Here is a 230,686-nt window from a genome sequence, read left to right as displayed (position 1 = left end):
AAGCCCATCAACCTTAACGGGTATAAACAATTGAATTCTTATTTCGTGTATAGCTTTCCGCTTAAAGCTGTAAAGTCGAACCTGAACCTTAACGCCGGATTTAATTTTACTGAGCGCCCAGGGCTAATCAACTACCTGGAAACCAAGACTACTTCTACAACATTAACCGGGGGTATCGTTTGGGGTAGCAATATCAGTGAATATGTCGATTTCAATCTTTCTTACAGCGCAAATTTCAATAACTCCGTTAGCACCGCTAATAACGTAAATAATAAATATATCAATCAGCAGGCTGGTGTATTTGTAAACCTGCTTAGCAAAAATGGCTGGTTCCTTCAAAATGATGTAAGTAACCAGAGCTATAGCGGTCTTTCCCAGGGCCTTAACCAATCGTATTGGTTATGGAACGCAGCTGTAGGTAAAAAATTCCTGAAGAATAAGGCCGGCGAACTTAAGTTATCAGTTTTTGACCTGCTGAAACAAAATCAAAGCATTTCAAGAACCATCGACGCCAACTATATTGAAGACTCCAGGAGCATGGTACTTCAACAATATTTCATGCTGACGTTTACTTATAGCTTAAGAAATTTTGGCAAGGGCAAAGCAGCTTCTCCCGCTGCAAATGAAGAACGCAGAGACTGGCGGGGAGGTGCTCCCGGCGGCGGAATGCCTGGCGGTGGTGGCCGACCGGGCGGAGGACCAATGTTTTAAATGCTTTCACAAATCGTATAGGAAAAATGTAGTAATATCGCTGCCAGAATTTTGTATCAAACTAAAACTTTTGGTTAGCGAGGAAATACTGGTAGAACAATTAAAGAGAGGAGAAGAAGCCGCCTTTAAACAGGTTGTAGACAGTTATCAGAACATGGTCTACAATACCTGCCTCAGTATCGTGAAAAGTGAAGAAGATGCAGAAGACCTGGCCCAGGAAGTATTTGTGCAGGTTTACCAGTCAATAGGCTCTTTTAAAGGAGAATCTAAACTCTCCACCTGGTTGTATCGCATTGCCACTACCAAGTCGCTGGATCATGAGCGGAAAAAGAAAAGAAAAAAGCGTTTTGGTTTTGTGAAAAGCATTTTTGGTGATGACGCACAGGTTGAAGTAAATCCGCCTGATTTTAACCATCCCGGAGTGGTGCTGGACAAAAAGGAAAATGCAGCCATTTTAATGAAAGCCGTAGACAAACTACCTGAAAATCAGAAAATTGCATTTATTTTAAATAAAATGGAGGGACTGAGCTACCAAGAAATAAGCGAGATTATGCAAACAACAGTTTCCGCCATTGAGTCGTTGTTGCACCGGGCGAAAAATAATTTAAGGAAAATATTAGAGACATAAAAAGCGTTATTTTACAAGGAAAATGAAAAAATAGCGTCAAAAAGATATAAAGACATGGGAAAGCCTGGCAACAGGCAGGTGATTTCCCGGCGACTATAAAAACCCGTCTGCGGTATGCAGGCAAAAAAAATTACGGATGAAGAGATCCAACCTGGAAATAAATGAAATTTTAAACAGCCTGGATGGTGTGGGACGCGCTGAAGCACGACCTTACATGCACACCCGGGTTATGGCCAGAATCCGGGAAGAAAATAATTTCTGGACAAAAGCAGTTGGTTTTATAGCACGGCCTGCCGTGGCGATTGGATGTGTTTTGGTAGTATTAATGGCCAATACATACACGGTAATGAATTCAAATTATACGGAGCCCGAGGTGTCCAACATAACTGCCACAGTAGTAGCAGATGGTTTACAGAATGAAAACTATATACTGGCCGTTAACGATGTTAATCCCTAATAAATGACGCAAAGCCGATCCAATAACAAAGTTCTCGTATTTATTATTTTTCTTCTTCTATTGACCAATATAGCTGTATTGGCCTATTTTCTTTTTTTATGTAAAAAGCCTGCAAAAAAACCAGACAATAAAGACGGATTTGCAGCTGTATTACGAAAAGAAGTAGGTTTTAATGATGAGCAGGTGGCAAAATTTAACGAATTGAAAAAAAGCCACTGGTCAGATGCAAAAGCAAAAATGGACCAGATCATACATATGAAGAACATTCTTTTTGATCTGACTAAAACGCAGGATACAGTAGATACTACTGTGATTAAGTGGGCCGATTCGATCGCAAGCTTACAAAAACAGGTGGAAATCAACTCTTTCAGGCATGTGGTACAAACCAGGAAAATTTGTACCCCCGAGCAGCAGGTGGCTTATGACTCTTTGATGAAGAAGATCATCAACAAAGGAAGGAGTCGTAAACCTGGTGATGGCCCGCCTCCCGGAGACCGCTAGACAATACCTCTTTGCAACTTTTGCGGGATTTTAGCCTCTTATAGGTATAGAATCTTTCAATATGAAACCAGGCATGACCGACTTTAAGCACACTACCGGCAGCAATCAAGCTGCATATTCAGCCCTGCATGAGTATATAAATGGGCGTAATAAGGAAGAATTTAAACCTTTAAAAAGTTTACGGATGAAAACCAAAACAGCATTCGTTGTACTGCTTTCTATTCTCTTGGGCTATGCACCACTTAGTGCTCAAAATAATGCATCAAACGAAGATATCAAAGCAAAAGTAAACGTTGCTGTGGAGGCGTTGGATGAAGCTTTTAAACTGGAGAAATCTAAAAAACAAAATATTGAAGAAATCTTCAGCGAGTTTTACCAGGATCAGCAAAAACTGAAGAATAATATACAGAGACCCGCCTCGGGCCTGGCGCAGGGGCTATCCAGCCAGGACTTCCAGAGTGTAAGAAAGAGAAATGAAGCATTGATCAGTGAACGTGACAACCGGCTTAAGAAGGAGTTAACCGAAGATCAATACAAAAAATGGAAAGGAGATATTGAGCCTTCCCTTCACAAACGAAAAAGTAAATAGCTGTATACCTATCGAATTGTAAAAACAGTCAACTTATCAGTTCCTGCAAGGCTTTCATGGTCCTGAACAAGTGCCAGTTTGTTTCCATTAGCACTCCATACAACTGCATGCAGGTCTTTTGCAGAAATATCCATTTTCACCCGGCTAAGGTCTTTTGTATTTACCAGGTATCCCTCCATGTTTTGCGTAAGATAAAACAGGTACTGGCCATCCGGGCTTAAATATCCCCGGAAATAATCAGGGGGCAGCGGCCTTCTTTCTACAAGGCGCTCTTTTTTATAACTTACTATATAATTGGTATCCTCGGCCATGAAATGCTCATCATCTAAAAATAAGAGTTCCTGGTTGGCGTTCACAGCAAATTTATAGTTCAGGTTGGTGAACTTACGAATGCCAAAATCTTGCAAAGTGTCTTTCTCTGACAATAGTAAATGCCGGTATTCGCTGGCCATACCACTACCTGAATCAGCGGGGCTGTAAACGGTATATGTCAGTTGATTGCGAATGAGGTAAGGCTCCCCCATTAACTCAAATAAACGGTATTTGATGCCTGGCTGGCGCACCAGTCTTGTTTTTTTGCTCGCCAAATCTACTTCGCTAAAAGATACAGCGCCGCCATATGGCCCGTTTACCCGGTCGCCTGTTTTATACACCAGCTTTAAGGAATCAACAAAAAAAGGATCCAGCAGGTAATTATTAGACGGCCTGGCTACTTCCTCAATTTTACGGGTAGACTTATTAAAGATCTTTATAGTATTACCCTTGTATGTTTCAGCATACAGCTTATCCGGCCTTTGTAAGGGGGTTAGCTGAAATGCGTAAGCCAGGCGGTTATCGTTGGTAGAAAACGCTGGTCCCCATCCATAATCAACCAGGGTAAACTGGCGGGTCTTGTAGTCGAAGATACTTATTACCGGGTCAAATTGCCGGGCAGCGGGGCTATTTTGCGGGAGATAATTTGCTGTAGCCCCTGCTAAAAATGTTTTTTGCGGGTTGATACTACTATCCCTGCCACTTAACCTTCGGGCAAATGCTATTTCGGTGGTGGTTCTGCCAAAAGCCGGGTTCAAAATATAATATCCCTGCTGAAACCATTCGGCTGTTTTATCCACTTTGGGAGGCTGTCCATACAAAAAGTTTCCGGCAAGCAGCAGCAAAGAAAAAGTCAATACACACACATGCTTCATCATTCTGATATCTGTCAATTTGTAGTAAAACGAATTTTTAATGAATTTATTATCCCATTTATGACAGCAGAAAGGGGTAACAGTTTGATGTTTGTTACTAATTTAACAAATGCTTGGCCGGCTAGTACAATTCTGACCTGCTTCCTTATTTCCTGCCCACCTGATGCTTTAACCCATAATAAGGTGGGTGAAGATCATTAAGACTTACTGATCTCACTCTGCAACGTTTTCATCAAAACTACTCTCCTGCAACAGGCATTCTTTAGAAACATTCAGACATGAGGGATATTACGATTCAAATTACCGGACGCCCACCCATGTTAAATTTTTAACAGATAGCAAAATTTAATATTAAATAATTGTTATGTTTTGTAACTTTAGAATAGTTGCTCATGAAACAGTTGCTACTCATATTATCGCTTGCTTTGCTGTCTTTTTACACATGGGCTAATGACAGAAATGTTTCTTTTAATTTTTATGGAGACAAGATTTCGTTTACGTTCAACGACCAGCAATTTGTAGAGTTCAATGAAAAGAGCTTTACCGACGCGTCTATACAGCAATTTTATAATGAAGCATCAAAGGAAGATTACAGCAGTATATTTACCATGCTGGCCAACTACAGGCAAACACAAAAAGCTGATGACTGGCTTTTTTACCAACTCGTTAGAAAAACAGCAGAGCAAATAAGCCCAAAAGCAGAGAATTATCTCAGGTACACTTTATACAAGTGGTATTTTATGGTACATTCTGGCTATGGCACTATGCTGAGCCAAAACAACGGAAGGCTATTATTTTATATTCAGTGTGACGAGAATATCTATAATATCCCGTACCGTATAAAAGATGGCAAACAGTATGTATGCCTTAACTATCACGACTATGGCAGCAATATTAACTTTGACAAGGAGCCATTTAAGCCCGTAGAAATTATACTGCCGGCCTTTAATAAAACCTTCTCGTATAAAATAGACAGGTTGCCTACTTTTAATGACACGGATTATATTGACAAAGAGCTCCAGTTTACCTATAATTCTTCCGACTATAATTTTAAGATCAAGATCAACCCACAAATCAAAAACCTGTTTAATAACTACCCGGCCGTAGAGTATAAGGACTTTATTAATATACCACTTAGTAATGCTACTTATCAGTCGCTGATTACATTGCTAAAAAAACAATTGAAAGGATTGAATGTAAAAAGCGGGGTTGATTACCTGATGCACTTTACCCGGTATGCATTTGCGTTTGATGCAGACACCAAAGTATATGGAGACGAAAAAAGATTATCACCGGAGCAAACCCTATTATCGCCTTACAGCGATTGCGAGGACCGGGTAGGATTATTCTTTTTCCTGGTGAAAGAAATATACAACCTGCCCATGATCGTTCTCGCTTACCCCAAGCATGTTACCATCGCCGTAAAATTTGACAAACCTATTGGCAATACCATCGAGTATAACGGGGCCAAGTATTCTGTTTGCGAACCTACACCGCAGCGAATGGAGCTGGAGATAGGACAGCTACTGCCAGAGCTGAAGAAAGAACACTTCGAGGTGGCTTATGCATATATGCCGGATAAGTAAAGTAGCTATGATTGCTTAGGTCAACTTCAATGTTTACTATACTCAATGAACTTGTTTAAACTTGTAGATTGAATGATAATATGTCGCCTCTACGAGGCTTCATGTTCGTAAATGTATTTTCTCTACTACTACCAATATCTTGTCCCTTCGGGACTTTACATGGGTAACAACACTGGTGAACTAGTTTGTTAGAGTCCCGTAGGGACGAGACATTGGAGAGGCTTAAACTTTAATGTTTACTATACTCCATATTAAAGTGGCCCGAAAAATCATTGCTTTGCTCACCAGAACTTTTCGCAAACCTTTCCTCTCTTTTTAAGGTGAAAGAAAATTTCCCGGCAATCTGTTTTGATTTCGCATCAAACGCAGTAATTTCCAAATGATGTGGTTTATCCATATCAATCAGATGATTGTCTATTATCACATCTCCTCCCAGCAAATTCAGATAGACAGCATTAAATTCAGTTATAGTACCGGTGCGCTCGGGTTGGTTCAATTGAATAGCAATATACTCTTCACCCTTACCGTATAAAAAAATGGTTAACCGATTCTCAGAAGTAAGGTTTGAACTGAATTTGCTGGCAGGCCAGGGCTGGTTGTTCTTTTTAACCTCGACAGTATTTATTTTATCATCTGTTTTCACTTCTTTTTTACAGGAAATGGTGGTACATAATGCAATAGCCGAAACAAGTACTAGTAATTTCATAAGTTGATTTTTTAAAGTGTATTATTTGATTAAACGATATATATAAACTTAATAAGCCGCCTATTTACTGCAGGACCACAATAACTTCCTGTCGCTGATTTTTGACAAGAAGACCGTTCGGTTAGCGCCCTCTGAACCCGGAGTGTTTTTACCATCTTCGTTATAGTAGGAGTGTGCACATAAGCATGCCGGCCCGGCACAACCCACTTCATAAACAGTGCTCCCCTCGTATTTGGCTTGCCATATAGAAGGTATACAGCCGCAGTTTGCAGCCCTCTCTTCTTTTATCTTTTTCAGCCAAACCAGGTCTTCAGTAGGGTCGCCCGTTTTCTTCGGGTCGTTTGATTTGTTACAACCTAATAGGGTTAACATAGTCATTGCAGCCAGTAAAAGTTTTAATTTCATATTTCAGCTTTTTTATATTCAAACGGTGTGGGGTTCTGTTTCGCAACAGCATTCGTGTTAAATAATTGTAACCGGATTTTATTACAGGTTGCAGGCATCTGCAATCAGTGCCGCTGCGCACAGCAACTGCTTTACACTTTCAACAAATACATAAATATCCACCGCCTTCATTTCATCCGCTGCTGAGCCTTTAGCTATAGCTGCATGTGTAAAAGCCCGCAGCCATGTTTTCCATTTTTTCAGAGAAGCCTGGCTAAAGAAATGGGTTAAAAAATGGGAGGGGTTTGCATACTCTTTATTCATTACTGATAGCGACGTTGCATACGTTTTAAAATGGACGGGATGCTTAGGCGGCTTTATATACAGCAGGTAGGCCGCTTCTATCAATAGCTCCAGCTGTTCGCTATAATATAGCGCGTTGGCCGGACTGCCCCTATGCCAGCAATACTTTTCTTTCAATGCTGCTCTGCAGAATTCGTCAAATGCTGTTATATGCTCGGCAGGTTGAGCATAGTTGAAAAACTCCTGTAGTATCCCTACGGGGAGGCTTTTAGTGGATTGCCTTTGTGGGTTGCCGCAATGCGGTTTAGGTTGACAAAGTGTTTTTTCATGGTGTTTTATTTGAGATTGTTTTGCAGATAAGGAAAGTCAGGTTGATTTAAATATCAATGTCATGGTGAGCCCGCCCGGATGATTGGTTGGACGGGTCTGACGAACCATGTCTGAAATCGAAAACAACTTTGAAGTTCTTAAATCACTAACGTGCAACTTGTATTTCTATCTTAGTCGAAATACAAGTTGTGCAGTTTTTTGCCTCCACGCCCGGCGGGGCGAGTAACTGCACCGGCACTGATTTTTGTTCTTCCGCCTTACGGCGTCTGGCGCCTTCGCACCACCGAACAAAAATAGGTACCTCATGCAGTTACTGATAGAAGAGTATAGCTCAAGCTATAGCAGGATGCAGGATCGGCCTTGAAAAAATGGCGTTAAGAAAACAATTGCGTAAGCCGTTAAAAAGCCGCCACTGTCCGAGCCCGTGGAGACTAAGTAACTATCAGTAACTCCGGGGCGAGTTTGGCGGGTTTAGGCTTACAAAATTGTTTTTAGCCAATTTTTTCACAGCCTTGATTTTTGGCTCAACCTTTTTATCAAGAAAAAGGTTGAAAAAGCAAATAATAGCAGCTGTCTGCTTCACTTAAAACCTTCGTTCCTTCCAAAGTACTGAAGGTGTTCTTCGAACCTTCGGATACTGCAACAGGTAGACGCCTGCAAGCACTTGCCATCCACCGCTCTTATGCACACCCGCATTATCAAGGCGAGCCCGACCCCTCATGCATAGCATTCCCAATAATGCCCGGAAACGCCGTAATAATCCGCCCCGCGGCGTCAGCGATAACCGTAACCACCTGCGTAGCACTCCCACAAACATCATAGCCCACGATGCTCCCCGCATCCCAAACCCTTTGGTAGTTGCAGCTTTGTTGCACCGGCTTTGGGGTGGCTGCAAAAGCCTCTTTAATAATGGAAACAATACGCTCCACGCCAATGGTAAACTTACCCGCGCCGGGGTGGCGGGCCATAGGCGCATAATGTCGCTCGAGTATATGCGCTAATACCGAAGCGCTGAGCCACCAGTTATTACGCAACAGCTTTTTATGCTGTTTCAGTGGTAGCTGGTAAAAGATATCTTTATGCAATTGCTGTAACCATTTCTCGGTATCGGCAATGAGAAATAAAATACGCAGCCATTGGGCCTCGTTAAATGGGTGGTGTTGTGTTGTAGGTGTAGTAACGGCGTTCATAACAGGTGGTTTTAAAAGCACCCGCACAAAAAAGGCGTGGCGCTCAACTTACCGCCCTGAGGTACTGGTATACCCGCAACAGATAAGAGAGCTCACGCCTAGGTCGTGAACTATTCTACTTATCATCTCGTTGCGTTAAAAATTACCAGTTTTCAGTTCGAGATTCAAAGCGAATGCTTCAAATATTTTTATGAAGTAATCGCGAAAATAATTTCTATTACGAATATAGAAAGAAATATTCAATTGTAGCTCATAAAGACTACAATATTTTTTTAAACTATTCACACCTTACGGCAAATAATTCAGGATGGATAATATAGCTGATCAATTTCTTTCAGAACTAGGGAACAAGCTGGCCTTTTATCGCAAGAAGAAAAATTTAAGTTACAGAGAGCTGGCTCAACTATGTAGCGTTGATCATAGTAAGATCAGTAAAATTGAAAAGGGTCAAGTTAATATCCAGGTATTAACTATTCTTGAATTGGCCAAGGGACTGGGCATTCAGCCTAAAAAATTGTTTGATTTTGAAATAGAGCTGGAGGAGTAAGAGTTGAGCACTCACAAATCATTGTGTCGAAGCCTGTATCCAATTGAGCACTGGCTATCTGACCTACGTTACCCACCTGTAATTTTCCAAAACACAAGCATTACTTCCATCAAGTTTCACCATTCGTTCATTGCTCAAACAAAACTTAATAATCCATTGTTGGTTGGGGTATACTTATCAATGTTGCTTTATTAAACCAATCTTGGTACTGTCAGTAATGGTCACTTTGGGAAATAGATCATCCCTGGTATTGGGAATTCCATCCTGGCCCGATGAAAACAATAGATATTTATCACCCATCTTTTCATAGTTAAAGTAAGAAATACCTTTTGTATTCATTCCTTTTGATGGGTCATTAATGGGCGCCAACGGATCATCCTCCTTTAGTTGCTCCAACCTGTCGGGGTATTGCCCATGTGATAATTTATAAAATTCGATATCTTTCACTAAGCTGTTTAACTGCATTTGTGAAATATTTTCAAATCCTTTTTTAAAAACAGAGGCGTGTGTTCCTGCATAAAAAAGAGATGAATAAATAAGCACTGTCCATAAGATACCGGCTGCCCCAATAATGGAAAGCCATTTATCTTTATATACTAAAAGTCCATACAATAAAAGTCCCAGGCCTGCAAATGCTCCAACTAGCGGAATAAGGCAGATGAGCCCCAATAAATACGGCGGTTTTGACCTGGTTGTTATTGCATCCATATTTGAACTAAAAAAATTTTAGCAGTTCACTTCAAGCAGTTTCGCTAATATACTTATTTTTTATAATACACAATAACAGCTTTCCGGCACTTGTATATCGAATTGCTTTCGTCGGGTCATATCAACATCTGTGTTTCAGTGGCACTAAATAACATTAACGGGAGACCTTTCGACTCCACTGCGTTTCGCTCAAGGTGACGATCCTTTTTTGCCATCGACCATTGATGGTGCTACGAATCATTAATTGAGGCAAGACGGCTCCGGAACCATCATTTACCACATAAAGCAAAAAGCGCCTCCGAAGAAGCGCTTTAGTATAATTATATAGTTGATCAGGAATTAGAATTTAGTCCACCCTTTGTGCCAGATAGCATATTCACCACCGGCTGCTAAACCACCTACAAAGCTCACTTTAGCAATAAAAGGACGGGCTGCAATAAGGGCATCTGTAAAATCAAAAGGTGCTGTAGCACTTACTAATGGAGAGTTACCCGTTGGAGTCCAGTCTGGATTAGAATAATCAAACGGACGGGTAAAGTTTACTTCAGGTGCTGTAGTTACCACCCTGTTGCCAGAAGCCAGGAACCAGGTATTTAAAGTAGCAGCGCTCATACCTGTAGGCGTACCATTAACAGTATACCCCATTGCAGTTCCAAAGCTCGAAGTAAAAACAATGTTACCTCTTAAACGCAAAGTACTGTCGTTACCAGCTGCTGACCCAATATTTAAATCGGTAGCACGGCCTGTACCTGCATCAATTAAGATACCATTTGTCCAGCCAATGATTGCTGAGTTATAGAGAGATAAAGATGAGTTACGACGAATTTGAATAGCAGAACCCAGATAGTTACTATTACCTACACTGTTTGCATTAGCTCTTGGACCAAAGATGGAGATATTGCTAAATACGGGCTTTGTTTGAGGCGTTAATGTAGTTCCCTGTGCATCATTATCACTTTCAAAACCTTCTGATTTAGATACGTCGGCAATAGAAGAATCGCGGATGATCAAGCCAAACTGAACAGAACCGCTGTAGCCGTTATCAGTATCAAAGTCATCATCCTGTGTTTTATAAGCAATAAGATATTTACAGTTTACAGTACCGCCAAACCACTCAAACGCATCATCTTTTGCATAAGATACCTGAACGTGATCGATAGTGGTACCGCTACCTACAGCAGCCATTGTAAGGCTGTTAATTTCCTGGTTAGGTAAATAAGCATTACCTGCATACTCAATGCGAACATATTGCAAAGTACCTGAGTTATCATTGTCCACTGCAGCTGGCGCTACCGCATCTCCCCAACCTGCTACAGCACCGTTAGTTGAGTTACTAAATCCACCTTCCGGAGCGTATAACCTGGTAGTAGTACCTGTACCGGCATTGTTAGAGTTGATAGAAGCTTTACCTAAAAGTACTATACCTCCCCAATCGCCCGATACAGGGTTAGGATTAGATGACGTAAATATGATAGGCTGAGACGCGGTGCCTGCTGCCATAATTTTGGCACCCCTTTTAATAATCAATGTTGAAGCTTCGCCACTCAGGTAATCACCTTTTACAGTTGTACCTTTTTCAATAGTAATAGTGGCGCCATTATCAATATATACAAAGCCAGAAATTGTGTTGTTATCAGCAGCTCTTAACGTTGTGTCTTTAGTGATAGTACCTTTAAGCGTAACTGTTTTTCCGGTTGTACCACCAGTACCACCGCCTGGCCCCGGAACTTCAATTATTATGGGTTGGCCATCCATTTCTATTTTGCGACATGCTGTGAAACCCAGTACAGCAAGCGCAGCTACACCCAAAATATACTTTTTCATATTTCTTTGTTTTAATATAGTTTTAATTTTTACAGAGAATAGTTGAATGATAAACTGAACGTTGTACCATATTTACGGGTAAAACGGTAGGCGTCAGTGTTTTTTTGAAAAGAGGTTTTGCTATCAGCGTTTTGGTAGAAATACAATGTTTTGTTCAGGATGTCTGATACGTTCAATCGTATTTCTCCTTTCTTCTTTATTATTTTTTGGCTAATCTGCCAGTCAAGAACCGGTCTTGGAGCTTCCCATATATCCGGGATACCACCACCCGTTGCATCAAATGCTCCAAGGTAATAGATCCTTTGCCCGATTTGGTTAAATAGCACCGTAGTATTGAAGCCTTTTTCTTCAAGGTCGTACATTAAAGCCAGGTTGATCAGATACGGAGACTGGCCCTGCATCGGTCTGTCGATTTCACCAGCCTGGTCTTTTACCCTGCTATATATATACGCTCCGTTTGCCTGGAAAGTAAAGTTGCGTAATGCATCTACCACATCCAGCTTTTTTCTTAATTCAAGCTCTACACCATAAGCAGTAGCTTCGTCCGGGTTTCTAAAAGTGAACATTGCGCCGCCCTGTTGCAGCTGCTGTTCAATAGGGTTTTTAAAGTACTTATAAAATACACCAGCAGTTATGGCTTCGCCAGAACGTGGGTACAACTCGTAACGGAAATCTAAGTTGGTTACTTTAGTGCGTAACAGCTTGGGATCGCCCGATACTGCCGCGTTCAGCTCAAAGTCGTAAATAGTCAGGTCAACCAATTCGCGCAGCTCGGGGCGGATAACTGTTTGAGAGCCCGACAAACGCAAATTTGTTTTGGTATTGATTTTATAAGTAGCATTAAATCCAGGCAGGAAGTCCAGCTGCTTGGTATGGTTATGACGTTTGTCCCATGTTTTTACACTACCAATCAACTGATCATAATGTTCTGCACGAACACCCCATACCATTCTGAACTTATCTGAGAACTGGTTATCAAATTGTATAAATCCTGCGTTAAGGATGGTATTGGCCATGTACCTCATGTTCTCATTATTAATGCTACCAAAAGCAAATTGGGTACTGGTGTTAGATGCATCACCGAAGTTACCGGGGGCAAAAATCTGGTCAATAGGTAAACCGCGTAAGGTAGCATTATCTCTTGGCAGGTAATTTGCAAAAAGAGAGGCATTAAACAAACGATCTTTTGCCTGGAACATATATCCACCTTTTACCGTTTGCTTTTTGCCAAAAAGATTAAAGTTATAGGCAAGGTCGCCACCGGCGGTATATATATAATCATTTAGCGACTGGAACAGGCGGCTACCGCTCTCCGGTGTTACCGTATTACCTATCTGTAGTAAATAAGGATTGGTAGTGCCCGATGAACGGAAGTACATATATCTTGTCTGATCAGGACTATAGCCATCTAATATGTTAAACGACCCATACCACTTTAACTTTAGCGGTGTAGCCAGGTTGTGCTCACCGGTAAGCTGTGTTGTAAAAAAGGTGTTCTGCTTAAATGTGTTTTCACCGCCATATCCTTCCTGATCACCCATTACAAAGTTCTCACCACGACGGTTGATGGTATAAGCATTGGTATTTACGTTTACTATAGATTTAAGACTAACCTTATTGTTGTTATTGAACTGCATTGACAAACTAGCCAAACCACCTAAAGTTGTTTCCTGGTTATACCGATCATCATTATAATTGTAGTCGGCGCTAAATACTCCTTCAGACAGGGAGTTAAAACGGTTCAACATCTGTATCCACCTGTTGGTTCTGTTGTAATTTACGGCAAGCGTACCACCTACTTTTTTCCCAAACAGTGTACCAGCAAATCCGCCGTTGGCCTGGAAGTTTACGTTAGGAGATACATTGCCTGCCACTGCTCCCCAGTTGTTGTTCATTTCTTTACCGATAGCTGTTTTTTCAGCCGGGGTAAGCATATTAAACTGGTTTTTTGTTGTATAGCCTTTTGGCAGGTTACGATAACCATCATCTATGCCTAACCAATCCAGTTTTCCACCCTTGGCTTTATAAAAATCTTTCCCGATGGCTTGTGCGTTAAAGCCAGTACCAACCTGTATATTTAAAAAGTTTTTTGTGGGAATATCTTTGGTATTAACCTGTATCAATCCACCAGCCCACTCACCGGGCATTTCCGGAACAAATGCTTTATTGATAACGATATTATCAATCATTGAAGAAGGGATAATATCAAACGAAAAAGTTTTACGATCGGGCTCGGTACTGGTTAGCAATATACCGTTTAACATAGCCTGGTTATACCTGTCGGCCAAACCACGCACTACAAGAAACTTACCATCCAGTAAGCTGGCTCCTGGTGTGCGTTTTAGCACTTCACCCGTATTTCTATCCGGAGATCTTCTGATTGTTTCAGCTGAAACAATAGAAGCCACGGTATTCGTATTTTTTTGAAACTGAATGGCTGAAGCAGCAGTCTCCATTCTTGCAGTAGTTCTTCTGGCGGTTACGGTAACGCCCTCCATATTACCGGCTTTAACCTCTAATGTAATATGCAGCTCATTAAAAACCCCGTTTACTGCTTCAATATCTCCAATAATCTTTGGTTGATACCCAACCGCAGAAACTTCTATTTCATATTTTTTACTGTTGTTGAGCCCTAAAGTATACCGGCCTTCAACATTGGTGCTTACACCTTGGTTAGTGCCTGTAATTTTTACAGAAGCGCCCACCACAGGTTCATTTTGACTATTGGTTACTTTACCGGTTAAAGATTGTGCGTAAGATAAACCCGAAATAAAAAGCGTTAGTATTGTAGCTATAAACAACCTTAATTGCATACATTTAATTTGCTGCAAAGGTGAATCGGCTATGTTACCATACCGTTACGGCCATGTTACGAAATTGTAACCCTAGTGTTACGCCAATATTAATTATGCCTATTTTTGTGAAGAACCTTATGTGTAAGGATGATTTGAAACAGAAAGCCCCGAGAAATTTTCAAATTCAATATTAAGGAATTATTAAATCCTCTATTTTTAAGTAATAGAAACATCTAACAAGTACTTTTGCCATCAATTTAAAACAATTTGTTATGGGTCTTAACTCAATACTTAAAATTTTCACCCCTGCCAGCACTGTATTTTTTGAACTTTTTGAAAAGATTTCTGAAAATGTTGCCAAATCGGGCGCATTATTAAAGCAAGTGGTTACCGAACCGGATTATGATAAACGTAATACCCTGGTTAAAGCGCTGGAAGATGTGGAGCATGACAGCGATGAATTGACCCATAATGTATTTACCGAACTAAGCCGCAACTTTATCACCCCCTTCGACAGGGAAGATATACATGCGCTGGCTGCTGCCCTCGACGATATTGTTGACTTTACCTACTCTGCCGCTAAAAAGATCAATTTCTACCGTGTTAACCCTAACGATATGGGCATACAAAAAATGGCGGAATTAATTGAGCAGGGCTCTCAACACGTTAAAACAACCGTAGGCGAACTGAGAGATATGAAAAAGATCAGGTTAATAACAGAGGCCCTTGTAAAAATAAACAGCATTGAAAACCAGGCAGACGATGTTTTTGATATGAGTATTGAAAAATTGTTTGATAGTGATATAGATGCCAAAGAACTGATTAAAAGAAGGGATATTTACCAGGTAATGGAACTGGTTACAGATAAATGCGAAGACGCAGGTAATGTAATTGAGTCTATTATTATTAAATACGCTTAATCATTGTGTTCAAAGTCTAAATGTTTAAAGTTCAAAGTGGGCAACCGGAAAAGAACCTCAAACATTAAATTATAAACTTTAAACATCCTACATGTTTACTTACCTCGTTGTCATCATAGGACTAGCGCTTATTTTCGATTATATTAACGGATTTCATGATGCAGCCAACTCTATCGCTACTGTTGTATCTACCAAAGTATTAACTCCCCTCCAGGCTGTAGTATGGGCCGCATTTTTTAACTTCCTGGCCTACTTCATTTTCGATCATGGTGTAGCCGAAACGGTAAGCCAGATCGTTTATCCCGAGTTTGTTACTTTAAATGTATTATTTGCGGGTATTTTAGCCGCTATTCTCTGGAACCTCCTTACCTGGTGGCTGGGCATTCCGTCTTCCTCTTCACATACCCTCATAGGCGGTTTTGGAGGAGCAGCTATTGCCCACGCTTATATGTCGCATACCGGCGACGGACTGGGTATATGGGAAATAGTAAATAAAAGCAAGATATTGCCCACCGTAGCCTTTATTATACTGGCTCCTTTACTGGGTATGATCGTTGCCTTTTTCATCTCTATATTCTTCCTTCATTCGTTCAAAAAGGGCTTACCGATGAAGGTATTATCAATTGCCATCATTATTGGCTCCATTTACCTGTTTACTGCAGTTACCCACAGCCCTTCTCACGAAATACCGAAGCTGCAAACCGAAGCAGTAAAAGCGGCCACCAAATACGAGGAGACAGCCTTGGTGATCAGCCCTTCTGAAACGGATATTTTGAAGAAAAGAGAGCTGGACGTGTCGAAGGGTAAGATGATGAAGACCAAAAAAACGCTGGAAAATGCCGAGAAGCTGATCAACAGCAATAAGCCTTATTTTTTAAAATACATACTGTTTGGTCACAATATGAAATGGTTCTTACTTACATTTATTTTGGTAAGTATTGCTACTTTCTCCTTGTTTTTAAGCTCACTGAACTTTTCCAAGGCCGAGCGCTGGTTTAAAAGAATGCAGCTGGTATCATCGGCAGCATTTAGTATTGGCCATGGTGGTAACGACAGCCAGAAGGTAATGGGTATTATTATGGCGGCTTTTGTTGCCTACGACTCCTCTACTTACAGCCTTGACATGATGGTTTACTGGGTGCCTTTAGCCTGTTATACCATGATTGCATTAGGTACTTTAAGCGGCGGCTGGAAAATTATTAAAACCATGGGTACCCGTATTACTAAAGTAACACCTTTTGAAGGGGTTGCAGCCGAAACCGCCGGGGCTATTACCCTGTTTGCCACCGAAATGCTTAAAATTCCGGTTAGTACTACCCATACCATAACCGGCTCTATTATTGGAGTGGGCGCCACCAAGCGTTTATCTGCTGTAAGATGGGGTGTAACTGTAAACCTGATCTGGGCATGGGTATTAACCATCCCTATCAGTGCTATACTGGCCGGACTGGTTTACTTTGTAGTACGAATGTTTTAGCAACTAAACTTCTCATTGATTTTTCAATAAAAAACGCTCACCTTTGCGCCGGCTCAAGCGCAAAGGTGTTTTTGTTTTCAGCTGGTTGCCGTTATTAGTATTGATACTGCCCGGATAGGATTTGTTCAGGCTAATATAAGACTTCAGCTGCGCTGCAATAACCTTAAAATGCGTGCAGCTATCATTATCTACATAAAACATACATCCATATGGCAAAAATTTTAGTAACCGGAGGTTGCGGTTACATTGGCTCTCACACGGTAGTAGACCTTATTCAAAATGGCTACGATGTTATTTCCATCGACAACAACAGCCGCTCGAACCCTGCGGTTTTAAAAGGAATTGAAACCATTACCGGCAAAGCAGTAAAAAACTATAAAGTAGATCTTTGCAGTTACGACGATACCTATGCCGTTTTCCAGGAAAATACTGATATCGCCGGCATTATACATTTTGCAGCCTATAAAGCGGTGGGTGAGTCTGTAGAGCAACCATTGATGTATTACGAAAACAATCTTAACTCTCTTTTGAATATTTTAAAATGTGTGCGGGAGTTTAAAGTGCCTCACCTCGTATTTTCGTCTTCCTGTACAGTTTATGGCAACCCCGATAGTATACCGGTTACAGAGCAAACGCCGGGTAAACCCGCCGAAAGCCCTTATGGTGCTACCAAGCAAATGGGTGAGCAAATACTGGTAGATTTTGCTAAAGTTGCCGCAGATACCAGCATTATTTCATTAAGGTATTTTAACCCGGTAGGCGCTCACCCGTCTAACGAGATTGGCGAACTGCCTATTGGCCGGCCGCAAAATTTATTCCCGGCTATTACACAAACCGCCATTGGCAAATTGCCTAAAATGACGGTTCACGGAGCTGATTATGACACCCGTGACGGAAGCTGTTTGCGCGATTTTATACATGTAAGCGATATAGCTCATGCACATACCCTGGCTATTCAGTTTGCCGAAAGCAACAAAAATGAGTCTAACTACGAAATATTTAACCTGGGTACCGGAAATGGCGTAACCGTATTGGAAGCTATTCATGCTTTTGAGCGGGTAAGCGGAGAAAAACTGAACTACGAAATAGGTCCGCGCCGTGCGGGTGATGTTATTGCCATTTATGCCAATAACGATCACGCCGTGAAAAGCCTGGGCTGGGATATACAATACGGCCTTGATGATATGATGTCTACTGCCTGGGCATGGGAAAAAAAATTAAAGGACCAGGCGGAAGTTTCTTCCAACTAGCACATAACTATATTATCCGAAAAATAAAAGCCGTGTAATTAAGATGTATCTTTTACACGGCTTTTTAGGTTGTATGAAGAGCAATATCATTAATTTTCACAAAAGTTTTATTAAACTTGGTTGAGTTTTAACGATTTTGTGTCCTCCCACTCCACCATATGGTGGTTCAAAACAAATAGAATGGCGATTATTTGCTCCACTCTATTACAAACACAACAAACTGAATGAAAGTATTATTGATAGAAGACGAGCCAAGCGTAGCCAGCGTAATTAATAAAAGCCTTAGCGAAAGCGGGTACAGCATTTCCATTGCGCCCGATGGAAATACAGGTCTCGACTTTGCCCTGACCAACGATTTCGACGTAATCGTTCTGGATATCATGCTACCGGGTATCAATGGTATGCAGCTTTGCAAAACGATCAGAGATCATAAAATTGATACACCCATTCTGTTTTTAACCGCATTGGGCACCACCGAAAACATTGTAGCAGGCCTTAATGCAGGTGCAGATGACTACCTGGTAAAACCATTTAAGTTTGTTGAACTGGAAGCACGTATAAGAACCCTGGCCAGGAGAAGAGGCGCCCCTATTGAGCAGGAGGACACCTTCAGAGCCGGCGACCTTTATGTGAACCGCTCATCCAAAATTGTAAAACTGAAAGACGAACCGGTTAGCCTCACTGCAACCGAATTCAGGCTGCTTGAATTTTTGGTAAGAAATACGAACAAAGTGGTATCCCGTATTGAGATATTGGAACATGTGTGGGGCATCAACTTCAACATGGGCACTAATGTGGTTGATGTGTACATTAATTATTTACGCAAAAAAATAGATACCGACCCTGCTAATAAACTCATTCAAACAGTAATTGGCATGGGCTATATGTTTAAAGTGTAGCAGCATGACAATACAGTCAAAAACCACCATACTATTCACGTTATTAACAGCTACGGTTTTCACAATACTGTCGATTGTTGTTTATTATTTCTCGAACAAATTTGCTTATGCCGATTTTTATAAACGGCTGGAACTAAGGGTACATATCGCCTCCAAGTTTAGGTTTGAGGAAGATCATAATACTACCGAGTCATTTAAAGTAATACAACGGCAGTTCCTGGAACGTTTACCTGATGAGAAATCCTATATTGTTCCCTTATCAACAACCGGGGAGCCGCAACCTCCTTTCCCGCCTAATGTTCCGGAGTCCTATTTATCCAACATAAAAAAGGCCAGGGGGGAAACGGTGTTTTACCAACACCGGCTGGATCATTATGCAGGTATTTTTTATAAAGATGAAACGGGAGATTTCCTGGTTATAGAATCGGCAGCCAATGTTTACGGTGGCGAAATCATCAGGCAATTAGGTTATATATTATTAATTACGCTGATTGCTTCAGTTATTATTATTTATAGCGTAGGTCTTTATTTTTCTAAAAGAGCGTTCAGGCCATTCCGATACATAACCGAAAGAGTTAAATCTATTAGTGAAGGTAACCTTCATTTACGTTTGAAGCAGCAGCCAGGCAATGACGAAATTGCGGCCCTGGTAGATACTTTTAATAATATGCTGGATAAATTATCGACAGCTTTTGAAGCACAAAACAATTTTGTAAGCCACGCATCGCATGAGTTTCGCACACCGCTTACCACTATTATAGCCGAAGCTGATTATGCCCTATCGCGTGAGCGCAACCCCGAAGACTATAAACAGAGCCTCTCGAATATTGTACAGCAATCAGAAAAGTTGCAACGCCTTACCAAGGGATTGCTGGCGCTGGCGCAATCTGGCTTCGATGGCAAAACCCAACGATGGGAGAAGATAAGACTGGACGAGCTTATCTTTCGTATTAAAGAGAATGTAACAGATGTGGAGCCCGAAAACAAAGTGCAGATCATGCTACCGGATTTGCCCGAACACGAGGACGACATCAGTGTTTATGGCAACGAGGAGTTGCTTAAAGTAGCTCTCGATAATATTGTATTGAATGGTTGTAAATACTCTGGCAACGCTCCCGTAAAAATTGAGTTGCAACTGGAGAAAACACAGGCTATTATTATTGTTACCGATAAGGGCATTGGTATTCCAACCAACGAAGTTAAATATATCTATGACCCGTTCTTTAGAGCTTCCAATACGTCGAGGTTTGAGGGATATGGGATCGGCATGCCTTTAACCCGCAACATCATGCGCATGCACAGGGGCAGCATAGAAGTTATTTCTGCTGAAAACGAGGGAACTACAATAAAGGTATTTTTACCATTGGCTTCAAGACGGAGCACTACATTAAAACAAGATTAGAGCTTTGCGCATTTTTTAATCTTACTCTAATTTAATTCTAACTGCAATCTAACTTCAATCTTAAGACCTTTTAATACCGAAACCGCAGCTTTGCTATAACAAAAAACAGCAAACTATGGTTAATATTTTAGTTCCAACCGATTTTTCGCAAGCATCTTTTCGCCTGGCCGAACAAGCCGTTAAGTCCTTAAACAAAGAGGTAAATATTATTTTGTTCCATATTTATGAAATGCCTTCGGGTATCAGCGACCTGATACGCCCGGAGCCACCCTATGCGCAAATGATCAACGATACGTTCAGGCAAAACTGCAAGTACCTGAAGTATAAATACCCCGACCTTATCAATAAAATCTGCTTTAAATATCTTACCGGCAACACGCAATCTTTATTCAATCATTTTACCGATGCTAACGATATTGGCGTGATCGTTTGTCCTGAAGATTATGTATTTGTAAAGGCCAGCAAAACAAGTCTGGATCCTATTCCATTCTTCAAAAAAAGCAAAATAGCATTGTTGAAAGACTTTTCTAAAAACAAAGTGGCTGAACCTGTTAAAGCAACAGAGGAAATGCAACTGGAAACTGCACAAGTTGCTTTGGCAAGTGCATGATAGTACCGGTTCGAATGGCAGAAGTAAACAACTACAGAAAATAAATATCGCAATGTTACTGAAGAAAAATATACCATTTAAATACGTGTTCGGGAAGATCAAGTACGAGATTATTGCGATAGCTGTTTACGCTACTATTATTGCGATACTCTACAACTATTCCCATATAACAAGAATCACTATTCCGTTGGCAATCCCCGCGATACTGGGAACGGTTATTTCTTTATTACTGGGTTTCAGGAGTAACCAGGCCTACGACCGCTGGTGGGAGGCCCGTCATATATGGGGTGCTATTGTGAACGATTCCCGCAGCCTCTCCCGCCAGGTAATGAGTTTTACCTACAATAATTACCATAGTGAAGATGTGGAAACCTTCAGGCAGCGTATGATTCGCCGCCAGATCGGGTGGAGCTATGCATTGGGACATCATTTAAGAAAACAAAATGCCCTTAAATCGCTGGACAAATATATTGACCGGGATGAGTTTGAAGCCCTTAAAGACATTGAAAATATACCCAGTGCTTTACTGGATAACATGGGATCCGATCTGCACCTTGCATTGGATAAAGGCTGGATCAACAGCTACCAGCAGGTAGAGCTGGACCGTACTTTATCAAGGCTCACCGATTCGATGGGGAAATGCGAACGTATTAAAAATACAGTGTTCCCCCACACATACAGCCTGTACATACATATTGCATTGATGCTTTTTATTGCATTGCTACCTTTTGGAGTGATTGAGTATTTTGGTTATGTAGAAGTTCCACTGGTAGTAGCTATTTCTGCCAGCTTTTTACTGATTGAAAAAATGGCCATACACCTGCAGGATCCTTTTGAGAATAAGCCCACCGATACCCCCATGACTACCATTGCCGGAAGTATTGAAAAGAATCTGATGCAACTATATGCCAAAAGCAGTATTGATAAAAAATATAAAAAGAAATTACCCGTTACAGATGCCGTTGTTAGCCCTCTGGCCAACCGTAAACCCGTTGATGAACCCGGGCAGGCGGAAGTGGCTTCCGCCTATGCTTCCAATAAAGAGTATTATATATTGTAGCCGGATAGCGTTCTAAACAAAACGCAAAAAGCGGGGCATTTGCCTCGCTTTTTTTTTAAAATATATTCCATCCCCTGTACTAAAAGAAAAAGCATCGTGTTTGTAGCTTCAGAATCAGTTTCCCAATTCCCGTCGCATAAAACCCGATGCTTTAAATAGCTTTAGCACTGTCATGTAGAGTAGATATCGATTGATTTAAGTAAGCATATTGCTATGCGAAGTTAAAACATCATCAACCCACAGAACAATTGGCAAGGCTTCCGCTAAATGTTTGCTTCGGCATTTACTGAATTTCGTATCTCTTCATTGAAACACACAGGCATTGCTACCTTTTGTTATTTCACTGTTGATATACGTTTGCTGGTATAGCTTTAGCATTTACAGCTTCATACATCTACTTTTGTATGCCCGACCACAACCGGAAATAAAGACAAATTTGTGTTTATTGCCAAATTGAAGTTTCGCGATACATTTGTCAAAGAATCTGCTGCGATCACAATTGTAACTTAATGTTCTTTTGAATAGTAATTTATCAACTGTGCATTATGAAGATACGACGCCGGAAACCCCATTTCAAAATTTTTGAGCAGTTATATACGCACCTGTTATGAACAGGTTTATGCACATCCTTCCAGCGGATAATGCACATTACTGGCTGGCTTATAAAGAAAAATCGACCGGAAACGAATAGTTTTAAACATCAATGGCGTCTAAAACCTAAATTACTTTCAAAAAATAATCAAATATGTATCTATACCTGGTCAAAAAAGGTTTGCTCCTTACTGTTTTAGGGGTCGGAACTTTAGCTGCCGGCGCACAGCTGGGTCAAAAGGGATTTATTGACAAAGCCAATATGGACTTATCCGTAAGTCCTGGTGATGACTTTTATACTTATGCCAGTGGCAAATGGGTTAAAAACAATCCTATTCCGCCTAAGGAAACCCGGTGGGGCAGCTTTAACCAGCTACGTGATTTTAATATAAATGCCGTTAAAACGATACTTGAAAAGGCGGCTGCCGATAAAACAGCACCAGCAGGCTCGGTAACACGTATGGTGGGCGATTTTTATGCAGCCGGGATGGATAGCCTGTCGATAGAAAAACTGGGTCATGCCCCTATAAAAAAAGACCTGGCCCGCATTGCTGCTATCGGCGACCTGCCCGGCATATTGAAAGAAATGAATTACCTGCGGTCGAATGGCATTGCTTCACCGTTATACGGGTTCTCTATCGGACAAGATCGTAAGAATGTTGAAAATTTAGTACCCCAGCTTTCCCAGGGAGGCATAGGACTATCAGACAGGGATTATTATTTAAAAGACGATGCCCGCTCACAGGATATACGGGCAGCCTATTCCAGATTTATTGTGCGCTTATTTACTTTAACCGGTACATCAGTAACAAAGGCAGAGGAAAACGCGAAAGCTATTTTTAATATTGAGAAACAATTGGCAAACGCGCAATTGAGCCGGGTAGAAATGCGCGATGCCTATCGCACTTACAATAAGTTCAGTCTTGTCGATTTTAGCCGCAAAACCCCACAGCTTGAATGGCAACAAATATTGCCTGCGCTAAAAGTAAAGGGACAAGACTCTATACTTGTAAACAATCCTGCATTCTTTGTTACTGCCGACTCCTTATTGCAAACAGTGCCGGTAGCACACTGGAAGACCTACCTGCAGTGGTATGTGCTGCGTGGAGCAGCTCCCTACCTGAGCAAAGATTTTGTAGATGCTAATTTTGCTTTTAACCAGGTAATTACCGGGCAAAAAATAGCCACACCGAGGTGGCAACGCATTTCTTCCTTAACGGATGGAAATATAGGAGAACTGCTGGGACAGCTGTATGTAAAAGATTACTTTAAGCCGGCCGCAAAAGCAAGAATGGAAGAATTGGTAAGCAATCTTAGAAAAGCTTATGCCAACCGCATTCAACAACTCGATTGGATGAGCGATGCTACCAAACAAAAAGCATTGGCAAAACTGGCCGCATTCAGACCCAAAATAGCCTATCCTGATAAATGGCAAACCTATGATGGACTGACCATTAGCCGCAACAGCTTCTTTCAAAACATGAGGAATGCCGATGCCTGGGGCTACAATTATATGGTTAGCCGGTTGGGTAAACCAGTAGACAGAGAACGCTGGGGAATGACACCACCTACTGTTAATGCTTATTATAATGCTACATTAAATGAAATTGTTTTCCCTGCAGGTATTTTACAGTTTCCGTTCTTTGATCCTAATGCTGATGATGCGGTTAATTACGGTGGTATTGGCGCTGTAATAGGCCATGAAATGTCGCACGGCTTTGATGATAACGGCAGCAAATATGATGCAGATGGTACTCTTAGAAACTGGTGGACAGATGAAGACCGTAAGAAATTTGATGCAAAGGCAGACGCGCTGGCTAAACAATTTGATGGGTACACGGTATTGGATACCTTACATGTAAACGGCAGGCTGACGCTGGGAGAAAACATAGGAGACCTGGGAGGACTAAATGTTGCTTACGAGGCCTTTAAAATGACGAAGCAAGGCCAAAGCAATGAGAAGATTGATGGCTTTACTCCTGATCAGCGCTTTTTTCTCTCCTGGGCACAGGTTTGGCGTACCAACACCCTGCCACAAACAGCGGCTCAGTTACTAAAAACCGACACGCACTCGCCCGGACAATACAGGGCTATCGGCCCATTGGTGAATATGGATGCCTGGTACAAAGCTTTTGATGTGAAAGAAGATAACAAACTGTATAAAAAGCCTGAAGACCGTATCCGGATCTGGTAATAAAAATTATTCTTTATGAATAAAACGAAGAAAGCCGCGGAATGCGGCTTTCTTTATTATAAACATACATCAGTTTAATCAGCTCTATAGGCAGTTATAACCTTTGAGGCTGATTTCTTTCCATCTTTATCTACCTGCACAATTCTTACAAACAATTTGCTTTCGCCACTTACATCTACCTGATCGCTGCTTTTGCTGCAAGATGCAAAAGTAAGCCCGGCTCCCAGTATCATTATTATTGAGAACAAGCCCTTATTCCTCCTATTGGTAAGCAGCAAAATTGCGGCTAAAGAGAACAATGATATTCCCATAACGGCAACCGGAAGATCAACAGTTTTTGTAAAGCTATACTCTATTGTAGCGTCTGAATTACCATTTGTAGCTTTTGTGGCAACGCTACCTATATTAACGAATTCCTTCCCGTTTTTAGAAACCTCGATATCGAAGCGTGCATTATTTGTTTCAGACAAAGTACTCCAATTCACAATCAACTGATTGCCCTGTATACGAGCTTCTATTGTGTTATAGGTTACAGGGAGAACAGTGGTTGCAGGAAAATAACTGGATGTTAAATCAGCTAATCCATCGTTATTGGCAGTGTTGCCTGGCCCCTTAATAGTAACAACACCGGCCTGCACACCACTATTGATATAATAAATACCACCGTCTGTGGGGCCCTGTACTGCTACATAAAAGGTTCCGGTGGAAGAAAGTGCCAGGCCTGTAACAAGCCCCTGGAAGTTAACACCGCTTTCATTTTTAATGATATACTTTGTTGTAAGGTTTGTAACTGAAGTTGGGCCGGTTGCAGCAGCGAGGGTAGCAGCCGATACATGGTAGATAACAGCATCTCCTCCTGTTGCGTCCAGGTTTACGAGGATATACATATTACCCGCACCGTCCAGTACCAGGTCGCCATTATTAAAATTAGGAGAAAGCGGTGTACCATCTAAAGTAATAGTGCCCAGGTTCTGAAAATTACTGGCAGCGCCGGTATTGCCGTCTGTTAAAAACCTTGAAAGATAAATCTGTCCGGTAGTTTCCTCGGTGGTAACCATGTACGCCCAGCCATCGGGCGATGTACCCAGTCTTCTGAAATAAAGAAGATTTGTGTTAGCCGCACCATTTAAATCTTCAGACAATACTACGCTACCGGCGGTAGGGGCAGTAGGTACACCCGGGTCCGGGAAAGCCGGAATAGAACGCACGTCGAAATTTCCGGTATTCGTAGTTTGCTCAATATAATAAATAAATTTTCCATTGGCAGACATGGCCATTGCAGCCGAGTTGGTTGTAAAATCACCGGTGGCATAGTTTGTAGAAGTACCATTAACAGTAGCATTATTAGGATCAACGTTACTAAGCTGGGTAATACCTGTCCCTACAGAAAAATCGTTATTAATAGTATAAAGAATATCAGTTTGGGCTATCGCAGTAGAAAAAGAACCCAGGACAAGACTCAAAAAGAGAAAAACATTTTTCATAAGATGAAATTTTTAATAATAAAGAAACATTTAGAAGTTTTGAAATTTATTTAAAAGGATATAGAGACATTCGGCGCCAATACAACTCAAGCGGACCGTAATGATTTTTGTTTAACCAGTATTTTGAAAAAAGTATTTGTCCAACCGTAACAATTGTAAACAATACAACTATGGAAGTGGTTGATAAATAAGCTGCCCCGTTTAACGCAAAAGGAGCAAATAAAATACCACCTATTATTGACTGTGATATATAATTCGTAAGGCTCATTCGTCCATAAAAACGTAAAGGAGAAAAATAATATGCCGGAAATATCTGGTAAATAAATATGATCAAAATAATATAAATAAAAGCAAAGGATAGACCTGACCAATTAGACAGGAGTAAGGTTACTTCTTTGGCAACGGGCGTTTCAAGAGCATATTTACCAAACATCATACTCCCGATGATGATCAGAAACGGTATGATCAAATAACGTAAGTTCCTGGTTCCTCTGCCGATAAATACTTCGAAACGGCCACTCTTACCCAAATAAAAGCCCAATAAGATAAGCCCTATTGTCTGGCTAATTCTCCCAACCTCCAGTGCCCACAAAAAATTCCCGATCTGCCCCTTTGTAAGGTTCGTCCATATAATGTCGAGAATAGTGTCGTTGGCAATTGTAGACTCCACATCCTTAATGTAAGAGGATGAGTTATAACTGATAATAGAAAAGTTTCCATCAAAAAGATTAATAACCATTTGTATCCAGATCAATGGTTGTAAAAGAAAGAAAACAGCGATGTAAGGCAACCATTTCGACGGCAGTTTGACGAACAATAAGACAATCAACCCCACCATAACATACAAACCCAGTATATCGCCATCAGGAAAAAAAATGGCATTTAAACATGCAAAGGGTATAAGGCTCAATAAACGTTGAAAAGATCGTGTCGGCGATTTTTCACCAGATGATTTCTCTACCAAAAACATGGAAAATCCAAACAGCAACGCAAAAATCGGGTAGGTTTTATCTAAAAGAAAATGGTAGTCGGCAGCCTCAATAAACCTGTCGATTTTTGACAAAAACCGGTTGTGCGCATGTGTTCCATAGCTATAATCAAACCTCGAGATAAAATGCCTCAGGAAAATACCCAATAAGGCGAAACCGCGAAGAACATCTACGACTTCAATCCTATTGTTATTGTATATATTTGTTTCAGAACGTCGCATTTAGAAGTAGAGGGCTAATTGCTAATCAGATGCTAATGTAAGTTATTTAAAAAAAGCGTTTTGCTGTTTTTTAGACGAAACCGGCAATTTTATCGATGAATACCCTCATTTTTTAGTTAAATCACATAAAAAAATGATTAATATTATAGCAATCGACCTGGATGGGTCTTTGTTAGATGACAACAAAAATCTACCGGATGATTTTTGGGAAACGGCTGAACAGGTTTTTAAAAAGGGGATCAATATGGTCATTGCCAGCGGTCGTCCCTTCCATAATATAGCATCTGTTTTTGAGCCGATAAAGGACAAATTATATTTTGCCTGCGATAACGGGGCTTATGTTGTACACAGCAATGAAGAATTGCTTGTGAATCAATTGAACACAGATGCCATCAAAAATTTCGTTGAAATTTCAAGGCCCATCGAAAATGTATACCCTGTTTTATGCGGTAAACACCTGGCTTACATTGAGGATACAGATAAAGTGTTTACCGATCAGGCATTAAAATACTACCAGGAATACAAAATAGTGGATGATCTTACAAAAGTTGACGATGTGATTCTTAAAATTTCGTTATGCGACCTGGCCGGATCGGAAACCAACAGTTATCCTTTTTACAAACAATTTGAAAATAATTTCAAAGTTGCTGTTGCCGGACAAATATGGCTGGATATTACCAATATCGATGGCAGCAAGGGCACCGCTATAAAAACGATACAGAAGAGACTGGGTATTTCACCTAATGAAACTCTGGTTTTTGGCGATTACCTGAACGACATGGATATGATACAGGAAGCGGGCTTTAGCTATGCGATGAAAAATGCTCACCCGAAAATTATTGAAGCTGCCAAATACGTTACCGAATTAGATAATAATCACGGAGGAGTAACCTATACCATCAAAAAGTTGTTGGGTATTTAGGCAAACAACTTTTCCATACTTTGAGGTATGCTTTTGCTATAATCTATTTGTAGCGGCTGGTAGTTGTTGACCCATCTTTCAAAATCATGGGTAAAATTTCCGTTGATTTTATCTAACGTCATCACTCCCATATCCCTCAGGGCGGCAGCATTACAACATTGTTCATACTGCCCCCTGATGGGGATAGCCATTACTTTTTTTCCCAAATGAATAGCTTCGGAAGGTGTTTCAAAACCGCCACCGGTAATGATGGCCGTACAATGGATAAGGCTGTGGTTAAACAGATCTTTGTCAACTGGTTTAAATGTTATATTACCAACTGTATGGTCTTGCCGGCTTTGACGGCTGAATATTTGAAACCGGTGATCTTTAAAAGGCGAGAATATATTGATCAGCTCTGGCTCACAATAAGACGGTAAATAAACAGTTATGTATCCCCCATCTGTAGGTGTTGCTTCCCTGATCTCTTTTTTTATAACCGGGGTGATAATAAAATCATCATAGTTCTTAAAATGCAACCCGATATAACGGTCTGCCTTTGCATATCGCTTTAGCAGCCATTCGCCTGTTTTACTTTTTTGTGGAGGCCTTGGCACTTTCATTGATTGAAAGCTGGCCTGGTGCCCGAAGTTGACTGAAGGAATTTTTTTGGCAGCACAGGCAGACGCTGTAATATAGTCATAATCATTAATGACGAGGTCGTATTTCTCAACCGGCAGTTCCCTGATCTCTTTCTTGAGGGCAACAGGGTTAATTGCTTTGGCAATACGCCAGTAATCCAATGCACCATTGCAGGTGTAATAAAGGCTTAAACCCTTACTACGATAAGCTATGGGTGCATCCAGTTTCAGGTTACTGTTATCCCCGCTTAAAAAGATATCTACCTGGCCGTATTGCTGTAAATAAGGAAGCAGCTCCATACTACGGCTAATATGCCCGTTACCGGTTGCCTGAACGGCGTAAAATATCTTCATATTTATTTGGCTAAAGAATGTAGGTAAAAAGCTATTTCGCTGGTTAACACTTCGGTTTGCGGCACTTGCCTCACCGGCTTCTCTGCAATGATCTCTTTTTCGTTGTAGGTATATAAATTCCACTCACCATCGTAGTATTCCAGGGAGGTCATGTTCTCCACCCAGTCTCCGGAATTGAGATAACAAACAGAACCCTTTTCATTGGTAATGATCCTTTTCTTAGGTTGATGTATGTGGCCGCAGATAACATTGTCAAAACCCTTTTCTATAGCGATCCCGGCTATTTTTTGCTCATACTCATCAATTTTAATAAACCGCTTATTAAACTGTTGCATGATCGTTTTGGCAAGAGAAAGTTTCTCTTTACCAAAAAGCTGCATAATAAAATTGGCAACTTTATTAAAGCCCAGAAGCACCGCGTAACCGTTGCTTCCTAATTTCCCGAGAAATTTAGCCTGCCTTGAAGTGGTGTGGTCAAATACATCTCCATGAAATATCCAGGTCTTTTTGCCGTTCACTTCTATAGCAACCTTATCGGCTAATAAAAAATTGCCCAGCTCCAGGTCGGAGTATTTGCGGAAAGCATCATCGTGGTTACCGGTAATATATACCACCCTTGTACCACCGGAAAGCTTACCAAAAATTTCTTTAATGGCGAGTATATGGGCTGGTGGAAAATATCTTTTATTGAACTGCCATCCATCTATGATATCTCCGTTTAATACCAATAGCCGCGGCTCGATACTTTTTAAATAGGCAGCAAACTCCTTTGCCCGGGAGGCATAAGTTCCAAGGTGCAGGTCCGATATCACCGCCACTTCCACCGGTCTTTTAATCATGGTTTTTAGAGTTTACCAAAACTCCACCATTCTTATAAACTAATTGTTACGATAGCATTACGTGATTGTTACCAATTCCGGTCCCTGATTTCAACCAGCTCTTCTTGAAACGTTTATATATATATTATTTACACACCAGCGCCTTCTTATCTTTCCAGTACAGGAATTAAAAACCTGCTTACCTCCGGCGTTTGATGTTCCTTTTTCATGATGGCTTCCATTTTCGATACGATATCCGGGTGTTGCTGTGCTATATTTTTTTGCTCTTTTATATCCGTTGAAAGATCATACAGTTCGGTTACTATATTGCCTTTCATCAGGTTCATACGCACCGCTTTCCAATGGCCCATTCCAACCGCCTGCTGCCCTCCGTATTCGGGATATTCGAAATACAGGTAATCGTGTTGTTTTTGTTGCTTTTCGTTTCCTAAAATTTCGGGCAGCATAGACACGCCATGTACTCCGGCTGGTATCTTCACCTGCAATAGCTCACAAAAAGTAGGCATCATATCGATAGTTGCCGAAACCAGGCTGGACGAAGAGCCCGCCTTTATTTTTCCAGGCCATTGCACAATAATGGGCGCCCTGATGCCTCCTTCACGCAGGTAGCCTTTTCCCCAGCCGGCGTTGCCTTTGAACGGCCCTGTGCTGTTGAAGAATACCGGATCTACCCCGGCATTACTTGCGGGTCCATTATCACTGCAAAACATGATGATGGTATTTTCATAGAGCCCGTTCTTTTTGAGCTGCGCCACAATTTGCCCCACCTGCTCATCCAGCAAACTAATCATTGCAGCATAAGTGGCCCTTGGGTAACGGCAGGGAAAATAAGATCCACCCAGGAAGGGCTTTTCATCTCCAAACTTTTGATGATAGTAATTGACCAGCCTTTGTGGAGCCTGTAAAGACACATGGGGCAATGGAGTTGGATAATATAAAAAGAATGGCTTGCTTTTATTTTTATCGATAAAGCTCAAAGCTGCTTTTACAAGATAGTCCGGAGCATAATATTTTTGCTGGTACACTTCATAGTTCCGCGGATCCAGTTGATCCAGGCTGTCAGGAAATCTGACATCAGGATCCACAATTTTATTATCTATAGCCACCCGGTTTTCATTTTCCCATAAGTGCTCGTTATAGTAGGTATGGTCCTGTCGCTGACAAATATATCCATAGAAATAATCAAAGCCCTGGCGGTTGGGATGGCCGGTGCTGAAAGGCGAACCCAATCCCCATTTACCTACCATTCCTGTAGTATAGCCGGCAGTTTTTAAAACTTCTGCTAAGGTAAGTGTGGAGTCAGGAATTGGAAATTGTCCTTCTAAAAAAGGATTCTCTTCCATTGCCTTGAAATCCCAAACGGGCCCGCGTTCTCCCCATTCATGATTTCCGCGAATGTAAGCGCTCCCCGAGTTAATTCCGGTCATTAACAGGTACCTGGAAGGAGCACAAACCGCGAATGCATAATGTTGGGTAAACTTCTTCCCGTTTCTTGCAAGCGCATCAATATGGGGTGTTTCAATCTTTTCCTGGCCATAACACCCGATATCTCCATACCCCAGGTCATCTGCAAGTATATAAACAATATTGGGTTTGCGCTGAACCTGCTTTTGCGCGGTACTATTATTAATCGATAAAAACAGGCCAAGCAAAAAGCAAAAAAGTTTATTGAGCATAACAAAACGTTGAATACTCAATAAAAGTAAGCCATTCACGGCTACCCATTTTGCGCAAACGTTTGTATTACTTTGTGATTCTGAACCAATCGACATCGATAAAACCAGCATCATTGATCTTTACATCGCTGGTAATAAACAGTCCTACTTTAGAACCAATCCATTTCCCCGGCGTTGCTTTTACCGAGCCGGCCTCAACAAATTTCTGACCATCGATACTATAGCTAAATACACAGGTCGTGTCTGGCTTGAATTGCATGCGGAAGTACACATCCTTCTGTGATAGCTTTACCAATTCTTTCTCGGTTTCTTTTCCTCCACGATCTGCTTTTTCACAGGCAGTAAATACAATATAAACGCCATCCGTTTTACGTTTAATTGCAATATTGCCATAGCTCATAGCCATAGTGGTAAGGCCGGCTTTTTCGCCCGTAAATTTTTCGCTGGCGCGGAAATTGATTTTGGTGGTAGCCGTAAATGCATCATGCGGAAATTTCTGTAATAAAACATGAGGCGTATTCCACAAAGACTGATCCTTTTCTACCGGGTGCGCAAACATTCTCAAGCTTCCTTTCTGCGTATTCATAAAACTCCAGGTAGCCTGCGGATTAGCCTGCCATTGCCATTGCAAGCCCAAACCCAGATCGTTAAATTCATCGGACTCAACAGGGTTTTCTTTAGCATACGTTTTACCAACATTGGGCTTCTTATACCGCAATACCGGGTTGCCATTACCGTCGTTGTCTTTGTCTTCGCCAATAACCGGCCAGTCATTCACCCATTTCATCGGCTGCAGGTGCACCACTCTTCCTATTGCTTCTTTATCCTGGAAATGGAGAAACCAGTTTTCCCCGGTTTGCGTATCTACCCAGGCGCCCTGGTGCGGACCATTTACCGGCGTTTTACCCTGCTCCATTACCACTTTACGCTCATAAGGACCGTATATATTTTTGCTGCGTAAAACCAGTTGCCAGCCTGTTGCAACACCACCCGCCGGTGCAAATAAATAGTAGTAACCATTACGCTTGTACACTTTAGGCCCTTCAATGGTTGGATCGAACTCGTGCCCATCGTAAACCATTACGCCGTTAGTGGTAGTTTTTGTGCCTTCAGCATTCATCTCCTTTATTACTAAAACACTTTTTATACCTGCACGGCTTCCTGCATAGGCATGTGAGAGATATACTTTGCCATCTTCATCCCAGAAGGGACATGGATCAATCAAACCAGCACCACCTTCTACTAAAACAGGGTCGCTCCAGGGACCTGTAGTTTTCTGTGCTTTGGTAACATAAATACCGAAATCAGGATCGGGATAATAAATGTAAAATTCGTTTTTATGATAGCGAATAGCGGGCGCCCAAACGCCATTGCCATGCTGTACTTTATTAAACACGTCCAAAGGAACCTGGCGCTGTAATGCATGACCGATCAATTTCCAGTTTACCAGATCCTTAGAGTGGAGGATGGGCAAGCCAGGTACCTGGTCGAAGCTTGATGCAATCATATAAAAGTCATCTCCTACACGTATAGCGTCAGGATCAGAATAGTCTGCATTCACAACCGGGTTGCTATAAGTACCATCGCCATTATCGGGGCTCCAAACCTGCGATACATAAGGTTTTTGTGCGTGAAGGCCGCAACTTAAAATCAACAATCCCGCTACTAAAAATTTTCTTTTCATTTTAATCAGTTTGTTCAGATCAATGTCTTTTATATAGTTATCTACTTGCCGGTATTCCAACCACTCAATATATTTTTTGCTGAATATTTCTTTGCCTCTTCTTTACTTAACTGGCTTGACCACCTTGCCCTTTTACCAGTTGCGGCTCCCTCACCTGTATTTTTATATTCGGCATACTGCACTGTTTGCTCGGCTGCGGGACGGCCCCAGTTATGCCAGCCTTCCGGCTTAATAAAGGCGGGTAACTTTGATTGCATGAAGACCGTCTTTGCAAAATCGCCCCAGGGACGGCCCAAATAATACGACACATCATTTTCACCGGTAATGGTGCATTTAAAGAACACCATACCATAAGCTGCTTCTTTAGGCGTGTTGGCCGCGGTAATATAACTGCCTCCTTTTTTACAATAGATGGTGCAGTTTTCAAATAACACAGTTGCTGCGCCGAAAATAAAATCAGTAGTACCTTCTATGTAACAGTTCTTGTAATACTGCCTGCTTTTAGCGCCGGCACCATGCACATACAATGTATCCTGGAAGCCCAGGAACCTGCAATTCTTAAACTGTATGCGATCGGCTGAAACCCTTACCGCTACTGCCTGTCCAACCGGACCCGCGCTATTTTCAAAAGTGATGTTCTCCGCTGTAAAACCATCTCCATAAATAAAAAAGGACGAGCTTCCTGTAGTACCCATATTCACACCTTTCCCGTTCTGCTTACTGGCATAATCATCGTAAGTGAGTATTACTTTATTAACATCTTCTCCCATAAAACTTACATTGATCTTTGTTACAGGCAAGGTCAGTTTCTCTTTATAAGTTCCGTTTTTGATAAAAATGACTGTTCTTTTATTGCTGGAATCCTGAACTGCATTAATGGCTTCCTGAACAGTTGTAAAATTCCCGGTCCCATCTTTGGCTACTATGAAATCGGGTCTGGCAGCAAATGCAGCCGTGCTTATGCATACTGCAAGAAGATGCAATAAAAATGTTTTGATCATGGTTTTATTTAAAGGGTATTGGTTTTAAAAAATTCATTTCCTTTAACCAGGATTGTAACAAGGGCAGCCACAGTTCCGTTGAACCCGGATTTTCGGTAACCCGTATGCCATGCCCGCCCTGCGGAAATGTATGCAGGCTGGCATTAACGTTATTATCAATAAGTGCATTGTAGTATAGCAGGCTGTTGCGCACGTTTACGGTTTTGTCATTCACAGCATGAACGAGGAAAGCCGGTGGGGTAGCAGCAGTAACCTGTTTTTCCATTGAATATCTTTCGATTCGTGCTGCGCTGGTATCGCCACCCAGAAGATTTCCTCTGCTTCCTTTATGTGCCCATATACCCATGGTAATTACGGGAGACAACAACACTGAAAAGCCCGGATGGTAATTAACCGTGTCCAGCACATCATTTACTTTAGATACATCAGCGCTGTTCGTAGACAGCATCGCAGCCAGATGACCACCCGCGCTAATGCCCATAACACCCAGCCTGCTGGTGTCAATCTTCCATGCCGAAGCATTAGCCCTTATAAACTTAATAGCACGCTGTGCGTCTTGCAAAGGGGCAATAGCAGGTTCTTTGAGATTGGCCTGGTGAGGCAGGCGGTATACCAGCACAAATACATTAATGCCCAGCGTATTGAACCAGCGCGCAAAGTTGAAACCGTTGTATACATACGATGCGCGCTGGTAGCCACCTCCGGGACAAATCAAAATACTGGTTCCTGTATTCTCGGCTTTGTTGGCAGGAAACGCATAAATGCCCGGTACGCCTACCTTCCAGGCACGTTCGTCAGCAATACTATCCTGTATCGTAAACTTCTGGTTGGGCATCTTTCCCTTTTCCCAGATGGGCAGGAACTCCTGGGCTGAAACTTCGACAGATCTTGCCAGCAATAAAGAAAGCAATATTACTATGCTCCTTAAAATATCGATTGGCTTACGGCCCGAAGAGATTACTCCGTTCCGCTTCGCTTCAGTCGGAATGACGGAGTCGTATTCTATTATTTCTTTACCGGCCATTCAAAAGGTTTTAATGAAGTTTGTTTGAACCAGTCTTTTTCACCGGGCAGATCGGGGTTGCTGCCAGATGCAAAAATGTTTTCAATCGTGTAAGCAGCTGCCTCTTTATCCGTAAGTTGTTTTGACCATGCAATTCTTCCTGCCGCATTGGCACCGGGTCCCTTGGTTTTATACTCAGCGTATAAAACGGTCTTTTCATTCTCAGGATTCCCCCAGTTATTCCATCCTTCTGCCACAACCTGCGCAGGCATTTCACAACGCACAAAAACAGTTTTAGCATGAGCGCGCCAGGGTCGTCCTAGAAAAACTTTAGTTGCCTCATCGGTTGCGGTTATTTTACAATCTAAAAAAACATAGCCAAATTTTTTACCAGGAGTAGTGCTGGCTGCGGTAATATAAGAGTTGGTCTTTTCTTTGATCGTGCAATTCTGAAAAACAGCTGTAGATGGGCCAAAAATAAAGTCGGTAGTGCCTTCTATATGACAGTCCACAAACAACTGCCTGGATGTTTCTCCTGCACTGAATATCGTATCCTGGTCGCCAATGAATTTGCAGTTTTTAAACACCGCTTTATCAGCATCAACATATAAAGCTACTGCCTGCCCTACACGACCCGCATTATTAACGAAAGTGATGTTCTGTGCTGTAAACCGGTTGCCTGATATTTTAGCCGTATAGGAAGCGAAAGTGGTCAGCCTTCCCCTGCCCGAATAATCATTAAAAGTGATGACCGTTTTATCAACATCTTCACCAATAAAGGTAACATCGGTATTGTTGGCAGGTAGTTCAATCTTTTCGTTGTATACCCCGTTTTTGATATACAGCGTAATGGGAGCCAGGGGATATACCCGCATAGCGTCAATCGCCTCCTGTATATACTTATAGTCGCCGCTTCCATCTTTGGCAACGGTAAAAGTATATTTATATTTATCAGCATTGCCGGTTTGCGCTTTAGTAGTAACTACAACTAACGCCATTCCAATCAACATCAAAAAGATCCTGGTTGCATAATTATACAGGGTTATTCCTTGCGGCTTTATTGCAATACTATATGTATGCGCAGTTATTGTTCCTTCCCTCTTATACATGGTCATAATGAAAAATTTATCTTTAAAAAGTCGTCAATATATTTTACAGTTGGTGTAAACCAGGGTTCAAAAAGGCAAAATGAATGTGGGCTATTTTCAAAAGTATACACCCGGTTCAGCACGTTTCTTTCCTGCAATATTTTCATATAATCATCACGACCGGCATGCATGCGTTCTACCGAGCTGTTCAGAAATAATACCGGCGGACTAAAGGCAGCATAGCTTAACGGAGATGCATTTGCCCACAAAAGTGGATTATCCCTGGGCGTATACCCTAACCAATAAGCTGATGCTCCTTCAGCGGAAGGATTTTTTTGCTCGCTGCTTTCGGCATGTACAAACGAAGTAGTACCATCAATATCAATGATTGCCTGTACTTTGGTGCTGATTCCTTTTTTTTGATCGTAATTTTCGAAGGTAGGCATATCACCTGTGCAGCCTACCAATGCCGCCATTTGTCCGCCGGCCGAAAACCCCGCTACTACCAGCTTTGAGGAATCAACATTAAAGTCCTTCGCATGTACCTTAACCCATTTGATAGCTTCTTTAATATCAAAAATAGCGGCGGGGAAATAAGCTTCCGTAGATAAGCGATATTCAGGCGTAAAGCAGGTATAGCCATTATTCGACAATGCCCTTGCCAGGTCGTGATGTTGTGTGCGGTTACCCGAACGCCAACCACCCCCATGTATAATAACGATGGCTATTCCATTGGATTGTTTCTTTGGATAAAAAGCATCCAGCTTTAATTTTCGCTTACCTATCTCGTAATAGGTAAGCTCCATTTTTTGTGTCAGACCTGAAACATCTATTACCGGCATTTCAATGCCAGGATGATATTTTTTTTCTTTCCGAAAGGCCGCAGGATTATTAAAAGAAGTATCCCTGATACCGGTAAGACCTGTTGTTATTTGCGCAAAACAACAGCCGAGATTGATCATCATTCCGAAAAAAATAAAGAAGGGTTTTTTCATCATGGACAGTTTATTTAACTGCAGGGTTTTTGATCCGGGTTGCCAGTTCAGGAACCAGCGTACGAATATCTTTCAAAACTATTTGCGCAACCTTCCTGGCGCCTAGTTCGCTGAAATGGGTATCATCCACTTTACCCGTCGGGTAGTTGGGATGCTCACCCGGCTGCAGGTGCACGAATAAAAGTTTAGAGGCTTCCACACCTAGTTGCTGATACAACTGCTGGGCCTGAACATCCAAATCAATTAGGGGTGTTTTTTCAAGGGCAGCTACATCTCTTACAATTTGCGCGTATACATCATGCGTTCCGACTACCTTACCGGTACTGTCAAATTTCCTGCGTGCCACGGGTGTAATCAGTACAGGAGTACCACCTTTGGATCTTGCCTCTTTCACATACTGCACCAGGTTATTTTTAAACTCCGTTTCTGTTGTGGCAGATTTTTTTGTAGGCACTTCGTCGTTATGCCCAAATTGAATAAAAACATAATCGCCCTTCTCACATTCTTTCATGATCTTACCCCATAACCCTTCTCTTTTGAACGAAGAGGTACTACGGCCATTTTTTGCCAGGTTAATTACCTGCACCGTACTATCCCAGAAGTAAACAAAAGGCATACCCCAGCCATTTTCCGGGTAAGCCTTTATATCTTTTATGGACATGGTTGAATCTCCGGCAAGAAAAATTTTTACTTTTTTAGGAGGCAATACAAAAGCTGCTGCCGATAGTAACAGCAAGGGAAGGATAATTTTCAGTTTCATTTGTCTATTCATTTTTTACTTAAGTGCTGTACTATGCTGATTTATTTGCTTTTGCCATTTCGTATAAGCATCCAATGCTTTTTGCGGAGCATAGGTATACCAGGCGTATCCGTCGCGGCGCTCTCTGTCCACCTCTGCCAGCGAGTATACTACTTTGCTGTCGCGATTACAAAACAAAGGGCGATGTGTTTTCAATTCGTAAAAGCGCGTCCAGATAGGTGCAGCTGTACTGTCTGTTTCAACCACCCGATCGGTTTTAGAAACGCGGAAAGGCGTATCCATTTTTTCAGCTTTCACCGTCTTTACTACCGTATTGTAAATTTTGGAAACTTCGAACCACTTCATGGCTGCATTAACGGCACTCACAATACGCTCGTCAGGGTGTTTTATGCCCATTAAAAAAAATACGATTCCCACGCTTTCGCCATTGCAAATACTGGGCGGTTCAAACTTCCTGGCCCATGCCGGTTGCAGAGTTACTTCGTCATATTGCTGGCACCATGCGGTTAGTGTGCCGTTATCTACTATCTGTGTATTTAAAATACAATCAATTCCCTTTTTATACGCTGTTTCCAGTTGGCGCCTCAAACCAGCGTCGATAAAATCATACAAGGGATCTTTTTCGGCAATGTTTTTCAGTAAGTCAACAATACCCGTCATGCCACCGTCGTTGAAAGTGATATAGCGACTGTAATTTTTTTCGAGGGGATAATATTGCGGCCAGCCTCCGTTGGCATATTGTGCTTCAAGAATATATTTCAATCCTTTGAGCGCTGCGGTCTTATATGCTTCATCCTTTACCGATGCATAAGCGATCGCCAAAGCTCTTATCTGGGTATAGCAGGTTCCGTTATCAAATGTGGTATTCAGTGTATTTTTTTGCGCCGCCACTTTCTCTTTTTGTTCAGGTGTAAGTATGGCAAACATGTCATAATTTTTGGGCCAGCCGCCGTTCGCTTTTTGAAAAAGCAGGATATTATCTGCGACCTGCTTCAAATCGGTAGACCTATACCGGGGCCTGTCTGCACTGGCATTGATCATATTTCTATTATCATAGATGCTATACCAATGCCCGGCGTTATCGGCAAAAGGCCGAGTATCTATTTCAACCGGTACCTGCTGTGCCTTTGCCATTGAGAAAAGCAAAACAAGCAGTGGGAGACAAGCTATACGTTTTATCATGGGATCACTTTTTTATTGGAATGGACCGCATACTTACTTCACCAACCCATTTATGTATACCTCGATATTGGTATATTCTTTACTTAATTTATAATCGTTGTTGTCTGCCCGTTCAGGATTCAATCCATTCTTAAGCTCCCACTCGTTGGGCATGCCATCTTTGTCTGTATCTACAGGAGCTTTTGTGTATTGATACACCGGCCAGCCACCGGCTTCTGAAGCATCATTGATAATGCCTTTTTCACCGGATACGGCCTTATGCGATCGGGCCTCAGCTATCAAACGCTGATCAACAGCATCATACTTTGGTAAAGAGGCTCCCACTTTTTTTAACACCAACTGGTAAGCATCACGGGCCGATTGCCGGGTTACCGGCTCGGCAATGGCGAAAGCTGCGGTGACCAGCGCCAGCTTCCTGTATTGTTCAGGAAACTCTGCCAGATCAATACCTAAACTATTGTTGGCAGAAAGTTTTTTATCCCCTTCCATCACATTACCATTTAAATACCACTGCCCGAACCCTTTGGCCTTTGCGGGATTGTAATTAGCTTTTATAAATTTTAGTTCTTTAGGCGTAGCCGGTCCCGGGATATAGTAGTTATTAACCAGGTTGATATTGGATTTCCCACCGGGTATATCCACCTCGCCCCCATAACAGGCATTAACACTTTTCCAGTTAAATATAACATTGTTGCTATAGTCAACTATTGCTAATGTATCATGTGCCCGGGCACCGTTGAATCTCACTGTACGGCTATTCTGATTCGAAATAAGGTTATGGTGATAGGATGCGTTTTGTCCACCCCACACACCTCCGTAAGCTCTCAATCCCTTGTGATGATTAGCGTTATATAACCCCTCGCTGATAATGCTCCATTGCACCGTCACATTTTTGGTGTCATACATAGCGGCACATTCTTCATTGGCCCAGGTAAATGAACAATGATCGATGATGATGTTCTGGCTGTTTTCCATATTAAAACCGTAAACGCCATTGGCAATTTTAGCACCAGGGCGCGAGCGCAAATACCTGATGATAATATTTCCTCTTGCTTCACTTTTATCTCCGGCGCAATTAATAATAAATGAATTTCCTTTTAAGCATATTCCATCACCAGGCGCCGTTTGCCCTGCTACTGTAATGTTAGAGCGGCTGATCTTAAGAGGTGATTTTAATTCAATAATTCCTGCTACTGAAAAAACAATGGTGATGGGCTCGCCGGGATACTCCTTAAATGCCTGCCGAAAGCTTCCAGGTCCGTCGTCATTTAAATTAGAGACCGTTACCACTCTGCCTCCCCGGCCACCGGTGGCATATTTGCCAAAACCTTCTGCACCGGGAAATGCAGGTGTTTGGGCATTCATTCCTTTTACTGTCAATACACTTAGAACGATATATAGAATTTTTTTCATTGAACGAGGCTGTTGATATAAACTTCAATATTTGTATAAGATTGATGAACACTGTAAAGGGATGCATCATTGGGATCTTTTATATTGAGCTTGTTCTTTATTTCCCATTCGTCCGGCATGCCGTCTTTATCAGTATCCATAAGCGGTGGCTGCTGCTTTAAATAAGGCCAGGCCTTTACCGTTTTTTCATATACTGTACCATGCGAATATCCTCCCTGTACATCAATAAACCGTCCTGTTCTGTTGACAACTTCGCTAACCACTCTCTGGTCCAGCGTATCCCTTTTCGGTAATATAGCCCCGGCATATTTCAATACATCTTTGTAAGCATCCAGTGCCGACTGTTCTTTCAAATTAATAACCAGAAATGCCTTAGCAGCTATCGCCATTTGTTTTTCCTGGTCTGTTGCAGCTTTATCTGCATGTATACCCAGGTAATTGTTTTGGGTAGTAGCCTCATTATCTTCCACATAATTTCCCGCTACATAAAACTTACCATACGGATTTGCCGCATCGGCCGTTCTGGTTGGGTTCACAATTCTGCCCTGCACATTTTTTTTTGTTTCCGGACCGTACTTGTAATAATTATTAACAATATTGTACTTGCCATTTTCTCCGCCGTATACATTGTTATGCCCCCAGTTATAAATAACATTATTCCTGAAATCAGCCAGCTCATCCGTTTCTCCTAACCGCACACCATTAAATCTGGGCGTACGGCTATTGCAATGGGCTATTAAGTTATGATGTGCGCTAAAATGTGTTCCGCCCCAGATGCCGCCGTAACCATGATGTTCAAAATCCTTATCACCTTTTTCAAAGTGATAAGAATAATTTAAGGGTTCGGTGATCAGGTTCCATTGAAGGGTAGTGCTATCCCCCTTATAAACGGAGCACACTTCATCGGTACTCCAGCTCATGCTGCAATGATCTATAATGATATTTTTTCTTCCCGATGCACTGAAAGCATCATCAGCACCGGCTCCGTCAACCATACCGTTGTTCTGGTAACGATCTCCCATCCGGAAACGGAGAAAGCGCACAATTACATTGTCACCTGAAATAGAAACGGGATAATCGGCTACACATACACCACCGCCGGGAGCTGTCTGCCCGGCAATGGTTACGTCACCTTTGATATTTAACCTGGATTGTAAGTGAATAATCCCCGACACATTGAAAACAACGATACGTGGGCCTTTGGCAGCTACTGCTTTTCGCAGGCTTCCTTCTCCGTCGTCGTTTAAATTTGTCACTATCAAAACACGGCCTCCCCTACCGCCAGTAGTGTACTTACCAAATCCTTCGGCGCCGGGAAATGCAACCGGCTTTTCTTCAACAACAGGTTTCATTACCAAGGCACTTTGTGATTTACAGGAAAATAAAAATACCTGTCCGACCAATAAATACCATATTAACTTAGTCCTCATCTTTAATTTTGTTAACGGTAAGAGGGGATTATAAAATATTACAATTTCTGCTTGTCAACAATAGCTTGCACCAGGCTATTCAAATACATTTCAATGTTATCATAATCAGTATCTAAATCCCTGTCATTGGCATTCGCTTTTCCCGGGTCCAGTTTATGGGCGATCTCCCATTCATCAGGCATACCATCATTATCTGCATCCTTAGGTGCAGGTAGTGATTTCAATTCGGGCCATCCGCCTACGTCGCTTTGCGTATCAATAATGCCGTTTTTACTACCGGCAGATCCATTTGCTGTAAAAGAACCTCGTTTCACATCATTGAGTACTCTCAAATCAACAGCATCTCTTACGAGGGAGGCTCCTGCAAAATCCACCACCTGCGTATAAGCCTTACCGGCATCATAAGTAACGATATTGTCATTTACAGGGTGCGGCACAAGAGACTTCATCGCTTTTCTTTCCTCGTCGGTAAGATCAGGGTAGTTATGTTGCATCTGGTTATATACACCATAGGTCCAGTTATCTTTGGAACTTTGCGTACTTCCTTCTACATAGTTTCCGCTGATATAAAACTTACCCCATTTATTATATACCGGAGTTCCCGGCTTCTTATTTTTATCGGGCGAATAAACCCTATCTCTTTTTAAGGTGGCCGGTCCTGGTTTGTAATAGTTATTAATGATATTGATGTTCATGCCTTCGCCACCATAAGCACTGTTATTACCCCAGTTGTAATACACATTGTTACGAACATCTGTCAGGTCAGTTAATGCAAACTCATGGTTGGCATGTTCGCCATAGCGCGGAACGCGGCTGTCGTGATGCGCCATCAGGTTGTGATGAAAAGTAGCGAACTTACCACCCCAGATACCGCCATAGCCATGTGCACCTTTATGATGGGCTGAATTGCGTAGACTTTCAGAGATAATGCACCATTGTACCGTAGTGTAGTAATTATTGTATACAGACACACATTCATCTGTACTCCAGCTCATAGAGCAATGATCTATGATGATATTGTTCCTCCATTTGCCCCCGATGGCATCACCCTCCTGCTTCGCTTCATCGCCCATACGAAAACGCATAAATCGAATAATAATATTATCAGCGCCGAGATCTACCGGATAATTTCTAAGCGTAATTCCGTCACCGGGTGCAGTTTGCCCTGCAATTGTAATATCACTGTTATTGATGCGCAAATTAGACTGCAGTGCGATGGTACCCGAAATTTCAAATACGACGATACGAGGTCCTTTCGTTTCCACGGCCGCACGTAAGCTACCCTTACCGCTATCATTAAGATTGGTAACTTTTATTACCCGGCCCCCACGGCCACCGGTAGTAAAGCGTCCAAACCCTTCCGCCCCGGGAAAGGCAATAATGGTACTCTTTGGCTTCGGGAGTATTTCGGGCTGTTGCGCAATACAGTTGCCTGATATCAACAACAGGGGTATCAATAATTTTGAAAGCATATTTAAGCGTCTCGGGTATTTATGAATCATTATTATTTTATAAAAAAACGGCATCAATTTTACCGAAATGCATCCGACTGGTTTTTTAGACACAAACCTCAGGATGCCCTGGCCAGTGTCTCCACTGGCTGGAATCGGAGGGTAAACTATATGTAATAATAATTTTGATACCTGTTTATTATTAAGCATTGCTTTAAAGAAATAACCTGAAGCCTCCACCACCGGTGAGCCGACTTCAGGTTCAGTTTTATGAAGAAATTAAAATGCTCATCAATCTACATTTCATTACCGCCAGCGGGGATCTCCTATACCCTTGGTATAGATCGGGTGATTTAATACTTCAGGCGTATTCTTGAATTTCAGGCCTTCAACATTATAAATATGGGCATTTACGTCCCAGGCGGCACCTATCTTTCTGCCTTTCGGATAGGGATCTACCATCAGGTTTTCCGGGGCAATTGGTGTTGGGCCGGTGACTACCTTTGTTGCTTCCAGGCCCCCTACATTTAAAGCGCCTCCGTTAAATCCGGCACCTCTGCTGGTATGGCTAAATGCCTGGTTATTGAAAATTTCGGCAGAGGTAAAATAGGTAACGGCTCCATTTGCCGACTTTGATGCGGTAGAATAGTTATCAGCAATATCAAAACTTAAACCCGGACGATAGGTTCTGAAGTCCATCCCGCTCTGAAAAAAGTCCCTGCTATCTCCCGCGGCCTTTACAGAAATGAACAGGTTTTTCTTAATAGTATACTTGCTATTGGCCGGTGGGTTCTGATGTTGTATCAGGAAACGGCCGTTGGACACAGAGAATGCGTTCAGGAAAGTGTTATTTTCAATCGTTACATTCCAAACCACGCTTGAAGCCCAGGCCAGGTTGGCATTTTCACGTACCAGCTGATCCCAGCTAATGCCTACAAATGAGTTGTTTTTAATAACAACGTTGTTAAAAATATTAGTTCTTTCTGACTTAGCTTCTCCTGTAATAAACGGATAGCCACGCCCATTCACATCATACATACCCGCATCATGGAATAAACAATTATCAACGGTGATATTTTCGATTACCTGGCGGTTTGAACCCTGTGTTCTGAACCAGCACCTTACCATACCCTGGAAATTACAATTACGCGCTTCCAGCCTGGAGCAGGTAAACGGCATAGATGCTGAATGCTGGTTGATGAAATAATTTCCGTTTATAGCCTTACCGGGGAATAGCGATTGGTTGAAGAAGTTAACCGCCAGCGGAAGTTCGAAGCTGATATTATCAAAGATCACATCGCCCATAGTAATACTGCCGATCTCACCTGCCTGTGCCGGGCGCCCGAGCTGGAAATTATTTGCATTAGATCCATTATTGGCAGCATTGTAACCCAGGCCCATATATACAATAGCTTTTACACCGGGCGAGTTTGATTTCAAGGTTAAACCCTTGGCTAATACTACACTGCTGGCTATATAATATTTTTTGCCTGCTTCCAGCATAAATACCGTTCCTTCAGCCAATGTGTTATCAAACAGGAAGTTGTTCAAAATTGTATCTATACGACATGCGTTATTTTGCTGTGCCCATGTATTGGTAGCATCTACCACATGTGAAATCAAAACAGGGTCGCCAATCTTTCCTCTCATGCGAACCATGCTCGTATTATATAACCTGTCCCAGTAACGAGGCACCTTGCTGTTCAGCCCGTTGACTACATAAAGAGAATTCGGGCTTAATCCTGAAACATCCACAAACCCCCGGTTCTTATCTTCCTGCGTAAGTTTGATCGTTTGCGAAGGCAGGTCCCTGTTCACTGATGCAGGTTGAACCAGTATTTCATCTATCAAAAATTTTCCGTTCTCATATTGAAAGCTTGGGTTTAAAACAGTTGGGTCCGTGCTGCCAACCGTTAAATCGAAAAAAACACGCATAGTGGTTTCAGTGACGCTTCCAACAGAAACTACATCTGGGATACCCTTACGTTCTCCTGTTTCCCATTCGGCACGATCATCGTTATGAGAACCATCGCCATAACCATACCACCTGGAATGATATGCTTCTCCTAAAGGAGACAAGGTTTGTATGGCAAAATTATGTTTGGTGGAATATTGCAGATCCTCTTTGGTTATTTTCAGTACATCAGGTCCTACAATAGTGTCCCAAAGTATATCCGCAGGATTATCCCAGGAACCCGACTGTACTTTCATTTTAAGACGATACCCTGCAGCACCGTTGATGCCGTTCCAGGTGAGGTACATATCATTCGTATTAACCACCTGGCTGGCCAGGGGATCTCCTGCTTTACCGGTGTTTCCCTGGTGGCGAAACACGGCCATGAAAGATTTATTTTCTTCCTCATCGGTAACCTCCCGCTGATTTTTTCTACAGGCATTTAGCACCATCGTCAGCAAGCCGGCTAAAGCAATGTTTAATATCAAAATTTTAATTTTCATATTGTATATTTTTAATACGATAAATTAATAACCATAATTGTTTTTGTATGCCCCATTACTCATGACAATGGCTTGGTTAGGGAAAGGCAGTATATAACGTACCGGCGGCAGGCTATTCCGGTTTAAGGACTCCCAGTTGCTATTGGAGCCACCCCTGATAAAGCCCCGGAACGAATAAAAGATCTGTGCCCTGGGCATCGAAGTGTTTTCATCATACCATGCATAAAAAGTAGCCATATCCCAGCCGGTACCCGGGTGCAATACACCTTCCCAGGGATTATAAAACTCAATAACATTTAACGTAGTATTGGGATAGATGTCTTTATTGCCCGGATTCGGTATACGTTTATAAAACTTGTTGAAAGGAAGCGTCTGGTATTTTTCGGAGCCCTCCATAAAATCGCCTCCCACCATTGAGGCTACGATATAATACTCCATAAAGGTATCATATACAACCTTCGAATATAAATTCCATCGAACCAGGTCTTTCCAGCGGATATTTTCGCCACCAAACTCCCATTTACGCTCATTTACAATTGCATTAAAAAATGATTCTTTTGACGCTGCTACGGTGTTGGTATAGGCGTCTACTTTCTGCGACTGAACTGAATCGCGGAATGCACGCCTGCGTACCTGTTTGAAAGCATTTTGCGCTTTGGCGCCATGCGTACCCGTTACGCCGTTCTCCACTTCATTCACAGCCTCTGCATACATCAGCAATACATCCGCGTAGCGCATATACGGGAAATTAATGCCCGTGTTACCTGTGCTTTGATTACCCAGCGCTTTTCCGGGATCAGACCATATTTTGGACCACTTGTTATTGTACATGGTGTAGTCAGTCAATACCTGGGGCGTTCCGGTAGCATCGTAACTCCATTGACCTACTACATAGTCTTTACGGATATCAGCCCTATCAAAAGAATAATGATAAAAAGCATTCAATCGCATGCCGCCGCCTGATACACCCCAAACATGAGTAGTAACATTTTCAACGCCAGATACTGCCGGACCCGTAACACTTCCTACTGTTCCACTACCGTTTCTTAAAAAAGGGATCTCAAAAACAGGGTCATCATTATTCGTCACCACGTTATTGGTTTCATCAATAAATACATTCCGGTACGATTTATTAAGATTATGCTTTCCGGATGTAATAACCGAATCAGCATACTGCATGGCAATTGCGTAGTAATCTTTATAATCAGGCATTCTTTTCATAGTACCCTTTGCCCCCTCGGGATATAAAGCATAACCACCCCTGCTTAGTGCTATGCGGGCAATCATCCCCTGGCAGAATTCTTTAGACGCGCGTTCAACGCCCTGTGCTATTTCATTCGCACTTTTCATCCCAGGCGCAGCTTCCATCAAATCATCAATCAGGAAGCTCAGAATTTCATTACGATCAGTTACAGGAATTACAAATGCTGTCCCTAACTGCATGGTGGGTTTTGTGTTAAAAGGCACATCACCAAACATTACCACCAGGTCGTGGTAAAACATTGCTCTCAGCACTTTCGCTTCACCCAACTGCTGCGTAAGATCCCTGTCGTTTTTGCTAAATACAGGACTCTTTTGAATGCCATCTATAAAAATATTGGCACGCTCAATACCTTCATACATTTTGTCCCATAGCCTCTGAACAGTGGGGGCATGCCTTGCACCATCAAAAGCTTTAAAATCTTCTCCGTTCACGCTTGGCAATTCACCGGCGAAAGCAGTAAATTCAACATCGCTGTTTAAGGCAAACGTATTAAAGAAGGCGTTCCCATAAGCGTCATTGCTCATAAGCGAAGCGTATACCGCTGTTAGTACCCTATTTATTTCCTCTTTGTTTCCAAACACATAGTCGCCTTCATATTTTGAATCAGAGCTCACTTCGAGGAAGTTTTTGTTACAGGATACAAAGCCTATCAATAAAGCACTGAGAATGATAATGTATTTTCTCATCTTATTTAAGTTTAAACCAGATTAAAATGTAATGTTGATGCCCGCTAAGAAGTTCCGGCTTCTTGGATAACGATTGTAGTCAATTCCCGGCGTCAATGATGTTTGCACATCCACCTCAGGATCATATCCGGTGTACTTAGTCAACAGGAATAAGTTATAGCCACTGAAAAATATCCGCAGGTTATTAATCTTCATGCGGTTGAGGAGGCCTTGTGGCAATCGATATCCTAACGTTACATCTTGTAAGCGCAGGAAAGAACCATCTTCTATGAAGTAAGAGTGAGTAACTTTTTTCCCGATATCTACCGGATTAAAAATGGTAGCATTGGCATTTACTTCCTGGTACTGAGTAACATAATTGGCATTACTCACCATCCTGTCTCCATACACATCGTCTGCATATCTCCAACGTTTGTCTGAGTTAAACTCAGGCAGTATATTGAAGTAGTTATTAACGTTGCCTTCAAATGATGACAGGGTATAGCGTGTTGCGTTATTCACATCAAACCCATACATGAAAAAGAAGTTGGCCGACATATCGAAGTTTCCCAAGCCACCTGACAGGTTTAAACCTCCGCTAAACTTGGGGTTGGTATTTCCTATAACTACTTTATCTCTTTCATTGACAACGTTATTTTCGCCCTCGGCATCTACAAAGTTTTTAAATTTCGGCCGGCCGGGTTGTGTGCCAAAAAGCGCATCGTTATTTACCGTTCCTGGTTTGGCCACATAGTTAAGACCTTGCAGGTCGAACTCATCAAACCTGTAAATGCCATCATATACATAACCATATATAAGGCCCAGCTGATCGCCCACTTTAATCATATAGTCAGCATCAGATGAATTCCAGCGTGGCGATGTCATCCATATAACATCCTCAGTTCCGTTTAACTTGTCAATCGTTTTTTTGTTGGCACCAAAGGTGAAGGTTGTATTGAAGTAGGCTTTTTGTTTCTGGATGATCTGCGCATTGATGGTTAGTTCAAAACCGCGGTTGGTTACCTGGCCTATATTCTGCATTTGCTTTACATAGCCCGTGGTTGTAGGAATATTGCTTTCATACAATAAATCCTTGGTCGTGTTGACATAATACTCCGGCGTAATGGTGACGCGATCTTTAAAAAGCCCGATGTCGAGTGCCAGGTTACGCTTGATAGATGTTTCCCACTTGATATTAGGATTGGGTAGTGTAGAACCGCCTGTGTTGGTGTAATACTCATACCCTGTTTCATTGGTTTCACCCCAGCCTGGTCCACCACCGGTATTAATTCTATACTGGTAGCGCCACATATCGTCCTCAATTTCATTATTCCCTGTAAGCCCGTATGCAGCGCGTACTTTAAGCTGCGAGAATAAGTTTTGCCGCTCCATAAACTTTTCGTTGGTTGCTATCCAGGCACCGGAAACAGCAGGAAAATGTCCCCATTGATTGCCTGGTGCAAACCGGGTAGATCCATCGGCCCGGTAGGTAAGCGAGAGCAGGTATCTTTTTTCAAAATCGTAATTCACCTGTGCGAAATAAGATGAAAGGCGCACCGGTGAGCTCATAAATGATGTTGCCTGCCATGGGGTACCCAGGCCTAAATTTCTCAAAGCCCTTTCAGGTTCAACATCTTTTGGAAAATAGCGGGAACGCTGGGAAGTTGTAAATCCCTTTGAACTCAGAATTTCCTGACCAGCTACTACCTGATAATTATGTTTGTCTTTCGAACCCCGATACTCTAATGTGTTCGACCATTGATACCGGCTTCCTCTCGACGTACTCATTTGTGTTAAGGGCAAACCGTTATTAGTGATCGCATCCCGCGTTAGATCGCCCCAAAATTGATCCAGGTAACCAAAGGACATATTTTGAGAGCCGACAGAACGGAAGGTCAGGTTCTTTAATATCTTCCAGTCAAGCATAGCCTGGTTAGAGAACGAGTAGTTATTATCTCTTAAGTAGTTTTGCTCCAGGTCTCCACGGGGATTATTGTATTCAAACAGTCTTTCCTCATCCGGATCGATATCTTCTGGCGGCAGGTGCGAAAATTCGCGCAACCCGTTGGTAGGACGGTAACGAAGTACACCTATTAAACCGCCCGCTCCTACTGCACTTGCTCCACCACCTTTTCTCTTTGTATAGGTAAAACGGGGCACGATCTGCACTTTTACTTTTTTAGAAAGATCGGCTTCAAATTTCGTAAGCACATTGGTTCGCGAAAAGCCGGACCCCATCAATACACCATTCTCTTCGTGATGGGTTACACTGGTATTGTACCTCATGGTTTGTGTACCGCCATTGAGTGTTATGTTATACATATGGCTCAACGGGTTACCTCCCAAAATCTCATCCTGCCAGTCATTCCCTTCGAAACGTTTATAAAGATCGAAATCCATTGGGTTACCGAAGTTTCCGCGGAATCGTTGGCGGTTGGTATTATTACCGACTACCGCTTCATACTGAATTTTTACAAATTCGTAAGGATCCATCACTTCTATTTTTCTTGCCAGGGTTCTTACCTGTGTATTATGGTTGAATGTCACCGTTAATTTACCTGCCTGGGCGCGCTTGGTGGTAACCACCACCACCCCGTTACCACCACGGGCGCCGTAAATGGCCGTTAAAGATGCATCCTTAAGGATGTCGATACTCTGTATATCTGTTGGAGGTATATCATTAATATTGGGCACCTGGAAACCATCTACGATAAAAAGAGGCGCATTACTTTGGGTAACAGAAGTACCACCCCTGATTCGAATATTGATCTCGGCACCGGGCTCACCATCTGCTACTGTAACCTGCACGCCCGCAGCCTTACCCTGCAGGGCTTCTGCTGCCGATGATACCGGAACGCGGGCCAGCATTTTTCCGGAAACGGAGGAAACAGAGCCGGTCAGGCTTTTTACAGATGTGGCGGAGCCGTATCCGATGATTACCACATCATCACCGGCAACAATATTTTTTACCAGGGACACATGCATTCCCTCGGTTGCTATTACTGTCTGGCCCATGTAGCCTGTAGAAGAAAACACCAGGTGGGCAGTATCCCCGGCCGGAACATTAATTGAGAATTTACCGGCAGCATCCGTTTGAGTTATAGCAACGCCGTCTTTTACTGCAACGGTAACACCTTGCAAAGGAAGTTTGTCGTCATCCACTACCGTACCTGAGATCTTTTTTGTTTGTGCATTCACTATCGTGCAAAAAAAGACCGTCAATAGCATAAGCAATAATCTGTTCATGTGGCTTTTAATTTTAGTTTTAAAACTCCGGAATCACAACAAATACGCAATCGGTTTCATTTTTAGACCGGAGAATACTCAATCGTTCAGCAAGTGTAGTTCTTTTTTTTCTGAAGCAGGTTGGTGCAGGATAGATTTATTTACGCAAACGTTTCCGTTCCTGCCTGATAAGCTTTTTTTGAAAAAAACAAAGAGGTGCGGTTTAATAAAACAGTAATTTTTTAGCACCCGATATACGTTTAAAGCGCCTGCCAATCTACACTTCACGATATGTCAGGTAACACACATTAGTACCATGGCTTTATTAAAAAAAACGCATGTATAACATTGAGAAGTAAGAACACCCGATTAAAAAATCATAAACAGAGATAACTCCGTATTACGCTACAATATATTTAGAGTTGAACCGAACCGAACATTGGTTGCGTTCTTTCAACCCCAAAAATGAATAGTTTATAAAAACGGTTACAAAATCTGTTTTTAAACCTTACTTTTAAACTTTATTTACAAACAACGATCGCCCAAATAGATTTAATCTCACTTTTTATAACAATTATGCATCACCCCAAACCCTCCCTGCTACTTCTTTTATTGCTGGCGCAAATCCTGTTATCGCCGGTACATGCACAAACTCCTGCCGATGGCAGATCAACATTATGGTACAACCGGGCGGCATCCAACTGGAATGAGGCATTACCTATAGGTAACGGCCCGCTGGCGGCGATGATATTTGGCGATCCGCTAAAAGAAAGGATACAGTTAAACGAAGAAACAATATGGGCAGGAGAACCGGGCAATAATCTATTGCCTGAGGTGGCAGCGCCTATTCGCGATATACGTGCGCTCCTGTTTAAAGGAGCGTATAAGGAAGCCCAGGACCTGTCCAACCAGGCATTCCCCCGTCAGGCGCCGGCTAACGCCAATTATGGCATGCAATATCAAACAGCGGGAGACCTGCTGATACAATTTCCAGAGAAAGGCGCTATCACTAACTTTCGCAGAACATTAGACCTGAAAAGTGCGGTGGCGACTGTATCCTACACCAGCAATGGCGTTAATTACAAAAGAGAATATATCGCGTCTTTAAAAGACCGGGTGATCATGGTACGCATAACTGCCGATCGGCAAGGCAGCATTGACTGCAACCTTCAGTTATACAGTCCTTTTAAACAATACACAAAAACGGTACAAGGTAAACAACTAAGCCTTTCCGGAAATACTTCATCAGTAGATAATAAAACAGGAAAACTTCACTATGAAGTAAGGGTGTTACCCGTAATTGAAGGCGGTAGTCTACGCGCTAACGATAGCCTGCTCTCCGTATCAAAAGCAGATGCCCTGACCGTATTTATTTCTATAAGTACCAATTTTATTGACTATAGAACACTCGGCAATGATCCCGTACTACTCAATAATCAACGACTCGATGTAGTTAGCGGTAAAACTTATACCAGCCTGAAACAGCAGCATATTGATCTTTATAAAAAATATTTTGATCGCGTGCGCCTTGACCTGGGCAGCAACGATGCTGCCCATCCACCTACCGACGAACGTATCAAAGCATTTTCGCAAACCAACGATCCGGCATTGGTATCCCTGTATTTCCAATTCGGCCGTTATCTGCTTATCAGCAGTTCGATGCCGGGCAGTCAACCTGCCAACCTGCAAGGAAAGTGGAATCATTTGCTAAGTCCGCCATGGGACAGTAAATACACCGTGAACATCAATACCGAGATGAATTACTGGCCGGCCGAAGCAACCGCTTTACCTGAAATGCACGAACCCCTGTTTAAAATGCTGGAGGAGCTTTCTGTAACCGGTAAGGAAAGTGCCACCCAAATGTATGGAGCGCGTGGCTGGAACCTGCATCACAATACCGATCTGTGGCGAATTACAGGCCCGGTAGATGGTGGCTTTTATGGCATGTGGCCGATGGGCGGCGCCTGGCTGAGCCAGCATTTATGGCAGCATTATTTGTTTACGGGCGATAAAAATTTTCTGAAAAAATATTACCCCGTTCTTAAAGGAGCTGCACTGTTTTATGTAGATGTATTGCAGGAAGAACCTAAAAACAAATGGCTGGTGGTAGCACCGTCTATGTCGCCTGAAAATACGTACCAAAGCAGTGTGGGTGTCAGCGCCGGTACTACCATGGATAATCAATTAGTATTTGATGTGTTCAATAACTTTTTACAATCTGCTAAAATACTGGCCAGCGATGTTTCACTCGTGGATACGGTGTCAGGTATGCTAAAACGCCTTCCGCCTATGCAAATAGGGCAACACGGCCAATTGCAGGAGTGGCTGGAAGACTGGGACCGGCCCAACGACAAGCACCGGCACGTATCGCACCTCTATGGATTATTTCCCGCAGCCCAGGTTTCGCCTTATACAAATCCTCAATTATTTGAAGCGGCCAGGAACAGCCTGGCATACCGCGGTGACAAATCTACCGGCTGGTCGATGGGATGGAAGGTAAATTTATGGGCCAGGTTACTCGATGGAGACCGGGCTTATAAACTAATAGCCGACCAGTTGTCTCCTGCACCCGTTGAAACAAAAGGACAGAACGGCGGTACTTACCCCAATCTCTTTGATGCGCATCCACCTTTTCAGATCGATGGCAATTTTGGTTGTACCTCAGGCATCGCCGAAATGTTATTGCAATCGCACGATGGAGCGCTGCATATTCTGCCTGCCATCCCCTCCAACTGGAAAAATGGTGCTGTACAGGGATTAATGGCCCGGGGAGGTTTTGTGGTGGACATCAAATGGGCCGATGGAAAAGTCACTTATCTTAAAATACACTCACGTTTAGGCGGTAATTGCAGGTTAAGACTGAGCCAGCCACTAAAAGCTATTCATGCATCTGGTGAGATGCTGCAGGCTTCCGGCACAAACCCCAACCCTTTTTATTTTGTACCGGAAATCACGAAGCCTCTGGTATCAGACAAGGCTCCATTAAAGGGCAACTCCATTACTGAAACCAACTTGCTTGACATTAAAACGATGCCGGGAAAAACATATGAATTTGTAAGTAGATAACTAACATAATATAAAGGAACCGGCCCTGATACACAACACGTGCTTATTTGTTAAAACCCTGGTATCGCAGCACCGATCACCGTATGCTGTACATAATTCTATATCTTCGCAGCAAAGGTGTGATGCCTGTATGAAGTTTGAAGCTGCTACCATAAAGGATATTGCCAGGGCTTTGGGACTGTCTACTTCGACAGTGTCGCGTGCGTTGCGGGACAGCCACGAAATCAGTGAGGCCACGAAAAAGAAGATCAGGGATTATGCCGCTGAAATCAATTATCGCCCTAATCCTGTTGCTTTAAGTTTAAAGGAGAAAAGAACCTTATCTATCGGTGTAGTGGTATCGGAAATTGCTAATACTTTTTTTAGCCAGGTTATTAATGGCATTGAGTCCATTGCCTACAAAAACGGCTATAATGTGATCATTACCCAAAGCAGGGAATCGCTGGAACGGGAACAAATGATACTGGACTATCTCACCTCCAGGTCGATTGATGGATTGATCATTTCCATTTCTTCTGAAACCAATGATTTTACCAGCTTAAGGCAGTTGCACGAAAAAAGATTGCCCATTGTATTTTTCGACCGGGTGGTGGAAGAAATCAATACCCATAAGGTTATTACAGATAACTTTCAGGGAGTCTACCAGGCAACAACGCATCTCATAAAAAACAAGTTTAAGCGTATTGGCATTATTGCCAGCAATGCTAACCTGGCTATTACGAGGGAACGCCTTGCGGGGTACCTGCAGGCTCTGGCAGATAATAAGATGGTAGTGGATAAATCGCTGATCCGCTACTGCTCTCATGGTGGTTCTGATGTGGAAGAAGTGGAAACTGCGGTGAAGGACTTATTAAAACTGAAGAAGAAGCCCGATGCACTGGTTTTGCTGGCTGATAAAATTACTACAGAGACTTTCAGCATTTTAAAAAGGGAAAAGATCCAGATACCAAAAGAGATGGGCGTGATCGGCTTTAATAATTCCAAATACACATCGCTTTTTGCTCCGGCGCTTTCTGTGATCCGGCAGCCCGCTTTTGAAATGGGAGAAAAGGCCGCCACACTATTGCTGAACCTGATTGAAAGTAAGCGTGCTGTGACCGATTTCAGGCTGGAAAGTCTCACCCCGGAGATTATCATCAGGGAGAGTAGCCAAAATAGCCGTTAGATACCCGAATCTTTATTATATTTGCACCCCTTTCTGCACCAATGCAGAAAATGGACCGGTAGTTCAATGCCTGCCCGTACCGAACGGTATGTTCAGGTGTAGATAGAACAGGAGTTTCCTGACTGCCAGGTACAGAGTTCTTTTTTATATATTATTGGCCCGGTAGTTCAATGGATAGAATAGGAGTTTCCTAAACTCTAGATACAAGTTCGATTCTTGTCCGGGCTACAAAAAGGAATGATCCCGGTCATTCCTTTTTTCGTTTCCCTAAGCTCCTTTTAATAGTCCCTTTACCGCAAGATGGAATTACCATAATGACATCAATTTAAGCAGAAGCAATTATCCGGTATTTTTTGAAGAGAAGATAAAATTTTCAGAAACTTTAGATACAAGTTCCCTGCCCGACTGCGTCAGCAGGCGGGGATTCTTGTCCGGGCTACAAAAGGAATGATCCCAGGTCATTCCTTTTTTCATTTCCCAAAGCTCCTTTAATAGTCCCTGTACCGCGAGATGGAATTACCATAATAACATCAATTTAAGCAGAAGCAATTATCCGCTACTTTTTGAAGAGAAGATAAAATTTTTAGAAACTTTAGATACAAGTTCCCTGCCCGACTGCGTCAGCAGGCGGGGATTCTTGTCCGGGCTACAAAAAGGAATGATCCCGGTCATTCCTTTTTTCATTTCAAAACACCTTTTTAACACTCTCTTTTTTTTGGCTGCAAGTGCAGATGACAAGATCCTTTTAAACAGAATCCATCATCTGCCATTTAACAGTATTCCCCTGAAAATGCCGAAAGCCCCCGGGTTTCATATTAGTCCTGGCCTTTCATGAACTAACGGCTTCACAAAGAATACGGGAACCCGTAATTGCCCCCCAACTTTTAAACCTATTTTATACAAAAAATGTAACATGCATATCCGTTGGCCGGCAGAGCAGCTTATATTTACGAGCAGGTTGAATGTTGCTGCAAAAATTACATTCAACAAAGAAATATGACATAAATTAGTTTAAAGCAAGCATATGATATCTTTTCTACCCTACCACGAAAAAACTGTTCAGTATTTTAAGAAACAAATAAAAGCCTGGCAATTTTTCTCTTCGGCTCAACAAAAGGAGGACCAGGTTAAAGACCTGCGAAACGAGCTGCTAAAAAACACGTACAGATTTGATGAAAGTTATGAAACCGGGTCATATAATAAAATAGCAATAGCAAAAAACAAATTGGGTCTTACGATTCCTGTGGCGGCTTACCAGGCGCAGCATGCAGAAGAATTGAATGCAACTGTTGCATTCATTGAAGGCGAAGCCCATATTGTTTTCAGCGGAAACCTGATCGAATTACTGGACGAAGAAGAACTCCTTGCAGTGATTGGTCATGAATTGGCTCATGTACAACTTTACGCACAGCTGAACGGAGACCTGGAAGTAGCAGACCGCATCGTACACGCTGTGGTTAATAACCTGGCAAGCACCCCGGCTCATTACGAAACGGCCCGACTTTTTAATCTCTATACCGAGATTTTCTGCGACAGAGGTGCTTGTATGGTCACAGAAAATTACAAACCAGTAATCAGTTCACTCGTAAAAATCGCTACAGGATTAAAAACAGTTAACGCAGACAGCTATATAAAACAGGCAGAAGAAATTTTTTCATCAGATGCAGAAACCAAAACAGCAGGTATCTCCCATCCGGAAAACTTCATCAGGGCAAGAGCGATAGGCCTCTGGCACCAAAAAGGCATTGAAGCAAATAAAGAGATCACTCAAATGATAGAGGGGAATGCCGGTATTGAGGAATTCGACCTCTTCCGGCAAGAGCAAATTACTCATATTACCCATCAGATTATAGAGAAAATAGTAGGTCCGGGATGGATGCAAACAGCCTCAACAATGGCGCTGGCTCAACAATTTGACACCGACATTCCAATAGCTGAAAAAGTATCACCGACGGATGGCTTGAACCTGCAAATAGAAAGACTGCATCAAAGTGCAAAAGATTATTTGTCTTACGTTTTGTACGACTTCACTACTGTAGATGCCACACTTGAAGATATACCATTGGGTTACTGCTTTCAACTGGCAGATGAGTTCCATCTTGGCGCAGCCTTTTCCAACACTGTAAAAAAAGAACGTAAACTAACTGATAAAAAAGTAAGCAACCTTAGGAAGCAATCGCTTGCCTCCTTACAGTCGCATCAAACAAATTCTCTTTAACCGATCCTGTTAATCCAAGATATTTTATGTCCACGGTAACCACCTTTCAACAATACCTGCAATCAGCCTTTGTTAATGGCCCTATGTCGACCGATGAAGTGGTAGAGTTTGTATTACCGCTATTTGAAGAAGTGGCAAGCTTTCATGAAAACGGCATGGTTGGTTCATTCGAAAATCCCGACACGGTGTTTCTCACCAATGGCAGGCTTGATATCGATGAAAACTATACACATGCGCCCGTAACCAACTTTCAGGCCTTGCAAACGCTGCTTGAGCAAGGGCAGATAAATGGCTATGCTATCACGGAGCGCACCATGGTAGATACAGATGTATCACAGCATTCGTCTCTAACCAGTAACCTGTATATTCAGCCGGATGCCCATGCGCCGCTTAACCATCCGGTATACCTCAGAGGCTACCAGTGTTATGAAATGAAACTGGGCCATCATGATGCACAAACTGATATTTTTTGCCTCGGACTGATACTGGCAAGCGCTGTGATGGGGCTTGATCTGTACAATATAGAAGATCTGAATCAATTCGCTGTATACCGGAATCAGCCTGCAGGTTTGAATGCAAGAATACATCCTACACTTTGTGCGCTGGTTACAGAAATGACGGAACTTAACCGGGATGAGCGGTATCGTGACCTGGAAGAAGCCATTCAACAGTTGAAATATTACCGCGACTATGACCCACAACGTCAAACAGATCTTTCAACTATTGCTGCTTTTCAAACTAAAAAAAATGCTGATCGCAAAACTTTTGTACTTGATAAACTACGTAATCGTTTATTCGATACAAGCCGGCGTAACCGTCTTTTATATTATAAAGCCAACAGCCGGTTCTGTAATCTTACGGTAAGCAGTGTACCGATGGTGCTACATTATCAAAGCATTAATCCTCAACTGCTATTTACCTGGAATGAAGAAGTATCAAAGCAGATCATTTCTATGAAGGACATTTCCTTAAACAAATACCTGCGGTTTGAAGATCATCCCTATCTCGATACACAATTAAACAGCATCAGGCTTCAATCAGAAAACGATAAAAAAGAATTTGGGTTTAGCCAGCTGAAACTTGTTGTGGCTTTTTTACACTGGCATAATTTAAAAGAAAATACAAACGAGCGCATTCAAAGCCCGTTATTGTTACTACCTGTAGAAATAGATAGAAAAAAATCGCTGAAAGAAGAACGGTTCACCTTACACATTATCGATAATGCAGCCATTATCAACCCGGTTTTGAGCAATTTTCTTAAAGACCTGTATGGAATAGAACTGCCTGAAAGTATTGACTTTGACGATGTGAGCATGCAGGCGTTTTTTGAACTGCTTCGTTCGAAGATCGAAGCAGCCAAACAAGGTGTTAAAATCAACTACATTGAAAAGCCCAGAATAAAGATCGTACACCATATTGCCCGGCAAACTATTAATAACTACAGGAAACGACTAAAGCTAAAAGGCAATCCATCATTTCATCAAATAGATTATAGCTATAGTAAAGACGATTTTAAACCCCTGGGGCTACAATTGTATCAGCAAAAAATAAAACCACTTGCAAGTGATTTAGAGTTTTTACTAAATAACGATATACCGGCACCCAATGTTTCGAATTTTGCCGCTTCTTCAGCAGTAAAAAGCACGTTTGCATTGGCTGATGGTGAAAACAACCCTTATAGCTGGGACTTCGATGTTTGTAATATGGTGCTGGGGAACTTCAATTATAAAAAAATGAGTTTGGTGAGTGATTATAACCTGGTCACCACACAGCAAATTGAACACCCGGTTTTTAACGAGTTATTTAGCAGCGAACCCCGGCAATTAGAAGATTCGCCATCTTTACCCAATGCGCCCGAACAATGGCATCATGTAATTGAAGCGGATCCTACCCAGGCAAGAGCTGTATCTAAAAGTCGCGAAGGAAAGAGCTATATTATTCAGGGCCCTCCCGGTACCGGCAAAAGCCAAACCATTACCAACCTGATCGCCGATTTTCTGGCCAATGAAAAAACGGTATTATTTGTTTGTGAAAAACGCGCCGCCCTTGACGTAGTTTACCACAGGCTTCAACAAAATCAACTAGCAGAACTTTGCTGCTACATTCACGACAGCCAGGGTGATAAGAAAGAATTCATTAAAGATCTGAAAAACGTATATGAAGACTTTCTTAAAAACAAAATGGACCTACACGCCATAAGTGAAGAAAGGGCAGAAGTATTAAAGAGGTTAATAGCTCATATAAACATTTTAAAAGAGTATCATGAACAGCAGAAATCTGTATCAATTGACGCGGGCATTGCCACACGAAGCCTTTATGATGTGCTGATGCGCCTTAAAGACCAGATTCCGGGTATTGATACGAAAGGGCAGGACATACCTCAATACGCCAATTGGGTTAGATTTGGTGAAGTAATAGAGCAATTGGGAAAAACATTGGATGATACGGGTGCAGAGCCGGCTTTTGCCAGCCATCCTTTTCATAACTTAAGCACCGGCCTGATTAATGCTGACAATCCCTTTGGTTTGATGAACAGCATCCTCAATCATGCACAGGAGTCGCTGCAACAGCTTCAACAATTGAGCCGGCAATATGGCATTCCACCCGCTCATGCTACAAAGCTACAAAGCATTAAAAATCTTATTGAAGACGCGCTGGTGCTGGAGCCATTGGCGAAAACAGGTAATCTGAAATTAGTAGATATACAAAATAAAGAGTCCAGGGAATTTGAAGATACCTACAGGCAGTATCAACAATTAAAAAATGATTACGAACAGATGCTGACCAGAAATAGCAAATGGCAAAACCGCTTTGATGAGCAGGAAGTAATGCGCGCCATGGATATAGCGGCAAAACATGAGAAATCCTTTTTCGGGTTTCTGAATGGAGACTGGAGAAGACTAAAAAAACAGTTGAAACAATCTTATGATTTTGCAGCCCATCAAATAAAACCATCCTTTTCTGAAGTGCTGCAACAATTGCAGAAAGAATATGAAGCCAATGAAAAAGTCGGCTCTCAAAAAAAATCGTTGGAACAAAAGTACAACATACATGAAGTAGAGCAGGTATATGCCGGTATTGAAACATTACGTGGCAAACAGGGAGACCAGGAAGTTGATTTCCTGCTTCAGCATTCTGAAGCCAATGGCCTGGTATTAAAATTGAGCCAACTCAACAATTCATTGCACCAACTGGAATTGGAACTGCAACAATGCCTCTATGAATATGAAAATAAGACCTGCAACGAGCTAAAGGATGAACTGGCATCGATCAGTAACAATAGCGGCGCGCTTAAGGATCTATTACCTACACTGAAAAAGTTTTCGGCTTTACCCGAAGTAATGCAGTCGTTTATACGAAAGGTGCCGGTAAGCCCCGTACAGGCGGAAGCGCTTATGGCTCATAGAACATTAGAAAGGCTTGTAGATCGCAACCCGCAGTTTGCATCCACAAATTCCACTATGCTTCGTGATACTACGCGGCAAATTGGTGATGATTATAAAAAGTTATTAAAGCTAAACAGCGACTATATTCGCGCCAAAAGAAGAAATACTTTTCTTAAAAATTATGATTTAAGTAATGCGGCCATCTCTACACTTTCAACAGAAGAGCGAACTATAAAAAAAGATTATACCGAAGGCCGTAAAATTTTGGAGCGCGAAATGGGCAAAACCATGCGGTATAAAAGCATTCGGGAAATGGCTTCCAATGAAAGTGGCAAAGTGCTTAAAGATATTAAGCCGGTTTGGCTGATGAGCCCGTTAAGCGTAAGCGATAGCCTGCCAATGGACACCGGCTTTTTTGATGTGGTTATATTTGATGAAGCCAGCCAGATAACGCTTGAAGAAGGAATACCGGCCTTGTTCAGAGCGCCTCAATGTATTATAGTAGGAGACGATAAACAAATGCCACCCAGCAATTTCTTTTCTGCAAAAACGCAGGACCCGGAAGATCTCGAAATCATTGAGGGGGAAGCTGCAGACGAAATTCTAAGTTCAGAGTCGGATAGCTTATTGATGCAGGGGGCCAGGAAACTCAATAGTACTATGTTAAGCTGGCATTACAGAAGCCGGTTCGAGACATTGATCAGTTACTCTAATCATGCATTTTACCAGGCAGGTCTGCTTACCATTCCTGACAGAACTACCCAGCCTGTTGAAAAGCCATTATTGGAAGTACAGAAACCCGATGAAGGACTTGAAAATGCAGGGGCCTTGTTAACCGGTAGTATTAGTTTTCATTATTTGCCCAATAGTATTTATGAAGCTCGAAGTAATGTACATGAGGCTAAATATATTGCTTACATGGTTAGCAGGTTATTACTGGATGAAGTAGAAGACACCATCGGAATTGTAGCCTTTAGCCAGGAGCAACAAGGCATCATAGAGGAAGCCATTGATCAGCTTGCCTTAAGTGACAAAAAGTTGGAAGAGGTACTGGAAAAAGCTTTCAACAGAAAAGATAACGGGCAATACACCGGGCTATTTGTTAAAAACCTGGAGAATGTACAGGGTGACGAACGTGATATTATCATCATGAGCGTATGCTACGGCCATGACGCTAACAAAAAAATGCTGATGAACTTTGGCCCCATTAATAAAAAAGGGGGAGAAAAAAGATTGAATGTAATTTTTAGCCGGGCAAGAAAACACATGGCTGTAGTGAGCAGTATTCGTCATTACCACATCACCAATGATTATAACGCCGGCGCCAACTATTTCAAACGGTTTCTACATTATGCAGAAATGGTGAGCACCGGCAATATGAACAACGCAGTAACTATATTAAAAAGCCTGAACGCGAACGAGCAACATAATACACGTCATTTGCCTGCTGAAATTTCTGCTGTAGCGGCTGATGTAAAAAGAGCATTGCAAAACAAGGGATATTTTATAGAAGAGAATATTGGCCACAGTGGTTTTAAATGCTCGCTGGGATTGAAGAAAAGCGTACAGGATAATACATACAGCCTGGGCATACTGGTAGATGATGAAACGCATTACCGAAATAATGATCTCATGGAGCAGTACTATCAACGTCCACAGGTTTTGCAAAATTTTGGGTGGAGTGTTTTTCATGTATATGCTAAAGACTGGTGCGAAGATAAAGATCTGGTTATTGCACAACTGGAAAAGACATTAAATAACACGCCGTCGGACCTACCCCGGCAAAAACAACAATCAGAACCGGATACAAATCATAGACAGACGAATACCAGCGACAATGACTACCGTCGATTTATGTCTCCTGATAATGAAAGGTTTTGGGAAATACGTGTTCAGGCGCTTCAGTTATTTACCCGCACCGGGAAAACCGGTAGCAATGGATTGATACAGGTTAAATCATTTGACACAGAAGAAGCCGTTGAGTTAGCATTGAAGGCGGCAATAGAAGAACAGGAAGCAAACGGATATACAGAAAAATAACGGCCTATTCGTTTAGCTTGTAATTTGGAAAAGCAATCGATCAAACGAATAAAATTCATCCTACAGGAATAGCTGTACCATCGGCTATTCCTTTTTTATTCTAGCACATTAGAACAAACCGGCATCAATTTTATTGAAATGCATCCGACTGGTTTGGGAGACACAAACCTCAGCATAGCCCTGGCCAGTGTCCCACTGGCTGGAAGGGGAGGGTAAACTATATGTAATAATAATTTTGATGCCTGTTTATTATTAACTCTTCCTTTATAAGATTTCCCAAATGAATTTGGCGGGATTTTGATTACATTCACATTACAAAAAATCAACACCGGTAACCACAGATGAAAACGATGGTCAAACAATTAATGCTTGGACTATTGATACTGACGCTATACGCCTGCAGGGTTACCATGGGCAAAAAGACGAATGTGCTTAGCCAATCGCAGCAAAATACATCTGTTACAGGCCAGCAGGTTGCTAAGGAAAAAGAAAACCCGGCGCCGACTGCCCATAAGCGGCCCCGGCATGCGCCCTTTAAAAGTAGTTTGCCGAATACAGGCTCGTCCGAATTGGTTTACCGGTCGCCCCAATATTTTCTTTATAAAGCGGATAGCCTGCAAATTGCATCTGCCAGGGACAATTATTTTAAAAACCTTGATACAATTATTGCACAGCTTTCTGTTACGCCGGACAGCAAATCAAATCCTGCCGTTAACACCGATCAATGGTATGCAGCAATTGACTTCAATATACGCCGGCCCAACTTCGTGATCCTGCATCATACAGCACAGGACAACGTAGCGCAGACCCTGTTTACCTTTTCCGTTCCCCGGCCGGGGAGAGAGTCCAGCGCTCATTATGTTATAGGCAAGGATGGAAAAGTATTTCAGATGTTGAATGACTATGTAAGATCATGGCATGCCGGTGCCAGCAAATGGGGCAGTATCACCGACATGAATTCCTGTAGTCTGGGTGTCGAAATAGATAATAATGGTAAAGATGAAGCTTTTACCGACGTCCAGATCAATGCTTTAATTATATTACTGAGTTACTTAAAAGAACAATATAAGATTCCACAAGCTAATTTTATAGCACACTCCGATATCACACCCGGCAGGAAAGAGGATCCGGGCTTATTATTCCCCTGGAAGAAGCTGGCGGATGCTGGTTTCGGCTACTGGTATGACAGCAATAATTTAAAAGAGCCGCATCCTGATTTTAATGCCACCTGGGCTTTACGCTTAATTGGCTACGATGTCAGCGATCCTTCAAAAGCCATACAAGCATTCAAACTGCATTACCTGCAAAAAGCCAATACTTATAGCCTCACTGATTATGACAAAAAAGTGCTGTATAATGTGGCGTTGAAGTGTATGTAGTGCTCTTAAAAAATTATTAATCTGCTTTAAAAGCTCATCTAATTAAGGTAACCAGCCTGGCTCGCCGGTTTATAAAAACCTGCTTATTGCTTTCACGGTTGGACAACCACGTGAAATTTACACAAGCCTTATCAAATTCACCAACAGAATAATTGCTAAGGGAAGTATAATAAAAAATAGGATCGCCGTTAATGATACCGCACCTAACCCATTTCGTTTCTCTTTTCGCCCATAACGAATGATGCCAACAAGCCACACCACAAATAGGGCAAGAAGAAAGAAACTGTTCACAAGCTTTTGTTTGGTATGAAAATAATCAAATTCTGTCAAGACATATTATTTGAATCGGCCTACCCTTTTATTTTAACAAACCCCTTATTCTTTACTCATCTTTTTTGCTTATACTTGCTATAATAGCATTATTACTAATGCCTTAAAAACTGAACGATGGTCATAAAAAATTGCTTTCTCCTGTTGGCACTCACCATTCTATCTTTTAACGTCTTTTGTCAATCGCCTGTAGGCACCTGGAAAACCATTGACGACAATACGGGAAAAGAGAAATCGCAGGTACGCATATACGAAACGAAAAGCGGTAAGCTGCAGGGCGAAGTAGTGAAAATACTGGAGTCTGGGAGGGAAAACGCTATCTGTACTACCTGCACAGGAATCAGGAAAGATAAACCCGTAAAGGGTATGACCATTTTATGGGGTTTAAAAAAAGATGGGGACGAATGGACCGGCGGACAAATACTGGATCCCGAAAAAGGGAAGCAATATAAATGCACTATTAAACCGAAGGGAAAAAATGAATTGGAAGTGAGAGGATATATAGGCATTTCATTGATCGGCAGAACCCAGGTATGGCAACGTGTTCAGTAGTCACGGTTTTGCTTTAAACATACTTATTTATATAAATGCAGGATTGGCCCTGTTTATGCTATAATTAAATTATTATTTATTCAGATAAATTTTTTACTGTATGATCATTCAAATTAACGCAGACAACAACCTAACCGTAAGCACCGAATACCGGGAGAAAATAGAAGGTGTAGTATTAGCAGAAGTAGATCGTTTTATAGAACACTTAACCCGTATTGAAGTTTATCTTTCAGATCAGAATTCGCATAAAGATACCGGCGCAGATAAACGTTGTAATATCGAGGCCAGATTAAAAGGCAAACAACCTATTGCTGTTTCAGATGATGGAGAAAACTATGATATTGCTATCCATGGTGCTGCTGGCAAGCTATCTACTTCGCTGGAAACGATTATCGGAAAAATGAAAAGTCATTAATCCCGGTAAAATTTTTCCTTCAAAAAAATAATCAGGTTGGCTCACGCCAACCTGATCTGCTTTAATATTTATCTCCAACCGCCTCCTAAATCCTTGTATATATTTACCACGGCACCCAGCTGATTTTTCTTCGTCTCCGCCAACTCCAACCGGGCCTCCAATACGTCACGTTGTGTAGTCAGCACTTCCAGATAATCAGCTCTTGCTGCTTTATACAGTGCATTAGATACATCAACCGATTTGTTTAACACTTTTACCTGCTCTTGTTTTTGCTCGAATGTTTGTTGCAGGTTGCTGATGTTCGACAGCTGATTTGCCACCTCTATATACCCGCTTAATATGGAACGCTCATAATTATATACAGCCTGTAGTTGCCTCGCATTGGCTGTAAGGTACTGTGCTTTGATCGCGTTCTTATTAATTAAAGGCCCTGCCAGGTCGCCAACCAGGGATGTGATCAATGATTCCGGGAACTTAACCAGGTAGCTGGGATTAAAGGCGTTGAAGCCGATCATCGCCGATATATCGAAAGAGGGATAAAATTGTGCCCTTGCTACCTTCACATCCAGTTTAGAAGCAGCCAGCTCCAATTCTGCCTGCCTGATATCAGGCCGGTTGGCCAGCAACTGCGAGGGCACGCCGGTGCTGACTGGGGCCAATGGCAAATCCATAAAACCAGTTTCTTTCCTGGCTATGGGCTGCGGATACCTTGCCAGTAAAAAATTGATCCGGTTCTCTGTTTCCTTAATACCCTGTCGTATCTCGAACTCCCTGCTTTGGGTACTTTTTACTTCCGCTTCAAATTTTTGTACCGCCAACTCCGTTGCCCTTGCTGCCTGCTTCTGTACTTTTACAATCTCAAGTGCATTTTTTTGCAAGGCAATATTCTGCTTCACAATATCCAGCTGATAGTCGAGCGATAATAATTCATAATAAGAATTAGCTACTTCTGCTATAAGGTTGGATAGTACAAAATTCTTCCCTTCAATAGTAGACAGGTAACGGTCTACTTCCGCATCTTTCGCATTATGTAATTTGTTCCAGATATCTACCTCCCAATTAGCGTTGATACCTACAATAAAATCACCAAGGTAGTCAGGTACTTTTTTACCGGGTGTAATTTCGGTAGATGCGTCGCCCGCACCCTGGCTGGTATACCGTCCGGCTTTGTCTATACCAACACCCGCCCGATATCCGACACTTGGCAACAATTCTCCTTTTTTGGCCCGAACCTCATTACGTGCTATTTCTATTTCCTGCAACGTAATATTCAGCTCCTGGTTATTTTTTAAGGCAGTATCTATTAAAACCGCCAGGTTTGGATCGGTAAAAAAGTCGCGCCATTTTACCAACCCTGTATTCAATGTGTCCTGGTCAACCGAATAAGTTTCCGGCACTTCTTTATTTTCCTGCTTTTGAGCCACCTGTGGAACATGGCAGCCTGCATAAATCATGCAGGTGCCAATCATTCCTAACGTAGCAAATATGTTACGAATTTTCATCTTCTTGTATTTTACTAATGAGTCAGGTCTTCCGATAACGGATTCTCGTCTTCTATTTTGATCAGTTTTCTTTTGGCGGCAATGGTTCCAAAAATGTAATACAACCCGGGTATAACAATGACCCCAAACACAGTTCCGAAAAGCATCCCTCCTGCAGCCGCCGAACCGATAGTCCGGTTTCCGATCTTGCCCGGACCGCTCGCAAACACCAATGGAATCAACCCCGCAATAAAGGCAAAGGAGGTCATTAAAATAGGACGGAACCTTACTTTGGCACCCTGCATGGCCGATTTTAAAACCGTCATACCGGTACTATGTTGCTGGGCGGCAAACTCCACAATCAGTACGGCATTCTTACCCAATAACCCGATCAGCATTACCATAGATATCTGTGCGTAGATATTATTTTCCAATCCTAATAGTTTCAGGAAAAGAAAAGCGCCGAAGATACCGGCTGGCAGGGAAAGGATCACCGATAATGGCAGGATAAAACTTTCGTACTGGGCAGAAAGTATGAGGTACACAAAACCCAAACATATCAGGAATATATAAATAGCTTCATTACCCCTTGACACTTCATCTTTTGAAATACCTGCCCAATCGATACCGAAGCCTCTGGGTAACGTTTTCTTCGCCACCTCGTTAATGGCGTTAATAGCTTCCCCACTACTGTAGCCCGGCGCAGCCGAACCACTGATCTCTGAAGCGTTGTACATATTATGCCGGGTAATCTCCGAAAGTCCATATACTTTTTCCATTTTCATAAAAGCAGAAAAAGGAACCATTTCATCATGATCATTCTTTACATAAAGCTTTAGGATATCATCTGGCAATGCACGATACTGTGGTAAAGCCTGTACGATCACCTTGTACTGCCTGTCGAATTTAATAAAGCTGGTCTCATAATTACTTCCAATGAGCGTAGACAAAGTATTCATGGCGTTATCTATCGTAACGCCCTTCTGCTGCGCCAGGTCGTTATCTACCCTCAGCATATATTGTGGAAAGCTGGCGCTATAGAAAGTAAATACCGATGAAAGTTCTTTACGCTTATTGAGCTCTTTCACAAAGTCATGGCTCACCGTTTCCATCTTCTTATAGTCCCCGCTTCCGGCCTTGTCCAGCAAACGCAATTCAAAACCACCGGCAGCACCATAACCCGGTACAGCAGGAGGCTGGAAAAATTCTATAGCTGCCCCTGGTATACTTTTAGACTTCTCTTCTAACTGCTCAATAATTTCCTGTGCAGATTCTTTCCGGTCTGTCCAGTCTTTGAGGTTGATCAAACAGGTGCCTGAGTTAGCGCCCGTACCTTCTGTCAGTATCTCGTAACCCGCGAGGGCCGAAACAGATTTCACACCATCTACATCTTCTGCAATCCGTTCCAGCCGCTCAGATATTTCATTAGTCCGTTCCAGCGAAGAGCCCGGTGGCGTTTGGATGATCGCGTAGATCATTCCCTGGTCTTCGTTGGGTATAAAGCCCGAAGGAACACTGCCACTCAATAACCAGGTGCCTGCACAAAAAGCGATCAGTAATCCAAAAGTGATCATACGCCTGCTTACCACACGGTTGAGGAATCTCATGTACCGGTTCGATAAAAGATCGAAGCGTTTATTGAAAGCGTCGATAAACCGGTCTACTAATGATTTCTTCTTAAGCTTTCCATGATGGTTCTTCAACATAATGGCACAAAGCGCAGGTGTTAAGGTTAAGGCTACAATACCCGACAGGATAATACCCGTGGCCATGGTAATAGAAAACTGCCGGTAGAAGATACCTACCGGGCCCGACATAAAGGCCACCGGTATAAACACTGACGCCATTAAGAAGGTAATGGCAACTATAGCGCCGCTTATCTCCTTCATCGCCTGCTGTGTAGCCTTTAATGGAGAGATATTGCTTTTCTCCATTTTAGCATGAACCGCTTCAATTACCACAATGGCATCATCGACCACCACCCCAATAGCCAACACCAGGGCAAATAAGGTAATGAGGTTTAGGGTAATGCCAAAGAACTGCATAAATACAAACGTTCCAACCAATGATACCGGCACCGCTATAATCGGGATCAGGGTAGACCGCCAGTCACCCAGGAAAACAAATACTACGATCCCCACTAAAATAAAAGCCTCTACCAGCGTATGAATTACTTTTTCAATAGACGCATCCAGGAATTTAGACACGTCGTAGCTGATCTCGTAATCCATCCCTTTGGGAAAATTATCTTTTAATTCCTTCATCTTTTCCTTTACATCCGCTATTACCTGACTCGCATTACTTCCGTAAGACTGCTTCAATACAATAGCTGCCGAAGGTTTACCATTCAGGTAGGAATAAAGGTCATACATAGAGCTTCCGAATTCAATGTCGGCCACATCTTTTAACCGCAGCAATTCGCCATCAGAACTCGACCTTACAACGATATTCTGGTAACCTTCTTTTGTACTATAGCGGCCCGGGTACTTCAACACATATTCAAATGACTGAGATCTTTTACCGGAACTCTCGCCCGTTTTACCAGGAGAAGCTTCCAGGCTTTGCTCATTTAAGGACTTCATTATTTCTTCGGCAGATATTTTATAGGCCAGCATCCTGTCGGGCTTCAACCATATACGCATTGCATACTCGCGGTTACCCAATATATCTGCAAAACCCACACCATCAACACGCTTTAACTCCGACAGTATATTGATATCGGCATAGTTGAACAGGAAGTTCTCTCCCATTGATGTATCCTTTGTATACAGGTTGATATACATCAGCATGTTCGACTCTTCCCGGCTGATCTTAACACCTTCACGTATTACCAGCGGCGGTAACTTATTGGTTACAGCAGCTACACGATTCTGCACGTTCAGCGAAGCCTGGTTAGGGTCGGTGCCCAGGTTAAATATCACCTGTATTACTGCCTCACCATCGTTACCGGCATCAGATGCTATATACTTCATTCCCGGTACCCCATTGAGTGCACGCTCCAGCGGAATAACTACTGATTTAATTAAAAGTTCGTTATTGGCTCCGGGATACTCTGCCGTGATATTAACCTTGGGAGGAGACACGGAGGGGAATTGTGTTACCGGCAGATGTGTTAACGCCAATATGCCCAGGAATACAATAATGAGCGATATGACGATCGATAAAACCGGTCGTTTTATAAATTTACCAAACATAAAATTCTCTTTAAATAATTACTCTGCTTTAAGATGAAGGCCATTCATTACCTGGCGGGGTTGTTCATAACGGTATTCTATTTTCTGGTCTTCTTTTACGGTTTGAACACCTTCCAGCAATATTTTGTCATCAGCAGCAAGACCACTGCTAACGATGTACAGATCGGGTAATTCGGCACCTACATTAATCATGCGGGCTCTTACCATGTGTTTATTATCTACCACAAAAACATATTTACGATCCTGCAACTCATAAGTAGCTTTTTGCGGAATAACCACTGCGTTTTTAAGAGGTACTGTCATCCTTACTTTCCCGGTCTCCCCATTTCTGAGCAGTCCGTCAGGGTTAGCAAACCGGGCCCTGAAAGCGATATTGCCCGTTTCGCTATCGAACTCACTTTCTATGGTTTCTACTTTTCCCGGAACGCCTAAAGCATCACCATTAGCCAGTATGAGATCAACATTTTGCTGTGCATTTTTCCGCAGGTTTTTCTGGTAATTCAGGTACTCGGGCTCGCCCACATTGAAATAAGCAAAAACCTGGCTGTTGTCCGACAGGCTGGTGAGTAAAGCCCCCTCGTCAATAAGACTTCCCTGCTTTAAAGGAATACGATCTATGATGCCGCTAAAAGGTGCACGTATTTCTGTAAATGATAAATGGGCCTGGGCCAGTTTGGTTTCTGCACGGGCCTGTTCCAGCTTAGCCTGGGCAAGCGCCTGCTCGCTTTTAGAAACAATATTCTGGTCGGCCAGTGTTTTAGCATTCTGAAGCTCAATGGTAGCCGCACTGGCTTCTGCTTTTGCCTTCATTAATTCAGCTTCATACACCTGCGGCATAATTTTAAATAATAACTGCCCGGCTTTCACATATTGTCCCTCATCAACGTATATCTTTTGCAGGAAACCCCTGCTCTGTGCTCTTACTTCTATATTGCGTACAGAACGTATCTGTGAAACATAGTCTTTATTAAGAGCGGTATCTATTTGTAAAGGGTTGGTAACAATGTATTGAACTTCTGCTGCCTTTTCTTCGGCATGTGACTTACAGCTTGTTTGGTATATCAATGCGCATAACGCATAAATGATTACTATCCGTTTCATTTTTTAGGAAATTATCTATAAAGCGGAATTCCGGACCTGGGGCCGATGCTTTATTTCAGGAAAGAAATTATTGAAAGATTGAATTTAAAAGTATAGGATAATACAGCAGTAGTGCAGGTAGTGCTACACGAATGGTTGATCCCGACCTTATGGGCCAGGGTTAAAATAGTTAAAGGTTACTGCTGACAGGCGAATGGTATCAGATCCTAAAAACGCAGAGTTGATTACGATTTAAAGCGGGTGGGTATTGCGCTTCTGCCAAATACCAGCCATTAGCCAGCTCATCATCTATTTGGGCTAAATAGGCAGAAAGAAAATAAGCTAGGATGCTTTGCAGCTGTTTTCTTACGGGCGCTGAAACCGGAAGATCATCTTCCTCGTCGTTGGTACATATAAGCCGCTCCGTCAGTTGCTGGTCAACTGCGTTGCCGATATGGCGCTGTTGTCTTTGATTCTGTTGTACTAAAAGATAGGCTTTTGAGGCGTTTGTCCTCGTGTTATCACAAACATTACGGCTCTTTGCAAAAGCAGGTAACCCTGTATTTAACAGGAGTGTACATAAACAAATACAAAAAATAGCCCACCTCATTGCTCAATAAAATTGCTGTTCAAAATTAGTTAAAGATGCAAAGACAGATCTTTAATCATACAGCAAAAAAAGGTTAAATTTTAAATATAACAAAACCACTTCCGATATTTCAGGATTTATTAATAGTTTGCATACGCACTAAACCCGGCCTTTCATCGCTGTCTTTCGAACGGGATAATCAATAACCCCGTCATAAAAACAACACACTGATAATTAGATCAACACGAAGATTTCCTCACCTTAAAACATTCATCTTATGCCTTCCGACACTCAAAAAGTAAGTCCCCAAGAGCTGGAAAAAATTGATGCCTACTGGCGCGCTGCCAATTACCTTTCGGCTGGCCAGATCTACCTGAGAGATAATCCCCTGCTACGCGAGCCACTACAACTCGACCACATAAAACAGGTGTTGCTGGGGCATTGGGGCACTACACCCGGACAAAACTTTATTTATGCCCATCTGAACCGTATCATCAATCAGTACAACCTGGATATGATCTATATATCCGGTCCGGGGCACGGCGGGCCCGCATTGGTTGGCAATACCTATCTTGAAGGCACCTACAGCGAGATATACCCCGAAATCACGCGGGACGCGGAAGGACTGAAAAGACTGTTCAAACAATTCTCGTTCCCCGGCGGTATTCCCAGTCATGTTTCACCTGAATGCCCGGGTTCCATGCATGAGGGTGGTGAACTGGGTTATTCGCTAAGCCACGCTTTTGGGGCTGCATTCGACAATCCGGATTTAATGGTGGCTTGTGTAATAGGAGATGGGGAGGCCGAAACAGGGCCTCTTGCTACAGCATGGCACTCCAATAAATTCCTGCATCCTGTAAAAGATGGTGTAGTTATACCCATTCTGCATTTAAATGGGTATAAGATTGCCAACCCCACCATTTTTGCCAGGATAAAAAAGGAAGAAATGGATAACCTGATGAAAGGTTACGGCTGGAAACCATTTTGGGTTGATGGCGAAGATCCGGCTTACATGCACCAGCGCATGGCAGCTGTGCTGGATGAAGTAATCGCTGAAATTAAAACGATCAAAGAAACTGCCGTTAATAATGAACAGTTCGATCGTCCCACCTGGCCAATGATCATTTTGAAGTCTCCTAAAGGATGGACAGGACCTAAAGAAGTTGACGGATTAAAAGTGGAAGGCAGCTTCAGAGCGCACCAGGTACCGCTTTCAGATCCCGCTCACAATCCTGAACATCTGGCACAACTGGAAAAATGGCTGCAGAGCTATAAACCTGAAGAGCTGTTTGATGAAGAAGGTAAACTGCTTGCCAAATGGCAGGAGCTTGCTCCCAAAGGCGACAGGCGAATGGGAGCCAATCCACATACCAATGGCGGTGCATTAATGCGGGACCTGCATATGCCCGACTTCAGAACCTACGGCCTGGCCATCAATGCCCGCAGTACGCCCGGTCCCGGAGATACAAAAGTGCTGGGAAGCTTTATACGAGATATCATTAAGCTCAACATGTATAACTTCAGGGTGTTCGGCCCCGATGAAACCTTATCCAACCGGTTGAATAAGGTATTTGAGATAACAGAGCGACAATGGGTAGCAGATACTTTTGAAGATGATGAATTTCTTGGGAAAGCAGGCCGGGTATTAGAAGTTTTGAGTGAGCACCAATGTGAAGGCTGGCTGGAAGGTTATGTGCTTACAGGAAGGCATGGCCTATTTAATTGTTACGAAGCATTTATACATATCATCGACAGTATGTTTAACCAGCATGCCAAGTGGTTAAAGATGACCTCTGAAATCAGCTGGAGAAAAAAACTGCCGTCGCTTAATATACTTTTAGCATCACATGTATGGAGGCAGGATCACAACGGTTTTACGCACCAGGATCCGGGCTTCATCGATCATGTGGTTAATAAAAAAGCTTCTGTGGTAAGAGTATATTTGCCCCCGGATGCGAACTGCCTTTTATCAACAATGGATCACTGTTTGAAAAGCCGGCATTATGTAAATGTTGTCATTGCCGGAAAACATGCATCGCCGCAATGGTTAAATATGGATGAAGCCGTTACACATTGTACCAAAGGCATTGGTATCTGGCCATGGGCCAGTAATGACGAAGGCGTTGAACCCGATGTAGTGATGGCCTGTGCCGGTGATGTACCAACATTAGAAACCCTTGCCGCGGTATCTATCCTGAGGAGTAAATTACCGGAGCTAAAAATACGCGTAGTAAACGTAGTAGACCTGATGCGCCTGCAGCCCGCATCCGAACACCCGCATGGTTTAAGTGAAAGTGATTTCGATGTACTCTTTACTAAAAACAAACCGGTCATCTTTGCCTTTCATGGTTACCCATGGCTGATACACCGGCTTACTTACAGGCGCACCAATCATCATAATATACATGTAAGAGGATATAAAGAAGAAGGTACTATCACCACTCCCTTTGATATGACAGTGCTTAATCAAATGGACCGTTTCAGCCTGGTGCAGGATGTATTGAACAGATTGCCGCAGCTGGGAGAAAGAGCCGCCTACATAAAAGAAGATATGAAAAACAAACATATCGAACATAAAAACCACATCAGAAAACATGGTATAGATATGGATGAAGTACGCAACTGGAAATGGGAACTTTCCTGAGTAAAAAATAACCGACATCTATATAAGCAAAATCCCGCCGAAGAAATCAGCGGGATTTTTTAATTCCTCAGCCGTGCCCTTACCAGGCTGGGATTCGGGGTAAAGGTATATAACCACTATTGGTAAAAGCTAACCTTTGTCAGGTATTGCAATGACATGAATCAACCCGGATCAACACCAGGGTCAGCCTATTCTTTTTTCATTTGTTACAGCTTTGTTAACACAAAACAGAAAAACAAACGCAAATGAAAAAGATACAATTAGCAGCACTGTTCCTATTAGGTTTAGGTATAAATGTCTTCGCCCAGGACAGTTATAAGCTGGTGGAAAGCAAGTCCAGAAACATGGTAACCGGCACCTCAACACTGCATGACTGGAGATGTGTAGCAGAAAAACAATCCGGTACCGCTGCAATTAAAACCGGTGATGTTCTTGAAGTAAAATCATTAACAGCCCGTATAGCAGCTAAGTCTTTGAAAAGTATAAAAGAGAATGGCAAATACTACGACGATGCTATGGACAAGAATGCCTACAAAGCACTGGAAGCCGATAAACATCCCGAGATCGTGTATACATTAACCGGTACTTCCAATATGAAAACGACCGGTGCTACTTCTACCTTTTCTGCTACCGGAAACTTAACCATCGCCGGCAAAACAAATAGGGTAACCTTCCCTGTGAAAGCTGTAGTGAACGGCGATAATATAACATTTACCGCCACCGTCAAATTCAAATTGACTGCTTTCGGAATTACCCCTCCCAAGGCGTTGATGGGTACTATTAAGACGGGAGATGACGTAGCCGTAGTATTGAACTCAACCTTTGCTAAATAACCTCAACCAAATTTTTCATTTTAAAAAAAATGTTTATGAAACGCTTATCATTAGCGATAGCCCTGATCGGATGCTTTACCCTGGTACATGCACAAGACGATAAATCTATCATATCCAAACTGCACCCGGACGTACAATTTACCAGGCCGGGAGACAAAACAGGTTTAAATATGTTTGAAACAGGCAAGGAAGAAATTATTCCTTACGATGGCCTGAAAGTAAGGTTTGGAGCAGGTTTTTCCCAACAATTCCAAAGCCTTACGCACAGCAACTCCGGAGCCGTTGCACTTTACCCGAGACTAGCACCCGGCTTTGGAATAGCGCAGGCCAATCTTACAATGGACGTGCAATTGTATGATGGTATTAAATTAAACCTTACCAGCTACCTGGCTGCAAGGCACCATAACGAAACATGGGTGAAAGGCGGTTACATTCAATTTGACAAGCTTCCCTTTAAAGGCGCAGGCTGGGACAAGCTGATGCAGTATGCGACCATCAAAGTAGGGCATATGGAAATTAACTATGGCGATCAGCACTTCCGTCGCTCCGATGGTGGCAATACCATTCACAATCCATTTATGGAAAATTATATCATGGATGCCTTTGCTACGGAAATTGGCGGAGAGTTTTATCTTCAAAAAGATGGCGTAATGGGAATGGTTGGTGTATCTAATGGCCTTATCAATGGCACACAGCAGTCTCCCGTATTAGCCGTAGGCACCGATACTATAGGTTACCACCGTAATCCCTCTTTTTATGCCAAAGGCGCTATAGACAAGCAATTAGGGGACATAAGAGTGAGAGGAGCTGCATCTGTGTACTATAACAATAGCGCCGGCCGTAGTACATTGTATGCCGGAGACCGCACCGGTAGCAATTATTTCTTTGTAATGGAAGGTGCTACCGCCACATCTAAAGACAACTTTACTTCCGGCCGTTTCGACCCGGCCCTTACCAACCAGATCCTGGCCTTTCAATTAAATGGTTTTATAAAAGCCAAAGGCCTTGAATTGTTTGGTACTTATGAAAATGCCAGGGGCCGCAACATTAATGAGAAAGTGGCCAACTTCGACAAACGCAGCGTAAACCAGCTTGCTGCAGACATCGTTTACAGGATTGGGGCTAAAGAAAAAGTATTCATCGGTGCTCGCTATAATACCCTGCGCGGACAGTTATTAGCCAGCAATAAAGATAAACAAAGCGTTGACAGGATTGCAGTTGGAGGAGGATGGTTCCTTACCAATAACATCTTAATGAAAGGTGAATATGTAGATCAAAAATACAACGACTTTCCTGCTGCAAACAGAATGGCAGACGGAAGATTCAAAGGTTTTGTAATGCAGGCGGTAGTTGGTTTCTAACAAAGCAGGAGGGTGGGCTACCTGGTGTAGCTCCGCTCTCTTCACAAAAAAACAAAATCATGTTACTGTTAAAATTTATATGGCTGGGCTTTTTTTATTGGCTGATGCCTACCCTGCCTGCTCAAACCTATCAAACCACTTTAGCCGACGGCAGCTCTTTCATCTTGAAAGGCTCTTCCAACATCAATAAATTTGAATTGGTTTATACCGGAGACCTGGGAAAGACTAATAAGGTACAGGTAGAAAGAGAAGATAGTAAATTGAACATGAAATCGGGATCGGGCGTCAACTTAAAAGTTGATGACTTTAAAAGCTCCAACAATTACATTACCAAAGACTTTAGAAAAATGCTTCGGGCTGACACCTACCCTGACCTGGTGATTGAACCTGTAAGTGTATGGAAACCGAAAGGACAAACAGGAATGGTGTGTGTTTTGGTCAACTTAACCGTAGCGGGGTGTACACGCCAGGAAACGATCAGCCTGAATCTTACCAAGCAGGATGCCACAGCATTTCAGTGCAAAGGCAGTCATAAAATATCTCTTAAAAGATATGCCCTTGCTGCACCGAAAAAAGCACTGGGAGTGGTGCAGGTAAGTGATGAAGTAGCCATTGACATGTTGCTTAAACTACAGTACAGGAAAATAAAATAACAATAACGCTGATCCATTATTATCTAACGATTAAAAATCACTATTATGATTATTCAATTACACGCAGACAGAAGCCTGAGTATCCATGAAGCATATGCATCGAAACTAAGCGGTGTGATTTCGAGAGAGCTGGACCGCTTTGCGGATCTGCTGACCAGAGTAGAGCTGCATCTTGCTGATGAAAACGCACAAAGAAAGACAAAGGAGGATAAGAAGTGCACTATCGAAGCCAAACTTAAAAGCAAACACCCGGTTGCAGTTACAAACCACGGTGATACTTACGACAACGCAGTAACAGGGGCCATTCTCAAACTAAAAGCAAGCTTAAATACGATTATTGGAAAAATGCAAAACCATTGATCGTTCCTGCTCCAACAAAAGGCGGTTTACAAGAGCCGTCTTTTTTTTTGCGGGCATACTATTTTTTTGTGGCCTTTGCCTTTATACCCATTGCGTATTGTATACCACCCAGTACATGCTTCAAAAACAATGGCTCGGTGTAAGATTCGTCGGTATGTCCCAAACCGGTATAAAAAGCACGGCCGCCTTCAAAGTTGTGGTACCAGGCCATAGGATGAAAATCACCGTTCTTTCCACCTTCATAACTTTTTTCGTCAATAGTGATAAGCGTTTTTACATCCGGGTTGATATCTTTAAAATTATACCACTCATCTTTACGTTCCCATATACCGGGTAAATGTTGGGTAGAAAGATGATCTTTATCTTTTACTATCAGTTTTGCAATCTGTTGTTTGGGGTGACTGGCAAACCAGGCGCCCACCAGCTTATTATACCAGGGCCAGCCATATTCTGTATCCGCAGCAGCATGAATACCAACAAAACCTCCACCGCCACGTATATATTTTTGTACTGCCGCTTTCTGATCTTCATTAAACAAGGTACCGGTGGTACTTAGAAAAATGATTGCAGCATATTTTTTCAGATTTTTGTCTGTGAACATGCTGGAATCTTTTGTTACGTCTACGTCAAACCCATTTTCGGCACCCAGCTTTTGAATAGCTTCAACACCCTTTGGAATAGAAGCATGATAAAAGCCTGCAGTTTTAGTCATTACCAATACCCTGGGTTTAGCAACCCTGTTAAAAGAAATGGCAACAAAGGCAAGAATTAAAAGGGTGAAAAAGGCAAGTTTTTTTGACATGATACATATTGTTTAAATAGATATATATATCGACTAAAGTAATGTAAATTATTATTACTATCCACATTTTTTAAACCATAAATCTTATGAAACCGAATACTAGTAAGACTTTAGCTATATTTGCAGCGCAAAACGCACCTATATTATTAAATATAAGATGAAACGCCCCACCAAAATATTTGGCGCATGAGAATTAAAAAAAGGCGTTACATCCTTTAAAAAATGTAAAAATTAAAAACATACGGATGAAAAAGATCACTTTTACACTTCCCGCAGAGGCACTGGGTAATGCAACCGGAGCCGTTTTACTTGGAGACTTTAATGATTGGAACTTTGATAAAGGCATTAGCCTTAGTGTACAAGCCGATGGCACTTTAGCAGCCACTGTTGAACTGGAGGCGGGTAAAAGCTATCAGTACCGCTTTTTATTAAGCGACGGTACATGGGTAAACGACTGGGCTGCACAACAATATGTACATGATGCAGCATTTGGAGTAGAGAATTCTTTGATTATCGTTCCAACAGAAACAATAGTTGAGAAAGTGGCTACCATTGCTAAAAAAGTAAAAGCAGCGGTAACTTCTAAAGAAGAAAAAGAACCGGCTAAACCCAAAAAAGAAGCCAAAACAGCTGCGTCTGCAACAAAAAAAGAAAAAGTAGCCACCGTTGCTAAAAAAGTGAAAGCTGAAGCTGCACCTAAGGCAGAAGCGGTAAAATCACCAAAAGAAGCTAAAACAGCTGCGCCTGCAACAAAAAAGAAAAAGTCTTAGTAGCGTTAAAAGACTACCCTGGTAAGATGGAAGGAACCGGCAGTAAATTGCTAATTGTTAGAAGCAGACGGTATTGATACCTAGCCGCTTTAGCAAAAGCAACTGGTAAGATATGGAGCACTATTCTTGAGGCTGCAGCTGCAAGATGGGATGAGCTGGCTGCTTTACAGGAGAAACTGATCGGAGGAAAATAAAATTCTAATAAAGTAAAAAGTAATACGGCCTTGTATCGTTTTACTTTTTACTTCATTCTTCTCTATCTCTTTTTAGCGCTGTAAAAGTAAACCACCTGGAAGCCTATCAGTAAAAGTATGCCTACCAATTGGTGAGAGATGGCTAATGCTAATTTATCAGGAGTAAGATAATTGATCAATGTTAGTATGCCTAAGGCTACCTGAACCAGGGTAATAAACAAAGGCATATTACGTAATTTATACACAACAGTTCCTCTGGACTGCCTGTAGAGCAGTATGGTGTATACAATTACCAACAATGTAAGGATATAAGCTACACCGCGATGTACAAACTGTATCGCCAACAGGTTGTGCAACAAACCTCCATCGCTCATATCAGGAATAAATTGTCCGTTAATACTGGGCCAGGTGATGGATGATTTGGCCGCATGCGTACCCGCCATAAAGGCGCCGTAAATTAATTGTACGGTTAACAGTACAAACAGCAACCAGGTAAAATTGCGTATGGAAGGGATATGCGCTTTTTTAAAATCAGGTACCGATAATTTCATCGCGAACCAAATTACATACACCAGCAAAACAAGGGCTGCTATGAAATGAGCTGCTAGCCTGATATGGCTTACATAAACCAGGTCTGTGCCTACCCCACTGGCTACCATGATCCAGCCAATGGCTCCCTGCAAAGCGCCCAGTACAAATAAAATAACCATGGGCCACAGCATGCTGCGATCTATTTTCTTTTTATATATAAAATAGGCGAAGGGAATAATAAAAACCACGCCCATGAACCGGGCCCAGTTACGGTGCAGCCATTCCCAGAAATAAATAAATTTAAAATCGTGGAGCGAAAAGTAATTGTGGATGTACTTATATTGCGAAATCTGTTTATATTTTTCAAAAGCAATATTCCAGTCATGGTCATTCATAGGTGGCAATGCACCTAATATAGGCTTCCACTCCGTTATCGAAAGACCGCTGCCGGTAAGTCGTGTAATTCCGCCCAGTAATACCTGGATAATAATCATGCCCGCACCTATAAACAGCCATATAGCAACGGGTCTGTGCTTTTTCAAATCCATAATTGGCCGCAAAATTACGAGGCAAAATTGGTTATGCTTACAGATATTTTTTGACGCCGATCGCGCATAATTACAACCTTGATAGGCAGCCCTACACCTAACAAAAATATCATACCTTTGCAAACTTTTGCGTAGCTGATCTATGGTGACGCACATTACATATACTACCTGTTGCAATAATTTCTGAATTCGAAACATGAACAAAAAAATATCGTTTCTTGCTTTTCTTGTTTTACTGATCTCTCAGCATCTTTTTTCACAAGCCATTACAGGCATTTACACCGACTTTAATTACAACGGCCAGGGTTATTGGCATGGAACTGCGTCCAACAGCCCAGGTATTCCTAATAACAGCCACAATCTGCTGGCCTTTACCTGGAATGGAACAACTTATTCTACCGGAGTTAACGATGGGGTGTTACCTGCTATTGCTGGACTACAAACTGCGTCTTTCCAGGCATTGCCTGTAGCATCTCTGCCTCCGTTAACCAGCAACACGGGCACTTTTATTGGGGTAGGTACCAGTTACAACATGAATACCGCCAACAATAGCCTTACCTACTATCTTACCGACGGAGTAAAAGGGCTGGATTTAGGCACAGGTATTTATAATCTTCCCAGCGGAAGTGTGAGCAAATACACGGTGGCTAGTGTTAATCCTGCCGCTTTGTTGTCTGGCCCTGCTATCATCATTACACAAATTGGCAGCTATTCAGGCACTGTGCACGATGAATTTTATTTTACCGATGAAAGTGGAACCTTAATACCCGGCAGCCTCAGAAAAACAGTGGATTTTGGTTCATCCTTTCCAAGGGTGGGTACTGCCAGCTTTAAATTCTGGACCGTAGCGATTAATGGAACTTTAAACCGTAGTTCCGGAACAGATGGAACACGTACCATCGCTATGGCGGCTTTTTCACTGGCGGACTTCGGCATATCTGCTACCAATATGACCCAGATCCGCCAATTTCACCACAGGCTATCCGGCGTAAGCGACCAGGCATTTATTGGCGCTTTTAATACTTCTGTAATACAGGTATATCAATATGTAAGCGGCTATGTATATGCGAATGCAACTGCCACCGCCGGATATGACAGAGCAACTGTAAAATTATTTAAAGATGGATCAGAAGTAGGCAGTACGGTTACCAACCCGGCAGGATATTACACGTTTGGCGATCTGGCCCCGGGCACTTATACCATAAGACTTACTAAGCCTGCGGGTCAAAACATCTTTAATGCTTCTGATGGTAATACCGATACAGATATTACATTTACCATAGGAAGTACCCCGGTTACCAATACCTACTTCACATTAACCCCCATTGCAACACCTGTAACTTTCGGTGCAGTATCGGCAAAAATTGCAAACAGCCAGCTTTGGGTAAACTGGTCTACCCTGTCCGAAGACAACAATGACCATTTCAATATTGAAGTATCCAGAGATGGTAATAGTTTCATACCTGTAGGGTCTGTAAAAACTAAAGCTGTTAACGGAAATGCAGACGAACCAATCTACTACAGTTTTACTGTAGCTAATGGAACTGTTTACAATACGCTGGGAATCTTATTTTTTACTGTTGCATTAGGTTTATTAGTGATGGGTTTAAATACAAAAAGATGGATACCGGCATTAATGGTGCTATTCTTCCTTAGCTCTACATCCTGCTCCAAAAATACTACAGAAGATATTGATACTGAAACCTCTGTTTATATACGCATCAAACAGGTAGATAAAGATGGTGTATTCAAATACAGTAAAGTAACGAAAGCAGAAACCAGGTAACCTATTCTTAAAAATTTCAAACAAACGGGAGTGTGCACAAAACAGGTTCCCATTTCTTATACCGCCCCGACTTAAGCCATAACCCTTTATCTTTGCGCCCTGAATTTAAGCGCCCGGGCGACGGGCGAATGAAATAAATAAAAACAAAAAATGAAAGCATATACTTTTTTAATCAGATACAGGCTGCCCATCTCTATTATTGTTTTACTGGCCGGCATATTTACCAATTATGCAGCGGGTTTCTGGCCTGCATTTCCCCTGTACCTGATTGCAGCCATCCTGATTTTCAGTCATTTCTTTTTTGGTCCGCTCAGGCTGATTCAGGAATATATGGAGAATGGAGATATGGATGGCGCCGAGAAAGTGTTGAACTCTATCAAATTCCCCAACCTTTTATATAAGCCCATCCGATCTGTTTACTACACCTTAAAGGGTAATATTGCTATGAGCAAACAGGATTTTGATAATGCGGAAACGATGATGAAAAAAGGATTGGACTTAGGTATGCCCATGAAGGAGGCCGAAGGTGCAAGCATGTTACAAATGGGTATGCTGGCTATGCAGAAAGGTAATATCAAGCAGGGTGAAAGCTATATTCGCCAGGCCATCCGGAAAGGCTTACCTGATAAGGAAAACGAAGCAGCAGCTTACCTGCAAATGTGTAGTATTATGATGAACAAGCGTGAGTTTCGTGCAGCAAAAGATTTTTACAGGAAAGCAAAAGCCTGCAATCCTACTACTCCTCAAATAGTAGATCAGTTAAAAGAAATTGGCAAGTATATTACCCGCATGCCGGGCTAATAAACCTGTAACCGTTATTACAAAAAAGAGATTGTCGGGCGACAATCTCTTTTTTGTAATCAAAATATTATATAGCATTTATCTTCCCATTTTTATCTCAAAATCGGTCTCCCACTGATTAGGTTTTACATTTAGTTTCCGGTCTATATCCACAATTAATTCCGGCTGCCGTCGTTCTCCAAAGAACTGACCTGCATCCCATTTCAGATTTTTGTTCGTGTCGTACAATATTTTCATATCATAATCACCGGGGTTATACAGCTTCAATTCAATAATCCGGTTCGCCGGTATTGCAAAGGAGTTGATCGTTGCATCACCCTGGTTGATCAACAAAACCGGGTTACGGGCCAGGTCAATATCTACAAAGTTGATCTTTACCTGACCGTAATCGTCCAGCGACTTGGTTCTGAACTTTACCGTATCCTTTCTTACGATCTGCCGGTCAATGCTGTCTGACGCAAAATCTTTCTCTAAAACCAGGTAATAGGTAGTGTCCGGCGTCCATGCCATATTCATAGTAACAATATGTGCGGTGCTGTCCAGGGCCAGCTTATATCCTTTCGCCCGTGTTAGAGTACTATCCATACTCAGCAAAACTTTACTGGTATCGAAAGTCTTCAGCGGATTTTCAAAGGTCATAGTAAACGCAGAAAGCAGGTCCTGCTTGCCGGCATCCAAGCTGTTTTTATATTTTAACCGTTTTTCTTTCCTGTCTATTTCCTTTTCTTCGGGCTCTGTCTGTTCCTTAGGTTTTTCTGCCTGGTAAGCCCACATGATAACCGGGGTGGGAGGTTCGGGCGCAATGGTTACTATGGAATCGGCAAATGCAAAGACCTGTTCACCATTATATAAATAGGAGCCGCCTTCATCTTTCATAGCAAATAACCGGTATTTGCCGGGAGCCAGGTAGCGGAAAAAGAAAATACCACTGGTATCTACCGTTGTTACATATCTCGGGCGCTCTTTTACCACAGCGCTATCATCCAGGTTGCTGTACAGCATCACCGATAATGTGGAGTCGGCCTTTCCCGTTTTAGCCATTTTAACCCTGCCGCTTAGCTCCATCGAATCGATATAAGATCCGGTTGACACCACATATAACAGGTCTTTTCCTTTATTTCCTTCGTTCAGGTCCTTAACCGCATTCGCAAAGTTGTAGACATAAGTTGTATTGGGCTGTAGGGTATCTTTGATTTTAACGGTTACGGTTCTCAATTTGCGGGTAACCTCCGGCATTATTTTAGGTAAGGGGGAAACGATCAGGTTTTTATAAATATCATTCAACTCTACATATTCATCAAATGCGATCTTGATCTCTTTCTGATCGAAGTTGAGCGTTTTATTTTCAGGGCTTACCCCTACAATTACCGGGGGTAAAGAATCTCTGGGCCCGCCCGATGGGGGCACCACGCTGGCACATCCCGTTTCTGTTACTAAAAAAGCAAAGGCCGAAACCACTACTAAAACAATAGCCAATAAATTTGTAGCGCGCATATAAAAGCAAACATAAAACGTTTTTAGACAAACTAATTCCCAATTTTCAATTTTTAATTTTCCATTAGCAAGCTCAATTTATCTTTGCAGGATGCAATTTTCGTCTGCACTGTTAGAATCCGCTGTTAATGAATTTTCACACCTTCCCGGTATTGGTAAAAAAACGGCCCTCCGCCTGGTATTACATTTATTAAAGCAGGAGGAAGGCCAGGTGATCCGGTTTAGTGAAACCATAGCACGCATGAGAAGTGAGATCCGCTTTTGCAAAAGATGCTATAATGTAGCCGACGGAGAGCTGTGCACCATTTGCAGCAATAACTACCGGCAGCAGCAGGTTATTTGCGTGGTTGAAAATATACGCGATGTGATTGCCATAGAAAGCACCCAGCAGTTTAATGGCACTTACCATGTGTTGGGAGGCGTTATCTCGCCCCTTGACGGAGTGGGGCCCGATCAGCTGAATATTGATGCCCTGGTAGAACGAATTGATCAGGAGCAGACCGAGGAACTGATATTTGCCCTGAGTCCCAATATCCAGGGAGACACTACTATTTATTATGTGCAGAAAAAGCTGAGCGGTAAAAATGTGCGTATTACCACCATTGCCAGGGGTATTGCTTTTGGGGGAGAACTGGAGTATGCAGATGAGCTTACATTAGGCCGCAGCCTGCAAAACCGGCTGCCGGTTGAAAAATATATGAACCGGTAACTTAATTAATTGCCGCTCCGTCCTTCATTTTTTGTAGTATGGGTTCCCATTTGGAAGCAATACTCAGCTGTTTTTCGTTAGCGTTTTTTATGGCCAGGCTCTCCATTTCAATTGCCTGCTCCTTGTTTCCCAACCTATAAAGTAATAATGCATAGGTATGGCGGTTCATGTAATCGGGGTATAAAGCTACACTTTGGGCCGCCCAGTTAACAGCTCTTTGCAGATACTGCTTTTCTCGGTCTATCCTGTAAAAATAGTTTGCTGCGCTGTTCAGATAGATTGCCTGAGGGCTTCTTACAGGTACTCCCACCGCCCTGGGAATATTCAATTGCCGAAGTCTTTCAGGTATCTCCGGGTCGATTGCACCGGTACTATCAGTGGTAGTCTTAATACCAGCCTGCTTAGATGCAACGGCGGCATAATCATCATTAAATACGGCAGCTATTTCCATATAGCGGACCGTATCTCCTGTATGAAGATAGTAGTTCATTAAAACAGTTCGCTCTGCGTATAGTTTATCTTTTTCAGTGTTGCAGGTAAATCTTGCGAATTGAACAATCCTCTTCATATAATTCACGTCCCGGTTAGTAATAGCAATATTAGTAGACTTTTTGATGATCCGCTGGTTGATATCAACCCGTTCCTGCAAGCTCATAGGCCACCATGCTTCTGAAAAGTTCGGGTTATTTACCGCCTTCTGGTACGCATTGCTGCCAAATGCAGGGCTTTGTCTCATCAGGAAACGGACAGACCCGGTATTAAAAGAGTCCGGGGGAAGAAGGTTAATGAACTCCGTAAGTAATAATTTGGTATCCAGGCCGAGATCGGTTTTTGCCTGTATCAATTTTTTCAGGTCCTCAATATTTTTATTACCCTTATCAAAATAAGTCTTTTCAATTTGTTGCACCAATGCCCGGTTCTGATAGGTTTTAAGTCCATACTTTATTACAGAATCCATTGTAACCGGCATCGGCGATTTCAAAAAGGGAAGCAGGCTACCTTCTTCATCTAAAAAATAAAGACTAAAAGGAACTTTTTGGCTTACCATATCCTGAAGAATGATGCGATCCTTACTCTCCAGCGAAACCTTGATGCTGATAAAGCGATCGTTGATCAACCGGGCTATATCAGGTTTTGAAAGTGCTTTAGGGATGGTCTCATTCCATTTCTCATTATCCTCCATCTCGTAAAACAAAAGAACAGGCTTTTTGAATGCTGATGATTTTTTAAGTGCCTGCTTGTAGCTCAAATCCTCAAACAACTTTTCCTGGGCTTTGGCTATTGAAGAAAAAAAACAAACTAATAGTAGTAAAACAAGTTTAGATGTTTTCATACAAATCAGCGTTTATTAATTTGAGCAAATGTTACAGGTTGCCTGCGGTATGCTTTTACCTTTCGATTATGTTTATCCGTTGCCGGATTCCATTTTCTGCTGTTTCTGACAATGCTTAATGCAATCTGATCAAAGGCGGGATGAAAAGGTACACTGGTGTACGCATCCTGTATATTACCTTCGGTATCCACAATAAAATCTATTACTACCGTAGCCCTGTCCGAGTTCTCAATTTTGTAACCTTCGGGCAACTTTAAGTTTTTCTCCAGGTATTCTCGCCATGCTCCTGCACCGCCGGGAAAAGAAGCACTCTGCTGTGTGTTCGTCGTATCGGTAAGCGCTAATCCGTTTTCGTCATAATACGTCCTGTTAATAAATTTCCCGTTTTCGTACTCCTCAACAGAACTTTTGTTACCATTGGAATGATAGTAGACCCAAGTTCCGTTTTCTTTTTTTCCTTCACTATAGGCCCCCGTAGCCGACAACTTTCTATCCGCGTACCAGAATACGCCCGTGCCCGCCCCGTTCTTATCTAATACCGTAGAATCAATTAAAACGCCGGCATCGTTCCAGCCGAGGTTTGTACCATAAATCAAATCATTTTTATAAATAGCAGAATCTGCCAGGCGACCATTTTTATGATAGCCCATCCAAAGCCCTTCTTTTTTATGATGATTAAACTGACCGGTTCTTTGAAGCCTCCCGTCCGGATAGTAATAGGTAAAATGTCCGTTTTCCGATTTACTGCTGGTATCAGCATACAATCCTTTTCGATATAGTTTTTTTTCCTGTACATAATAGTCGGTCCTGTTCCAGCCAGAATCTGTTTTAATCATAGAACTATAGTAACGTGACTGTACTGGGTCACATGCTTTCCAATTCATATCGTAAAAGCGCTCTAAATGCTGGGCGATTAACGATTGGCTCATTAATAAGGTAAGCATTAGTAAAATATATTTCATGTGTTAGAATTTGGTCGTGTAATTCAGATACAAAGTAAACGATTTACTGCGGCACAACCGTAAAAGCTACCCGGTAGTAAAAAATTAACGCTGTTTCTTATACAGAGGCAATGTTTTGCCCCCTATTTTTGCTAAACTCATTTTTAACAATAATGGTTCTTTAAGCATGCGGTATCAGCTTCCGAACTTTCTTTCTGCTTTTTTCCTTTTGCTTTTTTTTGCCGCATCTGCCCAAACCAGGCATCAGTTTACTATTATTACAGAAAATGACAGCTATCTTTCGGTGAACAACGATGGTTATTATACCAACGGAATTAAACTGGCTTATCAATGGCGGTCAACAGCTTCCACTAAGAAAAATAACGAGCGGATTAACAGTATATCTGCGGGTCAGAATATTTATACTTCCAGGTTTTCGGGCGAAATCAGGGTTGACAGACTGGACCGTCCCATTGCCGGATACCTGTATGGCAGTTATCACCAGTCACTTTACAATAACAAAGAGCGATTGCTGAAATGGGGGATAACCGCTGGTATTATTGGACCGTCCTCCATGGGAGAAGACATGCAAAAGCTGGCACATCGCCTTATGCAGATCTATAAACCTACCTATTGGGAGCGCCAGCTGCCCAACTCGTTTGGTGTAAATGCAGAACTGGCATGGTCTCCACAATTGGGCCCGGAGGAAAAGTTATCTAAATGGGATTTTAAACCGTTACTCTCCGCAACAGCAGGAAGTATTTTTACCAACGCCGGGGCGGGAGGAGCCCTGGTATTCGGAAAGTTTAATAAAAACAGTGTTTCTGCATTCTGGAATAATCATAAAGGCCAAACGAAAGCTGAAAGAGAATTTTTTGCCTATTTGTTCCCTATGATTTACCTGAAAGGATATGATGCTACCGTACAAGGCAGTTTATTTAATAATGAACCCAACCTGATACCTGGAAAGTTAAACCCTGTTTTCCTCCAATCTAAGCTGGGCCTGACCTATGCCACCAATAAATTCTCTTTTGGCGCTGCTGCTGTTTATGAAAGCAAGCAATCTCTTACGCAACGATCTCCCCATTTATACGGAAGCTTACAGGCCGGCCTTATGTGGTAAACCATAAGCTAATCCGTGAAAATATTTGGAAAATAAAAAACAAATGCTATTTTTACGGTGTACTAGCCAATTAGTACACTAATCAAAATATGGCTTACCAAAACTTACTGTTGACCTTATGCGAATTCAAGACAAAAGACAGCTTTTACAAATTATAACTTATTCATTACAAACCTTTAGAAATCGTTAACAATCATACTGCTTATCTTCAAACTCCAAAAACTAAAAATATTTTGAACAAGAAAGTATTGCTGCTTATGTCTCTGCTAGCCAGCATTGCAGCTTATTGCCAACCGAAAAAAATTTATTTGAGCCCTAAAGCTGCAGGAGGAGCCAACCAATCGGTTTTTATAGATTCGCTCCGATTCTATCCCCTGGAAAAGAGCCAATCGGCTTCATTGGGAACCTATAACAACCTGTATGTTTCAAAAGATTACTTCATCCTTGGCAATTACACAGACAAGGCTCTTAACTTTTATTCTAAACAAGGCAAATTCGTTCGTCGTATTTCATACAAAAACCTCGGAGGAGATGGTTATCCTAAATATGACAAAAACAAACAACAGATATCCTTTTTTATGCGTAACAAAAATTACGTTCTTACCCAAAGAGACATGATAAAGGTTAAGGCTGATTTTGCTAATAAAAAGAATAAAAAATATTTTAAAAAGTATGTTATAGATCTGAAAGACAGCAGCCTTACCATACAAAAAGCGGAAGTATCGAACTTTGACATTCTTGATGCGTATAACCTGACAGGCGATTATTACTGTACTTACCAGATACATGTAAGCAAAGACTACAAAGACACTCTTGATCATGAAGTAAAAATCTACCAGAATGAGAAACTGGTGAAAGCTTACTTTCCTTACAATAAACAAAATGAGCCCCGATATCTTCACTCCAGGGGGTCGGCGGCTATAACATTCGAGAGCGGCAAACCTGACACTTTTTATATTACGAGACCTTTTACCGATACAGTATATGCCCTGTCCAATGATATTGTTACACCTATGTACCAGGTAGTACTACCTATGGAAAATGGGCTACCCAAATCTTTCTTTGAAACGCGTTTTAAAAATACAACAGAGCGGGATAATTTTGAACGGAACAATGGCTGGATGCTGAACCAGATATATAGCATGTATGAAGCTAACCGTTATACTATAGTAACGATCGGATTTTTTAGTAACTATGGAGTTTACCTCTATGATAAAAAGACCAACACTTCTTATAACACCAGTAAAATAAAAGCCGATAGTACCACCTATAATTTACCCCTTATCGGCGATTTCAGTGGAGAGCGGGTTGGCTCCAGGTTTTATCGCATTGTCACTGCAGAACAATTAAAGAAAGTGTATGAATTAAAAGATAAATCGGCAACGTTCCCTAAAGAATTACAAGACTGCTTTAAAGACCCTAAAAATCCCACTCCCCTCATTGTAGAATATACGATCAAAAACTAACTCATGAAAAAGTTCTTATTATTTTTCCTGCTTTTTATATCTATGAAAAGCTTTTCACAAACAGGTGTCATTAAAGGTACCGTTAAAGACTCCTTAACCGGTGTTGCACTGGAATCTGCAACCGTAACTGTTTTGAAAAAAGATTCTTCGCTGGCTAATTACCAGCTTTCAGATGAGTATGGATCTTTTCAGCTTACAAAGCTGCCGGTTAAAACAGATCTTATCTTAAATATTACTTATGCCGGATTCAAAAGCTTTTATAAAAACCTTCAGCTGGATTCAGCAGAACATAATATGATCGTTCTGTTAACACCTGCTTTTGACGACTCGCTGAATGTTACGGTTACAGCCCAGGTTCCCATTCGCATGAACGGGGATACGCTGGAAATCAATCCTGCAGCCTTTAAAATGGGACCCAATGCTGTGGTAGAAGATCTTTTAACGGCAGTACCGGGTATTACAGTCTGGTCAGACGGCAGCATCACTCTTAATGGTAAAAAAATACCCAGCGTGCTGGTAGATGGTAAGCCTTTCATGGGATCAGATGATGCGAGGATAGCTACCCAAAACCTGCCCAAAGATGCTATTGATAAAATACAGGTATACCAGGAGGTGGACAGAACCTTAAAGCCTGAAGAACGGCGACAAAAGGACTCACTGCTGACCATGAATATAAAGCTGAAAGAAAACAAACAAACGGGATATTTCGGTAAAGCCGCAATAGGGTATGGGACTACCGATCGTTTTGAAAGCGACCTATCCTTTCAGATGTATAACAAGAAAACCTCATTTGGTATTGGCGGGGGATATAACAATATCAATAAGAATATTGAAAATCTCAAGGAGATGTTTCAAAATAATACCTACCGAAACTACAACCCTAACCTAAGAAACGTGGGTAATTTTAATACCGAAGGAATTAACCGGTATCATTCCATCGGGGGTGTATTCACCCATAACTTTATTGAAACCACCAATAGCCGGCAAAACGACCGGATTACTGTCAACTATACAAAATCAGGTAACAACCGGTATTTAACCAATTTATCTCTGCAGAACAGAACAACACTCGACAATCCGCAACTCATAGAAGATCGTTCAACTACAAATGGCATTAATACGAACCATAATGTAGGCATCAATTATATTAAAACAAATAGTTATTCTGATAACTTTACGATCAATGCTTCCGCCAATACCTCCGACAACAACAATAATTCTATAAGAAATACTGACATACGGGACACTACCAATAGTATGATTAGCAGGAATAATGTAGATAGCCGGGAAGATCGCAGATCCAATAGCCAATCTTTGTCGCTTAATTACTCAAAGTACAGTAATGATAACCCGCTTGCTCAGTTCAATGCCAACCTGAATGTGAATAACAACAATAATGAATCGGAGCGATACGTAAAAAGCGCTTTTCAATCCTTTGTAAACAGTAATGACGACACTACTTATAACCGAAAATATGGGAACAATTCCTCCAACCTCAGTATTGGCGGTAACCTGGGGTACAACGGCCTTAAAAGATTACTGTTTGGCAGGTTTAATCTTTTTGGAATAGACCTGAGCCTGGATCAACGTTTCAATTACAACAAATCAAAAAGAAACGACCGGGTATTTGATTATGACAGCATTACCGCAAATTACGTAACCAATAACCGGCTTACCAATAACAATATCAGCGAAAAAATCGAGTATACTCCTTCACTAAGATTTAGTAAGTCGGCCTTTAAATGGGCCGATACGTACTACCACAACTTTAGTGTTAATGTAACGCTCCTGGAAGATTTTAAACAGGATAATAACAATTCGTCGTTTGCTATACGTAACCTATCCCGATCTTTTACATTTTTCCGGTATGGCGGTGGCTTATCCTATAATTACAACCGTAGAGATCGTTTTTACTACTATATAAGTGCCGGTTATGATAAAGACTTTGATTATGCACAGGTGGACCAGTTATATACCATCACTGACGATGTGGACGTATTTAATGTGCGGATAGGTAACCCTAATCTAAAAAACAAAGTAAATCACTCTTACAACTTTTATAGCAATTTCAACACCGAAAACTCTAAGTCATTGTATTCTTTCAACGGGGGCCTTAATGGTAATTATGTGAAATCATTAAATCCGATATCAGATAGCTTAATTAACGACTCATCAGGAAAACGGACCTATTATTATATTAATGCGCCTCGAAGCGAATCGTATAATATTAGTTATAATTTCAATATATCCCGTCGTTTCAAAAAAAGTAATCTTCAGTTAATGTATAGCGGTTCTTATAACAACAACCGTAACCCCAACTACATCGACAACATCTTTTCAGAAACCAATACATCGGGTTTTAACAACAACATCAACCTCCAGTTTTCCCTGCGGTCTATGATCATTTTTAATGTCGGGAAAATAATAGGCCATAACAGAACACTTCAGTCGGGAGCGGGGTTAACATCATTTAAAAACCGTTCGGATATATCCAGGATCGGGCTTACGGTAAACCTTCCCAAAAGCTACACGATTAGCTCTACGTTAGATCATACCAAAAACACAGGCCTGGAAAAACCGATCCTATTGTGGAATGCTTTTGCCAGCTGCCGTATTTTAAAAAACCAACAGGGCGAACTGAAGTTTTCGGCTATGGATATTTTGAAGCAATTTCAAAATGTAAGTAATACTGCTGACCGATTTGGTACTACTACCCGCATTACAAATGGCTTACAACAATACTTTATGCTCACCTTTGCCTACTATCCGCGGAAATTTGGAAAGGCAGAGATCAAAAAAAGGGAAGTAAAAGAAGTTTGGTAATAACTACTCCTGTTTAGCCAGCTTCTCGGAGTTCTCGGCGAACTGCAGGTTATCAATAAACTCCTGTATTTCGCCGTTCATTACGGCATCCAGGTTGTAAGAAGTAAAATTGATACGGTGATCAGTAACACGTCCCTGTGGATAGTTATAGGTTCTGATCTTGGCACTGCGGTCACCCGAGCTTACTAAACTTTTTCTATGGCGGGAAATTTCTTCTTCCTGTTTACGTACTTCTTCCTCGTACAATTTGGTACGCATCATCTGCATGGCTTTTTCCCTGTTGCCTAACTGGGTACGCTCTGTTTGACAAATTATTACGGTACCCGTTGGGATATGGGTTAACATTACTTTGGTTTCTACCTTATTTACATTCTGCCCACCGGCGCCACCACTCCTGGAGGTTTCCATTTTCACATCCGCTTCGCGTAATTCAAAGTCAATTTCTTCGGCCTCGGGCATTACAGCCACTGTAGCAGCAGAGGTATGCACACGGCCCTGGGTTTCGGTATCCGGCACCCGTTGTACACGATGCACACCGCTTTCAAATTTTAAAGTGCCGTAAACATCATCTCCCCTTATCTCTATTTGCACCTCTTTATAACCGCCGGATGTGCCTTCGCTCTCACTAAGCAATGCGGCCTTAAAACCTCTTTTCTCACAATACTTTAAGTACATTCTATATAAATCCCCGGCAAAAATGCTGGCTTCATCACCACCGGTTCCGGCTCTGATCTCCATAATCACATCCTTGCCGTCCTGCGGATCTTTGGGAATCAGTAGCTGGCGAATGGCTGCTTCCATCGCCTCTTTACGCTCCTGCAAATCAGCGGTTTCCAACTTGGCCAAATCCCGCAATTCCTCGTCGTCGCCATTCAGGGCCTCCTTGTTAAAGTCAATATCATCCAGCAACCTGGTATAATCTTTATACGCATTTACGATCTTTTCCAGCCCACGATACTCCTTACTGGTAGCGGCAAATTTTTTATTGTCGCTCACAATTTCAGGGTTAGTTAATGCCACGCCCAGCTGATCGTATTTTGCCTTTATAGCTTCCAGTTTATCTAACATATAAATTCTCTTACTTTTACACGGGCTACCTGCCCATACCGAACCAATACCCGTTCGAATAAATTCCTTCGGGCGTGCAAAGTTAAATCATTTTACAAGATGCCTTTTAAGAAGTTACAAGCAGATTTATTATTTGATGGACACCGTTTCCGGGAGCGCCAGGTTTTAGTGCTGTCGGAAGATGAAATAGTGGAAAATATAATCGACTTAGACCAGGCCGGGAGCGATATTGAAAAAATAGAAGGCATTTTATCGCCGGGTTTCATCAATTGCCATTGTCACCTCGAATTAAGCCATCTCAAAGGTCACATTGATGAAAATACAGGTTTGCCTGCATTTGTAAGACAAGTAGTGCAAAAACGGAATTTTTCAGAAGCAGATATTCTTGCCGCCATTGAAGCTGCCGAAGCAGCCATGCTACAAAACGGGATAGTAGCTGTGGGCGACATCAGCAATACGCTACACACGCTGGCGCAGAAACAAAAAAGAGCTATTTACTATCATAATTTTATTGAAGCCATGGGCTTTAATCCCCAGGTAGCCGATTCAAACTTTAATTCTTATCAGCATATATATAACGGGTTCGCCGAACAATTTGGGCCCAAACAGGTATCCATTACACCGCATGCACCCTACTCAGTGTCGGAGCCGTTATGGCAAAAAGTAATTACTCACGATAATAATGGGTTACTATCGATCCACAACCAGGAAACAGAAGAAGAAACACTATGGTTCCAGCAAAAAACCGGCGGATTTGCCGATATGTTTAAGGCCATGGGGTTAAATACAGACAGTTTTACCGCATCGGGGAAAACCAGCCTGCAGTCCTATTTTCATCGTTTTCTGCCACGGCAACAGGTTTTATTGGTACATAACGTATATACAACCAAAGAAGATCTTGCTTTTATCCGCCAAACCGGCAACAAAGTATTCTGGTGCTTATGTCCCAACGCTAACCAATACATCAGCCGTGCACTGCCTGATATAGCTATGTTTATAAAAAACGAAGCAGCTGTGGTGTTGGGAACCGACAGCCTGGCCTCTAATCACCAGTTAAGTATATGGGAAGAAATTCAGACCCTGCGTAAAGCTCACTCCAACATACCGTTGGAGCTAATGCTGCAATGGGCTACCAGCAATGGCGCCAAAGCGCTAAAAATAGAGGATCAATATGGTAGCTTTGAAAAAGGTAAACGGCCGGGGATGGTGCAAATTATCAATAGTGAGGCGCGCAGGCTTTATTAGTTATTAGCCTCCCTTGCTTTTCAAAAACAAGGCGGTTGTTAATCCCCCGATACCAGCTCGGATAATGGATATTTTATTCATATATCAGCTAAACGCAGGCAAGGGTATTGATTGGCACAGCAGCAAAGCTTTTCATTTCATTAATCGCCAATATTTGGTCAAACTGTTTCGAAACAGGAACTTTGCCTCCCCGGAAAACGAATCACTGAAGAATGAACTCGCAGCGTGAAAGCAAAAATTAAAAGAGGATATAGAATTGCCCGCTACGTGGCATATAAGGAAACACTGATTGACCGGAGAGAACATTTCTGGTCTTTTCTAGGCGCTTTTTTTGGAATTGGCACTATTGCCCTGCTACAAACAAGGCTTTCAGAAAGTGATAACCTGTTCCTGATCGGCTCTTTTGGAGCGTCATCCGTTTTAATTTACGGAAGTATCCAAAGTCCGTTGGCCCAACCCAGGAACCTGATAGGTGGCCATGTCATATCCGCCTTGTTAGGCGTAACTATTGCCAAATTATGTCCACCGGTTATTTGGCTAACGGCTCCGCTGGCTGTGGCTTTTTCGATCATAGCCATGCAAATAACCAAAACGCTTCACCCTCCGGGTGGCGCCACCGCTTTGATTGCCGTGATAGGGTCGGAAAAGGTAAAAGCCTTAGGCTATTGGTATGTATTATCGCCTGTTTTAACAGGTGGGCTAATATTGTTATTAGTGGCGCTTATTTTTAATAATCTTACGCCTAACAGGAAGTATCCGACATACGGACGCTTCTCGCGCACATTTAAATGGGTAACCCAACCAACCAGGCATGTCATGTCTAAAATAAACCGGAAACGCAGAAAGCGGTAACACACTACCTCATAATCTCTTTCAAAATAGGGAGGGTTCTCATATTGCCAAAATCCTGTACATGCAGGCTGTAATATACTTCCATCAAATCCAGTATTTTACGCCTGGCTTCTGCATTAGCATTGATTTCTGATAACTCTCCCGGTTGACGCACCTGTAAAAGCTCAGCCAGTATGGAGGCATATTTTTTTTCGAGACTTAAATGGTGAAAAAGCGGGGCATCGGTAAAAATGCCTTCCTGTACGTCAAATACCCATTCGCCCGACTGATCGATATCAGGATTTATACCCTGGGGTAAAAAACCTAGAAAATGGGTAAGCTGTACTGCAAAAAAAACAGGAAAATTGGCCATTATCTTATCATCGCATTGGTCCAGGGCTATAAGACAGTCTTCAGCAAAAGCAAATAACCCGTAATTATCTTCCGGTTGCTTTAAACATTTACTTAATAGCTCTACCATATAGGACGCAACGCCATTTTTAAGCACATCAGTAAAAATTTGTTGGTACACTGTTGCAAACCTGTATTCTTTTATACGATTCAGTTGCTTAAATTCATTGTGGTACACTTCCATATCCAATATTGCTCCCGGTTGAAAAAAACCTATCCTGGAGCCTCCCTTCTTTGAAGCACTGCGTATGCCGTTTAATAAATAGGATTGCACCCCGAATAATTCGGTGTACACCGATGCAATGATGCTGGTTTCCCCGTACTTAACAGTACGAAGCACGATGCCTTTCGTTTTATGAATTTTATCCGTCAATTATAAAAAAATAGTACTGCAAGGTAAATTTTAATCATTGGGTTGTCAAAGAATTGATAGTACTCTTACTGATACATCTCTCAAAAAAACTATGTGTTGGCATTGTTTTTTCTTTTTCTTTGCCAATATCGCAATAGAAGTTGTTTACAACAACAGTTTAAAAACTAAACATCGTCTAAAAAACACAATAAATATATTTTATGTGGGAAAAGCTGGGTAAAGCCATTATTAAATACAGGTTCGTTCTTTTAATATTACTAACTGCCGTTACCGCCGTCTTTGCTTACTGGGGAAGTAAAGCAGAATTGGGATATGAGTTCACCAGGGCTATTCCTACCGACCACCCGGTTAATATAGCTTACCAGGAATTTAAAAAGAAGTACGGGCAGGATGGTAACCTGATGGTTGTAGGAGTTCAAACCGACCAGTTTTTTACCGAAAAAGTTTTTAATCCCTATGTTTCGCTTCAGAATAACCTTAAAAAAATACCCGGCGTTATTGATATTATAGCGATTCCCGGTGCAGTAAACCTGGTAAAAGACTCGGTTAGCGAAAAATTACAGGCCAGAAAGATATTCACCACTACACCGCTCAACCAGGCGCAAATTGATGAAGGGGCCGCCGGTTTTCTCAATTTACCATTTTATAAAGGCTTGCTGTATAACCCTGAGTCCAAAGCCTATTTGATGGGATTAACCATGGACCCAGAAATTATTAACTCGAAGAAAAGAGATGCTACCATTAACGAAGTAACGGCTCAAATAGCCAATTTTGAAAAAGCAACCAATGTAGAAGTAAAATTAAGCGGACTGCCTTATATACGAACGGTACTGGCTACACGTATAGCCAATGAAATGCGTTATTTCCTCACCGCATCTATCCTGCTTTCTGCGGTTATATTGTTGCTCTTCTTCAGGTCAGTAAGTTCCATGTTATTGTCTTTGGGTGTGGTGATCATTGGAGTTCTTTTCTGTTTAGGTACCATACATATACTGGGCTATAAAATTACCCTGCTAACCGCTTTAATACCGCCATTAATAGTGGTGATTGGTATTCCTAACTGTATTTACTTTTTGAATAAATACCATACCAGCTGGAAAAAACAGTCTCATGTAGGTGATGAAGTTCCGGTTCAGCAGAAGAAAAGGAACGCCATAGTAGATATGGTAAGCCGCATGGGTGTAGTAACGCTGTTTTGTAACCTGGCAGCGGCTATCGGGTTTGCAGTTTTTGCATTAACCAAGAGCGCTATATTAAAAGAATTTGGAGCAGTGGCAGGTATCAATATCATGCTGTTGTTCTTTATATCGCTGGTATTGATTCCTATTGTGCTATACTTTTTACCTCCTCCAAAGGAAAAGCATACCAAATACCTGAATAACCAAAGACTGAACCGCTGGCTGGACCGTTTGGAAAAATGGTCTTTAGCGCACAGAAAACTAATTTATATAGTGACAGTTATCGTTGTGGTAATTGCCGCGGCTGGTACGTTCAGATTACAAAGCAATGCATACATGGTAGATGATGTACCCAAAACCGATAAGATCTATACTGACCTGAAGTTTTTTGAAAAGAACTTTAAGGGAGTTATGCCTTTAGAGATCGTTATAGACACTAAAAAGAAATTTGGGGTAACCAGAAACTTTAAGAACCTGGTAAAGATTGATTCGTTTACGCAATATCTGTCTTCGAGACCAGAAATAGCGCGGCCCCTGAGTCTTGTAGAAGGTTTGAAGTTTGCCAAACAGGCATTTTATGATGGGGATAGCGCCAATTATTCGATGCCTTCAGAATTTGATTTACCTGGCCTGGCCCAATACCTGAATATGAAAACCAGCAGCCCTGGCGACAGTAGCGGAAGCGATGATTCGTTTACTAAGCTGGTGTCCCGGTTTATGGATAGTGCCAAGCAGGAAGCCAGGCTAAGTGTAAACATGGCCGATGTAGGTACCCATGCATTGCCAGGTCTTTTAGCGGGCATAGAAAAAAGAGCCAATGAAATATTTCCGAAAGATCAATACAATGTTTCACTTACCGGTAGCAGCATTGCTTTTTTAGAAGGTGGTCGCTTTATCATTAACGGACTGAAGGAAAGCATTTTCTGGGCTTTTTTATTGATAGCTCTTTGTATGCTGTACCTGTTTAAGTCGTTTCGCATCCTGTTGTGTTCCTTAATTCCTAATATTATCCCTTTGGTTATTACCGCGGGTATTATGGGCTGGGCCGGTGTACCGCTTAAGCCCAGTACCGTACTTATTTTTAGTGTAGCCCTGGGTATCGCAATAGATATTACCATCCGGTTTCTGGTTAATTATAAGCAGGAGCTGACCTATCATGATAACGATGTGCAAAGCACGGTTATACAAACCATACATAGCACCGGTATCAGTATCATCTATACCTCTTTAGTATTAATTGCGGGATTTGTCATTTTTTGTTTCAGTGGTTTTGGAGGTACCGAAGCATTAGGTTGGCTAACATCAATAACGTTGATTACCGCTACTGTTACCAACCTTATTTTATTACCGGCATTATTGATTAGTTTTTCTAAGAAAAAGGATAAAAAGTAAACATATTTCATTTCTCATATTTTAACAGTTTACAATATAAAAAACCATTAAGGGTTAAGATTATTAAGTTCAAAGGCCCGTACAAACCTTCATTCTTAATGTTCCTCAATTCCTTAATGTTTTTTAAGGTGATTATATGGGAAAAGTAAAGCTGCACTTTATCAGGAGAAGGTGACTGAATATTAAACCAGCATTTTACTTTAGCAAAAAGATCACCGGGTATTCACTGGGTTTTTCTATTGGCTTCGCTGATCGTCAACGGAGTACAAATTGCGGCATATTTTATTCAGAAGACCATTCTCTATCAAAAAAACAGGTTGATGAGATTAACCCATCAACCTGTAACATATTCATCTAAATACTTTCTATTAGAACCCCCTGCTGCTGGTGGCCTCGTATTTTTGCAAATTAGGGCATTGAGCCGCCGCCTCCTGGTCTACCAAAACATAGAAAGTTGGCACTCTCTTAGTTAACCAATCATCCAGCGCTTTTTGCTTTTTTGTTTCTAAAGCCATGCTGGCAATTTTATTATAATCGTCGTTCAGGTTCATTTTGTGTGGTTCTGTTTTCGACTTCAGGTACAAAATTCTTACACCCTGCTTACCTTGTTCATTAGTAAAAGTTAAAGGTTGAGAGTAGTCGCCCTCTTTCAATGTTGCTAAAGCCTGCACCATATCTTTATCAGGTAACTGATCTATATGTACATAAGTAGATCCATCGGGATTTAAAACAAAAGGACCATAGCTTTTTACCGCCTCATCTTCACTATACTTGTAGGCCGCATCTTTAAAAGATATCTTTCCTGAAACGATCTCTGTTCTCACAGAGTCTAATTTGATTTTCGCCGCATCCAATTCGGTTTTAGTTACAGGAGGTATTCTCAATATCATTCTCACTTTAGCATTATCGCCACGCCTGCTTTCTGACTGTATAAGGAAGTACCCGAACTTATTTGATTTTACCGGCATCGACAATTCGCCTGCTTTCAGCCTGAATGCTGTGGAGAGAAATACAGGATCGAGCTGATCCTTATCATTCCTGTTTACTTCATAAGCACCGCCTCTGTCACGACTACCCGGGTCCTCTGAATATTTTTTTGCGGCTGCTTCAAAACTTAATGTTCCTGCTTCAATCTGCTTCCGGTAGTTCATCATCTCATTATAAATATAATCTTCCACCTCTTTAGCAGCTTTAGGGTATACATTAATCTGGCCTATCTCTAGTTCAGACTCCAGAAATGGTACACTGTCCGAGGGCACCCTGTCAAAAAATGCTTTTACCTCTGTAGGGGTGATATGTACATTTTCTACTATTTTCTGTTTCATTCTGTTAGATAACATCTGCTCTTTAATCATGTGGCGGGAGTCGTCTTTTAGCTGGAAAATAGTTTTGCCTGCCACATCTTCTACTGCCTGCTCACTACCAAACTGCATTACCCACCCACGCACGCGCATGTCGAGGTTCGCCTCTACCTCCTCATCACTTACCGGGAGCGAATCCCGCTCCGCCTGCAAAGCCAGGATTTTAGATATCAGAGACTGCTCCAGAATGGAACAGGCAGCGCCTTCGGGAAGTTGATCGCCATTACGTGATGCATCCAAAATAGCATTTTGTATATCTGATTGTAAAATGATCCTGTCCCCGACAGCTCCTAAAATTTTATCAACCACCAGTTTTTGTGATTTTCCCTGCGAAAAAGCAGTTACACTCAGGGTTATAGCAAATAAACCCGCAAGAAAATATTTGATCATAGCTCAAAATTAATCAGCCCCCCATACAATATTGAAGCTGAAGAGTGCATTTAACAAAAGTTTGTTTAAGAAAAAGTAAATGGGGAATAGCCAGCAGTAAGTAGGTGAAGCTATATATATTCTATTTCCCTACTTACTACTCACCACTCCCCATTGTTATTACAATGTTCTCTTTATTTCTTCCAGTTCGTAAGACTCTACGATATCACCTACCTTAATATCCGTGTAATTTTTGATAGTAAGACCGCACTCCATACCCGTCAGCACTTCTTTCGCATCATCTTTAAAGCGTTTCAGAGAGCCCAGTTCCGCCACCGCGTTTTCACCAATCGGGTAAATCACAATACCGTCGCGTATCAATCTCACCTTATTATCACGCTTGATCTTTCCATCTAACACCACGCAACCTGCCACTGTAGCTTTATCAAACTTGAACACCTCTCTTACTTCAACATTCGCAGTAATCTTTTCTTTCACCGTTGGCTCCATCATACCTTCCATCGCGCTCTTCACTTCGTCGATAGCCTGGTAAATTACCGAGTACATCTTAATCTCGATACCGGCATTATCTGCCAGTCTTGAAGCCTGGGAAGAAGGTCTTACGTTAAAGGCGATCACAATTGCATCAGAAGCCTCTGCTAACACAATATCACTTTCATTGATCTGACCTACACCTTTATGTATTACGTTAACCAGGATCTCTTCTGTAGAAAGTTTCTGTAAGGAGTCACTCAGTGCCTCTACCGAACCATCCACATCACCTTTAATAATGATGTTCAGCTCCTTAAAGTTACCCAATGCCAGACGACGTCCGATCTCATCCAGCGTAATGTGTTTCTTGGTACGCATACCCTGCTCACGGAGAATCTGCGCCCTGCGGTTGGCTATATCTTTAGCTTCAGACTCGTCTTCGTATACTTTAAATTTCTCACCAGCCTGCGGCGCACCATTTAAACCCAGTATCACGGCTGGTGCAGAAGGTCCTGCAGTATCCTGCCTTTTATTACGTTCGTTGAACATGGCTTTTACGCGACCAAAGTACTGTCCGCTCACTACCAAGTCTCCTTGCTTTAAAGTACCATTCTCAACCAGGAGGGTTGCTACGAATCCTCTGCCCTTATCCAATGATGCCTCAATAATAGTTCCGGTAGCTTCTCTTTCAGGGTTGGCTTTCAATTCCAGTAACTCTGCTTCCAGCAATATTTTCTCCAGTAACTTATCAATATTCAGCCCTTGTTTGGCCGAAAGCTCCTGGCTTTGGAATTTACCACCCCACTCTTCTACTAAAATATTCATTTGAGATAGCTGCTCGTAGATCTTAGTTGGGTTGGCGCCATCTTTATCGATTTTGTTTACCGCAAATATCATTGGTACGCCTGCTGCCTGTGCGTGGCTGATGGCCTCTTTTGTCTGAGGCATCACCGCATCATCGGCTGCTACAACTATAACTGCAATATCAGTAACCTTGGCACCACGCGCACGCATAGCTGTAAAGGCTTCGTGACCCGGCGTATCGAGGAATGTAATTTCGCGTCCTTCACCTACCTGAACACGGTACGCACCAATGTGCTGGGTAATACCGCCGGCCTCACCCGCTACCACATTCGCATTACGGATATAGTCAAGCAATGATGTTTTACCATGATCCACGTGACCCATGATAGTTACGATAGGGCTACGAGGTTTCAGGCTTTCTGCGTCATCTTCTTCATCCTCATCATCCTCCATCTCCATTTGTTTTTCCATGTCGATGAACTCTACATCATAGCCAAACTCGCTCGCTACCAGCTCAATAACTTCTGCATCAAGTCTCTGGTTAATAGATACCATGATACCTAAGCCCATACATTTGCTGATCACATCTGCAAAGCTTACGTCCATCAGGCTGGCTAACTCGCTCACACTAATAAATTCAGTTACCTGTAATTTATTATCGCCGGCTTCAATATTCATTGCATCTTCCGCCTCATTTCTCTTATCTCTACGCGCTTTGGCTCTCATCGATTTCTGCTTATTGCCGCCGCCACTCAATTTAGCCTGGGTTTCGCGTATTTTATCCTGGATCGCTTTTTCGTCAATTTGCTTCTCTTCTCTGGGGTGTTGATGATGTCTTCTGTCTCCACCTCTGAAGCCGCCGCCTCCGGCATTGTTATTATTATTATTGCCACGCTGATCCCTGTTACCGCCACCGCCTTGCTGGAATGGCTTTTTGGCAGCGGGATCTGGTTTCACCTCTTTCTTCTCAATAGGAATACGCTTGCGCTTCCTTTTCTCATCACGCTTAGGTCTTGTATCGTTATCTACCGGCAGTTCAATCTTGCCTAAAATTTTAGGGCCTTCAATTCTGTCGGCCTTTATTTTAGTAATTTCTGGTTCGGGTTCAGCAACCGGTGCAGGTGTTGGCGTGGGTACTACCGGTGTAACAGGAGCGGGATCTTCCTGCTTTTTCTCCTGTACAGGTTCTTGTACCGGCGCTTCTTTCTCTACTACAGGCTTTTCTTCTACCACCGGTGGTGCTGAAGGTTTTTTGGGCCTGGTTGATTTCTCAAGAGCAGACAGGTCAATCTTATCCAAAATTTTCGGGCCTTCAATTTCAGGCGCACCAATTTTAATAATATTCGTTTCCTTTTCCGGCTCCGGCGTAACAACTTCTGCCTCAGGAGCAGGCTCCACAACAGGAGGTGTTTCTACTATTGGCTCAGGCATAGGTGCTGGTTCCGGCTGGGGTTCTGGTTCTGGCTGAGGCGTTGGCTCCAGAGGAGCTACTTCAACTTCAGGCTCAGCTTCCACAACAGGAGGTGCTTCAACAACAGTCTCCGTTTTAGCCGGCTCTTTCTTTGGTACCAGTTCTTCTTCTTCCTTGCGTTTTTTAGCCTCGTTGCCCACTCCTTTTGGAAGGTCAACCTGGCTGCTTTTTAGCTTGGCAGCTTTATCGTTCTGAAATCCCTGTTGCAGCGCCGCATACATAGCTTCGCTTAGCTTCGAAGACGGTTTTAAATCGTCTTTCGGAAAGCCTTTGCCAACAAGAAAATCAACGAGCGTATCCTGCCCAATGTTAAATTCTTTAGCTGCTTGTAATAATCTTGGAAGTTTGATTTCTGACATATAAAATTTTCTCTCCAATTGCCCTCCCGGGACAATTTTTAATTTACCATTCTCACAAAATATTGTTGCCCTTAAGGGTTATTCTCTTTCTAATTCTTCCTGCAATATTTTTCTTATATCCTCTACGGTCTCTTTCTCCAGGTCGGCTCTTTTTTCCAACTCATACGGCGACATTCTCATTACACTGCGGGCTGTATCACAACCAATTTTCTTCAGTGCATCAATTACCCATCCGTCAATTTCATCACTAAACTCTTCCAGGTCCACATCAAACTCTTCTTCTTCATCTTCAGTATCCCTGTACACATCCAGCTCATAACCGGTAAGTTCAGAAGCCAGTTTAATGTTAGCTCCGCGCTTCCCGATCGCCAGTGATACCTGGTCGGGTTTCAGATAAATACTGGCGTGCTTACCTTCCGAGTCTAAACTCATGCTGGTTATTTTCGCCGGTGTAAGCGACCGTTGTATTAATAACTGGGTATTGCTGGTCCAGTTAATCACATCAATATTTTCATTTTTCAATTCTCTTACAATACCGTGGATACGGCTACCTTTCATACCTACACAGGCACCCACCGGGTCAATCCTGTCATCATAAGATTCTACTGCTACTTTAGCTCTTTCTCCCGGCTCCCTTACAATTTTTTTGATGACGATTAAACCATCAAATATCTCCGGCACCTCAATTTCCAACAATTTGGCAAGAAAATCCGGAGAAGTTCTCGACAATATAATTACCGGGTTATTATTTTTTAGATCGACACGGGTTACAACAGCCCTGATATTTTCTCCTTTTTTAAAATAATCCTGCGGAATTTGCTCGCTTTTGGGAAGAATTAACTCATTTCCTTCTTCATCTAATAATAAAATCTCTTTTTTCCAAACCTGGTATACTTCCGCGCTTATGATCTCACCAATTCTATCTTCATACTTCTTAGCCAGTACATTCTTTTTCAAATCGCTGATACGGCCAGCCAGGGTTTGCTTGGCAGCAAGGATCGCACGGCGACCAAAGTCAATCAAATCAATCTCCTCGTATAAATCTTCGCCTACTTCATAATCCGGTTCAAGCTTTATCGCTTCAGAATAAGCCACCTGTGCCAGTGGGTCTTCCACTTCTCCATCTTCTACAATAGTACGGTGACGTACAATTTCAAGGTCCCCCTTCTCTGCGTTCACGATTACATCAAAATTGTCATCGCTGCCATACTTTTTGCGAAGCAGTGTTTTGAAAACGTCTTCCACTACTTTCATCATCGTGGGCCTGTCAATATTCTCCGCGTCTTTAAAGTCCTGAAACGCTTCTATAAGATTAATACTTGCCATAGCAATTCATAATTTAAGTATTGCGTTTTACCTGTTTGGGTAAAACATATTTAAAATTTAATTTGAATTTGAGTTGATTTAATATCACTAAAAGCAATAGTGTGTTTCACTATTTCGGCTTTTTTCCCCTTTCCAACCGTTTCTTCTACCACTATTCCTGTTTCATCTACCGCAGTAAGCACTCCTTCTGTTTTGTGTCCTTCCAGCTGTGTTACTTCTACAAACCGGTTCAGATTTTTTACATACTGGCGGTGCATTTTTAACGGCTCTCCCAACCCGGCAGACGATACCTCAAGAGAAAAATCACCTTCGGGGAACAGTGCAGCTTCTTCGAGTTCTTTATACAAAGCACGGTTATATTTAACCAGGTCACCTATTCCAATCCCGTTATCGCCATCAATAAAAACTTTGATATTGTTGGTGGGTTTTACTTTTATCTCAACCAAAAAATGCTCAGGATTTGCAGCCAAAATATCCTGAATTTGTTTCTCAACTCTTTGAATTACAGCTTCCATGTTGTGTATGCCGGTAAAATAAATAAGGGAACGCCACCGTTCCCTTTTCTCAAAATCTTGTGCAAAGTTAAGATTTTTTTATTAAAAATGTTACGTTAACTTTAATTTAATTATTGATGGGCTTGCGGTAAAACATTTTAGCCAAATGACCGTTTACCTTAGTAAACAAAGTTTTTCATAATGAGCGCGATAGGTTTTATTTTCTTAGGTATTTTTTTGTGGATCTTTTATAACCTGTTTGTAAAGGTCATCTGGCCTGTTTATAAAACTACCAGCCGGTTAAAAAAGCAGTTTCGGAACATGGCTGAACAACGCGAGACTCAAAACCATTCAACAGCTTCTCAAAATATCGAAACGCCTAAGGAAAAAGTAGGTGAATACATTGAGTTCGAAGAAGTAAAGTAGCCTTTCCTTAACTGGAGTGATCCTGAACGATGAGCCATTTACCGTTAATCTTCCTGATAATAAGGGTATAATGTCCCTGCAGATCGCCAATTGTACGTGTAAGGTGCCATTTCCCGATTACATTATATACCTGACCAGATAAAGACTCAATCCTGATAATGGTAAACTTCAACTGTCCCATGGCCGTTTTGTCGGGATAGCCTTTCCTGTAATTGTCGAGCGTGTTTTGCCAACCGTAAGTAACACCATTTTTTCCAACAAAAACCAGTGAATCGCTCTTCCAGTACGTTTGCATGAAGGCGTTGATATCTCCTTTATTCCAGGCTTCCGTTTGCTTTGCAAGAATCTGCCTGATCGCCGATTCCTGGTCTGACTGCGCCAATACGGCGATAGTCATTACTCCGAAAACCATAACCATCAGAAAACGTTTCATAATTTATGTTTCAGGAAAGATACGCTGTTTGGGTTAATAGTGATCATGATTACAATCTGTATCATGCGCATGATTATGCACCCTGCAATACCGGTAGTTGATCAGGTGTGCTGCCACTATTAATATAACCGCAGGAATCAGCAAAATAGTATGATAGGTTAGAAATACCTGCTTAAGCACCAGGAAGGATATACCTATTGAAAAAAGTATTAATGGCGTTTTACTGTGGTGATGCCATTTATAGCCATGCCACAATGCGTAGCACCCGATTACGAATGCCAAAACGATCATTCCTATTTCAAACGCAAGGTTTTCGATAATATTTACCCCGAACATCGGCAGCGCAGCCAAAAATAAAGGAAGCACTGCACAATGGATAGCGCATAATACAGAAGTAGTAATACCCAATGCGTCCCAATTAATTCTATTTTTCATTCAGCTGCAAAGATAAAAAAAAGCAACAATGTTGCAAATATTAATTTGGCAGCATTTTGTTCCCCTGAGATTCTGGCTTACTGATGCTTATAAATATTTGCGACAAGTTTTTTTAATTCTTCGATCTGGAGCGGTTTTTTCAGAAGCTTTACTACATTTCTGTCCGACTCGGCCCTGACGATATCTCTTAAATCGTCTGTTGAGGAGATCATAATAACATGGCTCTGTGCTTTGAACTCGTTAGGAAAGGTATCATATCGTTCTAAAAATTCGAAGCCATCCATTTCAGGCATTTGAATGTCGAGAAAAATGATATGGGGAAAGATTTCGGGATTGTTGATATTCTCAGCAAGAAAATCCAATGCAGCTTCGGCCGAAGAGAAACATACAATTTGTTTGAAAAGTTTGGTATGGCTGGCAATGCCCGAATTGATCCGTAAATCGAACGAGCTGTCGTCGATGATAATGAGCAAATTAGGTGTTTGTAATGACGCCATTATTAGATTTCGCGGTATTAGAGGATGAATCTATAATTCGTTGGGTATGCGTAAAGTAAATTTTGTTCCGGAATTCACCACCGATTCTACAGAAATTTTCCCGTCCAGTTTAGCTAAGGCTTCCCGCACAATAAAGAGTCCCAGCCCGGTTCCCTTTTGGTTATGCACCCTGAAGAATTGATTGAATATCTTATTTAAGTGATCATTGAGTATACCCAGGCCATTGTCGACAATGCTAATAATAGCATCCAGGCGGTTTACTTTTACGTCTATCCGGATCAACTTATTCTCTTCATCAGGATTCTGGTATTTTATCGCATTTGAGATGAGATTGCCAATAATAATCTCAATACGAAAAACATCACCTACAAATCTTTCGGGCTGATCAATATTTACTTCAAACTTTATTTTGTCTTCTACATTGTTAGCTAGTTTATGCACCACTATCAGGTCGTTAACGAGCTTCTGAAAATCGACCTCTTCTTTTATGGTACTGTACCGGCTATTTTTGTAATACTGTAAAGTACTGGTAATATTATAATCCAGGCGGGCGCAACAGTCTTCTATCAATCCCCAATATTCATGGCCCTTTTCTGATTCGCTGTAAACATTATCCAGCTTGGCAAGGTTAATTACTCCAAGGGCAGAGGCCAGTGGCGCTCTCAGTTCATGAGAAATACTATAAATAAAACGGTTGAGTTCGTCATTCGTTTTCTCCAGTTCCACCACCTTATCCTTTAGCTCTCTTCTGGTTTTAAAAACGTCATAGGCGTTCTGAATACCATTGTTCAGCTCAATTTCATTCCAGGGCTTTGTAATATACCGATAAATATCGCCCTCATTAATAGCTTCAGCCAGGGCTTCAATATCAGTATATCCTGTAAGCAATATCCTGATGGGCTCAGGGTATAATTTTTTGACTCTTTTAAATAGCTCTACTCCTGTCATTTCGGGCATGCGTTGATCTGAAATCACTACATGCACTTCCGTCTGCGACAAAATATCAAGAGCTCCCGCTCCGGAGCTTGCCGTGTATATTTCATACAACCGTCTAAAATTTGCTTTAAAAGAGCTTAGGTTATTCTCTTCATCATCAACATATAAAACTTTAATAACGGTCATAAAAAGATATTGAAAGCGCTCAGGCTAAATATTTTACAGGTAAAGTTATGATAAATTCTGCACCATCTCCAAAATTTGATACCACTTCTATGGTGCCGTTGTGGCTATCTATAATGCCTTTTACAATCGACATTCCAAGGCCGGTTCCTTGTCCCACCGGCTTTGTGGTATAGAAAGGTTCGAATATTTTCTCACGTACACTGTCCTTAATCCCGGTACCATTATCCTTGATCGATACTTTAACATGCCCATCTTCGGAAGAGGTTCGGATGTTTAAAATGCCTGTGCCCGGACTGTAAGACTGACGCTCTATAATAGACTGTAGCCCGTTGGTAATAATATTCATAAACACCTGATTGATCTTACCTGGCGTACACTCTATTTCGGGTATATTGCCAAACTCTTTGTTCAGAACAAAATCTGTAGGAAATGAGTTTTTAACCAACATTAATGTCGACTGCAAGCCATCGTTTAAATTAGCATACTTTATATTGGCTTCATCTATTCTCGCAAAATTCTTTAGGTTACTTACAATTTCTGCCGTACGGTGAGCCCCATCTTTTATACCCGTCAGTAAGGTTTTAATTTCCTCGTTGATATAATCCAGATCAATTTGTTTCTTATAGGAGTCGATAGCTTTAAACTGCTCTTCCACATTTTGTGATACGTCTATTTCCTCATACTTCTGAATCACGCTGAGCAGGTCAGATACATCCAGCTCAAGTGGCTTTATATTGGAGGTTACGAAATTAATAGGATTATTGATTTCGTGAGCGATACCAGCTGTAAGCTGCCCCAGGGACACCATTTTTTCCGATTCTACGAGTTGACTTTGTGCATTTTTTAACTGGGAGAGTGTATGATTCAGATTCTCATTTGCATCTTCCAGCTCCTGTGTACGCTCGTGCACCTGTTGCTCCAAAATAATATTCTGATCTTTTACCAGCCGTTCATTTTCCAGGGAAACCCGTAAAGCTTCTTTTCGGGCCAGCTCCTGGTTACGGCGGTAAGTATTTATCCGGTCTGCCAGAGCTAATGAAAGTAGTACTGCCTCTACAGCAGATCCTATTTGCAGGGCATAAAAAGTGAGATAATTATAAGGAAGAATACCTACGTTTCTTAATACAAAAACAATCACGCTGCACAGGAAAATCGACCAGGCGATGAGTAAGGTTTTGGCGCCATGAATTTGCTTTACAGCCAAAAACGAACAAATGCCAAGCACATAAAAAGCGGTACAAAAAGCGGTTAATTGAACAGCAATCTGGGCACCCCTGAACATTCCCATCAATCCCAGCACCAACGATATACAATAAAATCCTTCAAACAGGAAAATGCCTCTGTTGAAGCGACGCGATACGCTTTTCAGATTTAGAAAGTTACGTATGAATTCCAACGCTGCTATCCCGTTAAAAAATGGTACGAGAAAAGCTGCGTAATTATTCATGGCCGGCGTATCGGGCCAAAGAAACCGAAAAGTATAACCTTGCAGCTGGGCCTGTGTTACTCCCACAAACACCATATACAATACATAATAGAAATAGCTGCTTTCCCTGGTAGAAAAAAACAGGAACAGGTTATATAGTACCATAACCAATATCAAACCGATATAGAGCCCGAAGATCAGGTCGTTGGTGGCTATTTTCTCAAATGTTCTTTCTACATGTCCTACTGTAATGGGTATGAGCAGCTGCTCAGAGGCCCTCATTTTTATGAAAAAGGTTTTCTGTTCGCCCTTTTTCACCTGTGCATCAAACATATAAGTTTGATAATTATACTTCCGGTTTACAAAAGGTTTAGCTTCTGTAAGGGCCATTGAATCAAAATGACCGGATGCTTCATCTTTATAATATAAGACTACATCATCAATTGTAGCGTGCTCCAGGTTAATAATCAGGTTTGGATCATCTGTGTTATTCTCAATAATAAACTTAACCCAGAAGGAGGAGGCGGAAACAAAAAAGCCCGGTACATCCGAAGGGCTTTTTAAGAACGGACTGGCAGCCGCTTCATTTATTGACAGGGTGTTTGTCTTGTCTTCCAGGTACTGAATATGATCTTTAACTACGCCGTATAGCGCTCCCTCATCGCTAATTTTCAGCGGGGCTTGTGCATACAAACCTATACCTGCATATAAAAAATAAATAAGGAAAAAATAAATACGCATCGGGAGCCTTATACTTTTAATAAATAATCTACCAGAAGTTCCCCTTTGGGTCCGGTTTCTGTTATGCGGCTTTGTTGGGGATTTTCGAAGAGTTCGAAAATCTTTTTCCGCTCTTTTTCATCGGCGTTCACAAGAGTTTTGCTATCGTTAATAACCATTGCGGTAGCAACGAAATCGTCTTTGGGGTAAAAGAAATTGCCTTTATCTCCCAACGAAGTTTCAACGAGGCCGCCGATTCGTTTTCCAATACGTACGGTAACCGGTGCACAAAGGAAAAATATCTTTTCAACATTCAATTGCATCGCTACTACCACTCCTACACGTGCCATGAAAATACTTCCAATACCCAGGCCTGCTACCTCCATTGAATTCCACAGACCACATATTTCTGAAGTCCCGGGCGACGCCTGCTGATGAATGGAAGGATCATACTGCCCGATTGCAGTTTCAATAGGCAGGGGAAGCACGCCATCCGCTACCTGAACCCTTGCGCCGCCATATATTTTCTCGCGGTCCAGGCTTTCAGCCACCACCACGAACGTATTTTCATGATGCATCCAGCTCGTATTGCTCGAGGTAATTTTCGCAACCCCGAAATGGGCTTCCAAAAGACGCCTGTGCCCTTCGATAAACTTAAGGCAGGTTTCGGGATCCGTTGTGGCTTTAAAGGCTCTGATAGCTACTTCCACTCAGCATTTTATTTAATTAATTCCTTAAAATCGATATAATATCTTCCGGAACTAGTTGTTTCTGACAGCAAAATCCTTCTACAGGTGTCAGTAACCATTGCACCACCCAACACCACAGAAGAGGCTAACTGTGGCCAGGTATTAATAGTTTTTCCCATTTCACCAAGCGAATATTTCATCCTGTCGGAGAGGGCCGACAGGTTTACCATTGCATCCAGCATAGGTAATTTTTCCTGGCTTGTGAGGTCTTTTAATTTCGTTAAATCGATCCCTTCTTCATTCAGATTACCATGAAAAAGCGGTCTTTCGGGCTCCAGGTCAAAACGCTCCACATCTAACATCCCGCGGTCATTTGTATCCATAACTACGGGAATGCCCTTTTCACGGGCTTTCACCCGGCTTAGTATCTTTACATCTATACTATCACACTCTTCGATCAATATATCCAGCTGAGCGCTGTCTTCTCCTAAAAAGGAATCAATATTATCTGCAGTAATCCCATCTGTAAAACAGGTCACTTTAAGAAAGGGGTCCAGTTCCGCAATTTTTTGCGCTGTTATAACCGCTTTAGAGGCGCCCAGGTTATATACATTGCAATTACTTAACCGGTTCATATTACATAATTCAACTGTGTCGAAGTCTGCAAGGTACAGTTCACCGCAAATCCGTTCGGTGGCAATGGTCATAGCAATCGATTGGCCTACCGATAGGCCTATAATACCCAGTTTTTTTGTTTTGAGAATCTCAAGCTCTTCAGGTTTAATCTTGTAAAGATTCCTGCTGGTTCTTACCTGTACAAACTCTTCTTCATCAAGCAGGTGAACCAATTTTTGCGACCAGGGATAATACACCCACACACCATAGTTATCGGGGTCTTTCCCATCCAGATAACGGGCAACCTCAGCCTTGTATTCATCCGCAGTTAGCTGTTTCTGAGGATTATTTATTTTTGCTAATTCTGATAATTGACTTTCAATAGTATCGTATATTTGTATGGACGGGGTTTGTGACAAAAGCTCTTTCAGCCTCTCTTGCCCACCGCTCTCTGCCAATCTGTAATATACTGGTTTGTAATAACTATTGTATTGTTCAGAAGCCCGATAGCCTAAAAGCATGGTTTTGTTTTGATGATTTAGCAGGATATAAATATAGAACAGAATTTTAACAATATATAGTTTTTTATATGGCAGAAAACAATATTTATAAGAATATCTTGTATGTTGATGATGAAATACATAACCTTAACTCTTTTCGCGCAGTATTCAGAAGATCATACAATGTATTTACTGCTCTTTCTGCAAAAGAAGGTAAAACTATATTGGATGAAAACACGATACACCTGATTATAACAGACCAGAGAATGCCTGAGACAACGGGGATTGAATTTCTCGAATCCATTATTAAAGATCATCCTGCAATTCCAAGAATTTTGCTGACGGGCTATACAGATATTAATGCCGTTATCGATGCCATTAACAAAGGGTCTGTTTACAAGTATGTTCAAAAGCCCTGGTCTGAGGACGAGCTTCGCGAAACTATAGAAAATGCATTAAAAATCTATACTAATAGTAAGAATAAAGAGCAGCTTACAGAAAAATTGATTACAACCAACGAGCAGTTAGAGTTTTTACTCCGTCAAAACCTGCTATCCTGAGTTTACTTTACATTCATTTTTTCTTTTCTGAGAATTTTCAGAAGAACAGTTTCAAGCGGCGCGGGATCACCGCCGGTTTTAGTTAATGTGCCGGATTGAATATACTTCAACAACCGGGTGTCTTCATACATAGCTAACACCAGGGGGTGTATATAATGGCTTTTACAAACCGACCTGGTATTACCCAGAGTTGCCGCCACACAATCGATAGCCTCAATTGTATTACGTTTCATTTCAGCCTGTGTTTCAAATCCGCCTATTTTAGTAAACTGGCCTATGCAATCTACGGTACCCGTCCAGGTTCTAAAATCTTTACTGGTAAATTCACCCCCCGAGATCTCCTTTATATAATCATTTACATCACCGCTATTGATACTGTGCCGGTTGCCCGATTCATCTATGTATTGAAACAATTCTTTGCCCGGGATTTCTTTGCACTGCTGTATAATTTTTGCCAGGCGTGCGCTTTTCAGAGAAATGTTTTGATAAACACCTTTTTTACCCCGAAAGCTAAATTGAACCTTGTTGCCGTTTATTTTTATATGCTGATTTTTTAATGTAGAGAGCCCAAATGATCCGTAAAGTTTTTCATATATATTATTCCCCACGCGTATGCCGGTTTTATCCATAACGCTTACCACTGCCGCCAGTACTTTTTGCCGGGAAAGATCGCGGCCGGATAAGTGGGCCGAAAGTTTTTTCCGGATACCTTTTAATGCCTGTCCGAATTGAAGCAACCGGTAAAACTTTGTTTCCTTACGAAGCGCATTCCATAGGGTGTGATACCGGTATTGTTTTCTTCCCATGACATCCACGCCTGTGCATTGCAAATGCCCGTTTTGCAGGCTGCAGATCCAAACATTTTGCCATGCCGGAGGAATCACCAGGCTTCGGATTCTGGAAAGTGTATCCTGGTCAGCTATTTTTTTGCCCCCCTTTTTGTACGAAAAGGATTTTCCATTTTTCACTCTGATAATTCCTTCATCAGAATCGCTTACATAAGTTAATTTAACGATGCGGGCACTTTCCTTTGCATCGTTAATTACATCTACCAGCTTTTGCGGAGAAATATTTACTACTATATCAGCAACTTCTATCTGCATCAAACTAGCTATAGAAAAAAGAATGCCAATTCAATGCTTACTGTTCGTCAGGCAACGGCCAGTTTATTATATTTGTTTTTATACTCAATAGGTGTAAGGCCGGTGATCTTTTTAAAAGTGGTTCTAAATGCCTTTGTATCCGTATAGCCAACATCATACATTACCTCATTGATATTTTTCCGGCTGCTTTCAAAGCTTTTCTTTGCCGCTTCTACTTTTACCCGTTGAATGTATTCCAGGACCGAGTTGTTGGTGGCCTGCTTAAACCGGCGTTCCAGGCTTCGGCGGCCCAGGGCAACCACTGCTGCAATATCATCTATGGTTAATCGCTCTTCTATATTCTTTTCAATATAGTCCTGTGCTTTTTTCACTTCCTCGTCATTATGATTTTTTTGAGCCGTAAACATAGCAAATGCTGATTGACTGCTCCGGTCAATATCAATTGCAAAGTATTTAGACACCAGGATAGCTGTTTGCCGGTCGGTATATTTTTCTACCAGGTGTAATAAAAGATTCCAGTAAGATGTAGCACCTCCACTGGTATAGATGCGATTTTGTTCTGTAACAATAGAGCCGTCCTGCAATATCACCTCAGGAAACATTTCCCTGAATGCATTCATATAGCCCCAGTGCGTGCTGCATTTTTTACCATTAAGCAAACCTGCAGAAGCCAGCAAAAAAGCGCCGACACATAAAGAGGCTATTTCTGCACCCTCCTGATATTGCCAATTCAACCATTTGATCATTGTAGTATTGGCCGCTACGGCTTTCTCCATGTCTCCAAAAAGTGCGGGTGCTATAACCAGATCGGCCACTCCGGTTTCTTCCAGCAACTGATCAACCGTTACAGAAAACTGGTTGCCACTAAATTGTACCTGCTTACGGGCACCCACCAACTTAATATCGAAAAGCGGCCCGTTCCCGCTTACCTGCAGAAATTCATTTACTGTATTAAAACAATATTGGGGATCGGCCACAGCTTGTAATACAGCATGTTCCGGCACTAAAATATAGATCGTTTTCATACGCAAATGATTTGTTACCTGACTTATTTATGTCAGGTTTTAAAAATAGAATACGGAAAATTAGTACTATTTGAGCGATTCCCGAAAAGGCTACTTTAAAAACTGTCCTATGACAGGTAATTGGGCAAATTCACGTTTTTCAACACGTAGAATAAATAAAAAATAAAGGAGGAATAATAGGGTTGCTACGCCGTAGTTCACCCAGGATACCGGGAACTGCTCTTTCACAAAATAGTGAATCACATAACATATTACGGCGATAATAATATATGCAATCAGTTTATTCTTTGCGTAAGGAATACGATAGTTCTTTTGTCCCCATACATAAGACACAACCATCATGATACCGTAACAGGCAAATGTAGCCCAGGCACAGGCAACATAGCTATAAGCGGGGATGAATAAATAATTTATTAATAATGTAACTCCTGCTCCTATAAGTGTAATGTAGGCTCCGGCAATAGTTTTATTTCCCAGCTTATACCATATACTTAGATTATAATATATCCCTAAAAACATATTCGCCAGTAATAGTACGGGAACCACTTTCAGCCCAATCCACATCGAGTGGTCGGTTATAAAATATTTCCACAAGTCAACATACAGCATAACGAAAAGAAACATCAGGCACAGTGTTATAACAAAAAACTTCATCACGCGCGCATAGGTTCGCGGGGCGTTTTCACTGGTGGATTGTTTAAAGAAAAACGGTTCTGCCCCCATTCGGAAAGCCTGTACAGATAAACTTATTAATAAAGAAAGTTTGTAGCAGGCGGAGTATATACCTACCTCGGCCTTTGCAGCATCTTCCGAGCTAACGGGAGCCCACCATCCTAACATAATACGATCGAAGGTTTCGTTGATCATGCCTGCAAATCCTGCAATCATTATGGGAAGACCGTATAATACCAGTTGTCGCCAAACAATCTTATCGAACTTAAAATTAAAGCTAAAAAACTCCTTAGAAAGCAATAATAAAGTAACAATGCTTTGAATAAGATTGGCAACAAACACATATCCTACCAGCCACTCCTTATCAAATAAAAAAGCTATCAGGCTATCGGGCTTCTCTTTAGCTATCTGAGGACAGATACTTAAAAAGAAATAAAGCGACCCCATATTTACAAGAATCCCGGAGATCTTGACAAAAGCGAATTTACGGGGTTTGCCATCCAGCCGGAGCTTTGCAAAAGGAATAGTGCTCAAAGCATCAAAAAATATAATACCTGAAGCTAAAAGAACGTACTCGGGATGGGCCTCTACCATCAGAATCCTGGAAATAGGCACATGAAACCCAATCAGGAGCATCGATAACAAAAGGGAGGAAGAAAGCAAAGAAATACTGGAAGTGTTGAATACCGTTTTTTTATCCTGAATTTGTGTGAACCTGAAAAAGGCCGTCTCCATTCCGTACGTGAATACCACATTCATAAATGGTATGTACGAATAGATCAACGATTGTTCTCCATACCAAACCTTGCCTAACATCAAAATCAGGTAAGGTGTCAGCAGGTAATTAATAAACCTTGCTGCTATAGAACTTGCTCCATACCAAATAGTTTGTCCTGCCAGTTTCTTAATGCCGCTCAAACGATAAAAAATTATTCATGCAAATTTAAAGTACTTAAAATAAAACAGCGAGTTAATATACCTTTGCGGCAGATCATTTCTCAAACTCAAATACATTTTATGTTGAAGCAACTGGCAATAATAGCAGGATTGGGCATGTGGGCTACCAATATTTCAGCTCAGGCATTTGAAGGAAAAGTAAAAAACGGCAAAACCGAAGAGCCTGCGTTGGTAATGGTATACGATTATCCAGAGACGATTGTGGAGAGTGCATTGCTTGCTAAATTTGCAGATAAACAACTAACAGGAACCCTTACCAAAGAGTCGTTCAGGTTATACCCCAATGTTGTAATTGATGAAGTGAGTAAAAGCAAGCTCGATTATTATTTTAAACTGGAGGGGAATGGTAAAAAATCAGAGCCAAAGACAACTTTATACTTAATAATGCATGGATCGGGAGATATAGAAGGCGCATCAGAACTCCCCAGCAGGGGTAAGGCTTTCCTGGAAAAAATGACGGCGAACGTAAAACGAAGCAGTGATATTATGGAGATCAGAAAACAGGAAGCCATACTGGTGGATGAGGAAAATGCACTTTCTGACCTTCAAAAAACGCAAAAGGAGCTGGAGGAGCAACTGCAGGCTAATAAAGCGAAGCAGGAGACTCAGCAAAAAATAATTGCCTCTCAAAAAATGCTGCTGGACGATCTTAAGGCTAAAACCAACTAGTTAACCGACTTTAAAGTGCCATTGAGGTACTTCAAATAATACAATTTCTTGTTTTCATAGTGGCTTATTTTGCCGTTCAGGTAATCTGGCTGTATATCCATATCAAAGAAAGTCCTGTATTCCGATCCGGCAAGTTTTGTATTAATATCTTTTCCATAACGGTTCAATAAATGACCGAAACGGTAGGTAAGCCCATAACCCCTGAAAACCAGGTCACTGGGCGCGGCATACATTTTCTTCTTGTAATATTCACTTATCGACCGGCTGGCAGCATCTGTCCTTGGATTGAAAAAGGGCGTGCTATAAATAATTTCCACACCTTTATACTCCGGCTTTGCAATACCGATATTTTCCCAGGTGGGCATGCCGATAACAGTTACTGATGCATAGTTTTTAATGTTACTGGCCAATTGCTTAAGTACTTTGCTTCCAAACTCTGTATCCAGTGAACCAACTACATATAATCCTGTCTGTGTTGGTTGTGTAGTAGTGCCCAGTGCTTTCAACGCAATATCGTCGTTAACTTCCTGGAAGCGGATCTTTACTGAATCTTTGTAATACTTATTCAATGTTTCCAGTACCGAACGGATATACGAATCTGAACTTGTTTTTCGGGTAATTACCGTTATCTGCCGCCCGGCATAATTCTTTTTCATGTAATTATACAATCCTTCCAGTTGAGTTTGTATCGTTGGATTCAATACCACGAAATAAGGATTGCTGGTTGCATTAGCATCATTGGGCACCGTTGCATTTAGTACCGTTATTTTTTTATCAGCCCCCAATCTTGCCAGGGTCGTTAATTCGGCAAGGCTGCAGTTAGCAATAATCAGCTCTACGCCATCGGCGGCGCATTTGCTAAACTGCTGTTCCAGTGTTTCCCTGTTCGACTTGGAATCGTATATGTATACATCCAGGGGAATATTTAATGCGTTCAGGGAGTCAATGGCCAGCGCCGCACCATGATAAAACTCCAATCCATTTATAGACGACTTTGGAAAGGTTTTACCGGAATACCTGTAGCTGCCAGCATTATCAAAAGCCTCATCTATATAAAGAGGTGTAAATATCGCCAGCTTGTGCCGGGTACCATTTGTAACCGGCTGCGCGAAAACTGAAAAAACAACAACAAGAGCTAAAAAACTTAGAAGCGTTTTCTTCATGGTAAGGTTTATTTGTTTACTTGCCTTTCACGCCATCTGTTTTACCCTGTATACAGGTACAGATGATCATGTAAACCAGCAACTGCCGGTTCAGGCTCATGTACTTTGTTTTTGGGGCAGCAAAAGATGCAATCCCGCAACATTTAAGAACATCCACTGCTATTCCCACTCAATAGTAGCGGGAGGTTTGCTGCTTATATCATATACTACGCGGTTTATACCCCGCACGTTATTAATAATTTCGTTACTTACATCGGCCAGGAAATCGTAGGGCAGGTGCGCCCAGTCTGCGGTCATACCGTCTACACTGGTTACTGCACGTAAGGCCACTGTAAATTCGTATGTACGCTCATCTCCCATTACACCTACGCTTTTAACCGGTAATAAGATCGTTCCCGCCTGCCAAACCGTTGCATACAATCCGGTTTCTTTTAAAGCATTCGTATAAATATGATCTGCTTCCTGCAATAATCGCACCTTTTCTTCAGTCACTTCTCCCAGTATCCTGATCGCTAAACCCGGACCTGGGAAGGGGTGACGATCAATCAGGTTGGCGGGAATACCCAGCTCACGACCTACTTTTCTAACCTCATCTTTAAAAAGATAGCGCAAAGGCTCTACCAGCTCCATTTTCATAGTAGCCGGTAAACCACCCACATTATGGTGCGATTTGATGGTTACAGAAGGACCATGTACTGATACACTTTCTATCACATCAGGATAAATTGTTCCCTGACCCAATAACTCAATATTTTCTAATTTGGCGGCTTCCTGCTGAAATACTTCAATAAATAAGCGGCCGATAATTTTTCTTTTTGCCTCCGGATCGGCGTTGTCTTTCAGCTCATCGTAAAACATCTGGCTGGCATTAACACCGGTAACATTCAGGCCCAGTTGCTTATAGGTTTCCAATACATCCTCAAATTCATTTTTACGTAGTACCCCATTGTCAACAAATATGCCGTGCAGCTTATCACCAATAGCCTTATGAATTAAGGTAGCCGCCACTGTACTGTCTACGCCACCGCTTAAAGCCATAATTACCTGGCGATCACCGATTTGCTGCTTTAAAGCTTCTACTGTATCTGTAATAAAATGTGCAGGTGTCCAATCCTGGGCACAGCCGCATATATTTACGAGGAAGTTCTTTAAGATCTGTTTTCCTTCGGTGCTGTGGTACACTTCGGGGTGAAACTGAAGTCCATATAAAGGATTGGTATCCTGTTTGTTTTTAAAGGCGGCAACAGGAATGCTGTCGGTAGTAGCTAAAACCTCAAATCCCTCCGGCAATTCCAGGATGCTATCTCCATGGCTCATCCATACCTGGCTTTTAACGCTTACCCCCTGCATCAGCACATCTGTTTCGTCATTTACTGACATAGATGCACGACCATATTCTCTTTTGCTGCTCTTCTCTACACGTCCGCCATAAGTTTTGGCAGTAAGCTGTGCCCCATAGCAAATACCCAATACCGGCAACTGTTTTACGATATCTTTTATGCCAATAACAGGTGCATTTGGGTCGTTTACCGAAAACGGAGAGCCCGAAAGGATAATTCCTTTTAAATTGCTATCGATTTCGAATGGTTTTGAATAGGGTATGATTTCGCAGTAAACATTGGCTTCACGTACTGCCCTTGCAATAAGTTGGGTATATTGAGAACCAAAATCGAGAATAAGTATCCTTTCCGTCATAGTGCGGCGAAGGTAATATTAATTTGATATTCCAACCCGATCAACCAGGGCAAGTTTTTCAATTTAAATTTGATTTTATAAATAATAAATATCTTAACACTTTCGATAACTCTTAAACAGATGACATGAAATACTTAGGCTTAATATTAATAATTGTTTTTGCAATCAGCTCCTGCAATATTATTGATAGCGAACGCGTTAAAGGCAATGGCAAGCTTACCACAAAAACCTATGATCTTAAAAACTTTTCTAATCTCGACCTGGGCTCGAGTATGGAGGTGCATATAACCCAGTCAGACAACTACAGTGTAAAAATTGAAACCGATGAAAATCTTTTTAATTACCTCTATGTTAGGGTAAACGATGGCAATACTTTAGAAGTGGATGTAAAAGACAATATTAATTTGGATGCCAGTGGAGAGGTAAAGGTTTACATTTCTGTTCCATCATTAGATAAGGTCAATCTTTCGGGAGCAGCACAGTTACAAACGGAAGGCAAATTCGTACAGGAGAAAAAGATAGAATTCGATCTTTCAGGAGCCTCAAGCGGCAATATTTCGGTTAGAGCGCCGCAGGTCGACCTGGAAGCATCCGGCGCCAGCACCCTAACGGCAGACGGGGAATGCAGGGATGTAAAAGCCAGCGCCTCGGGTGCCTCTACTATTAACTCCTTCGACCTTAAATCAGAAAATGCCGAGGTCGAAGCGTCTGGCGCAAGCACGGTACGTGTATTTAGCAGCCTGAAACTGAATGCCAGGTCGCATGGTGCCAGCTCGGTTAAATACAGGGGCAACCCCCAGGTAACGCAGGATGTTAGTGGCGCCAGCAGCGTGGGAAAGGATTAAGGAGAGTACAGGTGACAGGGGACCGTTAACGGCAGTAGGAATGTAATATTAATTTTTATCAGAATGGCCCAGGCTCATGCCTGGGTTTATTTTATCCCGGAGCAGTTGTTTCAGTTCCTTAACCTCGCTAAATCCCCCATTTGATTTACGATCAAATACCAGGTTATTATCTATATAAATCCTAAATACCCCGCTGATAGCACCTGGTTTCAGGGCAACAGCCTCAACATAACCCGTAAATGTGGTTAAAAATTCCTGCGCCATATAAGCAGCCCGCAGCATCCAGCCACATTTAGGACAATATTCTATAGTAATAGTTGGTTTCATGGTGTAAATTTAAATTCTAACCAGATTACTCCCATTTCTTAATCAAATGACGTATTGGCTAAATGTGTGTTGCCTCGAAGGAACAACTAGAATAGGTTTGTAAAAAACTAAAATTGATATGAAATCCACCCTGCCATTTCTCTTATTGTTGGTTTTATCCATAAACGGATATAATATATCAGCACAACAAACGGATATGATCCGCATAGGTCCGGTTTGGGTAGAGCGTACGGATCATAATCTTAAATCGCTGCCCTACCTGAAATACGATGGAAATAGCATTATTGATATACGATCAGCATCTGCAAGGGAAAAAGCAAATGCCTACCTGTATGAAAAGCTAACAACGATAAATGGCGAGAAAAAATGGTATGATGCTTACTCTGCCTTTGGTGATCCGAAATCTGCTATTACTGCTTCTTTTGAAGACAATAAGGATGAAATTTTTGTATCTGAAATAACCGGACGGGGATTTTTGGTAAACGGCACAGCCTATGTAGAATTTTCGGATGTGCTTATCGACGAACGTAATGCAGACAATTACCGGTACCATGTTGTTAAAAATGACCGTGAAGAGATTGTGCCCTGGACAAAGCCAGACCAGTTCATTAAAACCAATGATGGAAAGTTCTCCTATGCTTACCTGGGCAAGTTCCCGGGAAAGCGAGGCGAGAAAATAAAAATTGAGATTTATAATATCAGCAATTATGCTGACCGCTCTTCTATGCTTACAGAATGGATTGAGGTGCAAACTCCTGAGATTTCAGGTACAGTCAGGTATCAAATAAAGAGACAAACAGGTATTTTTGATGCTTTAGTGATTGGAGTAAACCCTTACTACAAAAAGCGCTTCCCTGGCTACAATCCTGAAAAAGAAGCATATCAATATAATTTTATTAAAGCTTTCAACGCAAAGCATATCGCAATTTATACAGCAGACACTTTGTTGGATATGTCACTTACAACCCATAACGATCCTTCAATTTCAACACTTGTTTACCTGGTAAAAAAGGAAAATGGGAAAAAAATCCGTACGTTGATAGGTGGGAGAGATACTAAAAAAGTAAGTATCCCAAGGGCAATGTGGGACAAGCCTGGCGAATACAAAATTGAATTTGTTCCCTATGCCATAGTAAAAAGGAGCGACAGAACTAATAAAACCGGGATGTATGAGCATGAATTTGCCGATAAAAAATTTGTTTATGAGCTGACTGTATTACCCGACAAAAATCAAAGCCTTAAGATCGGTATTAGCGCCATTATTTTTACAGCGATCGCATTGATACTGCTGGGGCTATTCCTTCTTATCCTGAGCAGGTATCGTAACAGGTTAAAGTTCGAAAAAGTACAAAGAAGAGGAGAGCAGGCTCAAAGTCAATTGCAATCAATAAGGTCTCAACTCAATCCTCATTTTATCTTTAATGCACTCTCGGGCATTCAAACACTCATGAATAAAAATGAAATTGATACAGCGAATGAATACCTTTCCAAGTTTGCAAGATTAACCCGGCGGGTTTTGGACGATGCCGGTAAAGACCAGGTGAGCCTGGCTGATGAAGCAGCTCTTTTAGATGACTACCTGAAGATGGAACAACTGCGATTTGGTTTTAAATATAATATTACTATTGATAACCGGCTCAGCGAAGATATACAGATACCGGTTATGCTTTTACAGCCATTGGTCGAAAATGCGGTAAAGCACGGGATTGTTGATAAGAAAAAAAATGGTCTTATCGAGGTCAGCTTTTTAAAGGCCGGCGAGGATTTGATTTTAAAAGTGAGGGATAATGGTGAGGGATTTGATAAGGAGAATCTGCTTCGCGGAAAAGGACTGGAACTTACCCAAAACCGGGTATCTTTATCGAATACCATTTATAAAAATACCCCGTTGAGTTTTGATATTGAACCTACAACTGCCGGCACTACCGCAACCATTATTCTTAAAAACTGGTTATCATGAATGCGATTATTGTAGACGATGAGCCACACAATATAGAGAACCTGCAAATCCTGTTGCAAAAGCATTGTCCCGATATCAATGTTATTGCCACAGCAGATAACATTGACGAAGCACTTGATATAATCACCACCCAACAACCAGATGTGGTTTTCCTGGATATTATCTTAGGAAAGCAAACCGGGTTTGACCTACTGGCACAATTAGCCAAAAGAGACTTTGAGGTGATTTTTGTTACCGCTTTTGATCAGTATGGAGTTCGGGCTGTTAAATCTGCTGCATTAGATTATTTACTCAAACCAGTAGACATAACCGAATTAAAAGCAGCTGTTGACAAGGCCACCGAAAAAATAAAACAAAAGAAAAAGAACACACAGCTCGACTTTCTGATGGACTATATTACCCAGCAGGGAAAAGCGCCGGCAAAAGTTGCCTTGCCCCTGCGAAACGAAGTGCGGTATATCGAAGTCAACAATATTGTACGCTGTGAAGCCACCAATTCGTATACCTGGTTTTACCTAACCAGCAAGGAAAAGATACTGGTATCGAAATCATTGAAAGAGTATGACGACCTTTTTAACGCACAAGGCTTTATTCGTTGTCATCAAAGTCATTTGGTCAACGTTGCTTTTGTAAAAAGCCTGCTCCGCGAGGATAGCGGGGTTCTATTGATGCAGGATGGTGAAAAAATACCTATATCGAAGGCGAAAAAAGAAATAGTAAAGCTGGCGCTATTAAAAAGTTCTTAATTATACCTCTGTTTATAATAAAAAACTATTCGCTAAATAGTAAAAAAGGTTGATATGTTGACCGCAATACACCTGTCAACATATCAACCAGTTAACCTGTTTACTAAAATTTATTTCCTGCTATAATTAGGAGCTTCCCTGGTTACCACCACATCATGCGGATGACTTTCGTTCATACCGGCATTGGTAATGCGAACAAACTGCGCTTTTTTAAGATCAGCAATGCTCTTCGCGCCGCAATAACCCATTCCGGCCCTTAACCCGCCTACATATTGATAAATAACTTCCTTTAAAGAACCTTTGAAAGCGACGCGGCCCTCAATCCCTTCCGGTACAAACTTCTTTACATCGTCTTCCGGATCCTGGAAATACCGATCGCTGCTGCCGGTTGCCATAGCCCCTAAAGAGCCCATACCCCGGTAGGATTTAAACTTACGACCTTCAAAAATAATAGCTTCGCCAGGACTTTCTTCTGTGCCTGCAAACACACTACCCATCATTACACAATCTGCTCCCGCTGCCAGGGCTTTAACCATATCTCCGGTATAACGAATACCTCCATCGGCAATCAATGGAATTCCTTTTTTAGAAAGACTTTTAGCCGCCTCCATAATCGCACTCAACTGTGGCATACCTGCACCGGCTACAATACGCGTGGTACAAATAGAACCCGGTCCAATACCTACTTTTACCGCATCGGCACCCGCTTCAGCTAAAGCAAGCGCTCCGGCTGCGGTACCTACATTACCTGCAATTACGTTTAATTTTTTGAAGTTCTTTTTTACCTTTTTCAGGGCATCAATAACACCTTTTGTATGACCATGTGCGCTATCCAATACCACCAGGTCAACTCCTACTGCTGTTAATGCACTAATGCGATCTAATACATCTGCTGTAATACCTATGCCCGCGCCTACTAACAATCTTCCAAAAGAATCTTTGATGGCATTGGGGAAACTCGTTACCTGCAGGATATCGCGGTAGGTAATTAATCCTACCAGTTTGCCCTGCTTGTCTACAACCGGTAGTTTTTCAATTTTATGCCGGCGCAGTATGGTTTCTGCTTTTTTCAGATCAGTGCCGGCCGGTGCTGTTACCAGGTTTTCGCTGGTCATTACTTCTTTTACCTTCCTGGCGGGATCCTGTTCAAAGCGCAGATCCCGGTTGGTAAGAATACCTTTTAATCTATGATTACCATCGATAATAGGTATACCACCGATCTTGTTTTCTTTCATCAGCCTCAACGCATCACCAATTGTTTCATCTTCTAAAAGCGTAAGCGGATCTAAGATCAAACCGCTCTCACTTCTTTTTACTTTACGCACATGGGCAGCCTGCTGCTCAATGCTCATATTTTTATGTAGTATGCCCAGTCCGCCTTCACGTGCCATAGCTATTGCCAGGGCAGCTTCAGTTACAGTATCCATCGCTGCGGATAAGATTGGTGTATTTAACGTAATGTCTTTGGTAAGACGGGTACGTATGTCAACATCTCTTGGTAACACTTCGCTATAAGCCGGTACCAATAGTACATCGTCAAACGTTAAACCTTCTAATGCTATTTTGGGGGAATTTGCAGTTGCTGCAGGATTATTTCTTGTTGCCATGTGCAAAATTAAGGGAATGACAATGAACTGGAAAATCGAAAATGAAGAATGCACATAATTCAGCAGGCAAACAACCTTATGGCTTCCATTTTTGTTATTGATCAGTTGCCTCGGAGCAACAGGCATTTGTCAGGCTTTTCTCCATCTTTTGTATAGGCTTTATATTCTCGAACATCTAACCTACATTTGCCGGATAACAATGTGTTGATACACTCTTTTAAGAGTAAAACCTTTAGCATGCAAAGAGATTTAGAAAACAGAAAGCCCCAGGCAACCATTCTTTTTATTTTTGGCGGCAGTGGCGACCTTAACCAACGAAAACTAACTCCCGCCCTGTTCAATTTAAGTATAGATGGACTGATGCCGGAAGAATTTGCCATTATCGGCACCGGTAGAACGGATTATACCAATGAGAAATTCAGAGACCATTTATTCGGTGGAATTAAAGAGTTTTCCCGTCGTAAAGAAAACCCTCCTGGCAGCTGGGAAGCTTTTTCCGAACATATTTCCTATTTAAGAATGGATGTAGACCAACCGGCATCTTATGAGCCGATCAAAGAAATTATCGGTAAGTATGAAGCAGATTGGGGAACGGCTGCAGAAGTGATCTTCTACCTGGCTGTAGCACCACAGCTGGTTCCTGAAATCACCACCAACCTGCATAGCCTGCAATTAGACAAATCGAAAGATTGCATGCGCATTGTGGTAGAAAAGCCTTTTGGTCATGACCTAAAGAGCTCTAAGGAATTGAATAAATTGCTTACTGATATGTTCGACGAAAGCCAGATATATCGCATCGACCATTATTTAGGAAAAGATACGGTGCAGAATATCCTGGCGCTTCGTTTTGCCAATGCCTTGTTCGAACCTTTATGGAACAGCAACTATATTGATCATGTGCAGATTACTGCTTCAGAAACAGTAGGTGTGGAAGATCGTGGAGGCTACTATGAACGCTCAGGTGCATTGCGTGATATGGTACAAAACCATATTTTGCAGTTGTTGTGCATGGTGGCTATGGAAGCGCCGGTATCGTTTAACGCCGACGAGATCCGTAACAAGAAATCGGATGTACTGAACGCTATTCGCAAGATCAAAAAAGAAGACGTACAGAAATACGCTGTTCGTGGTCAATACTCACAGGGATGGATGCAGGGCAAGGAAGAAAAAGCCTACCGCGAAGAGAAAGGCGTAAACCCTAACTCGGGTGTTGAAACATTTGCTGCTGTAAAATTTTATGTAGACAACTGGCGTTGGCAGGGCGTACCTTTTTATGTGCGTACCGGTAAATTCTTAAAAGAAAAAACCACGCTGATCACGATACAGTTTAAAGAAGGGCCTAAATATGCTTTCCCTCCGGAAGCATCTGAAACCTGGCGCTCCAACAGGTTAACTATCAGCATACAACCTGAAATGGATATCCGCCTGAGGTTCCAGGCCAAACGCCCGGGTCAAACTATGTCATTGAACCCGGTGAACATGGTGTTCAGCTATAATGAAACCTTCCAGGAGCCTCAACCCGAAGCCTACGAAACACTGTTGCTCGATGCGATGATGGGTAACCCTACACAGTTTATGCGTGGTGACCAGGTAGAAATTGCCTGGGAAGTAATTGAACCCATTTTGGATACATGGGAAAAACGCCCGCCGGTAGACTTCCCTAATTATGCACCGGGAAGCTGGGGACCTGAAGATGCCGAGGCACTGATTGCGAAAGACGGCAGAAACTGGATCACCTTACCTCCGGGAAAGAAGGAACACTAATACTTTAATTTTGGCATATTCTAAATGGCAGCAACCTGGCAGTTGCTGCCATTTTTGTTTTTACAATAACTATTATACTTGTCAGTAAATGTTAAACCAACTTTTTCTCCTATATTTTAACAAAATAGCTTTCTTATTCATCTGTAACTTAGTTGTCTAAACTACTACCGATGAGACATTTTGCTTTCCTTTTTGTAACGATATCACAGCGATGTTTAAACCAGCTTTCCCTATTTATTATACAGTATTGTAACTTTAATCCAGCTTACACGAAATAGCTGTAATGAGAAAATTTGTCTTAACAACCCTGCTGGCTGTTTTTGTTATTACCATTACTAATGCAGCTAAAATCCAGGGATTTATTAAAGAAGAGCATGGAAGCCCTTTGGCATATGCCACTGTAACGATAAAAGGAACACCAACCGGCACCACCGCCAACAGCAAGGGCTTTTATTCATTAGACTTAAAGCCTGGCAACTACACATTGCAGTTCGAATACGTGGGTTTTGTTGCTGTTGAAAAAATAATTGAAGTAATGGATAAAGACCAGCAGGTGGATGTAGTATTGATAGCCAACCAAAACCTGATGGGAGAAGTAATTGTAAAAGCCAAAGGTGAAGACCCGGCATATCGTATTATCCGGCAGGCCATTAAAAAAAGACCCTATTACCAGCAGCAAACAGACTCTCTATCAGTTGATATTTATCTGAAAGGCATTATCAGAACAATCTCTATCCCGGGCAAAATCTTTGGTCAAAAAGTTGAACGGGATGGTTCAGACGGTCTTGACTCTATGGGAAAAGGTGTAGCGATGTTATCCGAATCGAATCTCCTGTTAGACGAAGTAAGACCCAACCAATCGAAAATAACGGTGCGATCCAGTTTTAGCCGGGGCGATAATATGGGGCTGAATTTCTCAAAAGTCACTTCTTTCTACACCAATAACGTAAACATATTTGATGTCAACAGCTCATCGCGGGGCTTTATATCACCTATTGCAGACGGGGCGTTAAATTTCTACCGGTATAAACTCCTGAATACTTATACAAGAGATGGCGTTACCATTAAAACCATCAGGGTTATCCCTAAAAGAAAGCAGGAGCCCCTGTTTTCGGGCAATATTGAAATAGCCGAAGGCAGCTGGCGTATTTACAGCTTAGATCTTCTGCTGACAAAGGACTACCAACTGGAGCTGATAGATACACTAAAGATCAAACAATTGCACGGACCGGTTACTCCGGATACCTGGAAAACAAAAAACCAGATCATTTCTATTGGATTCGATATGTTCAATTTTAAAGGAGTGGGCAGCTTTGTAAATGTTTATAGCAATTACAACCTCCATCCCCGTTTTTCTCAAGGATACTTTGATAATGTTGTTATGAAATATGACACGGGTTATTATAAAAAAGACTCCAGCTTCTGGACACAAAGCCGGCCTGTTACCCTGGAAGATGATGAACAACGATATTATACTTTCAGAGACAGTATGAACACGGTTAGGGACAACCGGCCCAAATCATATTATGACTCGTTGAGGCGTAAACAAAAAATTAAACTAACCCATATATTATGGAGCAATCAGCATTACAGGTGGTACTCCAACAATTCAACCGCTACCTATCAGTTAAAGGGTCTGACCAAGGGCTTAGAATATAATACCATAGAAGGAGTAGCATTAAAGGTAAACCAGTACTTTAACTATATGCCCAATAAAGGCCCCTATAACTATCACTTACATTGGAACATGCGGTATGGTTTTGAGAACCGGCATTTTAATAGTTTTGGAACGCTTACCATTGCCTCTAAAGATGATACTTATCGTAACCGGTATTTGAGTTTATCGGGTGGCAAAAGAGTAAGCCAGCTTAACAATGATAATCCCATTAACGCGCTTACCAATTCTCTCTATACCTTATTCGCCAAAAGAAACTATATAAAGCTATATGAGAACTGGTTTGGGAATGTTCAGTACAACAATAAGTTTGAAAATGGCTTTACAATAAATGTGGCCGCCAGTTTCGAAGACCGGGTTCCCCTTAACAATACTTCACTCTATTCATTTAGTAAAAGCGCACGACCATTCACTCCTAATCATCCTGAAGAACTCGCGGCCGTTGGCTTTGATCGCCACCAGGCGTTAATAGCAGACATCGCTATAAGCTATCAACCAGGCCAAAAATATATTCAATATCCCAACAGAAAAGTATCAATAGGCTCTGATAAGCCGGTATTTACGCTCAACTACACGGCGGGCATACCCGATCTTTTAGGGAGTGATGTAAAATATAATAAATGGAAGCTATCAGCTACCGACAATATGAACCTCAAATTGGCGGGCCTTTTCAAGTATAATATTGGTTTAGGCGGCTTCCTGAATGCAGATCGTTATTCGATTCCCGATATGAAGCATTTTAATGGTAACCGTACTTTCTATAATATGAAATACCTGAATAGCTTTCAATTAGCTCCATACTATGCTTACAGTAATGTTGCTAAATTCTACGGTGAAGCCAATGTCGAGCATCACTTTAACGGTCTGTTGACCAATAAAATTCCCTTATTTAATAAGCTGAAATGGAACCTGGTTGCTGGTGGAAATGCCTTTTATGTAAAACAGGATCAATATTACGCTGAAGCCTTTGTAGGCCTGGAAAATATATTTAAGCTCTTCCGTGTTGATTTCATTGCCGGATACCAGCCCCTGCTTAAAACCCAATTAGGTGTACGCGTAGGTTTCGGCGGATTTTTAGGGGGTGCCTTCAAAATTGATTAATAAAAAAACGGGGCTGGAAAAACCAACCCCGTTTGAAGACATTTTAGAATCCTTCCATTAATCTCTTCTTCCTCCCAAATAAATCATAATGTACTGAACCAGGGTAACCACTGCGGCCAGCGCTGCAACTACATAAGTTGTAGCAGCCCACTTTAATGCATCTTTAGCCTGAGGATACTCGTTGTTATTGGTTATATTGGTATGTTGCAGCCATGCCAATGCCCTTTTACTGGCATCAAATTCTACCGGTAAGGTGATTAAGCTAAAAACAACAGTAATAGCCATTAATATGATACCTATTAATAAAAGTGTAGTGCTGCCTGAATATGCCATAACCACCCCTGCTAATAACACCCAATTCACTATAGTAGAGCTGAATTGAACCGCAGGAACGAGCTTACTACGCATTTCCAGCGGGCCATACGCAGTAGCGTGTTGAACCGCATGGCCGCACTCATGTGCGGCTACGGCAGCAGCCGAAATACTTCTGCCCTCGTAAACGTCCGGGCTCAGGTTCACCGTTTTTTTTGTCGGATCATAGTGATCAGATAAAAAACCGGGCGTAGAAATTACCTGTACATCATAAATGCCGTTTTCCCTCAGCATTTTTTCCGCTACCTCTTTACCACTCATCCCGTTCGCCAGCGGAATTTGGGCATACTTTTTAAATTTACTTTTCAGCACCATTGAAACCAACATACTGATGCCGACAAAAATCATTGAAACTAAAAAAATGGATGAAGTCATCTATAAAATATAATTTGTTTATGGAAATCAATCAAATCCGGAACCAAAGGCAAATTACTCTAAAAAACCGACTTTTTGTCATGTAGAAAAATTTTTGGGGCTTTTTTAACCCTTAGGCTAATTTTATTATCTATTAATTATCAATTAATTATAAAAAAACTATTCAACCTGCCATCCTCATTTTATAATTTGTTAACCTGCCGGATCAATAATTTCATTTTTTAGTGTTAATCTCAATTTGTACCTTAGTACCAGAATTTAATGGGTTAGTAAGTAAAAGGGCCAAGCGTAAGCAAGGCCTTTTTGCTTTATATACCAGTTTGATAAAAATAGATCTCATAAGCCCATCTATTCTTCGCTACTCTTTTTTTAATAAACACGTTAATCGATACCTTCTGCGGTATTTCAATACTTGAGTCATTCATAAATGCGCTCTTCCTTTTTATACAGATCGTTGAACTTACACGAGTGGAGCTGTAAACTTCATTACCTAACTTTACCGCATGAGTAAAGTGAAGAAGTCTTTTTTCTGCCAGAACTGTGGTTATGAAAGTGTAAAATGGGTAGGACAATGCCCCTCATGCGGCCAGTGGAACACTTTCGTAGAAGAAGTGATTGAGAAAGCCAACGGCAAACAAAACTGGGATGATTATACAGCTAATGAAAAGAGAGGATCGAAAGCAGTTGCTTTATCACAGGTAAAAAGTGGTGAGGAAAAAAGAATAAACACCACGGATGCAGAACTTAACAGGGTTTTAGGTGGGGGCATTGTCAGCGGCAGTATTATATTAGTAGCGGGCGAGCCGGGCATTGGCAAAAGCACCTTATTTCTTCAAAGCGGCCTGCAATTACAGGATCAGCGGGTGTTGTATATCAGCGGAGAGGAGAGTGAGCAACAAATTAAAATGCGTGCCGACAGGTTATATAACAACGGGGCGTCCATTAATAATGATAATTTTTTCCTGTTAACAGAAACATCTACACAAACTATTTTCCAGGAAATAAAAAAATTAAAGCCCGATGTTGTTATTGTAGATTCGGTTCAAACCCTGCAATCGAATATAATAGATGCATCTCAGGGGAGTATTTCACAGATCAAAGAATGTGCAGGCGAATTTCAGCGGTATGCCAAGGAAACCAATACCCCTGTGTTCCTGATCGGGCATATTACCAAAGAAGGCGGCATAGCGGGTCCTAAGATACTGGAACACATGGTAGATGTGGTATTACAGTTTGAGGGTGACCGGCATTATGCCTATCGTATACTACGCACACTCAAGAATCGCTTTGGAAGTACCAGCGAACTGGGCATTTATGAAATGACGGATAAAGGCATGCGTGGTGTAGCCAATCCCAGCGAAATACTCATTACCCAAAAAGAAGAACAGCTTAGTGGCATTGCTATTGCAGCTACACTCGAAGGTGTACGGCCTTTGTTGATAGAAGTACAATCGTTGGTAACACAATCGGTTTATGGCACTCCTCAAAGAACAGTAAGCGGATTCGACCTGAGGCGTTTGCAACTATTGCTGGCCGTTTTAGAAAAAAGAGGGGGCTTTCACTTTGGCGTAAAAGATGTGTTTTTAAATATTGCAGGGGGCATTAAAGTAGAGGACCCCTCTATTGACCTGGCAGTGCTTTGTGCCTTACTCTCATCGTATGAAGATGTGCCTTTGCCCCAAAGTATTTGCTTTGCCGGTGAGATTGGTTTAAGTGGCGAAATACGGGCGGTGAACAAAATTGATCAACGTATAGCAGAAGCCGAAAAACTGGGCTTTGAAAAAATAATCGTATCCAAATACAACCAATCGGTAAGACAAAGCCGGCAGAAGTTTAATATAGAAGTGGTCACAATGGCCCGGGTTGAAGAAGTATACCAATATTTATTTTAACTTTATATGGAAGGCAAATAAGCTAAGCACTTGCCTGTTGATCAGATAAGTATACCGCCCCTGCAAATGACCAGAGTTATTTGCCAGGTACAACCTATTATTAAATGTAAACATCTAACCATGAGCACTCTTACGTTAATTAAAGAGTCTCTTTTGCAGCTCTTTTACCCGCATTTATGCGCGGGTTGTGGCTCAGATGCCCTACCTCCCAGTAGCCAGCTCTGTATAAAATGCATTTATGGTTTGCCTTTAAGCCGCTTTGAAAAGCGGGCTAACAACCCTATAGAAAAAATATTAGCAGGTAGAATTGAATTTGAAAAAGCAACTGCCCAGTTATATTTTACCAAGCATTCTGTCTTGCAACATATGATGCATGCATTTAAATACAAGGGTAATAAGGACTTGGGGTACCAATTAGGCTTAATCATGGGTAATCAATTATTGGAAAGCCGTCGCTTTGGAGATGTAAATGCGTTGATACCACTGCCATTGCATGAAAGTAAACAAAGAAAAAGAGGATACAACCAGGCTGAAATTCTGTGTAATGGCATGGCTGAGATACTGAGAATTCCGGTTATTACCGGTGCCGTGGTAAGACCAGATGCCACTGAAACTCAGACGAAGAAAAACCGTACTGACCGATGGAAAAACATGGAAGGCAAGTTTGCATTAACCAGCGAAAACCTAATTGAAAACAAACACGTACTTTTAGTGGACGATGTAATTACTACCGGAGCAACACTGGAAGCCTGCGGACAAGAACTTTTACGGGCACCAGGTGTTAAACTAAGTATTGCGACGTTGTGCTATGCATCTAAAATTTAATTCATTAAACAGTTAATCATTCTACAATGAAAACTTTATTTCTTACATTATTATTATCGTCTACATTATTTTTTGCGGGCAATATTTACCAGTTTAAGGTAAACGGGTTAAGCGGTGGCAGCATTAACTTTAATGACTTTAAAGGCAAAAAAATACTGGTGGTTAATACGGCCAGCAAATGCGGGCTTACTCCTCAATATGAAGGATTAGAAGCATTGTACAAAAAATATAAGGGTAAGCTGGTGATCGTAGGATTTCCCGCCAACAACTTTAAAGGTCAGGAGCCCGGAAGTAATGAAGAAATATCCGAGTTCTGCCAAAAAAATTATGGGGTAACATTCCCAATGGCTTCAAAAGTTTCTGTATCCGGAGATGATGTAGCGCCTATTTACAAATACCTCTCTGAGGAAGCAAAAAAGAAAGGCTTAGAAAATCCATTAACCTGGAATTTTGGAAAATTCCTGATTAATGAGAAGGGAGAACTGATTGCAACTTTCTCTCCGAAAACTCAACCTATGAGCGATGATATTCTGAAGTATCTTAATTAATATCTCAAGCGCACGGAACTTAGTCATCGGTATATTCCTGATTCTATTGATTATTATTTACAGGATTAAATATACTACCATGGCCGGCACATTTTCACAGGTTTATGTTCAGGTGGTTTTTTCCGTTAAAGGCAGGCAAAGCCTTATTGATCAAACATGGAGGGATGAGCTTTTTAGATATATGTCTGGCATCATAACAGCTAAAGGCCAAAAATCAATTATTGTAAATGGTGTGGCAGATCATGTACATTGCTTCATTGGGTTAAGGCCGGTGATGTCTATTTCTGACCTGGTAAGGGATATTAAGAACAACTCTTCAAGATTCATAAATGAAAAGGGCTTTGTTAAAGGCAGATTTGAATGGCAGGAGGGCTACGGAGCTTTCTCCTATAGCCATTCACACATAAAAACAGTTTACGAGTATATTCTAAATCAGGAGGAACATCACCGGAAGCAAACCTTTCGGGAAGAATATGTTGATTTTTTAGAGAAGTTTGAAATCGAATACCAACCAAAATATATTTTTGACTGGATTGAATAATATTACCCCCTTCGGGGCTGATGTGTCGATCGTTTAATGCTTTTTTATAAAATACCATTCCTTCGGAATTGCTCGTTTATAAGTTTAGAAAAACCATATCTTCTATAGCCATAACTGGCATCCAGCAAGGTAAATCCGAAGAGTTGATATTGTTATAGAAAAAGGACAGTTGTAACAATGAAACCCTGAAAGGGTGGAATAATATCACCTCTGTGGGGGTACCCTCATTTTTTATAATTCCTATTTTATAAAAATACCTTTCCTTCGAAATTATCGATTTATACGTTTATAAAAAACATATCTCCTATAGACGTGACAGGTTTGTAACGAGTTTTGTTTACACCACAATACATGCGACCTGGAGGTATTCGAATTTTTTCTCAAAAAAATCCCATAAACCCGAAGGGTTGCTATTTTTTTAGAAAGAAATATAGACCAGCGATAAAACCCTGAAAGGGTGACATTATTGATGACGGAATAATATCACCCCTTCGGGGTTGACATATCCCTCATTTAAGGCTTTTTATAGGAACGCCATTCCTTCGGAATTAGTACAGAACACATACCAAACCCTAAAGGTTATTGTTATTGCAAGAAGCCTGGCATTGACTATTTTACAGGCCACATCAACATAACAAAGGAGCCGGCTCTAAAAAGGCCAGCTCCTTTCTTTATGCAGAAGTCTAATATCTACACATCATACGTAGTTGATGCCGTTTCACCTCCACGACCCGTCCAGTTGGTATGAAAGAATTTACCCCTTGACTCATCTATTCTTTCATAAGTATGAGCACCAAAGTAATCGCGTTGTGCCTGGAGCAGGTTGGCCGGCAATCTTTCGGTGCGATAACCATCATAATAATTAATTGCAGCACCTAAGCATGGCGCCGGTATACCATTCAGAATAGCGGTTGCTGTTACCTTTCTTAATCCTTCCTGGCAAGCCTGTATTTTTTCAGCAAAATAAGGATCCAGTAAAAGATTTACAAGCTCAGGGTTCGTGTCAAATGCCTCTTTGATATTACCCAGGAAGCGCGAACGAATGATACAACCACCTCTCCACATCAACGCTATATTGCCATAGTTCAGTTCCCAACCGTATTCCTTAGCTGCAGCACGCATCATCTGGTAACCCTGCGCATAAGAGATCACTTTGGCTGCATATAATGCATCTCTTAGCTGATCGATAAACTGTTTTTTATCACCATCAAAAGAAATTGACGGACCTGCAGTCAATACTTTAGATGCTGCCACACGCTCATCTTTGACCGCGGATAGACATCTTGAGAAAACCGACTCCGTAATTAATGTAAGCGGAATACCTAGCTCCAACGCAACCGTACCGGTCCATTTGCCGGTGCCTTTCTGACCAGCGGTATCCAGGATCTTATCGATGGTAGGCACGCCATCTTCTTTGTGAGCCAGTATATCCCTCGTAATTTCAATCAGGTAGCTATCCAGCTCACCCACGTTCCACTCTTTAAATACTTCGTGCATTTCATCGGCAGACATGCCTAATACATCTTTCATGATCTGGTATACTTCACAAATCAATTGCATATCGCCATACTCAATGCCGTTATGCACCATTTTTACAAAATGGCCGGCGCCACCATCGCCTACCCAGTCGCAACAGGGCGATCCGTCAGCAACTTTTGCAGCAATACCCTGGAATATAGGTTGTACTTCGGGCCATGCAGACTTAGACCCCCCAGGCATAATAGATGGGCCCAGCAATGCACCTTCTTCACCACCTGACACACCTGTACCAATATAACGCAGGCCCTTGCTTTCTACATATTTTACTCTTCTTTCCGTATCAGGAAAATGAGAGTTTCCACCATCAATAATAATATCTCCCTCCTGTAAGTGAGGCAACAATATCTCAATAAAATCGTCAACAGGTTTTCCTGCTTTTACCATTAACATTACTTTACGCGGCGATTTAAGTGACCCCACCAGCTCTTCAATGGAATGCGCTCCTACGATATTTTTTCCTTTGGCCCGTCCATTGATAAAGTTGTCCACCTTATCTACCGTACGGTTATAAGCTGTTACGCGAAAGCCCTTGCTTTCCATATTTAAAATAAGATTTTCGCCCATTACTGCCAGGCCTATAACACCTATATCTGATAATTCTGCCATATTACTTGTTGGTTTAATCGTTAGAAAATTTTTGATTTAAAAACAGAGTGCCAAATTTAAACCGCTTCTGCCTTACAACCAATTAAATCTATAGACTATAATAAAGCGGCGGGAACCATGGCTATTTTTTATATTCGTCTTAAATTGATTATTATGCGTACACCGCTGCTCTTCTTAGTCTGTGCCGTTCTCATCACCAGTTGTCGATCAAAGAAAACTGCAGACCTTCTCATTTATAACGCCACTATTTACACCGTTGATTCACAATTCAGCAAAGCAGAAGCAATGGCCATTGCGGATGGGAAGATACTTGCTACCGGGGCAAAAGCTGAACTTACCAATACCTTCAGCTTTAAGGATAGCCTTGATGCTGAAGACAAATATATTTACCCGGGCTTCATTGATGCACACGCTCATTTTGCGGGCTATGCTCAGTCGCTTACGGAGATCAATCTTTTTAATACAAACAGCTGGGATAGTATCATAGCGCGCGTTGCCCGGTATCAATCTCCAACAGGAGATACCAGTGGCTGGATTGTAGGCCGCGGTTGGGATCAAAATGACTGGCCCGTAAAAGCTTTTCCAACTAACGAACTGCTTAATGCCCGCTTTCCTGATCGACCTGTTTACCTGGTTCGTATTGACGGTCATGCAGCTATTGCCAATAACAAGGCATTGGAACTGGCTGGTGTTAAAGCCGGCGATAAGATCAGCGGCGGCGAATTTATAATGCAAAACGGGAGGTTAACCGGGGTTTTAGTAGATAATGCGATGGATAGAGTAGCGGCCCGCATACCATCCCCCACGGATAAAGATTTTGAAAAATCGCTGCAACTGGCCCAGCAAAACTGCTTTGCTGCCGGCCTTACCACTATTCATGATTGCGGGTTAAACTATGAGGTGGTTGAAAAGATAAAATCTTTCCAGGAGAAAGGCTCCTTAAAGATGCGGCTGTTTGTTTTACTGAGCGATGCAAAAAAGAACTACGATTATTTAGCTTCCCGGGGAACGGTTAAAACCGAACGACTCAAGGTAAGCGGCTTTAAATTATATGGTGATGGAGCACTAGGCTCGCGGGGCGCCTGCCTGCTAAAAGACTATTCGGATCAACCTGGCTGGAGAGGGTTTTTATTGAGCAGTGCTGCACATTTCGATTCTATGGCGGCCCTGATTATAAAAAATAAATGGCAGATGTGCACTCATGCCATCGGCGATAGTGGCAATCGTGTTGTACTCAATATTTACGCTAAATATTTAAACGGTAAAAATGACCTTCGCTGGCGGGTTGAACATGCGCAGGTAATAAACGAAAAAGATTTCCACTACTTTAAAGACTACAATATTATACCATCTGTACAGCCTACACATGCCACATCTGATATGTACTGGGCAGGAGACCGGTTAGGAAAAGACCGGCTGAAAGGCGCTTATGCCTATCAACAACTATTACAACAAAACGGCTGGATACCCTTAGGCACCGATTTCCCGGTTGAAGACATCTCTCCTTTTAAAACTTTTTATGCTGCGGTCATTCGTAAAGATGAGAAAGGTTTTCCGGCAGGAGGATTTCAGATGGAAAATGCATTGACCCGCGAGCAGGCCTTGCGTGGTATGACGATATGGGCAGCCCGTTCGGCTTTTGAAGAACCAGAAAAAGGAAGTCTCGAGGCTGGTAAACTAGCTGACTTTGTTATCCTCGACCAGGATATTATGGCAGTACCTGAACAAAGCCTGCTGCATACGCGGGTGCTAAAAACTTTCCTGAACGGGGAAATGGTATATAAAAATTGATACCGGTGGACAGCTGAGTTATTGTGCCAACTCCTTTAATAAGGTTGTCGCCCGTACCGGTTTAAAAGGGCCATACTTTTTTGCTTTCTGTTCTTCGATCCTGTCGGTAAATAAAGTGCCGAATAAATGATCGGTTTCGTGCTGGAAGATGATGGCGGAAAAGTCTTCCAATACCTCTATATGCTGAGTACCCTCAATATCAGTGTAGGATACCATAATGGAGAAGTTGCGCACTACATCTCCGCGGCCCTCGAAAGAGAGATCTCCTTCAGGCCCCTGGCAAAGGATGGATGAACGCCATACTATTTTAGGATTGATATAGAACTCAAAAGGCTGACCCGGCTTATCAAACCGCTGCACCCAAATAAGATTACGGTTAATACCTACCTGTGGAGCAGCTATACCTACACCTCTTCGACTGCTATCCAGCACCGACTTCAGCATTCTGTTCTTTAATAAGGGAAGTAACGGATCATTAAAAGCAATATCTTTTGACATAGCTTTTAAAGCTTTGGCCCCGGCCGGTTCGGTAAGAGGCGTTACCCTAAGCATGGAACTGGTATCACCACCGAGAATAATTTTTCTTTCTGTTTCGGTGAAGTTTTGAGCATTGATACCGTTCGCTATAAAAAGTAGCAAAAAAGGGAATATTCGCATACTGCTAATCTTTTTGCAAGGATTTTGAAAGCTTCAAAATAAACTCGTCGATAGAAATAATATTCACTTTAGGAAAATTAATAGTTTTTAATATTTGAAAATTCTTGTCCTGAGTTACCAAATAGTTTGCTGATCCAGCAATAGCACAGTCAACATATTTATTATCATCTTCATCAATAGATATTAAATGCCATTTGTAATAGGTATTTTGAAAGCGCACATTAGGTAATTCTTTAAGAAGAGAAACTAAGGCGTTAGCCGTAGATACATTGTATTTTCTTTGGATGACCTCTTCATATTCCAGGAGAATTTCTCCAGAAAGCACCAAGGTATATTTTTGCTGGATAAGAGACTTGTAAATAATATGATACGGAGACCTGGATGTAAGGCTCATAACAAAAATGTTGCAATCAATAGTCACTACCATTTTGTCATCCGGCTTTCCTATAATGCTCTTCTTTCCATCGATCAAATATCTCTGCAGTATAGCTTTGAGCATCGAATGACTTATCTGCTTCCCGAATAACTTTATCAGCAAGATACATGATCAGTAAAGATTTGATCTCCTTTAAATCTTCTTCGCTTTGTTCTTTTGCAAAAAGATTTAATATTTCCAGCTGTGTATTATTTAACGCCGCTTCCATAATCAGGTTTCTTTATCCTGCAATTTACAAAATTTATATCACACCTTTGGGGACCCTATTCGCGTCCCTATGAGCAAGCAATTCTATTGCAAGCCAAAGAATGCAATAATTGTTTTTACAAAAAATATCTTCTAATGTGCCTCCAGCCAGTTTTCTCCCTGGCCACATTCTGCAATAACAGGCACGCCAAAAGGCAGTGGCAGTGCGGCTTCCATATTTTCCAGGATCAATGGTCTCAGCTCGTTTACCTCCTCGCGTAATGCATCAAAAATCAACTCATCATGCACCTGTAAGATCATCTTACTCTTCATACCTGCTTTTTGCATAGCAGCATGTACTTTTTGCATGGCCAGTTTGATCATATCAGCCGCTGTACCTTGTATCGGCGAGTTAATAGCGTTTCGCTCAGCAAAACCTCTTACGGTAAAGTTGCCTGAATTGATATCTTTTAACCAACGCTTACGGCCCATCAATGTTTGCACATAACCATGCTCCCGCGCAAAATTGATGGTATCGTCCATATAACGCTGAATACCGGAAAACTCTTTTTTATAACTATCAATAATCGCTTTGGCCTCTGTGCGGGAAATACCCAGGTTGTCTGCCAGTCCGAAAGCACCCTGGCCATAAATGATACCGAAGTTGACACTCTTTGCTTTATAGCGCATCTCTTTAGTTACATCCTCAACGGCCACATTAAATACCTGCGCCGCTGTTGCCGTATGAATATCCACACCGCTTTTAAATGCCTTCACCATGTTCTCGTCGCCACTGATACCCGCTACAATCCTCAGTTCTATCTGGGAATAATCCGCCGATAATAGTATGTGATTGGCATCACGCGGAATAAAAGCCTTTCTTATTTCTTTACCCCTGTCAGTTCTTACAGGTATGTTCTGCAAATTGGGATTATTACTGGCCAGCCTGCCCGTAACGGCAACCGCCTGCCCGTACGTGGTGTGCACCCGCCCGGTTTTAGGGTTGATCAACTGGGGCAATGCATCTACATAAGTAGATTTCAATTTGGTCAGCTCCCTGAAAGTAATGATCTCATCTGCAATAGCATGTCCTTTGGCAGCCAGTTTCAATAAAACATCTTCCCCCGTCTGGTATTGACCTGTCTTTGTTTTGCGGGCTGAAGCATCCAGTTTTAGTTTATCAAACAAAACCTCACCCAACTGTTTGGGTGAAGCCAGGTTAAAACGAACACCGGCAATCTCAAATACTTTTTTTTCTGCCTCAATCGCATCTTTCTCCAACTCCTGCGAGTACGCCTTCAGGAATCCTTCATCAATTCGCACCCCTTCAAACTCCATGTCGGTCAGTACACGTAATAAAGGGTTTTCCACTTCATCAAAAACACGTTGCACTTCTTTCTTCGTTAAAAGGGGTGCAAAAGTTTCTTTTAGCTGCAGGGTAATATCAGCATCTTCCGCTGCATAGTCGGTAATCTTTTCCAACTCCACATCACGCATGGTTCCCTGGCTTTTCCCTTTTTTACCAATCAGTTCGTCAATGGGAATGGGCTCATAACCCAGGTATTTGGCACTTAGCTGATCCATGCTGCGTTTACCATCAGGCTCAATAACATAATGCGCCAGCATCGTATCAAACAGTTTACCCTTAAATTCAACGCCATACCATTTCATTACCAATAAGTCGTACTTCAGGTTTTGCCCTATCCATGTTTTAGATGCATCGTCGAACAGCGGGCGAAAAGCTGTCAGTATGATATCTGTTTCTGCACGATCGGCAGGACAAGGAACCCAATAGGCTTCTCCCGGCTTTACTGAAAAGCTCATACCTACCAGTTCGGCGAGGTTCGCATCAATGCTCGTCGTTTCTGTATCAAAACAAATTTCATCAAATGAAGCAAGCTGCTGCACCAGGTTGTTAATAGCATCTACACCAGTAATGGCGGTGTACTCGTGCGGTACATCACTTAACTTTTTCAAGGTTGAAAAAGAAGGAACATCATCAATTGCTTCAATTACCGGGGCCGGTTGTACTTCCTCTTCGCCGCCTATTACATTACCAAACAGATCAATTTGCAGGCTCTTACCGGCAGGCTTTTTATCCCCTGAAGGGGCAGCACCTGCAGATGCGTCCACCTCTTCGCCCAATAACCTCTTGGCAAGCGTTCTGAATTCCAGCTCTCCGAATATCTCTTTTAGTGCTTCTTTATTCCAGTCTTTTACTTTAAACTCTTCCTCGTGAAATTCCACCGGCACATCGGTGATGATGGTTGCCAGTTTTTTGGAAAGAATGGCCAGGTCTTTACCCTCCACTACTTTTTTTCCGAGAGCACCCTTAATATTTTCGGCATTAGCTACCACGTTTTCCAGGGTCTCATACTCTGCTAATAATTTGGCTGCAGTTTTTTCACCTACTCCTGCAATACCGGGGATATTATCCACCGCATCACCCATCAGTCCCAGCACATCAATTACCTGCGACACATTTTTAATATTCCATTTGGCACATACCTCTTCGGGGCCCATAATTTCTACATCGCCACCCTGGTAACCAGGTTTGTAGATCTTTATTTTTTCGGATACCAATTGGCCGTAATCTTTATCCGGCGTAACCATGTATACATCATATCTCTCTGCGGCAGCCTTTTTGGCGAGGGTGCCAATCACATCATCTGCCTCGTAACCATCGGTTTCTATACAGGGAATATTAAACCCCTTAATAATGCGTTTGATATCGGGTACAGCAATTAATATGTCTTCTGGCGTCTCCTGGCGGTTAGCCTTATACTCGGCATAATCGGTATGGCGCTCAGTAGGTTCATGCGTATCAAAGCAAACGGCCATATGAGTAGGCTTTTGCTTATTCAACAGTTCTACCAGCGTATTGGTAAATCCAAACTGGGCATTGGTATTTTTATTTTTACTGGTAATGCGCGGGCTGCGTATTAAGGCATAATAGGCGCGAAAAACCAGGGCATAAGCATCTAACAGAAACAACTTCTTCTCCATAAATGCTAAGGTAGGAGATTTCAGTTTGATGATTTCGGATTTATGATTTAAGATTTGTGACAGGGGCAGGCTGCCATATCAGATTATAATAAGCACCGGCAAATCCATAAAAATTATTTACGTACCGGCCCTAGTGTTTATTTTTGCGCCAAATTGATTCATAATGTTACAAGTAAATGTGATTAGGCAAAATGTGCAGGAAGTGAAAGAACGCCTGGCCGTAAAGAACTTTAAAAATCCCGAGCTCGTGGATTCGGTGATCGCGTTGGACGATCAGCGTAAAAAGTTACAACTGGAATTTGATACAACCCAGGCTTCGGTAAACAGTGCATCGAAAGAAATTGGTGGCCTGATGGCTAAGGGAGAAAAGGATGCGGCAGAAGCCAAGAAAAAAGAAGTAGCAGAACTGAAGAATAAATTACAACCCATCCAGGAGCAGCTTTCTTCCACGGAAGAAGAATTACAGCAGGCATTGGTGCAGTTACCTAACCTTCCATCTGCTTTAGTACCGAAAGGAACCAGCCCGGAAGATAATGAAGTAGTACGTGAGGGCGGTGTGAAGCCAACCTTATATGCCGGAGCTAAACCACATTGGGATTTAATTAAAGAATATGATATTGTAGACTTTGAAACCGGGGCTAAATTAACCGGAAGTGGCTTCCCTTTGTATAAAGGGGCCGGAGCCAAACTGCAGCGGGCACTGGTACAGTATTTCCTGGATTACAATATTGAAGCAGGATATACCGAGTATTTACCTCCTTTCATGGTTAATGAAGCATCTGCTTATGGCACCGGTCAATTGCCCGATAAAGAAGGACAGATGTACCATATGCAGGCAGATAACTTTTATATGATCCCTACATCTGAAGTGCCGGTGACCAATATCTACCGGGATGAAATTGTAAAAGCCGAGCAACTGCCCATTAAGATGACCGCTTATTCTCCCTGTTTCAGAAGAGAGGCCGGCAGCTTTGGTAAAGATGTGCGTGGTTTAAACCGGGTGCATCAATTCGAAAAAGTAGAGATCGTTCAGCTGGTGCATCCCACTAAAAGTTATGAAGCATTGGAAGAAATGGTTGCTCATGTAGAACAACTATTAATTGCTCTCGAACTACCTTATCGCATCTTAAGACTTTGCGGAGGAGACATGAGCTTTACTTCTGCATTAACCTACGATTTTGAAGTATACAGTGCTGCCCAGGAACGTTGGCTGGAAGTTAGCTCTACATCCAACTTCGAAGGTTATCAAACCAATCGCATGAAAATCCGCTTTAAGGACGAAAATGGTAAAACGCAATTGGTACACTCGCTCAACGGTAGTTCACTGGCACTGCCAAGAATTGTGGCTTGCCTATTAGAAAATAATCAGGCAGAAAACGGCATTCAATTACCAAAAGTGTTACATTCATATTTCGGAAAGGAAACTATTAATAAATAACTCATTTTCAATATGAAGAAAACTATTCTGGCAATAACCATCCTGGCTTCTGTAGTAGTGGCTTGTACGCCTAAAGCGTCTAAAACACCCCCACCGCCGCCACCGCCTGCACCTGAAGTAGCTGCAACAGTTACGGGTTCTGTGGAAGCGGGAGGTATAATTATGGCTTCTGCAAAGTGTACCAAATGTCATGGTAATGAAACCGGGCATGTGCCTAAGCATACTTTTGCAGAACAGGAAAAATTAATGCAGGCTATGGCCAAAAAAGCAAAGCTTTCTGAACAGGAAACAGCAGACCTGATGGCTTATGTAAAAGCAAAGGCCAAATCATAGTTTACACCATAATGTCAATTTATATTTAAGGGCTTGCACATGCAGGCCCTTTTTCGTGCATATAATTCATATAAACCTCTGTTAATAAATAATTACCGGGTGTTTTTTGTACGATTCTTGAACAGGTTCTTAAACTTTTGATAACTGTTACGGTCCTATAAAAAACTGTCGCATGGAAATCTCTAACCAGTTAAAGAATCAGCATCTGTTATGGCGTGCAGGCTTCGGACCTGCAGTTGAGCAGTTGAACGACCTGTCTAAATACTCGCCGCAAAAATATTATAAAGCATTAGTAAAGGCTTCTGCTAAAGAGCCCACCTATATCAATGTGGCGAATTCTGAGTTGATTGACCTTTACGAACAGCAGCAGGATGCGGAAAAACGTAAGAATATGGATGAAATGCAGCGGAGGGAAATCAACCGTATGCAGCAAGCCGCCGTTCGCAACCTGAGCCTTTATTGGTTGAAAGAGATGGTAACTACTTCGGCGCAGCTACGTGAAAAAATGGCCTTCTTCTGGCATGGTCATTTTGCAAGCCGTAACGGCAATATATTTTATAACCAGCTTTTGTTAAATGTATTCAGAAAGCACGGCCTGAGCGATTTTGGCACTTTGCTGAAAGAGGTATCACGCTCGGCTTCTATGCTTTACTTTCTAAATAACCAGCAAAACCGGAAAGGACGGCCTAATGAAAATTTTGCACGCGAGGTAATGGAACTTTTTACTTTAGGTCGTGGTAATTATACTGAAAAAGATATAAAAGAAGCAGCCCGCGCTTTTACCGGCTGGACGGCTACAGGCAAGGGTGAATTCGTATTTCGTGAGAACAATCATGATACCGGTGAAAAAACAGTACTGGGTAAAACGGGCAATTTTAATGGCGATGATGTGTTGAATATTATTTTAGAGAACAAGCAAACAGCGCAATTCATCACTCAAAAAATATATACTTTTTTTGTAAATGAAAAGATCGACAAAGCAATTGTTGCTAAATTGGCCGATCAGTTTTATAACAGCAAGTATGATATTGCAGCGCTGATGGAAACTATTTTTACCAGCGACTGGTTTTATCAGCCTCAAAATATCGGGGCAAGAATTAAATCGCCCATCGAATTGCTGGTTGGCATTCAGCGTATGCTACCTATGAAACTGGATAATGACTATGCACTGTTTAATATGCAAAAAATATTAGGGCAGCAGCTACTTTATCCTCCCAATGTTGCGGGCTGGGCCGGTGGTCGCTCCTGGATCGACAGCAGCACCCTGATGATGCGTTTGCGTATTCCACAGATGTTTTATGACAGGGATGAACTCAATGTAACACCCAAACAAGACGACGATGTAATGATGGGGCGGAAAACAGATGGAACTGCTGCTGTACCCGTCAAGTCTGCTCCGCAAAAAAAGCCATACGGTGCAGTTGACGCCCAGATTGACTGGCCGCAGTATATCAACAAATACGAAAAAACAAAACGGGAACAACTTTTAGCTACTATAAAAAGTAACCTGCTACAGATCGACTCACCCAGGGTACAGGAGGTCGTTAATAAGAACATCGATGAATCATCCCGTGAAGCATTTATACGATCGGCCACGGTGCAGTTGATGAGCACGCCGGAATACCAGTTGTGTTAGAGTAGCGAGTCAGGTATAGTGAGAAGTGAATAGGCAATAGAGAATAGTCAATTTTCAGATACCCTACTTACTACTTACTACTTACCATTCACTATTCACAAAAAATATTATTATGTTAATCAAGCGTAAAGAGTTTTTACAGATCGGATCATTAGCCACTGCATCTGTCATGATGCCTAAGTTCCTGAAGGCTTTTGAGTCGCAGGCCCTGGTGCCACCGGGAAATAAGGTGGTAGTGGTCTTACAGCTGAGTGGCGGCAATGACGGATTGAATACAGTCATCCCCGTTCGTAACGACATTTATTACAAGCTACGACCCGGACTTGGAATAAAAATGGATAAAGCGGCAACGCTTACCGATGAAGTAAGCCTGCATCCTGCCCTTACCGCTTTTAAAGGTTTGTATGACGAAGGGAATATGGCCATATTAAATAACGTAGGTTACCCTAATCCTGACCGCTCTCATTTCAGGAGTATGGATATATGGCATTCGGCCAGTAAAAGCAACGAATACTGGAACACCGGTTGGATAGGCCGCTACCTGGATGCACAATGTGCGGGCTGCGATAAACCAACGCAGGCATTGGAAGTAGATGATGTGTTGAGCCTGGCCTTAAAGGGCGACCAGGCCAACGCCATTGCCGTTAAAGATCCCAAACGGCTATTCGGCACTTCTAACGAAAAGTTTTTTAAGGATGTGATGAAGAACCATGTCCATGACCATCACGATGAAGAGCCTGTAGAATACCTATACAAAACCATGGCGCAAACCCTTTCTTCGGCTGATTATATTTTTAAACAAAGTAAGCTACATCCAACAGGAGCTACTTACCCCAATACCGACCTGGGAAATGGATTTAAAACTATTGCATCACTGATCTATTCGGAGATCAATACTAAGGTATATTATATTTCCCTGGGCAGTTTTGATACGCATGTGGGACAGGATGCACAACAGTCCCGTTTGTTTACCCAGATGAATGATGCCGTAAAAGCATTTACCGACGATTTAAAGAAAAACGGGCGCATGAACGATGTGCTGCTTTTTACTTTCTCTGAATTTGGTAGAAGGGTAGCACAAAATGCCAGCAACGGCACCGATCATGGAACCGCCAATAATATGTTTCTGATCAGTGGAGGATTAAAACAAAAGGGCATACTTAATGCCATGCCCGATTTGGCCAACCTGAATGAAGGAGATTTAAAATACAATGTAGATTTTAAGGATGTGTATGCCACTATTTTAAAAAACTGGTTAAGCGCAGATGCCGGTAAAATCTTAGGAGGCCAATACAATACACTGGGATTTGTATAAGCCCGGATTTGAATATCACCCACCTTATGCAAATAACAAACCCACTGCTTAACAAACAGTGGGTTTTAGGTTTAAAGGATCAATGGTTGGTATAAGGGGATGATTATTCCCCGTTAACACGAACAACTTTTGAATAGGTTTTAGTACCATCTTTATCGATCTGTGCAATGCGGATATAATAATTTTCAGAATTGGCAATACTATCCTTGTCTTTTTTACAGCTTACCTGTATAAAAGCAACAAAGCTGATAGCAACCGTAGCCAATACCATTGTTTTTTTACGGCATACGAAAAGAAGTAAGATCAAAACAAACGCAAGGTAGGGCAGCACAGACAAACTCATGCCGGCGCTACCCGTCCACTCATAATTTAGGGTAATATCACTATTGCCATTCTCTGCCTTTGATTTCAGAGTGCCAATAGTAACGAATTGTTCCCCATCGGTAGACCCTTCAATTTCGAAATGATCATTATTTACTTCTTTTTCTGTGGTCCAGTTTACATGTAAATTGCTTCCTTTTATATGCGCATCAATAGTACCGAAGGTTACCCAGAGCGCAACGTTACCGGTAACTGATAAAGGAGCTGGCGAAGCACAGGGAGCGGCCTCCAAAGGGTCCCAGTCAAAAACAGTGCTGGCGGTGCCTGGAGGTTGTTGTGTAGCAGCACTGCTGGTAAACATAACATAGCCTCCGTCAAGGGTAAAGAGCCAAAGGTTTTCGGTATTGTCCCATTCTATAGCTATCTGAACACCTGTATTTCCGGCTACGGTACCCGTTCCTACATAATAAGGTTTGCCGTCGATTAATGCAGGATTAGTACCCTGCGTTAAAGTCACCGGTCCGGCAATACAGGCGCCATTTACAGTTATGGTTTGAGCGTTTATCGCTCCATACAACAGCAGGGCTATAATGAGCGCATAAAGATTTTTCATGTTGTGGTTCTTTAGGGTGATCGTGTTTTTTATTTTACTTCAGATGCTCCGGCATTTAATACCCAACTGGTTTTCGGCATAAATTATTTCTTTCTGTTTTAATGCTTCATTGGGTTTGCAGAAAAAAACCTCCAGGGTATCGGCATGTGCTTCGGTAAGGCCCTCTAACGAGGCAATCAAATTATTATTTACATATGCTTCTTTCAGACGGGTGAGTTTTTGAAGAGGTTTTAAAGAACTGATCTTATTGGATTGCACATATAGTTGCTCCAGATCAGCAAGCTCTTCAATTCCTTCGAGGCTTTCTATTTCATTATTAAAAAGAAAAAGCGATTTTAATTTTTGGAGCACCTGTAACGGTTTAATATTACTTACTTGGTGATGGGTTACCACCAGTATTTCAAGGTCTTGAAGATGCTCTATCCCCGAAAGATTGGTCAACTCAAAAGTCATATTTGGATAGGGTGCGCGCGGGCCTGCCATTCTTATAACTTTTGAAGAAAAAAGCCGCTCCATTTCCAATGCATCAGGTGTATTGGTATGACCTAATATCGTAGTGCCAAACGCATCCTTCCATTGTTGCTCTAACCCGTTCCACACCGTTGTATCTGACATATTGTAGCTTAATTTTTCTTTAGTTTGACGAAGGGAATATTCCAAATAATGAAATGCAAAAATTGAGAGTGAGGGTAGGCTGAACAATGGAAAAAGGTGCCGGGCTGCCACCTGAAATGCTCACTGTTGCCACATTCATCTGTACCGGCCCTGTTAACGCGGCCTTATATTCTTTATCCAATCCACCGGCATTTGCAAGATAAGCGCCTGCAGGCGCGCTGGTATCACCTTCATCTGACACGGCTATTATAGGGTGATTATGTACCGGCAATTGTTGCGTTAATAATGTAACGGTTTCTGTACCAGCCTTTTCTCCGATAACTCGGGGGGAAAGTCCTACACCGGTACCCAGATGCAAGGGCACTCTTCCGCGTAAATCAGGTACCGCAAACGTTGATTGCCCATCGCCGCCATAGGTAGTGCCTATTAATGTAAAAAGCGTTTCATACTCAGCAATTGAGAGCAACTGGCCATTACATAGCGCCCATCCAACGGGCACCCGGTTAAAAGCAAACATGGCAATCATTCCTATTAATGGGTTCATTGATTATCTTTTTAAATTTATGTAGTAGTGTGATTCAACCACCGTCCCCAAAAGTGCATCTTCACCTAACCAAATGAAGGGAAAATGCCCTCCATAGCAATACAATAATTCATCGCCATCGAGGGTTGCATGATTGAAAATGCCGTATTAGAACCGGTATTGCCCACCATCGACGCATTCATTTGCACAGTAGTGGGTGTCGCTATAGTGGTTTTATACTCTTTGTCAAAAACCCCGGTATTGGCCCTGTAAGCACCCGCCGGAGCCGCCGTATCACCTGCTGCAGATGATGCATTGATTAAATGATTATGCGCGGGGAGGTTTGACAATAACAAAGTGCTGTTCGACGTTCCCTCCAGCATACCAACTGCGCCAGACGCATTTTCCTGAGAAACCGGTGCTCGTCCTCTAAGGTCCGGAAGGGCAAATGTGGTTTGTCCGTTCCCTCCGTATTGCGTTCCTATAAGTGCAAACAGTATCGTATTTTGTTGCAAGCTTAAGATCTGCCCCTCGCAGGAAGCCCATCTGCGGGGAGGAAAATTAAAGCCAAATATGCAAATCATTCCTATAAAAGGTTCGGTCATAATATATTTATTTAAATTTTCTTTGGAATTTCTTTTTTAAGCGTTGGCATCTAGTTCCGTGAAGGGTATACGCCCTGCATTGCAATACAATAATTCACTACCAAGTAAGGCTGCATAACCGAAACTGGTGTACCGCTACCTGCATTAGCCATCATTGCGGCATTCATTGCTACCTGGGCTCCCGACGTTTTATACTCACCATCCTTAAGGCCCGTATTGGCAAAAAATGCACCTGCCGGACTGGCTGCATCACTTGCCTCCGAAGAAGCATTAATAAGATGCCGGTGTTGCGGCATGTTGGCTATGGTCAGATTTACAAATTCTTTCCCAACTATCTCTCCAAGACTATAGGAGGGAAGGCCCAAGCCCTGTCCAAAACCAATGGCGGTTTTGCCTCTAAGATCTGGAAGGGCAAAAGTAGTTGTCCCATTTCCTCCGTAAGTGGTTCCTAAAAGTGAGAACAATGCCTGATTTTGAGCAATAGCCACTAACTGCCCGTTGCATAGTGCCCAGCCTTTGGGAGCAAAGCCAAACGCAAACTGCATGATCGTAGCGAGGTAGGTTTCCATAAAAATATGCTTAAAGATTAATTATGCAAGTACACTTGCTGGTTTTAAAACTTTGAATTGAGTGGTAATATGATTGTTGACCCCGACATTAGTGTGCGCTGTAAATAGTTTGACTCCGTCATTATTTAGCTGTAAAAAAGCCATTAAGCAATTGGCCTCGTCTTTTGTTTCACACAGAGCCTTCATCTCAAATTGATTCAGCGTGCCAACTGCAACATCTTCTTTGTAAAAATTTATGATTACATCTGAAGGCTTGTTTTTGTTAGTAGCCCAGTATATCCATATCGGTTGTGCTACTATGTTATCTCCCGGAAAGTAAACCAATTGTCCTTCACGAGGCTCATGGCCCTGGCATGCCACAATTTCTCTTTTAGCTTTTAACACACCCGAGTAAGTTTTGGCAGACTGTTGCCGGCAGAAGTCCTCCCAATTCTTTTTTAAATCTGACACTAAGTTATTATGGGTAAATAGACCGGTGGCATTACTGCCAAGGGCTACCCCTGCGGTTAGAATAGCCAGGCTACCTAAAAAACCTCTTCGGCTTGCTTGCAGTGCGCTCACGTTATTTGGTTTAGTCGTTATAAAGTCATCAATGGAGGTAAGAGTAGTTTGGGCTTTTCCCTCCGAAGGTGCATTTTCAACATGAAGGTAGAACTATTTTAACTAAAAATTAAACCTTGTTTAAACTTTTTCGAGCGATGCTTGTTTTGCTTTTAACCATTTAGAATTATGAGCTCAGCATTAAAGGATCTTAAGATTTTCATGAAAATTGCTTTCCTTGAAGGCATCTCTTATTTATTATTGTTGTTGATAGCAATGCCTTTAAAATACCTGGCCGACATTCCTGAAGGTGTGAAATACATAGGCTGGGCGCATGGCGTATTATTTGTTCTTTTCTGCGCTTACCTGCTCAAAGTATGGATTGGCTTAAAATGGAGCTTTGGTAAAGCTTTTCTGGCATTTGTTGCTTCATTGCTTCCCTTTGGCACTTTTATTTTAGATGCCCGTTTAAAAAAGGAATACCCACAGGTAAACGCACAATAAGGCCGGTTTATACTTGATGAAGTAATAGGGTTGCCTCATTGAGCAGGCCTTGCCTGTCGGTATCGGTTCCTCCCCCACTGTACATATTCATGTCGATAGTTGCCAGTAGCTGCAACAACTCTGTTTGAAGGGCATTGGGAATATCTTTGTCGGCCATTGCCTGCTGTAAAGACGCATTGCTGTAGAAGTTTGCCGGCAAGTTCCACCGGGCCCGCAGGTATTGTATAATACCCTGTTTCAGCAACTCACTAAAGCCGCTCCCTGTTTCGTGCATTTTTTCAGTAGCAGGTTGCAGCGCTGCTGCTACAGAAATAGTATTGTTACGAACGGGCGTGTTTTTAACCGTTGCTGCCGGTTGATCCGGAACAGGCTGAACCACTTTTCTTTTGTTCTTTGAGCGATTCACCCATACAAGGATAATGGCAATTATTACCAGCAGCGCAATACCTCCCCCAATAAATATGGGCCGGTTCTCATCATCAGAAACCTGCGGAACATAGGTGGTATTGCCCCTCTCGTTTACTACACTTATTTCAACCGGAATATTGGTGATGGTTTTATAGCGGCTGCTTTGCGCATCAAAAAAAGAAAAGCGAATAGAAGGAATGATATATTTGCCTGGCGCATTAATCGTAAAAGGTATAACAAACGATTTATAACCGCTTCCATCTTCCTTTTGCGTTTTGTCCTCATCCACCCGTGCAGCTAATACATCTGCCGCTTCGGGCCAGTCTATTTCGGGTTGTTCTATTTTACTGAAATCTCCTCTGCCGGTAAGCATAATAGTTAATTGCGCCTGCTCTCCCGGTGCCAATAACTTTTTAGAAAGCTGTACATCCATTTTAAAATCGCCTACCAGGCCCTTAGATTGCGATGGTGTAGCGGATGGCGCGCTTCCGGGCAGGGCGGTTACCAAAACTGTGAGTGGCACTGATGATACAGGCAAAGTAAAATAGCCGTTATTCAGTGTATAGCCTTCTTCCACGCCATCGAGTATGGGATCTTCGTTGCCTCGGCTATCTACCAGCTTTACCCGGTTTCGTACGGTGAGGGCTCCGAGAGTTAATTTGCCGGCTCTTCTTGGGGTTAATTGAAGTTTCAATAAGGTGTGCACGTCAAAACGTACTCCATCGACAGTTTCCCGGGAGGCAATATTATCTGAGCCCCCCTTCAGGTCTTTCACATCAAAACCATCGAAGTAAGGATTCTTAATAATGCTCGATTCGGTAGCCAGTGCGCTATAGAGCTTATAGGTTACAATGATCGGCTCCCCCACGAAGCAATCCGTATTACTGGCCTCTACTTTAAGGAAGATATTGCTTTTTAAACGGTCCTGCAACGACACATAGTCTTCGTCCTGCGCATTGACAACAGCAAAAAATAAGACCCATACAAAGGAAATAAGATACTTCATCACCCAAACATTTTTAATATTGAATACGTTACAGGTCACCCAACTGGGGCCGCAGTATAATATCTTCCACACAGGCAGCAAACGAAAGTTTAGATGCTGCCCATATCATTTCAGCAACATCGGTTACTTCCATAATACGTTTGGCGCTATTGTCAAATCCCTCCCAGGAGTCAGTCAATACAGCGCCGGGAAAAACCGAAGTAACTTTAATACCCTGTGTTTTCAACTCCTCCCGCAAATTAGTACTGAAACCATGTAGGGCATATTTGCTAATGCTGTAAGCACCACCGTTGGGATAAGCCTTTAAAGATGCAATAGAACACATATTGAAGATATGACCGCTTTTTCCCTGCTTCATGGCCGGTAGTAATGCCCTGGTTACATGATAGGCACTATACAGGTTGGTAGCTATCTGGTTTTCTAAGGCACCGTCTGTCTCATCACCAATATTACCCGGTTCAAAACTGCCGGTATTATTCACCAGTATTTGCGGTGTAGCATATTGCAGGCACCAGGCACCAAAAGCAATAGCCTCCTCTTTAACGGATAAGTCAAATGCTTTCGCCCTGATCTCAATGGTATCGTATTTTGTTTGCAATGTTTCCATTGCCTTATATAAATTAATATCGCTGCGCGAAGTAAGCAGGAGGTTATAGCCGTTTTGTGCAAATATTTCGGCAATGGCAAAGCCGATACCCCTTGATGCGCCGGTAATTACTATAGTCTTCATAATATTATCTTTTCTTTATTTGCAATAAACATACCGCATAAAGTTCTGTATTTAAGTTTTAGTATTTTATTTTTACAGCTTATGGGGCCAAATACGACACACAAATGAAGTATAAGCATTTATTTTTTGATCTGGATCATACACTCTGGGATTTTGACGCTAATGCAAAACTTACTTTGCTGGATCTTTACGAAACCCTTGAGCTGAAAAGCAGAGGGGTGGATGATTTTGAATTGTTTTACCGCAATTACCTGGCACACAATTTAAAGCTTTGGGCCCGGTACAGGAGCGGGTTTATCAAACAGGCAGAACTGCGTGTAAAAAGAATGCGGTTAGCATTACTGGACTTCAAAATTGCTGATGAAGCATTGGCAGAAACAATGAGTGTACGCTTTCTTGAAATGCTGCCCACCCGCAATGTATTATTTCCTTATGCGGTGGAAGTACTGGAGTACCTGCATAATAAAAACTACAAGTTACACCTGATCACCAATGGTTTCGAAGAAGTACAGCATCATAAGATCAACAACTCAAAGATCAGTCATTATTTCGACCAGGTGATTACTTCGGAAGGCAGCAATAGCCTTAAGCCGAATAAGGCAATATTTGATTATGCATTGAACGTTTCTAAAGCCAGGCTCGAAGAGAGTATTATGCTGGGAGACGACCTGGAGGCTGATATTTTAGGTGCTCACAAGGCAGGCATGGACCAGGTATTTATCAATCATATCGATGCCGTGCACGAATTTAAGCCTACTTATATGGTACGCTCGTTAAAGGAGCTGGAAACGATATTTTAAAACAATTTACCCTGTCCTTTATCCTTGTCGTTATCCGGCATTTGAGGAATATGCAGGTCAAGATCCAGCACCTTGTTTAGCTTTTCAATAAAATAGGCCGACAGTAAAGGTGATGATAGCTCTACATTTTGATGCACAAAAAAGTATAGTTTCTTTAAGCCTTCTTCATGCCATTTTTTAATACGCTTGAGCCAGTCGTCCAGCCTTTTTTTATCAATGGCATCATCATTACAGCCCACAAAGCGAATAAAGGCCTCGGGGCTGGTTAGCCTCATGTGCACCATGTCTCTTCTTCCTGCCGTATCCACAATGATGTTGGCCATTTTCTTTTTTTGCAGCAGGTCGCAGAATGCAGACCAGTGTAGCGGGTCGGCAAACCAATTTTCATTTCTGACTTCCACAGCCAAAGGAATACCCTTCGGAAAGTGTTCGATAAAGTTGGTGAGCTTTTCAAACTCTTTAGGCGAAAATTTATCGTGTAATTGCAGGAAAGCCATTCCCAGCTTCTCTTCAAAATTGGCTATGGCATTACAAAATGTTTCTGCTACAGGCAGGCTATCCGGAGTTAATCTTTTAAAGTGGCTGATTGAATTGGTAAGTTTGGGAAAGAACTTAAATTCCCGGGGTGTTTTTTCTTTCCACTTAGCTACCTGCTCCGCCGTAGGCATGTTGTAAAAAGTGGCATTCAGCTCAATAGAATTGAATTGGCCTGAATAGTACTCCAGCTCATCCTTCACGCCTTTGGGATAAAAACCTTTCAAATCTGTCTTATTCCATTTGGCACATCCTACAGATACTTCAAAGCCCTTGCCTTTGGCTTTAGATAATAGTTCAGTAGTTGCTGCCGGATCTTTGGGCAACTTAAAATTAATACCGCCGGGATCGGCTACCTGTCCGAATTTCATACAATCGTTTTATTTAATGTTTTTCACTTTTTCCCAGATCTCGGGAATACGTTTGATCCAGGCGATCTCTTTCATTTTTTCCCGCGCCTCTGTAACCGGTGAACCGAAATAAGTTTTATCCCCGGCTAAAGAAGACGGCACTCCGCTTTGGGCATTAATTACAGCTCCACGACCAATAGTCAGTGTTTTGCTAATGCCTGCCTGCCCCCAGAGAATTACTTCATCTTCAATCACCGCAGCACCCGCAATACCCACCTGCGCGGCAAACAGGCAGTTCTTACCTATTGCGGTATCATGGCCAATATGCACCTGGTTATCCATCTTGGTACCTTCCCCAATAATAGTATCACCTGTTACACCCCGGTCAATCGTACACCCCGCACCTATTTCCACTCCGTCTTTAATAACTACACGTCCACAGCTGGTCATCTTTTTATAATGAACATCTCTATTGGTTTTCTTATTGTAGTAAAATGCATCACTACCAATAACAGTGCCGCTTTGTATCACTACGTTATCTCCGATAACACAATGATCTAAAATGGTTACGTTGGGAAAGATGATGCAGTTTTTACCCACTATAACATTATTACCCAAATATGAGTTAGGCATTACCACAGAGCCTTCACCTACGATGGCCGACGCTGCAACTGCTTCCATAGAAGGTTGAAAAGGCCGGTGATAGGCTACTATTTTAAGATATGCTTCAAAAGGTTCCTCTACTACCAGTAAGGCCTTGCCTTCGGGGAAACTGGTTTCCTTATTGATGATAATAAAGCTGGCTGCCGAGTTAATGCATTTGTCGTAATATTTGGGATGATCTACAAATGCCAGATCGCCTTTTTCTACTACATGAATTTCATTAATGCCGGTTGCACTGGCGCCTGTATTACCTAAAAGCTTTGCATCAATAAGCGTGGCTATTTCCGTAAGAGGAACAGGGTGATCAAACTTCATAAAAACATTTTATCAAACGTACATGAAATTATTCATCTATAAGCATGGCAGCTAATGATTGATCAACACATTAGAACGCTATATAACAGGTAACACGCATTCTTAACTGTATCGCTTATTAAAACCGAATAATTTTTTTGATGATAAAAATATGTCACAACAAGCCATATCATGTTATAACATGCTGCAATCACTACTGCAACAGATGCAAGTTTTGTTATAGAACGATTTGGCTGAAGCCCTTTATTCATCAGTGTTTGATCGAACAGCTTCTGATGCAATAAACTTAAGACAAGTGCATCATCATTTATAAAACGCTGATAAAAATTGTAGAAGCCGCCTGGATATCCACAAGCGAAATTATTATTTGTTAATAAAATTTTTTGTAAATAATTTTTGTATCGTTGAAATAATATTTAATATTGTGTCAGGAAATTTATTTCCTGTACTTACTAACCCATCTATATAAAATATCCCTTCTTCATTTGAAGGGATTTTTTGTTTTAATAACCTCTTCTTTTCATCTTTATATTTCTTATCTCATCAACAATAACACAGCCTTTTTAAGATGATACTTGTTTTACTTAACGGGAGTGTATGTTGATCTTAAAGACTGTTAGGTTATACCATTAACGACTTGTTCATCTTGTATTGTAGTACCCGTTGCAAAACGAAAAAATAAGCAAGTATAAAAATATACCTGACAGCGGTTTGCAAATATTATCTTTACACAAAACAGGTATATGCTCAAATCAATGACAGGCTTTGGCAGGGCGGAGAAAATCATCGGCCGTAAAACTTTTTTAATTGATATAAAATCATTGAACGGAAAGCAGTTCGACTTATCGTTGAGGCTGCCTGCTATCGTTAAGCCCTTTGAGTTTGATATACGTAAAGTATTGGCTGAAGGACTGAACAGGGGCAGCGTAGATTGTACCATCAGCCTGAAAGATACCGGGGATGCCAAGCCGGTTGTTATCAATACCGATCTGGCCAAAGCGTATTATCATTCTTTGGTGGATCTTTCTAATGAGTTGGGCATTGACACATCAAATATCCTGAATGCATTGATCAAGCTACCGGAAGTTATTACTCCCAGCAGCGAGTCTCTGTCTGATGAAGACTGGGCACAGTTGAAGCTACTGATTGGAGAGGCAGTAAACGACTTAAATAAGCATAGAGCCAACGAAGGCAATATATTAAGAGAAGAATTGGAGAAACGAATCGATAATATTGCCCGGCTGCAAACAGAAATCAACCCTCTTGATGCATTAAGGCAGGAGACCATGCGGGAAGGCCTGGTTAAACTGCTGGAGGAGAAAGTAGGAAAAGACAATTATGATGTAAACCGCCTGGAGCAGGAGTTGATCTATTATATAGAGAAAATAGATATTACCGAAGAAATGGTACGATTAGATAACCACTGCAACTATTTTAAAGAGATACTGGCCGAAGATGGAGACAGCAAAGGCAAAAAGCTTTCTTTTATTTTACAGGAAGTAGGTCGCGAAATAAATACCACGGGGTCCAAGGCCTATGACGCTGCTATACAAAAAATTGTGGTGATGATGAAGGATGAGCTGGAAAAAGCCAAGGAGCAGGTATTAAACGTATTGTAACTGGCTTCTTAACTTCACTTACTTTTGCAGCAAAGTTGTAAGTGTGCGTTACTTTTTAATTTTTACTTTAGTTATTTCTTTTGCATTTTCCTGCAAACACATCAATGTATATGAAAAGCAGGTAGACCTGCCCCGGCATGAATGGAAGAAAAACCAGAATGCCGTAATCAGGTTTGACATTGACGATAGTACCAGCCACCAGCTATACCTTGTAGTAAGACATACACAGCAATACCCTTTTAATAAGCTTTTAGTACGATTGCTCATACAGGACACGGCGAAAAGAACTATTGGCTCTATGCACATCAACGCACCCTTGACTAATAGCGACGGTACCTGGGCCGGTACTTCAATGGATGATATTTATTATAGCAGGATCAGGATCAATCCCCCGTTTTTTCTACGCCCCGGATCTTATCGCTTTGTTTTGCAGCATGCCATGAAGGAAGAAACCGTCCCTTATATATTAAATGTGGGTATAGCATTGAACCAATAGCGTCAAAGTATAATAGGCAGTTATGGAAGAAAGATTAAAAGCCCGTTTAAAAAGAACCACTGTAAAGTTCTGGATTTTGCTATTTTATATAGTTGCCGCTTTGGTTTGGTGGTTTATTTCTTTAGAAAGGCAAAGCAAAGAGATGTATATCTATCAGCTGAACCATTTAAATACTACTATTGATAAAGAAAAAGACCCGGTGCAATACCAGGCCGAATTAAAAAAGACAAAAGAAGATTACCACAGTAACACCATAAAATACGGGGGAGAAGGCATTGTATTTTTAGGACTGATCATTTTGGGAGCCACTTTTGTATACCGGTCTATGCGCCAGCAAAAGCAGATACAGGAACAACAGCAAAATTTTATGATGGCAGTTACACACGAGCTGAAAACGCCCATTGCCATTGCCAAACTTAACCTGGAAACACTGCTAAAGCACCAAAAGCTGGATGAGCAGAAGCAAAAAAAACTGATTCATGCTTCTTTGGAAGAAACCAAAAGACTTGATTTTTTAACCAATAACATATTAGTATCCTCCCAATTGGAAGGTAAGTGGTATAAGATGAATAAGGAGGAACTCGATTTCTCCAACCTGCTGCAAGACCGGGTATTCGAATTTGCACAGCGCTTTCCGGAAAGAAATATATCAAGTAACATTGAAGACGGAATAGATATAGAAGGAGATCCACTTTTACTGGAAATATTGGTCAATAACCTTTTGGAAAATGCCCTGAAATACTCAGAAAAAGATGAAGCAGTAAAAGTAACACTTAATAGAAACGAACAAGACATCACTATGCAGGTAATAGACGAAGGGCCCGGAGTTGCGGTGGAAGAGAGAAAAAAGATCTTCTCCAAGTTTTACCGCATAGGAAATGAAGCCACCCGTAAAAAGAAAGGCACAGGCCTGGGACTGTATCTTTGCCGCAAGATTGCAAAAGATCATAATGCAGACATTTTAATGACAAATAACAATTTAAAGGGAAGTATTTTTGCCGTTAGATTTTTTCTTTGATACGTTATAATTTGATGAACCTGTATTTAGAATGGAAGAAAGAGCCGTAAACATATTATTGGTTGAAGATGAAGAGAACCTTCATGAAGCATTAAAGTTAAATCTTGAATTAGAAGACTACCAGGTCACTTCCGCCTACGATGGCAATGAAGCCATTAAAGCCGTTAAAAACGAATATTTCGATCTGATCATACTGGATGTAATGTTACCCGAGGTAGATGGCATTGCCGTAGCCGAAACCATTCGCATCAGCAATAACGAAGTACCCATTTTGATGCTAAGCGCTAAAAACACAAGCGCCGACAAAGTACTGGGATTAAAAAAAGGCGCTGATGACTATCTTACCAAACCGTTTAACCTCGAAGAACTTTTAATAAGGGTTCATAAGCTGATTGAAAAAAACTTAAAGCTGCAGGACAAAAGCACCCTGGGTAATTCGTACACATTTGGAGGCAATGTGATCGATTTTAAGGCCCAGGAAGCCAGTACTAAGTATGCAGGTAAAGTGCAGCTAAGCAAAAAGGAAGCGATGCTTTTAAAGCTCCTGATTGAAAATAAAAACGAAGTGGTTACCCGCGAGAAGATACTCCAGTATGTATGGGGATATAACGTATACCCCACCACCAGAACAATTGATAACTTCATCCTCAATTTCAGAAAATACTTTGAGAAAGACAGCCGCAATCCCAAGTTCTTTCACTCGGTTAGAGGTGTAGGGTATAAATATTCTGAATAACAACCAGTTTAATGACGCACTATTGTGCGAGGCCGGAAGAACTAATTATATCTTTTGGGAGAATTCCGAAAAATGCCTCCTGCTCCGCGGTTGTACTTCGCTTTGTTTATTTTTTTCGTCCAATGTTTCCGGATCGCCCAGGTAACCCCATGCAATCATGCAAACCGGTTTCTCATCATCCGGTAACGACAATGCCTCCCGCACTTTATCGGGAAAAAATCCACCCATCGGATGTGGATATATATCCATAGATACCGCCTGCAAAAACATAGTAGCATTGCTCATGCCCAAATCGTGCTCTGCATGAACATTGTCCCGGCCATTTCTTATAAACTTCTTACGGGCAATGGCTACCATTAATACCGCAGCCTGTTGAGTCCATCCCTGGTTGCCTTCCATGAGGCAATTCCATAATACTTCAAATCCCGGCGTTCCTTTCATCGCGTATACATATTTCCAGGGCTGTTCGTTGCTGGAGCTGGCAGCCCAGGAGCCCGCTTCCAATATTGTATGCATGTCCGTTTCACTTACAGGCTTATTGGCAAAAGCCCGGGGACTCCAGCGCTTCTGTATAAGATTCAGCACAGAAAACTCTGTTTCAGCGGTTTTTATATGCTTATTCATCTTGTTAATTTGAATTTATAATAATAGCAAAAATTTCACCGTAATCAATTTTTTTGCCATTAAAATATCATATGATCTTTTTATTATAATTATTGATTAAATTGTTTACAGTTTGCTTTGCTATCCGATTCCCTGGCAGAAGCCTCTGATCGGATTTTTCTTATTTAAACCAATTTATAACAACTCAAGTATCAGTTATGAAAAAACTTAACCTTGCTGTATTAACAGCGTTCGCCATGTTATGCCTAAGCGCCTGTCAAAAAAGCGATGGAGTAGATTCAACGCCTTTTGAAGAACCAGAATCGGAAGCTATGGCAATTTCACCCAGGTTTGCCAACCTGCATGTTTGCACAGAACTATATCCAGAAGGCACTGTTCCAAGAGGTGCCACCATAAAAACCAAACAATGGTCCAACGGTACTACACTAACCGTTAGTCTTAACGGAGGTACAGCCTTTGTTCGTAATAAAGTAATCGCATTTGCCAAACAATGGGAATCTTACGCGAACATTAAATTCAACTTTGTTACCAACGACCGGAAAGCAACCATCAGGGTTAGCTTCTCACCCGGTGGATCCTGGTCGTATATTGGTAACGACGCCAACTCCATTAAAGGCGGCAAAGCTACCATGAACTTTGGCTGGTTCGATAACACTACTCCTGATGAGGAGTTTAGCCGTACTACCATTCATGAATTTGGGCATGCATTGGGGATGATTCATGAACACCAACATCCGTTGGCAGATATTCCATGGGATAAACCTGCCGTATATGATTATTACAAGCAAACGCAAGGCTGGACTACCCAACAAGTGGATGTTAATTTGTTCCAAAAGTATTCCACATCTCAAACCAACTTTAGTGCTTACGACCAGGCTTCTATCATGCATTACCCGGTAGAAGAGGAATTAACTATTGGTGATTTTTCAGTGGGATGGAATACCGTTTTATCTCCGACTGATAAATCCTTTATTGCCAGTGTTTATCCAAAATAAGAAATCAGATTAAATAGCGCCCGGTCAATTTTACATGGGTGCTATTTACTATCCTGTATTTTTTTGATCCGGCTTTCAATATGATCCTTCTCTCCGACAGTTGCTATCTCGAGTGTTAGCGCTTTTTGATAATAAGGCAAGGCTTTTGTATACTCCTTCTTTTTGAAGTAATAATCCCCGGCGGCTACATAACTATTATAGTAATTGGGATTTTCAGCAACGAGGCTATCCGGTATGATCGTAGCGCCATCCATTGCTAATTGTTTGTTCATCCTGAATTGTTCAAACCGTTTAAAAGTGGGCGTATAAATAAAGCTATCTGCTTTAATATTGAGATCCGCTTCATATATTTCACGGTTATTCTTCATACCCTTAAGAGCAAATACTTTATTCAGGTCGTAACATACAAATTGCCCCATTTGCCAGGGAGAGGTAGAAACCCATACCTTTAATTGCTGCGGCTCAAATACAATAGCATGATGAGCAATAAACTGGTTCACTGCTTTTTCATTACCCAATCCAATATCAGCATTGTTAACGCCCTTGTAATCGCGTAAAATGTTGATGGTTTTTTGAACCGTGTTAGGACCGTTTTGCTGAAGCAGCTGTGTAAGCCGCTGGTAACGATATACCGATGCGCTGTTTTGCCTTTGCTCCACATTAGGTTCGCTGTTCCAGAAATCGCTGCTCTGGAAATGGTTGGTGCATAAGATTTCATTCTTATTAGGATCGTAAATAGAAAAAGAGTCGGGCGTTTTTTCAATAACCACGGCTTTATTATCCATTGCAGAGCCTACCAAAAAAGACTCACTTACAAACATCTTTCGTTTCTGCGCAATAGCAATTGCTTCTTTTATATTCTTTGCATACTGAACAATTTCCCGGACCACCAGGCTTACCGGGGTTGCTGATCCACTGGGAATACTACTCTTAGCTGCATTAATGGTAACGGTCAATCCTTTTTCATTCATGCCCGATACCACACCCACAAAGCCGCCCCAGGTAACACTCATAAATTTATACCCCGACGAAGGGTTTACAAATTCCACTATTTTATTCTTAGCAAAATTATCGCCCACCCAAAAATCAAAATTGCGGCCAATGATCATGGTGCTGTCCTGCGAAGCATTACCCCATGTACCAAAGGAAGTACAACCCACCAACATCATGTTTTGTAAGGCATGGCCAATATCGTGCGCCGAGTGATAATTTAAAATACGGGAGTACTTAGTACCAATATAAGTATAACCATCTGATGCCGATTGGGATACACCATAGATCTCCTGCTTATACTCATCCGTTACATTCTCAGGCAGATTGCGGTTGAACCAACCGATAAAGTATTTTAAAAAATGCAGGTACGATTTTGAAGGGATCATTTTATTGATCTGCTCACTGAAATAGTCCTCCTGCTTCTTAACCAATTCTTCGCTTAGTTTACCATTGACAGTACCCAGCTCATACGGACTTCCTTCTACATACATTTCATACAAACCGGAATTGCTTTTCCGGAACCAACTGTTTTTGATAGTATATAAACCCGTATCCGGCTCTTCCCGTTGCAATTGCAAAGCAGATAAATCGCTGACCTTTGGCGGGTTGATCTTTGAAACCCAGGCCAGGTAGGCAAACAATAATCCAAAGAGCAATACCATCACTCCTATCACCCGTAAAAACCTTCTCCAGAATCTTTTGCTCATTTGCTTTTAATAACTCTTTAATACTATTGCACTCCGTACATCGTACATCGTACATTTTACATCGTACATGGTACATCACACATCCTACATTCCATCATGCTTCCCTTATCCTGTCCACCAGTCCCTCATCTCCTGTTAACATAACACAGGTTAACACTGCACTAAGCGAAGTGCCTAAAATGCCATGCAAATTTAAATTTTGCCCTGTTAAAAACAGGTTAGGAATTTTTGTTCTCGGGCTGATCATCGTTTGTAATGGATCATGATAGTCTTTTTGAATACCATACATGCTGCCTTCTGCATCGCCGATATAATCCCTGTTCGTAAGCGGTGTAGATGTATAATAACTTTTAATATGTGCTATTATCAAAGGAAAACGCTCTGCTATCAAACCCAATAACACCTGTGCCCTGTCTTCTTTAAATTGTTCATAAGCAATACCCCTGCTACTTTCCTTACCCACCCTGTTATAGGTATCTGCCCACTTACTTACGTCCTCATATCGCATCGGCGTAAGTACTGAAATGGTAGCTGAAAAACCCGGATGCAGTTTATCCTCTGTAAAATACAGGCCATAACCCAGCGGCCAGTTGTCTTTTTTGTAATGATTCAGTTGCCACACCTGCCCCTCTTTGTGAAAATAGTAATTACACTTCTCATAGGGAACGGTCTTTTTTTTAAGCACAATATGAAGAGAGAAAGAAGAAACACTTTGCCTGAGTCCCGTAATTCTTTTTTTGTACAGACCTTTTAGTAAGACCGATTGCGTGATCGCCAACGTAGCTGCCGGATGCATATTCGAAATAAAATACTCGCCCTCAACCTTTTGACCGTCTTCAGTAAGCACATGAGTTACTTTACCTTCTTCCTCCATAATTGATGTTACCGCCATGTTCCTAAGGATCTCCCCACCATTTTTCCGGATAGAAGCCACCAGTATTTTCGCTATTTGCGATCCGCCTCCAATACATTTCCAACTGCTTTCGATATAGCTATTAACAATTAACGCATGAACATGAAAAGGTGTTGTATTGATATCTCCGGCATATAAAAGATTATTACCCGCCAATACTGCCTGCAACTTTTCATTTTGTGTAAAGGATGCAATTACCGACGCAGCACTTTCATTATTGCCTCTATATAACTCAGCGGTTTGAGGTTTTAATGTAAGATTATATAAAGGAAAGGAATTACACACTTCTTTAATCTTCTGGCAGTAGGCGATAATGCCCTCCCTTTCTTCGGGAAAAGCCTTAACGAGGTTATTTTGGAAAGCTTCATATCCCTGCGCCTGAGCATACACCTGCCGATCTCCTTCGATTAGTATCCGGTCGAAGCATTCCTCCATTTTTTCCAGCTTCAAATGTGCCATTAACCCCACATACTTAAATACCTGGTGAAGCGTCTGACCTTTATCAAGCCCTCCGATATAATGCACGCCCGTATCAAAAACCTGCTTATCGCGGGAAAAAGTTTGCAGGTTACCACCAAATTGCTTGTTCTTCTCCAGCAAACAGACCTTTAGTCCACGCATAGCCAATAGGTTAGCACAGAGTAAACCACCCAGGCCACTTCCAATTATAACTACATCATATTGTTTACCGCTTGCCATCGAACATGCAAAATTCGTAGAAAACAAATTGTTTTTTAACAAAAACGGAAAAGGAATGTTAGTACCTTTGCGTTGCAGATGAAAAAAGTTACACTGTTCATATTACTTTCATGCTATATGCTGATGACCACGGGAGTGGTTGCAGTATCGCATTACTGTATGGACCGTTTGGCATCAGTTAGTCTTTTCGCTGCTGAAGAAAAAAAATGCGGTAAGTGTGGAATGGAAAAAGAGCAGCATAGCTGCTGCAATGACCAGGAAACACTGGTGAAAGGAGATACTGATCATAATAAAGCTCCTTTATACGTCTATAATCTTCCGGCCCTGAATGAGATGCCGGTAATAATAACCGACTTTTTGCTGACCACCCTTTTAAATGGTAACAACCATTTAGATAATCAAAGTCATTCACCGCCTTTGCCGGATAACGATCTTTATCTGGCCAATAATGTTTTCAGAATATAGGATAATTATTCCCATACACCCTAAAGTGTAACCGGGATCGCTGTGTTTAGTCAATACCTCGCAGGTAGCGATGATCCTTATTATTCTATTTTAAAATCAAAATTTTATACAATGAAAACATTACAAATATTTCTATTAGCATGTCTTTTTACCATAGTTTCAAATAATGATGCCGTAGCTCAATCTAAAAAAACCGAGACTTTTGATGTTTCGGGTAATTGTGGTATGTGCAAATCGAACATTGAGAAAGCCGCAAAATCAGCAGGTGCATCTTATGCCGCATGGAATGCAGACTCTAAAAAGCTGACCGTTAAATTCGCTAACAATACAAGTACTTCAAAAATTCAGCAGAAGATAGCTGAAGCCGGTTATGATAACGCAGGAGCCAAGGCTTCTGATGAGGCGTATAATAAACTGCACGGATGTTGCCAGTATGAAAGAAAGGCACTAAGCGCCAAAGAAAAAACGGACTGTTGCAGCAACCCGGCAGAACAGGCTTGTTGCAAAGAATCTCCGGCTAAAGACTGCTGCAAAAAATCATAAGCAGAGCATAATGTCATTAGTTTAAGATTGTATCCTTCGTATCTCAGGATTTGCCAATGGGAAACGCAACAGGGCTTCTTAATTAATGACATTAACACTATTCTATTCACTATCATTATTGGGTATACACAGGCGGGTATTTCCCGGGTTGAACCACTGTTCTACCGGGAAGTATTGCAGCCTTATACCAATCCATGTATATTAAAATATTTGAACAATGAAAAAAATGATTTTTTTCCTGATCATCGCCGTAGGCGCTATGCAGGCTAATGCACAATTCTCAAAAGCAACCTTACAGGCCAATGGGCTTACCTGCGCCTTATGTAGCAACGCCATTAATAAATCACTTCAAAAAGTAGGTTTTGTTGAATCGGTAAAGTCGGACATAAAGAATACAGCTTTTAATATCCAATTCAAGCAAGGCAGTGAGGTAAACGTAGACCAGATTCGTAAAGCAGTTGAAGAAGCCGGGTTTTCGGTAGGCAGCTTAAAACTGACCGGCGATTTTAATAACCTGAAGGTGGAAAACGACAAGCACCACAAAATAGGCAACGCCAATTTTCACTTTGTGAATGTTAAAGACCAGGTGTTGAATGGCGAGCAAACCATCACCATTGTTGATAAAAATTTCGTGAGCGATAAGACCTTTAAAGCAATAAAGGCTGCTACCAAAAAAGATTGCATCAACACAGGAAAAGCGTCTCATTGCTGCAGCGATGTAGCACAGGGAGAGCGGATCTATCATACTACGATTTAACGGGCCTGTCTCCGTTACATACCGGTTTCATTACGACCCGGATAGTAGTCTTATTATAACAAACAAAGCACTTCAATATAATGCCGGTGGTAGTGTCTTCACTACCACGGGTTAGCGTTGTGGCCTTTATATGGGCAATAGTCATCCATGATTTTGAACCTTAAAATTAAACAAGTGAGATATATTATTTTGTGCATGTTTTTACTACATGCAACGTGGGCAACAGCGCAGGAGTTATACATTTATACCGAACCCGCTTCCAATATCCCTGCTAAATCAATCAGCGCAAAGCTGAGCGCGAATTATGCTGAAGGTATGCGCCGGGGTAGTGAGGGAGTGGTGCAACGTTACAGACCCGAAGTGTATATGGGACTCTCAAAAAATTTTATGCTAAGAGCGTCGGGAACATTTGCCAGTATGCATACCGATGCCTTTAAATTTGAGTCGGCATCTTTATACGGTAAATACAGGTTCTTATCGAAAGATGAAGCACATCGTCATTTCCGAATGGCGGCATTTGCAGATGCTTCCGTCAGCAAAGCCCCCTTCAGGTATGATGAAATTGCTTTAACGGGCGATAAAACAGGTGCAGAAGCAGGAGTAATAGCTACACAGCTGATCAATAAATTAGCCATAAGTGGCACCGTGAGCCATGTGCAGGTTTTAGACAAATCAAGATTTGATGAAGCTCCCTTGAACCTGCCTTACCAGGCGATGAACTATTCTTTATCCGCCGGCTATTTGTTATTCCCGCGGAAATATGAAGATTACCAGCAGACTAATTTTAATATCTATACCGAAATACTGGTGCAGCAAACATTGGATACGAAAAGGTATTATATCGATATGGCCCCTGGAGTGCAGTTTATTTTCAACAGTAACTCCAAACTTAACCTGGGTTACCGTTTTCAATTAGGCAGCGATATGAACCGGATGGCGCGTAGCAGCATACAATTGAGCTTTGAGCGGACATTCTTTGGAGTGCTTTAAGCTATTTCCTGACAACCCATATAACATTAGAAGTGTATTTTGTTTGATCTATTCTTTGCAAAGTCACTTCTTTTTTTATAGCAAGCGCTTCAATCATTTTACCCGAAAGAAAATGAAGCTGATTTGTAGTTTTATTGAAGGAGAATATTTTTGTAGACAACAGTTCTGTGAATTTTGTCCCCCTGTGTTTTTCTTTCAGGTCGGCATCTCCGTCCCGGATGATCAGCATACCGCCAGGCAACAGGCTATCGATTGCCCGCTCAATTACCTGCTCCTGTGCCACAGGCTGTAGGTAGTGTAGCACATCGCTAATGATAATACCATTAAATGTCCCCAATGGATAGGCCGATATATCCCCTTGTACAAACTGAAGTGCTGCTGTCCTGCTAAAACAATGCTGTGCCGTAGCTATTTTATCTTCATCATAATCCACTCCGGTAAAGGCTCTCTTGCCCTGGCTGGCCCAATGCAGGGTGTAGCACATAAACCCATAGCCACATCCCAGATCTAAAAACCGGCCTTCAGAAGGCAATAGTTCGTGAAAGGGCTGGTAATAATTTTCCAGCTTCAGCTTTATTTTCAGGTACCATTCCAGCACCGGTCCTTTATAGATATAATTAAAAAACAGATGCTCTTTAAAGTAAGCCGGCTGCTCCAGTTCTTTTGTTAACGCCTCATGCTGCTCTTTAAAATACCTGGAAATATTTTTAGTCCTTTCCTGGTAAGTGTTGCCCCAGCGTTCGTCATCCGCTTTGATCCTGGGCAAATATTTTGCGGTTATGGGCCCATTCTTCAGCAAAAAGTCTCCCTTGGTCATGGTATAGCCTAACCCATGAAATAATACCGGTACAATATCCAGCTTCAATTGTTCTGCTAAGTAAAATGCGCCCTTATGAAAACGCTTCATAGGTGGTTGAGATGTCCGCGTGCCTTCAGGAAACACCGATATAGAATACCCTTGTTGTACTTGTGTATTCAGTAGTTCCACACTGTTTTCTACGCCGTTAGCAACGGGATAAAAGTCTGCCATTTTAATAGCCCATCCAAAAACCGGGGAGTTCCAAACCCAACGATTAGTTAATAAGATCAAACGCGGGTTTAACATGGCCATTTGTAGTATGTCCAGGAAGGACTGGTGATTGGCAATTACCACAGCTGGCTGATCGAAGTTCTCTGCCTGGGGGTTGATCTGCCGCTTTTTGAAATTCCCCATAATGTATAATACAGACATGCAGAATTTGGATAGCAGGTAATGGTAAATGAACTTGCCTCTTTTATGCCCGGTAATTTTAAGCTTTATCAGAAACAAACCTAAAATGGTTAACAATACACTTACAAAACCAAAATAGAAGAAAGAGAATACAGAACGGCTCCAGCTCCAGAGTGTCCAGGGATGAAAGCCTTTATCAATCCTTTTCTTAATCACCAAGGAAAAGAAAAACGGGATTAAGATCTGCGACATGATCACCACGCAAAGAATGCCGGTAACCGATATAAATGCAATAGACCTTAGTGCCGGATGTTTAGCAAAGATCAATACTCCCAGGCCGGCTACAGTAGTAATAGCAGACAGCAGTATAGAAGATTTATAGGAAGCCAGGTTTTTCTTTCCTGTTTTATATTCATTCAGCAATCCGTCCATTACAAACAAGCTATAGTCATCTCCCAAACCAAAGATCAAAGCTGAAATAATGATATTCACGATATTGAACTGGATATTACAAACCGACATGATACCCAATATCCAGATCCAGCTAATTGCCATCGGGATAAAAGACATCAACATCAGTTCTATTCGTCCATAAGTCAATAGCAACATTGCGGCTACTATAATAGAGATGATCCACGCGATGCGATTGAAATCATCATTAACCATTTGTGTAAGCCGCGAGGTAAGGTACTGCCTGTCCAGCACTGTAGCATCCGAACGTTTCTCCAGTTCAGTCAATACCTGTGGCTTATACTGTTCAGGCACTTTAATTAAAGTTACAACCGAAGCCTTATCGCCTTGCTCCGTGATGTAATCATCCAGGAAGCTGTTGCGTAACGGTTGTAGCTTTTGAGCAGTAACCGGCTCATAAGAACGGTTCAGTAAGGTTTTGAAATTATCAAGGCCATCTATTGTAAATCCCGAAGCAGGAGCCAGTGTTGCAGCAAGGGAAAGCACCTGTTGCTTTTTCTCTTTTGTCCAGTACGCATTCCACCTGTTGATCCTGGACCGCTGAAGACTATCGGACATAAAAAGATCGGTTACACCAGAACTGGTATTGATCCATCCTTTTGCTTTCAGGCCGGCCACCTGCTTTTGTAATGATTCATTTTTTTCTAAAGCATCATCAAGATTTTTGCCCTCACTTACAATGTATACAGACTTTAATGCCGCGCCGCTGATGCTATTCATTTTGGCCTCTGCCTGTTTTAGCCTGGGCGACATATAATTCAGCTGCATCATATCGGGCTCAAAGCCTACTCTTTTTGCAAAAGGATAGAGTACTATCGTGATAACAATAATACCTGCTACCAGCCATTTATTAGTCTCCATCCTGATAGAAGAAATGGTATCAAGCCAGGATGCCTTTACGACAGTTTTTTTGTCGGAACGAATAAAATGAGGTAAAAATACCAGCGAACATACTGCCGCGCCAATAAGACTAAAGCCTGCAAACAGCCCCAGGTCTTTCAACATATCTGATGCCGCGTATTGCAAACTGAGAAAGCCCAATATGGTGGTAATACTACCAATCGTAAGCGGAAAGGAAAGGTCCCTGATCACTTCTTTAATATCGGGATGATGGCGGCTATGATTGAATACGTGTAAAGAATAATTAACCGCAATACCCAGCACAATAGATCCGGTGCCCAGCGCAATTACCGAAATACTTCCTTTAATAAAATAGATCGCGGCTAACGAAAAAGCGGCACCATAGATGACGGGCAATAATATCAATAACGGCGCCCGTTTTTTTCTAAAGTATATGCCCAGGAATATTACTAAAAAAAGTACGGTAACGCCCTGTGTTAGTAAAGTATCACTTCGCAGCTGAGCTGCATTGTTTTGCGATACTACGGCTCCTCCAAAATACTGGGTTTGGATATTTGCAAAACCCGCTTTGTTCAAACTGTCAACAGTCCGATCGATGATCTGGAAGAACTGCTGATTCTTACCCGTATTGCCCGCTGCAAAAGAAGGGGCCACGAAAAGAAGCAGTGTCTTTTTATCTTTTGTTACAAAATGATTGTTATGTAATGTGAAATTATCTTCATACTGCAATTGCTGCAGCTTTTTTAATGCCAGGAATGAAATACCCGAAGGATCATTCAACACAATATTTTTAATAGGACTGGAAGCAGGAATACCCAGAATAGAGCTGCTGCGGCTCATGGATTTGCTTAACTCGGCCGGCTGCAACAGCGTATCTATTTTTTTATAATCATCTTCTGTTAAGAATACCGGTAAATGTTGCTGTATACTTTCAAAAAGAGAATAGGTAAATGCTTCATCAATTTTGTATCGTATATTTTTTATAAAAGGTTCCGCCTTTTGCCTGAGCGCTTCAGCAAATATATCTGCATACTTTACTAATTGATCGGGTTTTGCCGCGCTGCTGTCTTTCAGCGATACCATCACAACGAGCTTGTCAGCAAACTTCGAATTACCAAATACCTCGGTGAGTTTTTCTGTTTTCTCATCCTTAGGAATGATCGCATATACATCTTCCTCGAACTTTACCCGCAATGCAAAAAATATAAACAACGCCAATGTACCAACGAATACGGTATACAGGGCGGCTTTGTTCCGGTAGAAGAAGTGATATATGGCTAAAAAGATATTTTGCATGCTCAAAACAGCGGCAAAAATATTGAATGTAATTGGTTTAAGTGCAAGGTTAACTTATAGATTGCAGCTACCCAAGAAACCACCCCAATTATGAGCTTTTAGCGCTCCGGTACACCTTTAATAAAATAAAAGTAAGCAGCCAAAAAACCACCGCAACAATTAGGGCAAGCAACAGGCTGCCATATATGTATTGCTCCAGGTTTTGCCCTATTTTAGAAAGAGTAAGCTGCTTGTTCAATGAAATATCCACCGCCCGGCTGCCCATAAAAGGCTTACCCATTTTATAACTAAAAAAAACAATGACCGGGATCATAGGCGCAAAACTGATATGTGCTGCCAGCACGAATAGGGCTTTATTCAATTTAAACAGGTGAGCCAAAAAAACACCTACCAACAACTGAAAGCCCCAGATCGGAATAATACCCATGAAGCCCCCAAACGCCATAGCATTTGCTTTTTTAATGTCTGTTTCACCAGGCTTCAGCAGCATTTGCCTTAATTCCTGTTTCCAGTTCTTGTTTTTATAAAACTTCCTGAAAAAATTCCGTGGCCAGATATAAAAAAAGCAGATGGTAACCAGTACCGTGTTTACAATACTGATACGGGTAAAGTCTTTAAACGGTCTGAAATGGCTGATTCGCTCTTCTTTGGGCGGATAATAAACAGTTATGGGTACCGAGCATACCTTTACTCCAGCCCATGCCAGCCTTACTATTACTTCAATTTCAAACTCGTATTTACGGGTAAAAAACTTCATTTTACTGATGGGGCCTAAGGGATACAGCCGGTAACCGGTTTGCGTGTCAGGCAATTCAATACCCGTTTCTACCTTATACCAAAAATTGCTGAACTTATTGCCAAAGCTACTTTTTCCAGGTACGTTATCTGCCGTATCCATGTTGCGGGCACCCATAATCAGGGCGGGCCCTTCAGTTTTAAGTTGCTCAATAAAACGCGGCAGGTCTTTAGCAAAATGTTGTCCATCCGAATCTATAGTGATCGCATATTCGTAACCTAAGGCAATAGCTTTTTCAAACCCCGTTCGTAATGCCATTCCTTTACCCCGGTTGGGCAGGTAAGACTCAACAGTTATTTCGGGAAAACTATCTAAAATATCAACCGTATTATCAGTAGACCCATCGTTTACTACAATAATGTTCCCGGTATACCGCAAAGTGTCAGAAATAACAGTGGCAATAGTAGCCGCATTGTTATAGGTTGGAATGATTACGCATACCCGTAAGTCTGAAAAAGACCGAAATGTTTGATCTGATATTATGGTTGGTTCGTTGTCCACAAAGCATCAAAAATAATGTAACTGGCAGATATGGACTTTACGCATTAAAAACTTCTTCGAAAACTTATGCCCGCATACGGCGCAAAATCTGTGTTTGAATTGAATTGTTGGGTTCTTTTGCCAAGTAACCTGGTCATGGGTCTCACATCCACACTCATATTAAAATTACGCCCGGATTTATAATCTATTCCAAGTATCGGGTAAAAGGCGGGAAAAAGCCGGCCTACCGCGGTACCGTAGCGTATTTGCCTGCGGGTAGCATAAATTGCAGCAGCGCCCCCGCCAATAAAGGGTCTCAGGCCGGTTTCGCCGATGGGGAAATGGAGTTGGTAATTTGCAGAAAAGCTAATATGATGTGTGGATTGAGGATAATCGCTGCGGGCGCCCCAACCCAGGTTAGCTTCAATTGCGCTTTTAGCGCTAAAAAATCTTTTGTAGGAAACTGCAGCAAAATCAATATCGGAAGCCGCTTGGTGCTTCCCTACGAAACCTAAACGTCCGCCGATGGCCTTCCCGTAAGACCTGGTGCCGGTTTGAGACCATCCGTTGATTGAAACACATAAATACATAAGCAATATCGCCCGGGATGATAGCTTTTTCATTCTAGGTTGTTTAGTATCTTGTAATAATAGATTTTAGGGTAGCGTCAGCATTACTGGTTTGCGACACTTCTATTTTTTTCATAAACGGCAATGTGAAGGAAATTACCGGAGCCTGGATGCATATAAGGAGATCGTTTCCGTGTTTATCCCCGGCAGACCAGGATTTTTAGGGTTTTGTTTTTCGATGCTATACACCAGATTTTTATTAGTAAGCGAAAGAACTTTATATATTTCCCGGTTGGTAGCATCTTCCATAAACAGTTCATTGGTAGCGCCATTGAAAGAATAACGACCCGGTATGATTTCCAGGGTATCACTTTTTCCGCGAATTTCAAAACTTACATAGTAGTACTTAAAAGTGCCATTATCCAAAAAATAAAAGGTTTCTTCTTCCGAACCGTCGTTCCCGTCTATTTCTTCTTTAACCAACTTGTTATTCTCGTACGCCTGGTAAATAGAAGAGTCAACCTTCCAAGCGCCCAAAATATTTGCCTTATCTGTTTTTATACTTTCGGTTTTATTGCATCCAACTGTTATTGCTGCTGTAAGCGCTCCCAGTAATATCTTTTTCATTGGTATTTTTAAGTTTTAGTAGTTAAAAGCATTCAAATCACCAAACAATAATAAACTGATTTTTAACATCTTACGAGGTATAGTGACAAAAAACAATGCTTTTGTGACAGATAGCAATTGCTTGTTTTGCTCTGCAACTTTTGAGTGACGGGCATACACTATATTGCAGGAAATTCGAAAGGATTACTTAACCGATTGACAATAATCGCTCCTGGTTTGTTTCAAAAAATAATCGCCATATTAAAGCAACCGCATCCGGGTTACCCTAATTTTTCAGGGTATTTTAAAACCGTGGCGGCCATCAGTATTGTGGTATTTTTAATACTAAGCTTTTTGCAACCCTTCAATATAGGTCACCAAAATATAGAAGGCAACACTTTTCTTACTGCCTTGATCTATGCGTCGGGCGCCACAATTGTTATGAGTATAAATAGTTTGTGGCTTTTATTATTGCCTTCCTGGTTTAAAAACTGGACATTAGGCAAAGATCTCCTGGTACTGTTCTACCAGTTAATGAGTATTGGTGTAGGATTATGGCTGATAAACAGCTATGCTGAAGCATCAGCCAGGCAAGGCTACACGCGGGCCATCTTTTTAGCATTCGCCATAGGTATTTTACCCTATGCTATTGTTACTGTTTTTAAGCATAGCCGTTACCTTCGGGAGAGCTTAAAGCAGGCGGAGTTAATGAACCTGCAGCTGAAAGCAGTGCAGGCAGAGCCTCCCCCGTTGTTTGCCAAGCCTGAGGATAACCTTTTATTCCTGATTTTGACCAAGCCCGGAATCCGGATTCCCGTACCTGCTTTTTTATATGCCGAATCTAAAGGAAATAACCTGCATGTTTTTTGGCTGGATAAGGAGGAGCTGAAAACGGAAATATTCCGTTGTACCATTCATGAATTCACCGAACACAACACCATCTACAGTTCTTTTTTCAGGTGCCACCGTTCTTATGTCGTCAATATTGATAAGGTGCAGCAAATTCAAGGTAATGCGGCGGGCTACCAATTAATCTTACATCCCCAACTAATGCCCGTTACAGTAGCCCGTTCTTATGTACAGGCATTTAAAAAGCATCTGGAGCAATGATCACATGTCCGTTCAACGCATTGAGGCTATGACTTAAAGCTATTTAAAAACTATATCTCACGGCCAAACCCAATGTACCTATCTGTATAGGTAAAAATGCTGAAGGAGCAGAAATATAAACAGTAGGTCTCCAGTCTGCTGTTACATTTATAGGCGATGTTTTAAACTTATAATCAATGCCTGCAGTACCAAATATGCCGGTTCCAAACCCATTATATCCGTTGTTTTTCGAGGATATATTGAAGAAATTAAGACCGCCACCTGCAAACCAGTGTAAGTTTTCATTTGTAGCAGTTTCAATTAATTCATGGTATTGGTAAGAGCCCGATACACTGTAACCGGGAGAATAGCTGGTGGTTCCTCCTGTATTGGGCACTATGTAGTTCTTTCCACCATAACCCAGGTTCAATTCTAATGCGCTGTGATCTGAAACAAATGTTTTGTAAGACAATGCCACCACATCAAATGTGGTATGAGACGTAAACCTTAGGCCAATTGCCTGTTTATAACCGCTTTGCGCATTAACTAAAATTTGGCAGTACAACAAAGCAACCACCAAAACGATTTTTTTCATCTTGATCATTATAAAGTCTTTTAAAGTGGAAAATATCTAAAGACTTCATTTCAAATGATAGTATTTAGAGGGCATTATGTTAATAATGGTTCGACAAAAATAATACCGAAGTAAACATAAAATGTATTGTTTCACTTTATTCAGTGTAAAAAGGGTATATTCTATAAATTTGCAGACTTCTATATGAGGGTACAAATGAAACTAATAATCGGTTGTCTTATTGCTTTTGCAATAATGTCTTTTGCAGCGCATGCTCAAACGGGATCTGGCAAGCAGGCTTTTTATACTGCAATGGCATCCAGTAGCGCCGCGGTTTGGAATAAGCAGCTGGAGGAGATCAATACATTAACGGGTAACGACAAGAACGCTTTCCAGGGAGCGTTGCTGATGCGAAAATCAGGCTCCCAGAAAACACCCGGGCAAAAACTTTCCATGTTTAAGCAGGGACATAAACTACTGGAAGCAGCGATTAGCCGGGAAGCAAAGAATCCCGAGTTTAGATTTTTACGCTTGATGATACAGGAAAATGCCCCCAAAATAGTGGGATATAATAATAATATCGCTGACGACGCCCGGCTTGTAAAAGCTTCTTATAAATCTTTTCCCGAGACCGTACAGAAAGCCGTTTTATCATATAGTAAAACATCTAAAGCACTTAAGGGGCTGCAATAGTAATATTTATGGGAAAGAAAATTTTAGCCGTATATTTTTCACAATCAGGACAAACAAGGGCCATTGTAGAGAGCTTTTTGCGACCCGTTGTTACAGACGGCAGTGAGGTAGAATACCTGCAAATAAAAACGGTTCATCAGTTTCCCTTTCCCTGGTCGGTACCTGTTTTTTTTGATACAGTACCTGAATCAGTAAATATTATTCCAACAACGCTGGAGCCCTGGCAAACAAAATTGGAGCGATATGACCTGGTAATATTGGGCTGGCAGCCCTGGAATCTTTCACCCAGCATTCCTTTCAGCTCTATTTTGCAGGATGAAAAATTCAAAGCGCTGATTAAGGGCACACCGGTAATTACGATCAGCGGGTGCCGGAACATGTGGATCAATGCGCAGGAAAAGAACAAAAAACTGTTGCAGGCAGCGGGAGCAAGGCTGGTAGGCAATATTGCATTGGTAGACAGGCATCTGAATCATTTAAGCTATTTTACTATATTTCATTGGTTGGGAACCGGAAGAAAGGATAGAAAATGGGGCATATTTCCCAAACCCGGTGTATCAGAAAAAGATATTAGCGGGGCTTCCAAATTTGGAAACGTGGTGAACAATTATTTACGTTTAAATAACTGGGAAGGGCTTCAACAGGATTTAAGCCAGATAGGAGCGACACCCGTGAAATATTCGCTGATGTTTATTGAAAGAAAAGCAGGTAAAATATTTCAGAAATGGGTGGATCTGATTAATAAGTTTCCTCAAAAAAGGAAAAATATACTTGTAGTATATAAATATTATCTTGCCGTTGCGCTTTTGGTAGCATCTCCCATTATTTTAGCTGTAGATTTTGTACTTTTCCGGCCCTTTTCGCAGAAGAAGATCAGGAGACAAATGCAGTATTACAAGGGCGTAGAGTATAGAGAACGTATCTGATAAGTAGGTTGAAAGTTGATTTCCTGATACAGGTAAACGAATTAGACCAGAACGATAAAACGAGCCTGCCCGAATGGTACAGGCGGGCCTGGCAAAGCGATAACTTATTTTCGTCAGCCGGGCTCTAAAAAAGGACCAAAAATTATGTCATTGAACGAAGTTTATATTAACCGTACCTCACATTATTTTCCTAATAATCCGGTGAGTAACGATGAGATGGAGGAATACCTTGGCTATATTAATGGCAAGCCATCTAAGTCGCGCAGAATTGTTTTAAGAAACAATGGTATTACCAACCGCTATTATGCACTGGAAAAAGGTGGGAAAGCCACACATACCAATGCGCAATTAACAGCGGAGGCAATAAAAGAACTATTTAAAAGTGACCCGGAAGGAATCAGGAATGTGGATGTGCTTTCCTGCGGCACTTCTTCGCCGGATCAGATCATGCCCTCGCATGGTGTGATGACGCATGGCTGGCTGCCTGAGTTAGGCAAGTTAGAGGTTGTATCTCCGAGTGGTGTTTGCTGCGCCGGTATGCACGCGTTTAAATATGCATATATGGCGGTAAAAACCGGGGATGCCGATACTGCTGTGGCTACCGGATCCGAAAGATTCTCTGCCTCACTGGTAGCCAACCAGTTTGAAGATGAAGTGCATAAATTAGAAGAGCTGGAGCAGAACCCTTATATAAGCTTTGATAAAGAATTTTTGCGTTGGATGCTATCCGATGGTGCGTCTGCCTTTTTGCTGAGTAATAAACCTAATACGGAAGGCTTGAGTCTGAAAGTAGAATGGGTAGAAGGCATTTCTTATGCCGATGACATGGAAAGCTGCATGTACTGTGGTGCAGAAAAGCTTGAAGATGGCACATTGAAAAGCTACCTGGAATTTAGTCATGAAGAGCTGAACGAAAAATCTATCATGAGCATCAAGCAGGATGTTAAGCTGTTAAGCCCCAATATTGTTCCGTTAGGAGGCAAACCACTGCCTGAGCTTTTTGAAAGAAGAGGTTTAAATCCTGATGATATTACCTGGTACTGCCCGCACATGAGCAGCAATTTCTTTAAAGATAAAATTTATGAAGAGCATATTAAATTAGGCCATACCATTCCTTATGAAAAATGGTTTGTGAACCTGAGCTATGTTGGTAATGTAGGAGCTGCTTCGGTATACTTTATGGTGGACGAATTATTAAACAGCGGCAAACTGAAAAAGGGCGACAAAGTATTTTTGCTGGTTCCTGAAAGTTCCAGGTTCAGCTATATGTACGCATTATTGACAGCTGTATAAGATCATTAAAATAAATCATATCGAAAGGCGGAGGAAGTAATTCTTTCGCCTTTTTTATTTGCTCATTGTATTAAAGAAAAATCCTCCCTACCGGCTGGCAGGGAGGATTTTTGAATCAATAACAATTATATTAATATCCAAACAGCTCTTCCAGGTTCAGTACTTTTAATGCACCATATTTGGAGAGATCTTCCTGCTTGATATTTTTTTCGTTCCCGATAATAGTATAGCTATACTTTTTGCCCGAAAGCTCCTGGTTGTGTAAAGACTGGATGTCTTTAAAACTCATAGCCTTCACCTGGTCATATTTTGCTTTACGCGGATCACCGGTTAAACCTTTTTTCTGATTCGCAATATAGCTGTAAATAATGCCCATTTTTTCAACGCGGTCTGTTTCCAGGTCTTTCAATAAGCTGCCCTTTGCCTGTTCAAACGCATTAGCCCTGTCGGGTAATACATTGATCAGCTCGTTCATCGCAGTTACTGCTTCGGGTAATTTATCTGCCTGGCTGCCTACATATCCGATGAAAGAGAAGGCATCTGTTTTCTTGGCAGGCGTACCTACAAATGCGTAAGTAGAGTAGGCCAGTGCTTTTGATTCCCGGATAGTTTGGAAAACCAGGGAGCCCATACCGCCGCCAAAGTAATTATTAAACACATCTACCACGGCTTCTTTTTTAAAGTCATATGGCGCCAGGTTCCTGGCCCAGCTCATTTCTGCCTGAACCATATCATAGTGGCTAAAGAATACTTTATTTTCGTCTTGCACGGCCCTTGTAAACTTCTCTGCTGCCGGTATTGCCGCCCAGCTTGCAGGTGTTTTATGCACTTTTTTAACAGCCGCATTCAAAGCCGCAGGGCTCAGCGGACCATAATAAAGCACCTGGTGCTTAAATGAAGGCATACTGTGAATGATAGTTACCAACTCCTCGGCAGTTATTGCATTCAATTCTGCATCGCTTAAATTATAGTTGAATGGATTTTTTGAGCCGTAGGTAGCCTGGTTAACCAGTCCCTGCATAATAGCGCCTTTATTGGCTTTCGCATTAGCACGTGCTTTCAGCATCCGGTTCTTCAATCCTTCGAGCGCAGCAGCGTCGGGTTTGCAATTGCGCAACAGGTGCTCTAACAGTTCCAGCGCCTGCGAAAAATTCTCGTTCAAACCGTTTAATGAAATACTACTCTCTTCGTTACCTGCACTGGCGGAAAAGCTGGCAGCTAACTGATAAAATGCTTTACTGATCTCTTCTGAAGTATATTTATCAGTTCCCAGGTATTGCAGGTATTCAAGGGCAAAAGGCAGCTTTTTATTATTCCATTTACCCATTTCATACCTGAAATTCAAATTGAACAAGCCATTTTGTTTGTTGGCTACCTGCATCACTTCAGCATTATCTATCTTGCCTTTCTGAATGGCTGTATTGTAATCCAGCCAAACAGGTTTAATTGCCGCCAATGGCATCGCATTGATGTTTTTTACAAAAGGCGACTCCTTGCCTGCATTAGTTTCAACGGGAGTGATGGCTGGCTTATCAACCTTTGTAATGCTTTTATCTTCACCTTTTCTTTTATAAACAACTGTGTAGTTGTTGTCTTTAAAGAACTGGTTGGCGAATGCCAGTACTTCTGCCTTCGTTACATTGCCCATGGCATCCAGGAAAGCAACATCATCCTGCCAGGTTGCCGCCTTTGTTTTAATGAAATTGTCTACCATGGTATTTACACGCACCGTATTATTATCCTGGGAGCTCAGCTTGGATAATTTATAATTAGCCGCAATAGCTTTAATGAGTTTGTCATCGAAGTTACCCTTCTTTAACTCCTCAACCTGGCCCAATAAAAGCGCTTTTACATCATCAAGGGTTTGCCCTTGCTTGGGAGAAGCTTTTAACTCGAAGATGCCATAATCTTTGTATTGAGAAAGGGTAGACCCGGCAGAAAGCACTTTTTGTTGTTTATTCAGGTTCAAATCTAATAAACCCGCTTTACCGTTAGCGAAAATGCCATCTATTACGTTCAGCATCAGCTTGTCTTTCGATGTTTCGGCTCCGCTTCTGAATGCGATTGTTATATTTTCTGCACTCGGACCGTATACTTCCGATATAACCGGGCTGGTGATGGGTTGCTCAGGAGCCGGATTATATTCTGCTACGGCTTTAGGCTTCATGTAGCTGAAAGCGGCGTCAATCTTTTTCACCAGTACATCCGGATCGAAATCACCAGCCATGATCACAGCCATATTATTGGGTACATAGTACTTGTGATAATAGTCCCTGATTGCTGTAAGGGAGGGGTTCTTTAAGTGCTCAATGGTACCGATTGTTGTTTGCTGACCATAATTATGGGTTGGGAACAGGTTACGATAGGTAGTTTCGAGTACTTTCCATCCATCGTTATCCATAGAACGGTTCTTTTCCTCATACACGGCTTCCAGCTCGGTATGGAAAATACGTAAAATAGGGTTGCGGAATCTTTCTGCCTGCACTGCCAGAAATTTGTCCACGGCATTAGCAGGAATATCTTCCTCGTACACCGTTTCTTCCACCCAGGTATGGGCGTTGGTGGACTGTGCTCCCATCGCCGTCATCATTTTATCGTATTCGTTGGCAATAGAATATTGAGAGGCACGCCCCGATACAGCATCAATCTGTTTATAGATCTCCTTTCTTTTTTCAGGGTCTGTGGTTTTACCATACACTTCATAAAGTGCATCGATAGAATCAAGCTTGGGTTTCTCTTTGGCCCAGTCAAGACTACCATACTTGTCAGTTCCTTTAAAAAGCAGGTGCTCCAGGTAGTGTGCCAGCCCTGTATGATCTTTAGGATCGGTATTACTACCGGCCCTTACCGCCAGGCGGTAAGCAATGCGGGGCTCTTTCTTGTTAGGACTTAACATAACGGTAAGCCCGTTCGACAGCGTATAAATGCGCACGCCCATGGGGTCGTTGGATACATATTTATAGGCGTACCCGTTCGCAGATTGGGTTTCTTTCCACTGGTAGTTGTTTTGGAGCTTTGCTGTCTGGCATAATACGCCACCCAGTAAAAGCGTTAAAAATAGTTTCTTCATTAAAATGAATATTGATTAGGGTAAAATGTGATGCTAAATTTAATGATTATAGTTTTCTGTAAGCGAATTAATGGGATGAAAAGACAAAACAATAGATGGATGGCATTTAAACAGGTTTTTTTACTTTCGTGGCAGCATGAACGCAGTACTTATAGAAAATCTTTCTTTTAAATACAAAGACCAGTCATCGTTGATAGAGGCATTGAGCCTGCAAATTGACCCGGGTGAGCGGTTTGGTATTTTCGGTCCCAACGGCGCCGGGAAAACTACATTAATGAGCCTGATTACGGGCTTACTTCCCTACAAAGAAGGAAATATTAGAATTTTCGGGAAGGAAATTGGTTCAGAAAAAGAGGAAGTAAAAAAAATGATCGGGCTCGTACCACAGGATTTTTCCTTTTATGATGATCTGAGTCCGGAGGAAAATATGGAATTTTTTGGGGCCTGGTACGGTTTGGATAAAGCTACTACCCGCCAAAAAACCAAAGAATTGCTGCAGGTAATGGGCTTAACCTCGGTGGCCAATAAACCGGTTAAAACCTTTTCTGGAGGGATGAAGCGGAGGGTTAACCTCGCTATCGGTGTCATGCACAATCCCAGAATATTGTTTTTAGACGAGCCGACGGTAGGAGTAGACGTACAATCGAGAAATGCTATTATTGATTTTTTGAAAGAAATCAATAAAGCGGGGACCACCCTAGTGTACACTTCACACCAGTTAAACGAGGCCGAAGACCTGTGTAATTCGGTTGCGCTTTTCGACCAGGGGGCTATTATTGTAAAAGACAGTTTAACCAACCTGCTGCAACAACACCGGCAGGAGGGGCTTGAAGGATTATTCCTGGAGCTGACGGGGCGCTCCTACCGGGATTAACTTTTTAAATAAATTTTAATAAACGGGGTTTTGGCAAAAAATTTGATGTAACTATATTTGAATTTTAATCACTGAAAAATAACATTTTATGAATAAACTACTTACAGGTTTTGCCCTTGGACTGATAGTGGGCGTTTTATATGCTCCGGATAAAGGAACTTACACGCGCAGAAGAATTAGTGATAAAGGCAATGACCTGAAAAACCAATTTGCAGATTTTATTGATAGTGTTGCGGGTAAGTTTGAGCATACTGCAGATGAAATCGAAGACTACGCAAACATTAAAGCCGAGAATATTCGCTCCGAAGCTATTTAAGCAAGAACTTAACTATTAAACCTTATAAAAGTTAATGATAGCCGCCCACCCAGGGCGGTTATTTTTTTAATATAACCTATACATTTTACCTGGCATACCCTGAATTACATTTTTCATTTCGAGGTTTAAGATGCTTACGGCAACCATACTGCTATTTAAGCCACTTTGCAGGTTAATATCATCAATACTGGCTACTCCCTTTTCATTGATCAGGCCAATGATTACTTTTTCTTCGGGCGTGAGACTGATAAATAATTCCTTTGCAGCCGGCGGCTCCGGCTTCCTGGTACTGGTCCACCCCATCGTTTCCAATAATTGTGAGGCATCAGTTAATAATATCGCTTTGTTATTTTTAATAAGATGATTGGACCCGCTGCTTTTCTTATCTGTTACCTTACCAGGTATTGCAAATACATCTTTATTATAACCATTAGCCAGCTCGGCAGTAATCATACTGCCACCCTTGATATCTGTTTCTATCACTATAGTTGCATCGGCCATACCCGCTACAATACGGTTACGACTGGGGAAATTATGCCGGTCTGGCAATGCTGTATGCCTGAACTCGGTAAGTAATCCTCCTTGTTTTATCATCTCCTTCGCCATTTCCTTATGGCTGTTGGGATAGATTTTATTTAACCCATGTGCCAGCACACCTACTGTTGCCATTTCATTTTTTAAACAAGCTTTATGAGCAATGGAATCTATACCATAGGCCAGGCCACTCACCACCAGCACATTTTCGCCCGAGAGGGATGCTACCAGCGTTTCAGTAATAGCTTTTCCATAATCGGTATGCGTACGGCTACCTACTATTGAAATAATTTTCGATTGATTCAGGTTGGCATTGCCCCGGTAATACAGCAATATGGGCGCATCGTAGCAGTTCAACAATCTTTTAGGATAGACTTCATCCTGTATAAAAAGCGGCTGTATTTTATATTTTTCAATAAAAGCCAGTTCATTTTCTGCTTCGGTGAAATTATTAAAGCCCCTGATACTCCTGATCCTTATTTCTCCCAGGCCGTCTATTTTTTCAAGTAGTCGCTTAGGCGCTTTGAATATATCTTCAGGTTCAAAATGCTCGAGGAGGGCGCGGCTTTGTATACAACCAATATTGGGAATAAGCGTGAGTGCTATCTGGTATAATAGTGAGTTGTTCATAGTGATTTAGCATATTAAACTTACGTAAAATATTTCATATATCAATGACCAACCAGGTTTCTACCGGTGTTATTAACCGTAAAATACTTTGATAAATAACCAAACAGCGGGAGCTGCAAATAATACAGAGTCAAACCTGTCGAGAAAACCGCCATGCCCCGGCATAATGCGGCCACTGTCTTTCACACCGGCCATCCGCTTCAATTTTGATTCAAACAGGTCTCCAAATGTTCCCGAAATGGCAGTGATAGCACTAATGACTCCTCCGATAATCGCAAACGGCCATATTATTGTATGAAAGAAGATGAGAGAAAATAGCAGCCATGTTAACGCAGCGCTCAGTATGATGCCGCTAATGGTTCCCTCCCAGGTTTTTTTAGGAGATATTTTGCTGAGCGGTGTTTTACCTATTACAGAACCTGCCAGGTAGGCCATGGTATCGTTGATCCATACGCTGCCTATAACAAATAGAACCAGGTGTTTTGCCCCTATTACATAAGAGGTGTCATGCAAATGAATATCGTATGTGCCTGGAATTGAAAAGCTTTGTAGCATTCCTAATGGTACCGCCATATATAATAAACCACCCAATAACCATAAGATCATTTTCTTTGAAATGATCTTTGTTTTAAAAATACCCAAAACCAGCAAAATAAAGCCGGCAATTAAAAAAGGAAGGCTGAAGTTTTCCCTGATGCTGTAATCGCCCAGCCGAATGGAACCAGCGCCGAGCAGCAGAACCAGGTGATATCCGATCAGGGCGATACCCAATTTCATATAGGGATCAATAGGATGCCCCGTTATTTTTTCAACCAGACGGCCATACTCCCAGGAACAGCCAAAATAGATCGATGTAATCAAAAGAAACAGGCTCCATTGATTATACAATAGTCCAAACATCATTACCGCAACAAATATCAGTGCAGTAAAAGCGCGAGTCCAAAATGTTGACCAGTTAAACGCCATCAGGTAGAGTTAGTGAGGTTTTGGTATTCTTCCGGTACTGTACAAAAAGGAAAATTATAACCGGTAGTGCCAGAAAGCCCAAATAGCTGCCTTCTTTATCACTTAATACCGCCTGCATTGATTTTCCATCCATTTTTGCCGCATACATCACCAATACCGCTGTTGCATTATTAATAAAATGAGCTAAAATGCTGAGCCACAACCTGCCACTATATTGGTATAACAAACCCAGGATAATGCCCAGTGCCAATCTTGACAGAAAACCATAAGCTGAGAAATGTACCGCGCTAAAAATAACACTTACTATAATCACACTTACCCATAACCTTCCGGTATTGCGGTATAAATAATTCTGTAACCCTCCCCTGAAAAATGCCTCTTCACAAACAGCAGGAACCAGTGCCAGCACAACAATAGAAATAAGCAATTCCGGGATAGAGTCCAGGTTAATAATACCTGCAGCAGTTTCGGCATAACCTTTTTCCATTTTGTCAAAAGCAATGCGCCAATCAACCGGAAAAGGAAGTTTATACGTAAAATAACCCAGGGCGCCACTTAAGGCAAGCGCGGCAATGGTAATAAAAATGGTCAGGAGCAAATCCTTCCCGGCTATAACCCCTTTAAATCCAGTCAGTTTCATGGGGCTTCGGCTTAAGCGGGACGCCGTAAATAAGGTAGGTAGCAAAAAACCAAAAACAGCCGAAAATGTCTGAATGACCTGCATTTCTCTCAAATAGGTGCGATCGCCAGTCAGTTTCGAAATGTTTTCGGTAATAAATGCAATGCTTTTGCCACTTATTGCTGCGGCAACCGGAATGCCCAGTAATCCTCCCAAAATCATACCTCCCACACCAAAAGCAATCAGCATAAAAAAGCCCGCTAAATAAGATAAGCCTTTTTCTCCCATTCCCTTTCCTTGTGTATCATGCAACAAGGCACTCCTGTTTTCGTCTGTCATTTTTAAAAAAGTGTGTATTTTTGCCCGCCCGAACACTTCTGCCCGATATAGGCAGGCAGGCGCAAAAATAAGATTAAAAGTTTTGATTAGTTATTGTGCAGGCTTTTTTGAAAGTTAATGGACCGGGGCTCACCACATTGCAAATATGTATCAACATATCGCAGCAATTAAATATTAAATATGGTAACAATAGGCGATAAAATATCACTTCCTGATTTTCCTCTTCTGCTGGCTCCAATGGAAGACGTAAGCGATCCTCCTTTTCGTGCGGTTTGTAAAGATAATGGTGCAGACCTGATGTATACAGAGTTTATCAGTAGTGAAGGCCTGATACGTGATGCGATCAAGAGCCGCCGTAAGCTGGATATTTTTGACTACGAACGTCCTATAGGTATACAAATATTTGGGGGAGATGAGGAAAGCCTGGCACTTGCGGCTAAAATTGTTGACGTTACCCAGCCAGATCTCCTGGATATCAATTTTGGTTGCCCGGTAAAAAAAGTGGCGCTGAAAGGTGCTGGAGCCGGCGTATTGAAAGACGTGGACCTAATGGTAAAGTTGACTGAAGCGGTGGTGAAAAGCACATCGTTGCCGGTTACTGTAAAAACGCGCCTGGGTTGGGATGAGGGCATGTTGAATATTGAAGAAGTAGCTGAACGTCTGCAGGACGTAGGCATCAAAGCCCTCGCCATTCATGGACGTACCCGCGCCCAGATGTACAAAGGAGAAGCGGACTGGACACTGATTGGTAAAGTGAAGAATAATGCACGTATTAACATCCCTATTTTTGGAAACGGCGATATAGACAGTCCTCAGAAGGCAGTGGAATATAAAAACCGCTATGGTGTGGATGGCATTATGATTGGCCGTGCTGCTATTGGCTATCCCTGGATTTTCAGGGAAATAAAACATTTTGTTCAAACCGGTGAATTATTAGCGCCGCCTACTGTAGCCGAAAGAGTGAACGTAGTGCGTAAGCATTTACGCAAGAGCCTTGAATGGAAAGGACCCATTGTAGGTATTAATGAAATGCGCCGCCATTATGCCAATTACCTGAAAGGGCTACCTAATATTAAAGAATATCGTACCAAACTGGTTACTTTAAATAGTGGTGATGATATTGAAGCTATACTGGATGAGATCATTGTTCGCTACTCCGATTATGAGATCGAAGCGACCCCAATTGAGCTGATCAACTACCATGAAAAGTGCCCGGTAAACTAGTTTATTAAACCTATATAAACAGCTATTAGTAGCTTTTCCTTATCGGTGTCACGGTCATATTTTATTAGCTTTATCAGTGATGCTGATTACTGTCGTCTCAACCGTATCACCCTTAGTTTGCTCAATATTAAAACAATCGGGTAGGTAGGATCAAACTCAAACCATTTTTTGGCAAAATTTACACTATTGGGGCTTTTGTGGTGATTATTTTGAAAAAGCTCTCCCATCAGTAAAAAGTCGAGGGGCAATGAGTTTTTACTGTGGTCATGGTTATCATAATTCGAATAACCATATTTATGGCCGCACCAGTTCACAATGGCCCCGTGTATAGGGCCCATAAAAAAATGAATGGGCAATAGTAAAAACATCCACCATTGGGTGGCGAAAAAAATGTAGAATAACAAATATCCGATTCCAAACAAGATCCTTACACTCCACATATTGCTGATCTTATCCATCAACGGCCACTCGGGATATTTTCCCTGGAAGGGTTTTTCCGGCTCAACCTTATACTTTGCGTAATTCAAATAAATGTCCTTTGTACGCATGGTCATCTGCCAAACATCTTTAAAAAAATGAGGGGAATGGGGATCTTTTTCGGTATCACTGTATGCATGATGCATCCGGTGCATAATAGCATAAGCCCTGGGATTTAAAAAAGAAGACCCTTGTAGTAAAATGGTAAATCCGTAAAAAAAACGCTCCCAAAAATGACTCATGGTAAACATTTTATGAGAAGCATAACGGTGAAGAAAGAATGTCTGACAGAAAAGAGATAAGAACCAGTGAGCCAAAAAGAAAATTAAAACAGCCATTGAATTTGTTTAAACCTCCAGTAATCACGCGTTGATTTTAAACCGTCGGTTGGGCCTGATATATTCAAAGGCCGGTTATTGCACCTTTTACCGGATCTTAAGAAAACGAACACGTTACTTTAAGCAAATTAAAAAGTAAATAAAAACATAAGAAGGACTTTGCGCCCTGTCTCATTTGCGGGGCCGAATATACAAACATTCTCTCCTATATTCCTTTTATTTCCGCGATTATTCACCGATAATGGATACATAATATTTAAAACCGCACACACAACATTTAATATGCATAAAAAGGTTTGATTGAGCAGCAGAAAATACGCTGGGAGCACGGTACAAGTACTTTGAGGAAACTTCAAAACCTGCATCCATACGCCTGTTCACCTTCTCGGTAAGCTTAAAAAAAGATCATGTTCAGGTTATCAATCAGGACACCAATTTATCTTTCATTACTTTTACTAAAAAAGATGGAGCACACTTCAAAAGACCCCTTACACGGCAAAAGGCTGGATACCATTTTGGAGGAGTTGGTAGCCTATTACCAGGGTTTTGAAAAATTGGGGGAACAAATACGTATCAAGTGCTTTACAGACAATCCCAGTATCAGCTCTTCTTTAAAATTTCTAAGGAAAACACCCTGGGCGCGAACCAAGGTAGAAAGCCTGTACCTCTATGTATTAAGGCAGCAAAAGAAAGCCGCAAAAGGTCATCAATAAACTTTATAAGGTACGCACATCATTGCCGAAATTGATGCCAGGAATAATAAACGCCCGAATATCTGTATTACATGGTATCCAGGCTTTGTAAAAGGATGTTAACACTGGTTGTAAAAGCCCGGATCTATACCTGCCATGCATTATTCTTAGTCGCATTCTTTATTTTTACCGTATATGAATTCTACCATTTACCAGGAAAAAGCTGCCCGCTTTCACCAAAAGTTTAATACACTGAAGCAAAAATTGGGTTGGTTAAGCTTTGTTCGATTGGCATGTTTCCTGTTGTTTGTATACCTGATCTTTTTGTCTTCCCAAACGGGTTCTGGTTTTAGTATAATAGGAGCCTTATTATTCTTTGCAGCCTTTCTGTTATTGGTAAGATGGTATGGACGTGTGCAGCAGGAAAAACAGTTCTACCTGGCACTGGCCCAATGGAATGAAAGGGAGGAGGCTTTTTTACAAACCAATAACTCGGGTTATGATACCGGCAAAGAATATGAAGATCCACATCATCCGTACTCTTACGACCTGGATCTTTTTAGTGAAGGAGGGTTGTTCTCTTACCTCAATCGCTGCAGTACTTCTTTTGGCAAAGAGGCTTTAGCCAATGATCTGCTCGATCCGGACACTACTGCTATCAAAGAAAAGCAGGACGCTATTAAAGAGTTATCAGGAAAAATAGACTTCAGGCAACAGCTATATGCACATGGCAGTTTGCATCAAACCAAAAAGAAGGAGCTGGAACGGCTGATACAATGGATCGACACCGACACGCAGTTGATCAGCGCTCCGTGGTATTACGGGTTAATGATCTTTCCATTGGCCACCATCGGCAGCCTGGTTTATTATATAGCAACTGAAAATGAGTCGGCCTTTTCGCTTTTTTCAAAACTGTTTGTGGTTAACCTCATTATTGCTTTTTCCTTCTCCAGGAAAATAACGGCTCAATTATCCGTTTCAACCTCTGTTACCAAAATATTACAGAACTATAGCAACCAGCTAAAGCTCATTGAAAAAGAAAATTTCCAGTCTGCACTATTACAGCAATATCAGCAACAATTGGGCAAAAATGGGTTGACGGCTTCAAAGCTTATCGGTCAGCTGGCGTCTCTTTTCAATTACCTGGAAACCGTAGTGAACCTGGTCGTTAGCCTGCTGTTAAATGGCCTGTTTCTTTTTCATGTGCATATTTTATACCGGTTGGGTATCTGGAAAAAACAACACGCGCATCACATAAAAGGCTGGTTACAACTAATAGGAAAATTTGAAGCCCTGGGAAGCTTGGCCAATCTCTCGTATAACAATCCGGCATTCTGTACGCCGAAATTGAGTACAGCACCAGCTTTCAGCGCTTCTGCCTTAGGCCATATTTTAGTTGAACCGCATAAAAGGGTTTGCAATGATGTATCATTTAACGATCAGAAGTTTGTTATTCTTACCGGCTCCAATATGAGTGGTAAAAGCACTTTCTTAAGAACCCTGGGTACTAACCTGGTTTTGGCCAAAGCCGGATCGGTTGTGTGTGCTGTTAAGTTTGAATTTTATCCTTTTGATGTTTTTGTAAGTATGCGCATCACCGACTCTTTGCAGGATAGTGAGTCTTTATTTTATGCAGAGCTGAAGCGGCTGCAATCTATTATTAAAAGCCTGGAGGGTGGACAGCGGCATTTTGTAATACTTGACGAAATTTTAAGGGGTACCAATAGCCATGATAAACGCAACGGTACCATTGGGCTCATCCGCAAGATGGCGGGCTTTGATACTTTTGGGATTATTGCTACTCATGATATTGTAGTAGCAGACCTTATTAAAGAATACCCTGCTTTTATTGCAAATAAAGCTTTCGAATCAACCATTATTAACGACGAATTACTTTTTGATTATCAACTGAAAGACGGCGTTTGTAATACTTTAAGCGCCAGTTACCTGATGAAGAAAATGGAAATAATTTAGTAGTCCCCATCACAATTAGATATCTTCGCATATATAATTATTATACTATGAGGCCCCTGCTATTCATCTGTTTTCCCGTATTATGTATGTTGTCATCTGCCGCGCAGGACGGAACCAGCTTTTCGGAAAAGAGTAACCTGGTTAAACTAAATCTTACATCACCTTTTTTAAAGAACTACTCTATACAGTACGAAAGAATCATTAACAAGCGGGTATCTGTTGCTGTTTCCGGAAGGCTGATGCCGGCATCTACCTTACCCTTTAAAAATGCCATCCGGAAAGAGGTAATCAAAGAAGAAGATGACCTTATTACCGACGCGTTTAACCAGGCCAAATTCAGTAATTATGCTATCACACCCGAAGTAAGGTTTTATCTGGGTAAAAAGGGATATGGCCAGGGATTGTATATAGCACCTTATTATCGTTTTGCAAAGTATACGGTAGAAGAGTTGCATTACACTTATGAAGACCTTAACCAGGATATTTCTATTAAACTTACCGGAAATCTAAAATCGCATACGGGTGGCTTTTTAGTAGGCGCACAATGGATGTTAAGCAATACAATAGGACTGGACTGGTGGATACTCGGACCTAATATCGGTGGTGGCAGAGGTCATATAACCGGGGTTTCCAATCAACCTATTGACCCTGATGTTCAGCAGGATATACGGGAATCGCTGGAGAATGACCTGGATATACCGTTTACCAAAACAACCGTTGATGTAAATGCCAATGGCGCTAATTTAAAATTAAGCGGTCCATGGGCAGGGGTAAGAGCCGGGCTATTACTAACGTTTAGGTTTTAAAATTATTCTGAACTTGCCTTTGCACCAGGCAGCCTGCTTTTCAGCCATGCGATCTGGCCTCTGTGATTCGATTCGTGTTCACATACATGAAACCATTTCCAATAAGTGTTAATGGATCTTTTCTCATTGGACCATTTCTTATCTATTTCCATCAACCATTTGTCGTCTTTCTTCTTTAACTCACGCAGCGTTTTTTCCCGTACTTCTGTTATCTGATCTATATAATATTTCAGCTCATGCCCTTTAATATTTTTACGGCCGGCATCACCCAGATTCATGGCATCGTCCCATAATTTTTTTTCAGTGTCATTAAAATCCTGCCTGCCCTCGAAAGTATTAGCCTGGTAGAAAACCTCCGTAGCTCCCAGGTGCATGATCAAAGCACCGATGGTATTGGCTTTGGAATCATGCAGGTAATCGAGCTGCTCAATAGTAAGTCCTTTTGTGATAGCGATAATGGTGGATCGATTATAATTAAGCATGGAGACCAGTGTGCCTACCTGGGGAGAATAGCCTTCTTTGGGCCCTATCATCATGAGCTCATCGGGAGGCGTGGATAATGTATTACTATGAACTAATAAGGGCAATGAACCGAAACTACCTGCTGTTAAAACCGTTTTAATTAAGAAGTTTCTGCGGTGCATAAAGCGTGCTTTAGTTGTACTAATATACTAAATATTAACCGATCAGCTTTTTGAGCAATCCCAACCGCCCTTTAAAAGACGGGTAAGCCACCGGCAGGTCGGGCCAGGTAGCGGCTTTTAAAACAGCTTTGGCATGGCTAAAAGTTTCCATCGAAAACCTGCCATGATAACGCCCTATGCCGCTATTACCCCGCCCGCCAAACGGCAGATTTTTATTCAGGTAGTGCATGGCTACTGCATTTATACAGGCACCTCCGCTAGGCACTTTCCGCAGCCACCGATCCGCTTCTTTACTGTCGTCTGTAAAAACATAAAAAGCTAATGGATTCGGATTATGATTGATCACATCCAACGCAAAAGCATCATCGTTATAAGTAAGAACAGGCAGTAAGGGGCCAAAAATCTCTTCCAGCATAATGGGGGCATCCATTTTAGGTGCGTCGATCAACGTAGGAGATATATAAAGCAGCTCTTCGTTATGTGTGCCTCCTGCCAATAAGGTATTGTTTTGCAGGTAGCCCATTAGCCGGTTAAACTGCTTTTTGTTGATGATGCGCCCGTAATCATAGCTTTCTACGGGATGATCACCGTAAAATTGGGTAATGGTTTGCTTTAATGTTTCAACAAATGCTTCTTTAACCGATTGATGTACTAACAAATAATCCGGTGTAATGCACATCTGGCCTGCATTGGAGAACTTCGCCATAGCAATTCGTTTAGCAGCCAGTTTAAGGTTGGCCTTTGCCGAAACGATACAGGGGCTTTTCCCTCCCAGTTCTAAGGTTACAGGTACCAGCTGTTCCGCTGCCAGTTTATAAACAGCCTTGCCCACTGCAGTACTGCCGGTATAAAAAATATGGTCGAAGCGGAAATGCTGCACCATCTCAGGCACCACCCTGGCGCCATCACCCGATGCAAAACTGATGTACTGCGGGGCAAATGTTTCGGCCAGTATTTTTTGAATAACAGCTTCCGTGGCTACTGCTACTTCGCTGGGCTTTAGCACGGCGCAGTTACCGGCAGCTATTGCTCCAACCAAGGGAATCAATGATAACTGAAAAGGATAATTCCAGGGGGCTATGATCAATACCACACCCAATGGTTCATACATGATATAACTTTTGCCCGGCAGGTTCAATAAATTGGTGGCTGTTTTTTGAGGAGCGGCAAGATCTTCGAGGTTTTTTAAAAAATAACTGATTTCAGATAAAACCAATCCCGTTTCAGTAATCCACACTTCTTCTTTACTTTTCTTCAGATCGCTGTACAGTGCATCATTCAGTTCTTCTTCATATTTAATAATTGTTTCCCTAAGCCTTTTCAATTGTTCTTTTCTAAAGCTTAATTCCTGCGTAGCGCCGCTGTTAAAAAAATGCCGCAAAGATTCCAGGTTGGGTATATAGCTCATGGCAATGAATTAAGATGATAAAATGATAGCGAATAGATACGCTTTATTCTATTTTTGTTTGAAGATAAAAAACAAGTGATAAATGAGGGATGAAACGCAGGTATTAGATTTTTTATATTTAAAATGCACCGCGTTCCTGCCGGCCAAATAATAATACGGATGTACACAGACGAATACTTTATGCAGCTGGCGTTAAAGGAAGCCATGTTAGCTTTTGAAGAAGATGAAATACCCATCGGGGCCATTATAGTGCAAAATAACAGCATACTGGCAAGAGGCCGCAATATGACGGAAAAGCTCACCGATACAACAGCCCATGCCGAAATCATTGCGCTCACATCTGCTTTTAGCGAGATTGGCGCTAAATATTTACCGGAGGCTACTTTATATGTAACCGTAGAGCCCTGCGTGATGTGCTCCGGCGCATTGTACTGGAGCAAAATAAAGAGAGTGGTTTGGGGCGCTTCCGATCCCAAAAACGGCTATACCCGCATTCAACCTGCAGTATCTCCTTTTCATCCTAAAACAGAAATTACCACGGGCATTATGGCCGATGAGTGTGCCGCTTTAATGAAAGCGTTTTTTAAGGGGAAAAGATAAAGGCAGCCTTTGAAGACTGCCTTTTAAATATCAGTACCCTGGGTTTTGTTGATCTCCAATACCAGGATTAGCATTTATTTCTCCTATCGGGATTGGTAGTATAGCTTTTTCAAAACTGCGATCTATTGTTTTAGGACGCGTTGGAATAGTAAGACCTAAAATCTCATCATTAAAAGTGATCGGCCTGTTCAGGCGGAGCATATCAAAATAACGATGTCCTTCTGCAAACAGCTCCTTACTCCTTTCATCCAGTATCATATCCTCTGTAATGGTGGCGGCTGTTGCGGCAGCGAGTCCGGGAGCCCTGTTTCGTATTACATTTAAATAAGTAGCCGCTTTTGTTTTATCCGTTGGGAAAGCGGCTTCTGCTGCAATCAGGTAAATTTCCGATAACCTGATCACTTTAATGTTAACAGCGGTTACCGTTGCTTTCCCGTCACCGGTTAGTGTTGTGCTACCACTATATTTATAACAGGCGCCCAATCTCGGATTAGCAGTAGTTGATATTTCATCTGCCAGCATCACACCCCAGCGAACATCGTTGGGATCTTGTTTAAGCCTGCTCAAAAAATAATCGCTTGCGCCAAACCAGCCTAAAACATTGGAGTTGCCGTGAGCACGTCTTCTTAAATAAAAACCCAGCGAAGCAGTACCCAGGTCAGATTCATTAGGAAATACACCCAGCTCAAAAATAGACTCCGTACCAAATTGCGACCGCCAGGACGCCACCCAGTTAGCAGGTGAATACAGGGTATATCCTCCATTAGTGATTACGTCTTCAGCCGCTTGTAAGGCAGCAGCATAATCACCCATAGTCAAATACACTCTTGCCTGTATAGATCGGTTGCCATAATAATTGAGATAGCCATTGGTTTTTGTTTTTGCAAGTAAAGGAGCCGCATCGGTTAAGTCTTTTACAATTTGAGCATAGGTTTGCTCTACGGTGGCTCTTAGCGGCTGCGCAGAGGCGCTAAGAGGTTCGGTAGCTATCGGAACTCCGTAAGAAGCTTTATTATCTGCATACGATTTACCATAAATACGCACCAGGTCGAAATACATTAAAGCCCTGGCGGTTAAAGCCTGTCCAAGAGAATTGTCAAAATTTTCTGTGGAACCTCCTGCTTTTAACTTATTAATATTTACAATAAGGCTATTAGCCTGTAGAATATTGTTATAAATAACCGACCAAAATCCACTAAAGCTGTTAGAATTGGCTGTATGGTTAAATGTATACAATGCATCCAGTCCGCGACCTTGCGAATAAATTGTCAGATCGCCGCCTTTAGCATCGCCATAAAGAAAAAAGTTGCGGCCATAATAGTTGGCATCCGTCATGTTACGCATAATACCATTAATCATTACCCTGGCATCTGCCGCCGTTTTTACGGCATCCGAAGCGTTAACAGAATTCGTGGGTGCCACATCCAGGAAACCTTTCCCACAGGATGATATGATTGTAATACCTCCCGCCAACATCATTATATATATAATAGAATATTTCATTTTTAACCTGTTTTTAAATTAGAAACTAACTTCAATTCCGAATGTGTATGTTTTGGCAAATGGAGTTTCCCAACCCCTTGTAGCATATTGATTTACTTCCGGATCTGCTATTTTATATTGGGCAGTGGTTAAAAGATTCGTACCATTAAAAAATATCCTTGCATTGCTTACGCCTATTCCGTCTAAAATGGTGCGGGGAAGCCGGTAAGCCAGCGTTGCATTCTTAAGCCTTAAAAAGGAGGCATTATGTAATTGGCGTGTGCTGTATTGCATTGGGTCGGTCAGGTCGTTACCGCTCAACTTCGGCTGCGTCCCGCTGGTATTATTATCAGTCCACATATCCTGGTAATAAATTTCTGACCGAATCCGTTCCCAGTAATAGCCATCGTCTGCTACATCTTTATAGGCACCATCATAGAGCTGGCCTCCTATTTTATAAATGAAGTTCAGGTTTAATGAAATACCTTTCCATTCCAGGTCTGTATTAACGCCACCATATAATTTAGGAATACCATTGCCTATGATTATTCTATTGGCTTTGCTGTAAGAATAAGTGGCCCCGCGTCCGTTAAAGTCAAAGTCCCCGGCATTGCGGTCATTGGCATCATTTACATACCATACATTTTTCCCATTTTCAGGATTTACACCCGCCCACTCATATCCATAAAAGGCAAGGGTAGATTCGCCTTCACGATAAATGAACTGCGCTCTTGCATCTCCCCCGGTAGGGTCGTTCCATATAATGTCCTGTCCTTCAGCGGCGGCGCCCTGCCTGTACAGTTTGGTTACAACAGATCTTAAAATGGTTCCGTTTAAACTAAGGTTCCAGCGTAGATCTTTTGTTCGCACAATGTCTGCGCCAATATTCATCTCCAGCCCGCGGTTATTGATCTCGCCCACATTCCTTAAGGTACTTGGAAAGCCTGTAACCATTGAAATGGGCACCGATTGCAGAAGATTTCCAGAGTTCCTGTTAAAAAATTCAACAGAACCCGTTAACCTTTGCTGTAAGAATCCAAATTCCAAAGCTATATTGGTATTGTAATTACGTTCCCATTTTAGGTCAGGGTCAGCAAGCGTAATTACGCTACCACCTGGCTGTTCCATGTATTTACTGGTGAAACCTGTCAATGTTCTCCATCCATAGTCAAGGCTGGGCAGAGTTCCGTTGGTTCCATAAGACCCTCTTAATCTTAATTCGCTCAACACCTCATTATTTTCCAGGAAGGATTCTTTATGAATGCTCCAGGCTCCTCCAAGCGACCAAAAGTTATCCCACCTGTTTTTCGGCCCAATACGTGAGTTTCCATCACGGCGAAACGATGCGGATAAAAAATATTTCTCCGCAAAGTTGTATTCCGCCCTCGATAATATGGATTGCATATTTTGTCCCCAGCTAAACGCATTCGCATTGGTCTGTCCCGCCGTATTTACTACAGGTAGGGAACTTGATGGAAGATTAGTTCCTGACGAACGCATTAAATCTGTAACATTCTTTTCTGCCTCATACCCTGCCAATACGCCGATATTATGCAGGCCAAAACTTTTATTATAATTCAGGGTAGTGGACGAAACCATTTTATTATAGTTAGTAGTGATCTCATGCACCGCGCCATTGGTATTTTGACCATTAAAATGAAGAGCGCTGTAATACAGGTGTTCTTTTACCTGTGAATTATTGTAGGAAAAAATAGTTTTAGCGGTAAGACCTGAGGCCAGGTTAAGGGTAAGTGCCTCCACGGCAGAAACATTTAATGTCCCGGCTGTATTATCCCACTCCTTATCATAGAACTCATTGTTATAGGCGAGGCTTCCAAACCTGGTAGTAAACGGTAATCCTGTTTTGTAATCGGTTGGCCAGTATAAGGGCCAAAGCAAATTCCGTGACTGATATAAATAATTAGTTCCGGTATTACGGGTATCATTAAATCCAGACTTATCGTCTTTTGTGATGCCGATATTGCTCGAAAGCTCCAGCAGCTTTCCTATTTTCTGACTGACATTCAGGCGGCCGGCAATGCGCTGAAATTCATTTACTGCAATACGGCTTTTATCCTTTGTATAGGAAAGGGATGAGTAATACCTGGTTTTATCTGTACCACCACTTACCGAAAGATCATTCGTATTAAAAAAACCTGTTCTAAATAATACGTCGTCCCAATCAAAATACTGACCCTCGCGGTTTACCATTCCGTCCGTCACTCCCTTAATGGCCACATTTTGATATCGATCAGTACCATTGGTCTCGAACTTATAGCCATGCCTGTTAAAGCGTGTATTTAAGCGATTCAGGGCATCTGTATTAGCAGCTTCCGGCGTTTTACCTCCTGTAATGTTCAGATCATAAAAGACCTGGTATAACATATTTACCTGCTCCTGTACACTGGCCGCTTCGTAATTATCGGTGGCCCAGGAAGGAGTAATCCCTAAGGAGGTTTTAAAGCTGATAACCGGAGCGCCGATTTTTCCTCTTTTAGTGGTGATGATCACGACGCCGTTTGCTGCCCTCGAACCATATAGAGAGGCTGCCGCCGCATCTTTCAAAACAGTAATGGATTCTATATCATCGGGGTTTATATTGGCCATGATATTATTGCTGGTGAGTAGATAATCTCCCATTTGTCCGCCCGAACCTGAGGTTACCGGCACGCCATCTACCACATACAACGGATCATTCGATGCGTTCATAGACCCTATACCCCGAATACGAAGAGAAGGTGTTGAGCCGGCCTGACCTGAAGACTGGGTAACCTGCAGTCCCGCTACCCTTCCGTTAAGCGCCGCCTCGAAAGATACATTAGGCGGATCTTTAATTTGATTCGCATTTACAACACTGGCGGCTCCTGTGTAGGTACTCTTTTTAGCTACACCATAGGCTACTACAAACACTTCGTCCATTTTTGTACTGCCACTTTCCGACAGTATAATATTAACAACTGCCTGAGTGCCTGCGTTCACTTCGGCATCCTGGTAATTAACCGCCGATACAGTAAGAACAACGTTTGCGCCGGTAACTGTAAGTGAGAACCGTCCATCTTCCCCCGCAACCGTAGCATTAGCGGCTCCCTTTTGACGCACCGTAGCATTAACAACCGGTTCACCGCTGCTGTTCTTTACAGTTCCTGTTACCTGCCGTGTTTGTGCCAACAGCATGAGAGGACAACAAAAAAGCAACAAGAAAAAAAGTGTCTGGATTTTTCCATTCATAGATGCAGATTTTTAGTTTAAGGATAATGTTAAATATAAGTTATTAAAATGATAAAATATATCCACAGCTTTTGGAATAGTATTTGACCCAAATCCGGTAACAAATTCAACTATCTCGTTCTAAATTTGTTATATTGCCAGGCAAACCGTTATTTTTTTAATCATAATATAAAATTGTACAATCATGGCTTTTACCTTACCAGCCCTTCCATATGCGAAAGAAGCATTGGAACCACATATCGACGCGCAAACGATGGAAATACATCACGATAGGCACCACCAGGCTTATGTAGATAATTTAAATAAAGCAATTGACGGAACAGAGCATGCCGAGAAATCTTTAGAAGATCTTGTAAAAAATGCAGGCAGCATTTCTCCGGCTGTTAGAAACAACGGAGGCGGACATTGGAATCACACTTTTTTCTGGGAAATATTAACGCCCGGTGGCGCGACTGAACCAACAGGCGCATTAGCAGACGCCATTACTGAAGCTTTTGGCTCTTTGGATGCTTTAAAAGAAAAAGTTAGCACAGCAGGTGCCACACGTTTTGGTAGCGGCTGGGCATGGGTTATTGTTAAAGATGGTAAACTGGAAGTAACTTCTACTCCCAACCAGGATAATCCTTTGATGGACGTTGCCGAAGTAAAAGGTACTCCAATTTTGGGTATTGATGTATGGGAACATGCTTATTACCTGAAATATCAGAACAAACGTCCGGCCTATCTTCAGGCAATCTGGAACGTTGTGAATTGGGATAAAGTAGCTGAAAAATTTGAAGCTGCTAAATAGGCATACTTAATAAAAAGCATAAAAAAACAGGCCACGATTTAAACCGTGGCCTGTTTTCATGTAAAAACAACGGACCTACAAGATCTCAAAACGAACCATTACGGTAGCCTCTACTTTCAGGTTCTCAAAATTCAGATCGGCCGCACCACCTGCAACATCTGCCTGTTTCATCATTACATTAGCCATCGCATAAGGCCGCTCAAAAATTTGCTGTTCCTGTATGTATAAAGCTTTACCGGCTTTTTGACCAATACTTTCGCAAAGCAGGGCGGCCTTGTCTTTGGCTGCTTTAATAGCTTTTATTTTTACCTGCTGGCGGTACTCTTCTATTTTGCTGCTTTCCAGTTTTTCAATGCTGGCATTAGAAATGCCTATTTCCTCCAGCGCCAGGAACACAAGACCGGCCGTTTTACCATCATGCACAATAATTTGATATTGCTTGCTCAATAAAACATCTTTCGAAAGAAAACCTGTTTTAAGGTTACTGGCCAGATCTTTAATCATGACATCCTTCTTGATGTCAATGCCCAAAGATTGCAGTTTTTGCAGCATCTGCCTTTCCTGCTCGGGGATTGCATTTTTATTTTTACTGTCCTTTTCGGTAAGCAGCACCTGGATGAATATTTTATCGGGTGTAAATTCCATTTCTGCTTTACCGGTTACCTCGATATAATTTTTGTCAATAAAGTTTTTTTCGCCCACTTGTGCAAAAGCGGTTAATGAAAAGAAAAACGCCAATGCGGTTAAAATTTGTTTCATGTGATAAGATTTTAAAATGATCAATAATTTGCTATTAAGATGAGAAGAATGGCTTCGTTACATAGCCCTTTACAAAACTTTAGGCTTTAAGCCTTTAATTCATAATTCTTTATAAAATCGAAAATAGCATGCAACCTTTTTAATTACAACACACGATGGTTTTAATTGCACCAGTTACAGAGCAATTTCCATATCTATTGAGGAGTAAAGCTGTTGGAAAATTAGAAGATCGGGGAAAGAATGATTTTAGCGGTATTCAACTATTTGAAAGCTTATGGGCTGTATCCTATACGCTTTTACCAGGCGACCGTACTGAACAGCAGGTATCCAGTTTTTACTTTTGGTAATAATCTCAAGCGCATATTGATCAAGTGTTTCATGTCCTGAACTTTTGCGTACACTAACATCTATTATTTTACCCTGCGAATCAACTACAAACTGGATATGTGCCTGATATTGACCCTCCCCAATTTTTCTCAACGTTTTTTGGTTTCGGCTCAATACTCTACCTACATTGCGGCCTATGTAATCTAACCATGCCGATAAACCACCAGGGTAATCCGCTTCTCTTTCATAATAACAATTTTCTCTTTTGGGAGAGCCGTCTTCTGAAAAGCATTGAAAACTCATAGGTTTATCCTCTTTAAAATGCGCGATCATGCCCGGTTGCCTAGTGCCCGGATAATAAAAATGCCATATCCCATCTCTTACCCCATTTTTATAATAACCAGAATCATACAGAACTCCTAACTGGTATCCGATATGCATACCATTTAATTTTGTGAATGTAGAATCACTGTTTTCATCAATATCACACATATACATTCCTATATCTTTGATTCGATATTTATAACGAACCCAGCGATCACCTGTTTTAAATTGCTTAGTAAAGCACTCTGCAGTGTCTTTGGCTTCTATTTTATAATCATGATTGCTATAAAAATATAGTGTATCATTTTTTTGTGCATCTAAATTGATTTGAAAAAACAGGCAGATAGCCAATATCCACATTTTCATAAATAAGCTTTACCAGCAAAAGTATAAGATTGTTATCAATTAGTAGGCTTCGTTTGTCTACAACAGATGTTGCAACAAAGTCTTTTGAGATTTATTATTTTAAAAATACTTTTGTATTTATGAACAGAGTGGTGATCACAGGTATGGGTATTTATTCCTGCATTGGTAAAAACCTGCAGGAAGTAACGGAATCGCTGAAAACCGGCCGTTCGGGAATTATTTTCGACCCGGTACGTAAAGAGTTTGGTTATCGTTCGGCCCTGACAGGCTGGGTGGACCGGCCTTCGTTAAAAGGGCTGCTGGACAGGCGTTCGCGTATTATGTTGCCGGAAGAAGGAGAGTACGCCTACATGGCTACTATAGAAGCGTTGAAAAATGCCGGCATCGACGAATCTTATATAGCTGAAGTACAACCTGGTATTTTATATGGTAATGACAGCTCAGCTAAGGCAGTAATAGAATCTACTGATCTGATCCGGGAAAAGAAAGACACAATGCTGGTGGGTTCTGCTGCGGTATTCCAAACCCTGAACTCCACCGTAACCATGAACCTTTCTACCATCTTTAAACTGAAAGGGATCAATTTAACAGTAAGCGCTGCATGTGCCAGCGGCTCGCACGCCATAGGATTAGCTTATGTATTAATAAAAATGGGTTTACAAAATTGCATCATTGCCGGTGGCGCGCAGGAAATCAACCATCTTTCTATGGGAACTTTTGACGCCCTTGGTGCATTTTCTATAAAAGAAACCGATCCGGAACTCGCCAGTCGCCCCTTTGATAAAAATCGTGACGGGCTGATTCCCAGTGGCGGCGCTGCTACCGTGGTAATCGAAAGCCTGGAGAGCGCCCAAAAGCGGGGAGCTACTATTATTGGCGAAATAATTGGATACGGGTTTTCGTCTAACGGAGAACATATCAGCAACCCCACCGTGGCAGGGCCAGCCAAATCACTAAAAATGGCCCTGAATGATGCGGGATTGGGGCCGGAGGCTATAGATTATATCAATGCCCATGCTACCAGCACCCCGGCCGGTGACGCCAGCGAAGCCCAGGCTATACACCAGGTGTTTGGGACTGCTCATACACCCGTAAGTTCCACTAAATCAATGACCGGGCATGAATGCTGGATGGCAGGAGCCAGCGAGATTATTTATTCCTCTCTGATGATGCAAAACAATTTCATCGCCCCTAATATCAATTTTGAAAATCCTGATGAGGACACGCAGCACCTCAATATCATAAAAAATACCACAGACAAAAATATAAATGTATTTTTGTCCAATTCTTTTGGGTTTGGGGGAACTAACTCTACCCTAATCGTCAAAAAGTGGTAAATATGGAAATGCAGGAAATAATTGCGAGAACTAACGCGTTTTTGGTTGAAGAATTTGAAGCAGATGCTTCATTAATAACCCCCGAAGCCAGCCTCAAAGAGGTGTTGGACCTTGATAGCCTGGATTATATCGACCTGGTGGTAGCCCTCGAAAGCAATTTTCACTTTAAAGTACAGCCCGGCGACTTTTTGCCCCTGGTTACCTTCCAGGACTTTTACAACTATATACAAGCCCAGATAAAAAAGAAAGAAACCGTTTCTTAATTTTTTCACGCTACGTTTTATATATTCTACCTTACGAGATCACGCCTGGTAAACGCAGGGCGCCTGCTGCTGCATGCTATTGTCATCCATTTTTGTTTTTTATAAAATTTTTTATAACAAACCGGCATCAATTTTATGAAATGCACCCGACTGGTTTGTGAGACACAAACCTCAGCATAGCCCTGGCCAGTGTATCCACTGGCTGGAAGGTGAGGGTAAACTATATATAATAATAATTTTGATACCTTTTTATTATCAATAGGTTAAAACTATAGAAATATAGATTTAATCGATTTTGATTATACTTGTGTTGTCATAAGTTTGTCTGGCTGAAAATCAGCATTCTGCTTACCAATTATTCAATCGCGAAAACTTATTAAATGGAACATTCTAACGACATCAGCAAATGCCCGTTTCATAACGGCACATTAAAACAAAACACCGGTGGCGGTGGTACCAAAAACAGGGATTGGTGGCCCAACCAGTTAAAACTGAACATCCTCAGGCAACATTCTTCGTTGTCAAATCCAATGGATAATGATTTTGACTATGCGGAAGCTTTCAAAAGCCTGGACCTGGAAGCAGTCAAAAAAGATCTTCATGCTTTAATGACTGACTCGCAGGATTGGTGGCCGGCCGATTTTGGTCACTATGGCCCTTTATTTATACGTATGGCCTGGCATAGTGCAGGTACTTACCGGGTTTTCGATGGTCGTGGAGGAGCCGGCTCTGGTCAGCAACGTTTTGCACCATTAAATAGCTGGCCCGACAATGTGAGCCTGGATAAAGCGCGCCGCCTGCTTTGGCCCATTAAACAGAAATATGGCAACAAAATATCCTGGGCCGACCTGCTGATACTCACCGGTAATATAGCCCTTGAGTCGATGGGTTTTAAAACTTTTGGATTTGCCGGCGGCCGGGCTGATGTTTGGGAACCCGACGAAGATGTGTACTGGGGTGCAGAAAGTACCTGGCTGGGGAACGAAGAACGTTATGCATCGGGTGTGGAAGGATCGGACAAAAACCATGGTGTGGTATCCTCTGATGAAGACGCCTCCGGAGCAATTCATTCCCGTCACCTGGAAGAACCGCTTGCAGCAGCCCACATGGGTTTGATTTATGTAAACCCTGAAGGACCAGACGGCAATCCTGACCCAATTGCTGCGGCGAAAGATATTCGCGATACTTTTGGTCGCATGGCTATGGATGATGAAGAAACCGTGGCCCTGATTGCCGGGGGGCATAGCTTTGGTAAAACACACGGCGCCGCTCCTTCCTCTAACGTAGGGAAAGAGCCCGAAGCCGCGGGACTGGAACAGCAGGGCCTTGGCTGGAGCAATAGTTTTGGCAGCGGTAAAGGCGCCGACACTATTACCAGCGGACTGGAAGTTACCTGGACCACTACCCCTACACAATGGAGCAATAATTTCTTTGAAAACCTGTTTGGCTTTGAATGGGAATTAACCAAAAGTCCGGGTGGTGCCCACCAATGGGTAGCAAAAGATGCTGACGATATCATTCCTCACGCATTTGATGCAGGTAAGAAACAGAAGCCTACCATGCTGACCACCGATCTTTCTTTAAGATTTGATCCCGTTTACGAAAAAATATCCAGGAAGTTTTTGGCTGATCCAGACGCTTTCGCAGATGCTTTTGCAAGAGCCTGGTTTAAATTAACTCATCGGGATATGGGACCTCGCGCCCGCTACCTGGGTGCAGATGTGCCGGCAGAAGTATTACTTTGGCAGGATCCTATACCCGAAGTTGACCATGCGTTAATTGACGACAACGATGTAGCTGCGTTAAAGGCTAAAATACTTGACTCGGGATTAACTGTATCTGAGCTGGTTACTACAGCCTGGGCATCGGCTTCCACATTCCGTGGGTCGGATAAAAGAGGCGGTGCTAACGGGGCGCGTATTCGCCTGGCGCCGCAACGGTACTGGCAGGTTAATAATCCCACTCAATTGCAAAAAGTATTGGGCGTACTGGAAGGCATTCAGAAAGAGTTCAACAGCGCGGCCGCCAATGGCAAAAAAGTATCTATCGCCGACCTTATTGTTTTGGCAGGAGCTGCTGCAATAGAAAAAGCAGCTAAAGATGCGGGACATACTATACAGGTTCCGTTTACAGCTGGTCGTGCCGATGCCACCCAGGAGCAAACGGATGTAGAATCAGTAGCTTACCTGGAGCCTTTAGCCGATGGATTCCGTAATTACCGCAAATACAAATCGGGTGCAACCACCGAGTCATTACTGGTGGACAAGGCACAACTCTTAACCTTAACAGCGCCTGAATTAACGGTGTTAGTAGGCGGTTTGCGCGTATTGAATACCAATTTTGATGGCTCGGCGCATGGTGTATTTACCGATAAGCCTGGGCAACTCACCAATGATTTCTTTGTGAACCTGCTGGATATGAACACGGCCTGGAAAGCAGCATCACAGGATCGCGAGCTGTATGAAGGCACTGACCGGGCCACCGGCGCTGCTAAATGGACCGCTACACGTGCCGACCTTGTATTGGGTTCCAACGCAGAACTAAGAGCCATTGCAGAAGTGTACGGCAGTTCCGATGGAAAAGATAAATTTGTGAAAGACTTTGTGGCAGCCTGGAGCAAGGTAATGAACCTCGACAGGTTTGACCTGAAATAGCATTACTCTCGATTTTTATGATAGGCCGTGGCAGGTTTCTGCTGCGGCTTTTTGTTTTTTAACTGGTCGCTATTTTACAGCTAATGCATACACCGCAAAAGAAGCCAGCCAATGCTCTCCGCCATAGCCCCCGCTGAATATTTTAGGCAGCGATTCATTTAAAAACTGCTGCGCCGTATTTTTAAACAGTTTTTTATAACGATGATTAGCCGGTAATTTTTGCGCAATGCCTTTCATGCACCAGGCGCGGCTAAAACTAAGCCCATCCAGGTGCACGATCTGGTAATCGTTGCGGTCGCTGATAGTAGGCGCCTTGCAAATCCGTTGAACTCCTGCCGCATTGTAATAGGCATCCAGCCATTTTACAAATGCAGTTTGAGATAAAATTCGCTGCATCAGGTCGGCAGCCATCAGGCTGGGAGAGAAAAAGTCAGCACCATCCGGCTCCAGGTGCGCCGGTATATTTTTATTATTCAAATAAAAATCTTTTGACCGTTGAATGATCAGCCGCTCAAAGGCCGTGTCTTTTTTAGCCCGGGCCCAGTCCAGCGCAAAACAAAGTCCGAATGCAGTGTTGCCATGCACCCCGGTTCTGTTGGGATAAGTTTGTTTGGGTAAAAACTCCTTCCACAATAGTTCTATTTTTTGTGTAAGGGGCTGCATAGCCTCGTGCCATTTTTTACCTAACGGATCATTCCAGGTTAGCAACTCTTCATCAAGCTTTAGCAACCAGGCCCAGCCATAGGTTCTTTCATATCCTTTGGAAGCGGTGTATTTACCAAAATAGGCCGCTTCCTGCTCCATTTTATTTTTTTGAAACGACTGTTCCAATACCTGTATGATACTGTCTCTGCCTGCCAGTTCTGGAAATTGCTTCAGTAGCCTGATCAACATCCAGTGGCCATGTACGCTGCTATGCCAGTCCAAACAACCATAAAATACCGGGTGCAGTTCATGAGGTAGTAGCCGGGCATCTTCAGGACCGTCGCTTAAGTGGGAAGTTTTATTAGGAAATTCTGTAGGAATGCAGTGTAACGGCAACTGGCTCAACCTGGCCGCCACTGCTTCAGTAAGCCTGTTTTGAGAGAAGCTATTCAGAGTACTTAAAATGAAGAATAATATCAGAATCTTTTTCATTGATCGATGGTTCATTATTTTTATGGTACTATCGGGTACCGGTTCGATCCGCTAAAAATAATAAATTGTGCCCTCTTTGAGCAGTAAGTACCATTATGATTAAACATAAGTTTCTCGCTATCGTCTTTCTGATGATTACCATCAGCAGCTTTAGTCAATATACTATTGAAACTATTCCCGATCCTAAACAGCAAGGTCAAAATTCCTTTGTCAGTGATCCTGACGGCATTCTCGGATTAACAACCGTAGATGCCCTTAACCAGATTTGTGTGGATATTGAACAACAGAGCTCTGCAGAAGTCGCTATTGTTGCTATTGATGATTTTGAAGGAGCCAGTGATTTTGATTTTGCTTATGAACTGTTTAACCACTGGGGTATTGGTAAAGCAGGTAATAATAACGGCCTGCTGGTTTTTATAGCCAGGAACCGGCGCAAATACCAGTTTATAACAGGTTTGGGTATGGAAGGATCACTGCCTGATGTAACGCTAAGTACGATTGGTGAACGTTACCTGGTGCCAAAGTTTAAACAGGGTGATTATGGCGGAGGGCTTATTGACGCCATGAATGCGATCAAAAACGTTTTAGAAAACCCGGAAGTAATAAAAGAGTTAAAGGTAGAAGCTCAAAAGAATTCGTTCTTATTTAAAAATGGAGATGATCTTCTGTCCTCGGCCATTGTTATCCTGGTGTTTGTTGCCATATTTTACTGGCTGTCGTCTTTTAAAAAACATCTTCCTCTATCAACCGGTAAGAACAATTACAAAGATTTTATAGGCGGTTGCGCTATTATATTTGTTATTGTTTTTTTTGGCTTTTTTGTCGTGACTTTTTTTGGCATCGATGCTGAAAAGCTACTGACCATACAGGCAGTACCCTGGATTGCCTTTGTATTGGGTACCATCTTTTTATTGTCCAAATACATCAGCCAGCGACAGAACATTATTAATGCGTATAAGGATGAAGCAAATATCGTAGCCGCATTAGGACGTTATGAAAAACGGTATTGGATATTGGCGCTGATTTGTCCTTTGCTGATTTTCTTCATTATTAGGTATCTCAGAAGAAAAAACCAGCTAAAACAAAGGCTACAGCCCCCTGATCATTCGGGCAAATGGATAAGATTGAACCGCGATGAAATCAAAGGTATAACGGCTTACCTCAGCGACGGGCAAATACAGGAGGAAAAAATACGGTCAGTTAGCTATGAAATATGGCAGCAGCTGGATAATGCATCAATCCAACTGGTAAAATGGAATGGCAGGAAGTTTAATAGATATGAGGACTGCCCCCGGTGTGAAAACCGTACGCTTAATAAGGTGTATACTAAAACGATTACGGCCGCAACTTATAGCTCAACAGGACTGGGAGAAAAAATACAGGATTGTACCTTTTGTAAGTATAAACAATCATTCGGCACAGTTATACTTCCCAAACTGCAAAAAAGTTCGTCATCAGGCTCGGGTGGCTCCCGCAGCAGCTCATCCGCTAGCAGTGGTAGCTGGGGTGGCGGTCGCAGCGGCGGTGGCGGGGCTGGAGGTAGCTGGTAGTACTAATGCCCTTTTAAAAAATCGGGGGTAAAAAAATCTCCCACCCTGGCCTAACCAGATAGGAGGAGGTTTTCTTGTGTAAGAATTTTACTTTGCTTTTTTAACAGCCTCTTTCAGATCTTTAAAAGCTTTTTTCTCCAGCTCAGAGATCTCAATCAACCGTTCTCCCATATTATCATAATCGGCCTGTGTACCCAGCCTGCCTTTATAGATACCGGATGCCTGGATAGCGGCATCGCGCCACTTGTCTCCTGTAGCGGTAATCTGTTGAGATATTTGCAACAGTTCATCAATTGGTAAATAAGCATGTGCCTGTTGTAGAAAAGCACCGTAAATAAAACGGAAGCCGCCCCCACCGGTACCGATTTCTTCCTGCATGCGCACTAGCTGAGCCAGGTAGCCACGGGCTTTTTCATCACCCAGCTTGTTCTTCCATCCTTTAATTTGCCTCCCGGTGTAAGCAATTCCCTTGGCTCCTCCAAAAGAGCCGGGAATCATCAGCATATCTCTGCAATTGCGTTTAATACCTGAAATGATACCATTGCGTATTTGCTCATCAGTAGCCTCGTTAAGATCATCGCCCGGGTAATACATTTGCCCCCGTGGCGCAAATGCGCCTTTTGCAAAACGAACTCTTTGTAATTCATAACTATTCATCGAAACCAGGGTTTCCATAATGGGATCGCTGATAATATAATCATCGCCCTGTTTGTCTACCACAATTAAATTATGCGCATTAAAATGAAAGCGGTATTCTTTAGGGAAATAAGTAAGGTAAAAAACCCCCACCTGGCAAGCTGTTGGTTTGCCTGCTATAAGGCGTTCATCCAACTCCTGCATCGCTTTTTGAGGAGACGCATATTTTTTACGCGTTACGGGAATACCCAACGCCTTACAGGTGCGTTTAAAAATAAGACCCGGCATGGTTCTGAAAGAGATGGCTGGCCCACCATTTACCTTCATAAAAGGCAATTGAATATAGAAAAGCCCGGAACCGATACCAAAAGCCATAGGTTCGGTTAATTTATGAACGCCGTAATGTTTTAATAAAGCAGTAGTTACCCCATTTTCGCAGTGGGCTGCCTGCAAATGATGAAAACCATTTGCCACGGTTGATTGATTAATTGAATCCAAAATTATATTGATTTCTTGTTGTTAATTTAAAGACCGGCTGATGAAATAAATAAATGATCAACCAAATGGTTTCTTCAGTTCTTCCACGCTTACTTCAAAAAGCGCTGCATATTTTTTTAGTTTTTCCTCCGGAAGTTTATTAAACACCGAAGGTTTCATGTGCTTCTTAATGGTCCATTTCCAAAAACCGGTATAGGCCGATAGTATGGAAAGGTCCATGATCTTTTTTTCCATGAAGTATAAAACAGGACTGGCTTCACCGCTCAATACTTTTTGCCGGGCGTTCTCAATCTTATTATTTACTTCATCCCAGGCCACATTTAAAGCATCCGTCTTTACATCCCAGCCCGAACTTTGGGCTGTTTCATATTTACCATCTGCACCCACCACGTAAGTCACTTCTTTCGCTATGCGGCCCAAAGCGCCATCATCCTGAGGAATTTCGTCTTTTTTCATGGAGAGATTTTTACCGGGGCAAGCTAATAAAATTTGGTGAAATGAAGATCGCTGAAATGGGTGATGTTTGTTGGGGTTGTACAGGATTTATGTTTATTAAGAATGTATAGCCGCTATGCGACTTACTCATATTTATTATATAAATATCTATTCATATATATATATGTCGCTACCTAGCAGCTTCGGGCTCATAGCGAGCATATTTATAAACCGGACCTACCTAATAACTTAAAGTTCGGATTGAAATTTTGGACGGAACAGACAATTGATCTTTCTTTGAACTATACGCCTTATGACTAAAAAAGCCATTTATATTTTATCAGCTATAGCCGCCTTGTTACTCATTGCATTTGGGCTACAGCCACTTAAAAGAGGAACGGGGTCTGATACAAAAACAATCTATCAGCTGGACAAAAGCTGGCCTGCATTGCCAGAATCTTTAAAATTAGGAAACCCCACGGGTATCGATCTCGATACCAGCCAGCACGTTGTAGTTCTGCACCGGGCAGATAGAAAATGGCCTTTAGCAGGCCCGATGCCACAGGAACGGATTCAGCAAAAAACAGTATTATTTCTTGACAAGGATAATGGACAGCTTCGTCATAGTTGGGGCAATAACCTGTTTATAATGCCGCATGGCCTTACAGTAGACCATGATAACAATATATGGATAACAGATGTAGGTTTACACCAGGTGTTTAAGTTTAGCAGCGAGGGAAAATTGTTATTGAGTTGGGGTGAAGCTGGCGTTGCAGGCAGCGACAGTACTCATTTTAATATGCCTACAGGTGTTGCGGTTGCCGATGATGGAACGTTTTATGTGAGCGATGGTTATGGAAACAGCCGGATAATGAGGTTCGCTGCGGATGGAAAGTATTTATCCGAATGGGGCAAAAAAGGAAACAAAGCGGGCGAGTTTAACATTCCCCATGGCCTTGCCCTCGATCATCATGGATTTGTTTATGTAGCCGACAGGGAAAATAGCAGGATTCAGGTGTTTAGCGCCACAGGTCGTTTTATAAAGGAATTATCTGGTAACTGGGGAACGATCAATTCGGTTGATTTTGACCCCCTGCGATTGCAATTACTGGCATCTGATGATATTGCCTTTTTAAAGTTGAAACACCGGGGGTCTGATATTTTAATTTTCGATACTGCAGGCAGGGTACAAACAAGGATAGGCCGGAGCGGCTTTTACAATGGTAGCACGGCCTGGTACCATGATCTGGCAACAGATAAAGCGGGCAATATTTATGTTAGCGACATACAGGGAAACACTATTCAAAAGTTTAAAAAAATAACCAAATAGAAACCTGGTAAAATTGTATCATGACGAAAAAAGTTATACTAGACCTGGCAGTAAGCCTGGACGGATTTATTGAAGGGCCCAACGGAGAAATTGATTGGTGTATTATGGATGATGATATGAATTTTGATGGGTTTTTAGTAAGCATAGATACCATCTTCTATGGCAGGGTAAGTTATGATGCCTGGGGAAATTACCAACCGGATGCCAATGCATCGGGGGCAGAGCAAAGCCTTTGGAAGGCTGTACATGAAAAGAAAAAATATGTATTCTCCAGTCAAATAAGTGAAGATAGGAACGCCACATTTATTCAGTCAGACATAGCAGCTGCGGTATCATCCGTTAAAAATGGAGAAGGAAAAGACATCTGGCTGTACGGAGGCGCCAGTCTTATAAAAACTTTTATTCGGGAAGGTTTGATCGACAGGTATCGCATATCTGTTCACCCCATTGTGCTGGGTGCCGGCAAGCCTTTGTTTGAAGATTTAAAAGACAGGATTGCCTTAAAGCTGATCCAAACCAATGTGTTTAAATCCGGTGTTGTGCAATTGATCTATGAACCCTAAATAGTGTATTAACTCGTCCGGTAACACTTCTTGGTACGCTCTCTCATTACCGCTATCGCCTGTTCCCGGGTATCAAACATGCCGTTGATATTGACGAGGTTGTCTGCCAGCTTATGATACTGCTTGGTCATCAGGTATATAAAAATGTGCAGGTAATGAATACCATCAAATACGATCGCCTTTTTACTGGCAAACTCATCTTTTCGTTTTAAAAACTCTGCAGGCATTTCGGTATAATGCAAGCCTGGCCTGATGTGGTGGATAATATGGTATCCATCATTCCAGCAGGTATGGTTATACACCGTATTAATGCAATTAATAGAGTTAGTATATAAGTTATCCGGATCCTGAGCATCTATAAATGAATGTTGAGTCCAGTTACCTAACATCATTACCAGCCTTGCAAACAATAACGGAACAATAAACACCACCATTGTAGCTTTGAAATTTATAAAGCACATAGCAATGCAAAAAACCATGTATACATATTCGCCTAACGTAAGACGGGTATATAATTTCTTTCTTTTGCGATTGAACAAATACTGGATAGTATTAATAACACCCAGAAAAATAAAGTTTAGAAAATACTTGATGAAATCAACTACACTATCCCGCTGGTAATGCATAGTACTGCTGGTATCTTCTTCATTATTATTTTCTACATGGTGCATACCCATATGATGACTAAAATAACCTTCAGGAGCATGACCGAAAAGCGGGCATAGTATCCAGGTGATATAGAAATGAAATTTGCTTTGATAGGCCGGTTTAAAGGTTTTGCGATGACAAAAACAATGAAACATCAAACCAAAACGACCCTTAAAATAAAACTGGGCTACATAAAAATATACCGCTGCCACTGCCCACCATACCCAGCCCGTAAGAAGGTTTGTAAACAAAATGATAGCCGCCGGAAACACCGTGAGTTGAATAAGGGTTAATAAATGAATAAAGGGAAGATCACGCTTATCATTCATCAACTTCAACCAAAGCCTGTCATAGGCGTTTGGCTGATAATCAGCATTATATACAGGATCTGTAAGATTTTGCAAAGACTTCATTTCGGTAAATTAGGTAAATTAAACGTGAACAGCGCATTTATTAAAGCAATAGTTTGGGCAGCAGTGCAAACTACTGCTAATTATATGAATAAACGCCACATATATGTTAAAATAAATAGACCAAAATATTGTTTTTTTAAAAAAATACCCCTATATGGTACTATAATCGTATCTTTGTATGGTTAATTTGAGTTACTGCTCGTTGTAAACACCTAGTGTTCCCACCTTTTGTTTTACAAGTTTGTCATTTCCTCGAATCTTTTTACAACTAATTAAATATCACAAAATGAACATTTTCGTGTCCAATCTTGGGTACAGTTTCAGCACTGAAGACCTTAACGAATTATTCTCTTCTTATGGAGCTGTAGATTCCGCCAGAGTTATAACAGACAAATTTACTCAACAGAGCCGTGGCTTTGGTTTTGTAGAAATGTCTGACGAAGACTCAGCCTTAAAAGCCATTAAAGATTTAAATGGTACTATGCAGGACGGCCGCTCTATTAAAGTAGCAGAAGCACGTCCCAAGGAAGAAAAAACCGGTTATTCTAACCGTTGGTAAAAAATTGCCGGTTATGGCAGAAAATAAATAAATTGCATGGATAACTTATCAATCGAAAAATTCCTGGAAACAAAATCGAGTGCCCGGGTGGTAAACGTACATTTTAAAGACAGGTCTACCGTAACCGGCCTTTTTGTCAACCTCAGGGATTACGACGAATTAAAAGCCAAGAACTTTTGGCGTGTAGTAAATGTTAAACATATTGAGCAATGGGAACAAACCGGGAATATGGAATTGTCCCGCCTGTTCAACGGAGCTTCATTTACAAAACTTACCGCATCGGGTAAGCAATAACTGGTTATATTTTTTAATCATTTTTAAACAATAAAACATTTTAATGGGAGAAACCTGGAATAAAAGGGAAAGAGAACAAAAAAAGAGAAATGCTAAAAAGCAGAAAGACGAAAGAAAACAGGAGCGTAAAGAAAATACATCCAAAGGCAAAAGCCTGGATGAAATGATGGCTTATGTTGATGAATTCGGAAACTTATCGGATACGCCTCCACCGAAAGATAAACGCCCGTCATTGCTGCCCATACCGCCTACGGTTGCCAACAGCAGGGAACTTAACGAAGAGGTAATTACTCAAAGAAATGGTGTTGTAACTTTCTTTGACGGTAGCAAAGGATACGGTTTTATAAAAGACACCCGTACACAGGAAAGCATTTTTGTGCATATCAATTCTTCGAATGTAGAGCTGCAGCAAAATCTTAAAGTAGTTTTTGAAGTGCAGCAGGGTCCCAAAGGATTGGTTGCTGTTAATGTTTCAGCTGCTTAATACGCTTACCTATCATCTTATATTAAATCAAAAGGCTGCAACAGTTGTTGCAACCTTTATTTGCTATGGAGTAGTAGTAGTTCTAATTATTCCATAGCATCCATGTTAATTCCACCCTTAGCTAACTCTGTAAGTAACGCATCACAATTCTTTTCTTGCTCTAATATGGTGAGCAAATGGTCCAAAGCGGTGTTTTCACCTAATGCTTTGGCATAGGTAGCTAATGTACCGTAAGTAGCAATTTCATAATGCTCCACTTTTTGTGCGGCACCAATAATGCCGGCGTCACGTACTGCACCGGAAGAAGTCTCTTTAATGATACTGTCGGCTTCTTCCACCAGCCCTTGCATCGCATCACATTTCTCAGTCTGGGCTCTTTTGCCAATTGAATCGAAAACCGCTTCTACAATAGAAACATGCCCCCTGGTTTCTTCCAGATGAGTAGCTATAGCATTTTGTAAGTCGGGGGATGTGGCATTCTTGTGCATTTTAGGAAGCGCTTTTGTCAGCGCCTTTTCGGCCCAGTAAATGTCCTTCAGGCCATGCTCAAACAGCTCTCTCAATTCTGTAGCTGCATCTTTTTTAGGTGCTGTTTTTTTTGACGGAGCCCCGCCTGCCGGACGGGCAGGTTTCTTCGCAGCAAGTCCGCCAGCCGGACGTGCCGTTTTTTTAGCGGGTGATTTTTTTGCGGCCGCCCCGCCTGCCGGACGGGCGGGCTTTTTCGGTGCTGCCTGTTTTGCCTTTGCCATAATGATAAGGTTTAAAGATTAATGAGTTAGGATATTATGGTAGTTATGATAAAATGTAATTCCTGAAAGTTTGTTCCTACTAATGTTCTTAAAAAGCTCCAACAGGATATATTTCCAGATCATCATGTAATTTATCAGTAACAATACGGGTGCGTCGCCCGTCAATTACTTCTTCATGCCATTGCCATTCGGACAGGTTAATCGAAGTATTGATATTTGTTAAATAGGCTATTGAACTTCCGGTAAATAAAACCGGGATAATGGGACCATTTTCCTGGTCGTTATTAGTATTATTATGAAAAATACGCATGATCTAAAGTTGAGTTTGTTAAGAAGATGAGAGAAAGGCGACGATTTTTCGCCGCCCGGTTTATATGGAGTTTGCCTAATGTACAACTGCATCACGAAGGCTCCTGATTTGATCGTGAGAAGCCTTCAGTGCCGATTTTTGCTGACGGATCAATTCTTTGGTGCGAGGCATAACATCTTCATCATCCAAAGCCATTTGGTAAGCCTTTTGCGCCGCGTCTTCGCCCGCTTCACAGTTGTTTAAAACAGTTTCTCTGTCACCACCCGTAAAAACGGCTTTTACATCCATCCATGCACGATACAGTTTTCCCGACACCGTTGTGCCGTCTGCAGGCGATCCGCCATATTCTGTAACAAGGTCCTCCAGCTCTTTTTTGTAAGTAGTACTTTCGCTAATCATATTACTAAACAAAGATTTCAGATCTGCATCCTGTCCATCTTTCAGTTCATCAATTCCTTTTTGGTATCCTACAATACGATCATTATTAATCTGGATAAGATCATTTAATGCATCAATGCAAGCTTTGTGTTCCATTTTTAATTGTTTTAAAGGTTACTTAATTTTAATAGGCTACTGATTACGATGTAGTACCAGTTCAATTAGTGTACCAGAATTGCCTATTTTTAACGTCGGCCTAAAACGTCGGAGAGCCCTGGGGGACAAGGGTTTGAGTAAATTTTGTGTGGATTTTTTTCTACTGTTATACATACCCGGACGACAGGTTTTAGACTATTCCCTGATGCTGCTGGCTTTCAAGCCTTCCTATTTGTTTTCTTTAGGTAGCAAACTGTGCAAATAGCGCCACACTGCTTTATCGGGAACTGATTTTATACAGTTGAAATCAGGCTTGGTTTTTCAGTAATTTTTAAAAAATAAATTTTTAATCTGCAATTAGCCACATAGAGGATGCAAGAACCAGTGAGGGAATAATGGCTTTGGAACTTGTGAAAAAGGAATTTACGAAGGTGGATCAGAAGAGAGAATAATCAACTCAAGGCATACTTAACTGGTATATTTCGAGCCCCTCTTTCCCCAACGCATATAATTTTCCCTCTTTTAGCAAAAGCTGCCGGTAATTAAGCATGGTTTCGGGGATGGTCCATTCGTCGTATTTTAAAGTGGATACATTGTATCGATACAATTTGCCATTGGCAACGCCAGTGATCAACTGATCGGCTACCCTTAAATGGTTCCAGCGGGTAATATCTATCCTGTTTTTGTAGGCTCCATAATAATCGAAAACAAAAATGCCCTGTAGCGAATCGTAGAGATAAACAAACCGGTTTTGATCAAAAACCTTTACCGGTGCAAGGGCCTTATCAAACACCTGTCTGAAATCAGCCGTTTTGAAGATGACTTTCCCCTCATCGTCCAGTTTCTTCAACACATTGTCCATATCGTCGTACATCCAGATCTTTCCATCGTATGAAAGACCTACGGCTGTTGCATTAAAAATATTTTGCCTGCGCAGATCGATCGTGTTCTTCAGGTTGAGCATGCCATCTAATATAGCTACGGTTGAAAATCCTTTATAATACAGGAGAATTTTCACCGGGTTAGACACATCCACCAGGCTGGCTTCGCCAAATTTTTTAATATCATTGAAAACGGAAATGGAGTCTCCGTTAGCATTTAGCTTTTTGAGCTGGTTGGTGGCACTCAGTAAATAAATATTATCGAGGTTGTCCACCGAGAAAGAGATATAATTGCCGGGCACGGTTTTTAACTTGGGGCCCGGGTAGGTCACCTGGCCGGCAGCCCCCCAGCCTGTTGCAAAAAAAGAAAATAGGATCATTAAAAGCCTCAATGGTTTCGTATTATTTTATGATCATTGTGTTGATAAGATAACAGCTGTATATTATTTCCATCAAATACGGCGTAAGTATAAAAACTGATCCAGTCGCCCAGGTTGATATAACGGCTGTTTGAAGTAAGACGAAAATCGATCGGCAAATGTCTATGCCCGAAAATAAAAAAGTCGAAATGTTTTTCCTGCAGCTTTTCTTTACAGTATTGTACGAGCCACTCTTTTTCTTCTCCCAGAAATATTTCTTCTGAGCTGCCGGTTTTAGCACGGCTCCTGCGGCTCATATAATTGGCTACACCCATGCCCAGCTGTGGCGGTAAAACACCAAATGCCCATTGGCACACGGGGTTTCTAAAAACTTTCTTTAGTCTTTTATACCCCTTGTCGCCAGGTCCCAGTCCATCGCCATGACCAATTAAGAACTGTTTGCCGTTCCAGCTAAATTCTTTCGGCTCAAAATACACCGGCATGTTTAATTCCTGTTGCAGGTAGTCGGTCATCCACATATCGTGATTGCCTACAAAAAAATGAAGCTTTATACCTCTGTCAGAAAGTTGTGCCAGCTTACCCAGCAATCGTACGTATCCTTTGGGTACTACATATTTATATTCATACCAAAAATCGAACATATCACCCACGATAAAGATCTCCGCTGCCTTATCTTCAATTTCATTCAAAAACTGAACGATCAGTTTTTCCCGCACCAGGCTATCAGCATGAGAAGGAGTTCCCAGGTGAAGGTCTGATAAAAAGTATATGTTTTTTTGCTGTTCCAAAATAACCGGATGTAATTGGTAAAATTAGGGAGATGTTTTCACTTAATTCCGACGCCCTATTCCATGGGTGTGCTTAGCTTTTTATCGTAGTGGCTGATACCCAGTCCGGCCAACACCATCGCTAAGCCGCCAATGGTGAAAAGGCTGATTTGATCTCGCATTAAAACAGCTGCGATAATGATACCGAATATAGGACATAAGAATAGCCAGAGCCCGGCTTTTACAGCATCCTGTTTAATCAGCTTCAGCCATAACAAAACAGCAGCAATAGATACGGGGAGCGCCAGCCAAAGGGTACCGGCCCAGAAGCCCGCCGAAAAAAGATTGGACCCTGATTTATAAGTTAATAGCATAAATGGCAGCAAGAAAACACCTCCCAAAAGTGTTTGCCAGCCATTAATAGTGAGCAAATGCAAGCCCTCCCATTTCCGGGAGGTAAAATAAATGGTACCCAATGCATAAGAAAACATACTTGCCATTAATAAGGTGAGACCGCGAGCAGTAACGGATGCATCGGCGAATAGAGGCCAGGCTACCATTACAAAGCCACTGATACAAACCAATAAGGCCAGCAAAATGCGCGGGTTCATCGGTTTCTTTAAAAAGATCAATGATAAAAAGCTAATAAAAACCGGACTGGCGGCAACTGTCAGTGCACCTACACTGGCGGTTACTTCTTTCATGGCTACTACATACATGCCCAGGTAAACAGCAATATTAAGCAGGCCATAAATAGCCAGCTGTCGCCACTCTTTGCGTTGGGGCAACCTGTTTTTTAAAATAAAGTGCGAAACAGACAGCATGATGACGGCTGCTATACCAAACCTGAACACCGCTACAACCAGCGGTTGCGCATCTTTCAGGGCCACTTTAGTTGCCGTGGCTGCTGATGGCCAAAGAATGGCGAAAATAAAACCGGTGATCAGCCAGGACTGCCTGCTCTGTATGTTTTGCTTAGTCATACCTCGTTACACATTGCCTGGTTGCAATACTCCAGATGCTTTTTTTCACGCAAAGGCGCGGAGTTTCGCAAAGAACGCAGAACTATATATCACTCATAAGAACTGCAGGAGAATTTAATACAACCTTTCGTAAAGTGGCGCAAAGGTACAATTTATAGCTGCAAATTTGCTGATCCCCAATCATGGCAATACTTTAGTTAACGCACCATTCCTTCTATCTTCACATTATCGATGCTGAATGTTCCACCCGTGGCTTCTGCATTAAACCCGTACCACCTTATTCGGACCGCGGAGCTGATATTGGTAAAACCAGCTCCCGGTATCACTATACATCCATCCTGCGCCGCAGTGGTAGCATCGGTTACCTGGAAAACGTTGTTCCCTGTAACCGATAAATTATCGTTCAATGGCGAAACAGAGGCCGCCAGGTTTGCAGAAAAGCCATCCATATCTGAGCGCAATACAACCTGCCTGATGCCGGTTCCCGAACGTTGAAGCGTGAATGATATTTTAGTAATGTCAAACTTTTTACCATTATGCGGGGTTAAAATTATTTCGTAATACCTGTTTAAATCGGGTGCGCCCTTTAAAATATCAGGCCCTGTAGCAGTGTCGAGGGGCCAGTTGGTAAAAGAAAACCTGCCTCCGGCGGAGGAATTGGCGCTTAAGCCTGCTGCGGAAAAAGGACTAAAGTTTAAACCATTAACACCCGGAGGATGACCAGGGTCTATCGAGCCTGATACATTGGTAACACTGCTAAAGTCATATAGCGCCACAAAATAACCGCCGGTGCCACCCGTAAAATCATTGGAGTCGCGGAGCGTGATTTGAGTTTCAAGCGGAGCCCCGGCGCTCGTGGATTGGAATAGGGAAACATAACCTGTAATACTGGTGGCAGCGGCAGGCATTGTAATACCCGCAGTATTTCGAACAAAAGTGGTAAGCTCTCCCGTCCCATCTGATATAATAAAATTAGAGCCGATGTTGTTAGAGATACCGGTAGTTACATTTATATCACTAATGGTTACTAAAGTAGATTCCCATGCTCTTTGATTGGCCTTAATATCCGCTATTGTTACGGGTCTTGGCGTAACAATCCCTGTTCCTGATTTTGCAACCATACTTACATCATTAACCTGCAAGCCCCCGTTATAGACAGATAAGGAAAGTCCGCCAACCGTTACCGTTAGTGAATCGCCCACTGTGGCAGCAGGGTTGGCATCCTGAACAAAACGCAATTGGATGCCACCGCTGGCGTCCTGCAAACGATAATTTCCGGCGGCCTCGTTCTTTGAATTGGATATAACAACTCCTTTAATAGAAACTCCTGCGGGGATGGCTGAATCTCCCGTTGCGTAACCCTTTAGGTCGGCGATGCTCTTTATAACGGGTGTTTGCACCTGTCCATTGCAACGGGTTCCCGTAAATTGTACATCTGTTGTGTCACGAATTGTCAATTGCATGGTGCCATTAAAAATGCCGGGAATACCGGTTATCATACCATTTCCATCAGGAATATTAAAAGCGGCAAAACGCGCATAACTGCTGTTTCGTAATATAATGCTTTGCTTTTCACAGGTGGTGAGGTTAAAGTTCACCGCACTTACATTAGTAGACGGATCAGCATAGGTTTTATTAATGTCGGCGTTTCTAAACTCAGCATTGCCGATTTGTACCAGTGTGCTTAACAAAGGATCGTTTATAGTTTTGGTAAAATCTGCCGGCTTCACCATTTTAGGCGTAATGGTATTATTAAACGATCCCTTTACAATATACTGATCAAACAATGTCTGAGGAATGCCTTCCAGGTTCAGAAAACGACCATCGTCTGACCTTGAGGAGTCTATCCCAATCTGTATGGTACCGCCATAGTCTCCCAACATCATTCCTTTTAGTAAAATAAACACCCTGCGACCTACAGGATATTGGGTATAAACATTATTTGCATCCAGCAGTACCGGTATACCGCCTGTCTCATCCTGTATAATTATTTGCTTGTAAAAATTACCCGAGCGGTCTTCGGCAATTACGATGCCCGAAATAATATGCTCTTCATTAATACGTTGAAAATCGCCGATCGCTGTATAACGGGCTTTTAAATCCCTGATAGACAGGTTAGCGTCAATTTCCGGATCTGCATTAGCGGGAGGTATATCAAACTTCCTGTTGCAGGAGGTTGCCAGTACAATTACTATTAAAGCAGCTATCCACTTATTCAATAATTTATTTTTCATAGCAGAGCATTTATTTAAAATCTTAAACCAACACTGGCGAAAAAGTTGAGACCAAACGCATAATAATATTTGGGCGGAAACTTACCGGGCTCTTTTCCTTCAAAGTCAAAGCGCAGTTGTTCAAAGCCCCCCGATCGCATGTTTTTGTTGTTAAGCAGGTTACCTACGCCGAGGTTGAATAGAAAGTAAGTTCTCCTGTTATTAATATAGTAATTTCTCGGCAGTAGCCTGCTCCATCCTCCAAAAAAATCAAGGGTGAACTGGCTGTCAAATTTCTCTTGCCGAAGGATGGCCTGTTTAACCTCATCTGCCGAAGGGTTTTCCGGATCTGTATCTGCAATAGCGTCAGCAGTTCTTCTCAACGGGTTGGGGCTTAGCCACATATTGCTGAAATAATTACCGGTGATGCTGGCATACCAGAATTTAGGAGAACGATAGAACCAACCTGCACTATACGCATTCTGAGGAGTCGAGGGAATACGGTAATTCTTTAGATAGATAGTTTGCTTCGCCAGCGTTTTAGCGCTATTATCAACAGTTACCAGGGCACGTTGCCGGCTATCAAAATAATAACGACCCATTGAAGCAGCTCCATTAAAGCTTAAAGTTGAATTAAGTTTTAGTTCCACACCGATTTCTCCGCCGAAAAAAACCTTGTTGATACCGCTTAATGCATAGTTTACAAAATTCTGGTATTGGTCATGGTAAAAGGTCAGCACGTCAACACCATTGGTGAACTTCGTATAGTAGGCAGTAAAACCAAACCTTAATCGGGGCGCATTTAATTTATAACCCAACTCAGCAGAAACAATGGTTTCGCTTTTAAGATTTTCCTGTACCGTATTTCGCGTACGTTGGGAGATATAGGCATTCTCAAAGAAGGGAGCAGTGGTTCTATAGCTCCCGTTGACAAAAAAGTAATTTCTACCATTCATTTTATAGGTGGCGCCGGCCTTAACAGTTGGATTATTAAAACGCTGCCGGGGAGACCTTCCATAGGAAAGTTCAGGGAATAAGCCGTTACGATTCAATCCTGTACGATAAAAAGAGGTAGCAGACATTTCAGCAGCTGCAAAAAAATCGAAGGATCGCAGTTGTAATAGTAGTTGTGCCCATGCAGCCATCTGCTGTATGGTTATTTGATAATTGTATCCATATTGCTCTCCTGCTGTGATGATGCGGTTGGGTTGACCTAAATCGTGCTGTACCGCATCCGGGTCTGTTGGAAAATCTCTTTCAGCAAATTGATTAATATTGACCCAAAAATCGCCACCCAGCAAGTCCTTCACCTCCTGGTAGTAATGGTTTACCTGTTGCTGGTAATTTGCGCCCGCAGTTGTGGTAAGCGCATTCGTTAACTTACCATTGTAAACAATATTGCCCATTAACCTTCTGATATCATTTACACGGTTGGATAAGATATACACAGATCGCTTGCCACTGAGGCTATTCCCTGCTACTCCGTCTGCATTATTAATAGTTCGTGTATTAGCACTGTTGGCTTCGTATAGTTTTTCCCATTGTATTTGCAAATCCTCAGGATGTTGCTGGTAATGGGTTAGTAAAGACTGGTATGTAGCCTGATTCGTGGCTCTATAATAGCTGGGCAAATAACGATAATAGTCGGGTCTTGGGTCTGGCGCATTATACCAGTCCAGGCCCGAGTTTTTTCTTTTCCCTGACGTATATGCAAAAGCAGTGAAGAGCCGGCTTTTTTCATGGGGCCTGTAATCATGTGCAACCATCCATACAGGCTGATAGGTTTGTAGTACATTAGCATTACGCTTGTTTCCATTTTGATATCCCCAGGAAGGATTGTAATAGTGGGAACCCGCCAGGTTCATCGCTTCCTGCACAGATGGTCCTTGTCGTCCGCTTTCCGTAGGTGCGCCAAAAGTGATGAAAGAAAAAGTATTGTGTACCCCCATTTTCTTATCGATGGCTGCATAGTAACTTGCGCCCTGGTAATAAGTACCAGGCACATACCCTTCTTTAGCATACCTGCCTGTAAGAGCCCCACTATAAGCCCAACCTTTTTTATTGAAACCTGTGCTATGTTGAAGTGTAACCCTGTGATTATAATTCCTGTTAGAAAATGCATATCCCACTTGTGTTTGGGCTCTTTGTGCACCAGCGCGCATATCTACATAGGTATTTAAAGCAATAGACCCTATCGAAAAATCATTGGCCTGCAGGCCGTAACTATTTTGTTGCGCCCGCATAGCATTATTTAAACCGCTCCATAAACCGAAAGGGGTAAAGCCGTTGTCCATCCCATTAAAATCGATGCCGTTGATGTAAATAGCATTCCCTTGTGTTTCATATCCCCGTAACCGGAAACGCGCCGGGCTGAAGTTAAATTCAGCTGCCGAAAGAAACGGATCGCGCCCCGCCGTTAAAATAGAAGACACGACACTTGATCCTTCATCATCGGGATCTTCCTCGTTAATTACAATAGTGGGCAGGTTGTCACGAACCTCGCTTTTGATATCTACAACAGTAGAATCGCTTTTAGGTAAGCTATCTTTTACAGGCAGTGATTGTGCATAGGCCTCACAGGCTGCCAGCAAAGCAGATGCGGTGATAATGTGCTTTATCATATGGTTATTATGCGTTATAAAATTACATAATTTGTGTAATAAAAAGTACAATCCTGCCTATTAAATCTTAATTTTATTTTCAGTTTTTAACCAATCGTATAACCATATGAAACACATTTATTTACTCGTATTCCTGTTGGTTTCAGGAACAGCGTCCTATGCCCAAACCACTTACCGTTCGGCTATTGTTGGTTTTTATAACCTGGAAAATTTGTATGATACTATTTTTCATGGTAGTAATGATGACGTAGCCTTTACACCTAACGGAGCCAAAGCCTATACCGGTAAAGTTTTTAATGATAAGCTGGCTAAGCTTGCCCGGGTATTATCGCAGATCGGCACGCATATCAACCCGGACGGCCCTGCTATTTTAGGTGTTGCTGAAATTGAAAACAAATGGGTGTTGGATACTTTGCTGCGTCATCCGCTTATAGCCGAGCGAGGCTATCGTTATGTACATTATGATTCAAGAGATTTCAGGGGAGTAGATGTTGCGTTGATTTATAACCCGAAATATTTTACAGCAGAGCGCAGCCGGCCGGTGTTTGTAAAGATCCCTGCGGGAACAAAAGATGCGGCATACACAAGAGATATATTATGGGTGAAAGGGTTGCTGGATGGAGAACAAATACAGCTATTCGTTAACCACTGGCCCAGCCGTTCAGGCGGACAAAAGCGTTCAGAACCCGCAAGAATGGCGGCTGCCACAACCGTCAGAAACTGGATCGACTCATTAGAGATTATTGATCCGGGGGTTAAAACTATTGTGATGGGTGATATGAATGATGACCCTACAGACAATAGCATTATTAAAGGTTTAAAGGCTTATGGTGACATCCAAAGCGGGGAGCCCGATGAGCTTTATAACCCCTGGATGGCCATGTACAAAAACGGCATGGGTACGTTGGCTTACCAGGATGCCTGGAGTTTATTTGACCAGGTATTATTATCTCGCTCTTTTCTTGGTAAAAAGCAAGCTGGATTCTTTTACTATAAACACTATATTTTCAAGGCTGATTATATGATTGAAAATACGGGGCCCTACAAAGGGTACCCTATGCGCAGCTATAATGGTGATGTATACCGCGGTGGTTACAGCGATCATTTTCCGGTGTACCTGGTATTACTAAAGAGATAAACTTACTGGTATACCCTTACATAATCCACCTCCATCCTTAAGGGAAATATGGTGTCGTCCACGCCTTTTTGTCCGCCCCAGTTACCGCCTACGGCGATGTTTAAGAGCAAAGACATTTTATTATCGAAGGGCCAGTATTCATAACCCTTTTGCTCATTGGTACAACTAAAAAATGGTTTGCCATCGATAGATACGGTGAGCAGCTTTTGGTCCCACTCTACCGAATAAATATGGAAGGCTTTTGAAAAATCGGCGACAAAAGTTTTAGCCGTTTTTTGTGTGCCTATAACATGGTTGTACTTTTTACTATGTATGGAGCCATGTACCCAGCCCGGATCGTAACCCACATGCTCCATAATATCTATTTCGCCGTCATCGGGCCATTGCTTCATATTTTCTGCCAGCATCCATATAGCAGGCCAGGAACCGCGCCCGGCGGGCAGTTTAGCCCTTACCTCTATTCGTCCCTGCGACCAGTAAGCTTTTCCCTTCGTAACCAGTCTTGCCGAAGTGTAGTTAAACTTTTCGATTTTCTCTTTACGGGCTTCTATAATTAAATGCCCTTTTTCAACTCGCGCATTCTTTTTATCCTTTGTATAGTATTGCAGCTCGTTATTGCCCCAGCCATTTTTGCTGCCTAAATCATAATCCCATTTGGTACTATCGGGCAAACCTTTATAATTAAACTCATCACTCCAAACGAGTTTTCGCGGAGCGGTTTGGGCTATGGAAGTAATAACCAATAATGATAGGGTAGTTAGGCAGAGCAATCGTTTCATGATTATTTTTTTATCGGTCTTTTTAGTAAGCGAGAGCAGGTAATTAGTTTTACCCGTTTTATCAGAACCAAATTACTAAAGTATACAATATAACAGGTGAATATAATGAGACATATTAAAGTTCAAGACTTTTGGGGTATATTAGTTCAAATCATTTTACTTCTTTTACACTTATAATAATAATGCTACAATTAGTAGCGCTTATGTGATTTCATTTTACCTTCGCCCTTTATGATAAAAAACATACTCTTCGACTTTGGCGGCGTTTTTTACGACCTGGACTTCAGTAAAACTTCTGAGGCATTTAAGGCTTTGGGATTTACCGACTTTGATAATCAGTTCACTCAATACCAGGCAGACACCTTGTTTCAGCAACTGGAAACAGGAGCCATTGGCCCCGAGGTGTTTTTTGGTAATATCCAATCCCTATTACCCGCTCCTGTCACCCACGAACAAATACGCAATGCCTGGAATGCACTATTGTTAGGCTATAGATCAACCAGCCTGGCCTACCTGGCTGAACTTAAAAAGGAATATCAACTCTTCCTGCTGAGCAATACCAACCAGATCCATTACGACTATTTTACAGCCCAACTTTTGGAACAAACGCCATACCCCTCACTGGAATCCTTCTTTACCAAAGCCTATTACTCGCAACAGGTGGGACTTAGAAAACCGGACACTGAAGTATTCGAGCATATTTTAAAAGATGCCGGTATAAAGGCTGAAGAAACTTTGTTTATTGACGACTCTTATACTAATTTCCCCAATGCCGAGAAATTGGGCATGAAAATTTATTTGTTGAAACCAGGAATGCTGATCGAAGACATTGATTACAAAAGCTTCCATTAACAACTATAATCTTAAATCCGTTTGGTCATGGCAGATGTGCTGATCCCGCTACTCACCCTTATTGCGCTTGAAGTTATTCTGGGTATTGACAATATTATATTCATATCTATACTGGCCGATAAACTGCCGGAAAACCAAAGAGCTAAACTGAGGTTATGGGGTATTGGCCTGGCTATGGTAATGCGCCTCATTCTACTGGCCGTAATTTCATGGATATTAAAGCTGGATCAAAACCTGTTCACGCTTTTCGGCATGTCTTTCACAGGTAAGGAGCTGATACTTATTGCAGGTGGCTTGTTTCTATTATATAAAAGCACCAAAGAAATTTATCATAAAACCGAAGAGCCTAACCCGAACGACCCGGTTAATGTAAAAACAGGCAGTTTTCGTAAACTACTTTCTGAGATCATTGTGCTTGACCTGGTTTTTTCTATCGACTCCATCATTACGGCGGTGGGTATGGTGCAGGAATTATGGATCATGTACACAGCGGTAGTAGTTACGGTGATCATTATGCTTATTGCCGCCAAACCCATCAGCGAATTTATCAGCCGCCATCCCTCCTTTAAGGTGTTGGCACTCTGCTTCCTGATGCTGATTGGCGTTGCATTACTGGCCGAGGGCTTTGAAGTAAAGATCCCGAAAGGCTATATTTATTTCGCTATGGGCTTTTCCTTCCTGGTTGATCTGATACAGATGAAAACCGTTGGAAAATCTAAACCCGGCATCCATAAATAATCCAGCTATTAATCCACTAAGCATAAGACCCGAACACATCATCGCTATCAGAAGATAAGCGGACAACTTCTTTGTTGATAACATATAAATGAGGGAATACCCCAAAATAAACAGCGGCATAATTAAATTGGGTATGGTGACCAACTCCACAATGGCCTGCCCCAGGTGACCAACATCAATTTTATATTTTTCAACCAACTGCATTGCTGTAAAATATACAGGCGAGAAAATAGCAGCAGCTAATATCAGCTTTTCATTAATCAGAGGTTTTGATTTCATAATTTACGCTTATGGATGCTAAATTATAATATATGCTTACCGGGCGTTTTGATAATTATCAAAAAAAGGCGGCTGTAAGAAAATGCGTTTATTGACAGCGGGATAGTTGAGCGGTTATTAAGGTGCAAACAAAAATCCCGGAGCAAGCTCCGGGACTCAAAAATATATTCATTGCGGGAAACTAGTGACCTTCACCCTTAGCAGGCTCTGCTGCCGGAGCTCCTGAGTGAGATTTAGGCATGGTAGTTTCTTCAAAATGTTTATCATATTTGTTACGCAGGTTTTTATAAGACTGACCATCAGCAAGGAAAGCGATGATGAACCAGACAAATAAAGCTAAAGGAACAACGATTGTCATAATAAAATTGCGAATCTCATCGCCCAGGTGCATAAACACCGAAACGATATAATAAGCTTTCGCCAGGGTTAAAATACAAACGATTCCTTTCAATAATAATATAAAGAAATAAGGTGGCTCTCCCTTATGTAAGAAGTAAATTAAAAAACCAATAGCTAACTCAATGATGGTGATAACAGACAGAAGCATCGTAGTCTTCCACACCTTCTTTTTAAACGTTGCGTCGTCAGAATGATGATGAGACACAGTTACCTCGGGGTAAGCCGCTGAAGGAGAAATATCTTTTGTAGGATCGTAATGATTACTCATAACTTTTATAAAAAATCTTTAATACAAAATCAAATTACACAAATACTGTTCCTGCTAATGTTAGATCAGATAGAAACACAGGAACACAAATACCCAAACCAGGTCTACAAAGTGCCAGTACAAACCAGCTTTTTCAATCATCAGGTAATGCCCTTTATTTTCAAACACATTTCCTCTGGTCATTAACAACATTACAATGTTGATGATCACACCGCTAAATACGTGGAAACCGTGGAAACCTGTAATACCGTAGAAGAAACCACCAAATGCAACCGGACCTTTTTCACGAATATGAACTGCATCGCTATTGCTGATCAATTGTACCAGCTGGTCTTTAGGAGTTGTTAATAACTCTGCATGAGAAGCCGGGGATAAATGATGCTCCCCTACTAAAGTAGCCAAAGTTTCAATAGAAGAATTTTGTAATGCCGCTGTTACTTCAGGACCATGTACCAGGTTACCCCATGGATTGTGACGGGTAGTCTGGCTGATCAATTCTATTTTACCATCAATTAACGTAGCATGCTCTGCAGTTAACAGGTGATGCCACTCTAAAGCCTGGCAACCTAAAAACGCTAAGCCCCCTACAATGGTCCATAATAACCATTTTTGAACATCCGCTTTATTACGGTTATGACCTGCATGCACAGC

General features: G+C 41.8%; 196 protein-coding genes and 1 tRNA gene (2 of these 197 cut by a window edge). 91 read left to right on the top strand and 106 right to left on the bottom strand.

All coding sequences use genetic code 11. The features are described from left to right. From ACLOAU_RS08150 to ACLOAU_RS08130, 5 genes are all read left to right on the top strand, one after another. Positions 1 to 711: the 3' portion of an outer membrane beta-barrel protein gene (locus tag ACLOAU_RS08150; protein WP_427861368.1), read on the top strand. 2,199 nt of this gene lie to the left of the window's left edge; the window shows 711 of its 2,910 coding nt (coding positions 2,200-2,910); its start codon lies beyond the left edge, outside the window; the stop codon is at positions 709 to 711. 70 nt (positions 712 to 781) lie between these two features. Continuing rightward, complete coding sequence (locus tag ACLOAU_RS08145) at positions 782 to 1,339, top strand: RNA polymerase sigma factor (protein WP_427861367.1); 558 nt, start codon at positions 782 to 784, stop codon at positions 1,337 to 1,339. A gap of 136 nt (positions 1,340 to 1,475) precedes the next feature. After that, positions 1,476 to 1,796 (top strand): hypothetical protein, encoded by a 321-nt coding sequence (locus ACLOAU_RS08140; RefSeq protein WP_427861366.1) that lies wholly within the window; start codon positions 1,476 to 1,478, stop codon positions 1,794 to 1,796. A 3-nt stretch (positions 1,797 to 1,799) separates the two neighbouring features. Beyond that, positions 1,800 to 2,297, top strand: coding sequence for a Spy/CpxP family protein refolding chaperone (locus ACLOAU_RS08135; RefSeq protein WP_427861365.1), 498 nt, complete (start codon positions 1,800 to 1,802; stop codon positions 2,295 to 2,297). Positions 2,298 to 2,481: 184 nt separating this feature from the next. Beyond that, complete coding sequence (locus tag ACLOAU_RS08130) at positions 2,482 to 2,886, top strand: hypothetical protein (RefSeq protein ID WP_427861364.1); 405 nt, start codon at positions 2,482 to 2,484, stop codon at positions 2,884 to 2,886. Between the two features lie 8 nt (positions 2,887 to 2,894). Here the strand turns inward: ACLOAU_RS08130 and ACLOAU_RS08125 are convergent, their stop codons facing one another. After that, positions 2,895 to 4,091 carry a hypothetical protein gene (locus tag ACLOAU_RS08125; RefSeq protein ID WP_427861363.1) on the bottom strand — a complete coding sequence of 399 codons (1,197 nt, stop codon included), beginning with the start codon at positions 4,089 to 4,091 and terminating at the stop codon, positions 2,895 to 2,897. Positions 4,092 to 4,465: 374 nt separating this feature from the next. Between ACLOAU_RS08125 and ACLOAU_RS08120 the strand changes: the two genes are divergently transcribed. Further along, the gene (locus tag ACLOAU_RS08120) at positions 4,466 to 5,659 is read left to right on the top strand and encodes a hypothetical protein (protein ID WP_427861362.1); all 1,194 of its coding nucleotides are present in this window, start codon (positions 4,466 to 4,468) and stop codon (positions 5,657 to 5,659) included. Positions 5,660 to 5,888: 229 nt separating this feature from the next. Here the strand turns inward: ACLOAU_RS08120 and ACLOAU_RS08115 are convergent, their stop codons facing one another. The 4 genes from ACLOAU_RS08115 to ACLOAU_RS08100 form a co-directional block, all read right to left on the bottom strand. Continuing rightward, entirely contained in the window at positions 5,889 to 6,365 is a 477-nt protein-coding gene (locus ACLOAU_RS08115) for a hypothetical protein (protein ID WP_427861361.1), read from the bottom strand. A 60-nt stretch (positions 6,366 to 6,425) separates the two neighbouring features. Next, the gene (locus tag ACLOAU_RS08110; RefSeq protein WP_427861360.1) at positions 6,426 to 6,770 is read right to left on the bottom strand and encodes a hypothetical protein; all 345 of its coding nucleotides are present in this window, start codon (positions 6,768 to 6,770) and stop codon (positions 6,426 to 6,428) included. An 81-nt stretch (positions 6,771 to 6,851) separates the two neighbouring features. Next, positions 6,852 to 7,229: a hypothetical protein gene (locus ACLOAU_RS08105; RefSeq protein WP_427861359.1), complete on the bottom strand. Its 378-nt coding sequence runs from the start codon at positions 7,227 to 7,229 to the stop codon at positions 6,852 to 6,854. A gap of 851 nt (positions 7,230 to 8,080) precedes the next feature. Next, positions 8,081 to 8,572 (bottom strand): hypothetical protein, encoded by a 492-nt coding sequence (locus ACLOAU_RS08100; protein ID WP_427861358.1) that lies wholly within the window; start codon positions 8,570 to 8,572, stop codon positions 8,081 to 8,083. Between the two features lie 307 nt (positions 8,573 to 8,879). On the opposite strand from ACLOAU_RS08100, the gene ACLOAU_RS08095 reads away from it, so the two are divergent. Further along, complete coding sequence (locus ACLOAU_RS08095; protein WP_427861357.1) at positions 8,880 to 9,119, top strand: helix-turn-helix domain-containing protein; 240 nt, start codon at positions 8,880 to 8,882, stop codon at positions 9,117 to 9,119. 177 nt (positions 9,120 to 9,296) lie between these two features. Here the strand turns inward: ACLOAU_RS08095 and ACLOAU_RS08090 are convergent, their stop codons facing one another. The 3 genes from ACLOAU_RS08090 to ACLOAU_RS08080 form a co-directional block, all read right to left on the bottom strand. Beyond that, positions 9,297 to 9,827, bottom strand: coding sequence for a hypothetical protein (locus ACLOAU_RS08090; RefSeq protein ID WP_427861356.1), 531 nt, complete (start codon positions 9,825 to 9,827; stop codon positions 9,297 to 9,299). Between the two features lie 339 nt (positions 9,828 to 10,166). Next, positions 10,167 to 11,651 carry a beta-helix domain-containing protein gene (locus ACLOAU_RS08085; RefSeq protein WP_427861355.1) on the bottom strand — a complete coding sequence of 495 codons (1,485 nt, stop codon included), beginning with the start codon at positions 11,649 to 11,651 and terminating at the stop codon, positions 10,167 to 10,169. 29 nt (positions 11,652 to 11,680) lie between these two features. Further along, positions 11,681 to 14,464 (bottom strand): TonB-dependent receptor, encoded by a 2,784-nt coding sequence (locus ACLOAU_RS08080; RefSeq protein WP_427861354.1) that lies wholly within the window; start codon positions 14,462 to 14,464, stop codon positions 11,681 to 11,683. Positions 14,465 to 14,718: 254 nt separating this feature from the next. Here ACLOAU_RS08080 and ACLOAU_RS08075 point away from each other — a divergent pair, with 254 nt between their 5' ends. From ACLOAU_RS08075 to ACLOAU_RS08040, 8 genes are all read left to right on the top strand, one after another. Continuing rightward, the gene (locus tag ACLOAU_RS08075) at positions 14,719 to 15,366 is read left to right on the top strand and encodes a DUF47 domain-containing protein (protein ID WP_427861353.1); all 648 of its coding nucleotides are present in this window, start codon (positions 14,719 to 14,721) and stop codon (positions 15,364 to 15,366) included. Between the two features lie 91 nt (positions 15,367 to 15,457). Continuing rightward, positions 15,458 to 16,843 carry an inorganic phosphate transporter gene (locus tag ACLOAU_RS08070; protein WP_427861352.1) on the top strand — a complete coding sequence of 462 codons (1,386 nt, stop codon included), beginning with the start codon at positions 15,458 to 15,460 and terminating at the stop codon, positions 16,841 to 16,843. Between the two features lie 209 nt (positions 16,844 to 17,052). After that, positions 17,053 to 18,093 (top strand): UDP-glucose 4-epimerase GalE, encoded by a 1,041-nt coding sequence (gene galE, locus ACLOAU_RS08065; RefSeq protein ID WP_427861351.1) that lies wholly within the window; start codon positions 17,053 to 17,055, stop codon positions 18,091 to 18,093. A 224-nt stretch (positions 18,094 to 18,317) separates the two neighbouring features. Further along, a complete protein-coding gene (locus tag ACLOAU_RS08060) occupies positions 18,318 to 18,992 on the top strand; it encodes a response regulator transcription factor (RefSeq protein WP_427861350.1) in 675 nt (224 codons plus the stop codon). 4 nt (positions 18,993 to 18,996) lie between these two features. After that, positions 18,997 to 20,394 carry a HAMP domain-containing sensor histidine kinase gene (locus ACLOAU_RS08055; protein ID WP_427861349.1) on the top strand — a complete coding sequence of 466 codons (1,398 nt, stop codon included), beginning with the start codon at positions 18,997 to 18,999 and terminating at the stop codon, positions 20,392 to 20,394. A gap of 115 nt (positions 20,395 to 20,509) precedes the next feature. Further along, positions 20,510 to 21,004 (top strand): adenine nucleotide alpha hydrolase family protein, encoded by a 495-nt coding sequence (locus ACLOAU_RS08050; protein ID WP_427861348.1) that lies wholly within the window; start codon positions 20,510 to 20,512, stop codon positions 21,002 to 21,004. A gap of 52 nt (positions 21,005 to 21,056) precedes the next feature. Next, complete coding sequence (locus ACLOAU_RS08045; protein WP_427861347.1) at positions 21,057 to 22,064, top strand: bestrophin family protein; 1,008 nt, start codon at positions 21,057 to 21,059, stop codon at positions 22,062 to 22,064. Between the two features lie 745 nt (positions 22,065 to 22,809). Further along, positions 22,810 to 24,849 (top strand): M13 family metallopeptidase, encoded by a 2,040-nt coding sequence (locus ACLOAU_RS08040; RefSeq protein WP_427861346.1) that lies wholly within the window; start codon positions 22,810 to 22,812, stop codon positions 24,847 to 24,849. A gap of 74 nt (positions 24,850 to 24,923) precedes the next feature. On the opposite strand, the gene ACLOAU_RS08035 is transcribed toward ACLOAU_RS08040, so the two are convergent. Both ACLOAU_RS08035 and ACLOAU_RS08030 read right to left on the bottom strand, forming a co-directional pair. Then, positions 24,924 to 26,333, bottom strand: a complete 1,410-nt coding sequence (locus ACLOAU_RS08035; protein WP_427861345.1) for a hypothetical protein — start codon at positions 26,331 to 26,333, stop codon at positions 24,924 to 24,926. A 46-nt stretch (positions 26,334 to 26,379) separates the two neighbouring features. After that, positions 26,380 to 27,543, bottom strand: a complete 1,164-nt coding sequence (locus ACLOAU_RS08030) for a DUF418 domain-containing protein (protein WP_427861344.1) — start codon at positions 27,541 to 27,543, stop codon at positions 26,380 to 26,382. Between the two features lie 133 nt (positions 27,544 to 27,676). Here ACLOAU_RS08030 and ACLOAU_RS08025 point away from each other — a divergent pair, with 133 nt between their 5' ends. After that, the gene (locus ACLOAU_RS08025; protein WP_427861343.1) at positions 27,677 to 28,465 is read left to right on the top strand and encodes an HAD family hydrolase; all 789 of its coding nucleotides are present in this window, start codon (positions 27,677 to 27,679) and stop codon (positions 28,463 to 28,465) included. On the opposite strand, the gene ACLOAU_RS08020 is transcribed toward ACLOAU_RS08025, so the two are convergent. The 16 genes from ACLOAU_RS08020 to ACLOAU_RS07945 all read right to left on the bottom strand — a co-directional run bounded on the left by ACLOAU_RS08020 (position 28,462) and on the right by ACLOAU_RS07945 (position 51,593). Next, on the bottom strand, positions 28,462 to 29,439 hold the full coding sequence (locus ACLOAU_RS08020) for a glycosyltransferase family protein (RefSeq protein WP_427861342.1): 978 nt from the start codon (positions 29,437 to 29,439) through the stop codon (positions 28,462 to 28,464). The two genes, ACLOAU_RS08025 and ACLOAU_RS08020, sit on opposite strands and share 4 nt — an antisense overlap. Positions 29,440 to 29,441: 2 nt before the next feature. After that, positions 29,442 to 30,278, bottom strand: coding sequence for a UDP-2,3-diacylglucosamine diphosphatase (locus tag ACLOAU_RS08015; protein WP_427861341.1), 837 nt, complete (start codon positions 30,276 to 30,278; stop codon positions 29,442 to 29,444). A 146-nt stretch (positions 30,279 to 30,424) separates the two neighbouring features. Next, a complete protein-coding gene (locus ACLOAU_RS08010) occupies positions 30,425 to 31,954 on the bottom strand; it encodes an arylsulfatase (protein ID WP_427861340.1) in 1,530 nt (509 codons plus the stop codon). A 67-nt stretch (positions 31,955 to 32,021) separates the two neighbouring features. Then, positions 32,022 to 33,638: a glycoside hydrolase family 43 protein gene (locus ACLOAU_RS08005; RefSeq protein WP_427861339.1), complete on the bottom strand. Its 1,617-nt coding sequence runs from the start codon at positions 33,636 to 33,638 to the stop codon at positions 32,022 to 32,024. A gap of 41 nt (positions 33,639 to 33,679) precedes the next feature. Next, positions 33,680 to 34,639, bottom strand: a complete 960-nt coding sequence (locus ACLOAU_RS08000; protein WP_427861338.1) for a pectinesterase family protein — start codon at positions 34,637 to 34,639, stop codon at positions 33,680 to 33,682. A gap of 4 nt (positions 34,640 to 34,643) precedes the next feature. Continuing rightward, positions 34,644 to 35,663, bottom strand: a complete 1,020-nt coding sequence (locus ACLOAU_RS07995) for an alpha/beta hydrolase (RefSeq protein ID WP_427861337.1) — start codon at positions 35,661 to 35,663, stop codon at positions 34,644 to 34,646. Then, positions 35,645 to 36,757, bottom strand: coding sequence for a pectinesterase family protein (locus tag ACLOAU_RS07990; RefSeq protein WP_427861336.1), 1,113 nt, complete (start codon positions 36,755 to 36,757; stop codon positions 35,645 to 35,647). The genes ACLOAU_RS07995 and ACLOAU_RS07990 overlap by 19 nt, the downstream gene beginning before the upstream one ends. After that, positions 36,754 to 37,728 carry an alpha/beta hydrolase fold domain-containing protein gene (locus ACLOAU_RS07985; RefSeq protein WP_427861335.1) on the bottom strand — a complete coding sequence of 325 codons (975 nt, stop codon included), beginning with the start codon at positions 37,726 to 37,728 and terminating at the stop codon, positions 36,754 to 36,756. The genes ACLOAU_RS07990 and ACLOAU_RS07985 overlap by 4 nt, the downstream gene beginning before the upstream one ends. Before the next feature lie 7 nt (positions 37,729 to 37,735). Beyond that, on the bottom strand, positions 37,736 to 38,485 hold the full coding sequence (locus ACLOAU_RS07980) for a rhamnogalacturonan acetylesterase (protein ID WP_427861334.1): 750 nt from the start codon (positions 38,483 to 38,485) through the stop codon (positions 37,736 to 37,738). A 15-nt stretch (positions 38,486 to 38,500) separates the two neighbouring features. Continuing rightward, entirely contained in the window at positions 38,501 to 39,667 is a 1,167-nt protein-coding gene (gene pelA, locus ACLOAU_RS07975) for a pectate lyase (RefSeq protein WP_427861333.1), read from the bottom strand. A gap of 33 nt (positions 39,668 to 39,700) precedes the next feature. Next, entirely contained in the window at positions 39,701 to 41,080 is a 1,380-nt protein-coding gene (locus ACLOAU_RS07970; protein ID WP_427861332.1) for a pectate lyase family protein, read from the bottom strand. Next, a complete protein-coding gene (locus ACLOAU_RS07965) occupies positions 41,077 to 42,432 on the bottom strand; it encodes a pectate lyase family protein (protein WP_427861331.1) in 1,356 nt (451 codons plus the stop codon). Before ACLOAU_RS07965 ends, ACLOAU_RS07970 begins: the two co-directional genes overlap by 4 nt. Positions 42,433 to 42,548: 116 nt before the next feature. Further along, on the bottom strand, positions 42,549 to 43,982 hold the full coding sequence (locus tag ACLOAU_RS07960) for a pectate lyase family protein (RefSeq protein WP_427861330.1): 1,434 nt from the start codon (positions 43,980 to 43,982) through the stop codon (positions 42,549 to 42,551). Positions 43,983 to 44,267: 285 nt separating this feature from the next. Then, complete coding sequence (locus ACLOAU_RS07955; protein ID WP_427861329.1) at positions 44,268 to 46,418, bottom strand: hypothetical protein; 2,151 nt, start codon at positions 46,416 to 46,418, stop codon at positions 44,268 to 44,270. Positions 46,419 to 46,442: 24 nt separating this feature from the next. Then, complete coding sequence (locus tag ACLOAU_RS07950) at positions 46,443 to 48,368, bottom strand: RagB/SusD family nutrient uptake outer membrane protein (protein ID WP_427861328.1); 1,926 nt, start codon at positions 48,366 to 48,368, stop codon at positions 46,443 to 46,445. Positions 48,369 to 48,389: 21 nt separating this feature from the next. After that, entirely contained in the window at positions 48,390 to 51,593 is a 3,204-nt protein-coding gene (locus ACLOAU_RS07945) for a SusC/RagA family TonB-linked outer membrane protein (RefSeq protein WP_427861327.1), read from the bottom strand. Positions 51,594 to 52,148: 555 nt separating this feature from the next. Between ACLOAU_RS07945 and ACLOAU_RS07940 the strand changes: the two genes are divergently transcribed. From ACLOAU_RS07940 to ACLOAU_RS07930, 3 genes are all read left to right on the top strand, one after another. Next, positions 52,149 to 54,638, top strand: a complete 2,490-nt coding sequence (locus tag ACLOAU_RS07940) for a glycoside hydrolase family 95 protein (RefSeq protein WP_427861326.1) — start codon at positions 52,149 to 52,151, stop codon at positions 54,636 to 54,638. 130 nt (positions 54,639 to 54,768) lie between these two features. After that, a complete protein-coding gene (locus tag ACLOAU_RS07935) occupies positions 54,769 to 55,803 on the top strand; it encodes a LacI family DNA-binding transcriptional regulator (protein WP_427861325.1) in 1,035 nt (344 codons plus the stop codon). Between the two features lie 156 nt (positions 55,804 to 55,959). Next, positions 55,960 to 56,031 (top strand) — tRNA-Arg (locus tag ACLOAU_RS07930). A 321-nt stretch (positions 56,032 to 56,352) separates the two neighbouring features. Here ACLOAU_RS07930 and ACLOAU_RS07925 read toward each other — a convergent pair. Continuing rightward, positions 56,353 to 56,487, bottom strand: coding sequence for a hypothetical protein (locus ACLOAU_RS07925; RefSeq protein ID WP_427861324.1), 135 nt, complete (start codon positions 56,485 to 56,487; stop codon positions 56,353 to 56,355). A gap of 340 nt (positions 56,488 to 56,827) precedes the next feature. Between ACLOAU_RS07925 and ACLOAU_RS07920 the strand changes: the two genes are divergently transcribed. From ACLOAU_RS07920 to ACLOAU_RS07900, 5 genes are all read left to right on the top strand, one after another. Beyond that, positions 56,828 to 58,021: a M48 family metalloprotease gene (locus ACLOAU_RS07920; protein WP_427861323.1), complete on the top strand. Its 1,194-nt coding sequence runs from the start codon at positions 56,828 to 56,830 to the stop codon at positions 58,019 to 58,021. Positions 58,022 to 58,047: 26 nt separating this feature from the next. After that, complete coding sequence (locus ACLOAU_RS07915) at positions 58,048 to 63,447, top strand: AAA domain-containing protein (protein ID WP_427861322.1); 5,400 nt, start codon at positions 58,048 to 58,050, stop codon at positions 63,445 to 63,447. Positions 63,448 to 63,788: 341 nt separating this feature from the next. After that, entirely contained in the window at positions 63,789 to 64,826 is a 1,038-nt protein-coding gene (locus ACLOAU_RS07910) for an N-acetylmuramoyl-L-alanine amidase (protein ID WP_427861321.1), read from the top strand. A gap of 447 nt (positions 64,827 to 65,273) precedes the next feature. Beyond that, a complete protein-coding gene (locus ACLOAU_RS07905; protein WP_427861320.1) occupies positions 65,274 to 65,708 on the top strand; it encodes a DUF2147 domain-containing protein in 435 nt (144 codons plus the stop codon). 100 nt (positions 65,709 to 65,808) lie between these two features. Next, positions 65,809 to 66,123 carry an HPF/RaiA family ribosome-associated protein gene (locus ACLOAU_RS07900; RefSeq protein ID WP_427861319.1) on the top strand — a complete coding sequence of 105 codons (315 nt, stop codon included), beginning with the start codon at positions 65,809 to 65,811 and terminating at the stop codon, positions 66,121 to 66,123. Positions 66,124 to 66,191: 68 nt separating this feature from the next. On the opposite strand, the gene ACLOAU_RS07895 is transcribed toward ACLOAU_RS07900, so the two are convergent. The 4 genes from ACLOAU_RS07895 to ACLOAU_RS07880 all read right to left on the bottom strand — a co-directional run bounded on the left by ACLOAU_RS07895 (position 66,192) and on the right by ACLOAU_RS07880 (position 72,488). After that, positions 66,192 to 67,625, bottom strand: coding sequence for a TolC family protein (locus ACLOAU_RS07895; protein ID WP_427861318.1), 1,434 nt, complete (start codon positions 67,623 to 67,625; stop codon positions 66,192 to 66,194). A 14-nt stretch (positions 67,626 to 67,639) separates the two neighbouring features. Then, the gene (locus tag ACLOAU_RS07890) at positions 67,640 to 70,798 is read right to left on the bottom strand and encodes an efflux RND transporter permease subunit (RefSeq protein WP_427861317.1); all 3,159 of its coding nucleotides are present in this window, start codon (positions 70,796 to 70,798) and stop codon (positions 67,640 to 67,642) included. Between the two features lie 18 nt (positions 70,799 to 70,816). Next, the gene (locus ACLOAU_RS07885) at positions 70,817 to 71,899 is read right to left on the bottom strand and encodes an efflux RND transporter periplasmic adaptor subunit (RefSeq protein WP_427861316.1); all 1,083 of its coding nucleotides are present in this window, start codon (positions 71,897 to 71,899) and stop codon (positions 70,817 to 70,819) included. A 199-nt stretch (positions 71,900 to 72,098) separates the two neighbouring features. After that, a complete protein-coding gene (locus ACLOAU_RS07880) occupies positions 72,099 to 72,488 on the bottom strand; it encodes a hypothetical protein (protein WP_427861315.1) in 390 nt (129 codons plus the stop codon). 256 nt (positions 72,489 to 72,744) lie between these two features. On the opposite strand from ACLOAU_RS07880, the gene ACLOAU_RS07875 reads away from it, so the two are divergent. The 5 genes from ACLOAU_RS07875 (at position 72,745) to ACLOAU_RS07855 (ending at position 78,318) form a co-directional block, all read left to right on the top strand. Continuing rightward, positions 72,745 to 75,111, top strand: a complete 2,367-nt coding sequence (locus tag ACLOAU_RS07875; protein ID WP_427861314.1) for a phosphoketolase family protein — start codon at positions 72,745 to 72,747, stop codon at positions 75,109 to 75,111. A gap of 245 nt (positions 75,112 to 75,356) precedes the next feature. Then, positions 75,357 to 75,944 carry a YceI family protein gene (locus tag ACLOAU_RS07870; protein ID WP_427861313.1) on the top strand — a complete coding sequence of 196 codons (588 nt, stop codon included), beginning with the start codon at positions 75,357 to 75,359 and terminating at the stop codon, positions 75,942 to 75,944. Between the two features lie 35 nt (positions 75,945 to 75,979). Continuing rightward, positions 75,980 to 77,305: a hypothetical protein gene (locus ACLOAU_RS07865; RefSeq protein ID WP_427861312.1), complete on the top strand. Its 1,326-nt coding sequence runs from the start codon at positions 75,980 to 75,982 to the stop codon at positions 77,303 to 77,305. Positions 77,306 to 77,364: 59 nt separating this feature from the next. Next, the gene (locus ACLOAU_RS07860; RefSeq protein ID WP_427861311.1) at positions 77,365 to 77,958 is read left to right on the top strand and encodes a YceI family protein; all 594 of its coding nucleotides are present in this window, start codon (positions 77,365 to 77,367) and stop codon (positions 77,956 to 77,958) included. 45 nt (positions 77,959 to 78,003) lie between these two features. Next, positions 78,004 to 78,318 carry a hypothetical protein gene (locus tag ACLOAU_RS07855; protein WP_427861310.1) on the top strand — a complete coding sequence of 105 codons (315 nt, stop codon included), beginning with the start codon at positions 78,004 to 78,006 and terminating at the stop codon, positions 78,316 to 78,318. 58 nt (positions 78,319 to 78,376) lie between these two features. Here the strand turns inward: ACLOAU_RS07855 and ACLOAU_RS07850 are convergent, their stop codons facing one another. After that, entirely contained in the window at positions 78,377 to 79,120 is a 744-nt protein-coding gene (locus tag ACLOAU_RS07850; RefSeq protein ID WP_427861309.1) for a ThuA domain-containing protein, read from the bottom strand. Between the two features lie 245 nt (positions 79,121 to 79,365). On the opposite strand from ACLOAU_RS07850, the gene ACLOAU_RS07845 reads away from it, so the two are divergent. After that, complete coding sequence (locus ACLOAU_RS07845) at positions 79,366 to 79,890, top strand: isoamylase early set domain-containing protein (RefSeq protein WP_427861308.1); 525 nt, start codon at positions 79,366 to 79,368, stop codon at positions 79,888 to 79,890. Between the two features lie 256 nt (positions 79,891 to 80,146). Here the strand turns inward: ACLOAU_RS07845 and ACLOAU_RS07840 are convergent, their stop codons facing one another. Continuing rightward, positions 80,147 to 81,163: a COX15/CtaA family protein gene (locus ACLOAU_RS07840; protein ID WP_427861307.1), complete on the bottom strand. Its 1,017-nt coding sequence runs from the start codon at positions 81,161 to 81,163 to the stop codon at positions 80,147 to 80,149. Positions 81,164 to 81,359: 196 nt separating this feature from the next. Here ACLOAU_RS07840 and ACLOAU_RS07835 point away from each other — a divergent pair, with 196 nt between their 5' ends. Both ACLOAU_RS07835 and ACLOAU_RS07830 read left to right on the top strand, forming a co-directional pair. Then, on the top strand, positions 81,360 to 82,949 hold the full coding sequence (locus ACLOAU_RS07835) for an SdrD B-like domain-containing protein (RefSeq protein WP_427861306.1): 1,590 nt from the start codon (positions 81,360 to 81,362) through the stop codon (positions 82,947 to 82,949). A gap of 150 nt (positions 82,950 to 83,099) precedes the next feature. Next, complete coding sequence (locus ACLOAU_RS07830) at positions 83,100 to 83,750, top strand: tetratricopeptide repeat protein (RefSeq protein ID WP_427861305.1); 651 nt, start codon at positions 83,100 to 83,102, stop codon at positions 83,748 to 83,750. A 78-nt stretch (positions 83,751 to 83,828) separates the two neighbouring features. Here ACLOAU_RS07830 and ACLOAU_RS07825 read toward each other — a convergent pair whose 3' ends face one another. Then, positions 83,829 to 85,244: an Ig-like domain-containing domain gene (locus ACLOAU_RS07825; protein WP_427861304.1), complete on the bottom strand. Its 1,416-nt coding sequence runs from the start codon at positions 85,242 to 85,244 to the stop codon at positions 83,829 to 83,831. A gap of 91 nt (positions 85,245 to 85,335) precedes the next feature. On the opposite strand from ACLOAU_RS07825, the gene recR reads away from it, so the two are divergent. After that, positions 85,336 to 85,953, top strand: a complete 618-nt coding sequence (gene recR / locus ACLOAU_RS07820; protein WP_427861303.1) for a recombination mediator RecR — start codon at positions 85,336 to 85,338, stop codon at positions 85,951 to 85,953. A 1-nt stretch (position 85,954) separates the two neighbouring features. Here recR and ACLOAU_RS07815 read toward each other — a convergent pair whose 3' ends face one another. Next, positions 85,955 to 87,286: a hypothetical protein gene (locus tag ACLOAU_RS07815; protein WP_427861302.1), complete on the bottom strand. Its 1,332-nt coding sequence runs from the start codon at positions 87,284 to 87,286 to the stop codon at positions 85,955 to 85,957. A 5-nt stretch (positions 87,287 to 87,291) separates the two neighbouring features. Then, a complete protein-coding gene (locus tag ACLOAU_RS07810; protein WP_427861301.1) occupies positions 87,292 to 88,248 on the bottom strand; it encodes a hypothetical protein in 957 nt (318 codons plus the stop codon). A 166-nt stretch (positions 88,249 to 88,414) separates the two neighbouring features. Between ACLOAU_RS07810 and ACLOAU_RS07805 the strand changes: the two genes are divergently transcribed. From ACLOAU_RS07805 to ACLOAU_RS07795, 3 genes are all read left to right on the top strand, one after another. Beyond that, positions 88,415 to 89,350: a lipid A-modifier LpxR family protein gene (locus tag ACLOAU_RS07805; protein WP_427861300.1), complete on the top strand. Its 936-nt coding sequence runs from the start codon at positions 88,415 to 88,417 to the stop codon at positions 89,348 to 89,350. A 308-nt stretch (positions 89,351 to 89,658) separates the two neighbouring features. Then, positions 89,659 to 90,816: a 6-bladed beta-propeller gene (locus ACLOAU_RS07800; protein ID WP_427861299.1), complete on the top strand. Its 1,158-nt coding sequence runs from the start codon at positions 89,659 to 89,661 to the stop codon at positions 90,814 to 90,816. 3 nt (positions 90,817 to 90,819) lie between these two features. Further along, complete coding sequence (locus ACLOAU_RS07795) at positions 90,820 to 93,639, top strand: carboxypeptidase regulatory-like domain-containing protein (protein WP_427861298.1); 2,820 nt, start codon at positions 90,820 to 90,822, stop codon at positions 93,637 to 93,639. A 3-nt stretch (positions 93,640 to 93,642) separates the two neighbouring features. On the opposite strand, the gene prfA is transcribed toward ACLOAU_RS07795, so the two are convergent. Next, positions 93,643 to 94,707 carry a peptide chain release factor 1 gene (gene prfA / locus ACLOAU_RS07790; protein WP_427861297.1) on the bottom strand — a complete coding sequence of 355 codons (1,065 nt, stop codon included), beginning with the start codon at positions 94,705 to 94,707 and terminating at the stop codon, positions 93,643 to 93,645. A 99-nt stretch (positions 94,708 to 94,806) separates the two neighbouring features. Here prfA and ACLOAU_RS07785 point away from each other — a divergent pair, with 99 nt between their 5' ends. Both ACLOAU_RS07785 and ACLOAU_RS07780 read left to right on the top strand, forming a co-directional pair. Further along, the gene (locus tag ACLOAU_RS07785; protein WP_427861296.1) at positions 94,807 to 95,952 is read left to right on the top strand and encodes an amidohydrolase family protein; all 1,146 of its coding nucleotides are present in this window, start codon (positions 94,807 to 94,809) and stop codon (positions 95,950 to 95,952) included. Between the two features lie 225 nt (positions 95,953 to 96,177). Beyond that, entirely contained in the window at positions 96,178 to 96,804 is a 627-nt protein-coding gene (locus ACLOAU_RS07780; protein ID WP_427861295.1) for an HPP family protein, read from the top strand. A gap of 4 nt (positions 96,805 to 96,808) precedes the next feature. Here ACLOAU_RS07780 and recO read toward each other — a convergent pair whose 3' ends face one another. Further along, positions 96,809 to 97,567 carry a DNA repair protein RecO gene (gene recO, locus ACLOAU_RS07775; RefSeq protein WP_427861294.1) on the bottom strand — a complete coding sequence of 253 codons (759 nt, stop codon included), beginning with the start codon at positions 97,565 to 97,567 and terminating at the stop codon, positions 96,809 to 96,811. A gap of 200 nt (positions 97,568 to 97,767) precedes the next feature. Between recO and ACLOAU_RS07770 the strand changes: the two genes are divergently transcribed. Further along, a complete protein-coding gene (locus tag ACLOAU_RS07770) occupies positions 97,768 to 100,137 on the top strand; it encodes an efflux RND transporter permease subunit (RefSeq protein WP_427861293.1) in 2,370 nt (789 codons plus the stop codon). Between the two features lie 368 nt (positions 100,138 to 100,505). Here ACLOAU_RS07770 and ACLOAU_RS07765 read toward each other — a convergent pair whose 3' ends face one another. The 4 genes from ACLOAU_RS07765 to rimP form a co-directional block, all read right to left on the bottom strand. Continuing rightward, positions 100,506 to 101,888 (bottom strand): peptidylprolyl isomerase, encoded by a 1,383-nt coding sequence (locus ACLOAU_RS07765; protein ID WP_427861292.1) that lies wholly within the window; start codon positions 101,886 to 101,888, stop codon positions 100,506 to 100,508. Between the two features lie 159 nt (positions 101,889 to 102,047). After that, a complete protein-coding gene (gene infB, locus ACLOAU_RS07760; RefSeq protein ID WP_427861291.1) occupies positions 102,048 to 104,993 on the bottom strand; it encodes a translation initiation factor IF-2 in 2,946 nt (981 codons plus the stop codon). Positions 104,994 to 105,071: 78 nt separating this feature from the next. Then, positions 105,072 to 106,319: a transcription termination factor NusA gene (nusA, locus tag ACLOAU_RS07755; RefSeq protein WP_427861290.1), complete on the bottom strand. Its 1,248-nt coding sequence runs from the start codon at positions 106,317 to 106,319 to the stop codon at positions 105,072 to 105,074. Positions 106,320 to 106,369: 50 nt separating this feature from the next. Further along, on the bottom strand, positions 106,370 to 106,834 hold the full coding sequence (gene rimP, locus ACLOAU_RS07750; RefSeq protein ID WP_427861289.1) for a ribosome assembly cofactor RimP: 465 nt from the start codon (positions 106,832 to 106,834) through the stop codon (positions 106,370 to 106,372). Between the two features lie 180 nt (positions 106,835 to 107,014). Between rimP and ACLOAU_RS07745 the strand changes: the two genes are divergently transcribed. Then, positions 107,015 to 107,239: a hypothetical protein gene (locus tag ACLOAU_RS07745; RefSeq protein ID WP_427861288.1), complete on the top strand. Its 225-nt coding sequence runs from the start codon at positions 107,015 to 107,017 to the stop codon at positions 107,237 to 107,239. 7 nt (positions 107,240 to 107,246) lie between these two features. Here ACLOAU_RS07745 and ACLOAU_RS07740 read toward each other — a convergent pair whose 3' ends face one another. From ACLOAU_RS07740 to ACLOAU_RS07710, 7 genes are all read right to left on the bottom strand, one after another. Further along, positions 107,247 to 107,672, bottom strand: coding sequence for a YybH family protein (locus tag ACLOAU_RS07740; RefSeq protein ID WP_427861287.1), 426 nt, complete (start codon positions 107,670 to 107,672; stop codon positions 107,247 to 107,249). 33 nt (positions 107,673 to 107,705) lie between these two features. Beyond that, positions 107,706 to 108,107, bottom strand: coding sequence for a MerC domain-containing protein (locus ACLOAU_RS07735; RefSeq protein ID WP_427861286.1), 402 nt, complete (start codon positions 108,105 to 108,107; stop codon positions 107,706 to 107,708). 77 nt (positions 108,108 to 108,184) lie between these two features. Further along, positions 108,185 to 108,604 (bottom strand): response regulator, encoded by a 420-nt coding sequence (locus tag ACLOAU_RS07730; RefSeq protein WP_427861285.1) that lies wholly within the window; start codon positions 108,602 to 108,604, stop codon positions 108,185 to 108,187. Positions 108,605 to 108,634: 30 nt separating this feature from the next. Then, entirely contained in the window at positions 108,635 to 109,726 is a 1,092-nt protein-coding gene (locus ACLOAU_RS07725) for a hybrid sensor histidine kinase/response regulator (protein ID WP_427861284.1), read from the bottom strand. Positions 109,727 to 109,745: 19 nt separating this feature from the next. Beyond that, positions 109,746 to 111,893 carry a sensor histidine kinase gene (locus ACLOAU_RS07720; RefSeq protein WP_427861283.1) on the bottom strand — a complete coding sequence of 716 codons (2,148 nt, stop codon included), beginning with the start codon at positions 111,891 to 111,893 and terminating at the stop codon, positions 109,746 to 109,748. An 8-nt stretch (positions 111,894 to 111,901) separates the two neighbouring features. Beyond that, positions 111,902 to 112,582, bottom strand: coding sequence for a hypothetical protein (locus ACLOAU_RS07715; protein ID WP_427861282.1), 681 nt, complete (start codon positions 112,580 to 112,582; stop codon positions 111,902 to 111,904). 8 nt (positions 112,583 to 112,590) lie between these two features. Next, positions 112,591 to 113,697 (bottom strand): ThiF family adenylyltransferase, encoded by a 1,107-nt coding sequence (locus ACLOAU_RS07710; protein WP_427861281.1) that lies wholly within the window; start codon positions 113,695 to 113,697, stop codon positions 112,591 to 112,593. A 68-nt stretch (positions 113,698 to 113,765) separates the two neighbouring features. Here ACLOAU_RS07710 and ACLOAU_RS07705 point away from each other — a divergent pair, with 68 nt between their 5' ends. Then, entirely contained in the window at positions 113,766 to 114,236 is a 471-nt protein-coding gene (locus tag ACLOAU_RS07705) for a response regulator (protein ID WP_427861280.1), read from the top strand. Positions 114,237 to 114,238: 2 nt separating this feature from the next. On the opposite strand, the gene ACLOAU_RS07700 is transcribed toward ACLOAU_RS07705, so the two are convergent. The 3 genes from ACLOAU_RS07700 to ACLOAU_RS07690 form a co-directional block, all read right to left on the bottom strand. Then, positions 114,239 to 115,339: a DNA topoisomerase IB gene (locus ACLOAU_RS07700; protein ID WP_427861279.1), complete on the bottom strand. Its 1,101-nt coding sequence runs from the start codon at positions 115,337 to 115,339 to the stop codon at positions 114,239 to 114,241. A gap of 47 nt (positions 115,340 to 115,386) precedes the next feature. After that, positions 115,387 to 116,364: a GlxA family transcriptional regulator gene (locus ACLOAU_RS07695; protein WP_427861278.1), complete on the bottom strand. Its 978-nt coding sequence runs from the start codon at positions 116,362 to 116,364 to the stop codon at positions 115,387 to 115,389. Between the two features lie 90 nt (positions 116,365 to 116,454). Then, entirely contained in the window at positions 116,455 to 117,954 is a 1,500-nt protein-coding gene (locus ACLOAU_RS07690) for a lipopolysaccharide biosynthesis protein (protein ID WP_427861277.1), read from the bottom strand. A 99-nt stretch (positions 117,955 to 118,053) separates the two neighbouring features. On the opposite strand from ACLOAU_RS07690, the gene ACLOAU_RS07685 reads away from it, so the two are divergent. Further along, complete coding sequence (locus ACLOAU_RS07685) at positions 118,054 to 118,662, top strand: hypothetical protein (protein WP_427861276.1); 609 nt, start codon at positions 118,054 to 118,056, stop codon at positions 118,660 to 118,662. Here the strand turns inward: ACLOAU_RS07685 and ACLOAU_RS07680 are convergent. Next, complete coding sequence (locus ACLOAU_RS07680) at positions 118,659 to 119,825, bottom strand: ABC transporter substrate-binding protein (protein ID WP_427861275.1); 1,167 nt, start codon at positions 119,823 to 119,825, stop codon at positions 118,659 to 118,661. The two genes, ACLOAU_RS07685 and ACLOAU_RS07680, sit on opposite strands and share 4 nt — an antisense overlap. A 159-nt stretch (positions 119,826 to 119,984) precedes the next feature. Further along, entirely contained in the window at positions 119,985 to 121,520 is a 1,536-nt protein-coding gene (guaA, locus tag ACLOAU_RS07675; RefSeq protein ID WP_427861274.1) for a glutamine-hydrolyzing GMP synthase, read from the bottom strand. Positions 121,521 to 121,645: 125 nt separating this feature from the next. Here guaA and ACLOAU_RS07670 point away from each other — a divergent pair, with 125 nt between their 5' ends. Continuing rightward, positions 121,646 to 122,365 carry a head GIN domain-containing protein gene (locus ACLOAU_RS07670; RefSeq protein ID WP_427861273.1) on the top strand — a complete coding sequence of 240 codons (720 nt, stop codon included), beginning with the start codon at positions 121,646 to 121,648 and terminating at the stop codon, positions 122,363 to 122,365. Positions 122,366 to 122,413: 48 nt separating this feature from the next. Here ACLOAU_RS07670 and ACLOAU_RS07665 read toward each other — a convergent pair whose 3' ends face one another. After that, positions 122,414 to 122,692, bottom strand: coding sequence for an Rdx family protein (locus tag ACLOAU_RS07665; RefSeq protein WP_427861272.1), 279 nt, complete (start codon positions 122,690 to 122,692; stop codon positions 122,414 to 122,416). A 118-nt stretch (positions 122,693 to 122,810) separates the two neighbouring features. On the opposite strand from ACLOAU_RS07665, the gene ACLOAU_RS07660 reads away from it, so the two are divergent. Together ACLOAU_RS07660 and ACLOAU_RS07655 are read left to right on the top strand one after the other, a co-directional pair. Further along, positions 122,811 to 124,652 (top strand): sensor histidine kinase, encoded by a 1,842-nt coding sequence (locus tag ACLOAU_RS07660; protein WP_427861271.1) that lies wholly within the window; start codon positions 122,811 to 122,813, stop codon positions 124,650 to 124,652. Beyond that, positions 124,649 to 125,398 carry a LytR/AlgR family response regulator transcription factor gene (locus tag ACLOAU_RS07655; RefSeq protein WP_427861270.1) on the top strand — a complete coding sequence of 250 codons (750 nt, stop codon included), beginning with the start codon at positions 124,649 to 124,651 and terminating at the stop codon, positions 125,396 to 125,398. Before ACLOAU_RS07660 ends, ACLOAU_RS07655 begins: the two co-directional genes overlap by 4 nt. A gap of 110 nt (positions 125,399 to 125,508) precedes the next feature. On the opposite strand, the gene guaB is transcribed toward ACLOAU_RS07655, so the two are convergent. Further along, positions 125,509 to 127,005, bottom strand: a complete 1,497-nt coding sequence (gene guaB / locus ACLOAU_RS07650; RefSeq protein ID WP_427861269.1) for an IMP dehydrogenase — start codon at positions 127,003 to 127,005, stop codon at positions 125,509 to 125,511. A gap of 237 nt (positions 127,006 to 127,242) precedes the next feature. Here guaB and zwf point away from each other — a divergent pair, with 237 nt between their 5' ends. Together zwf and ACLOAU_RS07640 are read left to right on the top strand one after the other, a co-directional pair. Beyond that, complete coding sequence (zwf, locus tag ACLOAU_RS07645) at positions 127,243 to 128,769, top strand: glucose-6-phosphate dehydrogenase (RefSeq protein WP_427861268.1); 1,527 nt, start codon at positions 127,243 to 127,245, stop codon at positions 128,767 to 128,769. A gap of 283 nt (positions 128,770 to 129,052) precedes the next feature. Beyond that, entirely contained in the window at positions 129,053 to 131,545 is a 2,493-nt protein-coding gene (locus ACLOAU_RS07640) for a DUF5686 and carboxypeptidase regulatory-like domain-containing protein (RefSeq protein WP_427861267.1), read from the top strand. A 57-nt stretch (positions 131,546 to 131,602) separates the two neighbouring features. On the opposite strand, the gene ACLOAU_RS07635 is transcribed toward ACLOAU_RS07640, so the two are convergent. Further along, positions 131,603 to 132,292, bottom strand: coding sequence for a zinc metallopeptidase (locus ACLOAU_RS07635; RefSeq protein WP_427861266.1), 690 nt, complete (start codon positions 132,290 to 132,292; stop codon positions 131,603 to 131,605). Between the two features lie 503 nt (positions 132,293 to 132,795). On the opposite strand from ACLOAU_RS07635, the gene radA reads away from it, so the two are divergent. The 4 genes from radA to tnpA all read left to right on the top strand — a co-directional run bounded on the left by radA (position 132,796) and on the right by tnpA (position 136,098). Beyond that, a complete protein-coding gene (radA, locus tag ACLOAU_RS07630) occupies positions 132,796 to 134,184 on the top strand; it encodes a DNA repair protein RadA (protein ID WP_427861265.1) in 1,389 nt (462 codons plus the stop codon). A 120-nt stretch (positions 134,185 to 134,304) separates the two neighbouring features. Next, positions 134,305 to 135,009, top strand: a complete 705-nt coding sequence (locus tag ACLOAU_RS07625; RefSeq protein ID WP_427861264.1) for a ComF family protein — start codon at positions 134,305 to 134,307, stop codon at positions 135,007 to 135,009. Positions 135,010 to 135,035: 26 nt separating this feature from the next. Beyond that, the gene (locus tag ACLOAU_RS07620) at positions 135,036 to 135,557 is read left to right on the top strand and encodes a glutathione peroxidase (protein WP_427861263.1); all 522 of its coding nucleotides are present in this window, start codon (positions 135,036 to 135,038) and stop codon (positions 135,555 to 135,557) included. 79 nt (positions 135,558 to 135,636) lie between these two features. After that, complete coding sequence (gene tnpA, locus ACLOAU_RS07615) at positions 135,637 to 136,098, top strand: IS200/IS605 family transposase (RefSeq protein WP_427861262.1); 462 nt, start codon at positions 135,637 to 135,639, stop codon at positions 136,096 to 136,098. Between the two features lie 690 nt (positions 136,099 to 136,788). Here tnpA and gnd read toward each other — a convergent pair. Next, positions 136,789 to 138,243 (bottom strand): decarboxylating NADP(+)-dependent phosphogluconate dehydrogenase, encoded by a 1,455-nt coding sequence (gnd, locus tag ACLOAU_RS07610; RefSeq protein ID WP_427861261.1) that lies wholly within the window; start codon positions 138,241 to 138,243, stop codon positions 136,789 to 136,791. Between the two features lie 153 nt (positions 138,244 to 138,396). Between gnd and ACLOAU_RS07605 the strand changes: the two genes are divergently transcribed. Beyond that, positions 138,397 to 140,034 (top strand): amidohydrolase, encoded by a 1,638-nt coding sequence (locus ACLOAU_RS07605; protein ID WP_427861260.1) that lies wholly within the window; start codon positions 138,397 to 138,399, stop codon positions 140,032 to 140,034. Between the two features lie 18 nt (positions 140,035 to 140,052). On the opposite strand, the gene ACLOAU_RS07600 is transcribed toward ACLOAU_RS07605, so the two are convergent. The 4 genes from ACLOAU_RS07600 to polA form a co-directional block, all read right to left on the bottom strand. Next, complete coding sequence (locus tag ACLOAU_RS07600) at positions 140,053 to 140,691, bottom strand: peptide deformylase (protein ID WP_427861259.1); 639 nt, start codon at positions 140,689 to 140,691, stop codon at positions 140,053 to 140,055. 4 nt (positions 140,692 to 140,695) lie between these two features. Then, positions 140,696 to 141,118: a putative toxin-antitoxin system toxin component, PIN family gene (locus tag ACLOAU_RS07595; protein ID WP_427862682.1), complete on the bottom strand. Its 423-nt coding sequence runs from the start codon at positions 141,116 to 141,118 to the stop codon at positions 140,696 to 140,698. A 4-nt stretch (positions 141,119 to 141,122) separates the two neighbouring features. Next, complete coding sequence (locus ACLOAU_RS07590; RefSeq protein WP_427861258.1) at positions 141,123 to 141,335, bottom strand: DUF8507 family protein; 213 nt, start codon at positions 141,333 to 141,335, stop codon at positions 141,123 to 141,125. A gap of 131 nt (positions 141,336 to 141,466) precedes the next feature. Continuing rightward, a complete protein-coding gene (polA, locus tag ACLOAU_RS07585; protein ID WP_427861257.1) occupies positions 141,467 to 144,319 on the bottom strand; it encodes a DNA polymerase I in 2,853 nt (950 codons plus the stop codon). A gap of 163 nt (positions 144,320 to 144,482) precedes the next feature. Here polA and serS point away from each other — a divergent pair, with 163 nt between their 5' ends. The 4 genes from serS to ACLOAU_RS07565 all read left to right on the top strand — a co-directional run bounded on the left by serS (position 144,483) and on the right by ACLOAU_RS07565 (position 149,041). Beyond that, complete coding sequence (serS, locus tag ACLOAU_RS07580; protein ID WP_427861256.1) at positions 144,483 to 145,757, top strand: serine--tRNA ligase; 1,275 nt, start codon at positions 144,483 to 144,485, stop codon at positions 145,755 to 145,757. Between the two features lie 12 nt (positions 145,758 to 145,769). Continuing rightward, complete coding sequence (locus tag ACLOAU_RS07575; protein WP_427861255.1) at positions 145,770 to 146,090, top strand: hypothetical protein; 321 nt, start codon at positions 145,770 to 145,772, stop codon at positions 146,088 to 146,090. A gap of 172 nt (positions 146,091 to 146,262) precedes the next feature. Further along, entirely contained in the window at positions 146,263 to 147,726 is a 1,464-nt protein-coding gene (locus ACLOAU_RS07570) for a DUF1800 domain-containing protein (RefSeq protein ID WP_427861254.1), read from the top strand. 112 nt (positions 147,727 to 147,838) lie between these two features. Then, positions 147,839 to 149,041, top strand: a complete 1,203-nt coding sequence (locus tag ACLOAU_RS07565; protein ID WP_427861253.1) for a DUF1501 domain-containing protein — start codon at positions 147,839 to 147,841, stop codon at positions 149,039 to 149,041. Between the two features lie 103 nt (positions 149,042 to 149,144). Here the strand turns inward: ACLOAU_RS07565 and ACLOAU_RS07560 are convergent, their stop codons facing one another. From ACLOAU_RS07560 to ACLOAU_RS07535, 6 genes are all read right to left on the bottom strand, one after another. After that, complete coding sequence (locus ACLOAU_RS07560; protein ID WP_427861252.1) at positions 149,145 to 149,975, bottom strand: hypothetical protein; 831 nt, start codon at positions 149,973 to 149,975, stop codon at positions 149,145 to 149,147. Between the two features lie 39 nt (positions 149,976 to 150,014). After that, positions 150,015 to 150,590, bottom strand: coding sequence for a leucine-rich repeat domain-containing protein (locus ACLOAU_RS07555; RefSeq protein ID WP_427861251.1), 576 nt, complete (start codon positions 150,588 to 150,590; stop codon positions 150,015 to 150,017). A gap of 19 nt (positions 150,591 to 150,609) precedes the next feature. Continuing rightward, positions 150,610 to 151,134 (bottom strand): phage tail protein, encoded by a 525-nt coding sequence (locus ACLOAU_RS07550; RefSeq protein WP_427861250.1) that lies wholly within the window; start codon positions 151,132 to 151,134, stop codon positions 150,610 to 150,612. A gap of 65 nt (positions 151,135 to 151,199) precedes the next feature. Further along, positions 151,200 to 151,718 (bottom strand): phage tail protein, encoded by a 519-nt coding sequence (locus ACLOAU_RS07545; protein ID WP_427861249.1) that lies wholly within the window; start codon positions 151,716 to 151,718, stop codon positions 151,200 to 151,202. A 50-nt stretch (positions 151,719 to 151,768) separates the two neighbouring features. Then, positions 151,769 to 152,287 carry a phage tail protein gene (locus tag ACLOAU_RS07540; RefSeq protein ID WP_427861248.1) on the bottom strand — a complete coding sequence of 173 codons (519 nt, stop codon included), beginning with the start codon at positions 152,285 to 152,287 and terminating at the stop codon, positions 151,769 to 151,771. Between the two features lie 21 nt (positions 152,288 to 152,308). After that, positions 152,309 to 152,848: a hypothetical protein gene (locus tag ACLOAU_RS07535; protein ID WP_427861247.1), complete on the bottom strand. Its 540-nt coding sequence runs from the start codon at positions 152,846 to 152,848 to the stop codon at positions 152,309 to 152,311. A 168-nt stretch (positions 152,849 to 153,016) separates the two neighbouring features. Here ACLOAU_RS07535 and ACLOAU_RS07530 point away from each other — a divergent pair, with 168 nt between their 5' ends. Next, positions 153,017 to 153,331, top strand: coding sequence for a DUF3817 domain-containing protein (locus ACLOAU_RS07530; protein ID WP_427861246.1), 315 nt, complete (start codon positions 153,017 to 153,019; stop codon positions 153,329 to 153,331). 7 nt (positions 153,332 to 153,338) lie between these two features. Here the strand turns inward: ACLOAU_RS07530 and ACLOAU_RS07525 are convergent, their stop codons facing one another. Beyond that, positions 153,339 to 154,745, bottom strand: a complete 1,407-nt coding sequence (locus tag ACLOAU_RS07525; RefSeq protein WP_427861245.1) for a BatD family protein — start codon at positions 154,743 to 154,745, stop codon at positions 153,339 to 153,341. Between the two features lie 28 nt (positions 154,746 to 154,773). Further along, positions 154,774 to 155,475: an SDR family oxidoreductase gene (locus tag ACLOAU_RS07520; RefSeq protein WP_427861244.1), complete on the bottom strand. Its 702-nt coding sequence runs from the start codon at positions 155,473 to 155,475 to the stop codon at positions 154,774 to 154,776. A 104-nt stretch (positions 155,476 to 155,579) separates the two neighbouring features. On the opposite strand from ACLOAU_RS07520, the gene ACLOAU_RS07515 reads away from it, so the two are divergent. Then, positions 155,580 to 156,275 carry a YjjG family noncanonical pyrimidine nucleotidase gene (locus tag ACLOAU_RS07515; RefSeq protein WP_427861243.1) on the top strand — a complete coding sequence of 232 codons (696 nt, stop codon included), beginning with the start codon at positions 155,580 to 155,582 and terminating at the stop codon, positions 156,273 to 156,275. Here ACLOAU_RS07515 and ACLOAU_RS07510 read toward each other — a convergent pair. Both ACLOAU_RS07510 and ACLOAU_RS07505 read right to left on the bottom strand, forming a co-directional pair. Further along, positions 156,272 to 157,180: a DUF72 domain-containing protein gene (locus ACLOAU_RS07510; protein ID WP_427861242.1), complete on the bottom strand. Its 909-nt coding sequence runs from the start codon at positions 157,178 to 157,180 to the stop codon at positions 156,272 to 156,274. The genes ACLOAU_RS07515 and ACLOAU_RS07510 overlap by 4 nt on opposite strands. Before the next feature lie 9 nt (positions 157,181 to 157,189). Next, on the bottom strand, positions 157,190 to 158,137 hold the full coding sequence (locus ACLOAU_RS07505; RefSeq protein ID WP_427861241.1) for a UDP-3-O-(3-hydroxymyristoyl)glucosamine N-acyltransferase: 948 nt from the start codon (positions 158,135 to 158,137) through the stop codon (positions 157,190 to 157,192). Between the two features lie 743 nt (positions 158,138 to 158,880). On the opposite strand from ACLOAU_RS07505, the gene ACLOAU_RS07500 reads away from it, so the two are divergent. Genes ACLOAU_RS07500 through ACLOAU_RS07485 form a run of 4 tightly spaced genes read left to right on the top strand, consistent with a single transcriptional unit; the run spans position 158,881 to position 162,006 of the window. Next, positions 158,881 to 159,756, top strand: coding sequence for a YicC/YloC family endoribonuclease (locus tag ACLOAU_RS07500; protein WP_427861240.1), 876 nt, complete (start codon positions 158,881 to 158,883; stop codon positions 159,754 to 159,756). A 43-nt stretch (positions 159,757 to 159,799) separates the two neighbouring features. Next, positions 159,800 to 160,252: a gliding motility lipoprotein GldH gene (locus ACLOAU_RS07495; RefSeq protein ID WP_427861239.1), complete on the top strand. Its 453-nt coding sequence runs from the start codon at positions 159,800 to 159,802 to the stop codon at positions 160,250 to 160,252. A gap of 22 nt (positions 160,253 to 160,274) precedes the next feature. Continuing rightward, complete coding sequence (locus ACLOAU_RS07490) at positions 160,275 to 161,270, top strand: sensor histidine kinase (protein ID WP_427861238.1); 996 nt, start codon at positions 160,275 to 160,277, stop codon at positions 161,268 to 161,270. A 31-nt stretch (positions 161,271 to 161,301) separates the two neighbouring features. Continuing rightward, positions 161,302 to 162,006, top strand: coding sequence for a response regulator transcription factor (locus ACLOAU_RS07485; protein ID WP_427861237.1), 705 nt, complete (start codon positions 161,302 to 161,304; stop codon positions 162,004 to 162,006). Positions 162,007 to 162,051: 45 nt separating this feature from the next. On the opposite strand, the gene ACLOAU_RS07480 is transcribed toward ACLOAU_RS07485, so the two are convergent. Next, positions 162,052 to 162,630 (bottom strand): nitroreductase family protein, encoded by a 579-nt coding sequence (locus ACLOAU_RS07480; RefSeq protein WP_427861236.1) that lies wholly within the window; start codon positions 162,628 to 162,630, stop codon positions 162,052 to 162,054. A gap of 197 nt (positions 162,631 to 162,827) precedes the next feature. On the opposite strand from ACLOAU_RS07480, the gene ACLOAU_RS07475 reads away from it, so the two are divergent. Then, the gene (locus ACLOAU_RS07475) at positions 162,828 to 163,625 is read left to right on the top strand and encodes a M12 family metallopeptidase (RefSeq protein ID WP_427861235.1); all 798 of its coding nucleotides are present in this window, start codon (positions 162,828 to 162,830) and stop codon (positions 163,623 to 163,625) included. Positions 163,626 to 163,666: 41 nt separating this feature from the next. On the opposite strand, the gene ACLOAU_RS07470 is transcribed toward ACLOAU_RS07475, so the two are convergent. Next, positions 163,667 to 165,325, bottom strand: coding sequence for a C45 family autoproteolytic acyltransferase/hydrolase (locus ACLOAU_RS07470; RefSeq protein WP_427861234.1), 1,659 nt, complete (start codon positions 165,323 to 165,325; stop codon positions 163,667 to 163,669). Positions 165,326 to 165,419: 94 nt separating this feature from the next. Further along, positions 165,420 to 166,937 carry a phytoene desaturase family protein gene (locus ACLOAU_RS07465; RefSeq protein ID WP_427861233.1) on the bottom strand — a complete coding sequence of 506 codons (1,518 nt, stop codon included), beginning with the start codon at positions 166,935 to 166,937 and terminating at the stop codon, positions 165,420 to 165,422. 78 nt (positions 166,938 to 167,015) lie between these two features. Between ACLOAU_RS07465 and ACLOAU_RS07460 the strand changes: the two genes are divergently transcribed. The 4 genes from ACLOAU_RS07460 (at position 167,016) to ACLOAU_RS07445 (ending at position 169,692) form a co-directional block, all read left to right on the top strand. Next, on the top strand, positions 167,016 to 167,402 hold the full coding sequence (locus ACLOAU_RS07460; RefSeq protein WP_427861232.1) for an HYC_CC_PP family protein: 387 nt from the start codon (positions 167,016 to 167,018) through the stop codon (positions 167,400 to 167,402). Positions 167,403 to 167,513: 111 nt separating this feature from the next. Continuing rightward, the gene (locus tag ACLOAU_RS07455) at positions 167,514 to 167,945 is read left to right on the top strand and encodes a heavy-metal-associated domain-containing protein (protein ID WP_427861231.1); all 432 of its coding nucleotides are present in this window, start codon (positions 167,514 to 167,516) and stop codon (positions 167,943 to 167,945) included. Between the two features lie 217 nt (positions 167,946 to 168,162). Continuing rightward, positions 168,163 to 168,702, top strand: a complete 540-nt coding sequence (locus ACLOAU_RS07450; RefSeq protein ID WP_427861230.1) for a heavy-metal-associated domain-containing protein — start codon at positions 168,163 to 168,165, stop codon at positions 168,700 to 168,702. A gap of 174 nt (positions 168,703 to 168,876) precedes the next feature. Further along, a complete protein-coding gene (locus tag ACLOAU_RS07445) occupies positions 168,877 to 169,692 on the top strand; it encodes a hypothetical protein (protein WP_427861229.1) in 816 nt (271 codons plus the stop codon). Position 169,693: 1 nt separating this feature from the next. Here ACLOAU_RS07445 and ACLOAU_RS07440 read toward each other — a convergent pair whose 3' ends face one another. The 4 genes from ACLOAU_RS07440 to ACLOAU_RS07425 all read right to left on the bottom strand — a co-directional run bounded on the left by ACLOAU_RS07440 (position 169,694) and on the right by ACLOAU_RS07425 (position 176,002). Then, positions 169,694 to 173,530, bottom strand: a complete 3,837-nt coding sequence (locus ACLOAU_RS07440; protein ID WP_427862681.1) for a 1-acyl-sn-glycerol-3-phosphate acyltransferase — start codon at positions 173,528 to 173,530, stop codon at positions 169,694 to 169,696. 88 nt (positions 173,531 to 173,618) lie between these two features. After that, positions 173,619 to 174,827, bottom strand: a complete 1,209-nt coding sequence (locus tag ACLOAU_RS07435) for a DUF2062 domain-containing protein (RefSeq protein ID WP_427861228.1) — start codon at positions 174,825 to 174,827, stop codon at positions 173,619 to 173,621. Between the two features lie 44 nt (positions 174,828 to 174,871). Beyond that, a complete protein-coding gene (locus ACLOAU_RS07430; RefSeq protein WP_427861227.1) occupies positions 174,872 to 175,429 on the bottom strand; it encodes a hypothetical protein in 558 nt (185 codons plus the stop codon). 102 nt (positions 175,430 to 175,531) lie between these two features. Next, positions 175,532 to 176,002 (bottom strand): lipocalin family protein, encoded by a 471-nt coding sequence (locus ACLOAU_RS07425; protein WP_427861226.1) that lies wholly within the window; start codon positions 176,000 to 176,002, stop codon positions 175,532 to 175,534. Between the two features lie 216 nt (positions 176,003 to 176,218). On the opposite strand from ACLOAU_RS07425, the gene ACLOAU_RS07420 reads away from it, so the two are divergent. After that, positions 176,219 to 177,091 carry a LytTR family DNA-binding domain-containing protein gene (locus ACLOAU_RS07420; protein ID WP_427861225.1) on the top strand — a complete coding sequence of 291 codons (873 nt, stop codon included), beginning with the start codon at positions 176,219 to 176,221 and terminating at the stop codon, positions 177,089 to 177,091. 43 nt (positions 177,092 to 177,134) lie between these two features. Here ACLOAU_RS07420 and ACLOAU_RS07415 read toward each other — a convergent pair whose 3' ends face one another. Further along, positions 177,135 to 177,665, bottom strand: coding sequence for a hypothetical protein (locus ACLOAU_RS07415; protein WP_427861224.1), 531 nt, complete (start codon positions 177,663 to 177,665; stop codon positions 177,135 to 177,137). Positions 177,666 to 177,860: 195 nt separating this feature from the next. Between ACLOAU_RS07415 and ACLOAU_RS07410 the strand changes: the two genes are divergently transcribed. The 3 genes from ACLOAU_RS07410 (at position 177,861) to darB (ending at position 180,556) form a co-directional block, all read left to right on the top strand. Next, complete coding sequence (locus ACLOAU_RS07410) at positions 177,861 to 178,337, top strand: hypothetical protein (protein ID WP_427861223.1); 477 nt, start codon at positions 177,861 to 177,863, stop codon at positions 178,335 to 178,337. Positions 178,338 to 178,345: 8 nt separating this feature from the next. Further along, the gene (locus tag ACLOAU_RS07405) at positions 178,346 to 179,263 is read left to right on the top strand and encodes a hypothetical protein (protein WP_427861222.1); all 918 of its coding nucleotides are present in this window, start codon (positions 178,346 to 178,348) and stop codon (positions 179,261 to 179,263) included. A 144-nt stretch (positions 179,264 to 179,407) separates the two neighbouring features. Continuing rightward, entirely contained in the window at positions 179,408 to 180,556 is a 1,149-nt protein-coding gene (gene darB, locus ACLOAU_RS07400) for a dialkylresorcinol biosynthesis protein DarB (RefSeq protein ID WP_427861221.1), read from the top strand. Positions 180,557 to 180,686: 130 nt separating this feature from the next. On the opposite strand, the gene ACLOAU_RS07395 is transcribed toward darB, so the two are convergent. Then, complete coding sequence (locus ACLOAU_RS07395; protein ID WP_427861220.1) at positions 180,687 to 183,626, bottom strand: M16 family metallopeptidase; 2,940 nt, start codon at positions 183,624 to 183,626, stop codon at positions 180,687 to 180,689. A 136-nt stretch (positions 183,627 to 183,762) separates the two neighbouring features. Between ACLOAU_RS07395 and ACLOAU_RS07390 the strand changes: the two genes are divergently transcribed. Together ACLOAU_RS07390 and ACLOAU_RS07385 are read left to right on the top strand one after the other, a co-directional pair. Beyond that, on the top strand, positions 183,763 to 184,500 hold the full coding sequence (locus ACLOAU_RS07390; RefSeq protein WP_427861219.1) for an ABC transporter ATP-binding protein: 738 nt from the start codon (positions 183,763 to 183,765) through the stop codon (positions 184,498 to 184,500). A gap of 88 nt (positions 184,501 to 184,588) precedes the next feature. Next, entirely contained in the window at positions 184,589 to 184,816 is a 228-nt protein-coding gene (locus tag ACLOAU_RS07385) for a YtxH domain-containing protein (RefSeq protein WP_427861218.1), read from the top strand. 66 nt (positions 184,817 to 184,882) lie between these two features. On the opposite strand, the gene dprA is transcribed toward ACLOAU_RS07385, so the two are convergent. The 3 genes from dprA to ACLOAU_RS07370 form a co-directional block, all read right to left on the bottom strand. Beyond that, on the bottom strand, positions 184,883 to 185,980 hold the full coding sequence (gene dprA / locus ACLOAU_RS07380) for a DNA-processing protein DprA (RefSeq protein WP_427861217.1): 1,098 nt from the start codon (positions 185,978 to 185,980) through the stop codon (positions 184,883 to 184,885). Between the two features lie 72 nt (positions 185,981 to 186,052). Further along, positions 186,053 to 186,883: a phosphatidate cytidylyltransferase gene (locus ACLOAU_RS07375; protein WP_427861216.1), complete on the bottom strand. Its 831-nt coding sequence runs from the start codon at positions 186,881 to 186,883 to the stop codon at positions 186,053 to 186,055. A 52-nt stretch (positions 186,884 to 186,935) separates the two neighbouring features. Continuing rightward, positions 186,936 to 187,904 carry a CPBP family glutamic-type intramembrane protease gene (locus ACLOAU_RS07370; RefSeq protein WP_427861215.1) on the bottom strand — a complete coding sequence of 323 codons (969 nt, stop codon included), beginning with the start codon at positions 187,902 to 187,904 and terminating at the stop codon, positions 186,936 to 186,938. 180 nt (positions 187,905 to 188,084) lie between these two features. Here ACLOAU_RS07370 and dusB point away from each other — a divergent pair, with 180 nt between their 5' ends. Further along, complete coding sequence (gene dusB / locus ACLOAU_RS07365) at positions 188,085 to 189,128, top strand: tRNA dihydrouridine synthase DusB (protein ID WP_427861214.1); 1,044 nt, start codon at positions 188,085 to 188,087, stop codon at positions 189,126 to 189,128. A gap of 86 nt (positions 189,129 to 189,214) precedes the next feature. On the opposite strand, the gene ACLOAU_RS07360 is transcribed toward dusB, so the two are convergent. Then, positions 189,215 to 189,943, bottom strand: coding sequence for an acyl-CoA desaturase (locus ACLOAU_RS07360; protein ID WP_427861213.1), 729 nt, complete (start codon positions 189,941 to 189,943; stop codon positions 189,215 to 189,217). A gap of 407 nt (positions 189,944 to 190,350) precedes the next feature. Here ACLOAU_RS07360 and ACLOAU_RS07355 point away from each other — a divergent pair, with 407 nt between their 5' ends. From ACLOAU_RS07355 to ACLOAU_RS07345, 3 genes are all read left to right on the top strand, one after another. Then, positions 190,351 to 190,656: a VF530 family protein gene (locus ACLOAU_RS07355; protein ID WP_427861212.1), complete on the top strand. Its 306-nt coding sequence runs from the start codon at positions 190,351 to 190,353 to the stop codon at positions 190,654 to 190,656. Positions 190,657 to 190,830: 174 nt separating this feature from the next. Next, a complete protein-coding gene (locus ACLOAU_RS07350) occupies positions 190,831 to 192,609 on the top strand; it encodes a MutS-related protein (protein WP_427861211.1) in 1,779 nt (592 codons plus the stop codon). A gap of 47 nt (positions 192,610 to 192,656) precedes the next feature. Next, positions 192,657 to 193,415 (top strand): DUF3575 domain-containing protein, encoded by a 759-nt coding sequence (locus ACLOAU_RS07345; RefSeq protein WP_427861210.1) that lies wholly within the window; start codon positions 192,657 to 192,659, stop codon positions 193,413 to 193,415. Between the two features lie 2 nt (positions 193,416 to 193,417). Here the strand turns inward: ACLOAU_RS07345 and ACLOAU_RS07340 are convergent, their stop codons facing one another. Further along, positions 193,418 to 194,059, bottom strand: a complete 642-nt coding sequence (locus tag ACLOAU_RS07340; RefSeq protein ID WP_427861209.1) for a DinB family protein — start codon at positions 194,057 to 194,059, stop codon at positions 193,418 to 193,420. 34 nt (positions 194,060 to 194,093) lie between these two features. Further along, positions 194,094 to 195,467 (bottom strand): aldehyde dehydrogenase, encoded by a 1,374-nt coding sequence (locus tag ACLOAU_RS07335; protein WP_427861208.1) that lies wholly within the window; start codon positions 195,465 to 195,467, stop codon positions 194,094 to 194,096. A gap of 159 nt (positions 195,468 to 195,626) precedes the next feature. Here ACLOAU_RS07335 and ACLOAU_RS07330 point away from each other — a divergent pair, with 159 nt between their 5' ends. Beyond that, a complete protein-coding gene (locus ACLOAU_RS07330) occupies positions 195,627 to 196,067 on the top strand; it encodes a nucleoside deaminase (protein WP_427861207.1) in 441 nt (146 codons plus the stop codon). A 30-nt stretch (positions 196,068 to 196,097) separates the two neighbouring features. Here the strand turns inward: ACLOAU_RS07330 and ACLOAU_RS07325 are convergent, their stop codons facing one another. Both ACLOAU_RS07325 and ACLOAU_RS07320 read right to left on the bottom strand, forming a co-directional pair. Then, positions 196,098 to 197,570 (bottom strand): RagB/SusD family nutrient uptake outer membrane protein, encoded by a 1,473-nt coding sequence (locus ACLOAU_RS07325; RefSeq protein WP_427861206.1) that lies wholly within the window; start codon positions 197,568 to 197,570, stop codon positions 196,098 to 196,100. A gap of 18 nt (positions 197,571 to 197,588) precedes the next feature. Next, a complete protein-coding gene (locus ACLOAU_RS07320) occupies positions 197,589 to 200,777 on the bottom strand; it encodes a SusC/RagA family TonB-linked outer membrane protein (RefSeq protein ID WP_427861205.1) in 3,189 nt (1,062 codons plus the stop codon). 184 nt (positions 200,778 to 200,961) lie between these two features. Here ACLOAU_RS07320 and ACLOAU_RS07315 point away from each other — a divergent pair, with 184 nt between their 5' ends. Further along, positions 200,962 to 201,567, top strand: coding sequence for a superoxide dismutase (locus tag ACLOAU_RS07315; RefSeq protein WP_427861204.1), 606 nt, complete (start codon positions 200,962 to 200,964; stop codon positions 201,565 to 201,567). A 75-nt stretch (positions 201,568 to 201,642) separates the two neighbouring features. Here ACLOAU_RS07315 and ACLOAU_RS07310 read toward each other — a convergent pair whose 3' ends face one another. Continuing rightward, the gene (locus ACLOAU_RS07310; RefSeq protein WP_427861203.1) at positions 201,643 to 202,326 is read right to left on the bottom strand and encodes an SIMPL domain-containing protein; all 684 of its coding nucleotides are present in this window, start codon (positions 202,324 to 202,326) and stop codon (positions 201,643 to 201,645) included. A gap of 246 nt (positions 202,327 to 202,572) precedes the next feature. Then, the gene (locus ACLOAU_RS07305; protein WP_427861202.1) at positions 202,573 to 203,343 is read right to left on the bottom strand and encodes an energy transducer TonB; all 771 of its coding nucleotides are present in this window, start codon (positions 203,341 to 203,343) and stop codon (positions 202,573 to 202,575) included. A 119-nt stretch (positions 203,344 to 203,462) separates the two neighbouring features. Between ACLOAU_RS07305 and ACLOAU_RS07300 the strand changes: the two genes are divergently transcribed. From ACLOAU_RS07300 to katG, 3 genes are all read left to right on the top strand, one after another. Further along, complete coding sequence (locus tag ACLOAU_RS07300; RefSeq protein WP_427861201.1) at positions 203,463 to 204,680, top strand: beta-ketoacyl-[acyl-carrier-protein] synthase family protein; 1,218 nt, start codon at positions 203,463 to 203,465, stop codon at positions 204,678 to 204,680. Between the two features lie 8 nt (positions 204,681 to 204,688). Continuing rightward, on the top strand, positions 204,689 to 204,943 hold the full coding sequence (locus ACLOAU_RS07295) for a phosphopantetheine-binding protein (protein ID WP_427861200.1): 255 nt from the start codon (positions 204,689 to 204,691) through the stop codon (positions 204,941 to 204,943). A 380-nt stretch (positions 204,944 to 205,323) separates the two neighbouring features. Further along, positions 205,324 to 207,597: a catalase/peroxidase HPI gene (gene katG / locus ACLOAU_RS07290; RefSeq protein WP_427861199.1), complete on the top strand. Its 2,274-nt coding sequence runs from the start codon at positions 205,324 to 205,326 to the stop codon at positions 207,595 to 207,597. Positions 207,598 to 207,666: 69 nt separating this feature from the next. On the opposite strand, the gene ACLOAU_RS07285 is transcribed toward katG, so the two are convergent. Beyond that, a complete protein-coding gene (locus ACLOAU_RS07285; protein WP_427861198.1) occupies positions 207,667 to 208,734 on the bottom strand; it encodes a DUF2891 domain-containing protein in 1,068 nt (355 codons plus the stop codon). Positions 208,735 to 208,829: 95 nt separating this feature from the next. On the opposite strand from ACLOAU_RS07285, the gene ACLOAU_RS07280 reads away from it, so the two are divergent. Beyond that, on the top strand, positions 208,830 to 210,284 hold the full coding sequence (locus ACLOAU_RS07280; RefSeq protein WP_427861197.1) for a TPM domain-containing protein: 1,455 nt from the start codon (positions 208,830 to 208,832) through the stop codon (positions 210,282 to 210,284). Positions 210,285 to 210,371: 87 nt separating this feature from the next. Here the strand turns inward: ACLOAU_RS07280 and darH are convergent, their stop codons facing one another. Both darH and DarG read right to left on the bottom strand, forming a co-directional pair. Then, positions 210,372 to 211,418, bottom strand: coding sequence for a BtrH-related acyltransferase DarH (gene darH, locus ACLOAU_RS07275; RefSeq protein WP_427861196.1), 1,047 nt, complete (start codon positions 211,416 to 211,418; stop codon positions 210,372 to 210,374). A 57-nt stretch (positions 211,419 to 211,475) separates the two neighbouring features. Beyond that, positions 211,476 to 211,874, bottom strand: a complete 399-nt coding sequence (gene DarG, locus ACLOAU_RS07270) for a flexirubin biosynthesis protein DarG (protein WP_427861195.1) — start codon at positions 211,872 to 211,874, stop codon at positions 211,476 to 211,478. Positions 211,875 to 212,166: 292 nt separating this feature from the next. On the opposite strand from DarG, the gene ACLOAU_RS07265 reads away from it, so the two are divergent. Both ACLOAU_RS07265 and ACLOAU_RS07260 read left to right on the top strand, forming a co-directional pair. Further along, on the top strand, positions 212,167 to 213,183 hold the full coding sequence (locus ACLOAU_RS07265; RefSeq protein WP_427861194.1) for a peptidyl-alpha-hydroxyglycine alpha-amidating lyase family protein: 1,017 nt from the start codon (positions 212,167 to 212,169) through the stop codon (positions 213,181 to 213,183). A 20-nt stretch (positions 213,184 to 213,203) separates the two neighbouring features. Next, complete coding sequence (locus tag ACLOAU_RS07260; RefSeq protein WP_427861193.1) at positions 213,204 to 213,746, top strand: dihydrofolate reductase family protein; 543 nt, start codon at positions 213,204 to 213,206, stop codon at positions 213,744 to 213,746. A gap of 8 nt (positions 213,747 to 213,754) precedes the next feature. Here ACLOAU_RS07260 and ACLOAU_RS07255 read toward each other — a convergent pair whose 3' ends face one another. Beyond that, the gene (locus ACLOAU_RS07255) at positions 213,755 to 214,807 is read right to left on the bottom strand and encodes a fatty acid desaturase family protein (RefSeq protein WP_427861192.1); all 1,053 of its coding nucleotides are present in this window, start codon (positions 214,805 to 214,807) and stop codon (positions 213,755 to 213,757) included. A 286-nt stretch (positions 214,808 to 215,093) separates the two neighbouring features. Here ACLOAU_RS07255 and rbp point away from each other — a divergent pair, with 286 nt between their 5' ends. From rbp to ACLOAU_RS07240, 3 genes are read left to right on the top strand one after another with little or no spacing between them, the layout of a single operon-like run. Continuing rightward, positions 215,094 to 215,366 carry an RNA-binding regulator gene (gene rbp / locus ACLOAU_RS07250; protein ID WP_114790158.1) on the top strand — a complete coding sequence of 91 codons (273 nt, stop codon included), beginning with the start codon at positions 215,094 to 215,096 and terminating at the stop codon, positions 215,364 to 215,366. A gap of 36 nt (positions 215,367 to 215,402) precedes the next feature. After that, on the top strand, positions 215,403 to 215,660 hold the full coding sequence (locus tag ACLOAU_RS07245; RefSeq protein ID WP_427861191.1) for a short-chain dehydrogenase: 258 nt from the start codon (positions 215,403 to 215,405) through the stop codon (positions 215,658 to 215,660). A 43-nt stretch (positions 215,661 to 215,703) separates the two neighbouring features. After that, positions 215,704 to 216,144, top strand: a complete 441-nt coding sequence (locus ACLOAU_RS07240) for a cold-shock protein (protein ID WP_427861190.1) — start codon at positions 215,704 to 215,706, stop codon at positions 216,142 to 216,144. 86 nt (positions 216,145 to 216,230) lie between these two features. On the opposite strand, the gene ACLOAU_RS07235 is transcribed toward ACLOAU_RS07240, so the two are convergent. The 8 genes from ACLOAU_RS07235 to ACLOAU_RS07200 form a co-directional block, all read right to left on the bottom strand. Then, positions 216,231 to 216,893 (bottom strand): YciE/YciF ferroxidase family protein, encoded by a 663-nt coding sequence (locus tag ACLOAU_RS07235; RefSeq protein ID WP_427861189.1) that lies wholly within the window; start codon positions 216,891 to 216,893, stop codon positions 216,231 to 216,233. Between the two features lie 88 nt (positions 216,894 to 216,981). Continuing rightward, entirely contained in the window at positions 216,982 to 217,203 is a 222-nt protein-coding gene (locus ACLOAU_RS07230) for a hypothetical protein (RefSeq protein ID WP_427861188.1), read from the bottom strand. 75 nt (positions 217,204 to 217,278) lie between these two features. Continuing rightward, on the bottom strand, positions 217,279 to 217,737 hold the full coding sequence (locus tag ACLOAU_RS07225) for a ferritin-like domain-containing protein (RefSeq protein ID WP_427861187.1): 459 nt from the start codon (positions 217,735 to 217,737) through the stop codon (positions 217,279 to 217,281). Positions 217,738 to 218,194: 457 nt separating this feature from the next. Beyond that, on the bottom strand, positions 218,195 to 218,998 hold the full coding sequence (locus ACLOAU_RS07220) for a hypothetical protein (protein WP_427861186.1): 804 nt from the start codon (positions 218,996 to 218,998) through the stop codon (positions 218,195 to 218,197). A gap of 8 nt (positions 218,999 to 219,006) precedes the next feature. Further along, positions 219,007 to 219,786, bottom strand: a complete 780-nt coding sequence (locus tag ACLOAU_RS07215; RefSeq protein WP_427861185.1) for a UDP-2,3-diacylglucosamine diphosphatase — start codon at positions 219,784 to 219,786, stop codon at positions 219,007 to 219,009. Positions 219,787 to 219,842: 56 nt separating this feature from the next. Next, positions 219,843 to 220,748, bottom strand: a complete 906-nt coding sequence (locus ACLOAU_RS07210) for a DMT family transporter (protein WP_427861184.1) — start codon at positions 220,746 to 220,748, stop codon at positions 219,843 to 219,845. 197 nt (positions 220,749 to 220,945) lie between these two features. Beyond that, positions 220,946 to 222,982, bottom strand: coding sequence for a DUF5689 domain-containing protein (locus ACLOAU_RS07205; RefSeq protein ID WP_427861183.1), 2,037 nt, complete (start codon positions 222,980 to 222,982; stop codon positions 220,946 to 220,948). A gap of 14 nt (positions 222,983 to 222,996) precedes the next feature. After that, a complete protein-coding gene (locus tag ACLOAU_RS07200) occupies positions 222,997 to 225,582 on the bottom strand; it encodes a TonB-dependent receptor (RefSeq protein ID WP_427861182.1) in 2,586 nt (861 codons plus the stop codon). Between the two features lie 106 nt (positions 225,583 to 225,688). On the opposite strand from ACLOAU_RS07200, the gene ACLOAU_RS07195 reads away from it, so the two are divergent. Then, the gene (locus ACLOAU_RS07195) at positions 225,689 to 226,720 is read left to right on the top strand and encodes an endonuclease/exonuclease/phosphatase family protein (protein WP_427861181.1); all 1,032 of its coding nucleotides are present in this window, start codon (positions 225,689 to 225,691) and stop codon (positions 226,718 to 226,720) included. Positions 226,721 to 226,722: 2 nt separating this feature from the next. Here the strand turns inward: ACLOAU_RS07195 and ACLOAU_RS07190 are convergent, their stop codons facing one another. Beyond that, on the bottom strand, positions 226,723 to 227,499 hold the full coding sequence (locus ACLOAU_RS07190) for a glycoside hydrolase family 16 protein (RefSeq protein WP_427861180.1): 777 nt from the start codon (positions 227,497 to 227,499) through the stop codon (positions 226,723 to 226,725). A gap of 231 nt (positions 227,500 to 227,730) precedes the next feature. On the opposite strand from ACLOAU_RS07190, the gene ACLOAU_RS07185 reads away from it, so the two are divergent. Together ACLOAU_RS07185 and ACLOAU_RS07180 are read left to right on the top strand one after the other, a co-directional pair. Beyond that, positions 227,731 to 228,351: an HAD family hydrolase gene (locus ACLOAU_RS07185; RefSeq protein ID WP_427861179.1), complete on the top strand. Its 621-nt coding sequence runs from the start codon at positions 227,731 to 227,733 to the stop codon at positions 228,349 to 228,351. Between the two features lie 27 nt (positions 228,352 to 228,378). Further along, positions 228,379 to 229,089: a TerC family protein gene (locus ACLOAU_RS07180; RefSeq protein WP_427861178.1), complete on the top strand. Its 711-nt coding sequence runs from the start codon at positions 228,379 to 228,381 to the stop codon at positions 229,087 to 229,089. Positions 229,090 to 229,549: 460 nt separating this feature from the next. Here ACLOAU_RS07180 and ACLOAU_RS07175 read toward each other — a convergent pair whose 3' ends face one another. Together ACLOAU_RS07175 and ACLOAU_RS07170 are read right to left on the bottom strand one after the other, a co-directional pair. Next, complete coding sequence (locus tag ACLOAU_RS07175) at positions 229,550 to 230,035, bottom strand: cytochrome C oxidase subunit IV family protein (protein WP_427861177.1); 486 nt, start codon at positions 230,033 to 230,035, stop codon at positions 229,550 to 229,552. 60 nt (positions 230,036 to 230,095) lie between these two features. Further along, positions 230,096 to 230,686, bottom strand: the 3' portion of a protein-coding gene (locus ACLOAU_RS07170) for a cytochrome c oxidase subunit 3 (protein WP_427861176.1). Its footprint extends 294 nt past the window's final position; only the last 591 of its 885 coding nucleotides appear in the window; its start codon lies off the right edge, out of view — the gene reads right to left on this strand; the stop codon is at positions 230,096 to 230,098.

This window comes from Paraniabella aurantiaca (assembly GCF_050309965.1).
Taxonomy (GTDB): Bacteria; Bacteroidota; Bacteroidia; order Chitinophagales; family Chitinophagaceae; genus Niabella.
This window is presented reverse-complemented; position numbering and strand designations above follow the sequence as displayed.

Excerpts from the sequence above, each read along its gene's own strand:
- ACLOAU_RS07970 (WP_427861332.1), bottom strand. The coding sequence starts at position 41,080 with ATGAAAAAAATTCTATATATCGTTCTAAGTGTATTGACAGTAAAAGGA.
- ACLOAU_RS07940 (WP_427861326.1), top strand. The coding sequence starts at position 52,149 with ATGCATCACCCCAAACCCTCCCTGCTACTTCTTTTATTGCTGGCGCAA.
- nusA (WP_427861290.1), bottom strand. The coding sequence starts at position 106,319 with ATGGCAAGTATTAATCTTATAGAAGCGTTTCAGGACTTTAAAGACGCG.
- ACLOAU_RS07670 (WP_427861273.1), top strand. The coding sequence starts at position 121,646 with ATGAAATACTTAGGCTTAATATTAATAATTGTTTTTGCAATCAGCTCC.
- DarG (WP_427861195.1), bottom strand. The coding sequence starts at position 211,874 with ATGAAAAAAGACGAAATTCCTCAGGATGATGGCGCTTTGGGCCGCATA.
- ACLOAU_RS07950 (WP_427861328.1), bottom strand. The coding sequence starts at position 48,368 with ATGAGAAAATACATTATCATTCTCAGTGCTTTATTGATAGGCTTTGTA.
- rbp (WP_114790158.1), top strand. The coding sequence starts at position 215,094 with ATGAACATTTTCGTGTCCAATCTTGGGTACAGTTTCAGCACTGAAGAC.
- ACLOAU_RS08075 (WP_427861353.1), top strand. The coding sequence starts at position 14,719 with ATGGGTCTTAACTCAATACTTAAAATTTTCACCCCTGCCAGCACTGTA.
- ACLOAU_RS07550 (WP_427861250.1), bottom strand. The coding sequence starts at position 151,134 with ATGAACCCATTAATAGGAATGATTGCCATGTTTGCTTTTAACCGGGTG.
- ACLOAU_RS07225 (WP_427861187.1), bottom strand. The coding sequence starts at position 217,737 with ATGGAACACAAAGCTTGCATTGATGCATTAAATGATCTTATCCAGATT.
- ACLOAU_RS08060 (WP_427861350.1), top strand. The coding sequence starts at position 18,318 with ATGAAAGTATTATTGATAGAAGACGAGCCAAGCGTAGCCAGCGTAATT.
- ACLOAU_RS08090 (WP_427861356.1), bottom strand. The coding sequence starts at position 9,827 with ATGGATGCAATAACAACCAGGTCAAAACCGCCGTATTTATTGGGGCTC.
- ACLOAU_RS07190 (WP_427861180.1), bottom strand. The coding sequence starts at position 227,499 with ATGAAACGATTGCTCTGCCTAACTACCCTATCATTATTGGTTATTACT.
- ACLOAU_RS07240 (WP_427861190.1), top strand. The coding sequence starts at position 215,704 with ATGGGAGAAACCTGGAATAAAAGGGAAAGAGAACAAAAAAAGAGAAAT.
- ACLOAU_RS07870 (WP_427861313.1), top strand. The coding sequence starts at position 75,357 with ATGAAAAAGATACAATTAGCAGCACTGTTCCTATTAGGTTTAGGTATA.
- prfA (WP_427861297.1), bottom strand. The coding sequence starts at position 94,707 with ATGTTAGATAAACTGGAAGCTATAAAGGCAAAATACGATCAGCTGGGC.
- ACLOAU_RS07840 (WP_427861307.1), bottom strand. The coding sequence starts at position 81,163 with ATGGATTTGAAAAAGCACAGACCCGTTGCTATATGGCTGTTTATAGGT.
- ACLOAU_RS07900 (WP_427861319.1), top strand. The coding sequence starts at position 65,809 with ATGATCATTCAAATTAACGCAGACAACAACCTAACCGTAAGCACCGAA.
- ACLOAU_RS07935 (WP_427861325.1), top strand. The coding sequence starts at position 54,769 with ATGAAGTTTGAAGCTGCTACCATAAAGGATATTGCCAGGGCTTTGGGA.
- ACLOAU_RS07330 (WP_427861207.1), top strand. The coding sequence starts at position 195,627 with ATGTACACAGACGAATACTTTATGCAGCTGGCGTTAAAGGAAGCCATG.
- ACLOAU_RS07430 (WP_427861227.1), bottom strand. The coding sequence starts at position 175,429 with ATGAAAAAGCTATCATCCCGGGCGATATTGCTTATGTATTTATGTGTT.
- ACLOAU_RS07455 (WP_427861231.1), top strand. The coding sequence starts at position 167,514 with ATGAAAACATTACAAATATTTCTATTAGCATGTCTTTTTACCATAGTT.
- ACLOAU_RS07370 (WP_427861215.1), bottom strand. The coding sequence starts at position 187,904 with ATGACAGACGAAAACAGGAGTGCCTTGTTGCATGATACACAAGGAAAG.
- recR (WP_427861303.1), top strand. The coding sequence starts at position 85,336 with ATGCAATTTTCGTCTGCACTGTTAGAATCCGCTGTTAATGAATTTTCA.
- ACLOAU_RS07395 (WP_427861220.1), bottom strand. The coding sequence starts at position 183,626 with ATGAAGAAACTATTTTTAACGCTTTTACTGGGTGGCGTATTATGCCAG.
- ACLOAU_RS07825 (WP_427861304.1), bottom strand. The coding sequence starts at position 85,244 with ATGCGCGCTACAAATTTATTGGCTATTGTTTTAGTAGTGGTTTCGGCC.
- ACLOAU_RS07945 (WP_427861327.1), bottom strand. The coding sequence starts at position 51,593 with ATGAACAGATTATTGCTTATGCTATTGACGGTCTTTTTTTGCACGATA.
- gnd (WP_427861261.1), bottom strand. The coding sequence starts at position 138,243 with ATGGCAGAATTATCAGATATAGGTGTTATAGGCCTGGCAGTAATGGGC.
- infB (WP_427861291.1), bottom strand. The coding sequence starts at position 104,993 with ATGTCAGAAATCAAACTTCCAAGATTATTACAAGCAGCTAAAGAATTT.
- ACLOAU_RS07590 (WP_427861258.1), bottom strand. The coding sequence starts at position 141,335 with ATGGAAGCGGCGTTAAATAATACACAGCTGGAAATATTAAATCTTTTT.
- ACLOAU_RS08100 (WP_427861358.1), bottom strand. The coding sequence starts at position 8,572 with ATGAACGCCGTTACTACACCTACAACACAACACCACCCATTTAACGAG.
- ACLOAU_RS07830 (WP_427861305.1), top strand. The coding sequence starts at position 83,100 with ATGAAAGCATATACTTTTTTAATCAGATACAGGCTGCCCATCTCTATT.
- ACLOAU_RS07595 (WP_427862682.1), bottom strand. The coding sequence starts at position 141,118 with ATGGTAGTGACTATTGATTGCAACATTTTTGTTATGAGCCTTACATCC.
- ACLOAU_RS08095 (WP_427861357.1), top strand. The coding sequence starts at position 8,880 with ATGGATAATATAGCTGATCAATTTCTTTCAGAACTAGGGAACAAGCTG.
- ACLOAU_RS07860 (WP_427861311.1), top strand. The coding sequence starts at position 77,365 with ATGTTACTGTTAAAATTTATATGGCTGGGCTTTTTTTATTGGCTGATG.
- ACLOAU_RS07425 (WP_427861226.1), bottom strand. The coding sequence starts at position 176,002 with ATGAAAAAGATATTACTGGGAGCGCTTACAGCAGCAATAACAGTTGGA.
- ACLOAU_RS07325 (WP_427861206.1), bottom strand. The coding sequence starts at position 197,570 with ATGAAATATTCTATTATATATATAATGATGTTGGCGGGAGGTATTACA.
- ACLOAU_RS07280 (WP_427861197.1), top strand. The coding sequence starts at position 208,830 with ATGATTAAACATAAGTTTCTCGCTATCGTCTTTCTGATGATTACCATC.
- ACLOAU_RS07350 (WP_427861211.1), top strand. The coding sequence starts at position 190,831 with ATGAATTCTACCATTTACCAGGAAAAAGCTGCCCGCTTTCACCAAAAG.
- ACLOAU_RS08015 (WP_427861341.1), bottom strand. The coding sequence starts at position 30,278 with ATGATTAAAAGACCGGTGGAAGTGGCGGTGATATCGGACCTGCACCTT.
- ACLOAU_RS07180 (WP_427861178.1), top strand. The coding sequence starts at position 228,379 with ATGGCAGATGTGCTGATCCCGCTACTCACCCTTATTGCGCTTGAAGTT.
- ACLOAU_RS07920 (WP_427861323.1), top strand. The coding sequence starts at position 56,828 with ATGATATCTTTTCTACCCTACCACGAAAAAACTGTTCAGTATTTTAAG.
- ACLOAU_RS07320 (WP_427861205.1), bottom strand. The coding sequence starts at position 200,777 with ATGAATGGAAAAATCCAGACACTTTTTTTCTTGTTGCTTTTTTGTTGT.
- ACLOAU_RS07520 (WP_427861244.1), bottom strand. The coding sequence starts at position 155,475 with ATGAAGACTATAGTAATTACCGGCGCATCAAGGGGTATCGGCTTTGCC.
- ACLOAU_RS07985 (WP_427861335.1), bottom strand. The coding sequence starts at position 37,728 with ATGATGAAAAAACCCTTCTTTATTTTTTTCGGAATGATGATCAATCTC.
- ACLOAU_RS08000 (WP_427861338.1), bottom strand. The coding sequence starts at position 34,639 with ATGATCAAAACATTTTTATTGCATCTTCTTGCAGTATGCATAAGCACG.
- ACLOAU_RS07175 (WP_427861177.1), bottom strand. The coding sequence starts at position 230,035 with ATGAGTAATCATTACGATCCTACAAAAGATATTTCTCCTTCAGCGGCT.
- ACLOAU_RS07450 (WP_427861230.1), top strand. The coding sequence starts at position 168,163 with ATGAAAAAAATGATTTTTTTCCTGATCATCGCCGTAGGCGCTATGCAG.
- ACLOAU_RS07665 (WP_427861272.1), bottom strand. The coding sequence starts at position 122,692 with ATGAAACCAACTATTACTATAGAATATTGTCCTAAATGTGGCTGGATG.
- ACLOAU_RS07955 (WP_427861329.1), bottom strand. The coding sequence starts at position 46,418 with ATGAAAATTAAAATTTTGATATTAAACATTGCTTTAGCCGGCTTGCTG.
- ACLOAU_RS07265 (WP_427861194.1), top strand. The coding sequence starts at position 212,167 with ATGACTAAAAAAGCCATTTATATTTTATCAGCTATAGCCGCCTTGTTA.
- ACLOAU_RS07310 (WP_427861203.1), bottom strand. The coding sequence starts at position 202,326 with ATGAAACAAATTTTAACCGCATTGGCGTTTTTCTTTTCATTAACCGCT.
- ACLOAU_RS07710 (WP_427861281.1), bottom strand. The coding sequence starts at position 113,697 with ATGCTTTTAGGCTATCGGGCTTCTGAACAATACAATAGTTATTACAAA.
- ACLOAU_RS07465 (WP_427861233.1), bottom strand. The coding sequence starts at position 166,937 with ATGGCAAGCGGTAAACAATATGATGTAGTTATAATTGGAAGTGGCCTG.
- ACLOAU_RS08045 (WP_427861347.1), top strand. The coding sequence starts at position 21,057 with ATGTTACTGAAGAAAAATATACCATTTAAATACGTGTTCGGGAAGATC.
- ACLOAU_RS07885 (WP_427861316.1), bottom strand. The coding sequence starts at position 71,899 with ATGAAACGGATAGTAATCATTTATGCGTTATGCGCATTGATATACCAA.
- ACLOAU_RS07500 (WP_427861240.1), top strand. The coding sequence starts at position 158,881 with ATGCTCAAATCAATGACAGGCTTTGGCAGGGCGGAGAAAATCATCGGC.
- ACLOAU_RS08030 (WP_427861344.1), bottom strand. The coding sequence starts at position 27,543 with ATGCGACGTTCTGAAACAAATATATACAATAACAATAGGATTGAAGTC.
- ACLOAU_RS08010 (WP_427861340.1), bottom strand. The coding sequence starts at position 31,954 with ATGCTCAATAAACTTTTTTGCTTTTTGCTTGGCCTGTTTTTATCGATT.
- ACLOAU_RS07785 (WP_427861296.1), top strand. The coding sequence starts at position 94,807 with ATGCCTTTTAAGAAGTTACAAGCAGATTTATTATTTGATGGACACCGT.
- ACLOAU_RS07905 (WP_427861320.1), top strand. The coding sequence starts at position 65,274 with ATGGTCATAAAAAATTGCTTTCTCCTGTTGGCACTCACCATTCTATCT.
- ACLOAU_RS07210 (WP_427861184.1), bottom strand. The coding sequence starts at position 220,748 with ATGACTAAGCAAAACATACAGAGCAGGCAGTCCTGGCTGATCACCGGT.
- pelA (WP_427861333.1), bottom strand. The coding sequence starts at position 39,667 with ATGATAAAACGTATAGCTTGTCTCCCACTGCTTGTTTTGCTTTTCTCA.
- ACLOAU_RS07235 (WP_427861189.1), bottom strand. The coding sequence starts at position 216,893 with ATGGCAAAGGCAAAACAGGCAGCACCGAAAAAGCCCGCCCGTCCGGCA.
- ACLOAU_RS07835 (WP_427861306.1), top strand. The coding sequence starts at position 81,360 with ATGAACAAAAAAATATCGTTTCTTGCTTTTCTTGTTTTACTGATCTCT.
- ACLOAU_RS07375 (WP_427861216.1), bottom strand. The coding sequence starts at position 186,883 with ATGATGTTTGGACTATTGTATAATCAATGGAGCCTGTTTCTTTTGATT.
- ACLOAU_RS07570 (WP_427861254.1), top strand. The coding sequence starts at position 146,263 with ATGGAAATCTCTAACCAGTTAAAGAATCAGCATCTGTTATGGCGTGCA.
- ACLOAU_RS07725 (WP_427861284.1), bottom strand. The coding sequence starts at position 109,726 with ATGACCGTTATTAAAGTTTTATATGTTGATGATGAAGAGAATAACCTA.
- ACLOAU_RS07805 (WP_427861300.1), top strand. The coding sequence starts at position 88,415 with ATGCGGTATCAGCTTCCGAACTTTCTTTCTGCTTTTTTCCTTTTGCTT.
- ACLOAU_RS08085 (WP_427861355.1), bottom strand. The coding sequence starts at position 11,651 with ATGAAAAAGTATATTTTGGGTGTAGCTGCGCTTGCTGTACTGGGTTTC.
- ACLOAU_RS07960 (WP_427861330.1), bottom strand. The coding sequence starts at position 43,982 with ATGCTTTCAAAATTATTGATACCCCTGTTGTTGATATCAGGCAACTGT.
- ACLOAU_RS07475 (WP_427861235.1), top strand. The coding sequence starts at position 162,828 with ATGAAAAAACTTAACCTTGCTGTATTAACAGCGTTCGCCATGTTATGC.
- tnpA (WP_427861262.1), top strand. The coding sequence starts at position 135,637 with ATGGCCGGCACATTTTCACAGGTTTATGTTCAGGTGGTTTTTTCCGTT.
- ACLOAU_RS08025 (WP_427861343.1), top strand. The coding sequence starts at position 27,677 with ATGATTAATATTATAGCAATCGACCTGGATGGGTCTTTGTTAGATGAC.
- guaA (WP_427861274.1), bottom strand. The coding sequence starts at position 121,520 with ATGACGGAAAGGATACTTATTCTCGATTTTGGTTCTCAATATACCCAA.
- ACLOAU_RS07385 (WP_427861218.1), top strand. The coding sequence starts at position 184,589 with ATGAATAAACTACTTACAGGTTTTGCCCTTGGACTGATAGTGGGCGTT.
- ACLOAU_RS07300 (WP_427861201.1), top strand. The coding sequence starts at position 203,463 with ATGAACAGAGTGGTGATCACAGGTATGGGTATTTATTCCTGCATTGGT.
- ACLOAU_RS07405 (WP_427861222.1), top strand. The coding sequence starts at position 178,346 with ATGGGAAAGAAAATTTTAGCCGTATATTTTTCACAATCAGGACAAACA.
- ACLOAU_RS07605 (WP_427861260.1), top strand. The coding sequence starts at position 138,397 with ATGCGTACACCGCTGCTCTTCTTAGTCTGTGCCGTTCTCATCACCAGT.
- ACLOAU_RS07230 (WP_427861188.1), bottom strand. The coding sequence starts at position 217,203 with ATGCGTATTTTTCATAATAATACTAATAACGACCAGGAAAATGGTCCC.
- ACLOAU_RS07895 (WP_427861318.1), bottom strand. The coding sequence starts at position 67,625 with ATGAAAATTCGTAACATATTTGCTACGTTAGGAATGATTGGCACCTGC.
- ACLOAU_RS07390 (WP_427861219.1), top strand. The coding sequence starts at position 183,763 with ATGAACGCAGTACTTATAGAAAATCTTTCTTTTAAATACAAAGACCAG.
- ACLOAU_RS07660 (WP_427861271.1), top strand. The coding sequence starts at position 122,811 with ATGAAATCCACCCTGCCATTTCTCTTATTGTTGGTTTTATCCATAAAC.
- ACLOAU_RS07795 (WP_427861298.1), top strand. The coding sequence starts at position 90,820 with ATGAAAAAGTTCTTATTATTTTTCCTGCTTTTTATATCTATGAAAAGC.
- ACLOAU_RS07470 (WP_427861234.1), bottom strand. The coding sequence starts at position 165,325 with ATGAGCAAAAGATTCTGGAGAAGGTTTTTACGGGTGATAGGAGTGATG.
- ACLOAU_RS07410 (WP_427861223.1), top strand. The coding sequence starts at position 177,861 with ATGAAACTAATAATCGGTTGTCTTATTGCTTTTGCAATAATGTCTTTT.
- ACLOAU_RS07770 (WP_427861293.1), top strand. The coding sequence starts at position 97,768 with ATGTGGGAAAAGCTGGGTAAAGCCATTATTAAATACAGGTTCGTTCTT.
- ACLOAU_RS07620 (WP_427861263.1), top strand. The coding sequence starts at position 135,036 with ATGAAAACTTTATTTCTTACATTATTATTATCGTCTACATTATTTTTT.
- ACLOAU_RS07965 (WP_427861331.1), bottom strand. The coding sequence starts at position 42,432 with ATGAAACCTGTTGTTGAAGAAAAGCCGGTTGCATTTCCCGGCGCCGAA.
- ACLOAU_RS07915 (WP_427861322.1), top strand. The coding sequence starts at position 58,048 with ATGTCCACGGTAACCACCTTTCAACAATACCTGCAATCAGCCTTTGTT.
- ACLOAU_RS07560 (WP_427861252.1), bottom strand. The coding sequence starts at position 149,975 with ATGAAAAATCTTTATGCGCTCATTATAGCCCTGCTGTTGTATGGAGCG.
- ACLOAU_RS07355 (WP_427861212.1), top strand. The coding sequence starts at position 190,351 with ATGTTCAGGTTATCAATCAGGACACCAATTTATCTTTCATTACTTTTA.
- ACLOAU_RS07565 (WP_427861253.1), top strand. The coding sequence starts at position 147,839 with ATGTTAATCAAGCGTAAAGAGTTTTTACAGATCGGATCATTAGCCACT.
- ACLOAU_RS07255 (WP_427861192.1), bottom strand. The coding sequence starts at position 214,807 with ATGAAGTCTTTGCAAAATCTTACAGATCCTGTATATAATGCTGATTAT.
- ACLOAU_RS07890 (WP_427861317.1), bottom strand. The coding sequence starts at position 70,798 with ATGTTTGGTAAATTTATAAAACGACCGGTTTTATCGATCGTCATATCG.
- ACLOAU_RS07880 (WP_427861315.1), bottom strand. The coding sequence starts at position 72,488 with ATGAGGTGGGCTATTTTTTGTATTTGTTTATGTACACTCCTGTTAAAT.
- ACLOAU_RS08050 (WP_427861348.1), top strand. The coding sequence starts at position 20,510 with ATGGTTAATATTTTAGTTCCAACCGATTTTTCGCAAGCATCTTTTCGC.
- ACLOAU_RS07340 (WP_427861209.1), bottom strand. The coding sequence starts at position 194,059 with ATGCACCGCAGAAACTTCTTAATTAAAACGGTTTTAACAGCAGGTAGT.
- ACLOAU_RS08035 (WP_427861345.1), bottom strand. The coding sequence starts at position 26,333 with ATGAAAAATGTTTTTCTCTTTTTGAGTCTTGTCCTGGGTTCTTTTTCT.
- ACLOAU_RS07995 (WP_427861337.1), bottom strand. The coding sequence starts at position 35,663 with ATGGCCGGTAAAGAAATAATAGAATACGACTCCGTCATTCCGACTGAA.
- ACLOAU_RS07625 (WP_427861264.1), top strand. The coding sequence starts at position 134,305 with ATGAGCACTCTTACGTTAATTAAAGAGTCTCTTTTGCAGCTCTTTTAC.
- ACLOAU_RS07745 (WP_427861288.1), top strand. The coding sequence starts at position 107,015 with ATGAGCGCGATAGGTTTTATTTTCTTAGGTATTTTTTTGTGGATCTTT.
- katG (WP_427861199.1), top strand. The coding sequence starts at position 205,324 with ATGGAACATTCTAACGACATCAGCAAATGCCCGTTTCATAACGGCACA.
- ACLOAU_RS07740 (WP_427861287.1), bottom strand. The coding sequence starts at position 107,672 with ATGAAACGTTTTCTGATGGTTATGGTTTTCGGAGTAATGACTATCGCC.
- ACLOAU_RS07865 (WP_427861312.1), top strand. The coding sequence starts at position 75,980 with ATGAAACGCTTATCATTAGCGATAGCCCTGATCGGATGCTTTACCCTG.
- ACLOAU_RS07305 (WP_427861202.1), bottom strand. The coding sequence starts at position 203,343 with ATGAAAATGTGGATATTGGCTATCTGCCTGTTTTTTCAAATCAATTTA.
- ACLOAU_RS07730 (WP_427861285.1), bottom strand. The coding sequence starts at position 108,604 with ATGGCGTCATTACAAACACCTAATTTGCTCATTATCATCGACGACAGC.
- polA (WP_427861257.1), bottom strand. The coding sequence starts at position 144,319 with ATGGAGAAGAAGTTGTTTCTGTTAGATGCTTATGCCCTGGTTTTTCGC.
- ACLOAU_RS08070 (WP_427861352.1), top strand. The coding sequence starts at position 15,458 with ATGTTTACTTACCTCGTTGTCATCATAGGACTAGCGCTTATTTTCGAT.
- ACLOAU_RS07850 (WP_427861309.1), bottom strand. The coding sequence starts at position 79,120 with ATGTCAAAAAAACTTGCCTTTTTCACCCTTTTAATTCTTGCCTTTGTT.
- ACLOAU_RS07480 (WP_427861236.1), bottom strand. The coding sequence starts at position 162,630 with ATGAATAAGCATATAAAAACCGCTGAAACAGAGTTTTCTGTGCTGAAT.
- ACLOAU_RS07220 (WP_427861186.1), bottom strand. The coding sequence starts at position 218,998 with ATGATCCTATTTTCTTTTTTTGCAACAGGCTGGGGGGCTGCCGGCCAG.
- ACLOAU_RS08110 (WP_427861360.1), bottom strand. The coding sequence starts at position 6,770 with ATGAAATTAAAACTTTTACTGGCTGCAATGACTATGTTAACCCTATTA.
- ACLOAU_RS07635 (WP_427861266.1), bottom strand. The coding sequence starts at position 132,292 with ATGACTTCATCCATTTTTTTAGTTTCAATGATTTTTGTCGGCATCAGT.
- ACLOAU_RS07245 (WP_427861191.1), top strand. The coding sequence starts at position 215,403 with ATGGATAACTTATCAATCGAAAAATTCCTGGAAACAAAATCGAGTGCC.
- ACLOAU_RS07845 (WP_427861308.1), top strand. The coding sequence starts at position 79,366 with ATGAAAAAGATCACTTTTACACTTCCCGCAGAGGCACTGGGTAATGCA.
- ACLOAU_RS07925 (WP_427861324.1), bottom strand. The coding sequence starts at position 56,487 with ATGAAAAAAGGAATGACCGGGATCATTCCTTTTTGTAGCCCGGACAAG.
- ACLOAU_RS07440 (WP_427862681.1), bottom strand. The coding sequence starts at position 173,530 with ATGCAAAATATCTTTTTAGCCATATATCACTTCTTCTACCGGAACAAA.
- ACLOAU_RS08115 (WP_427861361.1), bottom strand. The coding sequence starts at position 6,365 with ATGAAATTACTAGTACTTGTTTCGGCTATTGCATTATGTACCACCATT.
- ACLOAU_RS08055 (WP_427861349.1), top strand. The coding sequence starts at position 18,997 with ATGACAATACAGTCAAAAACCACCATACTATTCACGTTATTAACAGCT.
- ACLOAU_RS07600 (WP_427861259.1), bottom strand. The coding sequence starts at position 140,691 with ATGCGAATATTCCCTTTTTTGCTACTTTTTATAGCGAACGGTATCAAT.
- ACLOAU_RS07260 (WP_427861193.1), top strand. The coding sequence starts at position 213,204 with ATGACGAAAAAAGTTATACTAGACCTGGCAGTAAGCCTGGACGGATTT.
- ACLOAU_RS07530 (WP_427861246.1), top strand. The coding sequence starts at position 153,017 with ATGAGCTCAGCATTAAAGGATCTTAAGATTTTCATGAAAATTGCTTTC.
- ACLOAU_RS07720 (WP_427861283.1), bottom strand. The coding sequence starts at position 111,893 with ATGCGTATTTATTTTTTCCTTATTTATTTTTTATATGCAGGTATAGGT.
- ACLOAU_RS07545 (WP_427861249.1), bottom strand. The coding sequence starts at position 151,718 with ATGACCGAACCTTTTATAGGAATGATTTGCATATTTGGCTTTAATTTT.
- ACLOAU_RS07575 (WP_427861255.1), top strand. The coding sequence starts at position 145,770 with ATGAAGAAAACTATTCTGGCAATAACCATCCTGGCTTCTGTAGTAGTG.
- ACLOAU_RS07460 (WP_427861232.1), top strand. The coding sequence starts at position 167,016 with ATGAAAAAAGTTACACTGTTCATATTACTTTCATGCTATATGCTGATG.
- galE (WP_427861351.1), top strand. The coding sequence starts at position 17,053 with ATGGCAAAAATTTTAGTAACCGGAGGTTGCGGTTACATTGGCTCTCAC.
- ACLOAU_RS07910 (WP_427861321.1), top strand. The coding sequence starts at position 63,789 with ATGAAAACGATGGTCAAACAATTAATGCTTGGACTATTGATACTGACG.
- ACLOAU_RS07515 (WP_427861243.1), top strand. The coding sequence starts at position 155,580 with ATGAAGTATAAGCATTTATTTTTTGATCTGGATCATACACTCTGGGAT.
- ACLOAU_RS07700 (WP_427861279.1), bottom strand. The coding sequence starts at position 115,339 with ATGCAGATAGAAGTTGCTGATATAGTAGTAAATATTTCTCCGCAAAAG.
- ACLOAU_RS08005 (WP_427861339.1), bottom strand. The coding sequence starts at position 33,638 with ATGAAAAGAAAATTTTTAGTAGCGGGATTGTTGATTTTAAGTTGCGGC.
- ACLOAU_RS08135 (WP_427861365.1), top strand. The coding sequence starts at position 1,800 with ATGACGCAAAGCCGATCCAATAACAAAGTTCTCGTATTTATTATTTTT.
- rimP (WP_427861289.1), bottom strand. The coding sequence starts at position 106,834 with ATGGAAGCTGTAATTCAAAGAGTTGAGAAACAAATTCAGGATATTTTG.
- zwf (WP_427861268.1), top strand. The coding sequence starts at position 127,243 with ATGCAAAGAGATTTAGAAAACAGAAAGCCCCAGGCAACCATTCTTTTT.
- ACLOAU_RS07990 (WP_427861336.1), bottom strand. The coding sequence starts at position 36,757 with ATGACCATGTATAAGAGGGAAGGAACAATAACTGCGCATACATATAGT.
- ACLOAU_RS08130 (WP_427861364.1), top strand. The coding sequence starts at position 2,482 with ATGAAAACCAAAACAGCATTCGTTGTACTGCTTTCTATTCTCTTGGGC.
- ACLOAU_RS07555 (WP_427861251.1), bottom strand. The coding sequence starts at position 150,590 with ATGTCAGATACAACGGTGTGGAACGGGTTAGAGCAACAATGGAAGGAT.
- ACLOAU_RS07540 (WP_427861248.1), bottom strand. The coding sequence starts at position 152,287 with ATGGAAACCTACCTCGCTACGATCATGCAGTTTGCGTTTGGCTTTGCT.
- ACLOAU_RS08020 (WP_427861342.1), bottom strand. The coding sequence starts at position 29,439 with ATGAAGATATTTTACGCCGTTCAGGCAACCGGTAACGGGCATATTAGC.
- ACLOAU_RS07315 (WP_427861204.1), top strand. The coding sequence starts at position 200,962 with ATGGCTTTTACCTTACCAGCCCTTCCATATGCGAAAGAAGCATTGGAA.
- ACLOAU_RS07415 (WP_427861224.1), bottom strand. The coding sequence starts at position 177,665 with ATGAAAAAAATCGTTTTGGTGGTTGCTTTGTTGTACTGCCAAATTTTA.
- ACLOAU_RS07185 (WP_427861179.1), top strand. The coding sequence starts at position 227,731 with ATGATAAAAAACATACTCTTCGACTTTGGCGGCGTTTTTTACGACCTG.
- ACLOAU_RS07200 (WP_427861182.1), bottom strand. The coding sequence starts at position 225,582 with ATGATAAAGCACATTATCACCGCATCTGCTTTGCTGGCAGCCTGTGAG.
- ACLOAU_RS07345 (WP_427861210.1), top strand. The coding sequence starts at position 192,657 with ATGAGGCCCCTGCTATTCATCTGTTTTCCCGTATTATGTATGTTGTCA.
- ACLOAU_RS08120 (WP_427861362.1), top strand. The coding sequence starts at position 4,466 with ATGAAACAGTTGCTACTCATATTATCGCTTGCTTTGCTGTCTTTTTAC.
- ACLOAU_RS07680 (WP_427861275.1), bottom strand. The coding sequence starts at position 119,825 with ATGAAGAAAACGCTTCTAAGTTTTTTAGCTCTTGTTGTTGTTTTTTCA.
- ACLOAU_RS08140 (WP_427861366.1), top strand. The coding sequence starts at position 1,476 with ATGAAGAGATCCAACCTGGAAATAAATGAAATTTTAAACAGCCTGGAT.
- ACLOAU_RS08080 (WP_427861354.1), bottom strand. The coding sequence starts at position 14,464 with ATGCAATTAAGGTTGTTTATAGCTACAATACTAACGCTTTTTATTTCG.
- ACLOAU_RS07855 (WP_427861310.1), top strand. The coding sequence starts at position 78,004 with ATGATTATTCAATTACACGCAGACAGAAGCCTGAGTATCCATGAAGCA.
- ACLOAU_RS07640 (WP_427861267.1), top strand. The coding sequence starts at position 129,053 with ATGAGAAAATTTGTCTTAACAACCCTGCTGGCTGTTTTTGTTATTACC.
- ACLOAU_RS07815 (WP_427861302.1), bottom strand. The coding sequence starts at position 87,286 with ATGAAAACATCTAAACTTGTTTTACTACTATTAGTTTGTTTTTTTTCT.
- ACLOAU_RS07505 (WP_427861241.1), bottom strand. The coding sequence starts at position 158,137 with ATGAAGTTTGATCACCCTGTTCCTCTTACGGAAATAGCCACGCTTATT.
- ACLOAU_RS07685 (WP_427861276.1), top strand. The coding sequence starts at position 118,054 with ATGTTGAAGCAACTGGCAATAATAGCAGGATTGGGCATGTGGGCTACC.
- ACLOAU_RS07705 (WP_427861280.1), top strand. The coding sequence starts at position 113,766 with ATGGCAGAAAACAATATTTATAAGAATATCTTGTATGTTGATGATGAA.
- ACLOAU_RS07490 (WP_427861238.1), top strand. The coding sequence starts at position 160,275 with ATGGAAGAAAGATTAAAAGCCCGTTTAAAAAGAACCACTGTAAAGTTC.
- ACLOAU_RS07980 (WP_427861334.1), bottom strand. The coding sequence starts at position 38,485 with ATGAAACTGAAAATTATCCTTCCCTTGCTGTTACTATCGGCAGCAGCT.
- ACLOAU_RS07335 (WP_427861208.1), bottom strand. The coding sequence starts at position 195,467 with ATGAGCTATATACCCAACCTGGAATCTTTGCGGCATTTTTTTAACAGC.
- ACLOAU_RS07765 (WP_427861292.1), bottom strand. The coding sequence starts at position 101,888 with ATGATCAAATATTTTCTTGCGGGTTTATTTGCTATAACCCTGAGTGTA.
- ACLOAU_RS07875 (WP_427861314.1), top strand. The coding sequence starts at position 72,745 with ATGCCTTCCGACACTCAAAAAGTAAGTCCCCAAGAGCTGGAAAAAATT.
- ACLOAU_RS07285 (WP_427861198.1), bottom strand. The coding sequence starts at position 208,734 with ATGAAAAAGATTCTGATATTATTCTTCATTTTAAGTACTCTGAATAGC.
- dprA (WP_427861217.1), bottom strand. The coding sequence starts at position 185,980 with ATGAACAACTCACTATTATACCAGATAGCACTCACGCTTATTCCCAAT.
- darB (WP_427861221.1), top strand. The coding sequence starts at position 179,408 with ATGTCATTGAACGAAGTTTATATTAACCGTACCTCACATTATTTTCCT.
- ACLOAU_RS07655 (WP_427861270.1), top strand. The coding sequence starts at position 124,649 with ATGAATGCGATTATTGTAGACGATGAGCCACACAATATAGAGAACCTG.
- ACLOAU_RS07360 (WP_427861213.1), bottom strand. The coding sequence starts at position 189,943 with ATGGCTGTTTTAATTTTCTTTTTGGCTCACTGGTTCTTATCTCTTTTC.
- guaB (WP_427861269.1), bottom strand. The coding sequence starts at position 127,005 with ATGGCAACAAGAAATAATCCTGCAGCAACTGCAAATTCCCCCAAAATA.
- serS (WP_427861256.1), top strand. The coding sequence starts at position 144,483 with ATGTTACAAGTAAATGTGATTAGGCAAAATGTGCAGGAAGTGAAAGAA.
- radA (WP_427861265.1), top strand. The coding sequence starts at position 132,796 with ATGAGTAAAGTGAAGAAGTCTTTTTTCTGCCAGAACTGTGGTTATGAA.
- ACLOAU_RS07695 (WP_427861278.1), bottom strand. The coding sequence starts at position 116,364 with ATGAAAACGATCTATATTTTAGTGCCGGAACATGCTGTATTACAAGCT.
- dusB (WP_427861214.1), top strand. The coding sequence starts at position 188,085 with ATGGTAACAATAGGCGATAAAATATCACTTCCTGATTTTCCTCTTCTG.
- ACLOAU_RS07205 (WP_427861183.1), bottom strand. The coding sequence starts at position 222,982 with ATGAAAAATAAATTATTGAATAAGTGGATAGCTGCTTTAATAGTAATT.
- ACLOAU_RS07510 (WP_427861242.1), bottom strand. The coding sequence starts at position 157,180 with ATGAAATTCGGACAGGTAGCCGATCCCGGCGGTATTAATTTTAAGTTG.
- ACLOAU_RS07195 (WP_427861181.1), top strand. The coding sequence starts at position 225,689 with ATGAAACACATTTATTTACTCGTATTCCTGTTGGTTTCAGGAACAGCG.
- ACLOAU_RS08040 (WP_427861346.1), top strand. The coding sequence starts at position 22,810 with ATGTATCTATACCTGGTCAAAAAAGGTTTGCTCCTTACTGTTTTAGGG.
- ACLOAU_RS07525 (WP_427861245.1), bottom strand. The coding sequence starts at position 154,745 with ATGAAGTATCTTATTTCCTTTGTATGGGTCTTATTTTTTGCTGTTGTC.
- ACLOAU_RS07485 (WP_427861237.1), top strand. The coding sequence starts at position 161,302 with ATGGAAGAAAGAGCCGTAAACATATTATTGGTTGAAGATGAAGAGAAC.
- ACLOAU_RS07295 (WP_427861200.1), top strand. The coding sequence starts at position 204,689 with ATGCAGGAAATAATTGCGAGAACTAACGCGTTTTTGGTTGAAGAATTT.
- ACLOAU_RS07810 (WP_427861301.1), bottom strand. The coding sequence starts at position 88,248 with ATGAAATATATTTTACTAATGCTTACCTTATTAATGAGCCAATCGTTA.
- ACLOAU_RS07735 (WP_427861286.1), bottom strand. The coding sequence starts at position 108,107 with ATGAAAAATAGAATTAATTGGGACGCATTGGGTATTACTACTTCTGTA.